This window comes from Acidimicrobiales bacterium (assembly GCA_016794585.1).
Taxonomy (GTDB): Bacteria; Actinomycetota; Acidimicrobiia; order Acidimicrobiales; family DATDAH01; genus JAEUJM01.
The window spans coordinates 1-202,115 of sequence record JAEUJM010000009.1 but is presented as its reverse complement, the minus strand read 5'-3'; the positions used below and the strand labels follow the sequence as shown (position 1 = coordinate 202,115).

The window sequence follows — 202,115 nt, the reverse complement described above, 5'->3', positions numbered from 1 at the left end:
GGATCGAACGCACCTACCACCACCGTCGCCGCCAGGCCCGGCTCGGACGTTTGACCCCCATCGAGTTCGAGATGATCATGACCCCACAGACGGCAACCGCCGCCTGACAACCCGTGTCACCTCAACGCGCGGCAGTCCCCTCGTCATGTTCCATCCGGTCCGTCCACTGCCAGATCGACCACATCCTCGCCTGGATCGACGGCGGCCCCACCGACACCACCAACGCCCAGCCCCTCTGCAAAGGCCACAACCTCTGGAAAGAACACCAGAGAGCCAAGAACAACGACGCCCCCGGCCAACCCCGAAGGCGACGAACCCAGCCCTGACCCGGGCCCCCGCACCACCACCGAGATCCCAACCGCCACCCCCCAGGTGAGGCCGCCCCCACGCGGCCCCACCAGCGCGCCCCGACCTCGGCCTGAGCGGCCGCCGGCGGGTCAGCCGGTGGGGACGGTGCCGCCGGCGACGGCGGCTTGCGCCGCGGGGGCCTCGAGGACATCGAGGGTGGCGATCTTCCAGTCGCCGTCGACCTTGCGCAGGCCGACCTCGAGGCGGACCTGGTCGCTCCGGGGCTGGGGGAACTGGTTGTTGGCGATGGTCTGGTCGACCACGGCGAACACCCGGCCACGGTCGCCGTCGAAGCTCTGCACGAACAGGTCGCGCACCTCCACGCGGCTGGACGCCTGCACCTCCCGGAGCGCCGCCCGGGTGTCGTCGTCGGCGAACTGGGCCTCGGCCTGGTCGGCGAAGTCGCCGGTGGCGTAGCCGAGGATGTTGTCGAAGTCCTCGTCGATGGTGCGCCCGTCGAAGTCGAACAGGGCCACCAGGAAGTCCGACGCGGTGGTCTCCATCGAGGCCTCGGCGTTGTCGGCGGTTCGCTCCTGATTCCACTGGAAGCCGAAGAAGAGGGTCCCGGCCAGCCCGGCGATGGCCAGGACCGCCAGCACCACGGTCCCGGCGCCGAAGGCCGGGGTCGAGGCGCCGACATCGTCGCCGTCACCGCCCCGGGGCCCCGGGTTCCCCACGGCGTCCCGGCGGGACGGGCGTCGCACCCGGCCGTCGGCGGGGTCGTCGTCGGCCACGTCGACGCCGGTCAGGCTGGCGGTCACACCTTCCGGGGCCGTGGCGTCCGGGCCGGCGTCGCCCTCGCGCTCTCGGTCCTCGGTCGGGTCGGTCTCGGGCGGCCGGACGGCCGCAGGGCTCGCGCTGGGGGTCATGGTCTGCTCCTCGGGGTCCACTGCGTTCGGGGTTCGGGGCTCACGGGTCGACGGGGGCATAGGGTCGACATCCCCGCCGGCCGTGGGGCCGACCGGGCCGCCGGGCCGACTGGCACAACTGGGTGCACGGGTCACGGGTCATGGGTCGACGGGTCAACGGGCGTGCGAGCGCCGCAGGGCGCCCACCACCTTGACGATGCCGGCGACCGCCAAGAGGAAGACGACGCCGGCGGCGACCGTGAACCAGTCGATGCCGTCGTCGCCGGTGGGCTGGTCGGAACGGATGGGGGCGGCGGCCTCGCCGGCAGCGGGTTCGGGCTCGGTGGCCCCACCCCGGGACGCCTCGGTGTCGTCGCCTCTCGGGGTGTCACCGGTGCCGCCGGCCGGGGCGTCCTGGTCCGAGGTGGCGCCGGCGCTGGACCCGTCGACGGCGGCGAGATCCACGGGCACCGTGGCCGGCTCGTCGTACGCACCCCGACGGGTCGGCTCGGGCGGGTCGGCCTGCGTCGCCGGCCCGGCACCCCGGCCGAACCCGTTCACGCACGCGCCGCCGGGGGCGATGTCGGGCGTGGCTCGCAGGGGCGAGTACCGGCTGGCCGGCGGCTCGCCCGGCGGGACCATCGTCTGGACCCGCAGCCACCCCTGGTCATTGCGCTCGACACTGCCGTACTCGGGGAACCCGATGGCGTGACCCTTCACGGCCAGCGCGTTCACGGGACCGAAGAAGTTCTGGTTGTTCTCCAGGGAGTAGTCGAGGTCGGCCAGCGGGCCGGGGCTGGCCGCGAAGTCCGACAGGGCGGCGAAGTCGCTGGCCAGGCAGGCCAGGTTGGCCGACTGCGACGTGACCAGGTCGTCGGCGACGTCGCCGAGGTCGGCGCCGTTGCGCATCAGCTCGGTCAGGTCGTCGCGACGGGCGGCGAGCACCCCGGTGAGGTCGGCCGTGTTGGCGACCGCGCTGCGAAGCTCGGGAGCCACCTCGGTGAGGGCGTCGAGCACCGCGGGCGACGACTCGAGCAGCTCGCGGAACTCCGCCTCGTGCTCGACGAACTCCCGGTTCACCACGTCGAGGTTCCGGGTGAGCGCCCGCAGGTCGTCCTCGCGGCCCCGCAGCGCCGTCGCCGACTCGTGCACGACGGTGTTGAGGTCCTCCGGGGGGATGGCCTCGAGCAGGCCGTTGAGGGTGTCGATCACCCGGCTGATCTGCGGCGGGTCGCTGTTCTCGGCCACCGGGACCTCGGCGCCGTCGGGCAACGGGGGCTCGTCGCCTCCTCGCATCGGTGTGAACTCGATGCGCTGCTCGCCGACCGCGCTGGCCCGCACGATGCTGGCCTCGACGTCACCGGGCAGCTCCTGGCCGGGGTCGAGCGAGACCGTCACCCGTGCGGCATCGCCCTCCAGTTCGACGTCGGTCACCTGGCCGATGACCACGCCGTTCATCGAGGCGCTGAAGTCCTCGAGCAGGCCCGAGGCGTCGGGGAACACGGCGGTGGCGGTCCGGCGCTCGGCCAGCGGGTTGCCGAGCAGCGTGATGGCGCCGTAGAGCACCAGGCCGAACGAGATCAGGAAGAACGTCGCCAGGTTGACGAGCACGCGCTTGGAGACCATCGGCCCTCACCTACCTCCCACTGCACGAGTTGACGGGGTCGCCGGGCTGGTCGCCGCCGCCCGGGAGCCCACAGATCACGAAGTCGTTGAGCACTTGGGCGAAGTCGCCGTTGGTCCCGAGCCGCAGGGCCTCGTTGTGGGCGCTGCCGTTCTGGAGCAGGCGGGCCACCGCCTCCTGCTCGCGGGCCACGGCGGTGGTGACCGACCGGAGGCCCTCGAGCTGGCGGCCGATGCGCTCGAAGTGGGTCTGCAGGAGGTCGCTGTTCTCTCGGGACACCCGACTGATGGCGTCGAGCAGGTCGAGCAGCTCGTCGGACTCCTCGTCGAGGATCCGGGTGGTGTCGGCCAGGTGGGCGATGGCCTCGGCGTGGGCCTGCGCCGCGGGGCCGGTGGTCGAGGCCAGCTCCTCGACCGAGACGATCAGCCGGGTGAGTGCGTCCGTCCGGGTGCGGTATCCCTCGGCGATGTCGGCGAAGTCGGTGAGCACCTGGCTGATGCGCGACCCCTGGCCGCCGAAGCCGGCCGCCCCCTCGTTGAGCATGGTGGCGATCTGCGAGGCCCCCAGAGCACCGAAGACGTCCGTGCCGGACGCCACCAGCTGCTCGAAGTCCGGCACCACCTCGGTCTCCGCCACCAGGTCGCCATCCGCGAGCAGGTCCTGCCCGCCGGCGGTGCTGGCCGGCCGCAGCTCGACGAACTTCTCGCCGAGGGGGCTGGTGCGTCGCACCCGGCCCGTCACCTCGGCGGGCACCCCGGCGGACTCGTCGATGGTGAGCTCGAGCGTCGCCCGCGTGGCGCTGCCGTCGAGGTCGATGCCCGTCACGTTGCCGATGCGGACGTCGGCCATCTGCACCGGCGCCCCGGGCGCCATGTCGGCGACGTCGTCGAAGGTGGCCGTGACCGTGATCGAGTCGTCGTCGCCCCCGAGCAGCGAGCAGCCCCCGAGCAACGACGACGCTCCGAGCAGCAGGGCGACCGCCACTCCCGTGACGAGGCGTGCGGGGCTCCGGCCCCCGACGGCGCGTCGGACCATCATCCGCCTCCTCCCACGAGCCCGCCGAGGCCGCCACCCAGCCCGGCACCGGTCCCTCCGCCTCCGCCGCCGCCTCCGCCGCCTCCCGAACCACCGCCGGTGGGCGGCAGGAGGGGCCGGTCGAGCAGGCTGGCGGGGTCGAGCTGGCCGGCGATGATCTGGTCCAGCGTCGGCCCCAGCTGATCCGCGGGCACGTCCCGCAGCGCGGCGATCTGGCCGGGGGTCAGGAACGCGAGCGCCGCCAGCTGCTGGTCGCTGAGGCCGTCGATGGCGGCGATCAGCGCCGGTGTCAGCCCCTGCAATGAGCCGAGCTGATCCGGGTTGATGAGCGTGGCCAGCAGGTCGAGCCCGTCGACGAGGGTGGGCACGTCCGGGAGCGGGAGGTCGGGGACGGGCGGCGGCCCGGTCGGCAGGTCGACCGGCGGCTCGGCGGCCGGCGGCTGGGGTGCCGGCACGTCCGCGAAGAGGGCGTCCCAGAAGGGGCTGGCCGCGTTGGCGCAGTTCGCGGCCACCAGGCCGGCAGCCGCGGCGACGTCCGGCCCCCCGAGGGCGACGATGATCCGCCGGCACAGCCCGGCCAGGCGGTCGCGCAGCCGGGCCTTGTAGAGATCGCTGGCCAGCCCGGGCTCGGCCTGGTTGTTCAGCACGAGGACGTTGCGCTCGGCGTCGTACGCCCGGGCGGCCGCCGCGAACAGGCGTGGCGTCGACTCGAGCATCAGCTCGAGGCGGTCGATGTTGCGCTCCAGGGTGCGGCCGGCGGTGGTCAGCACCCCGATGTCGCGGCGCAACGGGTCGCGGTGGCGCTGGAGCAGCCCGCCCAGCTCGACCGCGGCCCGGTCGAGGTTGGTGATGAAGGCGTTGAGGTCGTCCTGGTTGGTCACCAGGACGCCCGTGACCGTGTCGTAGCTGCGGATCAGCTCCTGGACCGCAGCGGTTCGGCCCCCGAGCGTCGTCGTGAGCTGGGCCAGCGACTCCACGATGGCGCCCAGCTCGTCCCCCTTGTCGGCGAGCAGGTCGACGGTGCCCGACGCGTTGCCGATCAGGTCGTTGAGCTCCTGGCCCTGGCCCTCGAGCAGGTCGGCCAAGTTGGTGATCAGGTCGCCGGCCCGCTCGGGGTCGATCTGTCCGAGGTAGTCGTCGAGGCCACGGAGGAGCTCGTCGATCTCGAAGGGGACCTGCGTCCGTGACTGCGGGATGACGTCACCGTCCTCCAACTTCGGCCCGCCCTCGTAGACCGGCGAGAGCTGCACGTAGCGCTCGCCGAGGACCGTGACGGGGACGACCACGGCGCGGGCGTCGGCCGGCAGCTCGGTCCCGTCGTCGAGCGCCATCGTGACGTGGACCACGCCGTCGCGGTTCTCGACGTCGGTGATGCTGCCCACGTCGATGCCGAGGGCCCGCACCGGTGAGCCGGGATAGAGGTTCACGGCCCGCTCGAAGACCGCACCGACCTCGTAGGTGCTGCCGCGCCCGATCAGGGCGCACGACGATGCGAGGACGGCGAGCAGAACGACCAGCGCCGACGCGGTCGTGACCCGGCGCGTCACGCGTCCGCCCTCGTCGCCAGCAGCGGGGCGAGCAGCTGGCCCACCTGGTCGGACCCACCACCGGCCGGGGTGGGAGCGGGGCCAGGCGCCGGCGCGCCAGGCACGGCCGGGACCGCAGGGGTCGGACCACCGGCCGAAGGCGGCGAGGTGATCGAGCCGGACGAGTTCGGCAGCGGGCCCTCCCGCTGGTCACAGGGCAGTGGGTCCGGGCCGAAGGCCAGGTCGAGGGCCCGGTCGAACGGTCCGCAGGCGCCGAGGAGCCCGTCCGGCGCGACCGGCCCGATGAGCTGCGTGAAGATGTTGCCCCACTCGTTGGGCGAGTTCTCCGGGCCCGAGTAGCCGATCGAGGAGAACCCTTCGATGGCCACACCCAGGTAGCCCACGCCGGCGGCGAGGTCGACCTGGTGACGGCCGATCACCTCGAGGGTGCGGTCCAGGTCGACGAGCACCGCGTCGAGCTCGGGGCGGTTGTCGCCGATCAGGTCGGCGATGCGTCCCGCCGCCTCGGCGGTGTCGGTCAGCAGGATCTGCAGCTCCTCCCGCCGGTCGGCGAGGTCCCCCACCACGACGTTGAGGTCGTCCACGGCCGCCACCAGGTCGTCGTCCCGGTCGGCCAGGGTCCGGGTCAGGGTCTCTGCGGCGTCGAGGAGGCTCCGCGCCTCCTGATCACGCTCGTTCAGCTCGGAGGTGAGTCGGTTGACGCCCCGCACGATGCGCCGCACGTCCGAGCGCTTCCCGTCGGTGATCTGGTTGAGGCTGTCGATCAGTCCGTCGAAGGCCTCGCCGTCGCTCTCGGTGAACAGCTCCGTGCCGATGTTCTGCAGGTCGAGCACCTCGACCGGCGTCTCCGTCTCGGTGATGACGTCGCCGTCGCCCAGCGGGTCGTCCCAGTCGTCGCCCGTGTCCAGGCGGACCGACTTGGTGCCGAGGACGGTCTCGACGATGACGGACGCCGTCGTGTCCCCGGAGAGCTCCACGCCATCGTCGACCTTCAGGGTGACCTCGACGGCGCCGTCCGCCTCGTGGACCGAGGCCACCTCGCCCGCGGGGACGCCCGCCACCCGGACCCGGTCCCCGGGACGCAGGCCGGCGGCGTCGGTGAAGCGGGCGCTGACGCTGTAGCGGCCCTTGAACACGCCGGCGTTCAGCACGAGGGCGCCGGTGACCATCGCGGCGATCAGCACGATCACGACGGCGCCGATGATCACCGGGTTGCGCTCGGTGAAGGACTTCATCGATCCACCCCCGCCACGCCGGCGCTCGGGACCACCGGGGGCAGCGACGCGCCGCCCCCTCCGGTCCCTCCACCCCCTCCGGCCCCGCCCGCACCCGACAGGCCGGCGGTGGGCTGAGAACCGCCGGCGTTGGCGAAGCCCACGATGCTGGCCAGTGAGGGGCCGCCGGCGTCGGTGCCCGCGACGGGGATCGACGTGCCCCCGAACGGGTCCTCCTTGGCGCAGGTGGTCTGGTTGGCCAGGCAGGCGATGGTGGCCCGCACCTGGAACCACTGTCCGTACGCCGAGATCAGGTGGTAGGGCGCCACCCCCTCGGGCAGCGTGGCGAGCGTGTCCTCGAGGCCCGACCGGTTGTCGTCGAGGACGGCGAGGATGGTCTCCAGGTTGTCGATGGTGGCGTCGAGGTCGCCCCGCCGGGTCTCGAGCAGTCGGTTGAGGTCCTGGGAGAGCGCGGCGAAGTCGGTGACGACCGACCGCAGGGACTCGTTGCGGGCGGCGAGGTCGTCGCTCAGCGAGGTGAGGTTCCGCAGCGTGGCGTCGACCGCCTGGTCCCGATCGGCCAGCGCGCCCACCACGGCGTCGAGGTTGGTGATGATGCTGCCCACCTCGGTGTCGAGCCCTCCGAGGGTGTCGGACACCGACGCGGCGTCGCCGAGCAGTCGTCGGACCTGGGCCTCGTTCCCCTGCAACCCCTCGTTGAGCGCCTGGACGAAGGCGTTCGCGTCGGCTGGGTCGATGGCCTGGAGCACCGGGCCCACGGCGTTGAGGAATTCGCCCACGTCGGCGGAGTCGACGGACTGGTCGAGGGGCAGGCGCCCGCCCGACTCGAGGGCCTCGCCTTCCTCGCCCGGGTACAGGTACAGGTACTTCTGGCCGAGCACGTTGCGCCACCGCACCCCGACCTGGGTGGAGTCCCGCAGCACGACGTCGGAGTCGACGCTGAAGGTGACCACGGCACGGCCGCGGTCGATGTCGATGTCGGTGACTTTGCCGACCTCGACGCCGGCGATCTTCACCTCGTCGTTGACGACGAGGCCGGTCACGTCGTCGAGCTCGGCCTGGTACTCCGTGCGGTCGGCGAACCAGTGGACGTTGCCGACCCGACCGATCAGCCACCCGAGCACGAGCAGGCAGGCCAGGGTGTAGACCGCGAGCTTCGCGATCACCCCGCCTTCGGCGCGCAGCGCCCGCTTCAGCCGTCCGAGGAGCCTCACGGCCGCCCGCTCCCCTCGGTGGGAATCCCGGCGGCGGCGAGGACGCGGTCGACCAGGGTGTCGACCGGCACGGGGGCGCTCTGGTCGCGCACGCTGGCCAGGGAGTACAGGTCGTCGGAGAGCTGCTGGGCGGCGGCCGGTCGCTCACCCTCCGGGATGAGCGGTGGCAGCGGGCTGCCGGTCGACGAGAAGTAGCCCGAGCAGTCGATCGGCCCGCCGAGGGCGAGGACGGCGTCGCGGAAGGCGCTGAACTGCGCCGGGGTCTCGGCCAGCGCGGTGCAGAGCACGTCCGAGATGGCGTCGAGGTACACGAAGTTCTTGAAGTAGGCGAAGCCCGACCCGTCCGGCAGGCGCTCGGCGGACAGGCCCCCGCCGAAGGCCATCACGTAGTTGGCCAGGCCCTCGACCACGTCCGAGATGTCGTCCTCGTGGGCGACCAGCACCCGCACGACGTTGTCGCCGGACACCAGGATCCGGTCGATGTCGGGGCGGGTGGCCTGCACCAGATCGGCGAAGTGGTCGCCGAAGTCACGCAGCGACGCCAGTGCCCGCTCGAAGTCGGCTCGGGCGCGGTTGAACGCCGGCAGGGCCAGGTTGTTGTGCGCCGCGATGTCGTTCAGATCGCCGCCGATGGTGCGGATCGACGCCTGGAAGTCGGCGGCGGAGCCCAGGGCCGTCAGCTGCGCATCGAGTGTCTCGTTGAACATCGCCGTCGCCGCCGCCCCGCTCTCCCACCCGGCGGCGATGTCGTCGCCGAGCCCGTCGGCGGTGCGCGACAGCGAGGCGATCAGCTCGGCCAGCTCCTGCTCGTCGAGGGCCTCGAGCAGGGGCTGCGCGGCGGCGAAGAGGTCCTCGACCTCGGTGGCCGCCCCGGTGTTGGTGACCACGTCGCCGTCCTCGAGGAAGGGCCCGTCGGATCCCTCGGGGAAGGTGATGTCGAGGAACTTCTCACCGAAGATCGTCTTCGGGCGCACCACGATCTCAGCGCCCTCGGGCAGCCGGAAGTCGGGGTCGAGGGTGAAGCGGATCTCGGCCTGGCGGTCGACGAGGGTGATCGAGTCCACCTCGCCCACGTTCACGCCGCGGTACTTCACGTCGGAGCCCGGGATCAGCCCCTGGCCGGCGTGCTCGAACGTCCCGACCAGCTGGTAGCCGTCGTCGTAGGCGCCGTAGGCCCACCGGACCGCGGTGGTGACGAGCAGGGCGAACACCGCGGTGACGCCCAGCGCCACGAGCGCCCGCGACCCACGGCTCCGGGGCGCGCCCGTCACCCGACGATCCTCGCGGTGTCCGACCCGCCCCAGAAGATCAGCGACAGGATCAGGTTGAGGACCACCACGGCGATGATCGAGACGCGGATGGCCCGACCCGCGGCCTGCCCCACACCCGCCGGCCCACCGCTCGCGTAGTAGCCGTAGAAGCAGTGGACGAGGGTCACGACGACGGCGAACAACATCGCCTTGGCGAAGGACCCGAGGATGTCGATCGGCGGCAGGAACAGGTTGAAGTAGTGCCGGTACACGCCCGGCGAGAGGGTGAAGAACTGCGTCACCACGAGCTCGGTGGCGAGGAAGCTGGCGAAGAGCGCGGCGAGGTACAGCGGGACCATGGTGATCAGGGCGGCCCACACCCGGGTGCACACGAGGTACACGACGCTGTCCACGCCCATCACCTCGAGGGCGTCCACCTCGTCGGAGATGCGCATCGCACCCAGCTGGGCGGTGAAGCCGGCCCCCACCTGGGCGGCGAGGGCGACACCGGCGATGAGGGGCGTGATCTCGCGGGTGTTGGCCACCGACGACACGACCCCGGTGAAGGCCTCCGCCCCGATCTGCTGGAGGCCCTTGAACCCCTGGAGGCCCACCTCGGTGCCGGTGAAGAACGACATCGAGAAGATCACGAAGAACATCCCGCCGCCGACCACGAGGGCCCCGGCACCGATGGTGATGTCGGAGATCAGGGCGATGATCTCCTTGCGGTACCGCAGCGCCGACGGGAGCCGGCGCAGGATCATCACGTAGAACCGCAGCTGGTCGAAGAGCTGGCTCCAGGGCTCCAGCGCCCGGCCGACGGGACGGCCGAGCCAGTCCACGGTGGCGCTGCTCTTCGCGGTGCTCGGCGGGGTCGCGGACGGGCGGGCCATCAGACCTTCTGCGGGACGAAGTTGAAGTACACGACGGTCAGCACGAAGTTGACGAAGAACAACAGGACGAAGGTGATGACCACCGCCTGGTTCACCGCGTCGCCGACGCCCTTCGGCCCGCCCTTGGCGTACAGGCCCTTGTAGCAAGCGACCGTCCCGGCGATGAAGCCGAAGCAGGCGGCCTTGACGAGGGCCATCCAGAGGTCGGCGAGCTGGCTCAGCTCGTTGAAGGAGGCGAAGAAGCTGCTCGAGCTGACGCCGTTCACCCGCACCCCGAAGAACCAGCCCCCGGCGATCCCTGCCGCGCTGACCACCGCGTCGAGCAGTACGGCGAGCACCGTGGCGGCGAGGATGCGCGGCATCACGAGGCGCTGGATGGGGTTGACGCCCATCACCTCCATGGCTGAGATCTCGTCCCGGATGCGCCTCGCCCCCAGGTCGGCGCACATCGCCGAGCCTCCGGCGCCGGCGATCATCAGCGCGGTGGCGATGGGCGCCTGCTCGCGCACGACGGCGAGGACGAGGGCCGAGCCGAGGTGGGCCTCGGCTCCCAACTGGCGGATGAGGGCGCCGACCTGGAGCGAGATGACCATCCCGAAGGGGATGGAGATGAGGATCACCGGGACCGTGGTGACCTTGGCGAGGAACCAGAGCTGGTCGAGGAACTCGGCCAGCGGCCACGGCCGGCTGAAGACCTTGCGCGTGGCCTCGAGCCCGACGGACGCCATGGTGCCCGTCTCCCGCAGGAGGGAGTGGGCCTTGCCGGCGAGCGGGATCGAGGTGGTGGCCATCAGACCGGCACGTGGTCCTCGCCGGCCGCCGAGCGGGCCTGGGCACGGGCCACCAGCTCCTTCTCGACGTCGGTCTCCTCGGTGGCCAGCTCGTCCATGCCGATCGGGCCGAAGGCCCGGCCGGCGAGGAACTGCTGGATGATCGGGTCGTCACTCGCCAGCATCTCCGCCTTCGGTGCGAAGCGCACGAGCCCCGAGCGGAACAGCACACCGATGTGGTCGGCGGTGCGCATGGCCGACGGGATGTTGTGGGTGATGATGAAGAAGGTGGCCCCGGTCTCCTCCTGGGTCTTCTTCACCAACTCGTCGAGGTAGCTCACGCGGACGGGGTCGAGCCCGGAGTCGGGCTCGTCGAACAGCACGATCTCGGGGTCCATCGACAGGGCCCGGGCCAGGCCGGCCCGCTTCTTCATGCCGCCCGACACCTCGCCGGGGAACTTCTTCATGTGGTCGAGCAGGCCGACGAGGCTGGCCTTGGCCAGGGTGATCTCGCGGATCTCCTTCTCCGTCTTGTGCGTGTGCTCACGCAGCGGGAAGGCGATGTTGTCGAACAGGTCCAGCGACCCGAACAGGGCGCCGTCCTGGAAGAGCACGCCCATCTTGCGGCGGACCCGCATCAGGTCCTTCTCCCGCATGCCCACGATCTGCTCGCCGTCGACGAAGATCTCGCCGCGCTCGGGGCGCAGCAGGCCGATGATGTTCTTGAGCAGCACGGACTTGCCGGTGCCGGACGGGCCCATGATGGCGCTGATCTCGCCGCGCGGGACGTCGAAGCTGATGTCCTCGAGCACGGTGTGTGAGCCGAACGACTTCGTGACCCCGCGCAGCGAGATCACCCCCGACGCCGTCGGTGGCTCGCTGGGCATCGTCGCTGCGGTGCCGTTCCTGGTGAGCAGAGCCATGGTCCCCTTCCCCTCCGGGCGGCTGCCCGGCCTTCACGTGGAGGTCAGCCCCTCGTGACCTCCGTGCGACGTGATCGTTATCTTAACAGGTTTACACATGGTGTAACATCTTTCCAAATGGACGAGACCGGTACGGAGCAGCAGATCGTCGACGCGGCCTACGACGCCGTGGCCGTCTACGGCATCACCCGGCTGTCCCTCGCCGACGTGGCCAAGCGCGCCCACCTCTCCCGCCAGACCCTCTACCGCTACTTCCCGTCCAAGGACGTGCTGCTCGAGGCGGTCGTGGCCCGGGAGGAGCGCCGCTTCCGCGACCAGATCAGCGAGGCCACCCGCGAGGCCGACGACCCGCGGTCGGCGCTCGAAGCCGCGATCACCGCAACGCTGGAGGGCGTGCGGACCCACCCGCTCATCGAGCGCCTCCTCGAGACCGAGCCGGAGACGCTCGTGCCCTATCTGACCGTCGGCTCCCTGCCGGGTCCGGACACCAACCGCCACCTCACCCGTCTGCTCTGCCGACTCGTGCCCGACCTCGACGAGCGCGACGCGCGGCGGGCCGCCGACGTCTTGAGCCGCCTCATCATCAGCTACGTGCTCGATCCCTTCGACGAGCCACCGGAGGAGTTCGCCGCCTGGTTCGTGCACCTGCTCTTCTGCGGCCTGCTCCCCGAGCGAGCGTCTGGGGCGCGCGTTGTGACCCGATGACCACAACGGCCGTGTCGCCCTCCGCTACGTTGCTGGCGATGCCGGCAGCGGACACACGGGGCAAGATCCTCGACGCCGCGTTCGACGCGATCGCCGTGTTCGGCATCGCCCGCCTCTCGCTCGAGGACGTGGCGCGACGTGCCGGGCTCTCGCGCCAGACGCTGTACCGCTACTTCCGCACCAAAGATGACGTGGTCGCTGCGGTCATCCTCCGGGAGGAGGAGGCCCTGCTCGAGTTGGTCACGGCCGCGTCCACCACCCACGACGACCTGCGCGACGCGCTCGAAGCGGCCATCCTCGCCACCCTCGTCGCCGCCCGCGAGCACCCACTGTTGGGGCGCCTGCTCGAGACCGAACCCGAGCGCGTGCTGCCGTTCCTCATGTCCGACCAGGCCCCGGTCCTCTCCGCCGCCACGCCCGCGGTCGCCGATCTGCTCGTCGAGCGACTGCCCACCATCACCAAGGCCCGGGCCCGGCGCACCGCCGACACCATCACCCGGCTGATCGTCAGCTGGGTGGTGAACCCACCGGCCGACAAGGCCGCCGACCTGGCCCACGACCTCGCGGTGTCGGTCACGGCCGGCCTCGGGGCCGAGCCCGGCTGATCGCCCTCCACCGGGTCCGGGCGCCTCTCGGGGAGTGACCCCGAACCGGTCGAAGAATTTTCTCGCGAAGCGGCGTGACGATGCGCGCCTCCGCGGCTCTCTCCCTCCAAGCAACCACCCCTGGAGGAGAGACCCGATGGCCAACGACCCCGGCACCGACCTCGCACCCGCACCCCACCACGCACCTGCTCCCGCGCTCGACCTGCGTGACGTCGAGGACCTCCCTACCCTCGACGAGCTGCACGACCGGTGGGGGTCGGCGAGCAGGTCGTGTCTCGGCCTCAGCCGTCAGCAGTGGCACCACCCCGCGACCAGCCGCCTCGTGGACGCGATCGCCGCCGACCACGACCTCACCGAGCCGCTGCGCGACCTCGGAGCGGCACGTGCCGAGGCCGGGCTGTCGCTCGACGAGCTCCTCGGCGATCTCGACGTCCTCGGACGGCTGCTGCCCCGGCGCGACACGGTGTCGGACATCGGCATCGACCGGGTCGACCACCTGCGCGCTGCTGCGGTCGCGTCGACCGCGTGGGCCGAGACGTTCTACGCGTCCGCGGCGGCGCCCCGCTGCGTCGACGCGCTCACCGGGCTCGCCACCGTCGAGCTCCTCGAGGCCCGACTCGACCAGCTGTCCCGCCAGCGCCGACACGACCCCCGGCGACCCCGACGCGCGCTGGTCGTGCTCGCGCTGCGGTGCGAGCACACGTCACCGTTCGCCACGCTCTCCCGGCGCATCCGCGCGGCCGACCAGATGCGATCGGCCTTTCCCACCAGCGACACCGTCGCCCTCCTCGAGCCCACGCACGCGCTCGTTGCGCTCGTCGAGGAGGGTCCGGGCCTGGACGAAGGGATCGAGGCGCTGACCGCCGGGGCGCCGCACGACCGGGTCTGGGTGGAACCTCTCCCTTCCCGGGCCAGCGACGCCGTCGCCCTGGTGCGCGAGCTCGCGACCATCCCCCGGCTCCCCACCGTTGCGCCGGCGGAGCCCGTCCGTCATCCTTGAGGACGTTGGGCGGACGGCTTCCAGGAGCACTCCCTGCGTGCGCACCGCCCTCATCGACCCCACCCCGAGCGACCGTCGGGCCGATTCGACACTTGCGGACGTCGAGCTGCTCACCCGGACGCGCGACGGCGACGACGACGCGTACGCAGTCCTCTACGCACGTCATCGCGACGCTGCGGAGCGCCTGGCCCGGCAGCTGTGCGGGAGAGGCGCCGCGGCCGACGACCTGGTGGCCGACGCCTTCGCCGCCATCCTCGCCGCCCTGCGCAACGGCGCCGGACCATCCGAGGCCTTCCGTCCGTACCTGCTCACGACGGTCCGTCACCGTGCGTACCGACGGGCCCGATCGACGGAGGACCCCGTCGACCCCGCCGAGGACGGCGCGCTCGACGGGGTCGTGTTCGACGACGACGGAGACGATCAGCGCCTGATGGCCGACGCCTACCGCTCCCTCCCCGAGCGGTGGCAGCTCGTCCTCTGGCACACCGAGGTCGAAGGGCAGCGGCCGGCCGAGGTCGCCCCGCTCGTGGGGTTGAGCCCCCACGCCACGGCCGCCCTCGCCCACCGGGCACGCGAGGGACTCCGTGAGGCCTACCTCCAGGCCCACCTGCACAGCGACACGCCGGCGGGGTGCGCCTCCACGGTCGGCCGGCTCGGCGCCCTGGTGCGCGGCAACCTGGGGACCCGGGACGCGACCAAGGCCGAGGGGCACCTGGCCGGCTGCACCCGGTGCCGCCACCTCCGTGACGAGCTGCTCGGCATCAACAAGGCGTTGCGCACGGTCATCGGCCCGCTCGTGCTGGGTGCGGCGGCCGCCGGCTACCTCGGGCGCCAAGGGAGCTCGGGAAGCGCCGCCGCCGCGGCCACCTGGCGCGCGGGCGGGCTGGCGCGACGGGCGGCCACCCTCGCCGCCGGCGTGGTGCTCCTCGTCGGCCTCCTGGTCCTGCGCGCCGACCGACCGGGCTCGGCCCCCGCCACCGCCGGTGTCGACGCCCCCAGCGACGCCCTGGCCGCGGCCGCAGCGGCTCGGCCACCGAGCGACGACCCGATCGCGAGCGGAGCCGGCCTCGACCTCCCCGGCGGCGTCACCGTGCACCGGGTGGTCACCACCGCCTGCGCCGATCGCTTCGGCGTGGCCCTCACCGCGGCGCCTGGCACGGCTGGGGACACCGACCCGGCCCCCTCGGAGGCCACCGTCCTCACTGCGGTCCTGGTGCGGGACGGCTCGACGCCCCTGCGAGCGCTCGGCCTCGCCGTCGATGACGCCGTCACCCGGGTCACGGGACCAGCGCTCGGCACGCTCCGCACCCTCACCGCCACCGTCGCCGCCACGAGCCTCGATGGCGCGACGGTGCCGGGCCCGACGCCCGCCGGCGCCTGCGTGAGCGCTCCCGCCCACACCCTGCTCGCACCAGCGGGCGCGTGGGGGCTCCTCGTGACCTACCTCCCGTCGGGCGCGACGGGGCTCGACGACCTCCGTGCCGCGCTCCTCGAGCAGCCCTTCGCACTCCTCGGCCCCACGACCCGCGCCGCCGTCCACCAGGCCCGGGCCGCGGCCGCCGACGTGCTGGCCGACCTGCCCGCCCTGGGCCCGTCGGTCCTCGGCGTGCAGGACCAGATCGCCGCCCTGCTCGGCCCCGCCGCCGGCGGAGGACCGACCGGCGTCGACGGCGCCGGCGGCGGCACCGACGACCCGGGGGCGGATCCCGGGCTCGGCGGAGTCATCGGCGGGGCCGGTCCCGCTCCCACGCCGACGCTGACCCCGCCGCTGAGCGTGCCCCCCCTCCCGTCGATCCCCGGCCTGCCCGATCTTCCCGGCATCACCGTTCCCCCGGTCACCCTCCCGCCGCTCGGCCTGCCCTGACCGACCGCGCCCGGCGCCGCGGGCACGGTTCGCGGGGCGATCCGGGGCGGTTCGGGCTCAGGCGCCGCCGCGGTCCAGCGCCCGCACGACCTCGGCGTCCTCGATGGTGGACTCCGGGCCGTAGCCCAAGGTCAGCGACCCGCCGGTCCCGCAGTGCGGGCAGGTGACCCCGACCACGAGGAGCATGTCCGCGGGGTCCGACGCCCCCTCCAGGCGGCGGGAGGCGGAGGCGTCGATCCCCGCCGCGGGGAAGTCCCGACCGCACGTGAAGCAGTGGACGAGGGCGTCTTCCGCGGCGCCGAACTGGCCACCGTCTCGGGTCACGTCGTCCTCGGCCGCGGTCAGGGGCTCGTCGGTCGGCATGGCTGCGTCCGTCGTCACCCCGTGCTCCTTCCCTCGTGGGGCGCAGCACAGAACGCGCCGGGAGGTGGCGGGCGGCACGTCTCGTGGCCTCCGAGGACGGGTAGGGCGACGACATCGGCCAGGACGGCCGACCCCGGCCAGACCGGACACAACCCCGAACCAACACCGAACACAACACCGAACAGCGAGGAGACCTCCCATGGGAGACACCGGACCCGAGTCAGGCATCAAGGGCGTCGTCGAGGACGTGAAGGGCAAGGCCAAGGAGGCCGCCGGCACCGTCATCGGCAACGAGGACCTCGAGCGCGAGGGCGAGGCTCAGCAGTCCAAGGCCGAGGCCCAGCGCGACGTGGCCAAGCACGAGGCGGAGGCGGAGAAGGCCCGCGCCGAGGCCGAGGCCCAGGAGGCCCAGCAGCGCGCCGCCGAGTAGCCCGCCTCGTCTGGAACGCCTGCCGGCTCGGCCCCGCCCCTGCGGCGGGGCCGAGCCGCGCCCGCCCAGGGACGAGGCGACAGGCGTCGGGGTCGCGCTGTTCGACGACACGCGTGCTCGACGATGGACACTGGTGCTCGACGATCGGCGCCCGCAGGCGGCACATGCCCGCCGGTCAGGGGTGTGTGGATCAGGGGTGTGTCGATCCGATCAGGGGTGACGATCAGGGCGTCGAGCGGCTCCGGGACGGCGCACCGCCGGGCGAGGGATCGTCGGCCGGCGCTTCCGGCCACACCACGATCTGCGGCCGGTTGGGCAGGCCGCGCTCGACCGCGGCGATGAACGCGAGCGGGTCGTCGCCGGCGTCGGCCGCCGCAGCCTCGAAGCGCTCGACGAGGCGGGGCGTCCCGCGGAGGGTCCCGTCGGCCCAGATGAGCTCGTAGTTCTCGTCGCCCAGATCGCCCAAGAGGGTGATGCGCATGTTCGACCCCTTACCGGAGGGGTGCCCGGCCAGAACAGGCGGACCGGCGGGTGGCAGGGTCGTCAGGGGACGGGATCGAGCCGGGACACCCAGCCGTCGCCGGCCAGGGTGTAGAGCTCGCCGCCGGCGTCCTCGCCGAACCCGATGAGCCCGGCGGACCCGACCCCCACGCCCAGGCTCCGCTCGTCGAGCACCGCTCCCCCGCGCTGGCGGAGGGCACGGACCTGCCCGCGACACAGGTCGCCGTACACGTAGGCACCGCGGAGCGCAGGCACCGCGGTCCCCCGGTACACGTAGCCGCCGGTCACCGCACAGCCGTTCTCGTTGTTGAGGCCATGGGGGTACGTGAAGAGCGGCCTCGTGTGGCCCGCCGGCTCGCTCGCGCCGCCGAAGGGCTGGTCGCCCTCCATACGGGCCCATCCGAGGTTGGCGCCCCGGCCGGCGTTGCGCCCGGTGCGCCGGGGCAGGCGGTCGACCTCCTCCACGCTGTCCTGGCCCACGTCGGCGACCCACAGTGCGCCGGTCGCCCGGTCGAAGCTGAACCGCCACGGGTTGCGCACGCCGTAGATCCAGATCTCCGGCCGGGAGGAGACGCCGGCCGGACCCCGACCGCCGACGAACGGGTTGGAGCGGGGCACCGTGTACGCGCGGTTGCCGCTGGGGGTCGGGTCGATGCGGAGGATCTTGCCGAGCAGGGTCGAGGTGTCCTGCCCGTTGCCCAGGGGGTCGCCCCCCGATCCCCCGTCGCCCAGGCCGAGGTAGAGACGGCCGTCGGGGCCGAAGGCGAGCTGACCGCCGTTGTGGTTGGGGATGGGCTGGGCGACGCGCAGCAAGGTGCGACGGGAGGCGAGCACGGCCTGCTCCCCCGCCATGGCGTACTCCACCAGTCGGGTGTCGCCTCCGGGATTCGTGAAGTGGACGTAGAGGTGGGCGCCGTCGGGTGAGAACGCCAGACCGAGCAGCCCTCGCTCGTTGTCGGTGGTGGTCCGGCTGCTCAGGTCGAGGACCGGCGTCGGGTCGACGGTGAGGGAGCCGTCGTCGCCGGCGACGAGGTGGACGACCACACCGGCCCGCTCCGCGGCGTAGAGGTCGTCCGTGCCCGCCCGGGTGGCCAGGGCCATGGGGGCGTCGAGTTGGAGCACCGGCGTGAGGGCCACTTGCACCGAGGCGAGGCCCTCCGGACCGCCCGCCGGTCGCGCGGCCCGGACCGGCGCGCCGCCGACGAGGACGAGCGCCGCCGCGACCAGGGCGGCCGTCGCCGCCCGGGCCCCGGCGGCCGGGATCACCGCAGGATGCGGACGGGCAGGGTGCGGGGGCCGCGCACCTGGCCGCCGGACCACGTGACCGCCCCCGGGTCCGCGAGCTCGAAGCCGTCGCCGAAGTGCTCCATCCACACCTCGAGGGCGACCTTGAGCTCCATCCTGGCGAGGTGCGAGCCTGCGCAGCGGTGGATGCCCAGCCCGAAGGCGGCGTGGCGGTTGACCTCTCGGTCGAGCACCACCTCGTCGGCCCGGTCGAAGGCCCGGGGATCGCGGTTCGCCGCCGGGAACGACAGCAGGATCCAGTCGTCGGCCTTCATGGGGCAGCCCTCGTAGTCCATGTCCTCGCGCACGAGGCGGGCCATGGTGACGGGGGCGTAGGCGCGGAGGAATTCCTCCATGGCGACCGGGAGCAGATCGGGCTCGGCGGCCAGGCGGGCACGGTCCTGGGGGTGGCCCGCCAGGTGCCAGATCGACGCCCCGATGGCACTCCAGGTGGTGTCGATGCCGGCGATCAGGATGAGGCCGATCGTGCGCACCACGTGCTCGGCGCTGAGGTGCTCACCGTCCATCTCCGTGCTCAGCAGGAAGGAGGTGAGGTCGTCGCGGGGGTTGGCGATGTGGTCCTTCACCTGGTCCTCGAGGTACCCGAACAGCTTCTGGAAGCCGAGGGCACGCTCCTCCTGGGGGAGATCGACGCCCTCGAGGGTGTGGTGGACGAAGGCCCGGAAGGTGTCGGCGTCCTCCTGGGGGAAGCCCAACATGTTGGCGATCACCCGCACGGGGATGTGCTGTGCGTAGTCCACGGCGCCGTCCACCACCTCGCGGTCACCCATCTCGGCGATGAGCTGCTCGCAGAAGTCACGGGTGGACTGCTCGAGCTTGGCGATGGCCTGGGGGGCGAAGGCGGGCAGGAGCACCCGGCGGGCGCCCTGGTGGAACGGGGGGTCGGACGAGATGGGAGGGGCCACACCGGCCGGCGCCATGTCGAGCGGGGGCCGGTGCTCGGACATCACGATGCTGCGTGAGGTGAAGCGCTCGGTGTCGTGGGCGATGGCGTCGATGTCGTCGTAACGGGTGGGCAGCCACCCGCCGCCGTACCGGTCGGTGTGGGCGATGGGGCAGGCCGACTCGCGCAGGTCGGACCAGATCGGGAAGGGATCCGCCACCCAGGCGTCGTCAGTGTGGTCGAAGTCGGTGGCCCAGTCGGCGACGGGCTCGTGGAGGCCCATCAGGCGTCCTCGACGACGGTGATGGCGAGCTCGGGGCAGTTGGCCGCGGCGAGCCGGGCCTTCTCCTCGTCGGCGGGGGCGACGATGCCGTCACCGATGACCGTGCCCTGCCCCAGGTCGTCCGGGTCGAACACGGTGGGGGCCAGTGCGTAGCAGCGGCCGTGGCCCTGGCACTTCTCGTCGTCGATCACTACCTGCATGGGACTCGCCTCCTGGCCGGCGCGCCGTGAGCGCCTCCCCGAAAGATACGGGATGGGAAGGGGTCACCCCTCACGGGCGACACCGGTTGCGGCGACGCGAGCCGTCCGCGAGGGTGAGCGCCGTGAGCGGACCGTTGTGGGTGCCCGACGACGAGCGGGTGGCGTCCAGCGCGATGACCTCGCTGCGCCTCGCGGTGAACGAGCGCCTCGGGCTCGAGCTGGCCGACAGCCTCGCCCTGCACGCCTGGTCCGTGGCCGACCCGGGCGCCTTCTGGCGGGAGCTCTGGGACTGGGGCGGGGTGCTCGGGGACCGGGGCGACGTCGCCCTCCTCCCGGCCGGCCCGGGTGAGCACCCGGTCACCGGCGTGCGCTGGTTCCCCGAGGCGCGGATCTCGTTCACCGAGAACCTCCTGCACGGCCGGGGCGCGGCGCCCGACGCCGTCGCCGTGGTTTTCGAAGGGGAGGCGATCGAGGGGGTCGAGGGGCTGGGTGACGGTGCCGGCCCGACCCGCACCCTCACCTGGGGCGAGCTACGGGTCGAGGTGGGAGCGGCGGCCGCCGCGCTCCGCGACGCCGGCGTCGGGCCGGGCGACCGGGTGGCGGCGTGGATGCCCAACACCCCGGAGACCCTCGTGCTGATGGCGGCGACGTTGTCGCTCGGCGCGGTGTTCTCGTCCACCTCACCCGACTTCGGGGTCAACGGCGTGCTCGACCGCTTCGCCCAGATCGAGCCGACGGTGCTCGTCGCGGCGGACGGCTACCGCTACGGGGGCCAGTCCTTCGACTGCCTGGGGCGCCTCGCCGAGATCACCGCGGCGCTCCCCACCCTGCGCGCCACCGTCGTGGTGCCCTTCGTGGACGCGGAGCCGGCCGGCGTGCCCCCCGGGGCGCGCCTGTGGGCCGACGTCCTCGCTCCCCACCGCGGCACCCCCGTCCCCACCGAGCGGTTCCCGTTCGACCAGGCCGGGTTCATCCTCTACTCGTCGGGGACGACCGGAAAGCCGAAGTGCATCGTCCACCGCGCCGGCGGCCTGGTCCTGAAGCACCTCACCGAGCACCGCCTGCACGGCGACGTGCGCCCCGGGGACCGCGAGTTCTACTTCACGACCTGCGGCTGGATGATGTGGAACTGGCTCATGTCCGGGCTCGCCGCCGGCGCCACCTTGGTCCTCTACGACGGCAACCCCTTCCACCCCGGGCCCGAGGCGCTCTTCTCGCTCGCCGAGCGCCACCAGGTGAACCTGTTGGGCGTCTCGGCCAAGTTCATCGACTCCTGCCGCAAGGCCGGCATCCGCCCCGGGGAGTCGCACGACCTCAGCGCGGTGCGCACCATCTGTTCGACCGGCTCGCCCCTCGGGGTCGAGGGCTTCGAGTGGGTCTACGACGCCGTGGGCACGGACCTGCACCTCGCCTCCATCTCCGGCGGCACCGACCTCTGCGGCTGCTTCGTGGCCGGCGACCCCACCCGCCCCGTGTGGCCCGGTGAGATCCAGGGACCGGGGCTGGCGATGGACGTCGACGTGTACGACGACCTCGGCGCCCCCGTCGGCCCGGGGGTCAAGGGCGAGCTCGTGTGCCGCACCCCGTTCCCCTCCGTGCCCCTGGGCTTCCTCGGCGACGACGACGGCCGCCGCTTCACCTCCGCCTACTTCTCGCGCTTCCCCGACGTCTGGGCCCAGGGCGACTTCGCCAGCTGGACCGAGCACGGCGGCATGGTCATCCATGGCCGCAGCGACGCCACCCTGAACGCCGGCGGCGTGCGCATCGGCACCGCCGAGCTCTACCGGGTGGTGGAGAACTTCGCCGAGGTCACCGAGGCCATCGCCGTCGGCCAGGAGTGGGACGACGACACCCGCATCGTCCTCTTCGTCCGCCTCGCCGACGGGCACGCGCTCGACGACGACCTCGTGGCCGAGATCCGCCGGCGGGTCCGGACCGACTGCTCGCCCCGCCACGTCCCGGCCAGGATCGTGGCCGTGGAGGACATCCCCCGGACCCGCAGCGGCAAGCTCGTCGAGCTGGCCGTCACCGACGTGGTGAACGGCCGCGAGGTACGCAACCTCGAGGCCATCGCGAACCCCGACGCCCTGTCCTCGTTCGCCGGCCGCCCCGAGCTGGCCTCGTGAGCACCCTCGCCGGCCCCGCCGCCGTCATCCTCCGTGAAGTCGGGGCCCGCGACGGGCTCCAAGGGGAGGACCCGGTCACCGTCGAGCAGCGGGTGGCGCTCATCGACGCCCTGCTGGCAGCCGGCGTCACCCATCTCGAGGTGGGTGCCTTCGTCAGCCCCAAGGCCGTCCCGGCGATGGCGGGGAGCGACGAGGTGATCGCTCGGATCGGGCGGCCCGACGGCGTGACCCGCACGGCCCTCGTCCCCAACGCCCGCGGGGCCGAGATGGCGCTGGCGGCCGGCGTCGACGAGCTGACCGTCACCATCTCCGCGTCCGCCACCTACAACGAGCGCAACGTGCGCATGAGCATCGACGAGTCGGTCGGCGCCATCACCGCGATCGCCGCCTTGGCCGGCGACGCCGGCGTCCCGGTCGATGCGGTGGTGTCCTGCGCCTTCGGCTCTCCTTACGAGGGCGACCTGTCCGCTGCCGAGGTCGACGCCCTCTGCCGACGGGTGCTCGACACGGGGATCAGCGCGCTCACCCTGGCCGATACGACCGGTATGGGCACCCCCCGCCTGATCGAGGCCCTGTTGGCACGGACGGGTCCCGACGTCGGTCTCCACCTGCACGACACCCGCGGCACGGGCCTGCTCAACCTCTACGCCGGCTGGCAGGCCGGCGTCGCCCGCTTCGACTGCTCGGTGGGCGGCCTCGGCGGCTCCCCGTTCGCGGCCGGCGCCGCCGGCAACGTGGCCACCGAGGCGGCGGTGGCCCTCTTCGACGACCTCGGCGTCGCCACCGGCATCGCCCTCGATCCCCTGCTCGAGGCCGCCCACCTCGCGGCGGAGCTCGTGGGCCACGAGCTCCCCAGCCGCCTCGTCTACGCCGGCCCCCGCACCCGCCTCGCCAGCCCCTGAGACCCCTGTCGTCCAGCCCGCTCCGCCCCTGATCCGAGACGTCGTGTGACCGACCGGTCACCAAGATGCGGGGTGTGAGCCGAAGGTCACGGTCTGAAGGCGCCCGAAAACGGGAAATGACACAGTTGTGTCCCTTCTCCCCGAGCCGACGGCTCCCCCCGAGGCCACCGGCAGGGTCGACCGGCCCGACCTCCCGCCCGGTCACACGGCCCACCTCCCGGGCCGAGGCTCGCTGTTCTACCGCGAGGTCGCCGGGCCGCCGGGCGCCCCGGTCGTCTTCTTGTTGCACGGCCTCGGCGCCAACGCCGACCTGAACTGGCACAGCGTCCTGGCCCCCCTCGGGCGACACTTCCGAGTGATCGCACCCGACCACCGTGGGCACGGCCGAGGCATCCGGTCCGCCGAGCCCTTCCGGCTCACCGACTGCGCAGAGGACGTGGTGGCCCTCGCGGACTGCCTGGGCATCGACCAGTTCACCGCGGTCGGGTACTCGATGGGCGGACCCATCGCCCAACTCGTCTGGCATCGGCACCGCGAGCGCGTCGACGGGCTGGTGCTGTGTGCCACCGCACGCGACTTCCGCGGCCACCCCCGGGAGCGCCTGCTCTTCGGCGGGCTCGGCGTGCTCGCCGGCCTGCCTCACCTGACCGCGGTGCGCGCCGGCGCACACGGCGCCGAGTGGGTTGCGTCCCGCCTCTTCTCGAGCCGTCCCCACACCGACTGGGCGGTCGCGGAGCTGCGACGAGGCGAGGTGGGCACCATCCTCGAGGCGGCACGCGAGGTCGGGAGGTTCACCTCTCGGGAATGGACCCACGAGATCGACGTGCCGACGGCGGTGATCATCACGGGCCGCGACCGGTTGGTGCCCGCGCACCGCCAACACAAGCTGGCCGAGACCATCCCCGGCGCCGTGAAGTACGAGATCGACGGCAATCACCACGTGGTGGCCGGCGACGGCGACGACTTCCGGCACGCGCTCGTCGGCGCCTGTCTCGCGGTGTCACCTCGGCCTCCGACCGTCGACGAGGTCGGCACCCGGCGCCGCCGACGCTCCGGCGCGCGGCGTCGCCGCGTCGCCCTCCTCCCCGCCGCCGCGGCGACGCCCGTGGGCACCAGGTAGACCACCAGCGCCCACCCCGTTGGGACCGCGCGGTAGCCGACGGGCGCCAGTACCGGGCGAAGGGTGACTTCGGCGCCACCCCCAGCAGCGGGAGGGCCCGGCTCCGCTCGCGCCTGTTCCCCTTCACGGGTGCTCAGCGGCCGGCGGTCGCTTCGATGCCGGCGATCACGATGTCGAGGCCCTGCTCGAACCAGGCCCGCAGGTCGTCGTGGCGCTCAGGGACCACGCCGCTCAGGGCGGAGCCGTGCACGAAGTCGACAATCAGGAACGCCGCCGGCTCGATCGAGGCCTGGCCGAGGCCGCTCTCGGCGAGCGCGTCGGTCAACGGCTCGATGGCGCGCAATGCGCCATTGGCGATGACCGGGTCGGCGAGCGCCGCACCGATGACCTCCCGGTTTCGCGACGCGATCTCCCAGTAGGCGACCGCCCACGCCCGGACCCTGGCCCCCCACGGCTGCTCCCGGTCCACCGCCGGGATCTCCGCGAGGACCTTCGCCAACACCAGCGCGAGGAGCTGCTGCTTGTCGTCGACGTGGTGGTAGATCGCCATGGGGTCCACCCCGAGGCGGGCACCGAGACGGCGCATCGACAGCTTGGCCAGCCCGTCCTCGTCGATCGCGACCGACGCCGCCTCGACGATCTGCTCCACCGACAAGGTTCCCCGCCGCACCGACATCTCTACAGTGTAGAGTAGTTCACTCCTCTACACCGTAGAACCCGCGCCCCCGAGAAGAGCAAGGAGCCTCCGATGCACGAACGACCGGACGACCTGGTCGCACTCCAGCAGGTGATCGACGACAGCTACGCGAGCGCGGGCGAGCACCTGCGCGAGATCCACGCTCCCGAGCGGCGACTCGACGCCGAAGGGCTCGCCTCGAGCCTCGAGGGCATGTGCCTGCTCACGCTGGCCACCACCACTCGCGACGGCCGCCCGATCACCGGTCCGGTCGACGGCGTGTTCTACCGGGGAGCGTTCCACTTCGGCTCATCGCCGGCATCGGTGCGCTTCCGGCACCTCGACGCCCGGCCGGCGGTCAGCGCGACGCACCTTCCCGGCGAGCACTTCGCCGTCAGCGTCCACGGGGTCGCCCAGAGGATCGACGTCGACGCCGACGAGCACGCCGAGCTCCGCCAGACCCTGCTGGACATCTACCTCCCCCGGTACGGCGACTCCTGGCTGGAGGTCCTCGACGGCGCCGCGTACGCCCGCATCGACCCGCGACGACTCTTCGCCTTCTGGATGCCGGACGACGGCGGCGCCGGCCAGGACTAGGCCCATCGCCCGCACTGTCGCTCACTTCACGGGATCCGTTGGGACCGCTTCCAGGTCGGCGAGGGCCTCTCCATCGCGGAGTCGACCGCCTCGGGCTCACGGACACGATCGTCGTCAACACGACGTTCAACCGCCCCGTCCTCGTTCGCTGATCACCCCTCGTGCGGCGGAGGGGTCGCCACGCCCGCACCTCGGCCCTTTCCTCGTTGCATTCGAACGCACGTTCGTCTAGGGTGACGTCACCAGCTTGCAGCCGCTGGGGCGGGAGACCGTCGAGCAGGGTCGGCTGCCACTTCCCCAAGCCAGTCGAATCGTGGGTTCCGGGCGCCGCCGTCGGCGTGTGCAGGGCAGCCCGGACAGGAAGTGGTGCCGTGTCGGTGATCGAGCTGCAAGCGAACGAGGCAGGAAGCGAACCTCCGCACGATCCGGGCTTCGCGGCGCTCGCTCTACTGCGCGAGGCCGCCACCGACGTGCTCGACCAACCATGGGCCGGCCGCCCCGGGCCAGTGCTGGGCGAGGCGCTCATGGCGATGGTGGCGGCGGAGCGGATGGTGGCGGCGGCCAAGGCTCGGGTGCTCGGCGCGTTCGACGCCAGCGGCCAACACCGCATCGAGGGGCATCCGACGGCGGCGACGTGGCTGGGAGCAAAGGCGAAGGTCAACCCTCGTCAGGTGAAGCACCAGGCCGCGCAGGCGCGCTCCCTCCGAGAGATGCCGCTCACCGAAGCCGCCTTCGCGGCCGGCCGCATCGGCGCCGAGCACGTGGCGGTGCTTGTGCGGGCCCGCACCCGAGACGTGGTCGACGAGTTCGCCGCCGCCGAAGCCGACCTGGTGGAGTCGGCCGAGACCTTGGACTTCGACGAGTTCGACCGCAAGGTCCGCGATTGGCGCTCGTTCGTGCAACCCGACCGGTCCGAGAAGCGGGCCAGGGACGCCGAGCAACGGCGGGAAGGCCATGCATCGCGGACCTTCGACGACCTCGTACGTCTCGACGCGTGGCTCGATCCACTCGGCGGCACCGAGTTCCTCGACGAGTTCCACCGGATCGAACAGGAGATGTTCGAAGCGGACTGGGCCGAAGCCCGCGCCCGGGTCGGCGAGCGGGCCACCCAGCGGGACCTGCGGCGCACCGCCAAGCAGCGCCGCGCCGACGCCTTCGTGGAGATGGCCCGACGCTCGCGGGCGCACGGTGCCCCGGCGGACGGACCCCGGTGGGTCCTCAACGTCATGATGGGTTGGCACACCCTGTGCGCCGAGGCCGCCGCCACCCTCGCCGACCTCGGCGGGTGCACCTGCCAGCTCCCACCGGCGCTCGCTCGCCTACTCGGCCTCGACCCCGACGCCGACCCCGGTGGGCGCTGCCCCACCTGCGACGGCACCGTCGACGCCGGAGACGACGATCTCCCCGAGCCGACAACCGATCCGGGCTCGGCACGGACACCAGAGCCGTACGCCGGGCCGCCCCCGACCCGCCGCCACCGGGTCCTGCCCGACTGGTGGCACGCCCCCGACCCGTTCGCCCCCGGCTTCACCCACCTCCGCCCCGACACCCTGTGCGAGCTCGAGGACTACACCCCCATCGCGCCCTCTCAGGCCCTCGGCCTCGGCATCGCCGGCGGGCTCCGCCGAATCGTGTTCGGCCCCGACGGCGAGGTCCTCGACTTCGGCACCACCCGGCCCTATCCCACCGGTGCCCTCCGCGAGGCCGTCATCATCCGCGACCGCGTGTGCCGTGATCCCGGCTGCGCCGTCCCCGGTCGCCACTGCCAGATCGACCACGTCATCCCCCGCTCCCGCGGCGGCCCCACCGCCATCAGCAACCTCCGTTGCCAGTGCGGCACCGGCAACCGGCTCAAGGGCACCGGTCCCCCGATCGGCGACGACCCACCCACCGGCCGCGGCCCCTGAGCGCCCCCGGCCGACGCCTCCGCCGTACGGCGCAGGGCGCCCCCGTCCGCGCCGCGGCGCAGGGCACGCCGTTGTGCCCTGCGCCGGGTGAAGGGAGTGGTCGGTGGTCAGGCGGTGGCGCCGATGACCTCGAAACCGCTGGTCTGAGGGTCGTCGGCGTCGGGGCCGACGGTGAAGGTGATCGGGCCCTGGTCGGTGTCGAGGACGCAGCCGAACGTGCCGGCGGCGGCGCCGACCGAGCAAGCAGGGTCGCCCTGGGGGACGGCCCGTCCGATGGCGGCGATGGCGGCGTCGAGCTCGCCCCGGCCGCCCTGGCTGCTCACGGCGCGCTCGTCGTCGGTCCCCCGCACGGCGAGGAACGCGGTCACGGCGTCCGCCGCCCGCTCGAGATCGGCGGCGTCGCCCGCAGCCGGCACCTCGTCGGCGGCGTCAGGAGCATCGGGCGCCGCCGGCACGACCGGCACGACCTCGTCGTCGTCGGGCTTGTCGGCCTGGGCACCGGCCGGCGGCAGCGCCACCGTGTCACCGGGTGAGGCGGCCTCGAAGACATCGCCCTCGCCGTCATCGTTGGTGGCGATGGCGAGACCGGCCCCACCGGCGACGAGCCCCGCCGCCAGCACGGCGCCGAGCACCGCCACCACCCGACGACGGCGCCGAGCCGCCCGGGACGACGCGCCCCGGGAGGGGGGCGCCGGCGGGAGCGGCGGGAGCACCACAACGGGCGTCCCCTGCGGCGGGGTGACGGCGAACACCGAGTGCACCGAGGTGGGCGGGTCCACGGCTCTGGCCACGGCAGCGGGGTAGGTGGCGGTGCCACCCTCGGCCGGCACCCACGGGACGGGGACGTCCTCGACCGTGGTGGCGGCGGCCGGCTCGGCGGCGGCCGCAGTGGTGACGACCGGCTCGGCGACGGCGACCGCCGGGGCAGGATCGGCGTCGGTCACCGCCACGTCTTCGGTGGCCGCTTCGGTCACGGTGAGCGCCGGAGCGTCGAGGACCTGATCGCCGCCGTCGGCGGCAGGCATGCCCCAGGGATCGCGCACGAGGGCGACGCCTAAGACGACGTCGGCCGCGAGGTCGCCGGCGCCGCGGTCATGGTCACTCGGCACCACGGGGTCGGGGAACTGGTCGAGGTGGTCGGACAGGTCGAGGTCGAACTGGGTGTCGTCGAAGGCGGTCGGAGAAGACATGCCCCTCAGACGGCGGGTCGCCCGGGCCGGGTTCCGCCCCGCCGCGTGACACCTGACACGTCCTGACGGCCGGCCAGAGCCGTCGTCGCCCGGCCGAGTTGAGCGACCGACGACGCGGGTGGGCTACGGGCGCAGGTTGACCGCGACGCTGCCGGGCACGAAGGCGCCTTCGGCGTAGGTCAGGGGGCCGTCGTCGAGGTGCCAGATGGCCCGCCCGCTGAGGGGCAGGCGGTGGCCGGCGGCCAGCACCCAGCCGTCGAAGGGGGTCGTCCACTCCGCCTGCACCAGCCCTCCCGGCATGGCCGCCCAGCGGTCGCGGCTGGAGAAGTCCCGGATGGCGCCGTTCTCGTCGAGCGAGACCCGCGCGTGCACGGTGTGGCTCCCGTGGGTCAGGGCCACGTCGAAGGTGTCGTCGGCGACCTCGTCCCAGGTCACCTGCTGGGAGAGCAACATCGACGGGGCCAGCACGAGAGCGTCGTTCAACCACGTGGTGAGCTCGCCGACGTCGTACTCGACGCCCGTGCCGTTGGCCACCGGCACCAGCCCGAGGAGCCGGCCGACCATCCGGCCTTCGCCGTCGAGCAGGGTGTCGCGCCCGACCATGGGCACGACGCCGGCCATGTCGAGGCGCATGTGGAAGATGCGGGCGACGGGGTGGGCGCAGTTGTACTGCCAGGCCTCGGCGGGCATCCAGCCCCGCCCCTGGAGGTTGAAGCGACCCCGGAACCGGGCGGCGAGGGACCACGCACGCGGGGCCCCACCACCCGCATGAACCGGAAGTAGCGCTGCACGGGCGCCGGCAGCCCCTCGACCTCGGCGGCCTCGACGACGGAGTCGTCCGGAGCCCCGTGAGGCAGGCCGGCATCAGCGGCCTGGGCCAGCGCCGTGGCGCGCAGGTCGCGCCCCAGCAGCTCGAGCACCGGCCGTACCGCCGGTCGGATCATCGAGAACGTCACGGCAGGATCATCGCGGGCGGGACGCCCGCCCGAAAGGGCCGATCGTCACGCGGTGCCGTTCGTTTCAGGCCACGTCGCGGATGGCGGCTTCCTCGGGGAGCTCCGGCGGGGTGAACAGGCCCGGCTTCATGCCGTGCTTGTCGGCGTAGAACGCCCGGATCTGGTCCATGTCGGCCACGACGTCGTCGGTCATGCGCAGCATCGGGCCGAAGCCGCCGGTGCGCGTGGGCCCGTCGAGGAAGCTGAGCAGCACGGGCACGTCGGCGCCCAGTGCGATACGGCGAAAGCCCGACTTCCAGTGGGTCTTCTTGGCCCGGGTGCCCTCCGGCGGGATGAGGATGGCCACGGGGCTCCCGTCCCCGGCACGTGCCACGAGCGAGTCGACGAGCCCCACCGGGTTCTCGCGATCGACGGCGACGCCACCCATGCGGCGGAACAGCCAGCCCGCGGGCCCGGCGAACATCTCCTTCTTGCCGAGCCACATCGGGCGCACGCCGGTGGCCCACGCCATGGCCATCATCAAGATGAAGTCCCAGTTGGAGGTGTGGGGGGCCGCGACCATGACGCACACCGGCACCCGTGGCGGATCGCCGACGATGCGGTAGCGGAAGAGCCGGACGACGATCTTGCCGAGAGCACGTTTGATCCCCCCACCTTAGGGGCCGCCGACCACCCTCCGTGACCGGGGCTCGCGCAACGTGGCCTCCGCACGCCGGAGTGACCTTCTGCTCTGGCCCCGACCGCCCGGACGACGTTGGCTGGAGCCATGAACGACACCCCGGACCTCCTGGCGGCCATCGGCGGCGAGCGCGCCCTCGAGGAGATCGTCGAGCAGTTCTACACGCGCCTGGTGGCCGATCCCGATCTCGGGCCGGTCTTCGCCGGCGTGGACGTGGCCCGCCTGGTCCACATGCAAGAGGAGTTCCTCGGCGTCGCCTTCGGCAGCACCGACCACGTCGCCGACGCCGACCTGCGCGCCGCCCACGCCCGCCAGGCCATCACCGGCCGCCAGTTCTCCCGCTTCGTGGAGCTGTTCTGCGACACGCTGGCCGAGCGCGACCTGCCCCGCTCGACCGTCGATCGGGTGGCCGACCGCCTCGCCCTCTACGTGGACGACGTCGTGGGCCAGTACGGCGACGCCGGCTGAGGACGGGACGGGCCGTCCCGTCGCCGCTTCGCCAGGGGTCAGCCCGGGTCGAGCCAGTGCCCGTTCGCTGGTGCATCGGCTCGCACCACGCCGGCCGCCGCGAGCGCCCCGACCACCGCGCGTGCGTCCGGGTGCGGGACAGGACGGTTGTGCGTGGCGAGGAACTGGCGGATCACCCCATCGGGGCGCAGCTCGATGCCGTAGACGAGTCGGTCGCACGACTCCACGCCCACCACGATGCTCCGGCCCTCGTTGACCGCGGCGGCGAAGCCCCCGAGGCAGTTGTGGAGCCGCTCGCCCCAGGCGGCCAGCTCGGCACCGGTGCGCGGCACCACGAGCCGCAACGGCTCCCGTCCCGACCCCGCCACCTCCCGACCGCGTAGCGCCAGGACCGCCGCAGGGTGCTCGAGGGGCACGTGCTCGGCCGGCTGCGACCCTCGGGTCCGCGGTGCGTGGAACATGGCGCGACGGCGCTCCTCGGGGGTGGGGGGCGGCGGGGCGGGTGCGACCGCGGTCGGGGCGCGTGGCGGCGCCGGCCGCGGGGCGACCGACAGCGGTCGCCGGGTCGTGGCGGCCCGGGCGCGGGGCCGGCGCCGGGTGGGGGCGACGACCCCGGACGGGTTCGGGTCGGGGGGCAGGAGGCTCCGGCAGTGCTCGCGGAACTCGGCGAGGCGGTTGGGCAGCCGGGCGCCGGCTCGCGGCCGGACCACGCCATACGCCTCCACGGCCTCGGCGAAGAGCGCGGGCCCGTCGTCGAGGCGAGCCGCGTCGAGGAGCAACCGCTCCGTGCGGTGCTCGCCGAGGTGCGGGGTCAGACGAGCCGCCCCATCGACGAGGTCGACCTCGGGCCACTCCCCCGGCGCTCGCCAGGGGTCGGTCGCCCCGAGCACGCGGGTGAGGCGGTCCGGGCCCAGTGCCGGGGCCATGCGGGCCAGGGCCAGCGGGTAGAGGGCGACGGTCGCCGGGCCCCGGGCGGGGTCACCACCATGGGCAGGTGCGGGGACGCCGGACACCAGGGCCTCGGCGAGGGCGGCCACCACGGGGCGGGTGGCCCGTCCGGGGAACACCACCTGGGCCCCCGCTCTGGCCGTGGGCGCCGCCAGCGCGCCGGCCGCCCACCGGGGCACCTCCTCGAGGGGAGCGGCGCCGCCCGCCATGGCCGCGCCCAGGAGCGGGAACGACACCCCGCCCACGACGGCCAGCAGACCGGCGCGGGAGAGATCCTCGGGGCACCGGATGCCGTGGGCGCAGGCGAAGGCCGCGAGCCACCGGCACACCAGGGCGGACGCTTCCGTCGACGGAGCGCCGCCGCCCACCACCCGGGTGACGAGGGCGGGCTGGATCGACACGTCGATCTCCCGCCGGCCGTCGAGCAGCACGAGCCCGATCCGCACCCGGCCGTCCGTGGCGGTGAAGCGCAGCGTGGTCGACGCCTCGGCCAGGTCCCCTCCGTCTCCGAGAGGCACGACCCGCAGGGTGGCCACGGCGCCGCGCTCCTCCCACGCCGCCTGCACGGCGTCGAGGGTTGCGAGGGCCATGCGGCGACGCTACCGAACGGGCGTTCGGAGTCCAGTGGACAACCCTGGGGATCTCGACCCGGGCCCTCACCGGTCGGCCCCGGAACCGGCTCGTCGTCCACCGAACCCGCGGGGAGCGAGGGGTTAGAGTCTCCTCCGCGAGGGCGGCGCAGAGGAGACGCGCGCCGATGTCGGTGCGCCTGGGAGGGCCATGACGCCGCCACCGACCGCAGCGACCCCAGCGACCCCAGCGAGATGACCCCGAGCGAGGGCTGGGAGCCCCCCAGCACCCACGTGGGTCCGCGCAGCCTGCGCGGGCTGCTCGACGCGGTCCTGACCGTCGGCTCGGACCTCGACCTCGCCGCCACCCTGCGCCGCATCACCGAGGCGGCCGTCGCCCTGGTGGACGCCCGCTACGGCGCCCTCGGGGTCCTCGACGATGCCGGCACCCGCCTCGACGAGTTCATCACGGTGGGCGTCGACGACGACACCCACCGGGCCATCGGCGCCCTGCCGAAGGGCCTGGGCCTCCTCGGCGCCATCATCAACGACGCCTCCAGCCGGCGCCTGGCCGACCTCCACGAGGACCCCGAGAGCGCCGGCTTCCCGCCCAACCACCCGCCCATGACCTCGTTCCTCGGCGTGCCCATCCGCACCCGGGACCGCGTCTTCGGCAACCTCTACCTCACCGACAAGACGACGGCCGAGGCGTTCACCGACATCGATCAGGAGCTCGTCCAGGCCCTCGCCGCGGCTGCCGCCGTGGCCATCGACAACGCCCGACTGCACGCCGAGACCGAGCGCCGACAAGCGACTCTCGCCGCCTTCCAGCAGGTCGCCCAGGCCCTCCTCGACGGCGCCGGGCGAGACGACATCCTCGGGGAGATCGCGGCCCGGGCCAAGGCGCTGGCCGGTGCCGACCTCGCGGCCATCGCCCTGCCGGTCCCGGGCAGCGAGCAGCTGCGCATCGACATCGCCGTCGGGGCCGGGGCCGACAGCCTCCACCGGACCGCCTTCGACCGGCACGCCAGCGTCAGTGGCCAGGTGCTGAGCACGGGCGAGACCATCTTGCTCGACGATGTGTCCCACGACCCCCGATCCGGCCCGTTCCAGCGTCAGGGAGATCTCGGGCCGGCGCTCTTCGTCCCGCTCGAGGCGGACGACGGTCCCTTCGGCACCTTGGTCGTGGCCCGTCGGGTCGACACCCGGCCCTTCGCGACCTTCGAGCAGGAGATCGTCAGCTCCTTCGCCGGACAGGCGAGCCTCGTCGTGCACCACGAGCGCCAGCGGGCCCGAATCCAGGACGTCGCCCTGCTCGAGGATCGGGACCGCATCGCCCGCGATCTGCACGACACGGTCATCCAGGGCGTGTTCGCCACGGGACTGACCCTGCAGGGCGCGGCCCGCCTCATCGAGGAGCCCGCCGCCCGCGACCGCGTCGCCACCGCGGTCGACCAGTTGGACGAGATCGCCCGCCACATCCGCACGGTGATCTTCGGCCTGGAGACCCAGCGCTCCGCCACCGAGAACCTGCGCCGCCGAGCGCTGGCGGTCGTCGAGGAGTCGGGGCGGGCCATCGGCCACGAGCCCCGCCTCGGCTTCGACGGGCCCATCGACACGGTCGTCGGCGAGACGCTCGCGGACGAGGTGGTGGCGGTGTTGCGCGAGTCCCTCTCGAACGTAGCGCGCCACGCCCGGGCCACCGCCGTCGAGGTGCACGTCACCGTGACCGACGTCCTCACCGTCACGGTCGCCGACGACGGCGTCGGCGTCGACCCCGCCGCTCGCCGGGGCAACGGCCTGCGCAACCTGCGCGAGCGAGCCGAGGCGCACGGTGGCACCGCCACCCTCGAGCCCGGAGCGGACGGCGGGACCGTGGTGACCTGGGCCGTGCCCCTGACCGACTGAGCGCCTCAGCGAAGGCGCAGGCGGACGCTGCGCAGGCCATGGGGGCCCACGTCCAGATGAAGGCACGAGTGGTCGTCGTCGAGCGTGGCCGCGCCGCCGTCAGAGGTCTCGTCGAGGCGCACGGACTCGGCCGACACCGCGAGCGCGGCCACGGGGGCACCCAGGTCGACGACCGCGGTCACCGCCTCGTCGCCGGGGTTGGCGAGTCGGATCACGAGGCCATCGCCGTCGTCGGCGGGCTTCAGCGCCGACAGCACCACGCCGGACGGCTCGATCGCGACGAGGCTGCAATCGGGCTCGACGAGCCGGTCGTCACCGGCGGGCACCGCCCGCAGACCGAGCTCGTCGGCGACCTGGGCGGCGGCCACGTCGGCCGCTCCGAGGCGTTCACCGGCGACGCGCAGGGTGAGGTGCGCGCGCACGCCGTCCGGGCACTGCGCTTCGGGCGTGGCGAGGCCCGGCCCCGCGGGGATGGGGCGGGTCGTCGGGTCGAGCCGGGCCAACCAGCCCACCGACCGCAGGAGCGTCACCTTGACGACGCCGCCCGCCGTCACCTCGGCCTCGGGGAGCCCCGGTGCGCCGACGATGAGCCCGTGGGCCTCGATCCACCCCTGGTGAGGGAAGGTGGGAGGGGCCGGGTGCTCCCATCCCTCGTCGTCGACGGGGCCGGTGGTGCGCTCGGCGACGTCGAAGGTCGTCGCGGCGCGGAAGGTGTCGACGGGCGACCCGGTCGGGAAGCAGAGCCGGAGTCGATGGTCCTCGGCCGGGTTGGCCACCTCGACCGCGAGGTCGACCCGGTCGATCCCCGGCGCCACCCGGGCCTCCAGCGTCACCGTGACCCGCACGGTGTCGTCGCGCCGGGCGTCGCGCCCGTCCACCAGGCCCGCCGGCACCGCCAGGGTGCGCTCGACCACGAGCCGCTGCAGCCCGGACGGGTGGCGGAGCCGGGTGACGGACACGGCCGCCGGTTCGGCGCCGGCGTCGCGGTCGCCCGAAACGGGGTCGAAGTCGTAGGTGTCGCCCCGGTCGCCGAGGTCCTCGAGCGCGCCCAGCCCAGGGAAGGCCCGCCCGCCGGCGACGAGGGTGAGGGTCCCGTCGTCCGCCGCGGTCACCGTGAGGTCCCCGGACCCGATGGTGCGCCCGTCGTCGATCTCGTCGGGGTGCGGCTCGGCGGGCGCCAGGTGCAGGCGCCGCCAGCCGAAGGCGGGGACGTCGGCGACGACGAGCTCGAGGTCGACACCCGGCATCCCCTCCCACATCCGCATGCGGGCCGGGTCGATCGCCGGCACCACGCGGGCGGGGGCGCCGTCGGCCTCGTAGCCCATGGCGGTGCCGTCGAGGAGGGTGAGGGGATGGATGTCGCCACCCATGTCGGACAGCCGGTAGACGGGGTGGCCGTCGAGGGCCACCCGGACGACGTCGGTGCGGGCCACCGGCGACGGGTTGAACACGGCCAGGTCCAGCTCGGTGGACCAGGGGGTGGCCCGGGTCGGGCCCAGGCCGGCGAGGCGCTCGAGGACACGGGTGGTGGTCTGGTCGGCCAGCTCGGTGGCGGTGGCGTAGCGGCCCTGCATCTGGCGGTGCACCTCGTCCTGCGAGCAGCCGCAGATCGAGTCGTGGGCCTGGTTGGGCAGAAGGGCCCGCCACGCGGCGCGGAGCGACGGCCGCTCGTCGGGCGTCCCCAGCACCGCGCCCAGCGCGGCCCAGGGCTCGGCCCATCCCACGAGTGCCCGCTCGGCGCGGCGATCGGCGAGCTTGAGGCCGAGGCGGGTCGACCAGACGCCCGGCAGGAGGTTGGCCACGCGCGCCCCGACCAGCTCGCCGTGGAAGGTCGGGCGGCCCTCCTCGTCGATGGCCTCCCGCAGGTCGTCGAGCAGACCACGGGTCACCGGGCGATCGAGCCGGGCGGCGAGGGCGTCGGCCACCGCCTCGGTGTGCGCGTCCGGGAGGCAGTGGTCGATGCCGTTCATGAGCACCACCGGTGCCCGCTCGACGGGTGCCAGCCGGTCCAGCACCCCGAGGAGGCCGTCGACGGCCTCCTCCGGGTCCTCGGGCAGGTAGGCGGCCGCGAAGTAACCCCGGCCGAGGTGGTAGGCGGTCACGGCGTCGCCACTGGGGGCCTCCCAGCGGTAGACCGGGCCCAGCCGGTCGATCTCGTTGCCGTTGCCGCGCCAGTACACGAACGGGCCGAGGCCGAAGCCGGCGAAGATCGCCGGCAGCTGCGAGGGGTGGCCGAACGAGTCGGGGGTGTACGCCACCTCCGAGCAGGCGCCCACCGACCGGGCCACCCGGCGGCCCTCGAGCAGGTTGCGCACGTGCGCCTCGCCGCTGGGCAGCAACGAGTCGGGTTGGACGTACCACGGGCCCACGCCGAGCCGGCCCGCGGCGACGGCCGCCTCGAGCTCGGCCCGGCGGCCGGGACGCACGGCGAGGTAGTCCTCGACGACGATGGCCTGGCCGTCGAGCAGGAACTTCCAGCCGGCGTCGACGGCGAGCAGGTCGAGGACCCGGTCCACGGTGTCGACCAGGCGCCCCCGGAAGGCCTCGAAGGTCCGGTACCACTCCCGGTCCCAGTGGGTGTGCGACACCATCAACACGGCGCTCGTCGACGCAGGATCCATGGCCAGAGCTTCGCGTGGGACGACCGGCGAACGGGTCGACGGCCCGTCGCCCTAGTCTCTGGCTCCACGACTCGGGGCGGAGCGGGGAGACGACCTTGGGCAGGCAGCGGTGAGTGCGGTGGCGGTGGTGACGGCGGTCGACGTCACCGATGGCGACTTCCTCGTCCACCTGTTCACGATCCCGCTGTTCACCGGGGTGATCGGCTACATCACGAACTGGTCGGGCGTCGTGATGCTCTTCCAGCCGCTGACCTTCCACGGCGTGCGCCTCCCGGGCCTCCGGTTGACCTACCCGCTGCTCCCCCGCCGGGTGCAGGTCATCCCCGCCATCTCCGACGACGGCCGGTTCGGGTGGCAGGGCATCGTCCCGTCCCGGGTCGACAAGATGGCCAGCATCTCGGTGGACAAGGCGCTGGCCAAGGTGGGCAGCATCTCGGACTTCTACCACCAGCTCGAGCCCGACAAGGTGGCCGACCACCTGGTGGCGACGGCCCAGAGTGAGATCGACGACGTGGTCGACCAGATCATGGAGCGCGAGCACCCCCAGCTCTGGCGGGACCTCCCGCCCGGCGTGAAGGACGCCCTCCACGCGCGGGTCCACAAGGAGCTGCCGGCCATCGTGCGGCGCATCACCGACCAGATCGGCGAGCACATCGATCAGCTCATCGACGCCAAGCTCATGGTGATCCGCTACTTCCAGGCCCACCCCGAGAAGATGAACGACATGCTGCGCGAGGTGGGCCGCCGCGAGCTGCGCTTCATGCAGAACTTCGGCTTCTACCTCGGGGTGCCCCTCGGCATCGTCCTGGTCTTCGTCGTGGAGGCCTTCCCCTACTGGTGGGTCCTGCCCGTCGGCGGCGTGATCATCGGCTACGTCGTCAACTACCTCGGCATCACCATGATCTTCGAGCCGGTCGAGCCCCGCCGCGTCGGCCCGTTCACCTTCCAGGGACTCTTCATGAAGCGCCAGCCCGAGGTGAGCGACGTGTTCGCCCGGATGATCGCCGACGACGTGATCAACCTCGAGAACGTCGGCAACGAGCTGCTCTACGGCCCGCGCTGCGACCGCACCTACCAGATGCTCGAGTCCACCCTGCGGCCGGCGGTCGACAAGGCGCTCGGCCCGGCCCAGGGCGCGGTGCGGGTCGCCATCGGCACCCGACGCTACGACCGCATCCGCGACTCGGTGGCTTCCGAGGCGACCGACTTCGCCGCTGCGTTCTCCGACGAGGCCTTCAACCGCCAGCAGGCCGAGCGGGTCCGGGAGTTCGTGGCCGCCCAGATGCGGCGCCTGCCACCGGCCGAGTTCAGCGAGCTGCTGCGCTCCGCGATCAAACAGGACGAGTGGCTGCTGTTCGTCCACGGCGCCGTGCTGGGCTTCGGCGCGGGCCTCCTCCACCTGGCCATCTTCGGAGTGTGACGTGACCGGATCTTCCCGCGACGAGGGGCACGAGGCCGACACCGAGGCGACCGGCGACGGCCCGCCGGACCCCACCCTCTACGAGGCGCTCCCCGGCCTCGCCCGGATCGGCCTGCGGGCGGGCTTTCGCACCCTCGCCTGGATGGCCAACGAGACCCTCACCACCGGCGAGCAGGTGGTGAACGCCGTGGCCGAAGGGGAGTCCCCCATCCCGGTGGTGCGCGAGTCCAGCCGCGACGCCTGGGCGATGGTCGCTCGCTCGTTCGGGCTCGAAGACGACGACGCCGACCCCACGGCCACGGCGCGGCGCCGCAGCGGCGAGCGGCCGGCCACCAACGAGGAGCTGCGGGCCAAAGGGGCCGATCTGCTCCACCGGTCGGCCGACGTGCGCATCGACGACGACACCCACCCCGCCTTCGCCCACATCCTCGACGAGCTCACCCCCGACGAGGCCCGCATGCTGCGCTTCCTCTGCACGGAGGGACCCCAGCCGTCGGTGGACGTGCGCACCAACCGACCCTTCGGCGTCGGCTCCGAGCTCGTGGCCGGAGGGCTCTCGATGATCGGGCTCCAGGCCGGCGTGCGCCACCAGGACCGCACGCAGTCCTACCTCAACAACCTCGAGCGGCTGGGCCTCATCTGGTTCTCCCGTGAGACCGTCGAGCCCGCCCGTTACCAGGTGGTCGAGGTGCAGCCCGAGGTGGTCGACGCCCTCAAGCGGGCCGGCCGGGCGCCCAAGACCATCCGCCGATCGATCCACCTGACCCCCTTCGGCGACGACTTCTGCGCCACCTGCCTGCCGACCGACCCTGCGCCCTCGGCCGGCGCCCAGCCGTGAGCGACCCGCGGGCGGACCTGCAAACGGCACTCGCCGCGGTCGTGGCGGACGGTCCGGCCCGGCCGGGGGTGGCCGTCCGGCGCTTGTCCGACGGCCTCGAGTGCGGCATCGATGCCCACGCCCGCTTCCCCACCGCCAGCACCTTCAAGGTGTTCGTGCTGCTCGCCCTGTACCGCTGGGCCGCAGCCGAGCGGGTCGACCTCCACCGGGCGCGGGTGACCGTGCGGGCCGCCGACCGCTCCCGGGGCAGCGGGGTCCTCACCTTCCTCGACGAGGGGCTGGCGCCGACGCTTTTCGACCTCGCCATGCTGATGACCGTCGTCTCCGACAACACCGCGACCGACGTACTGATCGAGCAGGTCGGCCTCGACGCCGTGCCGCGCCTCGTCACCGACCTCGGCTTGGCGGACACCCACGTGGGCGCCCGATGTGACGACATGCTGCGCGACCTGCTGGGCGACGCCCCACCGGGACTTCCCGACCACGGGATGTTCCGAGCGGGGGCGGCCGCCTTCGAGGCCGGCACCAACGCCCTGCTCTCGGTGGCCGACCTCGACGACCGCCACAACTGGACGTCCGCCCACGACCTCGTGGAGTGCTTCGCCACCCTCTGGTCGACCGAGGCCACCGCGGCCCTCGGGGTGGGCGACGACGCACGACGCGAGATGATCGCCGTGCTCGAACGCCAACAGCTCAACGCCGGGATTCCCCGCTACCTGCCCGCCGGCACCACGGTGGCCCACAAGACGGGGATGCTGCCCGGCCTCATCCACGTGGCCGGCGACGCCGGCGTGGTGGAGGTCCCGGGCGCAGGGCCAGTCGCCATCGCGGTGCTCACGTCGACCCAGGACCAGGGCGCCTACCCGCCCGGCGGGCCGGACACCTTCACCGACGACGTGCAGCGCCAGATCGGCCGGGTGGCCCGGACCGTCCACGACCACCTCCGCACGACCGACGCCTGACGCGCCCGCCGAGCGGCGCACCCAGCGGACGATCACGGCGATGACCCCGCCGGGCGGGGCCACCCGCGGGGGTGACGGATGACACACCTGCCGGTGTGACCTTGTGCCCTCGTTGCCCACGGGGACCGGCGCGACGGTGCAAGGACAGGACAAGGCAAAGGGCGGTGATCGCCATGACCCGGAATCTGATGCGTTCCGTGTTCGTCGCAGTGCTCCTCGCAACGTTCCTGGTGGTCGCCCCCCTACCGGCCCAGGCCCGCACGCGCCCTGAGGTGGCGCCGGCGAACGACGCGTTCGCCTCGGCACGGGTGATCACCGGCGCCACGGGCACGACCTCGGGCACGAACCTGGGCGCCACCAAGGAGGCGAATGAGCCCGATCACGCCGGCAACATCGGCGGCGCCTCCGTGTGGTTCACCTGGACGGCGCCTGCGAACGGTGCTGTCTCCTTCGACACCTGCACCGACACCGACTTCGACACCCTTCTCGCCGTCTACACCGGCACCACGGTCGGCGGCCTCGCGCTGGTGGCCGCCAGCGACGACAGCTGCACGCTGCAGGGTCGCGTGAGCTTCGCGGCCACGGCCGGTACCACCTACCGCATCGCCATCGACGGTTACGGCGTCGATGGCGGCGCAGCCACCGGCAACTACACGCTCTCCTGGGCGCCGCCACCACCGCCACCGGCGAACGACGCGTTCGCCACGCCAACCACGATCACGGGAGCCAGCGGCTCTACCAGCGGCACGAACGTCTTCGCCACCACGGAACCCGGTGAGCCCGACCACGCCGGCGTCGTCGGCGGTGCGTCGGTCTGGTACCAGTGGGCCGCGCCCACCAGTGGACCCGTCCAGTTCGACACGTGCACCGGCACGGGCGTCGACACGCTCCTCGCGGTCTACACCGGGACCTCCCTGGCCGGCCTCACCCCCATCGCCACCAACGACGACGAGTGCGGCTCCGCGAGTCGCGTCATCTTCCCTGCGAGCGCCGGCACGACCTACCGCGTCGCCGTCGACGGCGCCGATCGGGGCTACGGCACCTCCACGGGCGGATTCACGCTCTCGTGGGAGTCGATCGTCGCACCCGCGAACGACGCGTTCGCGGCCGCCCAGGTCATCTCCGGGGGCCATGGCACCGCGACCGGCACGAACCTGGGCGCCGCCAAGGAGACCGGTGAGCCCGACCATGCCGGCGACGTCGGCGGGGCCTCCGTGTGGTACCGCTGGACGGCCAACACCACTCGCACCATCCGCTTCGACACCTGCACGGGCGCGGACTTCGACACCCTCCTCGCCGTCTACACGGGCACCACGGTCGACGGACTCACGCCGATCGCCGCCAGCGACAACGGCTGCGGCAACTCGAGCGGTGTGGAGTTCACCGTCACCGCGGGCACCACGTACCGGATCGCGGTGGACGGCTTCCACGGTGCGGTCGGTAGCACGCAGCAGGGGAGCTTCACCCTGACCTGGGGGCCGCCGAGGGTCCACCGGCCCGACGTGCTCATCCGGTCCGGCGCAACGGCCTGGATCGGAAACGACGTCTACAACACCACCGGCGCCGGGCAGACCCGCACCGCCTCCGTCGGGGCCAGCGGGACGGCCACCTTCTCGGTCAAGTTCCAGAACGACGCCGACTTCGAGGACTTGTTGACGGCGCGGGGACCGGGGTCGAACAACCAGTTCCGCGTGACGTATCGCGTTCCCAGCGGCGAGGACATCACCGCGGCCATGGTCGAAGGGATCCCCGGGACCTGGCGCTCCGGGGAGTCCTCGGTGCGGGTGACGGTGACGGTCAAGGCCAGGGCCGGCACGCCTCGGGGAGCGTCCATCAGCCTGAAGATCAAGTTCACCGCCGACCAGGGCACCGGAGTCGACGCCGCGATCGCCCGGGTCACCAGGGTCTGACCACCGGCCTCCCGCCAGCGCCAGCCGCCGGCGCCGCCTCGCCGTGCGAGGTCAGGCGCCGGCCTTGGCGCCGCGGAGCTTCTGCCAGAGGGTCATGGGCTGGTGGGTGACGCACTGGCAGCGCTCGGACTGGGGCACGCCGCCGAGCACCTGCTCGACGTGCTGGCCGCAGCCCGCGTAGGTCGCCTTGCCGCACTGGGAACACGTTGCTGGTCTACACATACCCCCCAGGGTATCAGAACCAACCGGACGCGCGACCTCGGTGCCTCAGCCGGTGGGGCGGGGGATCAGCGCCACGGGTTCGGGGTGGCGGGTCTCGAGGTGGTGGGTCTTGGGGCAGCGCACCTTGGCGTGCATGCCGCACTGCGGGCAGGACCAGGCGTCGCCGTCCTGGCGCCACATCGTGCTGCCGCAGTCCGGGCAGCGGTCGTGCCAGAAGGCGCACTCGACGCCGGCCATGCGCTTGGACGTGAGCGGGCACCCCCGGCCCGAGCACACGGGCCACTCGGGGTCGGCCACGATCACCTGCACCGGGCACTTGTCGACGCACTCCTCGCAGTCGTTGCAGAGGAAGGGGTCGATGACGAAGGTGCCCAGGAACGAATCGGTCTTGCTGAGCGCCGACGTCGGGCACGAGAACTCGCAGGCGCCGCAGCCGATGCAGTCGTCGAGGACCTTGAAGCTCATCCGGCCACCGCGTCCTGCGGGTGGAAGGGACGGAGCTCACCCATGCAGTCCCAGTGGACCCAGGGGGCGACGTCGACACGGGTGGAGGCGGTCTTCAGGGCATACCCCTCACCGTCCCACTCCCACCAGCCGTAGGGCAGGTCGAGGGCGCGGGTGACGGGCTTGCCGCAGTGCTCGCACGTGGGGGCGTCCATGGTCACTCCTCTCACCCGCCCGCCCGCAGCGCGGGCGTGGCGGCAGCTCCGTCGAAGAACTCCTGGAGGCTCTGGTTGAAGCGGGAGAACTTGTCGATCCCCATGACGTCGCTTCCGTGGAGCCGGATCGACTCACCCACGAGGGTGAGGCTGTTCAGGGTGTGGCGCCCGGTGGCCCGACCGTGCTCGACGATGTCGTCGACCATGGCCCGCCAGGCATCGAGGGGCCCCTCCAGCCAGCAGTCGGCGAGGGCCTCGTCGCCGGCCTCGGCCTCGCTCACGTCGAGGCAGGCGATGCCCTCGAAGGTGAGGCGCGCCCGGAAGGCGTCCTCGCCGTCGCGCCCCATGACGACGGCGAGGACGAGGTCGCAGTCCCCCAACACCTCGTAGCGCTCGGGATGGGCGTTCATCTCGGCGGCCAGGCCCTCGAAGAAGGCCACGGTGTCCACCGGCGGGAGTGCGCTCACGACCGCCCCCTCAGGCCCCGACACCCACGAGGTCGTCGCTCGTGATGCCGAGGAGGTCGAGGGGCAGGGTCGTGCGCTCCAAGCGATTCAACCCGGCCCGCTCGCAGCGCGAGAGGTAGGAGGTGAACTGCTTGCGCACGAGCTCGCCCTGGAGGGGGAACCCGACCTCGTCGACGTCGTCGGCGCCGCCGGCGAGCAGCAGGGCGAGGGCGGTGCCGAGGTCCGGCGAGGTGCCGAGCTCGACGAGGGCGGCCTCGCCGACGTCGAGGGCCTCGTGGATCTCGTCGGCCACGTCGGGGTCGTGCTCGATGGCGTAGCGGATGTGCATCGTGCCGTAGGCCACATGGCGGGCCTCGTCCTGCATGGCCATGCGGAACATCTTCTTCTCGACCGGGCCCGGGGCCAGCAGCTCGCCCTGGCGGAACAGGTCGAGGATGAAGCCCTCGCCGAGCAGGTGCAACAACGCGGTGGCCTGCGTGTAGGTCTTGGCCTCGATGATCGTGCGCAGCAGGCTCGCCGGGCCGGCACGGGACTTGAGCAGCCCACCGCCGTTGGCCAGGGCCCGCTTGCGGAACACCTCGGCGTGGCGGGCCTCGTCCATGATCTGGGTGCAGAGGAACATCTTCGCTTCGATGAAGTCGTGGTTCATGCGCCACATCCACTTGGCGGGCAGGTCGGCGGCGATCATCTCGACCTCGGTGAGCGAGGTGCAGACCTGGCAGATGGCGTGCTCGAGGTCGCTCGGCAGCTCCTCGAGCTCGTTCCACGGGATGTCGCGCGTGGCCGACCACTGGCGGGCCACCGCCTCCTCGTAGAGCTCACGCACGTTGCCGGCCCAGACGTCGGTCTTGTCGTTGAGGATGTACCCCATGTCCGGGGTGTCCGGGTCGACGTCGGCACCCCGGGGCGCCATCGAGCGGTGGGCGGGATGCTCGGGCACCTCGCCGTAGCTCCCGACGGCGATGTCCATCATGGTCAGGCCCCGCGCACTGGGCTTCGGGTGCACCCCCCACTCGCTTCGGGCCCCGCGCAGCCACGCCCAGTCGAGGGGCTGACCGACCGGCGACGTGTCCGGCAGGTTCGGATAGGAGTCGGGACCACCCATGGCACATACCTCCCGTTGCGTTGCGGCCCATTGCCGCGCACCGCGCCTCCGATCACTAGGGCCGAAGGTCCCATGGGCCGTCTGGGCCATTGGGTGCGGCCGCTCCGCTGCCGATGGGAGGGCATGGCCGTCGATGCCTCGACAGCGGAGAGCAGCGGGTCGTGCACTCGGGAGGCCGCGCTCCTCGCATCGGTGACGCGCGCCCTCGGCCTGTACGTCCGCGACACGCAGCCGACGGCGTTGTTCCGGGACCTGCTCGGGGACCTCCTCCTGTTGACCGACAGCGAGTACGGCTACATCGCAGAGAGCCTCGTCGACGAGCACGGTGCGCCCTACCTCCAGACCTGGGCGATCACCAACATCGCCTGGGACCACCCGACCCGCACGCTGTACGAGGACAACGTCGTCGTCGGAGGAGGCCTCGAATTCCGCAAGCTGGACACGCTGTTCGGCTGGGGACTGCGCCATCGAGAGGTGGTCATCAGCAACGACGCCGCTCGGGACCCGCGGGCCGGAGGTCTCCCTCCCGGGCACGCCGCCCTCCGCAGCTACCTCGCGGTGCCCATCCTCAGGCGGGACGAGATGGTGGGCCAGATCGGCGTGGCCAACCGGCCCGGCGGCTACGACCGCGACCTGGTGGCCTACCTCGACCCCTTCACCACCGCGCTCGGCAATCTGATCGAGGGGTACCGCTCCGAACGCGAGCGCCGGGAGGCCCAAGCCGCTCTGGCCCGGTCCGAGGGGGAGCTCCAAGCGCTGGTCGGGCACCTCTCCGATGTCGTGACCGTCCTCGAGCCGGACGGGTCTTGGCGGTACTCGAGCCTGGCGGGCACCCGCCTGCTCGGGTACCCCAAGGGCTACGACGTGCCCATCTTCGACCTCCTCCACGAGGACGATCGGGCCCCCGCGGCGCAGGCGCTCGAGGAGGTGCTCGCGGGCGAACGTGGCCCCGAGGTCCCGATCGAGCTCCGCGTGCGCGCCGCGGACGGCACCTTCCACCTCCTCGAGATGGTCGGCGAGGACCTCCGCGACGATCCGGCGATCCACGGGGTGCTCATCACCTCCCACGACGTCACCGAGCGTCGAGCGGCCGAGCACCGCCTCGAGGTGGCGCTGGCGCAGCTCGGCGCCCTGGTCACGAGCCTCCGTGACGCCCTCCTCTTCGTCGACGACACGGGCCGGGTGGTCTACGCCAACCAGGCGTTCTGCGACGCCTTCGCGTTCACCGGCGGGCCCGGCGCCGTGGTCGGCCGGCCCGTGGAGGACCTGCGGCCACACGCGGCCGCCGTCGTAGCCGACCCGGCGGCCTTCGCCGCTCGCGTCGAGGCCATCTACACGGCCTGGGCGCCGGTGGGAGACGAGGAGATCTCCCTCGCCGACGGCCGCACCCTCGCACGCGACTACGTGCCCGTGCCGCTCGACCCCGTCCGCCGCGGCCACCTCTGGCTCTACCGGGACATCACCGAGCGCAAGGCCCTCGACGCCCAGCGCGCCCTCGCCCTCGAGCAGCAACGCGCCGCCCGGGCCGCGATCGAGGAGCAGAACCGCTCCCTGCGGGAGCTCACCAGCCTGAAGGACGAGTTCGTGGCCACGGTGTCGCACGAGCTGCGCACCCCGGTGACCGCGGTCGCCAGCTTCGCGGGCCTGCTCCAGGAGGACGCCGCCGACCTTCCCGATGAGCAGCGGGAGTTCGCCGCCATCATCGAGCGCAACGCCACCCGGCTGCTCCACCTCGTGGACGACCTGCTGCTGCTGGGCCGGCTCGAGTCCGGGCAGCTGCCCGTGCGACCGGGGCAGGTCGACCTCGCGGCCCACGTCCAGGCGGCAATCGCCTCGGTCGGCCCACTTGCCGAGGCCGGTGACGTCACCGTCACCGCCGAGGTCGAGGACGGCCCCCCGGTGCGGGCCGACGCCCAGCGCCTCGATCAGGTCCTGGCCAACCTCCTGTCGAACGCAGTGAAGTTCACCCCCTGCGGCGGCCGGGTCGACGTCCAGGGCCATCGGGACGGTCCCGCCTGGGCCATCGAGATCCGCGACACCGGGGTCGGGATCCCCGCCGCCGAGCAGGCCACCATCTTCCGCCGCTTCACCCGGGGCTCGAACGCCGACGACCGGGTCCCGGGCAGCGGCCTCGGGCTCGTGATCACCCGCGCCATCGTCGAGCGCCACGGCGGCGACATCTCGCTCACCAGCGTCGAGGACGAGGGCACCACCGTGGTGGTGCGGCTCCCCGACGACGGCCCACCGGAGGAGGTCGGACCATGACGGTCACCACCCCGTCGTCCCCACCCACCCTCGTCGTCATCGACGACGAGCCGGACCTGCGCCGCGCCCTCGAGGTGCTCTTCGGGCGCGCCGGGTTCACCGTCGTCACGACCGTCGACGGCCGCGCCGGGTTGCGGGCGGTCCACGAGCACCACCCGGACCTGGTGCTCCTCGATCTCGGCCTCCCCCAGATGGACGGCCTCGACGTGCTCGAGCGCATCCGGGACCTGAGCGACGTGCCCGTCATGGTCATCACCGCGCGCGGCCTCGAGTCCGACAAGGTCCGCGGTTTGCAGGGCGGTGCCGACGACTACGTGACGAAGCCCTTCGGCAACCAGGAGCTCGTCGCGCGGGCGCACGCACTGCTGCGCCGTGCCGCGCCCACGACCACCACGCCGACGACCTATGACGACGGGCAGCTCCACGTGGACTTCGCCGCCCACCTCGTCCGGGTCACCGACGGCACGGAGGACCTCGACCTCACACCCACGGAGTTCCGACTGCTCGCCGCGCTCGTGCGCCACCCCGGCCAGGTGCTCTCCCCCGAGCAGCTGCTCGACCAGGCGTGGAACGACCCGACGGGCATCGGCGGCGATCGCGTGAAGTTCGCGGTGCACCGCCTGCGTGGACGCCTCGGATGGACGGGGCCCGGCTCCCCCATCGAAGCGGTGCGCGGTTTCGGCTACCGCTACCGGCGCGCTTGAGCGCCCCGGACCCTTCGCAACCGAACCGCAACCGAGCGCTTCCCGGATCGCTCCCTGCGGTCACCACAGTGCGTGGTGCTCACCCCCGAGCACCACCACACACGGTGAACCCAAGGGAGAAGAACCCATGACCAAGAAGATCGTCGCCCTCGTCGGAGTCCTGCTCGGCGCCGCCATCGTCGGCGCCGTCGCCTTCGCCGCCTGGACCTCCAGTGGCGCCGGCTTCGGCACCGCCCAGTCCACCCAGGACAAGGACTCGGCCATCACCGCCGAGGCCTCCGCCGCCGACCTGTACCCCGGCGCCGAGAAGACGGTGACCGTGCGCATCACCAACCCGAACGACTACCCCGTCATCGTCACCGGCATCTCGGCCGGCTCCTCCGACGCGGTCAAGGACTGCGCGGCCGACTCGGTGCGCAGCGACGCCCGCGACAACGCCCGCGGCATCGACCAGGTCGGCGACGCCGGCGCGGTGATCGAGCCCAACGATTCGGGTGTCTACGAGCTCACCACCCGCATGACCAACGACCCGTCGAACGCCTGCAAGAACCAGTCGTTCAACCTGCCCCTCACGGCGTCCCTCGCGTCCGCCGCCACGGCGCAGGACTTCTGAGCCCCACCGGCACCGCGGTCCCGAACCGGGACCGCGGGCTGGCCCGGCGGGTGCGGCCACACCGACCGCACTCCCCGGGCGAGCCCTGCCGCCACGACCCCGTTCCGACCCTCCGACCCGCTCCGAGGACCCGATGCCCCTCCCGACCCGCCGCCGACGCACCGAGAAGGCCCTCGTGGCGGTGGCCGTCGGCCTGTTGGCGGTGCTGTCGGGCGCCGGCGTGGCGTCGGCGTGGTGGACGTCCGCCGCCGTGGGAGACCTCGACGTATCCACCACCACCGTTCCGGCGCCGGCCGCGCCGGCCGCGTCGGTGTCCAGCCGTTCGATCGTCCTCAGCTGGCCCCCGGTCGCCATCGCCGGCGAGGTCCCCGCGTCGAGCTACTCGGTGAGTCGCACGTCGGCGGAGGGCACCGTGGACGTGGCCGCCTGCACCGGGACCGCCACCACCTGCACCGACACCGGAGCCCCGATCGGCACCAGCCGGTACCGGGTCACTGCCCGGTACCGGACGTGGACGAGCGATCCCGGCCCGGCGACCACGGTCAACGTCGGCGGCCCGGTGCTCACGCTGCCCTCGTCGGTCTCGAGCCTGCCGACCACGCTGACCGGGTCGCTGTCGGGCGCCGTGCCCCGCACCGCGCTCGCGTTCCGCCTGGACGACCCCGTCACCGGCACGGCCCTGTCGGGCACACCGGCCTCGGTCGGCTCCGGGCCCTCGACCGCGGTGTCGGTGGTCCTGCCGGCGGGCACCACGGACGGCACGCACACCGTCTACGCGATCGCCGGCGACGAGGTGACCGGGAGTGCCGTGACCGTCTCGGTCGGCGGCTCCCCCTCCGCCCTGACGTGGGTGAGCAACCGGGACGGTCGGGGCCGGCTCAGTGACGTGGTGCGCGTGACCTACTCGGCCGCGCTCTCCCTCGCGAGCCTCGCCCCCAACGACCCCGACGGGAACGTCGGCGTGCTTGTCACCGTGTCCGACAACCCCGTCGCCAACGGCAACGACCTGCTGCGCGTGACCGGCGCCTCGGGCAACGCCGTGGCCTTCGGCGAGATCGACCTCGGCTCGCGGAGCTTCGTCACCGGCACCACCACCTACGGCACGGCGTCGAAGCCGTCCACCCTCGTGTGGAACAGCACCTCACGCACCCTCACACTGACCCTGGGGACCGAGAGCGGCGCCAGCCCGCGCCGCGTCTCGTCGAGTGTCACCGCCACCTACCGGCCGGGCGCCGGCCTGCGCACCGCCGGCGGCGGGGCCGTGACCGGCGCGGTGACCGTCCGCTCCGTCGCCTTCTGACCGGCCTGCGCCGGGTCGCGGCGGCCCGGTACATTCGCGATGCGGGGGCGAGGGTCCTCCGGGGGAAGGTCGGTCGCAGTGCTGCGCAAGCTGCTGGCGGGGTCCATGGTGGTGTCGCTCGTGGCCGCGCTGGCCCTGGCGCTCGCGCCCCGGGCCGAGGCCTCCGGGGTCACCACCCACTCGTGGATGGCCACCGACGCCATCGCCCTCGTGGACGACCCCCAGTTGCAGGCACTTCTCGAGGCCCACGTCGACCAGGTCGCCGCGGGTGCGCACTTCCCCGACAGCGGGTACGCGAACTCCCAGAAGGGCTACGACCACACCTACGGCGAGGAGGCCCACTGGCCCCGGTTCTCCTACGCCTACCTCGACCAGATCCGTGACGACCCCGACTGCGGCGACCTCACCGACCCGAACGGGCCGTGCGCAGCACGCATCGCCCACGTCCTCGGCTCGATGGCCCACGGGTTGGGTGACGAGGTCTGGGACTGGTTGTTCGAGCCGAACGCCCCCGACCGTGGCGAGAGCTACATCCCCCCGGCGCTCGGCATGCAGGGGTTCGGCACGGGTGGCATCGAGCTCCAGATGGACATGATCGCCATCGAGGATCACGCTCGCCCCACCCAGCCCGCGCTCCCCTCATGGCCGGCCCAGGGTGACCTGCTCTCGGTGTTCCACGGCATCGGCCGCAACGACATCGTCGGCCAGGACCTGCTCAACGGGCAGGACAGCATGGCCTTCGTGCGCGACGGCGAGCGCTTCCTGACCAAGCACTTCCACGACCACATGACCGAGAACATGCCGTGGACGTCGGCCCACATGATCACCGCGCCCGGCGGCATCCGCTTCGCAGCCACCGCCATCGCCGCCGCCTACGAGAGCATGTGGGGCCGGCTGCTCGGCGACCAGCCGCCCACCGAGGTGTCCATCACCTACCCGGCCGACGGTCAGCAGGACGTGCCCCGCACCGGCTGGGACCGGGCATCGTTCCTCCCCGGGTCGTCCGCGGACCGAGGCGGGGCCGAGACCCGCATCGTCGCCGTGCTCAGCGGCAGCCTCCCCTACCGTCCCCTCGTGAGCTCCCCGGGCACCATCCCGTCCGAGCTGCCGCCCGGCGCCATGACCCTGACCGAAGCCGACACGGGGACGCCCGTCCCCCTCCGTGCGGGCTACCCCCGCATCGTGCCGTACAACCCGGAGGCCGGCGAGCACACCATCGCCATCCAGCCCGACGGCAACCTCGCCGCCTGCACCCGCTACCGGGTGTCGGTCACCGAGGACCTCATCGACGGCGCCGGCCAACCGGTCGTGCCCTACTCGTGGACCTTCCGCACCAAGGGGTGCCCCGGTGTGCGGGTGCGGCCCGACGCCCAGGTCCGCGTCGGCGACGACGGGGTGTGGATGGGGTGGGACGTGTACTCGGCGAACGGTGCCGACCAGAACCGGTCCACCACCGCACCCGTGGGCGGCACCGCCGAGTTCACCATGCGCTTCCGCAACGACGGCAACCGCACCGAGCGCTTCACCCTCAAGGGCCAGCAGCCGCTGGCCGGCTTCGGGGTCCGCTACTTCGATGCGGCAGGGACCGACATCACCCGGGGCGTGCGTCTCGGCACCTACCGGACGGCACGAATCGCACCCCGCGGTGAGGCCGTGGTGCGCATGAGGGTCGAGGTGCGGTCCAACGTCGCGCCCGGCGGCTCCATCACGCGACGCATCAAGGCCTTCTCCTCGGTCGATCGCCGGGTGAAGGACGCGGTCACCGCCACCGTCACCGAAGGCGCCGCTCCCGAGCTCGCGCCGGCACCAGGCTTCGAGCTCACCCCCGCCACCTACCAGGCGCTGGCCCCCTCGATCATCTGCGTCCTCGAGTAGCGCCGCCGTCGCCGGACGGCCCGGTGCCGCCGTCGGCCCCGTCGACCTCCTCGGCGGCGGGCGCGACGGCGCGCTCGGAGCGGAACTTCTCGTCGAGGCTCTGGGCGTCGTCGGGGTCGCCGACGCGACGGGTCACCGCCCAGCTGAGCGCGAGCTGCACGTCCTCGACGAACGACGGGGGGACCGCCGACGAGTCGATGGTCAGGTGGAGCAGGAGCCCGTCGCGCAGCGCGTTGAACAGCAGGCCGATGCTCTCGTAGGTGAACGGGGGCCGGGGCTCGATGCCCCATTGGTCGCCGATCGCCTTGTACCCGGCGGCGGTGTTGGCGTCGTTGGTCCGGTACAGGGAACGGAGGCGGTCGGCCACCTTCTCGTCCTGGGCATGGAACGCCCAGAGCACCATGCGCGCCACCTGCACGGGGTCCTCGGCGTGGAGGCGGAACGTCTCCCCGACCCGCTCGCGCACCTCGCTCGCCGGGTCCTCCCGCAGGGGCGGCATCCGCTCCGCCAGGCGGGCGAGGCGTTCGGACGACGAGCTCACCGACGGATCGGTGACGTAGTCGATGAAGTCGTCGAGGTACTCGGACTGCGAGGCCCAGTTGAGGTAGAAGGTCTGGCGGTGCAGCCCGGCCCGCTCGGCGACCGCCCCCGTCGTGAGGACCCGGCTGAGGTCGCCCCGGCTCGACTCCGCCAGCAGGTCGGCACCCGCTTCGAGCAGACGCCGGCGGCTGTCCTTGCCGCGCCCCCCGCTCGCATTGGCGTCGTGATCGATCATCCGGGGTCGATCACCCGTGTGGCCTTCGTGGCATGGGGTACGACATCCAAGCGATCGACCTCGTCGGTGGGGGCATGCCAAGAGATCAGCGCACCGATTCTGACACGGCCGAACAAGCGGCAATGACAATGTCACTTGTTCGCTAGACAGAGGTGTACAGTCACCGCCCATGGCGAGCATCAAAGCAACCAACCGCACCATGTCCGATTCGCACAAGGCCGCTCTCGCCGAGGGGCGTGCGCAGGGACGCGCCGTGCGCCTGTATCTCGAAGCGCTCGAGACCTCGAAGCCCAAGCGAGGCCGCAAGCGCACCCGTGACTCGGTGGCCAAGCGCCTTGCCGTGGTGGAGCAGCAGCTCGAGTCGGCCGACCCGGTGAAGCGCCTCCAGCTGAGCCAGGAGCGTCTCGACCTCCAGGCCGAGCTGGCCACCGAGGAGGAGACCGTGGACCTCGCCGGGATCGAGGCCGAGTTCGTCGCCGCGGCCAAGCCCTACAGCGACCGCAAGGGCATCACCTACGCGGCGTGGCGCGAGATCGGTGTGCCCGCAGCGACCCTCAAGGCCGCCGGCATCACCCGAAGCAGCAAGTAACGCGCCTGGCCGGCGGCGGCGGGGTCGACCGCCGTCGGCCCGCCGCCGGGCGATCCCGCGTCGATCGGTAGGTTGAGCGCCATGGCTCCCGCCGACGCCCCGCGAACGGTCGAGCACGAGCGTCTGGCCGCAGTCGACGCCCCGGAGGGCGACCTCTTCGAGGCCAGCGAGTGGTACGAGTGGGGCCCGTACCTGTCGGAGCGCTCGTGGGGGACGGTGCGCGAGGACTACAGCGCGGACGGCGACGCGTGGGGCTCGTTCCCCCACGACCACGCCCGGTCCCGCGCCTACCGCTGGAACGAGGACGGCCTCGCCGGCCTCTCCGACCTGCGCCAGCGACTCTGCCTCTCGCTCGCCCTGTGGAACGGGGTCGACCCCATCCTCAAAGAGCGCATCTTCGGCCTCACCGGCCCGGAAGGAAACCACGGCGAGGACGCCAAGGAGTACTGGTGGTACCTCGACGCGCTGCCGAGCCACGCCTGGCTGCGCTGGCGGTACCACTATCCCCAACGCCCGTTCCCCTACGGCGACCTCGTCGAGGAGAACGGCCGGCGGGGGTTCCACGATCCCGAGTACGAGTTGCTCGACACCGGCGTGTTCGACGACGACCGCTACTGGTCGGTGGAGGTGACCTACGCCAAGGCCGACGCCACCGACATCGCGATGCGGATCGTGGCCACCAACCACGGGCCCGACCCCGCGGAGCTCCACGTCCTGCCCACGCTGTGGTTCCGCAACACCTGGGCGTGGGGCGACGACGACCCCGTCGCCCCGACGCTCCAGGTCGACGGCTCGGCCATCCGCGCCGACCACCCCACCCTCGGCCCCTACGCCCTGCTCGCCGACGGGGGTCCCGACGGCGAGCCCCCGACGGCGCTTTTCTGCGACAACGAGACCAACACCGCTCGGCTCTTCGCCACGCCGTCCACCTCCGCCTTCCCCAAGGACGCCATCAACGACCACGTGGTCGACGGCGCGGCCACCGTCAACCCCGACCAGGTCGGCACAAAGGCGGCCTGGTGGTACCGGGTGGCGGCCAGGCCCAGAGAGACCGTCGAGCTGCGCCTGCGCCTGCGGGCCCTCGACGGCGACGCCAACGGCCCCGACGCGTCGGCGCCGGACTGGGCGGGCGCCGACTTCGACCGGGTGCTCGCCGACCGCGAGCGCGAGGCCGACGAGTACCACGCCGCACTGCTCCCGGCCGAGGCGTCGCCCGAGGTGGCCGCCATCGCCCGCCAGTTGGCCGCCGGCCTGGTGTGGACCAAGCAGTACTACCCCTACCGGGTGGCCCGCTGGCTCGACGGCGATCCCGGCCAGCCCCCGCCACCTCCCGAACGCGCGGCGGGCCGCAACGCCGCGTGGCGGCACCTCGACGCCGACGACGTGCTGGCCATGCCCGACGCCTGGGAGTACCCGTGGTTCGCGGCCTGGGACCTCGCCTTCCACGCGGTTCCGTGGGCCCATCTCGATCCGGCGTTCGCGAAGTACCAGCTGCTGGTCCTGCTGCGTGAGTGGTTCCTGCACCCCAACGGTGCGCTGCCCGCCTACGAGTGGAGCTTCGACGACGTCAACCCGCCGGTCCACGCCTTCGCCGCGCTCCGGGTGTTCCACATCGACGGCGACCGGGACCTCGACTTCATCGAGCGCGCCTTCCACAAGCTCTCGCTCAACTTCATGTGGTGGCTGAACCGCCAGGACGCCGACGGCAACAACCTCTTCGGTGGGGGGTTCCTCGGCCTCGACAACATCAGCCCGATCGATCGTTCCCACCTCCCCGAGGGGGCCACCCTCGAGCAGGCGGACGGCTCGGCATGGATGGCCTTCAACACCCTCAACCTGCTCGCCATGGCCGTCCACCTCGCTCAGCAGGACCCGGTCTACGACGACCTCGTCATCACGTACTTCGAGCGGTTCGCCGCCATCGCCCGGGCCATCAACCGATCGGGCATCTACGACGCCGACCGGGGCTTCTTCTACGACCGCATGCTCACCCCCGACGGCGACGAGCAGGTGGGGGTCGAGAGCATCGGTGGGGCCGTGCCCCTGTTCTCGTCCGCCGCGGTGCACGGCTCGTTGGCCCGGGGGCGACCCGCGATCGCCCGCCGACTGGCCCGCATCTTCGAGCGCGAGCGGGAGGACCCGTCCGAGCTGGTGGCCCTCGGACGGGTGCGCGGCGAGGGCGACGAGACGAGCGTCCTGATCAGCGTGGTCGACCCCGAGCAGCTGCGCCGCTCGCTGGCCGTCCTGTTCGACGAGGGCACCTTCCTGTCGCCGTACGGCCTGCGCTCGCTGTCCAAGCGCTACGAGGACAACCCGTACGTGGTGCGGGTCGACGGCGCCGAGTACGCCGTCGACTACGAGCCCGCCGAGTCCACCACGCCGATGTACGGCGGCAACTCCAACTGGCGCGGGCCCGTGTGGTTCCCCATGAACTACCTGGTCATCCGCTCGCTCGTGCGCTTCCACGACTTCCTCGGCGAGGAGTTCACCGTCGAGTACCCGACCGGCTCGGGCGTCCAGCGCAGCCTGCGCGACGTGGCCCAGGACCTCACCGACCGGCTGACCGACCTGTTCCGCCGGGGGGCCGACGGGCGGCGCCCCGTCTTCGGCGGCGTCGACCGTCTGCAAGACGACCCGGCGTGGGACCACCTGCTGTTCTTCGAGTACTTCCACGGCGACGACGGCGCCGGACTCGGCGCCTCCCACCAGACCGGTTGGACCGCGCTGCTGCTCGACCTGCTCCTCGACCCGCCGCGGTCGGCCGTGCCGCTCGACCTCCTCGCCTTCGGCCTCGAGGGCTGAGGTGGGACCGCCCGCCGGCGCCCGCCGGCGCTTCCCCGTGCTGTTTCAGCTGAACGCCCGCACCTTCGTCCGCTCGCTGGGCCCCGACGCCACGCTCGACGCGATCGACGACGAGGTCCTCGACCGTGTCCTGCCCCCCCAGGTCGACTGGCTGTACCTCCTCGGGGTCTGGCAGACCGGGGCGGCGAGCGCCGAGGTCTCCCGGTCCGTGCCCGAGGTGCGGGCCGAGTGCGCCGCCACCTTGCCCGACCTCGTCGACGCCGACATCTGCGGGTCCTGCTTCGCGGTCACCGGCTACCGGGTGCACGACCGCCTCGGCGGCGACGCCGCGCTGGCGCGCCTGCGCGCCCGGCTCGCCGCACGTGGCGTCGCCCTCATGCTCGACTTCGTCCCCAACCACACCGCCCTCGACCACCCCTGGGTGGCGCTGCACCCCGAGCGTTTCGTGACGGGGACCGAGGAGGACCTCGCCGCCAACCCCGCCAACTGGACGCGCCTCACCACCGGGGGCACCGAGCGCATCGTCGCCCACGGGCGCGACCCCTACTTCCCGGGATGGACCGACACCCTCCAGCTCGACTACTCGTCGACGGCCCTCCATGCCGCAATGCGCGAGCAGCTCCTCATGGCCGCGTCGCACGGCGACGGCCTGCGCTGCGACATGGCCATGCTGTTGTTGTCCGACGTCTTCGAGCGCACCTGGGGGCGACCCGCCGACCCCTTCTGGCCCGGGGCCATCGACGCGGTGCGCGGCCGCCACCCCGGCTTCACCTTCATGGCGGAGGTCTACTGGGGCCGCGAGCCCGATCTCCGGGCCCAGGGCTTCGACCTCACCTACGACAAGACGCTGTACGACCGGCTGGTCGCCGATCCCCGAGCGGTCGGCGACCACCTCCGCGGCGACGGCGCCGGCCAGGCCGGGGCGGCACGGTTCCTCGAGAACCACGACGAGCCGCGCGCCGCCACCGTGTTCGGCACAGGCGACCGCCACCGAGCAGCGGCCGTCGCCACCCACCTCGTTCCGGGGCTGCGCTTCCTCCAGCACGGCCAGCGCGAGGGCTGGACCGTCCACGTGCCCATGCACCTCTGCCGGGCGCCGGTGGAGCCGGACCAGCCCGAGCTGACCGCCTTCTACGACGCGTTGCTCGCCGTCCTCGGCGACCCCTTGGTGCACGAGGGCGCATGGACGCTCCTCGCCCCCACCGAGGCCTGGGCGGGCAACCCCAGCCACCACGACCTGCTCGCCTTCGGATGGAGCGCGGCGGGCAACGACACCCTCGGCCTGCTCGCCGCCGTGAACCTGTCCGACCACTGGGCGCAGGCGTACGTGCCGCTCCCCCACCCCGAGCTGCGCGGGACGTCCGTCGTGCTCGACGACCGCCTCGGCCCTGCCCGCTACGCGCGCTCGGGCGACGACCTGTGCGATCGGGGCCTGTACCTCGACGTCGGCCCGTGGGCCCACCACGTCTTCGCCGTCACCACTTCCGACTGACCACCCCCCGACGTGCGATCAGTCGACGGCGACGGGCGTGCCGTCGGGCGGCTCGCCCTCGGGCGGGGCGATGGTGACCACCGTCGAGTAGCACATCTCGTCCTCGGTGCCCTCGGCCCAGGTGACGTAGCGCGGCTCGGCGGCCGGGTCGACCAGGTTCCGGTCCCAGCTGCACTCGACCCGGATCACGTCGTCCTCGTCGAGCACGATCCGGTCGGCCGGGTGGTAGTTGAACTGCCAGTCGAAGTCCCACCGGGGGATGTCGAGCAGCACCTGCTCGTCGGCCGCGCCGGGGTTGAGGGTCATCCGGAACGACGCCCCGAGCTCGTGCTCGTGGCCGAGCACCGACAGGATCTCGCCGGTGCGGCGCACGGGGTGGTCGCACGAAGACCGGGCGATGCTGCCGTCGAGCACGGCGAGCTCCTCGACCGTGGTCCCACACTCGAAGTGGAGGCCATCGGCGATGCTCCTCGCCCCGCCGTAGAGCGCGTCGAGCTCGTCCAGCGCCGCGTCCCGGTCGCACAGGGGCCCGGACTCGGTGGGGCCGCAGGGGATCTCGGCGGGGGCGAGGTAGGTGGTGACTTCCGCCGCGGCGTACGCCTCCGGGTCGGTGCGGTCGAGCTGGAGGACGAGGCTCGACCGGTCGGGCGGCGCGGCGTGGCCGAAGTGGTAGTGGATCTGGGTGACGAAGAACTCGCCCGCCTCGAGGGGCATGGCCACGCCTTCGGGCAGCAGGCTGGCGGGCTGGCCGGGCGCCCACCCCATGACGAGGCGGGGACCGCCGCGGGTGGGCGAGGACGCCCCCACACCACCGAAGCACTGGTAGCCCGTGCCCGGGTCGGCCTCGTCGAGCGCCTCGACGTCCGCCCGCGCATCGGGCGCCATCCGGTACACGAGCGCGTGGTGGACGAACTCGGTCTGGTCGGGGACGAACTCGTAGCCCGTGACGGCCACGTCCTCGTCGAGCTGCGGATCCATCACGATGCAGCGGTAGTCGTTGGCCAGCGCGGTCGAGCCCTGGTACGGCTCGTCGGCACGGAGGCGGGCGTCGACACGAGCATGCAGCCGGTCCTCGGCGGGCGCCTCGACCGGGGCCGTCTCCTCGACGTCGAGGGGGGCGCCGGCATCGGCCCACGCCGCGATGGCGTCGATCTGCTCTCGGGTGAGGCGGGCGGAGTGGTCGAACTCGACGCTGCGACGCGACGCGGGCCAGGGCGGCATGTAGCGGGACCGCACCGAGAGGGCGAGGCCGCTGGCCACCTCCTGGGCGTCGGCGGCGGTCTCGAGCTTCCACACCGCCGATCCGGCCTCGCCGGGCTGGTGGCACGACGCACAGGACTGCTCGAGGATGGGCTGCACCACGCCGGCGAACGAGGGTGCGTCGGCGGGGTCGGCCGGCTCGTCGCCCTCCGCGACCGGCGCGGTGGCGACGGCGGCTGGGTCGGGCAGCTCGGTGGCGTCGACCGCGGTGAGGGCGAAGGTCAGCTCCACCTCGTCGCCGCTCTCGACGAAGCCCGCCATGCGGATGGGGCCGATGCCGAAGTCGGACAGGAGCACGGTGGTGGCGGCGTCGATGCGCAGCTCGTCGCCTTCGAGGGTGACCGTGGCCGGGACCGTGACGGGGACGGTCACGTCCTTCACGGTCAGCTCGCCCGACAACTCGACCTCCTCGGCGCGCCCGTCCACGACCTCGTCGGGCAGCCCCTCGACCCCCGTGGTGCGCAGGGTGGCCAAGGGGTATTCGTCGGACTGGAGGTAGTCGTGGCGCAGGCGGCGGTCGCGGAGCTCCTCGTCGGAGGTGAGCTGCTCGACGTTGACCACGAGCTCGCCCACCCGGGTGCGCGACGCGTCCTGGTGGTCGACCCGGATGTCGCCGGCGACACCCTTGGTGGTGCCGGTGGCGTGGTGGGTGACCCCGGCGAGCCGCTCCTCGACGCGGTAGGACACCTCGGAGCGGGTGGCGTCGATGCGGTACACGACCTGGCCCGGCCGGCGCACCTCGAGCCGCGGGGCGTCGGGCACGGCGTAGGAGACCACGGCGGCGTCGACCTGGAAGGTGCTCAGGTAGAGCCAGGTCCCCCCGGCGACCACCGCGACGAGGACGAACGCGCTCACGAGCAGCACCGGGTGCGCCCAGAGCCTCCGCCCCAACCTCGCCATCCGTGCCCCCTCGTGCTGCCCCGTGCCGGTCGGGGACACGGTAGCCGGGTCGCTGCTGGGGCCCGAGGCCCCAGAGCCGCGGTGGCCGACGCAACCACCGCTCTGCCAGCGTGGAGACTGTGACGATGGCGGCCGACGATCCTCGTGGCGCGGTAGCCGCCCCCGAAAGGGAGCGACCACCGGCGGCGACGGCCGTCGGCGCGCCACCGCGGCGCTCGACGCCCTACGTCCCCGCCCTCGACGGCCTCCGTGGCCTCGCGGTGGCCGCCGTGCTCCTCTTCCACGGCGGGTTCGACTGGGCCACGGGCGGGTTCCTCGGCGTCAGCACCTTCTTCACCCTGTCGGGATTCCTCATCACGACCCTGCTACTCGCCGAGCACGACCGGAGTGGGCAGGTGGGCCTCCGCGGGTTCTGGTCCCGTCGCTTCCGCCGCCTGCTGCCCGCGTCGCTGCTCTGCCTGGCCGGGGTCGTGGCCTTCGGCGCCTTCGTGGCCACGAGCGCCCAGCTCGAGACCCTCCGGGTCGAGGTGCTGGCTGCGCTCGCCCAGGTGGCCAACTGGCAGCTGATCGCCTCGGGGACGAGCTACGCCGACATCTTCACCGCCCCGTCCCCCGTCCAGCACTTCTGGTCGCTGGCCATCGAGGAGCAGTTCTACCTCCTCTTCCCCCTCGCGATGGCCGGCCTGTTCGCCCTCGGCCGACGGCTCGGCAACCCTCGGCGGACGGTGACCGTCGGCCTCGGGGTGGCGCTGGCCGGATCGCTGCTCGCCACCCTCCTCCTCCAGGGCGCCGCCATCGACCGGATCTACTACGGCACCGACACCCGGGCCGCGGAGCTCACCGTGGGCGCGCTCTTGGCCGTCGCCCTCCACCGTCGGCGGGTCGACCGGGCCCTCGCCTCCCTGCTCGCCTGGATCGGCCTGGCTGCCCTCGGGGTCACCGTCCTCGCGTGGTCCGTGGTGCGCCTCGACGACGCCTGGCTCTACCAGGGTGGCCTTGCCGCGTTCGCCCTCGTGTCGGCTGCGGTCATCGCGGGCGCCCTCCAGGACCAGGGCCCCCTCCGGGCCGCGCTGGCCTGGGAGCCGCTCCGGCGACTCGGTCTCATCTCCTACGGCGTCTACCTCTTCCACTGGCCGATCTTCCTGTGGCTCACCCCCGAGCGAACGGGTCTCGGGCAGTGGCCGCTGTTCGGCCTGCGGGTGGCAGTGACCCTCGGCGTGGCCATCGGCTCCTACTTCCTGCTCGAGCGCCCGGTACGGGCTCGCAGGGTGCTCACCGGCCACCAGCCGCTCGTGCTGGCGCCGCTGGCGATGGCGGTCATCGTGGTGGGCACGCTGGCGGTGACCGTCCCCGACCCGGACGCCGACCCCACCTTCGCGGAGGCCCAGGCGCTGCTGGAGTCGGGCGACTTCGGCGACGCCCCCGTCGGCGACATCACCGCCACCACCGCGCCGCCCGATCTCGCCGCCGCAGGGCAGCCCGAGATCGCCATCTACGGCGACTCCACCGCGCTGCGCATCGGCCTCGGCTTCGGCGGCTGGGTCCAGGCCACCGGCCTCGCCCGGGGCGAGGGCGGGTACACCGAGCTCGGCTGCGGGCTGATGCCGAGCGACCTGTTCACCCACTTCCGCTACGACGGGGAGGCCGACGCCCCCGACGTGTGCCCGCAGGTCGACGGGGTCTGGACCGACGACATCGCCACCACCGACCCCGACATCGCCGTCGTGATGGTCGGCCCCTGGGAGGTGGCCGACTGGTACGACGACGAGCGGGACGAGTGGCGCCACATCGGACAGCCCGACTTCGACGAGCTGCTGCTCGGGCGCATCAACACGGCAGTCGACGTCCTGTCGGCGGGCGGCGCCGAGGTGTACTGGCTGACGAGCCCACGCATCGTGGTGGGCATGCAGGACGGGGTGGCGCCCACCTACCAGCGTCCGGCGTCGAACCCGCTGCGCATGGCCCGCTTCAACGCCCTCGTCGCCCAAGTGGCCGCCGAGCGGCCCGACGACCTCGAGGTGATCGACCTGGCCGGCTACCTGCGCACCACGCCCGGCGGCGAGCTCGACCCCGCCCTGCGACCGGACGGCATCCACTTCACCTGGGACGCCGCCACCCAGGTGAGCAGCGACTGGCTCGGGCCCGAGATCCTCCGTCGCTACCTCGCCGGCGGAGCACCGGCGGCGGCCACCTCGACCACGACGGCCACCTCGGCCACGACGCCTGTCCCGGGCCCGCCCGAGCCCGGGGCCACGGCGCCCGCATCCGGCTGAGGGGCCCAACCGGTCAACGCCGGGCCCCTCCGGGCCGATGAGGGAAGGATGACCCTGCTCACGGCGACGCTGCTCGTCGCCGCCGTGCTGAGCGTGTTCGTGCTCGCCGGCCACCTGCGCCGCGAGCCGGAGGCGATCCCCCGGAAGCGGCGCCGGTCGACGCCACCTCCCCGCCTCCCCGGGGACGGCGACACCCCCCTGCGGCTGCTCCAGGAGCGACAGGCCCGCGACGAGTACGCGCAGCAGCGGGTCGATCGCTTCCGGGCCGACCGGGACGAGGCCGACCGCCGGGTGCGGGAGTGGGCGGCCCACGTCGCCCGATCGCGCAAGGCCGAGTGGTACGGCTACGAGGCCACCACGGGGCTCATCGAGGTCGAGCTGGGGCGCGAGGCCATGGCCGTCGCCCGCGACCAGCTCCGCCACGGCGCCACCGTCGATCAGGCCGTCCGCCACGCCATCGCCGTGGTGGAGGAGCTGACCGTCGACGTGGTGCAGCGGGTCGGCCTGATCATCGACGAGTGGACGCCGGCGCCCGTCCCCGAGGACGCCCGCCGGGCCGACCGCCGCCGGCGCATCGAGCGCCTGCGGGCGAAGGCCGCGTCGACCACGTTCCCGGAGGAGGCCGCCAGCTTCCGGGCCAAGGCCGACCAGCTCGCCGCCCGCTACGGCATCCCCGCCTGAGGACGGGCCTCGCCGCGTCGCTCCCCGCACTCCGTGACCAGGATGACGTCGCCAGGAGCGTCTCACTGGGACAGAGCGACCGGCGCCACCACCGCTGGCGGCGTCAGCGGATGCGGGCGGTCCAGGTGGTCTGATCGGTGGGCATGCCGGCGCCGAAGTCGAGGCGCAGGCGGAACCGGCAGCCGTCGTCGCTGCGGGTCTCGCAGCGGTAGTCGGCCGGGAGCGGCAGCCGGACGGTCACCGTCCGGCCGTTGTAGGCGGCGTTGGTCAGGCCCGTCAGCGTGCACGTCGCGCTGGTGGTGACCTCCGGCGTCGGGGTGTCGCGGGTGAAGCTGCAGGCCGGGAGCGGCGAACCGGTGCGGTCCGGGGGCGGCACGACGGTGAGAGAGGCGTTGGCCCCGTCGGCCACGTCGAAGAGCTCGACCTCGAGGGTGCGTCCGGCGTGCCTGCTGGGGACGCGGGCCAACGAGAACCCGCTGGTCGTGCCCGCACCGGCCTGGTTCACGTAGATGGGGAAGCGTCCGTCGGCGGCGACCTGGATCCCGGCGGCGAAGTCGTCCGACCCCGGGTCGCCCGCGCCCGCGCGCACGGCGTACTTGTTGTACCCCCCGGTCGCGACCGCGGGGTCGTGGCGGGAGAGGCTCGTCGGCGGGTCCGACTGATCGGCGGTCGTGGTCACCTGGAGGAGGTAGTCACCGGCGACGACTTCGGCCGCCGGCACCTCGCAGACGTCGGTCCAGCGCCGGAAGTGGTCGACGAAGCGGAGGTGCTCGGGGCCGATGGGCCCGTCCTTGTACCCATCGGCCTGATTGAGCAGTGCGTAGACCGACTCGTCGTAGGCCCCGAACGTCACCGCGCAGACCACCGGGTTGTCGAGGGGGATCTCGGGGGTGCCGTCGGGTGCCCGCACGAGGTAGGTGGTCTCGACGTCTGTCCCGCCGTAGTCACCGTCGGCCACGCACCACTGGTTGTTGCCGGCGGCGTACCTCGTGGCCGCGTCCGGCGGGGCGCCCTGGGCCACCAGGGTCGCGGCCCGCGTCGTCCAGGTCGATCCAGGAGTCGGCAGGTTCATCCCGGTCGAGCAGGTGTTGCCCACGTCGAGGAAGGACGGGTCGAACACCTGGACATGGAGGTCGTCGGCGGTGGCGGCTTCGTCGACCGAGATCCGGTACAGGTAGCCCTCCTCGGCGTAGTCGAGGTTCGTCCCGCCGGCGCAGCCGCTGTAGGCGCCGGTGCAGTCGCCCGCGGTGTACCGGTCCCCGTTGACCTTCGTCGAGTCCGGTCCCGCCACGTTGAGCCAGAAGTGCGGGCGCTCGTAGCCAGGGACCGCCCACTGCTCGGGGTCGTTGCCGACGGTGTTGCCCGTGCCGCCCATGGCCAGCGGGACGTCGGGCCTGGTGATGGCGGCGTCGGCGGTCGCGGCCCCGCCGGCGGTGACCTCGATCACGTCGGCGCTGGCGTAGTCCGCCTTGTCGTCGACGTACTCCTGGGCCCTGCCGCCGGACGGATCGACGAGGGTGACGCGGTACGGGCCCGGCACGAGGCCGTCGATCCGGTAGGCGCCGTCGGCGCCCGTGGCGGCGCCGCCGGCCACCCCCGTGGGCCCGATGGCGAAGGCCCAGGCGCCGACCACCGGGGTCCCCGCCGGGTCGTCGGTGACCGCCCCGGCGATCGAGCCGCGGGTGGGAGCCAGCGCGGCGTCGGCGGTCGCCGGCGCCGTGACCGGGTCCGCCTCGTCGAGAGCCGTGTTCGGACGACCGTCGTACCACTCGGCTCCGTGCCCACCCGTCGGGTCGACGAAGACCAGGAAGTGCGCGCCGGCGGGGAGACCCAGCTCGTACCGGCCGGCGTCGTCTGCGGTGGTGGCCCGGGCGAGGCGGAAGTCGGCGGCCCGCAGCGCCAGGACGACCGCGCCGGCCACGGGACGGCCGCCGCCCGCTTCGGTCACCGTGCCGGCGACGGTCCCCGCGGACTCCAGCACGGCCTGGGCCGGGAGGACCCCGTCGACCGACGTGCGCTCACCGGCCGTGACCGCCACCGGCGTGGCGCCTGGCACGGAGGGCGAGCCCGCGTGGAAGCGCACCTCGTGACCGCCCGCCAGGTCCGCGAACCCGACGAGGTGCTCACCCGGCCCGATCCCGGCGACCTCGTAGTGGCCCGCGGCGTCGGCCGCGACCACCCGTTCCACCGTCCCGCCCCGCTCGAGCACCAGGGCCAGCGCCCCGCCGAGGGGCCCGGCGCCGCCGGTCACCGTGCCGCCGACCGTCCCTCGTGACGGCGCCATCACCACGTCGGCGGTGCCCATCGCGTGGGGGACGACCACCCGGAGGGCGGGCGCGGTGGCGACGGCCGCCGCGTGCCCGCCGGCGGGGTCGAGCAGGTAGAGGAAGTACTCCCCGGGCTCGAGCTCGACCCGGTAGCGGCCCTGGTCGTCGGCCACCGTGCCCCCTTCGAGGCGGTAGTCGCTGGAGCGCAGCACCGCGACGAACGCGCCGGGCACCGGATCGCCGGACCGCGAGTCGCGCACCGTCCCCTCGAGGCCGCTCGGCGTGTCCAGCACGCTGACGGTGACGGGGTCCGCTGCAGTCGGGTCCGGGGTCTGGGCGCTCGTGGCCGTCGGCGCGAGCGTGAGGGGCCCGAGGTCGGCCTCGCCCAGCAGGCGGGTGCAGTCGACCGTCACCGCGGCGCGCAGGGCCAGGTCCCCGGCGGGACCGGAGCACCCGGGGGCGGCGGGCAGGTCGATGACGACATCGGTCAGGGCGACACCGCCGGTGTTGCGGACGGTGACGTCGACGGCGACCTCCTCGCCGATGGTCGCCTCGGCGGGGTCGACAGAGACCGCGACGGCGAGCTCGGCGATGGGTTCGGAGCCGAGGTCCACCGGACCCACCGATCCAGGGGTCTCGTCGTCGCCGATGTCCTCCAGGTTCCCGGAGCCGAGGATCCCAGACGCACCCTGACCCCAACAGCGCACCGAACCGTCGTCGAGCACCGCACAGGTGTGCTGTTGGCCCCCGTCGACCGTCACCGCCGTCCGGCCGGTGCCGAGGTCGACCGGCCCCGCCGCCGCCGGGGTCTCGTCGTCGCCGACGGTGGCGGTCGTGCCGTAGCCCAGCTGCCCGCGGTCGCTCAGCCCCCAGCAGCGCATCGAGCCGTCGTCGAGCACTGCGCACGTGTGCCAGCCGCCGGCACCGATCGCGACGGCGGTCCGGCCGGCGCCGAGCTCGACCGGCGGGAAGGACCCCGGCGTCTCGTCGTCGCCGATCACCCCGTCGCCGGCGCCGGCGCCGTCGCCCAACAAGCCGTCCTGCCCCACACCCCAGCAGCGCACCGAGCCGTCGTCGAGGAGGGCGCAGGTGGTGTGGTAACTGGCCGCGAGGGCAACAGCCGTCCGCCCCGGGCCGAGGTCGACCGGAGGAACGGCGGCAGGCGTCTCATCGTCGCCGATGGCGATCCCGGTCCCGAGGCCGTTCTCCCCATGGGCGCCCGCACCCCAGCAACGGACCGAGCCGTCGTCCAGCAGCGCACACGTGTGGGCGAGACCGACGGCGACCGCCGTCGCCGTGCGCCCCGGACCGAGATCGACCGGAGGCACCGACGCCACGGCCTCGTCGTCGCCGATGGTGTCGGTGGTCCCGAGGCCCAGGTCCCCCGAGCGGGACCGTCCCCAGCAGCGGAGGTCACCGTCGACGAGTACGGCGCAGGAGTGGTCGTACCCGGCGTCCACCGACCCGGCAGCCACACCCCCGAGATCGACCGGCGGCGCCGTCGCCGGATCACCCTGCTCGGGAGCGGTGCTGTTGCCGAGCTTGCCGTCCTCGTCCTGACCCCAGCAGCGCACCGACCCGTCGTCGACCACGGCGCAGGTGTGCGACAGACCGGCGCCGAGGGAGACGACCCGCCGGCCCGCGCCCAGGTCGATCGGGCCCACCTCTGCGGGCACCTCGTCGTCGCCGACCGAGCCGTTGTGGCCGGGATACCCGAGCGACAAGAGGTCCGCGCCCCAGCAACGTGTGGAGTCGTCCTCCATCAGCGCGCAGGAGTGGAAGCCACCGGTCACCACCGACTCGGCCCGCAGCGCGGGCACCGTCGCCGCTGCAGGGTGCGGCACGACGACAGCGGCCAACGAGACGACGAGCACCATGGCCAGCGCCGCCCAGCCCCATCGACCCTGCGCGCGATGACCCACGATCCATCCATCGGCCTGGAACCAACGACATTGGAGGAAATACCTCCCCGGATTCGGGGGGCTATTTCCTCCAAAGAAGGGGGGATCGCGGGACGGGGCGGTAGGGCGGCGGCGGCGGGTGCGCTAGGAAGGGGCCATGGTCTCCGAGACGTTCGACGCAGCGGCCTGGCGTGAGGTCGAGGGCTTCGACTTCACCGACATCACCTACCACCGGGCCGTCGACCAGGGCCCGAGCGGCCCCACGGAGCGGGAAGGGGGCCCGAGCGGCCCCACGGAGCGGGAAGAGGGCCCGAGCGGCCCCACGGAGCGGATGGCGGGCACGGTGCGGATCGCCTTCGGCCGACCCGAGGTGCGCAACGCCTTCCGGCCCCACACGGTCGACGAGCTCTACCGCGCCCTCGACCACGCCCGCATGAGCCCCGACGTGGGCTGCGTGCTGCTCACGGGCAACGGGCCCTCGCCCAAGGACGGGGTGTGGGCGTTCTGCTCGGGCGGCGACCAGCGCATCCGCGGGCGGGACGGCTACCGCTACGCCGACGGCGAGACCGCCGACACCATCGACCCGGCCCAGTCGGGGCGCCTCCACATCCTCGAGGTGCAGCGTCTCATCCGCTTCATGCCCAAGGTGGTGATCTGCCTCGTCAACGGGTGGGCTGCGGGCGGAGGCCACAGCCTGCACGTCGTCTGCGACCTCAGCCTGGCCAGCCGCCAGCACGCCCGCTTCAAGCAGACCGACGCCGACGTGGGCAGCTTCGACGGCGGCTTCGGCTCGGCCTACCTGGCCCGCCAGGTGGGCCAGAAGTTCGCCCGCGAGATCTTCTTCCTCGGCCAGGAGTACTCGGCCGAGGACGCCTACCGCATGGGGGCGGTCAACGCCGTCGTCGACCACGACGAGCTCGAGGCCGAGGGCCTTCGCTGGGCGTCGCTGGTCAATGCCAAGAGCCCCACGGCCCAGCGCATGCTCAAGTTCTCGTTCAACCTCATCGACGACGGCCTGGTGGGCCAGCAGGTGTTCGCCGGCGAGGCCACCCGCCTCGCGTACATGACCGACGAGGCCGTCGAGGGCCGTGACGCCTTCCTCGAGCGCCGGCCGCCGGACTGGTCGCCTTTCCCGTACCACTTCTGAGCCACGCCGGCGCCGGGCACCGGTGCCGACCCGCTGCGAGTCGTGCTCAGCCCTGGTCGGAGGTGACCGCCGGCGCCTCGTCGGCGCCCTTCTGGATGGGGTCGGGCCGGAACCGGAACCAGGCCCACAGCACCACCGAGGCCACGAGGAAGACGACGAACAGCGTCATCATCTGGAGGAACGTGGTGGTGGTGAGCCCGCCCCAGCGGCCGGCACTGGGGTGGAGCAGGAACGACACGAGCAGGAACACCGCCACGCCGTAGATCGCGATCCAGGCCGGCCAACTCCACCGTTGGACGATCTTGCCGTAGAGGGCCTCGAGGGGCGCGTACCCGAAGACCACCACCTGCAGGCACGAGATCCACAGGGTGGCGAGGAACGCGTCGCCGAACAGCACCCACAGGCTCGGGGACGCCCCCTGCACCTCGTCCACCAACGGCAGCCACAGCAGCCAGGCGCCGAGGGAGGTGGCGAGGAGCAGCACCGCGGCCATCACGAGGCTGCGGGCGTTGTCCTCCTCCCCCACGTCGTCGGCGAGGAGCAGCCCGCAGGTGATGCCGAAGACGTACCCCGGACGGAACTCCGCCAGCCGGGAGACCACGACGAAGATGGCGCCGAGGATCAACACCAGCGGGAAGAGCCGGAGGTGGTGCTCGCGGCGCCGACCGGCACGGCGGTCGAGGTACGGGATGCGGGCGAGCTCGAGCACGAGGGTGATGGTGACGAAGGCGAGTGCCAGCGCCGAGAAGAGGACCATCGAGGTGGCGTTGAGGCCGAAGCTGGGGTCGAGCTGGCTGGCGATGGCGGCGCCGACGAGGGCGAAGCCCACGAGCAGGACCCCGTTGGGCGCGGTGAGGAGGTGGGCCTCGAGGGCCGCCAACCAGGCCTGGATGCCCCGGAGCGGGCGGTTGACCCGGTGGTAGTGCTCCTTCAGGGTGCTGTTGAAGAGCTCGGCGGGCAGGGCGATGAGCAGGATGAGCAGCAGCGTGAGCACGAGGTTCTGGCGGACGTGCCGGCCACTCCAGTCGACGTCCCGGGGGTCGGGGATCCCGAACACGAGCTCCGAGCGCTCGGCCGGTTGGTCCACCTGGACGTCCACGACGATGCCTGCGGCGCGCTCGCGCCCGATGGCAGGGTCCGACACGGTCTCGGTGGTGGTGGTCGTGGTCGTGGGGCGGCGCGGGGTGCCTCGCTCGGCGAGGGGCTCGATGGCGGCGGGATCGTCGACGGGGTCCGTGGTCAGCGTCCCGACGGTGGTCCCGATGGCGGCGCCGGTGTCCTCGGTGGGCGTGCCGCCCGACGGTGGTGCCGACGTGGGGGGTGCGGTCGCGGGCGGCGCCGTGGTGGGCGTCGGCACGGTCGACGTCGACGTCGTCGACGTGGTGCTCGTCGTCGTGCTCGAGGTGGTCGCCACCGCCTGCACGGTGAACGAAACCACGTTGGAGGCCTCGGAGGGCGACCACCAGCCCGGGTAGCCCTCGTACGCCGCGGTGTACGCGTGGGAACCGGCCCCGGGCACGAGCGTGTAGGACTCCCCGACCGGCGCGGACCCCACGAGCTCACCGTCCTCGAAGTACCCCACGGACCCGGGGAACATCGGGCCGCCCTCCTCGGTCCACGGGGGCAGCACCGAGGACGTGAAGGTGATCGGCGTGCCCTCCTCGATGGTCGAGCCCGACGCCGGATCCGACGTGAGCTGCACGATCGGGGCGGGCGGCTCGTCCACGAAGACCGTGGTCTCGGCCGGGTCGTCGATGCGCCCGAAGGTGCCGTCCTCCTCGTCGTAGCCGTCGTAGTAGACGGCGTAGGTGTGCTCACCGAGACTCGGCTGCGTGACCACGGTCTGCGCCACGCCGTCGCCGTTCAACTGGACGGTGTTCAACTGACGGCCGTCCGCGTAGAAGGTGACGAACCCCTTCGGTGCGGCGGCGCCGACGGGCACGGTCTCGACGAGCGCGGTGAGGGTGAGGTCGTTGCCCTCGTACAGGTAGCCGGTGCTCGAGAACAGCAGCACCCGGGTGGGCACGCCCACGACCTCGACGTCCTGTGCCTCCGACGTCGACGGCAGGTAGCCGGGCGCGTACGGCCCGTCGTCGCCGGTCCACCCGCCCTCCACCCCGAGGTACTCGGCCCAGTAGGTGTAGGTGCCGGGCGTGCTCGCGTCGTCGTCCTGGAGCAGGGTCGCGCCGGCCGAGTCGAGGGTGAGTTGGTCGACCATGACCAGCTCGAAATCGCCGGACCGGAGGCGCCAGAGCTGCACCACGCCCGTGGGCGGGGCGTGCTCGGCGCAGGAGTCCTTGCGGACGTGGACCTCGAACTGCACGACCCGACCGAGCAGGACCCGGTGCTGGCCGTTGAGGTCGGTGGTCGTCGGCAGGTCGCTGAACTCGCCGTCGGTGCAGCCCCCCTCGTCGTGGTCGTCGTGCTCCAGCGGCGTCGCCACGTCGGGGGACGGGGCCGGGAGGGTGGTCGACGTGGTCGGCGCCGGCCGCACCGGCTCGACGGCCCGGGGCGCCACGGTGGTCGTGGTCGACGGCGGGACCGTCGTGGTCGTCGGGGGGAGCGTCGTAGCGGTCGTGGTCGTGGTGGTGCTCGACGGGTCGGGGACGACGGGGTCGGCCGGGTCGGCCGTGGCCACGCCGGCGCCGAAGAGCGCGCCGAGCACCAGCACCAGGGCCCCCACGCCCACGAGGCGACGACCGCGACCCGCGCGCGCTGCTGCTCCCTCCGTGGTTCGACCGCCCATCGGCGCCGAACCTAGGAGTGACCGGCCTGACTCACCAGTCAGGTCAGCACTTGTTCACACGTGGTTCACACGGGGGTTCAGAACCCCGTCAGGCAGCTGTCAGCCAGCGGCAAGACCATCCGGCTGGGGGCGGTGAGCGCGTCGGCCCGCTGGCGTAGCCGGGAGCTCAGCCCCGGTCGACGCGTGCCCGGACGACGTCGATCGCGTGGGCGTCAAGGGCAGAGGAGGCGGTCAGGTCGACCGCCCGGTACGAACCGGCGTCCGCGCCGGCGGTGATCAGGACCTTGACCGTTGCGGCCTCCCCCGGGTCGAGTGGCCCGACCTCGTAGGTTCCCGCACGGACGGCCGACGTGACGTCGCGACCTTCGGCCCGGAACCGCACCGCGTAGCCAATGGCGCCGGACTCCTCGGCCTCGAGGAGGATCGAGTCCGGCCCGAAGCGGTCGTTCTGGAGCCGGAGCACGAAGCGGCGCGTCTGACCGAGGTCCACGGTCTGCAGCAGACGCTGCTCGAAGGGTGGCCGCCGGTCGAACCGGTTGTCGCCGACCAAGGGCCCGGCCGCCGTGCGGGCCAGGGCGAGGTCGGGGCCGACCACCCACCAGTCGTTGTCCATCTCGACCGGGAACACAGGACTGGTGTGGCCGTCGAAGGGTCCACCCACGACGGTGGCCGTGAGCGAGTGGGGACCGTCGGGGAAGTACTGGGAGTAGAAGGTCACGAACCAGGGCGACGCAGGGTCCGTGGCGATCGGCACGCCGTCGACCGCGAACCGGACCCCCGTGACCGCGCCGACCTCGGCGTCGACGAACGCCTGAACCTGCGACAGGGCCTCCATGTCACCACCGAGGGGGGCGTAGGAGCGGACCACGAACCTCGTCGCGGTCTCGTACCGGGAGACGTGCGAGGTGGTCCCGTGGACGGCGTCCACGCTCATCGCTCGCCACCGCACTCGGACATCGAAGGGAAGGCTGGGGGTCACCGACGCCACGGTCTCGGCCGCGACAACCTGGCTCGGGTAAGCCCCCAGGTAGGCGCCGGTGCGGTCGTCGTAGGTGAAGAACACCACCCGACCCTCGTCGCCCTCGGGGTCGCGGTAGCGGGCCGACAGCGTGAACGGACCGCCGACCCCGAAGTCGCTGTCGACCAGGTCGAACGGCATCCACGGGTGGCTGGGACGGCTCGCGTCGGCTGACCACACCTCGAGCACCGGTGGGTGGCCGCCGTCGGCGGAGGAGAACGAGCGGAATCCGTCGATCGCACCTTCGTTGCGAGCCAACAGAGCGAGGCCCTCGTCGGCGATGAGCCCTCGCGACCAGCGCTCCACCAAGCGACTCACGTCCGCCGTGACCCACCCCGGGCCACAGCCACCGGACTCGTCGGCGGTGACGGCCTGGAAGGTCGCCGTCTCCGGACCGGGCCACGTGGTCGTCCCGGTCCCCGCCCATGGGACACGGACGGTGCGGACCTCGAGGGGTGACGCCGGACACGTCGTCGACGACTCCTGCCACACCGACAGCCGTGCCGCGAAGATGTCCTGGCCAGCGAGGGCGTCGACGTCGTCGACGTGGAGGAAGGTCCGATGGGCTCCGGTGCCGTCGAAACCGACCTGGAGGGTCGGCTCGGACGAGCGGTCCGTCGGTGGCCCGGCCTCGGCGACGTAGGTGTCATCGACCCCCACCGCGATGGTGCTCGTCGTCGCCCCGGGCGGCGGCTCGTCCATGGGCAGGGGCGGGGTCGCGGCCGTGCCGCCAGCGGCATGACCGAACCCGGTGCTGGCGCCGGCGCCGACCGGTAAGAGTCCGACGACCACCGACGCGGCGACGAGCACCACCCCGAACCGCCGCACGCTGATCGCCACGGGCACCATCGTGCCATCGCCCGACTCGCCCGGCGCTGGGAATCGTCAGGCGTCGAGGGCCTCGGCCTCCTCGGCGAGGGCGAGCCAGGCCTCCTCGGCGGCCTCGAGCTCGGCGGCGGCCTCGGCCTCCTCGGTGCCGAGGCGGGCCAGCTCCTTGTGGTCGGCGGCGGCCTCGAGGAGCTGCTCGTGGAGGCGGTCGCGGCGCCGGGCCAGCTTCTGGACCTCCTTGTCCGCCTCGCGCATGAGGCGGGTGAGGGTGCTGCGAGACCGAGGCTTGGGGCCCGCCGGCGCGGCGCCCTTCGTCCCACCGCCGGACGAGGCCGGCTTCGAGCCCGCCGCCTGGGTGCCGCCGCCCCGGCCCCGCCGGCGCGCGGCGAGGCGCTCATCGGCCCAGGCCGCGTAGCCTCCGGGGCGACCCTTGGCCGTGCCCGACCCGTCCAGCACCACGACGTCCTCGACCGTGCGCTCGAGGAAGGCCCGGTCGTGGGAGGCGACCACCAGCGTCCCGGGCCAGCTGTCGAGGAAGTCCTCGAGCACCCGCAAGGTGTCGAGGTCGAGGTCGTTGGTGGGCTCGTCGAGCAACAACACGTTGGGGCGGCGCAGGAGCAGCTCCACCAGCTGGAGGCGCCGTCGCTCGCCCCCCGACAGGAGTTCGACCGGGGCCCGCTGGGCGTCGGCGTCGAACCAGAACCGCTCCATCATCTGGACGTCACGCCAGTCGGGCTTCACCCCCACGCCGCACACCACCTCGTGCACGCGACGGCCCGGCGTCAGCTCTCGACTCGTCTGGTCGTACAGGCCGAGCTGGACGGTCGGGCCGAGGCGCACCTCGCCGGCCGTCGGTTCGAGCGTCCCGGCGATCAACCCCAGCAAGGTGCTCTTGCCAGCCCCGTTCGCGCCCACGACACCGAGGCGGTCGCCCGGTCCCAGCAGGAGATCCACGTCGCGCAGCAGCGGCTCCTTGCCGGGGTACGCGAAGGCGACGCCGCTCAGCTCGATGACGTGCTTGCCCAGGCGAGGGGTGCCCTGGTGCAGGTCGAGGTCCTCGCTGCGCACGTCGTCGACGCGCGCCACCTGCTGGAGCTCCTCGGCGCGGGCCACGCGGTACTTCGACTTGCGGGTACGGGCCGGCGCCCCGTGACGCAGCCAGATGAGCTCGCGCTTGGCGAGGTTGGCCCGGACCGCGTCGGCGGCCTTGGCCTGCGCCGCCCGCTCGGCCTTGCCGTCGAGATAGCTGCTGTAGCCGCCCTCGTGGACGTACGAGCCGGACCGGTCGATCTCGAGCACCCGGTTGGTGACCCGGTCGAGCACGTGACGGTCGTGGGTGACGAGCAGCAGCCCGCCCCGGAAGTCCGCCAGCCACTCCTCGAGCCAGGCGATGGCCTCGATGTCGAGGTGGTTGGTGGGCTCGTCGAGCACCAGCAGGTCGCACTCCGTGGACAGGGCACGGGCCAGCGCGGCCCGTTTGCGCTGTCCCCCCGACACGGCCTGGACGTCGCGGTCCAACACCTCCGCGAGCCCCAACCGGTCGAGCACCGCCTCGGCGCGCCAGTCCCCGCCGACCACCTCCCGCACGGTGCCCTGGCCCAGGTCGTCGGCCTGGTCGAGCATGGCCACCCGCACGCCGCTGCCGCGACGCACCACGCCGGCCTCGGGCTCGACCTGGCCCGCCAGCACGCGCAGCAGCGTGGACTTGCCCGACCCGTTGACGCCCACGATCCCGATGCGGTCGCCCGTCGACATCGTCAGCGACAGGTCGCTGAACAGCGACCGTCCCGGCCGGGTCATGGTGACGCCCTGGGCGTCGACGAGGATCACCGGTGCAGTCTGGTGGCTCCGGAGGCGATCCCCGCAGGCCGCCCGGAGGACGGTCAGCCGCCGAGCAGGGCCAGCAGCTCGGACCGCCCGATCTGGCTCACCAGGCTGGCGGCATCGAAGTACACCCGCTCGTTGGTGATCCCCTCCCCCTCGAAGGTGAACACGGCGATCATCGCCACCTCGAAGGCCTTGCCGGTCGGCGGCAACCCGTAGAACTCGCCCAGGTTGGTCCCGAGCAGGGTGAACTCGGCGATGACCGCGTCGTCGGCCACGTGCAGATGGACGTCGCCGTGGCGTTGGTCGGGGAACGCGGTGCGGGTGGCCTCGTAGTAGCCGAGCACCTCGTCGCGCCCGTCGAAGACCTGCCCGGTCGGCACGATCTCGTAGTGGGGGCGGCCGCCGAAGGTGGCGAGCGTGCGCTCCCACTCCTGATCCACCTCCGAGGCGAAGTGCTCCTCGATCACGGCGAGGCGGCGTTGGCGCAGGGCGTCGTCCATCACCCCCAGTGCAGCCGACTGACGCCGCCGGCGCCAGCAGGTCGACCGCCGGGAATTCCCACGGGCGAGGTCGTCTCGGGCGCGAACCCTGGTAGACGAGGCGGATGGCGGTGATCTCGGGCGACAGGCAGGTGGGCACCGCTCCCCCTGGGGGCCCGCCGGCGGGCGCCGCCACAGCACGTCGGCGCCCGGTGAACCAGCTGCTCGTCGTGGCCGGGCTCTCTGGCCTCGCCCTCGTCCAACCCGTGCTCGAACTGCTCGGTGAGAACCCCACCGCGCTCCAGTTCCGCGGCCTCGAGGGCACCCGCATCGCCCTCTTCGCGCTGGCGCTCGTGCTCGTTCCGCCCCTCGTGCTCTGGCTGATCGGCCGGGCGGTCACGGCGGTGCACGCCGCCGCCGGGTGGGCGGTGCACCTCGCCACCGTCGCGGTCCTGGCGGCCGTGGTCGCCGACCTCCTGTCCAAGGCGGTGGCGGACCAGACCCTGTTCAACCTCGTGGCCGCGCTCGGAGGTGGCGCCGCCGTGGCGTGGGCGTACGTGCGCTTCGACGCCGCCTTCCTCTGGCTGCGCCTGCTCGCCGGCGCCAACGTGCTCTTCCTGGCCAACTTCGTCTTCCTGGCCCCGGTCTCGGCCTGGATCACCGACAGCGACCAGGCGGCGGCCGACACGAGCTTCTCCGGGGTCGGCGCCGGCGAGGCCCCGGCATCGGTCGTGATGGTCGTCCTCGACGAGCTGCCCACCCAGTCGATGCTCGACGCCGACGGCACGGGCATCGATCCCGCCCGCTTCCCGAACCTGGCCCGCTTCGCGGACGACGCCACTTGGTACCCGCACTTCACCACCGTCAGCCCGTTCACGCAGAGCGCGGTGCCCACCCTGCTCGACGGCCAGGACCCCCACGGCGCTCCCGTCTGGACCGACCACCCCGACAACCTCTTCAGCCTCCTCGCCGGCTCCCACCACCTGATCGTCTCCGAGTCGCTCACCAAGCTCTGCGGCTTCGAGGTGTGCAGCGGCGACCCCCAGCCCCCCGGTGACACCACCGGGACGGCGGACACGGGCGACGGAGCCGACATCGAGTGGGCGGCGCTCCTGGGAGACGTGCGGGAGTTGTGGGCGGCGCGGGTGACCCCGGGCCCCGCGAGCGCGTCCCATGCGTTCGACGACTTCTCCGAGCAGCTGGCCGAGCCCCTCGCCGCCGCCACCAACGGCGACCAGTTGGACGTCGGCGAGTCCCAGCAACTCGACGGCTACTTCGCGTCGAGCCTCGCCACCCAGCCCACCCGACTGACGGCCTTCCTCGACGCGCTCCAGCCCACCGACGACCCCTACTTCGCCTTCCTGCACCTCGTGCTGCCCCACCAACCCTGGTTCTCACGGGAGGACGGCACCCGCTACCGGACCCCCGGCGAGTACGAGGGGCCCGACCTCTCGACACCGTGGCGGGCCAGGGTCACCCGCCAGCGACACCTCCTCCAGGCCGAGTACGCCGACCGCCTCGTGGGCGTCGTGCTCGACCGGCTGCGGGCGACCGACGAGTACGACGACACCCTCGTCGTCGTCGTCAGCGACCACGGCGCTGCCTTCGTCCCCGGCGAGTCGGTCCGCTCGCTCGAGGACGAGAACCTCGACGAGATCGCGTACGCACCCCTCCTCGTCAAGGCGCCCGGCCAGGACGACGGCCGGGTGGACGACGCCAACGTGGTCTCGGTGGACGTGGCCCCGACCGTCGCCGACCTGCTCGGCACCGAGCCCGGATGGGACGTCGACGGCGTGCCCGTGAGCGACACCGACGCCATCGCCGAGCGGGGCGAGGACAAGTACGTGTACTCCTACACCGACGCCTTCACCTACGAGTTCCTCGGCATCGAGGAGTTCGACGACGCCGCGGCCCACCGGGAGATGGTGGCGGGGCGCTTCCCCACCGTGCGGGCCCGCGAGGAGTCGATCGCCGGGCTCTACGAAGGGCGGGCGGGCGCGCCGCTCATCGGGCGGTCGGCCGACGCGGTCTTCACCGCCGGCGGCGAGGACGCCCTGGCGCGCGAGCTCGACGAGCTGCGGGACCCCACCACCGACGAGTTGCTCGCCGAGGTCATCGGCGTCGTCCCGGCGGCCCCCGTCGGCGCCGAGGTGGTGGTGGCCGTCAACGGCACCGTGGTCGGCGTCTCCCCGGTGTTCGACGACGACCGGGCCGCCCGTCAGTTCGTGGTGCTCCTGCCGGCCGGGGCGCTGCGAGCCGACGCCAACGAGATCCGCATCGGCGTGCTCGCTCCCGGGGCGACCACGGCCGCCGAGCTGGACCTCGCCGGCACCGACTGAGCGGAGACCGAGGCCTCGCGAGCGCCGCTACCAGATGGCGGCGATGCGCTCGGCAGACTGCTGGCCGAGGCGCACCCCGGCAGCGGCAGCGGCACCGACGAGGGAGAACTCCATCAACGCCATGCCCATGCCCGAGAGGGTGAGGAATTCGACATCGGGCTCGATCACCTCGACCGCCGACCCCGTGACGGTCAGGTGGTCGATGGTGGCCTGCTGCCGGCCGAAGAAGTGCTCGAGGCGGGGGTCGGCGATGCCCGGCGGCAGCTTGGTCATCATGACCGACACCACCACGACCGAGTCGTGGCCCTCCGCGAGGTCGGCGTTGTGCATCGTGCGCACACCACCGTCCATGTAGCGCTTCCCGTCGATGGTGATGGGCGGGTACATCCCGGGGACCGCGCAGCTCGACGCCACGGCCCGCTCGAGCGGGGCCCCGGCAGCCGCGTCCCAGAGGCGGAACTCGCCCGTGGCCGTGTCGACCGCCGTACAGGCGTAGCCCTTCGGCCAAGGTCGGCCCGCGAGGGTCGAGGCCACGGTGCCCACGAAGGCCTCCTCGGAGATGGTCTCGGCATCGAGGGCGATCGCTCCCACCTCGGCGAGTCGCTCCTGCTCGGTGGGGATGTCGTCCGCCGTGGCCTCGGCGGCCTCCGGGCCGAGCATGGCCTCCATGAGCCCGGCGAGCCCGGCCATGTCGACCTTGTCGACCCCGCTGGTCCCCACACCGGCCGCGAACAGCGCCTCGACCTCGTCGACCAGGGCGACCGGATCCTCCCCGCTGGTCAGCAGCGCTCCCGCGAGCGAGCCCGCCGACGTCCCGATGACCAGGTCGGCGTCGGCCAGGCGGACACCTTCTTTGGCCAGACCGGCGGCGAGCCCGACCTCCCAGCCGACCCCGACGGGCCCACCTCCACCGAGGACGACGGCGCGGGACGACGGTGCAGACATGGTGGGGTTCCTCTCGACGGTGGCTCGGGCGAGGCTACCGGTGGCGGGAGCAGGGAACGTCAGGGGGTCGCGGGGAAGGGCCCCGACCCCCCATCGAGGGGGTGCCAGAGGTCCCGTCGACGTGGTGCCCTTCGGCACCCTGGTCACCTGACCTTCGCCTCCGGACGCGGGCGCCCGGAACTGCGTTGATGGAGGCACACCTCGAGGCCCTGGCCTCACAACCGGGAGGGAACCCCGTGACACTGACCGAAGAACGAACCACGAGCCAAGTACCCACGTCCCCCGCCGAAGGCGGCGACCACCCCGTGACCATCACCCGCGGGCGCATCGACGCCATCCTGGTGGCCTTCGGCGTCGTCGCCGCCGTCTTCCTCCTGGTGGCCGGCGGGCTGCTCACCTGGGGCAGCACGTTCGCGACCGACTACGTCGAGCGCGAGCTGGCCGCCCAGAACATCTCGTTCCCGCCGGCCGAGGCCCTGGCCGAGGAGGGTCGGGACGACCTGACGCAGTACGGCGGTGAGCAGGTCGACACCGGGGCCGAGGCCGAGGCCTACGCCAGCTACATCGCCGGGCACGTCGAGGAGATCGGCGGCGGCCTCACCTTCTCCGAGCTGCGCGAGCCGCAGGTCGCCGCCCAGGAGGCCCTGGCTGCCGCCGTCGAGTCGGAGGCGCCCGCCGCCGAGGTCGCCGAGCTCCAGGCCGACCTCGACGAGGTCAACGGCCAGCGCGAGACCGTCTTCCAGGGCGAGGTCCTCCGTGGCACGCTGCTCAGCACCTACGCCTGGGCCACCATCGCCCAGATCGCCGGCATCGCCGCCGTCGTGGCCTTCGTCGCCGCCGCCGTGATGCTGGTCCTCGTGGTCCTGGGCGCCGTCCACCTCCGCAAGATGCGCCACCACACCAGCTGACCCGCCACCGGGCCGGAGCACTCCGGATCCGGTGAGACGCTCACCGCTCCCCGGCTCGCTCGAGCCGGGGAGCGGTCGCGTCCGGGGTCCCGGGGGCGCTCGAGGCGCTGCGGGTCAGTCGGCGGTCCCCCGGTACGCCTCGACGATCGGCGCCAGCTCGGCGGGGCTCGCTCCGTGCAGGATCACCGCGTCCGCACCGAGCCCGAACTGACCGCCGATGGCGGCGACGCACTGCTCGGGGGTCCCGGTCGCCGCCGAGGCCAGCCACTCGTCGGGAAGGAGCGTGGCGATGTGCTCGAGCTGGTCGGTGGTGGCCTTCTGGTCGATGGCGCCGGCGAACGAGCCCACGACCGGGTCGGCCCGGAACGCGGCGAGCGGCGCCGGGTCCCATCCGTTGGTCGCGACCAGGAGGTCGCCGTAGCCCTGGAGGTACCCCGCCAGGCGACCGACCGTCTTGCGCAGCCGTACGTCCTCGGGGAGGTGGTCGCCGACGGTGGCGAAGCACGACCAGACCGTGACCGAAGCAGGGTCCCGGCCGGCCTGCTCGGCGGCGTCCTTCACCGTGCGCACCGCCCGCTCGGTGGTCTCGTCGGTGAAGAACGTGTGCAGGACGACGTGGTCGAAGGCCCGGCCGCCGAGCTTCAGTGACTCCGGGCCGAAGGCCACGAGCAGCACGGGGATGTCCTCGTCGAACTCGGACCCGAGGTGCAGCACCGGCCACGAGCCCGCCGGTCCTCGGTGGCCGAGGATCACCTCGCCCTTCCAGAGACGACGCAGCAGACCGACCGCGTCCTCCATCTGGGCGGTGGTGATGCGGGGGATGCCGAAGGCGTCCTGCATCAGGGGGATGCCCCGGCCGAGCCCGAGCACGTAGCGACCGCCGGTCAGCTTGTGCATGGTCATCGCGTGTGATGCCGTGACGAGCGGGTGGCGGGTGTTGTGGTTCGTGGCCGCGGTGGCGATGCGCACCTCCGAGGTCACCGCGCCGGCGGCGCCCGACAGGGTGGCCGCCTCCTTCACGTTGTAGCGCTCCGAGATGAACGCCGTTCCCAGTCCGAGGGCCTCACCCTCCCGCGCCTCGTCGAGCAGCGCCGCCGGCGAGGTGGCGCCGCCGGCCAGGAGGTAGAAGCCCAGGTCGTCGAGACGGTCGGTCATGGCGCTCCCTGATGACGGGACGGAGGTGGGCGGGCGGACCGTACCCGACGCCGCCGAGGCCGGCGGTGACCAGCGGTAGGGTGCCGTCGGTCGCCGCGCCGGTGGCGACGACAGGGGGAGACGACGTGGACGACGTGATCATCCGCAACGGCACGCTGGTCGACGGGACCGGTCGGCCGGCCGAACGGTCGGACGTGGTGGTGCGCGACGGGTGCATCACCGCGGTGGGGCCCGACGTCGATGTCGAGGTCCCCCGCGGCGCCCGCGAGATCGACGCCGACGGCCTGCTCGTCACGCCGGGCTTCGTCGACATCCACACCCACTACGACGGCCAGGTCACCTGGGACGAGGTGCTCGCCCCCACCGCGTGGCACGGCGTCACCACCATCATCACCGGCAACTGCGGGGTGGGGTTCGCCCCCGCCGAGCCCGACAAGCACGACTGGCTCATCGGCCTCATGGAGGGCGTCGAGGACATCCCCGGCACGGCCCTGGCCGAGGGCATCGACTGGACCTGGGAGAGCTTCCCCGAGTACCTCGACACGCTCGAGCGGCGCCAGTGGACCATGGACGTCGGCACCCAGGTGGCGCACGGAGCGGTGCGCGCCTACGTGATGGGCGAGCGCGGCGCCGACAACGAGCCCGCGACACCGGCCGACATCGAGGCCATGGCCGCCATCGTCCGCGACGCCGTGCGCGCCGGCGCCCTCGGCTTCTCGACCTCGCGCACCATCGCCCACCAGGCCATCGACGGGCGCCCCGTCCCCGGCACCTTCGCCGCGGAGGACGAGCTGTTCGGCATCGGCGCGGTGCTCGGCGAGCTCGACACCGGCATCTTCGAGCTGGCCCCGATGGGCTCGGCCGGCGAGGACATCGTCGCCCCCGAGCAGGAGGTCGACTGGATGTGCCGGCTGTCGGGCGCCATCGGCCGGCCGGTCACCTTCGTCATGGTGCAGGTCGACCCGGCCCCCGAGCTCTGGCGAGGTCTGATGGACGCCTCGCTGGCGGCGGCCGAGGCCGGCGCCGACGTCTGGCCGCAGGTCGCGGCCCGCCCCACCGGCCTGCTCTCGGGCCTGCACACCACCTACTCCTTCCTCGACCCGATCCCCGCCTTCGCCGACCTCAAGGCCCGCGGCGTCGCCGGCGCCGACCTCGTGGCCGCCCTGCGCGACCCCGAGGTGCGCCGGGCCATCGTCGAGTGGGAGCCCGACCCCGAGGCCGCGGCCCGCCTCCAGCACGCCGCCGAGCACAGCTTCCTGCTCGGCGACCCACCGGACTACGAGCCGGGCCCCGAGCGCTCGCTCGCGGCCATCGCGGCACAGGCCGGTCGCACGCCGGTCGAGACCGCGCTCGACGCCATGCTCGAGCTCGACGGCGAGGGCCTGCTCTACCTGCCGATGCTCAACTACGCCGACGGCTCGCTCGACCACGTGCGCGAGATGCTGCTGCACCCGCGCTCGGCGTCGGGCCTCGGCGACGGCGGCGCCCACTGCGGCGTCATCTGCGACGCCTCGCTGCCCACCTTCCTGCTCACCCACTGGGGCCGGGACCGCACCCGGGGTGAGCGCCTGCCCCTCGAGCTGCTGGTCAAGAAGCAGACCCAGGACACCGCCCGCCTCTACGGCCTGGGCGACCGCGGCGTCGTCGCACCCGGCATGGTCGGCGACCTCAATGTCATCGACTTCGACCGCCTCCGCCTCGGCACGCCGCGGGTCGTCCATGACCTGCCCGCCGGCGGATCGCGGATCGTCCAGGGCGCCGAGGGCTACGTCGCCACGATCAAGTCCGGCGTGGTGACGTTCGCCGACGGCGTCGAGACCGGCGCCCGACCGGGTCGCCTCGTCCGCGGCGCCCGCTGAGCGCGCCCGGCACCCACCCCTGAACACCCGAACGCCGAGCAGGAGGACAGACCCGTGAGCGGCGCCCTCGACTACGACCCCGCGCGCCGGCCGGCCCAGCCGCCCACCCCGGCCGCCGACGCCTTCACCATCCACCGAGCGGCGCTGCCGACCGGCGCCGAGCTGGCCTACGTCCACGAGGGCGCCGGCGGGACGCCCCTGCTGCTGCTCCACGGCTGCCCCGAGACCAAGCGCATCTGGTGGCGCAACATCGCCGCCCTCGCCGAGGCCGGCTTCGAGGTCATCGCCCCCGACTTCCGGGGCATCGGCGACAGCGGCCCGGCGCCCGACGACGTCCACGACATCGCCACCTACAGCATCGACGTGCACGCGCTGGTCGCCGGGCACCTGGGCCACGACGCCTGCGTCGTGGCGGCCGGCGACCTCGGCGGAGTGGTCGCCACCGACCTCATCCACCGCTACCCCGGCTTCGTCACCGGCAACTGCGCGTTCAACACCGTGCCGCCCATGGGCGCGGACTACACCGCCGCCGGCCTCGATTTCTCGGCCTTCACCGCCCTCCGGGACGGGCCCACGGGCGACTACCGGGAGTGGCAGGGGGCCAAGCCCGACGAGCTCGCCGCCATCCTCACCACGTCAGAGGCCCGCCGCCTGTGGGTGGCATCGGTCTTCCGCTCGCGGCTCTGGGCGTCACCAGGCTCGTTCACCGACGCCGAGGTCGACTTCCAGACCGAGCCCTTCGCCGACGAGGCCTGCTTGCGGGCGTCGTGGGCGCCGTACCAGATCGCCCACGGCCGACCGATGGCCGAGCTCCCCCGCATGGAGGCCGTCGACGTACCGACCCTCGTGCTCTACGGCGCCGACGACCACGTCATCGGACCCGACTTCCTCGTCTACGCCGAGGCGGCGTGGACGAACCGCATCGGCCCTCTCGTCGTCGCCGGCGCCGGTCACTTCCTGCCCTGGGAGCGCGCCGACGTCTTCAACGCCCTGCTGCCGGCGGTCTTCCGCCCCTGACCAACGGGTGAGGACCCGGGTCCCGACGTCGGCCGAACCCTGCTCTATGCTCGCCGCCGCCGGTGCCCGACGGGGCCCGGCCGTGGTCGGGGCGGTCACGTCGTTTCGTCGAACCGGGGGGTTCCCGCGTTGAGCACGGTGGTCGAGAGCACCATCACCTTCCCCTACCAGCGGTCCCTCGGGCCGGTGCTGGGGGCCTTCATGACCGCGCTGACCGAAGAGCGCCTCATCGGGATCCGCAGCGGCGACCGGGTGTTGTGCCCGCCACTCGAGTGGGACCCCGAGACCGGCGCCGAGCTCGCCCACGACTTCGTCGACGTCGGCCCCGCCGGCACCGTCGAGTCGTGGTGCTGGGTGGCCGAGCCCTCCGAGCAGCACCCCCTCGCCCACCCCTTCGCCTTCGCCACCGTGCGCCTCGACGGCGCCGACACCGGCCTGATCCACGTGGTCGACGCCGGCCGCGCCGATGCCATGAGCGTGGGCATGCGGGTGGCGCCGCGGTGGCGGGCCGAGCGGCGTGGCCACCTGACCGACCTCGAGGCCTTCGTCCCCGGCGAGGACCCGGTGTCGGGCGGCGGCGCGGGCGCCGGGGAACCGGTCGAGATGATGGGCTACAACGCGTCGATCGCCTACACGACCCCGGTGCCCGACAACGTGGTCCGCTCCGAGGCCGCCGCCGCCGAGGGCCGCTTCCTCGGGCTGCAGTGCCCGATCTGCGGGCGCACCTACACGGGCGGGCGCGGCTACTGCCCGGTCGACTCCATCGCCCTCACCGCCGAGCACGAGATCGACCTGCCCCAGAAGGGGGTGGCGACCAGCTTCACGATCGTCACCCCGGTGCAGTACCCCGGGCAGACCGAGACCGAGCCCTTCGCCCGGGTCCACGTCCTGCTCGAGGGCACCGACGTGGTGCTCAGCTACCAGGCCCTCGTCGACACGCCCAACGAGGACATCCGCACGGGCATGCGCCTCGCCCCCGTGTGGGCCTCGGCCGCCGAGATGGAGGACGGCGCCGGCGACACCCGGGAGGCGGGCCTCATCGGCTGGATCCCCACCGGCGAGCCCGACGCCACCGATCCCGACCTCGTGAACCGGCTCTGCTAGCGATGGCCCTCGACCACGCACCGGGCAGTCACGTTCCCGGCCAACACCCTGACGACATCGCCATCATCGGGTGGGCGCAGACCCCGATGGTGCGCCACACCGACAAGACCGAGACCCAGCTGTTGCTCGAGGTCGTCACCGACGCCCTCGACGACGCCGGCCTGACCCGCGCCGACGTTGGCTTCACCTGCGCCGGCAGCTGCGACTACGTCGCCGGCCAGGCCTTCTCCTTCGTGCAGAACACCGACGCCATCGGCGCCTGGCCGCCCAAGCGGGACAGCCACGTCGAGATGGACGGCGCCTGGGCGCTGTACGAGGCCTACGTCCGACTCCTGATGGGCGACGAGGTGGACGTGGCCCTGGCCATGGGATCCGGCCGTTCGTCCACCGCGGATCCGGCGCTCATCTACCCGATGGAGATGGACCCCTTCTACCTGGCCCCGCTCGGCGCCGACGCCCTCAGCCTCGCCGCCCTCCAGGCCCAGGCGGTCCTGGCCGCCGGCGCCGTCACCGAGCGCCAGCTGGCCGAGATCGCGGCCCGCTGCCGTCGCGACGCCCAGTCCAACCCGTACGCCCAGGTGAGCGGCGAGTTCGACGTCGACGAGCTGCTCGCCGAGGACGCCGTGCGGGCCCCGCTGCGCCGCCACGACCTGCCCCCCATCACCGACGGTGCCGCCGCGGTGGTGATCGCCCGGGCCGAGAAGGCCAAGGCGGTCTGCGAGAACCCGGTCTGGATCACGGGCATCGCCCACTGCGCCGAGCTGCACTACCCGGGCATGCGCGACCTCACCCGGTCGCTGTCCGCCCGCAAGGCGGCGGAGGCCGCGGGCGTGGCCGACGGCCCGGTCGACGTGGCCGAGCTCCAGGCCGCGTTCACCCACGAGGAGCCTCTCCTCGTCGAGGCCCTCGGACTGGCGCCGACCGTGACGGTCAACCCGTCGGGCGGGCCGCTGGCCGCCAACCCGATCATGGCCACCGGCCTGGTCCGCATCGCCGAGGCCGCGGCCGCCATCCGGGACCGGGGGGCGAGCCGCACCGTCGGCCACTCGACCTCGGGCCCGTGCCTCCAACAGAACCTCGTGTGTGTCCTGGAAGGGGGTCGGGCATGAGCCATGCACCCGCCGCCATCGTCGGCATCGGCCAGACCCACCACAAGAAGAAGCGGTGGGACGTCTCCCTCGGCGGCCTCGTCCGCGAGGCCGCCCGACGCGCCCTCGACGACGCCCAGATGGACTGGGGTGACATCGACGCCGTGGTCATCGGCAAGGCGCCCGACCTCTTCGAGGGGGTGATGAAGCCCGAGCTCTACCTCACGGACGCGCTCGGGGCCCACGGCAAGCCCATGTTCCGGGTCCACACCGCCGGCTCGGTGGGCGGTACCACCGGCATCGTGGCCAGCCACCTCGTCGAGACCGGCCGCCACCGGCGCGTGCTGGCCGTCGGCTACCAGAAGCAGTCGGAGGGCAACGCCCAGTTCGCGCTGGGCTCGGGCAAGGGCGCCTCGCTCGGCGCCGGTGGCGCGTTCGCCCCGTTCATCCGCTCCTACATCCAGCGCTCGGGCGCGCCCCTCGACGTGGGCCCGATGGTGGCGGTGAAGGACCGCCAGAACGCGCTCAAGAACCCGTACGCGCACCTGCGCCTGGAGGACATCTCCATCGAGTCGGTGAAGGCCTCGCCGATGATGTGGGACCCGCTTCGCTTCCTCGAGTCCTGTCCCTCGTCGGACGGCGCCTGCGCCATGGTCTTCACCGACCAGGCCGGCGGTGAGGCGGCGGCGGCCGACGGGCGCCAGCCGGCGTGGGTGCTCGGCTCCGCCATGCGCTCCGAGCCCTTCGGGTTCCCGGGCCGTGACCCCGTCCTCCCCCAAGGCGCGCGTGACTGTGCCGACGACGTGTACGCGCAGGCCGGCATCACCCGGCCCCGCGAGCAGATCGACTGCGCCGAGCTCTACGTGCCGTTCTCGTGGTACGAGCCCATGTGGCTGGAGGCCCACCATCTGGCCGGGCCTGGTGAGGGTTGGCAGCTGGTCGAGTCCGGCGCCACCGCGCTCGACGGCTCGTTCCCGGTGAACATGTCCGGCGGCGTGCTCTCATCCAACCCCATCGGCGCCTCGGGCCTGCTGCGCTTCGCCGAGGCGGCCCTCCAGGTGCGGGGCATGGCCGGCGAGCACCAGGTCGACGGCGCCAAGGTGGCCGTGGCCCAGGCCTACGGGGCGTCGGCGCAGTACTTCAGCATGTGGGTCGTGGGCGCCAGCCTCGACCCCTTCGGCTGACCGGGCCCAGCGCCCGCTGGTCGGGACGGAGGTCCGGGCCGCTCAGGTGATCGTGTGGACGGCTCGTCGCACCGCGGCCATCGTCGCCGCCGGGGCCCGGTCGGTGCGATCGAGCAGCCGGTCGGCGGGCAGGCTGCGCAGCAGGTCGACGGCGAACACCCTGCCGTCCACCTCGACGCGCCAAGGGAACGCGACGTCGTCGGGATCGCCCCGCAACTCGGGCGCCACGAGCACACGATCCGACAACTGGTGGAAGCGGCGGTTCGACACCACGAGGACGTGACGCCGGCGCTCTTCGTTCAGATCGGCGAGGTGGATGTCGCCGGCGTCGGTCATCCGACGCCGTCGAAGGCAGCATCGACCTCCGCCTCGCTGGCGGCACGCGACGCACGCTCGCTTCGGCTCAGCGTGGCCCGATGCGCCGCCGCGGCCTCCGCCTGCGCCCAGAAGCGGTCCGCTTCGAGCGCGTCGAGGGCCTCAACGATGGTCTCCTCGTAGGTGTCGCCACCCAGCGCCCGGATCCGGTCCCGGGTGTCGGTGCTGAGCTTGATCGTGGTCGACCCCATATACCAGCAGTATACCGACCGCAGGAGTAGGCCCGGCCGCGCCGGGTGCTGCGGTCGGCAATGATACGGAAGCGGAGGGCGGCCCACCCGTGGCCGACAGCACCGAGCCGGGGAGACACACCGTGGGACTGATGGACAAGCTCAAGGGCGAATTGGTCGACATCATCGAGTGGGTCGACGATTCGCGCTCGACGCTGGCGTGGCGGTTCCCTCGCTACCAGAACGAGATCAAGAACGGCGCGCAGCTCATCGTCCGCGAGGGCCAGCGGGCGGTCTTCGTCTACCGCGGCAAGCTCGCCGACAGCTTCGAGCCGGGCAACTACGAGCTGAAGACCGAGAACCTCCCCATCCTCGGCACTCTCCAGGGCTGGGAGCACGGCTTCAACAGCCCCTTCCGCAGCGAGGTGTACTTCCTCAACACCCGGCCCGTCACCGACCTGCTCTGGGGCACCCCGCAGCCGGTCACGGTCCGCGACCCCGATTTCAAGATGGTGCAGGTCCGCGCCAACGGGATGTGCGTCGTCAAGATCGCCGACCCCGAGGTGTTCCTCCGCGAGGTCATCGGCACCGACAGTGCCGTCGAGATCGACGAGGTCACCGAGCTGCTCCGTCGGGTGATCGCGCTGGCCTTCGCCGACATGGTGACCGAGTCGGGCCTCGGCGCCATCGACCTCCAGGGCCACCAGATCGAGCTGGCCGAGAAGCTCCGCGAGTTCGTGGCCGAACGGGTCGACGACGAGTACGGCCTCGCCATCGACTCGATCACGATGACCATCTCCCTCCCCGAGGAGATCACCCAGGCCATGACCCGCGGCGTCGCCCGCGGCGTCGAGCAGGCCGGCTACCTGGACAACGTGGGCCCCATGGAGCGCCTCCAGCAGGGCGCCGCCGCCGAGGCCATGGTCGCCGCGGCCAACAACCCCGGTGGCAGCACCATGGGCGACGCGATGCAGATCGGCATGGGGGTGGCCATGGCCGGTCAGATGGCAAACCAGTTGGGCAACGCGATGGCACCGGCGGCCGGCGCCGGTGGAGGGGGCGGCGCGGCTCCCGCCGGCCCGCCCCCGCTGCCTGGCCAGGCGCTCTTCCACGTCGAGATGGGTGGCCAGTCGTCGGGGCCGTTCAGCGTCGACCAGATCCGCGCCGGCGTGGCCAACGGCCAGGTCAACGCGAGCAGCCTGGTGTGGACCGAAGGCATGGCCGCGTGGGCGGCTGCCGGCACCGTGCCCGCGCTCGCTCCGCTGTTCTCCACCCCGCCTCCGATGCCGCCGCCGGCACCACCCGCCGGGGGCACCCCGCCGCCCCCTCCCGCCCCTCCGGAGGGCTGAACCATGGCCGCCGACGCCCCCGCGCCCCCGCCTCTCCCGAACCAGCCCGCCACCCCGCCGCCGGTCCCGGGCCAGGCACCGCCTCCCCCACCCCCGCCGCCGCCTCCGGTCGCGCAGCAGACGCCGCCGTCACCGCCGCCCGCTCCCTCCCCCGCGGCGCCGGATCCGGCGCTTCACCACGTCACCGAGCAGACCCGCACCTACCCGTGCCCGAGCTGCGGCGGTGAGCTGGTGTTCGACATCTCGGCGCAGAGGCTGGGCTGCCCGGCCTGCGGCCACCAGCAGGACGTCGTCGAGACCGCGGGCAAGGCGGTGGTCGAACAAGACCTCCACGCGGCCATGGCGTCGCTGCGCTCGGGCGCCGCGAACCGCCTGAGCCAGCGCATCGAAGGCGAGAAGGAGGTGGTGTGCCAGAACTGCGGCGGCCACACCACCTTCACCGGCAGCCTCACGTCGACCCGGTGCCCGTACTGCGCCACCCCGATCCAGCGCGAGGACGTGCACGAGGCGCCGGATCGGCTGGCCGTCGACGGGGTGCTGCCGTTCCAGGTGGACGCCAAGCAGGCGAAGGCCGCCATCGACGGCTGGATCAAGTCCCGCTGGCTGGCCCCGGGCGAGTTCAAGAAGTACCACGAGAAGGGCTCCTTCGCGAGCGTCTACGCGGCCTACTTCACCTACGACGCCGACGCCCACACCCGTTACACCGGCCAGCGCGGCGAGGACTACACGGTGCAGGTCGGCAGCGGCGACAACCGCCGTACCGAGACGCGCACTCGCTGGCACTCGGTGTCCGGGCACGTCCAGAACGAGTTCGACGATCTCACGGTCCTCGCCAACGACGGGTTCGACCCCGATCACGTCCACGACCTCGAGCCATGGCCGACGGCCTCGGCCCAGCCGTTCTCCCCCGAGTTCCTCGCCGGTCACCTCTGCCGCACCTACGACAACGACGTCGGCGAGTGCTTCGGCGAGGCCCAGAACCGCATGAAGGCGACCATCCAGGAGACCGTCCGCCGCGACATCGGGGGCGACAAGCAGCGGGTCGAGCGGGTCGACACCGACTTCCAGGACCTCAGCTTCAAGCACCTGCTGCTGCCGATCTGGCTCCTGACCATCCGCTACCAGGGCAAGCCCTTCCAGACCTTCATCAACGGAGCCACCGGCGAGGTCCACGGCGACTACCCGTGGAGCAAGGTCAAGATCGCCGCGATGGTCGTCGCCGCGATCGTCGTCATCGGCATCCTCGTCGCGCTGTTCGCGGGGTAGGTCGCGGCGATGAGCCTGGTCGTCCTCGCCGGGATCCTCGTCGTGGCTGCCGGGCTCGCGGGCGCGGCGGCGCTCGCGATCCGAGCGCGGCGGGACTACCGCGCCGGGAACGAGGTCATCCCCGGGCGCCCCACGGCCGCGCCGGCCGAGTGGGCCGGTGCCCACACACCCGAGGCTCGCCTCCACCGTCGACTCGTCGACGTCGTGGCTTCGCTCCGGGCCCATCCTCTCCTCGAGGAGGGCACCGGCAGGCTCGAGGCGCGGGTCGAGCTGGAGGAGCAGGTCGCCGCCGTCGACGAGCGGCTGATCGCCGCCGCGGCGCTGCCCGAGCGGGTACGCGACGAGCCGCTGGCGCTCGTCGAGGAGGAGGTGGCGGCGATGGAGCAGGCTGCTGCGGACCTCGTGGCCGGCACCGGTCCCGCCGCCCTCGAGCCACCGGCGAGCGCGCCCGACCCGGCCCTCGCCCCGACCGAATCCCCCGACCTCGAACCGGCCCCCGACGCCGACGCCGACGCCAGCGTAAGGGGCGTCCCCACCACCGACCCTGGGATCCCGGCCCCCCCGACCCAGTCCTCTCTCCCCGGAGCGGACCTCTGATCATCGGCGACCGATCCCGATCGGGATCGGCCTGATCGATTCGTCGCCCGGTCGTCCTACGCCGGCGACCGCCGGACGGCGATCAGGGCAACACGATGGGGAGGGTCTCCCAGCCGCGGACCGTGGACGTGGGGGCGAGGCGCATGGCGTCGTGGTCCACGTCCCACTCGGGGAAGCGGTTGAGCAGCTCATCGAGCGCCACCCGACCCTCGAGGCGGGCGAGGCTGGCGCCGAGGCAGAAGTGGAGGCCGAACCCGAAGGTGAGGTGGGCGACGTCCTCGCGGTGGATGTCGTACGTGTCGGGGCGGTCCCAGTGCCGGGGGTCCCGGTTGGCGGACGCAGCGATCAGCAGCACCGGGTTGCCGGCCGGGATGGTCACGCCGTGGGCCTCGAAGTCCTGCATGGTGAAGCGGGCGGTGGCGTGGCCGGTGGGCTCGAAGCGCAGGGTCTCGTCGATCACCTTGGGGATGAGGGAGCGGTCCTCGACGATCTCGCGCCGCTGGTCGGGGTGCTCGGCCAGCACCTTCGCCAGCCAGCCGATCAGGCGCCCGGTGGTCTCGTTGCCGGCGCCGGCGAGCACGGCCGTGTACGTCAGCACCTCGTCCCGGGTGAGGGTGCGGGTGGTGCCGTCCTCGTCCTCGAACTCGGCGGTGAGGAGCTGGGTCATGAGGTCGTCGGACGGGTGGGTCATCCGCCAGTCGATGTAGTCGGTGAACATGTCGCCGCTGGCCACGTTCTCCTGGCGGACGTCCATGGGCTCACCCGGGACCGTTCGCAGGTTGGCGTCGGTCTTGTTCCGCACCGCCACCTGGTCCTGCTCGGGGATGCCCAGGAGCATGCCGATCACCCGCATGGGCAGCTCGGACGCCAGCTCGGAGATGATGTCGAACCCATCCGCGCCGACCAGCGGGTCGAGACAGGCGATGCAGTAAGCCCGGACCTGGTCCTCCAGCGCGGCCATGCGCTTCGGGGTGAAGACCCGCGACAGCAGGCTGCGGTGCATCGTGTGCGTCGGCGGGTCCTCGAACATGATCACGCCGCCCGGCAGGTCGACGCCCGCCTTGATGATGTCGAGGATGTCCGAGCGGGTGCTCGAGAACGTGGGCCAGTCGACGAGCGCCTTCTCCACGTCCGCGTGGCGGCTCAAGGCCCAGAAGTCGTAGCGCTCGTTGTAGTAGACGGGCGCCTCCTCGCGGAGTCGCTCGTAGGTGGGATACGGGTCCGCGTTGATCGTGACGTCGTACGGGTCGTAGTAGACGTCGGTCGTCTCGACGGTGGTCATCGGCACTCCCCCTCGGCGTGGCCGACGCCCCGAGGGGCGGCGGCGTCGATCGGTCCTCGTTCTACTGAATTTTAACGTTCGTTACAAGTTCGGTCGCCACTCGGCTGCCGGACTAGCAAGGGGGCATGACCACGACGCGTCGACCCCGGGCGTCGACCGAAGCGAAGCGCCAGCGCATCCTCGATGCCGCCGAGGAGGTCATCCTCGAGCAGGGCTACGCCGCGGTCAGCTCGCGGAGCGTGGCGGGGCGTGTGGGCATCCAGCCGCCGCACCTCCACTACTACTTCGCCACCATCGACGACCTGTTCGTCGGCGTGCTGACCCGACGCTCGGAGCGCACCGTCGAGCGTATGGCCGAGGTGCTCGACTCACCCGAGCCGCTGCGCACCTGGTGGTCGCTCGTGTCGGACCAGCGGGGCACGGCGCTGTTCGTCGAGCTGCTCGCCGCGGCCAACCACCGGCCGGCCCTGCGCGAGGTCGTCGGCGAGATCGCCCACGACGTGCGTGAGATGCAGGTCGCCCGCTTGCAGGACCTGCTGCCCCAGTACGGCATCGACCCCGACGACGTCCCACCCGTGCTCGTCGCCGCCGCCATGCAGGGCCTGGCCTTCGGCGTGGTGACGGACCAGGCTGCCGGCTACGCCACCCGGGCCGACGAGGCCGCGGCGGCGATGGACCGCTTCCTCGCCGGTCTCGAGACCCGCCGCCGCAGCTGATCCATCCACCCCCACCCCCACCCCCACCCAACCAACCGCGGGTTGTCGGGGGCAGTCAGCCGGACGGGCGCATCTCGGGGCCGAGGCGGGCGCCGCCGTCGATGCGCAGGACCTCGGCGTTCAGGTACGGGTTGGTGACGATGGCGAGCACCAGCGCGGCGTACTCCTCGGGGCGGCCCACCCGCTTGGGGAAGGCGACGTCCTGGACGAGCATCGCCTGCACCTGCGGCGACGAGAGACGCGGGGTGGCGAACGCGCCTGGGGCGATGGCGCAGACCCGGACGCCGAGCGGCGCGAGGTCACGGGCCATGGGCAGGACCATCGATGCCACCGCGCCCTTGGCCGCGGCGTACGGGACCATGTTCACCTGGCCGTCGAAGGCACTGATCGACGCCGTCTGGACGATCACGCCGCGCTGGCCGTCGCCGTCGGGCTCGTTGCCGGCGAAGGCGGCCGCCGCCAGCCGAGCGAGGTTGAAGGGCCCGACCACGTGCAGCTCCAGGTTGGCGAGGAGCGCCTCCTTGTCGAGCACCGTGCCCTCGTGGCCCACCAGGCGACGGCTCGGGATGACCACCCCGGTGGCGCTGACCGCGACCGAGAAGGTGCCGAGCGTCCGGGCGGCGTCGACGGCGGCGGTGACCGCATCGTCATCGTTGCTGTCGCCGGCGACCACCGCGCACCGGGAGCCGAGAGCCTCCACCAGCACCGCGGCCCGCTCCTCGTCCGGGTCGAGCACCACGACGCCGGCCCCGGCGCCAACGAGGCGGTGGACCGTGGCGCTGCCGAGTCCGCCGGCGCCACCGGCGACGACCGCCGACCGTCCCTCGAGCTGCACGGCGACCCCCTCGGTCCGCGGACGTTGAACGGCCGTTCTAATCCGCGCCCTCCGCCAGGGTCAATCTTGAACGACCGTTAGAACTCGGGTACAACGTCGCCATGGGGGAACTCGACGGCAAGGTCGCGGTCATCACCGGCGCGGGCTCGGGCATGGCCCGGGCCACGGCGAAGGTCTTCGTGCGCGAGGGGGCGAAGGTCCTCGGCGCCGACATCAGCGGACGGGAGCAGGAGACCGCCGAGGAGCTCGGTGACGCCTTCGTCCCGTTCCACGCCGACGTGTCGAAGGAGGAGGACGTGGAGGCCATGTTCGCCGCCGCGCTCGAGGCCTTCGGCAAGGTCGACGCCGCGCTGAACGTGGCCGGGATCGGCGGGGTCGGGCGAATGGCCGACGTCACCGTCGAGGACTTCCACCGGATCATGGGCGTGAACCTTCTCGGCGTGATGCTGGGCACCAAGCACGCCATCCGCACGATGCTCCCGACCGGCGGTGGCGTGATCCTCAACTGGGCGTCGACCGGCGGCATGAACGGCTCCAAGACACCGGTCGCCATCTACTGCGCCTCCAAGGCAGGGGTCATCCAGTTCACCCGCCAGGCCGCCATCGACTACGGCCGCAAGGGCATTCGGGCCAACGCGATCTGCCCGGGTCTCACCATCACCGAGATGTCGGGCGGACGGGAGGCCATCGAGAAGTTCCCGGCCCTGGTGGAGGGCGCACCGATGGGGCGGGCCGGCGAGCCCGAGGAGGTCGCCGAGCTGGCCTGCTTCCTCGCCTCCGACCGGTCGCCGTTCCTCACCGGTGCCGTGATCCCGATCGACGGTGGACTGACGGCGACCACGCCGTGAACCCCGAGCCCGTCGACGCCGTCCACACCGGCAGTGGCGGTGCGGCCGCCACCGCCGACCCCGTCGTCGTCATCTCCAACGACACCCACATCGGGCCCCGACTCGTCGAGGACCTGCGCGCCTACTGCCCCGCCGCCCACCTCGACGCCTTCGACCGCTTCGCCGCGTCGACCGCCGCCGAGAAGCAGGCCGCCGCCGAGATGCTGGCGGGCAGCGGCTACCTCGACCACCCCAACCTGCGCACCCCGGGTCACCACGACCCCGCGGCCCGGCTGGCCGACTACGACCACGACGGCATCGCCGCCGGCGTGTTGTTCCACGGCTCGATGAACATGGAGCCGATCCCGTTCGTACCCCAAGGCCTCGGCAAGGAGCGGTCGTTCGACGACCGCGAGCTGGCCGCGGTCGGGATGGCGATCTACAACCGCTGGATCGCCGACGTCGTGGCCCAGGCGCCCCACCGCCACGTGGGCCTGGCCTACCTGCCGATGTGGGACGTCGACGCCGCGGTGGCCGAGGTCGAGTGGGCCCACGACGCCGGCCTCCGGGCCGTCAACTTCCCCGCCATGCGCGACGGCGACCTGCCCGAGTACAACCGCTCGCAGTGGGAGCCGCTCTGGGCCACCTGCGAGGAGGGGGGCATGCCGCTCGTCACCCACGTGGGCGCCGGCACCAACGCCCGGTACTCGAAGCTCGAGGGCATCCCGCTCCTGCAGATCGAGTCCGGCGGCTTCACCTCTCGCCGAGCGGTGTGGTGGCTGATCTTCGCCGGCGTGTTCGAGCGCCACCCCGGGCTCAAGCTGGTCATCACCGAAACACCGGGCAACTGGTTCCCGAGCACCGCCGCCGAGCTCGATGCGGTGTGGGGCTTCTACGACACCAAGCGGGACGAGCCCCTCAACCGGGCGCTTCTCGAGCAGGTGCCGCGGCCCCCCAGCGAGTACATGGCCGCCAACGTCTTCTACGGCGCCAGCTTCGCCTCGCCCCACGAGGTGGAGCAGGCGGTGGCCCACGGCCTCGAGGGCCAGTTGCTGTGGGGATCGGACTACCCCCATCTCGAGGGCACCTTCGTGTGGCGGGAGGGCGAGGACCTGCCGTCGGTCTCCAAGCTCTCGCTCCGGAACACCTTCAGCGGCGTGCCGGTCGAGGCGGCGCGGCGCATGGTCGGCCTGAACGCGATCGACCTCTACGGCCTCGACGGCGACGCTCTCGCCGGCATCGCCGCCGACATCGGGGCGCCCACCGCGGCCGAGCTGGCCACCCCCATCGACGCCGTGCCCCCCGAGGGCAGCGTGACCGCCTTCCGGACGGGCGCCGGCGGCTGGGCCTGACGTCCCGGGTACCAGCAGGACGTGGCGCCCCGCGTCACCGGCGTCACCGGCGGCCCGGGCGTCAGGGCAGCGGGCTGCGGTGCCCGCTCCGGCCGGGGCCGACGTCGAGGACGCGGCCATCGGGCAGCGTGATCTCGGCGGACGTACCCGGCGGCACCGTCACGGTGAGCGCGAGCTCGTCGCCCTCGACCCGCCAGGCCACCTCGATGAGGCCGTACGGCGAGTCGTGCGCCGCCTCGGCCCAGGTGATGCCGCCGCCGGGACGGGGCTCGACCCGGAAGCGGCGGTAGGCGACCTCGTCGGGGCCCTCGCCGTCCGAGGGGCGGAGACCCGCCACGTAGCGGTGGAGGAAGTCGATCACCGCGCCCTTGGAGTAGTGGTTGAGCGACTCGTGGGCGACACCCTCGTCGTCGACGCCCTCCCACGACTCCCAGATCGTCGTGGCGCCCCGGTCGACCATCGCCAGCCACGACGGCGGGGTGTCCTGGAACAGCAGCTCGTAGGCCACGTCGAGGTGGCCGGCGTCGGCGAGGACCGGCAGCAGGGAGGGGGTGGCGAGGAAGCCTGTGCCCAGGTGGGTGCCGGCGGCCCGGATCAGCTCGACGAGACGGGTGGCGACCGCGGACCGCGAGGCCTCGGGCACCAGCGAGAAGGCGAGGGCCCGCACGTGCTCGGCCTGGGTCTGGGGGACGAGGGTGCCGTCGTCGGCCAGGTACTCGGCCCGCCAGGCGGCGAGCGCCCCCTCGGCCAGCTCGTCGAACGCCGCGGCCCGGTCGTCGTGGCCCAGCCGGCGCCCGATGCGGGCGGCCAGCGCCGCGGTGTGGTGGAGGTACGCCGTCGCCACCATCCCCTGGTCCGCGACGTAGAAGGGCTCGCCGCCGGTCGCCGGCTCGCACCACTCGCCCCAGTGCCAGCCGCCGTCCCAGAGGAACGCCTCGTGCGGTGCCGGCTCGGGTCGGGCCTCGGCGCGGGCGGGGTGCCGACGGGTGCGAGCGGCGTTCGCGGCGTAGTCGAGCCAGCCGACCATCGCCGGCCAGAGCTCGGCCAGCACCTGCTCGTCGCCGTAGAGCCGGTAGAGGTCCCATGGCACCAGCACGCAGGCGTCCCCCCACCCGGCCGACCCGAGCATCCCGAACCAGGTCAGGTCGCCCGTGGCGACGGCGGCCGAGCGCCGGGGGTCGGGCACGTAGTTGGGCAGCAGGCCGTCGGGCAGCTGTTCGGCGGCGAGGTCCCGCAGCCACTTGGTGGAGAAGCCGGCCACGTCGTAGAGGAAGGCCGCGCTCGGCAGGAACAGCTGCCAGTCGCCGGTCCACCCGGAGCGCTCGCGGTGGGGGCAGTCGGTGGGGATGTCGCACGCGTTGTCGCGGAAGCTCCAGGTCGCGATCTCGTGGAGACGGTTGATGCGGTCGTCGCTGCACCGGAACCAGCCCGTGCGCTCGAGGTCCGTGTGCACCACCACGCCCACGGCGTCGTCGGGCGTGAGCGGGCCGGGGTGGCCCTCGACCCGGACGTACTGGAAGCCGTGGACGGTGTGGCGCGGCTCGAACACGTCGCCGGGCACGCCGGCCGACGCCACCTGGTCGACCTGGTCGAGGACCTCGTCGCTCACGCGCAGGTTCTCGGTGGTCACGTCGCCGGCGGGGTCGAGGGCCTCGCCGTGGACGAGGGTGAGCTCGGTGCCGGCGGGCCCGAGGTCGGCGAGGCGCAGCCAGCCCGTGATGTTCTGGCCCAGGTCCACGACGTGGCGGTCGGGCCCGATCGCGCGGACCGAGACCGGCCGTAGCTCGTCGACCCGGCGCACCGGCGGCGCCGGCGAGGCCCGGAGCGCGCCGAGGTCGTGGTCCGTGACGAGTGCCGGACGCCAACCGGTGGCGGCGACGCGCCGGTCCTCGACCTGGCCGGCCATCAGGTCGGCCGAGCGGATCGGCCCGGTGGTGGTCGCCTGCCACCCGTCTCCCGTCACGACCCGCAGGTCGCCCGCCTCGAGCTGGCCGAGGAAGGCCAGCTGGGTGCCGAAGCCGTCCCGCCGCTGGGCGGTGCCGTGGCGCCCCCGGAACCAGCCGTCGCTGACCACCACCTCCCAGATGTTCTCGCCGGCGACCAGCAGGTCGGCCACGTCGAAGGTCTGCACGTGCAGCGTGGTCGGGTAGTCGGTGAAGCCCGGCGCCAGCTCGTGGTCGCCGACGCGCCGCCCGTTGAGGAACGTCTCGTAGACGCCGTGGGCGGTGGCGTGCAGGCGGGCCGGCTCCCCGACCGAGTCCAGGGTGAACCCGTGGCGAAGGAGGTGCGGGGCGCGGCCACCGTCGGGCTGCTCGGTGTCGACGGGGGCGGCGACCCACCGGGCCGACCAGTCGACCGGCACCAGCAGGCCCACCTCGAACGCGTGCGGCGCCGACCAGCCGGACACGCCCGCGTCGGTCCAGGTCCGCACCCGCCAGGACACCCGAGCGCGCGACGCCAGCGGCTCGAAGGGCCAGGTCGCCAGGACGTGACGGTCGGACTCGACCAGCTGCGCCCGACCGTCGGCGAGCTCGACGTCGTAGGCCCGCTGCGCCCGGGCACCGACGGGCAGCCGCCACGAGAGCCGGGGGGTCGGCGTCCCGACGCCGAGCGCGTCGGCGCCCCGGTGCTCCACTCGCAGGTCATCGGGTCGGGTCATGGGTGGGTTCGGGCCTCACCCGTGCGGGCGCGACCACCGGCTCCACGCTGGCACGTCAGTGGTTGGGTCGCAAACGTTTGCATACTTGGTGTCCCGCCGTTTAACGTCCGTTCAGATTCTGGCGTCCGTCCCATACGGGCCAAGGGGGGAACACCCATGCGAAAGTCCGCCGTCCTGCTCGCCGCCGCCCTCCTGGTGCTGGCCGCCGCCTGCAAGACCACCGACCCCGACGATGGCGACGCCGCGTCGTCCACCACCGCGACGGCCGGCGGCGACACTGGCACCACCGACACCGTCGCGCCCATCGTCGACGACCGGGCTCCCGGCGTCACCGACGACACGCTCAAAGTGGGCGTGACCTACCCGGACTTCGAGGCGCTCGGCGATGCCGTGAACATCAACCACGGCGACTACGAGGGCGCCTACCAGGCCGTGGCCGACGACATCAACGCTCGCGGCGGCATCCACGGCCGCCAGCTGGAGCTGTCGTTCGCGCCGGTCGACCCGTCGAGCCCCACCTCCACCGACGACACCTGCACCCAGCTCACCCAGGACGACCAGGTCTTCGTCGCCATCGGTCTCTTCTACGGCGAAAGCGTCCTGTGCTACGTGAACGTCAACGAGACCGCGGTCATCGGCGGCGAGATGACCGACGAGCGCCTCGCGCAGGCCCGGGCCCCCTGGTTCGCCTACGACGTGAGCTCCGACTCCCAGGTCGACGGCGTGCAGACCCTCATCGACAACGGCGACCTCACCACCGACCAGTCGCTCGCCGTGCTGTACACCGACGTCGACCAGACCCTCTACGAGGACCGGATCCAGCCCGTGCTCGAGGACGCCGGCATCGACGTGGTCGAGACCGCGGCGGCGGACAGCTCGCTCGACCCCGACCAGGTGGCGGCGGAGGCCCAGACGATCTTCCAGCGCTTCGAGGCGTCGGACGCCGACACGGTCCTCGCCCTGGGCTCGGGCACCGCCGCCGTGGTCAGCGAGGGCCTGGAGGGCTCCGACTACTCGCCCCAGGTCGCCTTCAACAGCACCAACGCCGTCAACGCCTACGCCCGCGACACCACCCACGACGCCTCGGTGTTCGAGGGCGCCGTCGGGGTCGGTGTCTACGGCCCGCCCGACGCCTACCTGGAGCTGGGTGGCATCACCGAGACCTGCCTCGACGTGACCCGCGACGCCGGCCTCGAGATCGTGCCGCCGTCGCAGGTCGGCGAGGGCGAGCCCAACCAGATCGTCTCGTCGCTGGCCGCCTGCCAGCAACTCGCCCTGCTGAGCGCCATCCTCGACGGCGCGGGCGAAGACCTGAACTACGGCACCTTCCAGACTGCGGGCTACAACCTGGGCGACATCGAACTGCCCGGTGAGCCCGAGCCGTTCCACTACGGGCCGCCGCCGAGCACCGATGGTGACCGACCGCTGTTCCGGTACGAGTTCGACATCGACACCCGTCAGTTCGAGCCCGCCTCGTAGCCCCGGCCGAGCGAGCCGACTCGACCCAGCCGAACCGTGACGGACGCGCCGCCCGACGAGCCCTCGGGCGCGGCCGCCGCCGACGTGCGCCCCGGGCCTGCCACCACGCCCGGGGACGCCGCCGCGCTCGCCGGCGCCGTCCTCGACCTCGAGGCCGACCGCCGGGCCGAGGTCGACGAGCGGCCGGCGGTCGAGACCGCCGAGCTACCGGGCGTCAGCGAGGACCTGCGGCTCAAGGACGCGCTGCGCGTCGGTGGCACCTTCACCATCGTGGTCCTCACCCTCCTGAACTCGCTCGACGAGCTGGAGTCCGCGGCACTCGGCACCCTCGCGCCCGACATCCGCGACTCCCTCCACGTCAGCAACGGCACCATCGTGTTCATCGTCACGGCGGCGTCGGCGTTCCTCGTGCTCGGCGCCGTCCCCATGGGCTGGCTGGCCGACCGCTTCAACCGCGGCCGCATCATCGGAATCGCCAGCTTCGCGTTCGCCGGGTTCGTCGCCCTGTCGGGCCTGGCGGTCAACGCCTTCATGCTCTTCCTCACCCGGATGGGCGTGGGCATGGCGAAGTCGAACACCCTCGTCGTCCACGGCTCGCTCCTCGCCGACCAGTACCCGATCGCGACTCGCGGCCGCATGAACGCGATCACGCTCACCACGGGCCGGGTGGTGGGCACGATCAGCCCTCTCGCGGTCGGCGCCGTGGCCGCAATCGCCGGTGGACCGGCAGGATGGCGCTGGGCGTTCATCGTCCTCGCCCTGCCCGTGGCCGCCCTCGCCTGGCTGGCCTTCCGCCTCCCCGAACCGCCTCGGGGCCAGTTCGAGAAGCAGGACGTCCTCGGCGAGGTGGTCGAGGAGGAGACGCCCGTCCCGATCTCGATGGAGGCGACCTTCGCCCGGCTCCTCCAGATCGGCACCATCCGCTCGGCGGTGTTCGCCTTCGCCGCCCTCGGCTTCGGTCTGTTCACCGTGCCCGTCGTCGGCAACATCTTCCTGGAGGAGGAGTACGGGCTCGGCTCGTTCGGTCGCGGCGCGGTCGCCTTCGTCAGTGGCGTGGCGGTGCTGATCGCCCTGCCGCTCGTGGGCCGGGCCTACGACGCGTCGTACCACAAGGACCCGGCCCGGGCCCTGCGCCTGCTGGCCTGGCTGATCCTGCCCACGGCCCTCCTCACGCCCATCCAGTTCTTCATGCCGAACCCGGTGACGTTCGCGCTCTGGTCGATCTTTCCGGCCGTGCTGCTGTCGAGTGCCTTCGCGTGCGTGAGCCCGCTGCTCCTCACCGTGGTGCCGTACCAGCTGCGGGCCGTCGGCGCCGCGCTCGGCTCGATCTACCTGTTCTTCATCGGCGCGGTCGGTGGGGCGCTGCTCTCGGCGCTGCTCATCGACGCCTACGGCCCCCGCCTCACCATCACCCTGATCGCCCTGCCGTCGTCGCTCGCCGGTGGCCTCCTGCTGCTCCGGGGCTCGACCTACATCCACGGCGATCTGGCCATGATCGTCGACGAGCTCAAGGAGGAGAAGGCCGAGCTCGAGCGCCTCCGCGCCGACCAGGAGAACGTCCCCGCCGTGCAGGTCAGCCACGTCGACGTGGCCTACGGCACGGTGCAGGTGCTCTTCGACGTCGGCTTCGAAGTCCACAGGGGCGAGACCCTCGCCCTGCTCGGCACGAACGGCGCCGGCAAGTCGACGATCCTGCGGGCCATCGCCGGCCTGGGCACACCGTCGCGGGGCGCCATCCGCCACCACGGCCGGTCGATCACCTTCGTCTCGCCCGAGCAGCGCACCCGGCTGGGCCTGCTCCTGTTGCCAGGCGGCAAGAGCGTGTTCGGCGACATGACGGTTCGCGAGAACCTCGACATGGCCACCTGGAACCACCGCAAGGATCGCGCCGGCGTCGAGCGCCGCATCGCCGCCTCCCTCGAGCTGTTCCCCGAGCTGGCCGAACGCCAGGGCCAGCTCGCGTCGTCGCTCTCGGGAGGCGAGCAGCAGCTCCTCGCCCTCGCCGGCGTGCTCGCCTGCGAGCCCGACGTGCTGATGATCGACGAGCTGTCGCTCGGCCTCGCCCCCGTCGTCGTCGAGCGCCTGGTCGGGGTGATGAACCAGCTACGTGAGCGGGAGATGACGATCATCGTGGTCGAACAGTCGCTCAACGTCGCCGCTGCGGTGGCCGACCGGGCGGTCTTCCTCGAGAAGGGGCACGTTCGCTTCGAGGGTCCCATCGCCGACCTGGTGGCGCGCGACGACCTGGTGCGGGCGGTGTTCCTCGGCGCCGAGGGCGGCTGATGCTCGCCTCGCTCTACACCCCGCAGGTCCTGTTCGACGGGCTGATCCAGGGCCTCGTCTACGGCCTGCTGGCCATGGCCCTCGTGCTCGTGTTCCGCTCCGCCAAGGTCGTGAACTTCGCCGCCGGCAACATCGGCCTCGTCGGCGCCGGCCTGTTCGTGCTGTGCGACGTCCAGTACGGCATCCCGTTCTGGCTCTCGCTCGCCATCGCGCTCGGCGTCGGCACGCTCTACGGCGCGGTCGTCGAGCTCGTCGTGGTCCGCCGGCTCTTCAAGGCGCCGCGGGTCATCCTGCTCGTGGCCACCATCGGCGTGGCCCAGCTGTCCCTGCTCATCCTCAACGCCTACCCCGACGTCGTCGGCGAGCGGCTCCCCTGGCCGCAGGTGAGCTCCTCGACGTGGACCCTGGGTGACATCGAGGTGGCCGGACCTCAGCTCGTCATCCTCGTGGCCGCCCCGGTCATCGCCGTCGCCCTCGGCCTCTTCCTCGGGCGCACCCCGCTGGGTCGCACCGTCCGGGCCGCCGCCGGCGACGCGGACCTCGCCCGCCTGCGCGGCATCAACCCGAAGGTCCTGTCCACCATCGTCTGGGCCCTCGCCGGCGCCCTGTCGACCGCCGCGATCATCATGCGCACCGGTCTGGACGGCACGACCCTCGGCCTCCAGGGCGTGGGCTCGGCGACCCTGCTGCGAGCCTTGATCGCCGCGCTGATCGCCCGCTTCGAGTCGTTCCGGGTCGCCCTGGCCGCCGCCGTGGTGATCGGGGTGGGCGAGTCGCTGGTGCGCTTCAACTCGCTCGACCAGCCCGGCATGACCGAGCTGGCCCTGCTCGTCACCGTGCTCGTCGCCGTCGCGGTCCAGGGCCGGCTCGAGACCGGGTCGATCGACGTTCCCTCGCAGTACACCTACGCCCCTCAGGTGCGCTCGTTGCCCGAGCGCCTGCGCGGGATCTGGTGGGTGCGCCACCTCGACCGGATCGTGCTGCTCGTGCTGCTCGCCGTGGCACTGGCGGTGCCGTTCGTGGTCACCGAACCGTCGCGCCAGCTGCTCTACACGACGATCGCCGCCTTCGCGATCTGCGCGCTGTCGCTGACGGTGCTGACCGGCTGGGCCGGCCAGCTGTCCCTCGGCCAGATGGCCCTCGCAGGGGTGGGGGCATTCACGGGTGCCGCCCTCGCACGGGGCCTCGTCGTGGACTGGGTGGTCGCCGGCCGGCGCCTCGTGTACGTCGAGCTCTACGCCTTGCCCTTCGCCGGCGCGCTCGTGCTCGGTGCGCTGACGGCCGCCCTGTTCGCCGTCGTCATCGGCGCCGGGGCGCTCCGGGTGCGGGGCCTCATGCTGCCAGTCACCACCTTCGCCTTCGCCATCGCCGCGGAGAGTTGGCTGTTCCGCCTCGAGATCTTCAGCGGGGGCAACGCGTCGTCGGTCCCGTTCCTCCGCGGCGACCTCTTCGGCGTCGACCTGCGCGAGCAGCGCAGCTACTACCTGCTGACCCTCGCCGTGCTCGTCGTGATCATCGCCCTGCTCGGCCGCCTGCGCCGCTCGGGGGTCGGTCGGGTCACCCTCGCGGTGCGGGACAACCCCGACAGCGCGGCGGCGTACACCGTGCACCCGGGGTTCGTGAAGCTCCGGGCGTTCGCCCTGTCGGGGATGATCGCCGGTCTCGGCGGCGTGCTGCTCGGCGGCGCCACCCAGCAGATCCCGTACAACGAGTCCTTCTTCACCGTGGAGTTCTCGCTCAGCCTCGTCGCCATGGTCGTGATCGGCGGCATGGGCTCGACCGCCGGCGCCGTCGTCGGCGCGCTGTGGGTGATCGGCCTGCCCGCGCTGTTCCCCGACAACGACCTGTTCCCGCTGCTGGCGTCGAGCATCGGCCTGCTGGTGCTGCTCCTCTACTTCCCGGGCGGGCTCGTGCACCTCGTCCACCGGCTGCGGAGCGGGCTGTACGACTGGCTGGAGCGCCGCCTCCCGCTCGCCGAGAAGGCGACGACCGCGCCACCCGCGGCCGTCGGCCGCACCACCCGTCCCCCGGTGGAGGCTGCCGAGGCGCTGCGGTGCACAGCGGTGGGCGTGCACTTCGGCGGACTGGTCGCCAACGACGCCATCGACCTGGTGGTCCGCCCCGGCGAGATCGTCGGCCTGATCGGCACGAACGGCGCCGGCAAGTCGACGCTCATGAACGCGATCGGCGGCTTCGTGCCGGCCACGGGGACGATCGAGCTGCTCGGCACCCCGGTGCACGGGAAGTCGGCCGCGGCCCGGTCCCGGCTGGGCCTCGGCCGCACCTTCCAGGCGGCGCGGCTCTTCCCCGAGCTGACCGTGCGGGAGGCGGTTCAGGTCGCGCTCGAGGCGCGGGGCCGGACGAGCCTGCTCGAGGTCTCGCTCTTCTCCCCCCGGGCGGCGCGCGCCGAGCGGCGCAAGCGGTCCGACGCCGCCGAGCTCATCGACTTCCTGGGCCTCGGCCGCTACGCCGACCAGCCCGTGGCGTCGCTCTCCACCGGCACCCGCCGCATCGTCGAGCTCGCCGGCCTGCTGGCCCTGGATGCCCGCGTGCTCTGCCTCGACGAGCCCACCGCCGGTGTCGCCCAGCGCGAGGCCGAGGCCATGGGGCCGCTGCTCGTCGAGATCCGCCGCCAGCTCGGCGCCTCGATGCTCGTGATCGAGCACGACATGCCCCTGATCATGGGCATGAGCGACCGGGTGTACTGCCTCGAGCTGGGCAAGGTGATCGCGGAGGGCGACCCGGTCAGCGTGCGCAACGACCCCGTCGTCGTCGCCAGCTACCTGGGCACCGACGAGCGGGCCATCGCCCGCAGCGGGGCGATCGCGGCCGACCCCACGGCAGACCCTGGTCCTGAGCCAGAGCCCTCGGGCGCCTGATGCGGGGGTCCGGCGCCGAGCGCGCGGCTGTGGCGCACCCTTGGCGCTCCGGCGGCGCCACGGGATGCACGTCCGGCCGTGGCTCGCGCCCGGCCGCGGGATCTTCGCCCGGTTGCGTCGTTCGGCCGCCGGAACGGGTGACGCCAGCCGACCGGTAGGGTCGACACGTGGGTAGCGGGGGCCGGGTCACGATCCTGGACGTGGCCACCCGCGCCGGCGTGAACCCCGGCACGGTGTCCCGGGCCCTGAACCGGCCTGAGCTCGTGGCGGCGGCGACTCGTGAGCGCATCGAGGCCGCCGTGGAGGAACTGGGCTTCGTTCCCAACCGCGCCGCGCGTGGCCTCATCACCGGACGCACGGGCAACATCGCCGTGATCGTGCCGGACATCACCAACCCGTTCTTCGCCCGGCTGGTGCGGGCAGTCGAGCGGTCCGCACGGGAGGCCGGGCTCCAAGTGCTGCTCGTCGACACCGGCGAGCAGAGCGACGAGGAGGTACGGGCGGCGAGGGCGCTCAGCCACGAGGTCGACGGCCTCATCGTGGTCTCGCCCCGCAAGCTGCACCGTGCCCTCGACGAGCCGACGCCCTCCACGCCGACGGTGTTCGTGAACCGCCCCGCCGCCGGGAGGGCGTCGGTGGTCATGCGCTCGGCCGACGCCGCCGAGGAGGCCCTGCACCACCTCGCCGGGCTCGGCCACCGGCGCCTCGTCTACGTGGGCGGGCCGCCGGGCTCCTGGGCGGCGACCGAGCGCCGCAATGCGGTCGTGCGCACCGCCGACGCCGCAGGGATCGAGGTCGTCGCCGTGCGGGTCGACGCCCCGACCGTCGAGTCCGCCGCCACCGCGGTCGACGTCGTCGTCGACCGGGAGGCCACCGCAGTGATGGCCTTCAACGACCAGCTGGCCCTCGGCGTGATGTCGGGCCTGGCCCGGCGTGGTGTGTCGGTGCCCGACGCGGTGAGCGTGGTCGGCTGCGACGACGTGCCCATGGCCGAGATGGTGGCGCCGCCGCTCACCACCATCGCCATGCCCACCGACGAGGCCGGCGCCGCCGCGCTCCGCCTCCTCACCGGTGAGCCGGCGACGGTCGAGCTCGCCGGCCGGCTCGTGGTCCGCGCCTCCACCGGCCCCGCCCCCACCCCCTGACTCGGGTCAGCGGCGGCCGCGAACGAAGGCCTCGCCGTCGGCGATCTCTCGTTCTGGGACCACGCTGGCGTCGTGCCCCAACGGTGGTCCCAGAACGCGGTGTCACCGACCAGCGCCGGCGTTCCTCCAGCAGGAACGCGAGGCGGGACCTCGCGTTCATGCTGGAGGTTGGATCAGGGGCGGAGGCGGTAGAGGACCTCGCCGGCGTCGGGGACGACGAGGGCGTCGGGGTCGTCGGCCCAGTCGGCAGGATCGACGGTGGCGGGGTCGAGGTAGCCGAGGTTGGCCCGGCGGGTGACGGCCTCGGGGATGCCGGTGGCGAGCACGACCCGCACCCGCGGGCGCTCCCCCTCGACCGGGTCCCACGTGCCGGCGCCGTAGAGGTGGGTCGAGTGGGCCAGTTCGCCCCGGGGGTGGGCGCGGTACCGGTCCCAGTGGGCAAGGAAGTAGTCCCGGCAGTGGTAGCCGAGCCCGTCGAGGGCGGGGTGCATGGCCGCGATCTGGGTGATGTGCGGGGCGTGGAGGACGACCTCGCCGCCGTCGGCGACCACCGGCTCGACCTTGTAGAAGCCCTTGGCGCCGGTCCAGAGGTCGTCGTAGCGGGGCGCAACCAGCGACAGCACCCGCCGCACGGGCCGGTCGAGGTACACGACGTGGGACTCGGCAGCCACGTCGGCGGCGGCCTTCCACGAGCCGATGGGGTCGCCGAACGCCACCGCTTCCAGCGCGCCCGAGGCGGCGTCGACCACGACCGACAGCGCGTGGCGCTCGCCCTCGACCAGGGCGGCGGCGGCGTGGACGAGGGCCCGCACCGGTGTGATGCCCCGGGCGCCGATGATCTCGGCGCTGGAGATGAGCGCACCGAGCCAGTGGGTCAGGTCGATGAGCTCCTGTCCCGACAGCCCCGGGAAGAGGTACTTCTCGCCACCGGAGAACCCGACCACCTCGTGGGGCAGCACGGGGCCGACGACGAGGGTCACGTCGCTCTCCACCACGAGGCGGTTGACCCGCACCGCCACCGACTCGTCGAGGCGCCCGTCCGACAGGCGGCGGACGGTGGCCGCGTCGAGGACGCCGACCTCGGCGAAGGTGGCGTCGTCCCACCACTCGTGGTTCACGACCTCGAGCCCGTCGACGCCGACGAGCGCCCGCCGGGCGGCCTCGTCCATCGGGGCGTGGGTGCCGAGGGCGACGACGGCGACGCACGACCGCACCCGGCCGGCCACCGCCTCGTGCACGGCGCCGAGCAGCAGCGGCAGCGGGCACGCCCGGGTGGCGTCGGGGATGACGAGGCACAGCGACCGCCCGTCGAGGTCGAGCCCCGCAAGCTGCTCGCGGACGAAGGCCCGCACCGCCTCGTCGCCGACGGCCTCGTGGGGCCCACCGAGGAGCGCGGTCACGGCACCGCCGCCAGCACCCGGGGGCCTTCGGCCACGACCCGGTCGTACGCGGCGGCGACCGCCGGCGCCCAGGAGCGCAGCGTCGGCCCGACCCCCAGCTCGGCGGCGGCCAGCGGGCCGCCCGTGGCGAGGGCCGCCCGCACCTCGTCGGCGGCGGGGTCCTCGACCGACCGGGCGGCCACTGCGGCGAGCCAGGCGGCGACCACCACCGCGAACCGGTCGAGGGACAGCCCCCGGGCCTGGCGGGCCCCGACGACGGGCAGCACTCGCTGGGCCAGCTTCCGGGAGCCGTCGGCGCCCACCTGCGCGCACGTGTGCCCGAGCGCCGGGTTGGCGAACCGTCGCAGCGCGTCGGCGGCGTAGGCGACGGGCTCGGGCCCGCCGTCCGCGGCGTCGACCACGGCGAGCACGTCGTCCACCAGGGCCCGGACGAACCCGGCGACGAGCGGGTCGGCCACCGCCGACGCGATGGTGTCGTGATCGGCCAGCAGACCGCCGTACGCGAGCGCCGAGTGCGGGGCGTTGAGCAGCCAGAGCTTGCGCTGCTGGTGGGCACCGACGTCGGCGACGACCTCCACCCCCGCCTCGGCCAGCGGTGGGAGCCCGTCGACCGCCTCGACCACCCACGAGCGGTGGGCCTCGGCCACGACCGCCGCCTCGTCCACCAACCCGAGGCGCTGCGCCACCTCGGCGCGGTCGGCGTCGGTCGTCGCCGGCACCATGCGGTCGACCACCGAGCACGGGAACGCCACCTCGGCCTCGATCCAGGACACCAGCCCGGGCGGCCCCACCTCCGGGGCGACGCCCAGCACCCTGTCCCGCAGCACGTGCCCGTTGTCGAGCAGGTTGTCGAGCGAGGCGACCACGAGCCCACCCTGACCCTTGCGCCGGCGCCCGTCCAGGCCCGCGACGAGAACGGCCACCGCCGAGCCGGGCCCCACCGAGTCGTAGCCCTTCTCGGTGACCGTCAGGGTGACGAAGGACGTCGCCGGGTCGGCGATGGCGGCCACCGCGACCGGCGCGCCCGTGGCCACGGCCACGAGCGAGCCGATCAGCCGGGTCGCGGCCGGCACCCCCGGCTCCCGGGTCGTCACGGTGTAGAGCCCGTCCTGCGGCGCGAGCTGCTCCTCTGCGGTCGGATGCCGCAACGCCACCGCCCGGATCCGCGCGTCGTGCCCGACCCGGCAGAGGTCGTCGGCGTAGACGCCGAGGTGGGCCCGGGCGAAGGCACCCGGCCCGAGGTGCACGAACGGCGCCGGGCCCGTCCGGTCGTAGGTCGGCGGCGCCACCCCCCGGGCCTCGGCCAGCGTCGCCGCGGACAGCCGCCTCACCGCCACGCCCCCCGGGAGCGACGAACTGACTCCCAGAACCGACCAGCTGCGATCGGCGTCACCCGTCGGCGCGCCACCGGGCCCGTAGGCGGTGGGCGGCGAGCTTGGGGCGACGGTCGCGGGTGAACACGCCCTTCTTGTTGCCCTCGACGCGCATGAACGACGGCATGGTGGCGAAGTCGGCGAAGTTCCAGACGTGCTCGCCGACGACGGCGTCGAGACGGTCGAAGACCCGGTGGTAGGTGTCGAGCAGGTCGGCCTGGTACTCCTCGGTCCACGGCTCGGACGTCGCCGAGCGCAGGCCGGCCACCGCGTCGCCGCCGTACTCGGTGACGAGGATCGGCTTGCCGTGCTTGTCGGCCCACGCCACGAGCTCGGCCTCGAGACCCTGCTCGGCCTCGGCCAGGTCGAAGCCGAGGTACCAGCCGTAGTAGCGGTTGACCATCACCACGTCGGCCAGCTCGGTGACGAGGCAGGCGTCGGGGGGCGACAGGAGCATGTTCACGAAGCCGACGGGGCGGGTCGGGTCGAGCTCGCGCACGAGGTCGAACAGCGGCGCGAAGTAGGCGCGGGACTCGGGGGTGTGGGACTCGGGCTCGTTGGCCACGCTCCACAGGACGACCGAGGGGTGGTTCTTGTCCCGGGCGACGAGCTCCTCGAGGTGGCGGCGGTGCGCCGCCGCGGTGGCGTCGTTCACCGTGTCCTCGCTGAAGGTGACCCGGTCGCCGCCGAGGAACATGCCGCCGCCGACCCCGAGGTTCATGCCCACCGCGGCGGTCTCGTCGATGACCACGAGCCCGAGCCGGTCGGCGTGGTCGAGCACCTCCTCGGCGTACGGGTAGTGCGACGTGCGGAAGGAGTTGGCGCCGAGCCACTCGAGCAGGGCGAAGTCGTGGACCATCGACGCGGCGTCATGGCCCTTGCCCCGGACGACGTGGTCCTCGTGCATGCCGAAGCCCTTGAAGTAGAAGGGCTCGTCGTTGATCAGGAAGCGGGTGCCGTCGACCCGCACGGTGCGGATGCCGACCGGCAGCGAGTAGTGGTCGACCACGGCGTCGCCCTCGACGAGGTCGACCCGCAGGTCGTAGAGGTAGGGCGTGCCGGGGCCCCAGAGGTGGGCGTCGGGCACCCGCAGCTCGGTGTCGGCGCCCGTCGCCCCGGCCACGAGCGCACCGTCGGCGTCACGCAGCTCGACCCGCACCGTCGCCGTCGTCTCCCCCGCCACCGCGGTGGTGCAGCGCACCACGCCGGTCGTGCCGTCGCGGTCGGTGACCACGGTGACGTCGTCGAGGTGGGCCGGCGGCGTCGCGCACAGCCAGACGCTGCGGTGGAGGCCGCCGTAGTTGAAGAAGTCGTAGTAGTAGAGCGCCTGCTTGCGCCCGTCGGGCTTCGTGTTCGTCATCCCCGGCGGGATCGACTGCCACGACAGCTCGTTGTTGACCGCCACCGTGAGCCGGTGCTCCTCGCCGGGGCGCACGTGGGCGGTGAGGTCCGCCTCGAACGGCAGGTAGCCGCCCTCGTGCTCGCCGACCTGCTCGCCGTCGAGCCACACCGTGGCCCGGTGGCAGGCGGCGTCGAAGCGCACCACGACCCGTTGCCCCTCCCACCCCCGGGGGACCAGCACCGTGCGCTGGTACCAGACGTCGCCGACGTGGTCGTGCACGTCCTGGTCCACGAACAGGTCGTTGAAGCTGGAGGGGACGGGGATGGCCCGCGAGCCGGCGAGTGGGGCCTCCCACCAGCGCTCGTCCCGGCCGGCGTGCCGCGTGTCCACGGCGAACTCCCAGAGCCCGTCGAGGGTGCGGGCCTCCCGGGCCACGTTGTCCTGGGGTCGCAGCATGGGTCTCCTGTCGGGGTCCGGTTGTTCGAGGGGGTGAGTCGTTCAGCCCGCGACCCGGAAGGCCGAGCGGGCCAGGCCATACGCGAGGTCGGCGGCGACGGCGTGGGCCTCGTCTTCCTCCAACCGGTGCTCGGCCACGAGCTCGGCGAGGAAACCGGCGTCGAGGCGGCGGGCCACGTCGTGACGGGCGGGGATGGTGAGCAGCGAGCGGGCGTCGTCGTTGAAGCCGACGGTGTTGGCGAAGCCGGCGGTCTCGGTGGTCTGGCGACGGAAGCGCCGGATGCCCTCCGGGCTGTCGTGGAACCACCACGGCGGGCCGAGCCGAAGCGCCGGGTAGTGGCCGGCCATCGGAGCGAGCTCACGGCTGTAGGTGCTCTCGTCGAGGGTGTAGACGACGACGGTGAGGCCCGGCTCGTTGCCGAAGCGGTCGAGCAGCGGCTTGAGCCCGCCGACGAAGTCGATGGTGGTCGGGATGTCGGCGCCGAGGCCGATCCCGTAGCGGGCCCGTTGCGTCGGGTTGTGCTCGCGCCACGAGCCCACGTGGAGCTGCAGCACGAGCCCGTCGTCGAGGCTCATGGCCGCCATCTCGGTGAGCAGCTGGGCCCGGAAGCGCTCGGCGTCGCCGGGCTCGGCCCGACCGCCGACCACACGACCGAAGAGCGCCTCGGCCTCGGCGGGCGACAGGTCCGCGGTGGCCGCCGTCGGGTGGCCGTGGTCCGACGCGGTGGCGCCGGCGGCGCGGAAGACGGCGCGGCGGGCGCGCAAGGCGGCCAGGTAGCCCGACCAGGACGAGGTGTCCTCCCCCGTCAGCTCGCCGAGGCGGGCGACGTTCTCGAGGAAGCGGGGCCCGTCGGGGTCGACGACGTCGTCGGGCCGGAACGTCGGCGCGACCACGCCCGACCAGCCGGATGCCCGGATGGCGGCGTGGGCCTCGAGGGAGGCGAGGGCGCCGTCGGTGGTGGTGAGGAATTCGATCCCGAAGCGCTCGTAGAGGGCCCGGGGGCGGAAGGCGTCCTCGGCGAGGCAGGCGCAGACCTCGTCGTAGACCGCGTCGGCGGTGTCGGGCCCGAGGCGCTCCGCGATGCCGAAGACCTCGCCCAGGGTGTGGTCAAGCCACAGCTTCGACGGCGTGCCGAGGAAGAGCCGGTAGTGCTCCGCGAAGGTGCGCCACACCTGGCGGCCGTCGACCCCGGGGGCGTCGCCGTCGAGGGGGCGGACGCCGAGCGCCTCGAGCGGCACGCCCTGGCTGTGGGCCATGCGCAGGAAGTAGTGGTCCTTGGTGACGAGCTCGGTGGCGGGGTCGCCGATGGGGAGGTCGCCGGCCAGGCCGGACGGGTCGATGTGGCCGTGCGGGCTCACGATCGGCAGGTCGCGGGTGCCCTCGTAGATGGTTCGGGCCACGGCCCGGGTCGCCGGATCCGGCGGGAGGAGGCGGTCGGGGTGGAGCACTCTGCAAAGGTTTGCATAGTGCGGGCTCGAGGCGCAACGATGGCGCATGACCGACGCCGCCGCGACCACGCCCTCGTTCCCCGACGGGTTCCTCTGGGGAGCCGCCACCGCCGGCCACCAGGTCGAGGGTGGCAACGTCAACGCCGACATCTGGCCGCTCGAGTGGGCCCAGCCGTCGCTGTTCGTCGAGCCGTCGGGCGACGCCTGCGACCACTACCACCGCTACCCCGAGGACATCGCCACCATGGCCGAACTCGGGCTGAACGCCTACCGGTTCTCGCTCGAGTGGTCCCGCATCGAGCCCGAGCCCGGGTACTTCTCGCGGGCGGCGCTCGACCACTACCGCCGCATGATGGGCACCTGCCTCGACCACGGCGTCACCCCGGTCGTCACCTACTGCCACTTCACCACCCCGAGGTGGTTCGCCGGGCAGGGCGGCTGGACCAGCGCCGACGCCGTCGACCGCTTCGCCCGCTACGCCGAGCGGGCCACCGCGCACCTCGGCGATCTCCTCGGCTGGGTGGCCACCCTCAACGAGCCCAACGTCGTCACCATGCTCGAGCTCACCGGCGTGATCCCGATGGGGACCAGCAGCGACGAGGCGCCGGTGGGCGACGCGGCGGCCGACGACACGGACGGGGGCGCCGCGGCGACCTTCGGCGTCGGCGGCCACGACCCCGACCGCTACCGCATGGGCCTCGTGGGCACCGACGTCGAGCGCATGAGCGCCATCCACCGCGCCGCCGCCGACGCCATCAAGGCCGGTGCGCCTCAGGCACAGGTGGGCTGGACCCTCGCACTCGTCGACCTCCAGCCCGGCGAGGGCGGCGAGGAGCGCTTCGCCGGTGCCCGCCAGGGTGCCCAGCTCGACTGGCTGGAGGTGTCGAAGGACGACGACTGGGTCGGCGTGCAGACGTACTCCCGCAACGTGCTCGGGCCCGATGGCGTCCTGCCCGTCCCCGAGGGCGTGCCCACCATGCAGACGGGCTGGGAGGTCTACCCCCCGGCGCTCGGCCACACCGTCCGCCTCGCCGCCGAGCACGCCGGCGTGCCGGTGATGGTCACCGAGAACGGCATGGCCACCGACGACGACGCCGCCCGCCTCGCCTACACCCGAGGGGCGCTCGAGGGGCTGGCCGGCGCCATCGCCGACGGCGTGGACGTGCGCGGGTACCTGCACTGGACCCTGCTCGACAACTTCGAGTGGATGGCCGGCTTCGCCAAGACCTTCGGCCTCGTCGCGTTCGACGCCGAGACCTTCGCCCGCACGGTCAAGCCCACCGCCCGCTGGCTCGGCGAGGTCGCCAAGGCCAACGCGCTGGTCTGAGCGGCGCCGCCGCAAAGACGGCCGTGGTCACGGCATGGCCTTGCTGACCCGACCGATTCGCCGCCGGCTCGGCCGGCCGACCGCCGTCCTGGTCCCGCTCGCCCTCGCCATCACCGTCACCATCGCCGCCACGGCCTGCCACAGCGACCGCGGGCCCTCGTCGGGCGCATCCGACACGACGGTCACGGATGCTTCGGATGCGCACCGACCGCTGCGCTCCGAGGCCGCGCCGGGACGCGTGCCCGACCCCTCGGTCGCCCCTCTCAGCGAAGGGCGCGGGCGGGCGGTGGGAGGACTGCGCTTCGACGTCGGAGCGTTCGGTTACGAGGAGGGCGAGTTCTCGTTCGGCGGTCGGGCTCGGGCCATCGCGGCCGCCGGGCTTCCGCCTGCCCCCTATCGCAGCCGCATGATCGTGTGGACGCCCCGTGACCCCCGGGAATTCAACGGCACCACCGTGGTGGAGTGGGCACAGGTGAGCGACGTCGGCGACTTCGAGCTCACGGTCGAGACCAACGACGAGGCGGCGATGCTCATGGAGGACGGCTACGCGTTCGCCGTCGTCAGCGCCGAGCAACGAGGCGTCTGCGCGCCGACCGCCGACGGCTGTCCCGGCACCTCGCTGGTGGGCGCCGACCCGGAGCGCTACGGCGCCCTGCGCCATCCCGGGGACGCCTACGCCTTCGACATCTTCGACCAGGCCATCGAGGCGATCCGGTTCCCGACCGGGGTGGCCCCGCTGGGCGGCCTCGACACCCGATTGGTCATCGCGCAGGGCTTCCAACGATCCGTCGCCAAGTACTTCCCGCACGGCACACCGGACCCTCCGCCGGCGGACGCGCCCCTCGGGGTCCATGGTCCGCTGAACGCCTACCTCGCGAGCGGGTCCGACGACGACGCTCGGCTCGTCGATGCCTTCCTCGTGGACGGTGCCGCCCCTGCGGGCCAGCCCGAGGGGTACCGCGTCCCCACGCTGCATCACCTTGATGAGTCGGCGATCGAGGCGGAGCCGACACCCGACGGCCCGAACCACGTGACCTGGGAGGTCGTGGGCGCCCCCCACGCCGACCGGTGGTCGGTGGACCACGTCGAACTGCCGGGGCCGGGCCCACTCGCCCCCCGACTGTCCCTCCCGGAGGAGCAGGCCCGCCGCGCCCGGTTCGACGACTTCGGCGTCACCGAGGACCCCGCTGGGGCCGTCTGCGCGCCCGGGACGGCCCGGGGCACCCGCTTCCCCCGTCGCTACTCGCTGACGGCCGCGCTGGCCGCACTCCGGACCTGGCTCGAGACCGGCGTCCCGGCACCGGCGGCTCCCCGGGTGGAGCGGGCCGACCCGCTTCCCGACGATGCGGCCCAGACGCTCGCTCGGGACCGTGACGGCACGGCTCGGGGCGGCCTACGGCTGCCGATCGTGACCGTGCCGTCGTCCGCCTACGACGGGGAGGCGTGCATCTCGTCGGGCACGTCGGCCCTGCTCCCGGCATCCCGACTCGCCTCGCTCTACCCGTCGCACCGCGACTACGTGAGGCGACTGGCCACGGCGACCGACCGGGCGGTCGCGGACGGCTTCCTGCGCTGCCCGGACGCCGAGGACATCCTGCAGGTGGCGTCGGCGTCCGACGTCGGTGGCGACGACCGGTTCGAGACGGCTCCCGCCTGCGCCTGAGGCCGCGACGGGCGCGGCGCCCACCTCAGAAGCGGGCGATCCAGCCGCCGTCGACGAGGATCGTCTGGCCGGTGATCCAGTCGCCGGCGCGAGAGCAGAGCAGCAGCAGGGTGCCGACGAGGTCCTCGGGCGGGCCCGAGGGCTTGCCCGGGATGGTGGCGGCGATGGCCTCGCGGAAGGGCGAGTCCTTGGGGAGGGCCACGTAGGCGCTGTCGTTCTCGACCAGGCCGGGGGCGATGGCGTTGACGTTGATGCCCCGCCCGCCGAGCTCCGAGGCCAGGTTCAGGGTGAGGCCGTGGAGGGCGAACTTGGACACGCCGTAGATGCCGCCGGCCATGAAGGCGCCCGCAGACAGGCCGTTGACGACGCGCCCCCCGCCGCGGGCCTCCATGGCGGGGACCACGGCCTGGGTGCACAGCAGCGGCCCACGCAGGTTGACGTCGATGACGCGGTCCCACTCGTCCACGGGGATGTTCCCGAGCCCGTAGGGCGGGAGGTCGACCATGATCGCGGCGTTGTTGACGAGGATGTCGATGCCACCGAAGTGCTCGACCGTGGCGTCGGCCATGGCCTCGGCCGACTCGGCCGAACGGACGTCGACCGCGACGCCGACGGCCTGCTGGCCCTTGGCGGTCAGGTCGTCAGCGACCGCCTGGGCCGCGGCCTCGTCGAGGTCGGCCAGCACCACGGCGGCGCCCGCCTCGGCCAACGCCTCGCCGTAGACCACGCCGATGCCGCCGGCGCCGCCGGTGATCACCGCAACCTTCCCGGTCAGGTCGAACAACTCGTCTGCACGCATGCCCTCGACAGGACCACGAAGATGTGATCAAGTCAAGTAGCTTGTGCCATAAGCTGGATGTCTTAGCAGCCCGACGGGCTGACGGATCGCAGAGGACGAGGGGGACGCGGTGACCGACACCGAGACCGACCGCTCGGTCCCCGAGGTGCACCTGCACATCGGGGACGAGCGGCGCACGACGGGGAGCGGGGGGGTGCACGAGCACGTCTACCCGGCCACCGGGGAGGTCCAGGGGCCCGTGCCGCTCGCCGGCCCCGACGACGTGCACGACGCCGTGCGGGCCGCCGCCGCGGCCTTCGAGGTCTGGCGGACCTGGACGCCGTGGCAGCGCCGGGACGCGCTCGTCCGGCTCGCCGACCTGCTCGAGGCGGCCCGGCCCGAGCTGGCCCGGCTGTCCGTGCTCGACAACGGCATGACCCTGGGCATCGCCCACTTCACCGCCACCTCGGTGGTCGACTACGCCCGCTACTACGCGGGGTGGGCGGACAAGGTGGAGGGGCGGGTGACCTCGACGCCGGTCCACGGACGCGAGCTGGCCTTCACGGTGCCCGAGCCCTACGGGGTGGTCGGGATCATCCTCACCTGGAACGGTCCGTTGGTCTCGGTGGGCATGAAGGTGCTGCCCGCCCTCGCCGCGGGCAACACGGTGGTCATCAAGCCCTCGGAGCTCACGCCGTACGCCACCGAGCACCTGATGACCTGCGTCGCCGAGGCGGGCATCCCGCCCGGCGTGGTCAACCTGCTGCCCGGCACCGCCGAGGCGGGCGAGGCCCTCGTCCGCCACCCGCTCGTCCAGAAGGTGAGCTTCACCGGCGGGCCCGCGACCGCCTCGCGGATCGTGGTCGCCTGTGCCGAGGACCTGACACCGGTCGTGCTCGAGCTCGGCGGCAAGTCGGCCAACGTCGTGTTCGACGACACGCCGGACCTCGACGCCATCGCCTTCCTCGCCACCGCCTCGGTCCACCAGACCCTGGCCGGCCAGGGTTGCGCGCTCGGCACCCGCCTCGTCGTCCAGGACGGTGTCTACGACGCGCTGGCCGAGAAGGTGGTGAGCTTCACCCGTGACATCACGGTGGGCGACCCCTTCGATCTCACGATCGGGATGGGTCCCGTGGTGAGCCAGGCGGCGCAGGAGCGCATCCTGGCCATGGTCGAGCGGGCCGCCGACTCGGGCGCCGGCACCCTGCTCACCGGTGGCGGCGTCCCCGACGGCGCCGACCCGGGGGGCTTCTTCGTCGAGCCCACGGTGTTCGGCGAGGTCGACCCGCAGAGCGAGCTCGGCCAGGTCGAGGTGTTCGGCCCGGTGCTCTCGCTGATGCGCTTCTCCGACGAGGAGGAGGCCATGACCATCGCCAACGCCACCCGGTACGGGCTGGCCTCCTACCTCTGGACCAAGGACGTGGACCGGGTCAACCGCCTCGTCCCGCGTCTCGCCGCCGGCGGTGTGTACGTCAACGGCGCCTCCCCCGTCACCGGCTGCGAGCTGCCGTTCGGCGGCCTCGGCATCTCGGGCTTCGGCCGGGAGGGCGGCGAGGAGGGCCTGCGGGAGTTCGTCCGGACCAAGGCGGTGGCGATCGCATGACCGTCCCCCTCGATCTCGACGGCGCCGCCGCCGCACTCACCGGCGCCGGCAGCGGCATCGGCCGGGCCACCGCCCTGTCCCTCGCCCGCCGCGGCGCACGCGTGGCGGTGAGCGACCTCGATGGCACACGTGCCGAGGAGACCGCCGCCCTCGTCACCGAGGCGGGCGGGGAGGCCGTCGCGCTGGCGGTCGACGTGTCCGAGCAGGGCGACCTCGAAGCGCTCCGCGCCCGCTGCCTCGAGGCGTTCGGGCGCCTCGACCTCGTCATGAACAACGTCGGCGTGCTGGCCATGGGGCCGGCCGAGGCCATACCCATGGAGGCGTGGCAACGGGTCGTCGACCTGAACCTGCTGAGCATCGCCCGGAGCAACCTGGTGTTCCTCCCCCACCTGCTCGAGCAGGGTCACGGCCACGTGGTCAACACCGCGTCGGCGTCGGGGCTGCTCGCCTACGGGTTCGACCGGCTGCCCTACGTCGCCACCAAGCACGCCGTCGTCGGGCTCTCCGAGGCCCTCGCCATCTACCTCGGGCCCCGTGGCGTCGGCGTCACCTGCCTGTGCCCGTCGGGCGTGATCACCAACATCCTCGAGCAGATCAGCTTCTACGGCGAGGCGGCCACGCCCCGGGCGCCCCAGCACGAGCTGGTCGAGCCCGAGGCGGTGGGCGAGCTCGTGGCCGAGGCGGTGGCGGGCGGCACCTTCCTGGTGGTCACCGCCCCCGAGATCCACGACGAGCTGCGCGAGCGCACGGACGACATCGAGGCGTACCTCCAGCGGATGATCGGAGAGCAGGGATGACCCGCGTCGGCTTCATCGGCCTCGGCAGCCAAGGCGGGCCCATGGCCCGGCGCATCGCCGAGGCCGGCTTCGCCACCACGCTCTGGGCCCGCCGGCCCGAGACCCTCGAGCCCTTCGCCGACTCGGACGCCACCGTGGCCGAGAGCCTGAGCGAGCTCGGCGCCGCCGTCGACGTCCTCGGCGTCTGCGTGGTCGACGACGCCGGCGTGGACGACGTGCTGCGCGGCTCCGACGGCGCGCTGGCCGCCATGGCCCCCGGGTCGGTCGTGATCGTGCACAGCACCGTCCACCCCGACACCTGCCTGCGCCTCCAAGCCGACTTCCCGGAGCTCCACGTGCTCGACGCGCCGGTCAGCGGCGGTGGCCACAAGGCCGCCGAGGGCGAGCTGCTGGTCATGGTGGGCGGTCCCGACGAGGTGGTCGAGCGGTGCCGCCCGATCCTGGCCACCTTCGGCGACCCGGTCCTGCACCTGGGCCCCCTCGGCGCGGGCCAGGACGTGAAGGTGCTCAACAACACGCTGTTCGCCGCCCACCTGGCGGTGGCCGCCGACGGATTCGCGCTGGCGCGGGTGAAGGGACTCGACCTCGCCGCGGTGGCGACCGTCCTGTCGAGCGGGAGCGGCCGCAGCTACGCCGCGGAGGTGGTTGCCGGCGGCGGCGCCTACGACCTCGAGCTCATGGCCCAGCTCGCCGGCGCCCTCCTGGCCAAGGACGTCGGGATCCTCGCGGACCGCACTGGCGCGGACCCCGCCGCGTCGACCCTCGTGCGGGCCGCCGACGACGCCCTCCGCGAGATGGGCGTCGACCGCCCGAGCCCCGGCCGAACCGAGACAGAGACCGAGACAGGAGCCGAACGGTGACCGACGTCGACGAGACCTACCGGGCGATCATGGCGGTGGACCCGCCGGACGCCCCGACCCCGCTCGACCGGGCGGACCGTGAACGCCTCTTCGGCGCCATCTGGACCCGGCCGGGGCTGAGCGTCCGCGACCGGCGCATCGTGACCATCGCCTGCCTCAGCGCCGCCGTCGACGTGGCCGAGATGGACGCCCACGTCTACGCGGCCCTGGCCACGGGTGACCTCACCATCGACGAGCTGAACGAGATCACCCTGCACTTCGCCGTCTACTGCGGCTGGCCCCGGGCCTCGCAATTGGAGATGACGGTGCGGGGCCAGTGGCAGCGCCTGCACGAGGAGCGGGGCGAGCCCACCCCGCCGTTCCCCGAGCGCTCGCACGACGAGCTCGGCCCCGAGCGCCACGCCGAGCGGATCGCCGGCGGCATCGAGTCGTTCGTCGAGGTCAACCTCATCGACGCACCCGGCCAGGACTCGCCCTACTTCCACGCCGGGATCCTGAACTTCGTGTTCGGCCACCTCTGGCAGCGGCCCGGCCTGAGCCGCCGCGACCGCCGCCTGGTGACCGTCCCCTGCGTCGGCGTGAGCGACGCCATCGGGCCGATCTGGTCGCACGTGACCTCCGCCCTCGGGTCGGGCGACATCACCTGGGACGAGATGCAGGAGCTGATCTTGCACTTCGACGCCTACGCGAGCCGCGAGCGGGCCACCGTGCTCCGGGACGTCGCGGCGCAGTGGCAGACTGCGCAGGAGTGAGCCCGAGGAACGAGGGCGTGGCCCGAGCGGCCCGGCGAGGTACGAGCCAGGAGCGGGAAACGTGAGCCTGACCAGAATCGGCGTGGGCCCGGCCTCCGTGGCGCGAACGGCGAAGCGAGCGGCCCGGCGAGGTACGAGCCAGGAGCGGGAAGCGTGAGCCTCGCCGCCGATCCCGCCCCGTCGGCCAGCGCGCTGCGCCTCGTGGTGGCGGCCGAGCGGCTGTTCGCCCGCGACGGCGTCGAGGGCGTGTCGCTCCGCCAGATCGCCGCGGCCGCGGGCTCGGCCAACAACTCGGCCGTCCACTACCACTTCGGGTCGAAGGACGGCCTGATCCGGGCCATCTTCCAGCACCGCCTGCCGCAGTTGCTGGCCGATCGCCGCCTCCTCGTGGCCCGGTGCGACCTCGACGACCTCCGCTCCCGACTCGAGGCCCACTTCCTCCCCGTGCTCGCCCTCGCCGAGGACCCGGAGAACCACTACGTCTCGTTCGTCGAGCAGCTGCAGCGCCACGAGCGAGGCTCGGCCCGTGACCACCTCGACCTGCCTCCCGAGGGCCAGCGCTCGAGTGACGAGCTCCGCGCCGACCTCGAGCGCCTGCTCGCCGACCTGCCCGAGCCGCTGCGGTCGTTGCGCATCGAACAGGCCCAGACCATGGCGGTGCACGCCGCCGCCGATCGGGAGCGGGCGGTCGACGCCGGCGTGGTCGAGGTGCCCTTCGACGTGTTCGCCAACGCCCTGCTCGACGGACTCACCGGCTTCCTCCGCGCCGACCCCTCCCCCGCGACGCTCCAGCGCCTCGACGCATCGGCCGGCGCCGGCGAGCCACCCGAGCGCCCCCGCCTCCTCTGACGCGGCTCAGCGGCCGCAGCGGGTGAGGCCGAGGTCGGACAGGTAGTCGGCGCTGGCGACGACGGGCGCCCACGCGTCGCCGTCGAACTGGTCGAGCTCGACGTGGTGCCAGGTCGCCGAGGATGCCGCCTGGAGCGCCGCCGCCAGGGCGAGGGCACCCTCGCCGAGCGCGACCTGCGGAGCGGACGGATCGTCGCCGGGGCCGTCCTTCACGTGCAGCAGGCGCGCCCGGTCGCCCAGCTCGCCCACCAGGGCTGCGGGATCGACACCGGCGACGTGCACCCAGTAGAGGTCGACCTCGGCGACGGCGGCGGGATCGAGCCGTTCGAACAGGTGCAGCAGCGCCGGCCGGCCGTCGTCGAGCGGGGTGAGCTCCCAGTGGTGGTTGTGGTAGCCGAGCACGAGACCGCGTCGGGCCAGCTGGGCCTGGGCGCCGTTCAGCCGCTCTGCGGCGGCAGCCACCGAATCGGCATCGGCGAACTGGTCGACCCAGAGAAGTGGGACCACCACGTGCTCGACGCCGATCGCCTGCAGCCGCTCCAGCTCGTCCTCGTCGAAGCGGCCCGCCGCCGACAGGCCCGCAAGGGCGCTCGGCACGGTGAGGCCGACCTGGTTCAGGACCGTCCGTGCGTCGTCGGGGTCGACGTCAGCCAGTTGCCCGCCGTAGAGCTCGACGCCCCGGTAGCCCAGTGCCGCCACCCTCGGCAGCAGGCGCAGGAGGCCCTCCCCCGACGAGCGCAGCGTGAAGAGCTGCAGCCCGAGCTGCGGGCGATCGTCGACGTCCGACACGGCTCAGTCGAGTTGGAGGATCTCGATCTGGTTGCCCCACGGGTCGAGCAGATCGACCGATCGCGCCTCCTGACCGCCGGGCGAGCCCTCGAACGCCTGCTCGGAGGTGGCGCCGTTCTCCTCGGCCAGCGCGACCGCGGCGGCGAGGTCCGGCACCTGGATCAAGAAGCTCCCGTTCCACTCGTCCGCCTCGCCGGGCGCGTCCTCGATGAGGATGAACCCCGGGCCGTCCGCCATCGTCAGCACCCGGATGCCGTCGCCGAGCTCGTAGGCGGTCGTGGCCCCGAAGACCGTCTCGTAGAAGGTCGTGGCGTCGTCGACGTCGCCCACGTGGAGCTTGAGCATGATCACCGTCCCCGACGCCGCTCCCTCCGCGGCGGGCGAGGCCGACTCGGTCGCGTCGGGGATCGACATCTCGACCACCCCGTCGTCGGTCGTGGTGGTCGACGCCGGCGCTTCGGTGGTGGTCGACGCGGCGTCGTCCGCCCCGCCCCCGCTCGAGCAGCCCGCCAGCACGATCATCACGGCTGCTGCGGCGATCACCACCCGAGTTCGGCGCATCCCGGGGACGTTACTTATATTTTAACGCTCGTTCAATCTTCTCCGTGCCTGACACGATCCTCGGTCATCGGGCGCTAATTGACGCTCGCGTTAGACGGTCGTAGCGTCGGCGGGGATGAGCGAGACCACGGCCCCGGTGGACGACGAGACACCGGAGGAGGACCCGTTCAGCCAGATGGACCCGGCTATGGCCCGGGCGCCGCAGCCGGTCTTCGCCGAGATGCGCGCCGCCATGCGGGTGCTCCCCATGGAGGGCAGCGTGGTGCTGGCCGGTCGGGCCGAGGTGGACGAGGCCCTCCGCCAGGCCGACGTCTTCTCGTCGAACATGTCCGCGGTGGACCTCCAGAACGTCCGCCCCATGATCCCGCTCCAGATCGACCCGCCCGACCACAAGAAGTACCGCAGGATCCTCGACCCGCTCTTCGCTCCCCGCAAGGTGGCGGCCGAGCTCGAGGAGCCGGTCACCGAACTGGTCAACGAGCTCATCGACGAGCTGGACGACCGCACCGAGATCGACTTCGCCGCCGACTTCTCGACGCGGTTCCCGACCCAGGTGTTCCTCACCCTGCTGGGCCTGCCCCTCGAGAACCTGCCGACCTTCCTCGCGATGAAGGACGGCATCATCCGCCCCAACCACGTCGTGGGCACCGCCTTCGGCACCCCAGAGGCGGTGGCCCACCAGAAGGCCACCGCTGACTCGATCTACGCCTACTTCGACGAGGTGCTCGACGAGCGCGAGCGCGAGCCCCGGGACGACCTGCTCAGCGAGTTCCTCGCCACGGAGGTCGACGGCGTCCGCCTCACCCGCCACGAGATCCTCGACATCTGCTTCCTGTTCCTCATCGCCGGGCTCGACACGGTCACCGCCACGCTGGACTGCATGTTCGCCTTCCTGGCCGAGCACCCCGACCACCGTCGCCAGATCGTGGAGGACCCCGAGCTCATCCCTTCCGCGGTCGAGGAGATGCTCCGCTGGGAGACGCCCGTGATGGGCATCGTGCGGGCGGCGGTGGCCGACACCGAGATCGCCGGCTGCCCGGTCAAGAAGGGCGACCACGTCATCGCCCTCATCGGCTCGGCCAACACGGACGAGGAGTTCCTCGAGGACGCCGACGAGGTGCGCTTCGACCGCGAAGTCAACCGCCACATCGCCTTCGGGGGCGGCATCCACCGCTGCCTCGGCTCGCACCTGGCCCGCCTCGAGCTGCGCATCGCCCTGCGTGAGTGGCACCGGCGCATCCCCGACTACTCGGTGCCCGAGGGCCACGAGCTCGTCTACACCGCCGGCATCCGCTCCATCGAGCACTTCCCGATGGTCCTGGCCCGGCCGGCGACGGCGTAGCCGCGGCCCGACACCACATCGAGCACATCGAGCACATCGACCGAAAGAGGTAGGCCATGGCGGGACCACTGGAGGGCATCCGGGTCGTCGAGGTGGCGAGTTGGATGTTCGTCCCCTCCGCGGGGGCGGTCCTGGTCGACCAGGGGGCCGAGGTCCTGAAGATCGAGCACCCCGAGACGGGCGACCCGCAGCGGGGCCTGGTCACGTCGGGGCTGCTCCCGGGCGGCGCCGAGGGCGTCAACTTCATGATGGAGCAGCCCAACCACGGGAAGAAGTCCGTGGCCCTCGACCTCTCCCACCCCGACGGGCGCGAGGCGCTCCTGAAGCTGGTCGAGACCGCCGACGTGTTCCTCACCAACTACCTGCCCCAGGTGCGGCGCAAGCTGAAGATCGACAACGACGACCTGCGCGCACGGAACCCGAACCTCATCATCGCCCGCGGCACCGGCCAGGGCACCAAGGGCCCCGACGCCGAGAAGGCGGGCTACGACGGCACGTCGTACTGGGCCCGCGCCGGCATGGCCGCGGTGATGCCCGACCGCGACGGGTGGCCCATGGGCCAGGCCGCGCCCGCCTTCGGCGACGTGATGGGTGGCCTGGCCGTCGCCGGCGCCATCGCCAGCGCCCTGTTCAAGCGCGAGCGCACCGGCGAGGCGAGCATCGTGGACGTGTCGCTCATGGCCACCTCGATGTGGCAGATCTCGCCGCTCGTGGTGGCGTCGAAGCTGTTCGGCTTCTCCAAGATCCCCACGGGCGGCGATCGACGCCAGAACCCGAACCCGGGCGTCGCCATCTACCGCACCGGCGACGACCGCCACGTCATGCTCGTCCTGTTGCAGAGCGACAAGTTCTGGGCCGACCTGGTCACCCGGCTCGGCAAGCCCGAGATGGCCACCGACGAGCGCTTCGTCGACTCGGCCGCGCGCGCCGCCAACTGCGTCGAGTGCATCACCCTGCTCGACGAGGCCTTCGCGGCTCACCCCCTCGACCACTGGCGCGAGGTGCTCGAGGACTTCGCCGGCGCCTGGGCCCCCTTCCAGACCCTCGACGAGCTCTACGAGGATCCCCAGGTGGTCGCCAACGGTTACCTCCCGACGATGACCGCGGCGAACGGCCAGGACGTGCAGCTGGTGGCCAGCCCGGCCCAGTTCGACGAGACGCCGACCGAGATCACCCGATGCCCCGGCCACGGCGAGCACACCGACGAGGTGCTGCTCGCCCTCGGGATGGACTGGGACCAGCTCATCGCCCTCAAGACCTCGGGCGCCGTCGGATAGCGCCGGTGGCGGACGCGCGGCGACGGTCGTCGAGCCGGTCGACGCGCCCGGCGTGAGCACGCTCGACGACGGGACGGTGCTGCGGCGCCCCCCCTTCGGCGGCCGAGCCGAGGTGGGCGAGCGCGGGGTGACGACGCAGCGGTCGATCCTGACGGGCGCCCTCGCGGTCTTCGCCGAGCACGGGTACCACGACGCCAAGGTCGAGCACATCGCCGACGCTGCCGGGTGCTCACGGCCCGCGTTCTACCAGTACTTCGCCAGCAAGGAGGACGTCTTCTGGCGCCTGGCGGGCCACCTCAGCCGAGCGCTGGCCGATCTGGCCGCGCGCCTCGATCCGGTCACGGCCGATCCTGATGGCGTGGCGGCCCTGGAGGCGTGGCTCGATGCGCTGGTCGAGGTCGAACGCGTCTACCAGCCCGTCCTGTTGTCGTTCCCCGCCGCCTTTCGCGACGCCCGCCCCGCCGAGCCGTTGCCTCGACCGCTGACCGTCGCGGTGCAAGACGTCATCGAGGGCGGCGCCGCGCTGCCGACCGGCGTCGACGCCCGCACCGCAGCAGAGGCCACGGTGGCGATGGTCCTGCGCAGCGCCCACTACTGGCTCCTCGGGCTCTTCTCGCTCCCCCGCCCTCGCTTCACCCGCGGCCTGGCCGAGACCGTGCACCGCGTGGTCCACGGCCCCCTCCCGGGGGTCAACGTCGGGCCGGTCGTCGGGCCGCCTCCGACCGCGGTCCCGTCCTGGCCCGCTGCACCGGTCGGCGACGACAGCGGGCGCCCGCTGCGCCCCCGCGGCGTCGCCACCCGCCAGCGCCTGCTCGACGCCGCCGGCTCCGTGCTCCCCCGCCGGGGCTACCACGCCACCCGGGTCGACGACATCGTCGACGAGGCGGGCTGCTCCCACGGCACCTTCTACCAGTACTTCGAGAGCACCGATCACGTGTTCCGGACCCTCGCGCTGGCCGCCGGGCGACACATGGCCGACCTGGTCGACGTCTTCCCCACCGAGGCCGACGGGCCCCTCGACGAGTGGCTGGGCCGGTGGTTCGAGGCCTACCGGTCCAACGGCGGCGTCATCAGCGCTTGGCAGGAGATCGATCCGGGCGACCCCGAGCTGGCCGCCATGTCCCTCGACCTCATGGTGGTCTTCTTCGACCGTTTGGCGCGGGCCGTCCACGCCCGCGGCTTCGGGGACACCGACGTGGACGCCATCAGCCTCCTTGCCGTCATCGAACGGGTGCCCTACACCGTGGTCGTGCTGCACGACCTCGACGAGGCCCCCGCCGTCGCCGCCGCCCACCACCTGATCGCCCGGGGCATCCTCGGCCGGGAGGCGGCCGGTGACTGACCCCGACGAGACCGGCGAGACCGGCGAGACCGGCGGCGTCCGCGTGCCGCCTCCCCACCCGCGAGCCGCCGGCGCCACGTGGGAGCGCTCGGACGCCCCGACCTGGCCCGAGCACGTCCCCACCGTGGCAGGCCTCCTGCACCACGCCGTCGCCACCCACCCCGACAACCTCGCGGTGGCCGACGTCCACGAGCGCCTCACCTACGCCGAGCTCGACCGTCGCTCCGCCGCCCTCGCCGCCCACCTCGTGGCCCGCGGCGTGGCGAAGGGCACCCACGTCGGGACCCTGCTGCCCAACGGCGTCGGTTGGGTCGTGGCCTGGGCGGCCATCTGTCGCATCGGAGCCGTCTCGACGCCCGTCAACACCTTCTACCAGGTGCCCGAGATGGCGACGATGCTGCGCCACGCCGACGTCGGCGTGCTGCTGGCGTCAACCACCTTCGGCCCCCAGGACCACACCACCCGCCTCCTGGAGGTCGCCCCCGGCCTCGCCGGTTGCACCAACCCGGACCTGCTGCTCCCCGAACTGCCTCAATTGCGCCGGGTGCTGTTCTGGGACGACGCCGACGTGGCGTGGGCCGAGGCCGGCATCGGCGCCACCCTCGACGAGGCCCCCGACCCCGCCCTCGCCGCCGTGGTCCGGGCCATGGAGGACGACGTCACCCCGGCTGACCCGATGCTCATCACGTACACGTCGGGCTCCACGGGGACGCCGAAGGGCGTGGTGCACGGCCACGGGCCGCTGCTGCGCCACGCCCGCAACCTCGCCGCCTTGTCCGGCCTCGGCCCCGAGGACCGCATCTGGACGCCCATGCCCCTGTGCTGGGTGGGCGGCTTCTCGTTCACCCTGCTGCGGGCGCTGGCGGTGGGCGCCGCCTTCGTCACCCAGGAGCGCATGGACGCCGGCACCGCCCTGGCCCTGCTCGAGCGCGAGCGGGTCAGCTGCGTGAGCGCTTGGCCGGGCATCGGCGTCACCCTCACCGCCCATCCCGACTTCGCCGCCACCGACCTCTCGGCCCTGCGCTACGGCACCTTCCTCGAGGGCCGCCCCGCCGAGTTCCGTCCCGCCGACCCGGGCCTCGCGGTCACCTCGCTCGGCATGTCCGAGACCGGCGGCCCCCACACCTTCTGGACCCAGGAGGAGGACTTCGCCGGCACCACCGAGGCCTACCGGGGCACCTTCGGCCACGAGGTCCCCGGGATGTCCCACCGCATCGTGGACGAGGACGGCAACGACGTGGACGAGGGCGTCGAGGGTGAGGTCTGGGTGCGGGGCTACAGCGTCATGCTCGGCCTCCACAAGCAGGAGCGGGCCGACGTCTTCGACGCCGACGGCTGGTACCACACCGGCGATCGCGGCCTGTTCCGCGACGGCTGGTTCTTCTTCAAGGGCCGCCAGACCGACCTCATCAAGGCCCGCGGCTCCAACGTGGCGCCCTCCGAGGTCGAGAAGGCGCTGGTGTCCCTCGACGGCGTCACCGCCGCCTACGTGTTCGGCGTGGAGCACCCCGTCGACGGCCAGGAGGTCGTGGCCCTCGTCGTGGGCGACGCCGACCTCGACGACGTGCAGGCGCAGCTCCGCGACCTGCTCTCGGCATTCAAGCGCCCGCGGCACCTGTTCCGCCTCGCCGCCACCGACGTCCCCTTCCTCACCAGCCAGAAGCCCGACCGCCGGCGCCTCGCGGCGATGGCCACCGACCTCACCGAGGCGGCCCGCGCCGACGAGTGATCGGTGTCGGCGTTCGGCGACAGTCGGCACTTGTCGTCGAACGCAAACAGAGATACTCTGTCTTCGAACGCCGACAGAGGAGCCGGACGTGCGGCGCATCCAGACCTCGCATGCTTTCGGCGCTGCGATCCGAGCCGCTCGCAAGGACCAGGGCCTGTCCCAGACCGAACTCGCGCGCCGGGCCGGCGTCGGGCGGCCCTGGCTCTCCGAGCTGGAGACGGGCAAACGCACCGTGGAGCTGGGACGCGTCCTCTTGGTGCTCGCCGCGCTCGACCTCGCCATCCATCTCGTCCCGGCACCCCGACCCGGGTCATCCGACATCGACCTCGCACAGGTCCTGGCTGCGCACTCCGATGGCGACTGAGGTGCTGACGGTCCTGCTGGAGGGGCAGCCCATCGGCGAGCTCGAGCGACGGTCCAGCGGCGATCTCCGGATCCGCTTCGACCCGGCCTACACCACCGACGCAGGGGCAACACCACTGTCGGTGTCGATGCCGGCGACCGAGGCGCTCCACGGCGACGCACGGGTCACGCCATGGCTCTGGGGGCTCCTCCCCGACAACGCCGATGTCCTCGCCCGGTGGGGTCGCGCTTTCGGTGTGTCCGTGGGCTCGCCGTTCGCGCTCCTCGGGACCCAGGTCGGCCACGACTGCGCCGGCGCCGTGCAGTTCTGCCTCCCCGAAGCGGTCGACGAACTGCGCTCCCGGCCCGGTGAGGTCGACTGGTTGACCGACGAGGAGATCGCGACGCGGCTCCGATCACTGCGAGCCGATTCGGCGACCTGGCTCGGCCCAGGCTTCACAGGGCAATTCAGTCTCGGCGGAGCACAGGCCAAGACCGCGTTGCACCGAGCGGAAGGTCGGTGGGGTGTCTCCCGGGGCTCGATGCCGACCACGCACATCCTCAAGCCGGCGGTCGCCGGGTTCCACGCCCAGGACCTCAACGAGCACATCTGCATGGCGGCGGCTCGACACCTCGGTCTGCAGGTCGCGGCCGCTCGACTTGAACGGTTCGAGGACGAGTCGGCCATCGTCGTCGAACGGTTCGACCGCATCGAGCGCGGTGGCCACCTCCTGCGCATCCACCAGGAGGACCTCTGCCAGGCGCTCTCGGTGCCGCCCACCCGGAAGTACCAGTCGGAGGGTGGTCCCACGCCCCGACGGATCGCCGCACTGCTCCGGTCCACCATCGCGGGGCCCGCTGCCGAGACCGACGTCTGGCGATTCGTCGATGCGCTCGCCTACAACTGGCTGATCGCAGGGACAGACGCCCATGCGAAGAACTACAGCCTGCTGCTCGCCGGGGACCAGATCCGGCTGGCCCCGCTGTACGACCTCGCCTCGTTCCTGCCCTACGACGAGAGCGCGGGGCACCGGGTCAAGCTGGCCATGAAGGTCGGCGACGACTACCGACTCGCCGGAACAGATCGAGCGTCGGCCTGGGAGCGCACCGCCGACGATTTGGCAGTGGATCGAAGCCGCCTGCTGCAGCGCGTCCACGACCTGGCGGCACGAACGCCGGCCGCCTTCGCCACGGTGCTCGGCGACCTCGACGAGCCCGCACTCGACACCGACCTCCCTCGTCGTCTCGTCGACCTGGTCACCGAGCGCTGCCGGCGCTGCGCTGCCCTCCTCGCCTGAGGCCTCCTGCTCGGTCACCAGCGGAGGCCGAAGAGGATACGGGCCGGGAACCTCCTCGAGATCGTGCTCCGCGACCTGGCCGACGACGTCCTGGCCATCCACGCAATGGCGCTTCGAGCCGCCTTCTCCGACCTGCTCCCTTGATCGACGAGACGCGATGACCCCTGACGAGAAGCGCTACCGGACGAAGAGCGGTCGAACCCTGACCGACGCTGACATCGAGGCACTGGCCGATGAGGTCGAGGCCGCCAACTACGACGTCGAACAGGTGAAGCCTCGGCGGGGCCGCCCTCTTCTCGGCAGCGAGCCCGCAGAGGTCGTCCCCGTCCGCCTCGATCCCGAGCTCAGGGATGCGGTGGCCGCTCGCGCCGAGGCCGACGACACCTCGACCAGCGACATCATCAGAAGGGCACTCCGGGCCTTCCTCGACGTGGCCTGACCCCGCCCATCCGCTCAGGTCAACAGCGAAGGCCGTGCACCGCCTTGACGCCAGTCAAGCCGCTGGTCAGGTCCTCGAGACGTCGGAGCGTCGACGCCGACGGCTCGCCATCCCACATGAGGACCACTCCAGGTCGATCCCGCAAGTAGGTCACTTGTCCACCGCTGCCCGACGCAATGGATTGTGCGCTCGTTGCCGCGGCGTCCAACTCGGCACCCGAACCCTCGTCGAACTCGACGACAACCCAAGTATCGAAACCCCTTACCTCTGCGACGGTTGGAAACTGCTCCCGACGGACCTCTGTCAGAGCGCAGTCGCCCGTCGCTTGCTCACTCACTCCACCTTCTGAAGCACAGCTCGTGAGGAGGAGAGTGAACACGAGCATCACACGCGAGCGCCGACTGACCCAGCGGCGTCCAATGGCGGGCGGACCCGTCGGCGTCTGGAATCCCGATCCTGGGTCACCCGGCCAGCGTTTCACAACCGATCAAGGGGGCGGGCCCTTGGCGCCTCAACCGAGTCGACCCGGTCTGACACGAGCGAAGGCTACGAACGCGGTCAGGTGAAGGTGAAGGTGAAGGGGGCCTCGTGGGGGCCGCGGACCAAGCTGCTGGGGAGGTAGGTCGCCTCGCCGGTCTGGGTGAAGGCGGTGCGCCGGCGGGCCATCTCCTCGAAGAGGACGCGGGCCTCCATGCGGGCCAGGGCGGCGCCCAGGCAGAAGTGCTCGCCGAAGCCGAAGGCCAGGTTGGGGATGGCCGTCGCACGGGTGAGGTCGAGCTCGCCGGCGGTGGGGCCGAAGACCGCCTCGTCGCGGTTGCCCGAGGCGTAGAGCATGACCAGGTAGTCCCCCTCGGCCACGGGGATGCCGCCCACCTCGGTGTCGGCGGTGACGGTACGGGCGAACTGCTGGATGGGCGTCACCCAGCGGAGGAGCTCCTCCACCGCCGCGGGGATGGCGTCGGGTTGGTCGTAGAGGCGATCCCGGTCGGCGGGGCGGGCGGCCAGCTCGATGAGCGAGCCGCTCATGAGGTGGCGCGTGGTCTCGTTGCCCGCCACCACGAGGGACATGATGAAGGTGAGCAGCTCGCCGATGGTGGGCTGGCGGTCCTCGATCTCCGCCTGCACGAGCAGCGAGATCAGATCGTCGCCGGGTTCGTCCCGCTTGGCCGTTCCCAGGCGCTCGAGGTACGAGAACATCTCCACCAGCGCGGCGGCGTCGTCCTCACTCAGGGCCGCCCGGCCGTCCGAGGCGACGATGGTGGCGTCGGACCATCGACGGAAGGCCGACCGGTCGGCGTCGGGGATGCCGAGGAGCTCGCAGATCACCAGCACCGGCAGCGGCGCGGTGAGCACCTCGACCGCGTCGACCTCCTCTCCGGCCGGCAGCGCGTCGAGCAGCTCGGCGGTGAGCTCGCGCACACGAGGCTCCATCGAGGCAAGGGCGCGAGTGGTGAACTCCCGGTTCAGCACCTTCCGCCAGTGGCCGTGCGTGGGTGGGTCCATGTGGATGATCGAGCCCTCGACCGCGTGGCCCTCCCGGAGGGGGTCGTTGACGAGCACGCCGCGGCCCGAGCAGAACCGGGCGGGGTCCCGGCTGATCTCCCGGATGTCCTCGTGACGGGCGACGGTCTTGATCCCCGGCGCGTACTCGAAGATCGGCGCCTCGTCCCGCAGGCGGGCCAGCACCTCGTAGTAGTCGGGGCGCAGGAAAAACCCCGGCACGCCGGGATCGATGGCGAGGTCGGCGAGGCTGGTCATCTCAGCGTCCTTGCGTCAGCGCCCGGAGGCGGTCGACGAGCGGGTTGTCGGCGATCGGGAAGAAGTTGGGCTCGCCCCGCCGGTCGTTGAGGTGGGCGATGCGGGTGAGGATGGCGGTCGAGCGCAGGGCGGCGAGGGCCTCGTACCAGGCGAGGTCCCGGACCGGCCGCCCCAGCCGGGCCTCGTACGCGCCCACCACCTCGTCCAGGTCGAGGAAGCCGGGGACCGTCCGCCCCACCAGAGCATCCTGGGTCGCCTGGAGGGTCGTGAGCCAGGCCAGGTCGTGCTCGGCGGCACCGATCGACGCCATCTCCCAGTCGAGGACGGCGACGGGGCGCAGGTCGTCGTCGAGGACCACGTTCTCGAGACGCACGTCACCCCAGCGCAGCGAGGGCTCTGACTCGCTCGCCGGGCGGTGCGCCTCGCACCAGTCGAGCGCGTCCATCAGCGCGGGCACCACGACCTCGCCGTCGGCGTACCAGGCCAGGTAGTCCCGCCAGTAGGCGAGCTCGGCGGCGTTGTCACGGTGTGGGAGCACGTCGGCCAACTCGGCGGCGCGCCAGTCGACCCCGTTGATGTCGGCGACGAGCTCGACGAAGGTGGTGTGCAGAGCCCGGCTGGCCGGCTCGCCGGCGGCGGCCAGGCGGCGATCCAGCGCCGGCACCTCGCCCACGATGTGGCCGGCGACGGCCGGCATCACGAGGAACGGCGCGCCGAGCCAGCGCTCGTCGTGCTCGCTGCGGGCGGGCGTCGCCGCCGGGATGCCGGCGCCGGCCACCGCCTCCTGCACCACGGCCTGGAGGGCGAAGTCGTAGGCCGGGAAGATCGCCGGACCGGGCGGCGGCAGCTTCACCACCAGTCGCTCGACCGCGCCTCCACTCCCCTCGCGGGCGTCGCTCCCCTCGTTCTGGGACCACGCTGGTGGCGCTGGTGACGCCCCGGTGGTCCCAGATTGGGGGTGGTGAGGGGCGAGGTGGCGGCGGACGTCGACGAGGGCGGTCTCGCTCGAATAGCCCGCCGCGGGGCGCTCGACGCCGAGGAGCTCATGGGTGGCGCCGTCGCCGTCCTGCGCGTCCAGCCAGGCGGCCAGGCCGGCCAGCCGGTCGCCCGCGGCGACGCTCACGCGAAGGACGCCTCGGCGGTGAGGCCCATGTCGGGGTGGGCGCCGACGACGTTGGACTGCATGGTGCCGACCCCGGTGGAGCCGTCGGTGAGGTCGGTGACCCGGACGATGCAGTCGCGGTGCTGCTTGAGGTGACGGGCCACCTCGGGCGTGTCACAGCCGGTGACGTGCTCGCCGTCGACGTGGAGGTCCCCCCGCCACTCGCCCTGGTAGTGGCCCTCGAAGCCGCCGTAGAGGCCGGCGCCCAGGTGGAAGCCGGTGTCCGAGACGGGCTCCACCCGGTAGGTGCGCTCGGCGCCGTCGGCGAGGACGACCGTCAGGGTCCCGCCGGTGAGGCGGCGGTTGTCGTCGCGGAACTCGAAGGCGGGCGTCACGTCCTGGAAGGGCTTGACCCGCCCGTCGGGCAGCTCGATCGAGCCCCGGGCGCTGCCCGTGGACCAGCCAGGGCCGTGGTAGCGCTGGTAGTAGACGAAGAGGGTGAAGGGGCGGCCGTCCGGGCGGGCCATGGTCACCGGCATCCACACGAACATGCCGGCGGTGCCCTCGGGCATCGGGGTGGGCTCGAGGTCCTCGGGCGGCACCCCCACGCCGTAGCGCACCCCCCACGACCGGTCTCGGGCGCCCACCCAGGCCTCGTCGTCGATCTCGGTGCGCTCGCCCTCGACCTCGACCCACCCACGGGCCACGCCGCTCTGGTGGAAGCGCACGACGTCGGCGTCGACCCGTAGGCGGCTGCGGCTGAGGTGGACCTCGCGCTCCTCCAGCGCCGGCGGGGCCACGCCCTCGACTTCGACGTCGAAGCGGATCGGCACCACGTCGTTCGCGTCGAGGCGGTAGCGGGTCCGGTTCAGGGCGTCGGTCACCTCGTAGGCGAGCGGGCCGACCTCGGTGCGCTCCAGGTCGGGCGCGAGGCGCCGGCTGGCCCGGACCGCCCACTGCTCGGTGCCGCGGGAGACGCCGGCGAAGCCGTCCATCACGTTGCGGTTCGGGTACTTGCCGAGCCCGAAGGCGAGGCTCACCGACCCGTCCCGAGCGGCGGCCATGGCCCAGATCTTCTCCGTCCACGAGCGGTCGGTGGCACCGACCCGGGCGAAGGTGTCGGCGATCTGGTGGTTGAGTCCCTCGTCGGCGGGGAGCAGCGGGCCGGGCTTGGTCACGGGTGCCTCCGGCGGCGAGCTCGACGCGAGGACGATCGGACTCCGACCGCTCCTGCGTCGCGATCCAGGGGATCGGGGCGAACGGGCACGGCGGCGGGCGTCATCGCTCGAGCCGCTCCAGGCGACCGCTGGCCACGAAGCGCTCTCGCACCTCGGCCCGGTCGGCGACAGTCATGGGGCGCAGCGGATCTCTGCGGTCGGGGCGCCAGTAGACGGCGTCGCCCTCGACCAGCCAGCGGTCGTGGCGCAGCGGCGCCTTGTCCACCTTGTTGGTGGCGGTCACGGGCAGCGACGAGGTCAATCGCAGGTAGCGGGGCGACCACTTGGTGCCGAGGTCGCGCTGCTCGTCGAGGAACGCGTCGAACGCCGCCGGGTCGAAGCCGCCGGCCGCCTCGAGCTCGAGCACCGCCATGACCTGGTCGTCCACGGTGCGGTCGTCGGGCACGCCGAACACGGCCACCCCGGTGACGCCGGGGTACCGCCGCAGGATGCGCTCGACCGGCGCCGCCGCGAAGTTCTCCCCGTCGACCCGCAGCCAGTCGGCGTTGCGTCCGGCGAAGTGGAACACCCCCTCCTCGTCCCGGTAGGCGAGGTCGCCCGACCAATACCAGCCGTTGCGGCTGCGGGCGGCGGCGGCCTCGTCGTTGGCGTAGTACCCCTCGAAGCGAGCGAGGGCGTCGCGGCCGACGATCTCTCCGATGGCCTCGTCGGCGTTGAGGAGCCGTCCGTCCTCGTCGAAGCGCGCCCGGGGGCACTCCTCGCCGGTCTCCGGGTCGACCACCGCCACGTCGGTGCCCGGCGCCGGCGTGCCGAGGGCGTCGGGCGGCTGACCAGGGCTGGTGGACAGCACGATGGCGTTCTCGCTCGACCCGTACCCCCCGAACACCGCCACGCCGAAGCGGCGTTTGAAGGTCTTCATGTCCACCGCCGACGACTCGGGCGCGAGCACGAACTTCAGGCGGTGGTCTTGGTCGTGCTCGGACTCGGGCGTGGCCAGGATGTACGTGAGCACCCGGCCGATGGTGCTGGTGAAGGTGCAGCCATGGTCCCGGATCTCGGGCAGCCAGGCCGAGGCCGAGAAGCGCCGGCGCAGCACGAGGGTGGCGCCCGTCCCGAACGCGGGGAAGACCATCGACGCGAGGGCGTTGCCGTGGAAGAGCGGCATGGCGCAGTACAGGACGTCGTCGGGGCGGAAGCCCATGACCCGCCCGTTGCTGCCAGCGGCGCGGCCCTGGGTCATGCGCACGGCCTTGGGCGCCCCGGTCGAGCCCGACGTGAAGATCAGCAGGTAGAGGTCATCGGCACTCGGCGGGGTCGGGAGTGGTGACGCACCGTCCCGGTGCCCGTCGAGAGCCACCCGGTAGGCGTCGGCGTCGCTGGCCAGCACCCGCTCCCCCACCGCCCCCAGGTCCAGTCCGTCGAGCAGCTCGATGTGCTCGAGGTCGGTGACGATCAGCTGGCAATCCACGTGGCGGATGTCGCGCGCCAGTTCCTCGCCCCGGCGGGTGGGGTTGATCCCCACGAGCACGCACCCCGCCAGGGCGGCGCCACCGAGCAGGAAGACGTACTCGGGCACGTTGTCCAGCAGCACGCCGACGTGCGGGGGCCCGTCCCCCACCGAGGCGGCGAGCCAGCGCGCCCGTACCTCCATCTCGGCGACCACCTCGGACCAGGTCCACTCCCGGCCCTCGAAGCGCAGCCCGACACCGGCGTCGTCGGCCCGCGAGCGCACCAACTCGGCGACCGTGGTCGGCGCGGGGCGGTCAGCGGGCACGGCGCTCTGGCTTCCGCTGCTGTTCGAGGCCCCCGGCACGCACCGCGAACGTTACCGAGTCACGGCGGTGCGCCACGCCGCCGCCGGATCGCGAACCGGCCTCACCGCGTCTCACCGCCGGCCGCCGGCGGCCCCTTGGGCACGTCACGGAAGGGGACGTCCTTGTCGAGGGTGCGCTCGCGTGGCATCCCGAGCACCCGCTCGCTGATGTTGTTCCGGGCCATCTCGAGGGTCCCGCCGGCGATGCTGCCGGACTGGCGCATCAGGAACTCGACACCGAAGAGCGCGGCGGGGTCGTCGTCGGCCCAGGCCACGACCGAGGACCCTGCCAGATCGGCGCCGATGGTGCGGATGCGCTCGTTGACCACGCCGCTCATCAGGCGCCCGATCGCCGCCGCGGTGTCGGGCATGGCCCCCGCGACGATGCCCTCGCCGACGCGGGCGCTGAGCTCGCTCGCGGCACGGCGCAGCGTCCGGGCCTCGCCGACGAGGTCGAGCGCGAGCGGGTCGTCGAGCTGGCCCGTCTCCCTCGCCAGCTCGAGCAGGTGGTCGCGGCCGGTGGCGCCGGCGCCGTGGCTCGGCGGCTTCCCGCTCGTGTAGGGCGACCCCCCACCCATGGCGATGCGCTCGTGGAACATCCACCGCCGGCCCACGGTCCACCCGTCGTCGACGTCGCCGACGCGGTCCCGGTCCGAGATGCGCAGGTCGGTCATGAACTCCTGGCAGAACTCACGCGAGCCGTTGATCATCTCGATGCGCTGGACCTCGATGTCGGGCTGGCGGATCTTGATGATGAACACCGAGAGACCCCGGTGCTTGGGCACCTCCCAGTTGGTGCGCAGGAGGCACAGCCCGTAGTCGGACCACCACGCACCGGTGGTCCAGACCTTGGAGCCGTTCACGACCCACTCGTCGCCGTCGCGGACCGCCGTGGTCATCGCCCCGGCGACGTCGGAGCCGCCGCTCGGCTCGGACAGGAACTGCATCCAGAGCTCCTCGCCCCTGAGCATGGCGGGGATGTGCCGGCGCTTCTGCTCCTCGGTGCCGAACTCGAGCAGCACCGCGCCGCAAGGGACGAAGGTCGGGATGTTGATGAGCGTGGGCATGTCGTACGGGGCGCTCACCTCGTCGAACGCCTTCTGGTGGGCGAGGGTGAGACCGAGGCCCCCGTACTCGGCCGGGAAGCAGATCCCCGCGAACCCGGCGTCGTACAGCGTGCGCTGGGTGGCGCGCATCCTCGCCACGTTGGCCAGCTCCTCCTCGTCCGAGCCGAACCCGTTCTCCATCCGGGTGGTGTCGGCGAGGGGCAGGTGGTCGGGCAGCCACGCCTCGGCCCGGGCGACGAAGGACTCGACCGACTCCATGGCCCCGTCGGCGGCGGGCGACGCCGCGCTCATGCCGCCGCCCCCGCTGCGAGCACGGCCACCCGTCGCCGGTGGTCGGCGGGCGTGCCGAACGAGGAGCGCTCGGTGACCACCCGCCGCAGGTACAGGTGCAGGTCGTGGTCGGTGGTGAGCCCGATGCCGCCGTGCATCTGGATGCAGTCGTGCAGCAGCTCGGTCAGGTGATGGCCGACGTAGGCCTTGGTGACGCTGGCCGTCTCGTGGACGCCCTCGGCGCCGTCCTGGATCTCACGGGCGAGGGCCGAGGTGAGTGCGTGGCTGGCCTCGAGCCACATCTTCATGTCCGCGAAGCGGTGCTTCAGCGCCTGGTAGGACGCCAGCGGTCGCCCGAACGAGTAGCGGTCGAAGGCCCACTCGACGGTGAACTCGAACACCCGCTCGGCGGCGCCCACAAGGGTCGCTGCCTGGATGACCAGAGCGTGCAGCAACTGCTGCTCGACGTCGTCGGCGACCGGCGCGTCGCCGGCCACGACCGCCGACGCAGGGACGCGGACGTCGGCGAACTCGACCCGGGCGAAGCGTCGCACGACGTCGAGGGAGGCCAGCGGTTCGACAGTGACGCCGTCGCTCCCGGCCGGCAAGAGGAACTGCACGAGCGGTCCGAGCCCGCCCTCGGCCGGGTCTTTGTCGTCGAGGCGCGCGGTCACGAGGAACGACTGGGACTGGGCCGCGGCCTCGACCGGCGTCGAGACGCCCGAGAGGCGGTACCCGTCGGCGGTGCGGGTGGCGCGGGTGGCGCCCTCACCCAGTGCGTGCTCGGCGCCGCACCATGTGGCCACCGTGTCCCCCGCCAGCAGACCGGCCAGGACGTCGGCGTGCGCACCGGAGCCATCCCGACCGAGCGTGGCGGCGACGACGTTGGTGGGCAGCAACGGCCCGGGGGCGACGTGTCGGCCGAAGGCATCGGCGACGATGGTCAGGTCGATCACCCCGCTGCCGCTCACACTCCCTCCGCCGGCGGACTCGGGCACCAGCAGCGAGGTCCAGCCCAGCTCGCCCCCCTGGCGCCAGTAGCCGGGCTCGAAGCCGGCGTCGGCCGACGCGAGGGCGCGGACCTGGGCGATCGGGCACTCGGTGGCCAGGAACCGGCGGGTGGTGTCGCAGAAGAACTGCTGGTCGTCGGAGAGGGTCAGCTCCATCGCTCAGCCCGGCCGGACGGAGCGAGGGAGCGCGCGGGAGTCGCCATGCGTCGAATCTAACATCGACGTCATGTCAGGGGACGAGCGTGGCGGCACCACCCTCGAACCGGCTGAACCCCGGGGAGGCAGCTACCGGATGGTGCCGACGCCTGGGATGAGCGGCAGGTCGAGGGCGGTGACCCAACCGGGCGGGAGGTCGTTGACCGCGGGCACCGCGTTGAGGGCCCGCAGGCCGGTGGCCAGGCAGCCGGCGGCGGCGGCGTCGCGCCCGCTGCCGTCGGTGAAGCGGAAGGCCGTCTCTTGGCGGATCGACGGCGTGCCCTCGATCTCCACCCGGTAGACGTCGTCCTCGCCGCCGCGGGGCCAGTCGGGCGCGGCGTCGGCGCCGACGCGGTTGATGTGCTCCAACTGGATGCGGGTCTCGCCGTTCAGGATGCCGTTGATGGTGAAGTTGATGGCCGCCACCTGGCCGGGCTCGATGACGCCCTTGGCCGTGGTGATGGCCTTGTCGGTCACCCACTTGTCCCAGGTGGTGGTGATCTCGTCGAGCTCGATGCCGACCGCGTGCGCCATCATCGGCACGGTCGCCCCCCACGCCATGGTGAGGATCTCGGGGTGCTCCAGCATCGGGCGGAACTCGGGCGGACGACCGATGCCCATCTCGTCCTCGTAGTCGCCCTCGTAGTTGATGTAGTCGAGGATCTCGAGGGCGCGCACGAGGCGCACCTCCGAGCAGAGGCCCATCAGGGTCATCGGGAACAGGTCGTTGGCGAAGCCGGGGTCGATCCCCGTGGTGAAGCAGGACGCCCCGCCCTCCTCACAGGCCTTCGTGATGGGCTCGATCCAGCCCGGCGGGTTGAGGCTCATCGTCGGCCAGACCCACGGCGTCATGGCCGTCGAGCAGACGTCGATGCCCGCCCGCAGGAAAGCGCCCATGCCCTGGATGTTGTCGTCGGCCTTGGCCGCGGTGGGCCCGTAGTGGACCAGCGCGTCGGGCCGCAGGTCGATGAGGGCATCGAGGTCGTCGGTGGCGGCGAGCCCGATGGGGTCGATGCCGCAGAGCTCACCGACGTCCTTGCCCACCTTGTCAGGGTTGCTCACACCCACCCCGACCAGCTCGAACAACGGGTGGCGGACGACCTCGGGGATCACCATCTGGCCGACGAAGCCGGTCCCCCACACCACGACCCGCTTGGGTGCGTTCGTCGACATCAGCGCATCATCTCCCCGGAGTTCACCATCAGGTGCTGGCCGGTCACGGCCTTGGCGTGGTCGGAGGCGAAGAACATGGCCACGTCGGCCACCTCGCCGTCCTCGGTCATCCGCTTCAGGGGGAAGTCGCCGACGATCTCGTGCAGCGCCTCGTCCACCGTGATGCCCTTCTGCTTGGCCGTGCCCTCGACGAACATCTGCACCGGCGGGCCCCACATCCACGAGGGGACGACCATGTTGCAGCGGATGTTGTGCGCCCCGAGCTCGTCGGCCAGGTAGTACATCGTGCTCAACAGAGCACCCTTCGAGGCGGCGTAGCCCGCCTGGGGCAGAGACGGCTTGAACATCGACTGCGACCCCACGAGGACGACCGCGCCGCCGTCGCCGGCTTCCATCGCCTTGGTCACCGGGCGCAGCAGCGTCAGAGCGCCGATCACGTTGGTCTCGAAGGCCTTGCGCCAGTCGTCGTCCTTGGTCTCGTGCAGGCCGCCGAACACGTATTCGAACGCGGCGACGTTCACGAGGGCATCGACCGAGCCGAAGCGCGCGAGCGCCTGGGCCACGAGCGCGTCGCACGCCGCGGGGTCGGTGATGTCGGAGGGCACGGGCAGGACCCGCTCGCCCGTCGGGTCGAGCTCGGCGGCGGTGGCCTCCAGCGTCTCCGCCGTGCGGGCCGCCATGACGACGTTCGCCCCCTCGCGCAGGGCCGCGGCGACGCATTCGCGCCCCAGCCCTGTCCCCACCCCGGTCACCAACACGGTCTTGCCCTCGAGCATCATGCGCTCACCGTAGCGACAAACGAGAACACGTTTCAGTTGTGGCCCTCAGAGGCGGTAGATGCGCTCGGCGTTGCCGGCGAAGAGGGCGTCGCGGGTCGTGGCGTCGAACCCGGCGGTGAGGGCCGCGTAGGACGTCCACAGCTCGTCGAGGGTGCCGTGGAGGCCGTCGACGGGGAAGTTGCTGGCGAAGAAGCAGCGGTCGGCGCCGAACAGGGCGAGCGCCTCCTCGACCCATGGGCGGAGCACGTCGGGCGCCATGGACCCGAGCGGCATGGCCAGCCCCGAGATCTTGCAGGCCACCCGGTCACCGAGGTCGGCCATGGCCCGCATGCCCTCGGCCCAGAGGGCGTGCTCCTCGGCGTCGGCCGAGCGGGGCCAGCCGGCGTGCTCGACGACGACCTCGAGGCCGTCCACCTGGGCCAGACCTTCGGCGGCCTCGGCCAGCTGGTCCGGGTGGGCCATCAGCTCGAAGAGCAGCTCGCGATCGGCCAACGCCCGGAGGACGTCGAGATGCGGGAGCGGGCCCGAGAACCGGCCCATCGGGCGAATCCCCCGGAAGCGCCCGGCCCGCAGCTGGCGGTCGAGCTGCTCGACGGCCTCGGCGACGGTGTCGGTCGGGGTGACGCCCCCGATCAGCGCGTCGGGGTGCCCGTCCACCTGGGCCCGGACGTCCACCTCGAGCGTCTCGTCGATCGAGTGGGTCCCGGTGGCGGCGGCCACGTGGACCCACGCCTCGACGTTCCACCCCGGCGACTCGGACCGGTAGGCGGCGAGGTCGAACCGCCGGGCCATGCCCGTGACGTCACCAAGGCCCACGTCCTGTTGCCCGCCCAGGTAGGGGTACCAGTCGGTGCGGGCCGGGTCCCAGAAGTGCACGTGGGCGTCGACGATGCGGGCGGGACGGTCCGGGTGATCGGTCACGCCGGGGCACCTCCGGGTCGGGAGTCGCCGGCGAGGTCGGCGAGGACGTCGTCGAGCCACGGGGCCACGGTGTGGTCGTGGAAGCTCAGGCTGGCGCCCACCCGAGGGTGGCTGCGCAACCCGAGCCAGCCCGGGCCCACCACGAGCTCTGCCCCCGAGAGCGCCGGCGCCTCCGGGCTGCCCACCAGGTGAGCGGCCAGCTCGCCCACCGCCGGCAGGTCGCCGGGGTCCGCCGTCTCGACCGCCACCGCGAACGCGGCGAGGCGGCCGTCGGTGGCGCCCTTCGCCGACCGGGCGTGCTGGGCGACCGCCTGGGCGCGGCTGCGACCGCCCGCGCCGGCGGCGTCGGTGAGGGTGACCAGGCGCACCGGGCGACCCGAGGCGTTGGCCTGGTCGGCCACGGCGCGGGACCAGGCGGCGTCGGCGTAGATCTGCTCGGCGATGCCGGTGTGCTCGGCCAGGGTGCGCTCCCACCCCGGGCCCAGGTCAGCTGCCACCGCCGTGCCCGCCAGGGCGACGACGACGGCATCGACCGGACCGGCCTCTGATGCCTCGGCCAGGGCGGCGGCAGTCCCGGCGAAGGAGTGGTCGAGGGTGCCGGCGTCGACGCTGCGGGGCGAGAGGCCACGGGCGCCGAGGGCGGCCGTCAACACCGAGGTGACGTCGGGACGGTCCGACACGACGAGGCAGGACCCCCCGACCGGCGCCGGCAGCTCGGCACCGTCCTCGAGCACGCTGCCGAGGGCGGCAGCCAGGCGGGGGTTGCCGCCGCCCGTGCTGGCCTGCCCGGCCTCGGCGGGAGCGAGCGCGGTGGCGGTGATCGACTCCAGTGCGTGGGCCAGCGACGCCACGCCCGTGGTGCCCACGACCTCGAGCAGACGGGGCCGCTCGACGAGCGCCAGCTCGGCGCCGGCCACGAAGATCACCTGGCCTCGGCAGGCCGCGAAGTCGGGCCCCACGAGGTGCGCCCCGACCGGGCCGAGCTGCTCGGGCGTGGGCATGCGGGCGCCGAGGGCGAGGCCGCTGGTCTTGGCCTGGGCCTGTTGGGGCGTGGCCGCCCGCTGGCGCTCCATGGCGGCGAGGACCATCCGGGTCACCGCGATGGGCGAGACCGCGTTGACCACGACGCCCGACGGGACGAGCCCGCCGAGCTGCCACACCAGCGACGCCACCGCGCGCTTCGCGCAGCCGTAGGCACCGGTGTCCGCAGGTCGCCACCCCGAGCCGGAGGTGACCCCGAGGACGTGGCCGTGGCCCTGGGCGGCCATGACCGGCAGCGCCGCCTCCAACACGTTCAGCCAGCCGTCGAGGTGGACCGCGAGCACGCTGCGCCAGTCGTCCTCGGTGCCCTCCGTGTAGCTCATTTGGCGGGTGATGCCGGCCACGTTGACCACCGCGTCGACCCCACCGAGCTCGTCGGCCAGGTCGGCGAACAGGCGCACGACGCCTTCCCGGTCGGTGACCGACAGCGACGACGAACGGGCCGAGCCACCAGCCGCGACGATGCGGCCGGCCGTGGTGTCTCGAGTGCTGGTGTCCTCGGGATCCGGGAGCTGCTCGACCCCGTCGACGGAGACGAGGGGGTCGACGGTGACCACGAACACGCCGGCCCGGCCCAGCTCGGTGGCGATGGCCGCGCCGATGCCGTTCCCCCCGCCGGTCACCACGGCGACGCGCTGACGATCCTCCGACGCTGTGCTCACCACTCCCCCTCCGATGACGGGCGCCACCACGGAACCGGGCGCGCTCGTCCGCGCCCATCCTCGCCGCGCTGGGGCGCCGCCGCCATCAGTGCACCCGCGGCACCCCCCGGCCGGCCGTCCGACACGTCAGCCGGCGTCGTCGCGCCGCTCCAGCTCGAGGCCGGCGCAGTCCCCCGCGTCGAGCCACTCCTCGAGCAGGCGGCGGTAGCCGAAGTAGTCGCCCAGGCCCCGCCCGTAGTTTCCGTTGCGCGGGTTCATGTTCTCGGGGTGCCCCTCCAGGTTGATGCGCGAGGGCGTGCAGGCGGCCATGACGCTGCTCGCGTCGACGAACGAGGCGACGATCTTCTCCGTCCACTCCTCCTCGGCCTCGGTCGAGACGTCGAACACCGTCACGCCCTCGGACTCCAGGTGGCCGATGGTGCGCCCGACGAACTGCGCCCCGAGCACCGCCAGCTGCGTGTAGTTGACGGTGACCACCGCCTGCTGGCCCGGCGCCGGCATTACGAACAGATTCGGGAACCCGTGGCTCATCATCCCGAAGAGGCTGGCGGCCCCGGGCGCCCACTTGTCGGCGAGGCGCACCCCGTGGCGCCCGATGATCTCGTGGCCCGCCCGGCGGTACAGCGGGGTGAGCTCGGCCTCGAAGCCCGTGCTGTAGACGATGCAGTCCACCTCGTACTCGTGCCCGTCGACCACCAGGCCCTTCGCGGTGACGCGCTCGATGCCCCCGGGGCAGTCGACCAGGGTGACGTTTGGCTCGTTGAAGGCGAGCAGGTACTCGTCGTGGAAGCAGGGCCGCTTGCACAGGTAGCGGTACCAGGGCTTGAGCACGTCAGCCGCAGCGGGATCCTCGACCAGCTCCTCGACCCGACTCCGGTGCTCCTCCATGACCGCGAAGTCGATCTCCTCGCCGCCGCGGAGGTACTCCTCGAGGGTCATGTCCTTGCGGCGGGGCGGGTGCTGGACGGCGGCGTAGTGCCGGGTCCAGCCATCGTCGGTGAGGTCCTCGTCGACGGGCTTGCCCAGCATCACCGTCTGGAAGTTGTCCATGCGGTCCTGTTGCCAGCCGGGGGCCAGCCCGTCGGCGAACTCGGCCGGCGTCGGCCGGTTGCCCCGCTCGCCGATGGCCGATGGTGTGCGCTGGAACAGATAGACCTGCTCGGCGGCCGCGGCCAACGGGGGCAGCACCTGGATGCCCGTGGCCCCGGTGCCGATCAGCGCGACGGTCTTGTCGCCCAGCTCGGTGAGGGGCTCGCCCGGCCCGCCGCCGGTGTAGGCGTAGTCCCAGCGGGCGGAGTGGAAGGAGTGGCCGGCGAAGTCCTCCATCCCGGGGATCGCGGGCAGCTTCAGCAGGTTCAAGATGCCGACCGCGAGCACGTAGTACCGCGGACGGAGCTCGTCGCCGCGGTCCGTATGCACCCTCCACCGCCCGGCGGCCTCGTCCCATACCGCGTCGGTGACCCCGGTGTGGAAGAGGGCGTCGGCGCACAGGTCGTAGCGATCGGCGATGGACTGGAGGTGGAGGCGGATCTCCTCGCCCGAGGCGTAGCGGTCCTTCGGGACGTAGCCCATCTCCTCGAGCATGGGCAGGTAGATGTACGACTCGATGTCGCACATCACCCCCGGGTAGCGGTTCCAGTACCAGGTGCCGCCGATGCCGCCGGCCTGGTCGACGATGCGCACGTGCTCGACCCCGACCTTGCGCAGCTCGACCGCGGCGAGGATCCCGGCGATGCCGCCCCCGACGATGACGACATCGAGCTCCTCGGACACGGGATCGCGGTCCGCGTGGGGGGTGAAGGGGTCCTCGCGGTACCGGGCGAAGCGGTCGTCCTGGCGCAGGTCGCGGATGTCGGCCCGGCCCGGGACGAGACGGCGGTCGCGCTCGGCGAGGTACTTCGCCCGCACCGCCTCGGGGTCGTACTCCGTGGTCCCGTCCTCTGGGTGCATCGTGGCCTCGCGCTCGACTCGTCCCACCCCGGCGCGCCCACAGTAGCTAACACACACGTCAGGTTGTGACGCCGCCGGCGGATCAGCGCGCCGCCAGGTCAGCGCCCCCGCCGGGCCCTCGTCGTGGCCTCAGCCGTGGCGGGGTCCGCGGGCCAGTCGTGCTTCGGGTAGGCGCTGATCATGTCCCGGCGCACCGACGCCCACGAGCCCCGCCAGAAGCCGGGGAGGTCGGCGGTCACCTGGATCGGCCGACCGGCCGGCGAGAGCACCTCGATTGTGAGCGGCACGCGCCCTCCGGCCACGCTCGGGTGCACGGTGGTCCCGTAGAGCTCCTGGGCCCGGACCGCGATCGACGGCGGGTCGGTGTCGTAGTCCACGGCGACGGACCGACCGCTGGCCACGGTCACCGTCGGCGGCACCACCTGGTCGAGCTCGTGGAGGCGGTGTCCCAGCCGGCCCCGCAGAACCGAGAGCACGTCGATCTTCCCCAGGTCCTCCGACCCGGTGGCCCGACCCAGCAGGGGCGCCAGCCACTCGTCGAGCGTGTCGAGCAGCGCTTCGTCGTCCACCGCCGGCCAGGACGGGCCGAGGAAGCGGTGGGCGAAGCCGGACCGCGCCCGGAGACGCCGAGCCGCTGGGCTCCAACCCAGCAGGTCGAGGCCCCGCTCGCGGACCCGGGTCACGAGCGCCGCGACGGTCGCGGGGCCCGGGTCTGGCCGTCCGACGCTCGACGCCAGGATCAGCGCGCCCAGGCGCTGCTCGGCCCGCTGCTCGAGGCGGCCGGACCCGGTCCAGGCCAGGAGCACCTCGTCGCTGATGTCCCCGGCGAACATCTCGCGGAGATCGTCCGCGTCGAGCCGCGCCGCCAAGCGGATGCGATCGTCGGGCCCGTCGGGTCCCGGCGGCGAGAGGTCGGCCACCACGAGGTAGGGCTCGTCGGACAGCGGATCATGGGAAGCGACGGCCACCGCCCGGCCGGTGCGCAGCACGAAGCGTCCCGGGCCCCGACGCTGGGCGACCCGATCGGGGAAGGCCAGGGAGAGCGTCGGCCCGATCAGGTCGAGGTCCGCGGCGTCGTCCACGTCGCCGACCCGCCGGGCCAACTCGTCGGCCCGCCGCCGGACCGTTCGACGGGCATCCCCGTCGAGCCGGGGGTGGGTGCGGGCGGCTTCGGTGACCAGGCGCACGCGCTCGTCGATGCCGACCTCGACCTCGCCGGGGCGGCCGCGCAGGACGTCCCGCTCCTCGACGAGGGCGGCCAGCACGCAGGCCAGCCGGGTCCGGTCGGTCACCACGAGGTGGGCGAGACGGGGATGCAGCGGCAGCTCGACCATGCGCCGGCCGGTGGGAGTGGGCCGCCCCGCAAGGTCGAGGGCGTCGAGGCGGGTGAGCAGCGAGCGGGCCTGCGTCAGGCCGGTGGGTGGGGGCGGGTCGAGGAAGGCGAGGTGGGTGCCGGCTCCCCAGATGGCCAGCTCGAGGGCGAGGTCGGTGAGGTCGGCGCCGGCGATCTCGGGCGGGGTGAAAGCCCGGCGCCCGGCGTGCTCGCCTTCCGACCAGACCCGGTAGGCCACCCCGGGCCCGAGCCGGCCCGCCCGCCCGGCGCGCTGGTCGGCCGACGCCCGCGAGGACGCCGCCGTGTGGAGTCGGCTCATCCCGGCGCGCCCGTCGTAACGCGGCCGGCGCACCTGGCCGCCGTCCACCACCACCCGCACCCCGTCGACGGTGAGGCTGGACTCGGCGATATCGGTGGAGAGCACGACGCGGCGCCGCCCCGGCGGCGAGGGCGCCAGGGCCCGGTCCTGCTCGTCGACGGGCAGGCTGCCGTGCAGGGGGCGCACGTCGACCCCGGCGGGCAGATCGCCGAGACGACCGGCCACCTGGCGGATGGCGGCGGCGCCCGGCAGGAACACCAGCACGTCCCCGGTCTCGTCCCGCACCGCCTCCCGGACCACGGCGGCGAGCGCATCGAGAGGACGGTCCCGCGGCCCGGGGGGACGCCACCGCACCTCCACGGGGAAGGTCCGGCCCGCACTGGAGACCACCGGCGCGGGCCCGTCTTCACCACCGAGGAGGCGGGCCAGGCGCCCGGCCTCGAGGGTGGCGGACATGGCCAGGAGGCGCAGGTCGGGACGCAGGCCCGCACGCACGTCGAGGGCGAAGGCGAGCGCGAGGTCGGTCTGGAGGTGGCGCTCGTGGACCTCGTCGAAGACCACCAGGGCGGTGCCGGGAAGAGAGGGGTCGGTCTGGAGGCGGCGGGTGAGGATGCCCTCGGTGACCACCTCGATGCGCGTCGCGGGCCCGATCCGTCGCTCGTCGCGTGTGCGGTACCCGACCGTCTCCCCCACCGGCTCGCGCAGCAGGTCCGCCATCCGCCGGGCGGCCGCCCGCGCCGCCAGCCGGCGAGGCTCCAGCACGACGATGCGCCCGCCGTCGAGCCAGGGCTCGTCGAGCAGGCGCAGGGGGACGACCGTGGTCTTGCCGGCGCCGGGCTCGGCCTGGAGCACGGCCACTCCCGGGCCGGCCAGGGCGTGACGAACCGCATCGACGACCCCCTCGACCGGGAGGCCGGTCGGCGGCACGCGGGTGGTCACCGCGCCAGTCTCCCCCGCCGGGTCGGGAGGGTCGGCGGCAACTCCCGCAACCGAGCGCTCAGCGGCGGGGCGGAGGCTCGGGAGGCGCCTTCCGTGCCCGCCAGCGGCGCTTGAGCCGACGGAACACGTGACGCGCCGTCAGCATCAGGCCCACGGCGCCGAGGACGAGCAGCAGCGTGAGGACGGCGGCGACCTCGGGGTTGGCGATGGCCAGGGCCATCAGCACCGCGACCAGTCCGTCCTCCGCGGTGCTCACCACGACGTTCGAGACCGGCTCGGGCGAGGTGTTGACCAGCGCGCGGGTGGTGGCCTTGGCCCCGTGGCTGGTCAGGGCGAGCCCGGCGCCGATGGCCAGCGCCACCGGGACGGGCAGCGTCTGGTCGGGGGCGATGGCCATGATCGCGGCACCCGCCGCGGGGCGCAGGACCGTGTGCACCGCATCCCACGCCGAGTCGAGGAAGGCGACCTTGTCGACGACCAGTTCGACCACGAAGAGGACGAGCAGCACGGCGATGACCGCAGGACGCTCCAGGACGGCGGGGCCGTCGATCCAGTCGAAGCGGCCGGCGATGCCCAGCAGCGCCAGCACGCCGTACATCGAGATGCCGGCGGAGAACGCGCTGGCGATGGCGGTCCCGACGTCCACGGCTTCGCCTCACCCCCTCTTGCCTCGCGGTCCGGGGAACGAGCCTACGGTCGCACGGCGTCGCCGCCGGCTCAGGTTCCGCAGAAGGTCTGGAAGCCCTCGGTGAACCCGTCGGGGGCGGGCTGGGCGTAGGCCTCGGCGCCCGGGTGCTCGACGAAGGGGTCGGTGACCCGGGCCAGCAGGGCCTCGAAGGGCGCAAGGTCGCCGGCGGTGGCCGCCGCCAGCGCCTGGTCCACGAGGTGGTTGCGGGGGATGTAGCAGGGGTTGACGGCGTCCATGGCGTCGGCCACGGCGTGGAGGTCCCGGCCACCGGTGGCGACCCGGCTCCGCCAGCGGCTCAGCCAGGCGTCGAGGGCAGCGCCGGCGGGAGCCTCGGCGAGGAGTCGGCGCACGGGCGCCTCGTCGCCGCGCCGCTCGTCGGCGAGGGCGCGGAACGCCGAGGTGTGGTCGACGCGGCCCTCGTGGAGGAGGGCGAGGAGGTCGGCGAAGAGCTCCGCATCCGACGGGTCGGGATCGAGACCGGCGAGGCCGAGCTTCGCTGCCATGCCCGCCGCCCAGTGCCGCTCGTACCGATCCGGGAAGGAGATGAGCACCTCCATGGCGAGGTCGGACGCCACCTGGAGGTCCTCGTCGATGAGCGGCAGCAGGGTCTCGGCCAGACGGGCCAGGTTCCACTGCACCACGGGCGGCTGGTTGGCGTAGGCGTAGCGACCGCCGTGATCGATCGAGCTGAACACCGTGGCCGGGTCGAACCGGTCCATGAACGCGCAGGGCCCGTAGTCGATGGTCTCGCCCGAGATGGTGGTGTTGTCCGTGTTCATCACCCCGTGGATGAAGCCCACGAGCATCCATCGCGCCACCAGCGCGGCTTGCGCCTCGAGGACCGCCTCGAAGAACGCCAGGTAGGGCCGCTCGGCGCCCGCGGCCTCGGGGTGGTGGCGGGCGATGGCGTGGTCGGCCAGGCGGCGCACGAGGGAAGAATCGTCGAGGCGGGCCGCGTACTCGAAGGTGCCCACCCGCAGGTGGCTGGACGCCACCCGGGTGAGCACCGCGCCGGGCTCGGCGCCGTCACGGAACACCTGCTCGCCCGTGGTGACCACGGCGAGGGCCCGTGTGGTCGGCACGCCGAGGGCGTGCATGGCCTCGGCGAAGAGGTACTCCCGCAGCATCGGCCCCAGCACGGCCTTGCCGTCGCCGCCCCGGGCGAACGGGGTGCGCCCTGACCCCTTGAGGTGCACGTCGCGCCGCTGGCCGGAGGCGTCGACGACCTCACCCAGCAGGAGCGCCCGACCGTCGCCGAGCCGGGGCGAGTAGCCGCCGAACTGGTGGCCGGCGTACGCCATGGCGATGGGCTCGGACCCCGCCGCTTCGGCGTTGCCGGCCAGCACGGCCACGCCCTCGTCCGACCGCAGGAGGGCCGGGTCGACGCCGAGCTCTACCGCCAGTGCGTCGTTCAGCACCACCAGCCGGGGCTCCGGAGCCGGTGCCGCCTTCCACTCGATGCCCAGCTCGGCCAGGTCTCGCCGATAGCTGTTGTCGAACTCGAACAGCGTCGTCACGGTCACGCGCAACCCTCTCGCCTGGCGCCCCTGGTCGGGTTTCGAGCCTACGGGCGGGCCGGCCCTGTCAGACTCGGCGGATGGACGAACGCTTCGAGGTGCAACGCCTCATCCCCGCCGACCCGTCGACGATCTTCGCGGTGGTGAGCGACCCGAAGGGCCACGTCGCCATCGACGCGTCCGGGATGTTGCAGAGCTTCACGGGCGAGCCCGCGAAGGCGGTGGGCGACACCTTCGTGATCCACATGGACCGCGAGGCCCTCGGCGACTTCCCCATGGGCAAGTACGACGTCACCGTCACCATCACCGGCTACGAGCAGGACGAGTACATCTCGTGGGAGGTGTCCGGTGCCGGGTTCCCGAGCATCGGCCACTACTACGGCTACCGCCTCGAGCCCGCCGACGGCGGCACCCTCGTGACCTCGATCTACGACTGGTCCAACATCGGGGACGACTGGCGGGCCACCGGCGCCTGGCCGATCATCCCCGAGTCCGCCCTCAAGGCCACCCTCGGCATCCTCGAGCGCACGGTCCGCGCCGACGACTGATCGTCAGGGAGTGGGCGGCTCCTCCGCGGGCGGGCGGACTGCCGAGGTCTCGGCACAGGCCTCGAGGTGGAGGTGCTCCCGGCACTCGTGGTCCCGGAGGCCCCGGGTGAGGCCGGCGGCGGCGAGTTCGAGGAGATCGTCGAGGTCGAGCGCCCAGACGCGCAGCAGGCCGGAGTCGTCGACCGAGGCGAGCCGGCGGCCATCGGGGCTGAACGAAGCGGACTCCACGGCCGCGTCGTGGCCGTCGAGCACCACCCCCGGCTCGCCGGTGGCCGCGTCCCAGAGCCGCACCACCCCGTCGGCGCCCGCGGTCGCCAACTGACGGCCGTCAGGGCTGAACGACGCTTCCGTGAACTTGGCCGCGGCGGGAAGCGCGGCCAGCCGCTCACCCGTCTGGGAGTCCCACACCTCGGCGTCGCCCTCGAGCATGCGCAGCGCCACCACCCGGTTGCTGGTGGGGTCGAACCGGGCGACCACCGACGGGGTCCGCACCGTCTGGACCAGCTCGCCCCGCTCCCAGTCCCACACCCTCACTCCCATCACCGTGGCCAGGTCCCGCTCGGCGTAGACGGTCTGGCTCAGCAGACGGTCCTCGGCGCCGAACGACAGGGTGGCGATCCCCTCCACGGCGTCGCCCAGGCCCTCCTGGAGGCGGGCCACCTCGGCCCCGGCCCGGTCGACCACCGAGACCCAGACCTCCTCGTCGTCTCCCCCGGCGACCGCGAGGTGGCGGCCGTCGCTCGTCCAGGCGAGCGCGCCCACGAAGGGACCGACGACTTCGGACGCCACCGTGGTGCGGAGTGTTCCGGTGTCGAGATCCCAGATCTGGACCCGTGACTCGTCCCATGCGATGGCAACGAGCGCACCGTCGCCCGACACCGAGTAGCCGGAGATCTGCGAGCCCGGTGCGGGCGGGCGACCGATCCGTCGTTCGCCGTCGGGATCGTCGACGTCGTGGATCACCACCCCCTGGCGATCGCCGGTGACTGCCGCGAGGCGTCGCCCGTCCGGCAGGAAGATCGGCGGGAGGAAGGGCCACACGTCGCCGTAGTTCGCCCACTCGGCGCCACCGGCGTCGCTGACGTCCCAGACCTTCACCGACTCGAGCCCGCTGTCGCCGGTGAGGACCCGGTCGCCTTCCGGCGAGAACGAGATGCTGTAGAGCCCGTTGCCGGTCGCCTCGCCCGACAACGACAGGTAGGTGTCGACCCCGCTCCCGTCGACCGCCGAGATGGCCGCGGTGCCGTCCTCGCTCACCGTGGCGAGGCGATCACCGGTGGGGCTCCAGGCGAGCGCGTTCACCCAGCTGGTGTGGGCGTTGACGGTGAAGCGGGTCTCGCCCGTCCCCGCCACCGACACGTGCACCGCATCATTGCCGTTCGTGGTCGCGATCCAGCGACCGTCCGGGCTGAAGGCCACGTCTCGCACGTAGCCCGGCTCGCCCACCGCGAAGAGGGTTGCTGCGGAGTCGACGTCGACGACGATGGCCGAGGGAGCGGACCCATCGGCGATGGCGATGCGGCCCCCGTCGCGGTCGAGGCTCTGGTGGAAGCAGGCCCCCGTGGGGAGGTCGGCGACCTCGACGCCGCGGCCGACCTCGAAGACCCGCACCGACCCCTGCCCGAAGCACGCAGCCACGCGTCGGCCGTCCCCGCTGAACGTGGGGCCCCACACCTCGGCGTCGTGCTCCGACCCGAACTCGTGCAGCCGCCGACCGGTGGCCGGGTCCCAGAGGCGCAGGGCCCCGTCGTCTCCGGTCGTGGCCAGCACCGTGCCGTCGGGGTTGAAGGCCACCTCGTTCACGTCGACGTCGTGCCCCGGGAAGGAGCGCACCGGCTCGCCGGTGGCGGCGTCACGCAGGTCGATGAGGCCCGACTCCTCCGGGCCCTCCGTGGCGAAGAGCCGGCCATCGGGACTGAGGTCCGTCGAACCACCGATGCCCTCGACGCTCAGCTCGATCCGAGAGGCCGCCACGCCCCGATGCAGCGCGCTCACGGCTTCGGGCAGGACATCCTCCTCCTCGGGTCCCGTCGCGGCGACGGCCTCCCGCGCGAGCAGGACGGCGCGCTCGGGGTCGTCGACGACGCTGGCCGCCGACGCGGCCGCCAGCTCACGCGCTGTGGCCACCCGTCGTTCGGCGCGAGCCTGCCCCCGCTGGTCGACGGCCACGGCCCCGACCGCCAGGGCGGCGACCAGGGCCACGGCGATGGCTACGACCTGGATGCGCAGCCGCCGGTTGGCCCGGGCCTGACGGGTGGCGGCCGCGGTGGCCTCCGCCTGCTCGTGGACCCGCTGGTCACGGCTGGCGGACAAGAACGCCTGCTCGGTCGCGGGTAGCTCGCGGCCACCGGCTTCCACGAGGTCGAGGGCGAGGTCGAGGCGGGCACCCCGGTAGAGCGCTCCGGGGTCGCGTCCGAGCTGGTCCCACCCGGTCGCCGCGTCACGCAGGTGCCCGAGCACCGCCAGGTCCTCGCGGCTCGCCTCGATCCACCCGTGCAGCCGCGGCCATTCACGCAGCAGCGCCTCGTGGGCGAGCTCGACCGTCGGGACCCGGGACCGGGGGTGGCGGTCGACCGACAGCAGGCGGGCGGCGGTCCAGCGGTCGATCACGTCGTCGAGCGCACGACCGACGTCACCCACGGCGACGAGCTCGCCCCGGGCCGCGGGCCGACGGGTCGGCGGCTCGTCCGGCGTCACCGCGACGAGCTGCTCGAAGAGGCGCTGCACCGCCTGCTGCTGGTCGGGTTCGAGCGAGCGGTACAGCTCCTCGGCGCGCAGTGCGATGGCGCCGTCCAGCTCGCCGAGCTCGCGGTAGGTGGCGAGGGTCAGCACCTCGTCGCAACGCTCGCCGAGCTCGTAGAGGGTGAACTGAAGGGCCGGCAGCGCCCCTGGCTCGTCCGCGACGGCCCGGACCAGCTCGGCGACCAGGGCGGGCTCGACCTGGCGCCCGACGCGCTCGGCAGGCCGGACCACCGCGGCCTCGAGGTCGGCGGCCGCCATGGCGGGCACGGCCACGGTGGCCGCGTGCACGACGGCGCCGAACCCGGGCACGGCGAGCGGCCGGTCGTAGAAGTCCGCTCGCAGCGTGGCCACCACCCGCAGACGGGCGTCGGGCCGCGAGGTGGCATGCAGGAGACCAGCGAGGAAGGCCCGCTGCGACCGCTCGTCGGACGACGTGAACAGCTCCTCCATCTGGTCGACGACGAGGAGCATCTCGGCGCCGGCGGGAACCACCCGGCGGATGGCACGGTCGACCGCCTCGACGTCGCCGGTCAGGTCATCGGCCCACCCGTCGGGCTCGGCGACGGCGACCCGGCGGAGGCACTCGGCAAGGGTTGCGGTGGGATTGCCACCGGGGAGCATCGTCGCGACCAGCCAGGTCGAGGATCCGCGCACGGCACCCTCCCGCAGCGCGGGCAGGACGCCGGCGCGCACCACGCTCGACTTGCCGGTGCCCGAGCCCCCGACGACGAGGACGAGCCGGCCGCTCGGACCCTCGCCACGGAGCCGGTCGAGGATCTCCTCGACCAGGCCGTCCCGCCCGAAGAAGTCCGCGGCGTCGACCTCGTCGAACGGCCGCAGGCCCTTGTACGGGTTCGGGTGGCGCCCCTCCGTCGGCTCGGCCCCGGTCACGATCTGGCGGACCCGGTCGACGAGCAGCACGAGGGGAACGGTCTCCGTGGCCGTCACGAGCGGGGCCAGAGCAGCTGCCGCCGCGCTGGAGGGCGGGACGCACCGCTGCACGAGGGCGGCGAAGTCCCGGCCGTCGGCGCTCGGGTCCGGCGCCGGGCCACCCCCGAGCCAGAAGTCGGTGAGGCACGGCGCCCCGTGCTCGTCGAACAGCACATTGCCGGCACGGACCCGCCCGTGGGCCGACCCCACCGCGGCGGCCGCCACGAGGGCACCGCCGATCCGGTCCGCCAACTCCTGCACCAGGGCGTCGTGCAGCGGGCCCGCCCGGAGGTGGTCCTCGAGCGTGCCGCCGTGGAGCCGGCGCATCACGACGTAGGCGGCACCGGGCTCGCGCCAGTAGTCCTGGAGGGCCACGATCGCGGGATGGTCGACCGCGGCGAGGCGCCGGGCGTTGGCCTCGAAATCACGGACGAACTCGGGGCGGTCCGCGACGTCCGCCTCGACGACACGCACCGCGAGCTCGCGGTCGACCCCCTGGAGTCGCGCCCCGTAGACGGTGCCATCCCGACCCGTTCCCAGGCGGTCGCCGAGCACGTACCCCCGCACCGCTCGGCCCGCGGGCGCCGCCAGCCGGAGGGTGGGGTCGTGGGCGAGGATCCTGGCTTCGAGGTCGACCAGCTCCGGGGTCGGGTCGAGGCCCAGCTCCTCGCGGAGCACGACGCGCAGGTCCTGGTAGGCGGCGAGGGCGTCGGCCTGGCGCCCGGCCCGGTACAAGGCGAGCATCAGCTGCGCGCGCAGGCCCTCACGGGTGGGGTGCGCGTCGATGAGCGCCTCGATCTCGGGGATGAGCTCGGCGGCGCGGCCGCTGGCCAACTCGGCCTCGATCAGTCGCTGATGCGCGACGAGACGACGCTCGCCGAGGCGCTGCGCCTCGGGCCGGGCCCAGTCCTCGTCCGCGAACTCGGCGTAGGCGTCGCCCTGCCACAGTGCCAGCGCCGGCCGCAGCACCACGGCGCCGCCGGCGACATCGCCACGGGCGGCCCGCGCGTCGGCCTCCGCCACCGCCCGCTCGAACCGGGCCGCGTCGAGCGCGTCGTCGGCGAGCGTCATCACATAGCCGGGCGCCCGGGTGACGAAGGTGGGCGCGCCCTCGACGTCGGCGACGACCTTTCGCAACCGGGCCACGTAGCTGCGCAGCGTCGTGGCGGCTCCCGGCGTCGGCTGCCCCTCGAACACGACGTCGAGCAGCCGGTCGACCGACACCACTTCGTTGCGGTGCAGGAGGAACAGGGCCAGCAGCCGGCGCTGACGAGGTCCGCCGAGGGCGAGCTCACGCCCTGCGGCGGTGGCCTTCAGGGGTCCGAGCACCTGGAACTGGATCATCCCGCCCTCCGGCGAGGACGCTACCCGCCGGTGCCACGGTGACGCGGGCGTGTTGCAGTCCTGTGGCAGTGCTCCGTGCGCTCCGCGGGCTGCCACGGAACTGCCACGCCGGCCCCCGAACGTCGTGGCATCCGGCGACACCGCCGGCCGGAGGGCGGCCCCGGTGGGGGCCGGCCGGACCAAGGAGCACCACCATGAGCGCAACGTCTCTCCCTCGACACCGAGGCCACCGTGCGGGCCGCCACCGGGGGCGCCTGGCCATCGCCGGCGCCGCGGTCGGGGCGCTCGTCCTCGGCCTGGCGGCCCCCGCCGGCGCGGCCGGCGAGCCCGACCCCACCTTCAGCGGCGACGGCCGGCTCACCGTGGACCTGACCAGCGACGGCTACGAGGGCGGATACGCCGCCGCGGTCCAACCGGACGGCAAGATCCTGGCGGCCGGCCGCACCGGCGGCTCGGGCGGGCGCATGTACGTGGCGCGCTTCAACGCCGACGGCAGCCCCGACACGACCTTCAGCGGCGACGGCCGAGCCGTCGCCGACTTCGGGCCGGGCGACGACTGGGCCACCGACATCGGACTCGGCGCCGACGGCACGATCGTCGTGGCCGGTGCCGCACGCGACTACACCCGCATGGCCGTCGCGCGGTTCACCCCGACCGGCGCACCCGACGTCACCTTCAGCGGTGACGGGCGCCGGACCTTCAACATGTCGCCGGGCGAAGAGGGGGCCGACGACGTGATCGTCGATGGCGACGGGCGCATCGTGCTGGCCGGCGGGGCCGCGATCGGCGGCGCCAGCCGCTTCGCATTGGTGCGCTTCACCCCCAGCGGCGCGGTGGACCCGACCTTCGGCGGCGGCGACGGTCGCACCGACACCGACTTCGGACCGGGCCCCGACTCGGCGATGGCCCTCGTCCAGCAGCCCGACGGCAAGCTCGTCGTGGGCGGCCGCGCCGGCGGTGGCGGCGGGGAGCGCATGGCCCTCGCCCGCTACACCGAGGACGGCGCCCTCGACCCGACCTTCAGCGGTGACGGCAAGCTCACCCGCAACACGGGACCGGGCTACGAGGACGGTGCCGCCGTGGCGGTCCAGGGCGACGGCTCGATCGTGTTGGCCGGCGAGGCCGCCGGCCAACGCCTGGGCATCTTCCGCTTCACCGCGACGGGCGCACCGGACACCACCTTCGACGGCGACGGGATGCGCATCGACGACCGACCGAACGGGCCCGAGTGGCTCTCGGACATCCGCCTCCAAGAGGACGGCAAGATCGTGTTCAGCGGCACCCAGGGCGGCCAGGGCAACCGGATGCTGCTCGGCCGCTACCTCACCGACGGGACGCCCGACCCCACGTTCTCGGGTGACGGCTTCGCGCCGGTCAACCTCAGCCCGAACTTCGACGTGGCGTGGGACCTCGCCATCCAACCCGACGGCGCCATCGTCGGGGTGGGCGACGCCGACAACGGCGCGAAGCTCGGCCTCATCCGCGTCGCCGGCTGAGACAGGCCCCTGGTGCGTGGCGCCCGCGGGCGCTGCGGGACGGAGCCCCTCCCCGCTCGGGGAGGGGCACCGTCGTTTCAAGACACACCGTGCCCGTTGCCGGACGAGTCCGCGGCGGCGTCGGCGCACCGCGGGTGACAGGATCTTCCGCCGTGGCCCGCATCACCGACCTCATGGTGTCCGACGTGCGCTTTCCCACATCGGAGCTGCTCGACGGGTCGGACGCGATGAACCCCGACCCGGACTACTCCGCCGCCTACGTCGAGCTGCGCACCGACGATCCGGGCCTGCGCGGCTTCGGCATGACCTTCACCATCGGTCGGGGCAACGAGATCTGCTGTGCCGCGATCGAGGCGCTCCGCCCGCACGTCGTCGGCCGCCGTCTCGACGACCTCGAGAGCGACCTCGGTTCGATCGCCACCATGCTCACCGGTGACAGCCACCTGCGCTGGCTCGGGCCCGAGAAGGGGGTCGTGCACCTGGCCACCGCCGCGGTGGTCAACGCGCAGTGGGACCTGCTCGCCCGGCGGGCCGACGTGCCGCTCTGGAAGTACCTCGCCGATCTCGACCCCGAGCAGATCGTCGACGCCGTGGACTTCCGCCACCTCACCGACGCGCTCTCGCCGTCCGAAGCGCTGGCGCTGCTGCGAGCAGCCGCGCCCGGCAAGGCCGAGCGCGAGGCACACCTGCTGACCGAGGGCTACCCGGCGTACATCACCTCCGCGGGCTGGCTCGGCTACGACGACGACCGGATCAGGGCGGGCTGCACGGCGGCGCTGGCCGACGGGTGGACGGCGCTCAAGATGAAGGTCGGCCGGGACCGGGCCGACGACCTGCGCCGCGCCCTGCTCGTGCGCGAGCAGATCGGCCCTGACCGCCTCCTCATGGTCGACGCCAACCAGGTGTGGGACGTCCACGAGGCCATCGAGTGGACCAACTCGCTGGCCGCCGCCGACCTCTACTGGATCGAGGAGCCCACCAGCCCCGACGACGTGCTGGGCCACGCCCGCATCCGCGCCGGCGTCGGCCCCGTCCGAGTGGCCACCGGCGAGCACTGCCACAACCGGGTGATGTTCAAGCAGTTCCTCCAGGCCGAGGCGCTCGACGTCGTGCAGCTCGACGGGTGCCGCCTCGGCGGGGTCAACGAGGTCATCGCCGTGCTCCTCCTCGCCGCCCGGTTCGGCGTCCCCGTCTGCCCCCACGCCGGGGGCATCGGGCTGTGCGAGCACGTGCAGCACTTCTCGATGTTCGACTACCTGTCGGTGAGCGGGTCCCTCGACGGCCGGATGACCGAGTACGCCGATCACCTCCACGAGCACATGGTCCAGCGCCTCGAGGTCCGCGACGGCCGCTACCGGGCGCCCCTCGGTCCCGGCCTGGGCGTCGAACTCGAGCCGGCGTCGATGGCCCGGTACCGGTTCCCCGACGGCGACCACTGGGCGGCGGGATGAGCGGGCTGCGCGTCGCCCTGGTGGGCGGGCCGATGTACGACCGGCTGTACGACCTGCTCCCCGACGACGTCGAGGTCGTGGTGCACGCCGACCACCCCACCCTCAACCGAGAGGCGGCGGCGATGCTCGCCGCCGGCGAGCGCATCGACCTGCTCAGCACCCACGGAAAGTACGCGCCGTCGCAGGCGGGCTGGCTCCTGCCCCTCGACGACCTCGTCGACCCCGGTGCGCTGGCCGGCCTGGCCCCCCGGGCGCTCGACCTCTGCCGATTCGAGGGCGCCTTGCTCTGCGCCCCGCGCTGCATCGACGTACGCGTCCTGTGGTGGCGGACCGACCTGCTCGACGCCCCGCCCACGACGTGGGACGAGGTCGAAGGGGCACCGGACGCCTTCGGGTTCACCGGACGGGAGTCCGGCCTCTTCGGCCTGTTCTTCGAGCTCGTCGCCGGCGCCGGCGGCGCCCTCTTCGACGACTCGCTGCAACCCACCCTCCGGACGCCCGAGTCCGTGGCCGCGGTGGCCCGCCTCCAGCGGCTGGCCGCGAAGGGCCCTGCCGACCTCCCGGACTGGCACTACGACCAGGTCGACGATGCGCTACTCGACGGCCGGGTGGCGATGGCCGCCGCCTGGCCGGGCGGCACCGGCCGCATCAGGCGCAGCGATCTGGCCTCCCGCCTCGCGCCGGCCCGGTACCCCGGCGGGTGGTCCTACGCCGGCTGCCACGGCTGGGCCATCCCCCGGACCTGCGGCGACGTGCCGGCGGCGGTGGCAGTGCTCGAGCGCCTGGCCGACCCCGAGGCCGGTGCGGCCGATGCCGCTTCCGGCACCATCCCCGCCAACACCGCGGCGCTCGCCGAGGTGGCCCCGGCCGACGCCGTCGACGCGGCCCGCCTCGCCATCACCACCGAGACCATCGAGGACGGCATGCTCACCTACCCCCCGCTCGCCCGCTTCCCCGAGGTGGAGGACGCCGGCTGGGCCGCCATCCACGACGCCCTCCGGGGTGCCCGCACCGCCGACGACGCCGTGTCCGCCATGCAGTCCGCGGCCGAGGAGGCGCTGGCGTGAGCGCGTCGGGACCGGGCCGACTCGACGGCAAAGTGGCCATCGTCACCGGCGGCGCGTCCGGCATCGGCGCCGCCGTGGTCGAGCGCTTCCGTCGCGAAGGCGCCGCCGTCGCCGTGCTCGATCTGGCCGATACGGCCGACCACGTCTGCGACGTCACCGACGAGCGCGCCGTGGTGACCGCGTTCGACGCTGTCGTCGACGCCCACGGCCGGCTCGACCTGTTGGTCGCGAGCGCCGGGATCCCCCACGTCGGCACCGTGGCCACCACCACCGGCGACGACCTCGACCGCGTCTACGCCGTGAACGTGAAGGGCACGTTCCACTGCCTCCAGGCCGCGGTCGCCCGGATGCAGCCGGGAAGCGCCATCGTCACCCTGGCCTCCATCGCCTCGGTGGTGGGCATCCCGGACCGCCTCGCCTACAGCATGAGCAAGGGTGCCGTGCTGGCCATGACCTATTCGGTCGCCACCGACTGCCTCGACGCCGGCATCCGGTGCAACGCCATCTCGCCCGCCCGAGTGCACACCCCCTTCGTGGACCGCTTCCTCGCAGAGCACTATCCCGGACGGGAGGACGAGATGCTGGCCACCCTCGCCGCCACCCAGCCCGTCGGCCGCATGGCCCGGCCCGCGGAGATCGCGGCCATGGCCCTCTACCTGTGCAGCGACGAGGCGTCGTTCATCACCGGCAGCAACCAGCTCATCGACGGTGGCTTCACCGGCATCCGACGCTGAACCGACGCCGCCGGACCGAGCCTCGGGAACCTCAGGGGCCCGCAGGAGCGAACAGCGAACCCGGGGCGAAGTCGTCGGTGAGGACCCGGCGACGGGCGAAGCGCCATTCGCCATCGACCACCCGATAGTCGTCCAGGTAGCGCCCCCAGTGGTCGAGGCCGATGCGGGTGAGCACGGTGAAGTAGCAGCGACCCGTCGCGTGGGTGCCGTCGACGAGGTCGATCTGGTGGGTCGTCGTGCCGTGACGGACGTAGGTGGGGCCGCCGACGGCGCCGGCGCTTCGGTCGACCGTCCCGGAGAAGAGGCTGCGGATCGCCTCCCGTCCCTGGTGCACGTCGGCGCCGACCTCGAGCGTGGCGTCCTCGGCGAAGAGCTCGACCATCCGGTCGATCAGGCCACCGTCGCCGTAGGCGTTGTAGCGGGCGACCAGGTCACGGATGGCCTCACGGGCGAGCACGTCGGAGAGCTCCAGCACGGACTGATCCTCCCACGGCGGCCGCGGTCGAGGCCCCGGCCTACCCGAGGCGGGTGAGGACGTTGCGGGTGATCTGCTCGATCTGCGGGTCTCGCTCGGCGAGACCGTGGGCCCAGTCGGTGGAGCCCGACGTGACCACCGTGGCGCCGGCGGCGTTCGTGTAGGCGCCCAGCACGGCGTGGCCGTGGCGGATGCGCTCCATGGCCTCGGGGTCGCGGGTCCCGAACACCCGTGACGCCAGGTACTCGAGCTCGCTCGGCTCGCCGGGCGCCGGCGGGCGGGGGGCGGTCTCCCGGGTGAAGTGCCGGGTCGGGCAGGTCCCCAGGATCTCGAAGGTGGCGGGCGTCCCGTCCTCACCGGTCGGGAACGGCAGTCCGTCCCGGTAGGTGAACGTGCAGCCGTCGCACTCGTAGCCCACGACCGTGGCGCCGGCGCCGAGCACGTCGCCGTAGCCGAGGCCCGTGCCATCGAAGAGCCAGTGGCCGGCCCGGTGCACGGTGTAGCCGCCGAGGCCCGAGGTGACGTTGCGACCGATGCGGTGGTAGCCGCCCCGGGTGAACGACACCCCCGTCATGTGGTTCTCGGGGCGCTCCAGCAACACGTCGGACCAGAGCGTCGTGACCTCGGCCCGACGGTCGGTGTCGTAGAGGGGATCGCGCTTGTAGAAGCCCTTGTAGCCGACCATCACGTCGTGGTCGTCGCCCTCGATGCGCACCTGCCACAGCGAGGTGTTGCCCGAGAAGAACGCCGCGTTGCCCCCTCGGGCGATGAAGTCCTCGACGGTGTCGCGCATGCCCGCCGACCAGTACTCGTCGTGGCCGACCGAGAGGTAGAGCGCAGCGCCGTCGAGCACCTCGGGGTGCTCCTCGAGGTCGGCGTTGGTGCACACCCCGACGGTGAAGCCCTCCCGCTCGGCCCACGCGAGGAAGGGCTGCTCCCAATCGGGCCACCCTGCGGACCCGGCGTAGCCGGAGAGGTGGTTGAGGGTGAGGTAGCCGACGTGGGCGGCGTTCTGCGGGTCGGGCGCACCCGTGCCCGTCACCCGGCGGCCCTTGCCCGGCGGCTTGTGCAGATAACCGCGCGCCATCGGTCGCTGCATGGCCACCTGGGTGCCGCCCGTGTAGAGGTTGGGCCCGCCGAAGTCGTTGTACGCGTGCCAGGTGTTGGTGGCGAGCGCGAGGACGATGCGCTCGCCCGAGGTGGGGCGCACCACGAAGAACGCGTGCTCCCGACGCACCTTCTCGCCGACGTCGATCTCGAGGACCACCTCGTAGTAGCCCGACCGCCACGACGTCCCGGTGTCGAGGGTGCGCGCCACCGGCCAACCGCACCCCTGCGAGGACGCGTCCGCCGGTGTCTCGTGCTCCTCGGCGGCGACGGCGTCGTCGCGGAAGACGACCTCGCGCTCCGCACCGACCCGGGCCACCTCCACCCGCACCGGCCTTCCGCCCGACGACGAGAGGTGCAGCCCCACCGGCTCCCCCGCCGCCACCGACTGCGGCCAGCAGTACCCGGTCACCACCTCGCGCGCCATGTGCGGAACCTTACGTGTGCCGGTTCCGAGGGCCCCGGGTGCGCCCCGTGGGGCCGCGTCAGAGCGCGATGCCGACCAGCTTGGTGTCGAGGTACTCAGCGAGGCCCTGGCGGGCACCCTCGACGCCGATCCCGCTCTCCTTGATGCCGCCGAACGGCGCCGCCGCGGAGGTCGGGTTGATGTCGTTGACGCCGACCATGCCGAAGTCGAGGCGCTCGAACACCCGGAACGCCCGCGACAGGTCGTTCGTGTAGATGTAGCTGGCCAGTCCGTACGCGGTGTCGTTGGCCATCTCGATCACCTCGTCGTCGGTGTCGAACACGATCACCGGGGCGATGGGACCGAACGTCTCCTCGCGGTAGATCGCCATGTCCGGGGTGACGTCGGCCAGCAACGTCGGGGCGAAGAAGCAGCCGCGGTCGAGCCCTCCGTCGACGAGCCGCTCGCCGCCGGTGAGGACGCGGGCTCCTCGCTCGACGGCGTCGGCGACCTGGCGCTCCATCTTGTCGAGGGCGTCGCCGTCGATCAGTGGGCCGACGGTGACGCCGTCGGTCGCGCCGGCGCCGGCCACGAGCGACTCGAAGCGCTGCTGGAGGGTGGCCACGAAGGCATCCGCCAGGCTTCGGTGGACGAAGAGCCGGTTCGGGCAGATGCACGCCTGGCCGGTGTTGAGGAACTTCACCGCCGCCGCGCCCTTGGCGGCGCGGACGGGATCGGCGTCCTCGAGGACGATGAAGGGCGCATGCCCGCCGAGCTCGAGGCTCACCCGCTTGACGGTCTGCGCCGCCTTGGCCGCGATGAGCTTGCCCACCTCGGTCGAGCCTGTGAACGCCACCTTGCGCACCGAGCGGTGCTCGATGAGCTCACCGCCGACGGTCTCAGGGTCCGACGTGGTGACGAGGTTGACCACGCCGGCGGGGAGGTCGACGTCGGCGAAGACCTTGAACGTGTCGACCGCACACAGCGGCGTCTGCTCGGCGGGCTTCAACACCACGGTGCACCCCGCCGCCAGCGCTGGGGCGATCTTCCTGGTCAGCATCGAGATCGGGTAGTTCCACGGGGTGATGGCCCCGACGACGCCGATGGGCTGGTGCAGCACGAGGAAGCGCTGGTCGGCGCGCGCCGACGGAATGGTCTCGCCGTAGTTGCGTTTCGCCTCCTCGGCGAACCAGAGCAGGAAGTCGGCCGCGTAACCCACCTCGTTGCGGGCCATGCGGATGGGCTTGCCCTGCTCGGCGGTCATGAGCTGCGCCAGCGACTCCTTGCGCTCGACCATCAGCTGGTGGGCGGCGGTCAGGAAGGCCGCCCGCTCGTAGGCGGTGCGCCCCGACCAGCCGCTGAAGGCCGCCGCGGCGGCGTCGATGGCGGCGCGCACGTCGTCGATCCCGCCATCGGCCACCCGGTCGAGCATCGCGCCGGTGGCCGGGTCGAACGACTCGAAGGTCCGTCCCGACGCCGCCGGCCGCCATTCCCCATCGATGTAGAGCATGCGCATGCCTTTGGTCTGGCTCCCGGACCGGCCGGAGGCGATGGCGAACGGCCGGGGGCGGGAGGACGTGGTTGACTCACACCGACCGGCACGTCGGTCGGTGTCGGCGACCAGCGTGGCATGCCGGACGCGACCCGGCAGCGACGGGTCTGATCGAATCCCGTGTGACAAGTCCCGAGGAGACGAGGCCGTCCAGGCGCTGCGTCCCCGAGGCGTCCCGCCTCCCCGACGTGCGATCGATTCGCACCAGCGGCGCGAACGCCTAGCGAGCGACGGAGACGGCGAGGACTCCGGGGAGGTAGGTGTCGCCGGCGGAGGCGAGGTCCAGGGTCGCCGTGCGGGCCCCAGGGGTGAGCAGAGATCCGATACCGAAGGCGTCGATGTCGACACCGAACGTGTTCGAGTGGTCTGGCAAGCGGCCGGCGGGCGAGGCCCCCAGGTGCGACAGGGTGCTGTTGAGGAGGTTGTCGTCGGGATTGCGGGAATCGGTCAGTCGCTGGCCATCGACGCTGACGTTGTCCCCTATGAGGGTGGGGTCACCCTCATAGGCGAGAATGCTCAAGGTGGCGTCCGACGGCCCGGCCGTCGGGGCGCGGAAGCCCCCGACCTCGAAACGCGCCGGATGCGCGGGATCGACCACCGCGAGACCGTCGAAGACCACGAGCCGCCGCACGGGGCCGGTGGGGGCGTCGAAGACCACCACCAGGCTCCAACCGGCATAACGGTCTCGACCCGTGCCGGCCTGGATGCCCGCGACCCAGTAGCGCCCGTCACCCGCCGCGGCCACGAGGGCGGTGACGTCGGCCGCGCTCTGGTAGCGGCTGCCCCGGTCCTCGACGTGGTCCGCGGTCACGACGTGGTAGTCGCCACCGGACGGCGTCGCGAAGCGGATCGTGCCCGCGAGGACGGGACGTCGGCGGCGGCACCGCCGACGCCGGCCGCCGTGTCCCCACCCCAGTAGAGCCTGGCCCAGGCCACCTCCGCCCCCGCCGGCCGGGCGAGCGTCGCCGCGCTGGAGGACGAGGTCGTGGTGTCGGCGTCGGCGTCGACGGGAGCCACCGCCCAGTCGTTGTTGTCGAGGTCGGCTCCGACGCGATCACGGGCGCCGAGGCACGCAGCGCCTGCGGCGTCGGGACAACTCGACAGGTTGTTGCCGATCACGGCGATGTCACCGACACGCTCGTCTGCGTACACCGCGGACATCCCGTGCTCGGCGATCGGCACCGGCAACGTGGCGCGTGTCGACCCCTGGGCACGGTGCGGGCCCGCGGAGCTGAGGGTGACGGCCGCGACAATCTCGTCGGTTGCCGGGGATGCCGCGTGGAGTCGCAGGTAGAGGACCTGGTCGGCGCCCGCGACCAGCCGATCGCGCTCGCAGGTCGCCCCCTCTGCGTCCGGGCCGCAGCGCCACGACGCGCCGGACGCGGAGACGAAGGTGAGCTGGGCGGGAAGCTCGACGGCCAGGTGGAGCGAAGCGGCTGCATCCGGTCCGCGGTTGGCGACCGTGACCGCGATCATGCCGTCGCGTCCGGCCACGAGCACGCCCACCGGCTCGGCCTCCACGGCCAGGTCGGCGCGGGCCACGAAGGGCACCGTCGTCGTCGTCGGCAGCGTGGAGGTCGTGGGCACCCCGGGGTCGCCGGGCGTGACCGGCACCGGTACCAGCGCGGGTTCGGCCGGCGATGTCGAACCGGGTGCTCCCGGCGGCAGACGGGTGACCGTGTGCGCAGACACCACCGCTGCTGGGCCGCTGGTGGTGCTCGACGAGTCCCCTGCGGCGCCATGGTCGGATCCACTCGCCCTCGGGTCGACCGGGACCACCGGGGTGGCGGTCGCTCCCGTGGTCGCGGCGCGGGGCTCCTCGCCACGATCGACCACCTGGGCACGGGCGAGCGCGGCGACCACCAAGACGGCGACCGTGGTACCAGCGGCAAGCGCGAGTCGACGCGGTGGGCGCCTCCTCACCTTGCGGGCGGACGGTGTCGTGGCGGGGGAGGTGGCCTCCAGAGCCGGCGCACGGAGGTAGTCGGCCGCAGCGAGGCCGAGCACCGCAGGTCCCACGAACGAGCGCATGCCCGCATTGACGGCGGAGAGCTCGGCGTGGAAGGCACGGCAATCGTCACAGATGCTCAGATGGCGGTCGACGGTCGCGATTCCGGTGGCGGACAGACCGCCACGCACCTTGGCAGGCAACAGCTGGCACACGTGGTGACAGACCTCGTCGTGGGTGCCACGCCCGACGTGCGCCTCGAGATACGCGCGGCGCAGCGCTTCGCGCGCCCGGTAGGCGAGTGCGGCGACCGCGTTGGGGCTGATGCCGAGCAGCGGTGCGACTTCTGCGGGCTCGAGCTGCTCGACCTGGGTGTGCCACAGCACCATGCGCCAGCGTTCGGGCAACCGCTTGAAGGCCTCGACGGCCAGGGTGCCTTCGAGACCGTCGAGCGCAGGATCGATGAAGAGGTCTCCGAGGTGCACGTCCGCCGTCAGATCGGTCGGGCGCTCTCGCTCGGCGACTCTCGTGCGCTCCCAGTGGATCCGCCGCATCGCCGTCAGGAGGTAGGGGCGGAAGGCGACCGCTGGGCCCTTGCCCCGCTCGATGACGCACAACACCCTCGTGAACGACTCGCTCACCAGGTCCTCGGCGTCGCCGGCCCCCCGGGTCAGGCCGCGGGCGACGCTCCTCGCCGCGGCGCGGTGGCGCTCGTACAGGAGCCCGAACGCAGCGTGATCCCCGGCCCGTACGCGGGCCAACAGCTCGGCGTCCCCTGACGCGACCTCGGTCACCTCCGCCCCGACGACGACAGGCGTTCACGTCTCACGGAGTACCAGACAGATCACACGCGGCGTCATGACGACGGGCCCCCGCTGTCTCAGCCCGATGTGAGCCGGATCCGGACGTTGAGCATCGTGGAGGCGTGGTTGGGCGAAGCACGCCGCCGTGTCGGTGTCTCGCGTGACGACTGGCTCCACCCCGCCGTCGAGGCGCTGGCGGAAGCCCTCGACGGCGGGTTCACCGAGCCGGGGCCCGCCCTGGCTCGACTGGGTGCGATCCGAGCCAGCAACGGGTTCACCCTCGACGAGGTGATCGAGGACCTCCACTGCCTCTACGACGTCGTCGATCCGGCCCGACGTGTCCGCCTCGACCGCCTCGACACCCTCGAGGTCGCCCGCGGGTGGGTCCACGGCTTCGCCGAGGCCACTCGGGACATGGGCTGCGTCGAGCCGCTCACCGGGTGCGCCACGGAGGCATTCCTTCGGGCGCGCCTGACCCAGACCTATCAACACTGCGACTCGATCGGTCTCGGTGCCGCTGACGTCCACAGCCTCGTCGTCGTGCGGCTCCCGCTCGAGAGCCTCCGCGAACCCCACCGGTCCCTTCTGGCCGTGCGGGTCGCCGAACGGCTCCGGGTGGTGTTCGACGGGGGCGAGACCATCGCCAGCGTCGGCCCGGGCACCTTCATCGTCCTCGTTGCCGACACCCCCGCCGTCGGGGCGGCGCTCGCCAGTCTCACCGAACGGGTCGAGCCAGACCTCGTATGCGACGAGGCATCTCCTGTGCGCACCCAACTGTGGATCGAAGGCCTCCCGGAGAGTCTCGACCAGGCTCTCTCCCTCATCGACGACCTCACCACCCGCTCGCGGCGGCGGCCCACCCCGCCGACGCCTGATCCGTGATCCGGGTGTGACCGCGGCTCAGCGGCCGTGGAACTCGGGATCGCGCTTCTCGAGGAAGGCCCGCGGGCCCTCGCGGGCGTCCTCGGAGCCCATCACCGTCATGCCGTGGCCCATCTCGATGTCGAACGCCTCCGCCTCGGTCATGGCCTCGGTCTCGCGCAGCGTGGCCAGGATGGCCTTCACCGCGAGGGGCCCGTTGCGGGCGATGCGGGCGGCGATCTCACGGGCCTTGTCGAGAGCGGTGCCGTCGGGGACCACGTGGTTGACGAGGCCGAGCTCGAACGCCCGCTGGGCGGTGATGTCCTCGCCGGTCAGCAGCATCTCGGCCGCCACCGCGTACGAAACCTGACGGCGGAGGCGCACCGCCGAGCCCGCCATCGGGAACAGGCCCCGCTGCACCTCGGTGACCCCGAAGACGGCACTCTCCCCCGCCACCCGGATGTCGGTGCCCTGGAGGATCTCGGTGCCGCCGGCCCGGGCGTAGCCCTCAGCGGCGAGGATCACGGGTTTCGTGGGGCGATAGGTCTTCAGCCAGCCCCCGAGGATCACGTCGGGCTCGTCCTGGAAGCGCTGGAGCCACTCGTTGTCGACCACGCCGGCCTGGAGCCGCCCGATCTCGCCCAGGTCCATGCCGGCGCAGAAGGTGTCGCCCTTGCCGGTCAGGATCGCCACCCGCAGGTCGTCGTCGGTGTCGAGACGCACCCACGCGTCGTACATCCGGCAGAGCACCTCGGCGTTGGCGGCGTTCTTCTTCTCGGGACGGTTGATGGTGACGACCAGCACGGGGCCCTCGGGCTCCACCAACACGAGCGGTTCGGACATGGACCCTCCTGGGACGAAGCGACGGTGATGCGGCAGCAAGCGACGGGGCCGGTAGGGCACCCATCGCGGCGCCCGATCTTCTCGGCTCCGGACCCCCCTTGTCGATCCGGCGCCCACCACCGCGCCGGTGCCGGCGTCGTGGTAGACCGCCGCTATGTCCGACGTCGTGCGCTACGAGGTGGCCGACCGGGTCGCCACCATCACCCTCGACCGGCCCGAGGCGCGCAACGCGCTGTCCCGAGAGGTCATCCGGCTCCTGCCCGAGCTGGTGCTGCGTGCCGACGGTGACCCGGACGTCGACGTCGTGATCCTCACGGGCACCGATCCGGCCTTCTGCGCCGGCGTGGACCTGAAGGAGCTCGGCGCCACCAACGCCATCCCCGGCCTCGGCGCCGACGCGAAGGCGCTGTCCCGTGACGCCGGCACCCTCGACACCCGGCCCGGCCCGTTCCCTGCGATCGCCAAGCCGATGATCGGCGCCGTGAACGGCGTGGCCGTCACCGGCGGCTTCGAGCTGGCCCTCAACTGCGACCTGCTCATCGCCTCGGACCGGGCCCGCTTCGCCGACACCCACTGCCGCATCGGCGTGCAGCCCGGGTGGGGGCTGACCGTCCTGCTGGCCGAGGCCGTCGGCGCGCGCCGGGCCCGTCAGCTGTCGATCACCGGCAACTTCCTCGACGCGTCGACGGCGCTGGCCTGGGGCCTGGTCAACGAGGTGGTGCCCCACGACGAGCTGCTCCCCCGTTGCCGGGCGCTGGCCGCCGACATCGTCTCCAACGACCAAGCCGGCGTGCGCCGCATCCTGCGCACCTACGCCGAGAACGAGCTGCTCGCCGGCGCCGACGCGTGGCGCAACGAGACCGCCGTGTCGGACGCGTGGTTCGCCGAGCTGGCGACGCGACCCGGCGAGGTCGAGGCCCGTCGCCAGGCCGTCGTGGAGCGCGGCCGCCAGCAGGCCGGCGGCCCCGAGGCCACCTCGGAGAGGTGACCTCGGGGCCGGTGCGTACCCGTTCCTTCAGACGCCGCTGCCCGGCGCGCCGCCCGCGGGGGGACCCGCGCCCTGCGCGACCGGCGGGTTGGCCGGGGGGCCACCCTGGGTCTTCTTCTTGCTGTTCGCCCGGGCGACCAGCACGACGATGAGGACGATGAGCACGACGGCGATGGCTGCGATCAGGATCCAGGGGAAGCTCGAGCTGGACTCGTCCGGCACGAGGTCGGGCTCCTCGGTCGCGAAGACCGGCTCGGGCGTCGACTCCGGCAGCTCCTCGACGGCCTCCTGGAGGGTCGCCGAGCTGTCGACGAAGTCCTCGTTGCCGGTGGCGGCCACGTCGTAGACGCAGGTCTCGACGGCCAGCGGGTCGTCGACTCCGGCGTCCTGGCAGGCCTGCGTCGCCTCCTCGACCGCGGCGGGGTCGAGGTCGTCCGGAGTGACGAGGTCCTCGGCGGCGCCGGGTGCCGGTACGGGCGCCTCGCCGACGCTGACCAGCGACTCCGGCTCGGGGACCCGCCAGCTGTCGGCGAACCGACGCACCTTGTTCTCGTTCGCCGGCTGCTCGATGACCGTGCCGTCGCGGAGGGTCATGTCGTTGTCGGGGTCGCCGTCGAGGTTCCCGAGCACGCCCTCGAAGGTCAGATCGCCGCCCAACCGGACGACGCCGATGTCGAGGTGCGAGTCCCGCTTGAACAGGACCCGGGCCGCGGTGTTGCCGTCCGGCCAGTCAATCTGGAAGTCGTTGGGCTCGGTCTCCTCCGGTCCGATCGTGCTCTGGGTGATCGAGCCGGAGACGAGGCCACCCTGCGGCAGGTCGAGGGGACCGTCGGGGAGCGGGGTGTCGACGCCGTTGACGAGCAAGGTGGGTTCCGGGTTCAAGTAGAACTCGAGTGAGTCACCGGCGACGTTCATCACCGTGGCGGTGTTGATCGACACGCCGGGACGGATGTCGAGCGCCTCCTGGCGGGACTGGATGACCACGCTGCCGTCGGTGGACTGCAGGAGGACGAAGTCGCCCACATCCTGGATGTCGAACACCAGGGCGTCCGGCGTCCGGAAGTGCACGTCACCGAAGCTGCCCGGGGGAATCGGCTCCGGCGGCACCTCAGTGGTCGTGGTCGTGTCCTCGACGATCGTCGTGGGAGGGGCGTCTTCCTCGACCGGCACCTCGGTGCCGTCCAACGTGATCGTGGCGCTCTGCAAGGTGTTACCGGGGTTGCAGTTGTCCATCTGGACGATCACGACCCGGTTCTCGCCTTCGACCAACTTGTCGGCGAGGTTGCCGGTCTGGGTGCCGCCGCTGTCGGCCAGCACGGTGGCGTCCGAACCCGGGGTACCGGCCTGGTTGGCGCTGTTGAAGATCGAGATCTGGGCGGCGTCGTCGATGTTGACGAAGTCGACCGTGAACGTGCTCGGCGTCACGCCGGGCGGCACGGTGATGGTGGTCTCGAAGTAGGTGTAATCGACGCCCGTGCCACAGCCCGTGAGCCGCGAGGCCTGGCCGCCACCGAAGTTGGGGTCGGTCTGCCCGTCGAACCCGATCACATCGGGATCGGGGGCCGACTGCCAGCCGGGGTCGGCGGCGTCGGGAATCGAGGCGTCGACGAACCACGGCTCCGCGTCGTTGATGTCGGTCTGCCCGTTCGACGGCGCACCGTTCGGCGTCGGCGGGATGAACATCCGCCACGGCGATCGGTCGATCGTCACGGTCTGCGCCGAGCTCATCGTCGTCGTGACGAGCGAGGCGAGGCCGACGGCCCCCACCAGCATCCCCGCCACGGCAGCCCTGCGCCATCGGTTCCGTTCCATGGTCACCCGCTCTCTCTTGGTACCGCCCGCGATGGCCGCCGGAGAACTCCGACTGCCTTGTCAGTCACAACAGACAGGCGCTCCACCTCTGGAGTTACCTGCGCCCTGTTACAGAGGTGTGACGCTGGCCCGATACGTCCTCGAGTCGGGGTCCCACCGGTGCTTCCGCCACAGTCGACCCCCGCCCGCGGGACGAGGAAGCGCAGACCCTAGCGGGCGGCCCGCCCTCGCGGGCGGCGCGACGTGCCGCCGATGGCCACCGGCGTCACCTCGACTGGCCGACCCCATACCGCCCGCAGAGAGCGGCCCTGGCCGGGGCGGCTCAGATCAGAGATCGCTGATGGGCACCACGGAGCAGGTGATGGGGCTGGGGCGCTCCTCGGCGAGGAAGAACCGCCAGAAGATCGAGCCGCTGGTGTGGCCCTCGGTGTCGAGCCAGTTGGGGACGCCGGGGTCGCGGTTGGCGATGACGATGCGGTAGCTGCCGTCGGGCTCCAGCTCGAGCTGCGTGCGGTTCAGCGAGGTCTGGTGCGAGCGGTACTCGTAGGTCTGCATGTGCTTGTTCCAGAGCATCACGTTCACGAATGCCGCCGGCGGGATTGTCCCCTCGAGCACCAACGCCTCGTCGTCGCCGAGCTCGTAGGGCCCCATCGAGTAGTGGGCGTCGACCGCGCCCAGCACGTCGATGCCGGCGTCGCGGAAGCTGAAGGGCTGCGGCAGCTCGTTGGGCGTCCGGGACACGAAGGGGATGTCCGGCATCTCGGTCGGCGGCGTCATGCCCGAGGTCTTGGAGGCGACGAAGGTGGCCACCCCGGCCAAGCGCTCGGCGATCGCGTCCTGCGTCCACGTGGGTGCCGGTCCCGGGTCCTCGACGGGCTCGATGCGCAAGACGACGTGGACGTCGGGGTCGGACGCCGCCGGGGTGGGCCGCTCGAAGTAGTGGCGGGTGACGACGGAATGGGCGTCGGGCGCCGTCTGCAGCCAATTGCCGGCGAAGCCGTCGGGCCTCGGCTCGGGGCTGACCGTGATCTCGTAGCTCTCGCCGTCCGCCCCGTGGACGAGGGTGGTCTCGTTCACGTCGGCGATCACCCGCTCGGCGTTGGCGTCGTTGGGGTCGCCCCCGTGGACCGTGAAGGAGAGGTAGCCCTCGCCGGTGTTGCGCCCGGTGACCCGGTACTCGCGGTCGCCCCGGATCTTGGTCCAGAAGTAGACGGCGTCGGGGTTGTCGCCCTGCATCTTGCGGAAGGGCGAGACGATGCGGGTGAACAGCGGCCGCTCGGGGTCGCTCTCGAGGTGGTGGTCGAGGCCGACCGCCAGGAGGTGCCCGAGGTGACGGAACCCCTCGGCCCGGTCCTGGTCGTTGAGGTCCTGGGCGTCGAGCCACTCGCCGAGCCCGATCAGCTCGTCGAGCATCGCCCGGTACGCCGCCCCCGCAGTCGATGTCATGGCCCCATCTTGGCCCGGCCGCGGCGAGCGTGGGGCCGGTGGGCGATGATGGTCCTCGCAGCCGCGGCATCGACCGAGCCGCGAACCCGGGGGAGGGCCTGTGTCCGACGCGACCACCATCCACGACGTCGTCATCACGGGCGGCACCGTGCTCGACGGCACCGGCGCCGAGGGCGTGCGGGCCGACGTGGCCATCGACGGCGACCGCATCACCGCGATCGGCGACCTGGCCGGCGCAACCGGGCGGTCGACCATCGACGCCGCCGGCCTCGTCGTCACCCCGGGCTTCGTCGACCTCCACACCCACCTCGACGCCCAGATCGCGTGGGACCCTTGCATGACGTCGTCGTCGTGGCACGGCGTGACCACGGCGCTCATCGGCAACTGCGGCGTGGCCTTCGCTCCGGCCGCTCCCGGCGAACGTCGCTACCTGGCCGAGATGATGGAGAGCGTGGAGGACATCCCCCACGAGGCGATCCTCGACTCGCTGCCGTGGGACTGGACCACGTATCCGGAGTACCTCGACTCGGTGCAGCGGATGCGGCCGGCGCTGAACGTCGTGGGCCTGGTCGGCCACTGCGCGGTCCGCCACCACGTCATGGGCGAGCGCTCGCTCGGCGACGAGCCGCCCACGCCGGCCGAGCTCGACCGGATCGGCGCCATCGTCGAGGAGTCGGTGGCCGGCGGGGCGGCGGGCTTCTCCACCTCCCGCCTGACCGGTCACCGGGTGCCCGACGGCCGCTGCGTCCCGGGGACGTTCGCCCCCGACGAGGAGCTCTTCGCCGTCGCGTCGGCCATGAACCGGGCCGGCGGTGGGATCTTCCAGGCCGTGCTCAACGAGACTCGGACCCGGGAGGAGTTCGACCTGCTCTGGGAGATGGCCGGGCGCGCCGGCGACGTCCTCTTCTCCGGCGCCCTCGGCAACAACCCCGAGCGGGTGCCCCGCATCCTCGAGCGCTACGACGACTTCCTCGGCGGCGTGCGCGCCGACGCCGGCCGCATCACCGCGTTGGGCATGACCCGCCCGAGTGGGCTGCTGCTGGGCCTGCACCAGCTGACCCCGGCGTGGGGGCCGGCGTGGAAGGAGCTGATGGCCCTGCCCACCCTCGCCGACCGGGTGGCGGCCCTCCGCGAGCCCGCCACCCGCCGGGCGCTGGTGGCCGACGGCGAGGCCAACGGCATCAGTTTCGGCGCCGAGCGGGTGCGCCCCCTCGGCACCGCCCCGCAGCCCGACTACGTCGGCCCCACCTTGGCCGAGCTGGCCGAGCGGGCCGGCGTCCACCCCGTCGAGATCGTGCTCGACCAGCTGCTCGAGACCGAGGGCCGGGCGCTTTTCTGCGTGGCCTTCTTCAACGACGCCCACGAGCACCTCGGGGAGTTCCTCGCCCTCGACGGCGTCCTGCCGGGCCTCGGCGACGCCGGTGCCCACGCCGGCCAGATCTGCGACGCCGACGCGCCGACCCACTACCTCACCTACTGGAGCCGCGAGCAGGGCGCCGCTCCCCTCCCGGACGCCGTCCACCGTCTCACCGCCAAGCCGGCGAGGGTGCTCGGCCTCGTCGACCGGGGGACACTCCGCGCCGGCGCCTACGCCGACGTGAACGTCTTCGACCCCGAGCGCCTCTCCTACGGCTACCCGCAGTACTCGAACGACATCCCGGGCGGCTCCGGCCGCTTCAGCGTCGGCTCGTCGGGCTACGCCGCCACCCTCGTCAACGGCGTCGTCGTCACCGAAGAGGGCGCCAACACCGGCGCCCGCCCCGGCACCGTCCTCCGCGAGTTCTCCCGGGATTGAGGCCCGGGGCGGCCCGCGGGCTCGGTCGTCGAGGAGGAGATCCACGCCTCGATGAACGCGCTGCCCGACGGCCGCTCCCATCGGCTACGGGCCGTACGAGGGGTCGGGCTCCGTCAGTGGCCGCGAGCGATCTCGTCTGCGAGCGCCTCGAGGTAGGGCAGGGCGGCCTGGTCCTTCGTCCGTCCCGCCGCACGCTTCGAGGCGATCACGTCGTCGAGCGCCGCGACCCGCACGACGACGCCTCCACCGACATCGATCGCCGACGCCCTCGGGGACAAGTCGTCGAACCCCTCGTCGAATCCTGACGGGCGGATGGTGAGGTCCACATCGCCGGCTTCTGTGGTCAGGTTCAGCATCATCGGCATGGCTGCGAGGAAGGCACCGGTGCAGGGGAAGTCCACGCCGCCCGGTTCGCCCGCCGTACGGATCCGTGCCCCCAACTCGTCGAGCGCTGCGGCCAGGCGGTCGAGGTTGTCCGGCGCCCGCGACGGCGTGATGTCGACGTCTTCGGTGGGCAGCGTCGACCCGTGGGCGACGGCGGCCATGCCGCCGACGAGGACGTAGTCGACGTCGTGATCGGCCAGCGTGCGGACGATGCGATCGAAGTCGAAGTTCATCGGGCGTCGCCACCTCGGGCCCGAAGTCGCCGCTGCTGGTCGGCGACCCCGTTCATGTGGCGGATCCGTGCGTCGGGTGACCGCGCGAGCGCCCGGCGGATCTGGGCGCGGTCCACGCCGTCGTCGGGCGGCGATGACGTCCCGAGTGCCTCGCCGAGCAGCGAGCGGATCACCGAGGCACGGGATCGCCCGAGTACGCGAGCGCGACGGTCCACCTCCGCCAGGAGCTCCGGCGTCAGGCGGACGGCCACGCGATCACCAACGGCGGGACGACCCGGAGGTCGCCGCTCCGTCATTGCGACGGTCGATGATCCCATGGCGCCAAGTTTACGGCGCCGTCAATTCTTCTCCAAGCCGTCCGTGCGAGGAAGCGACGATCGCCATCACCGGGTGGCGCCAGAGCCGGGGCCTCCCCCCGCTGAGCGACGAAGCACCCGATCTCGTCGGCGAGCCTCACCGCGCGCGTCCTACGGGGTGATGACGGTGATCCCGGCGACGGGGGCCTGGTCGAAGCGGGGCAGGAGCGCCGCCGCCTCGACGAGGTCGATGGTGCGCTCGATCAGGCGCTGCGGTTGCAGGACGCCCTCTTCGACCAGCGCCAGCAGCTCGGGGTAGTCGCCCGCCGCCATCCCGTGGCTGCCGAGGAGGTCGAGCTCCCATCCGATCACCCGGGCCATCGGCACCCGGGGATGACGTCCTTCGACCGGCGGGAGCAGGCCGACCTGCACGTGCCGGCCCCGCCGTCGCAGCGAGAGGATCGCGTCGGCGCAGGTCGCCTCGCTGCCGACCGCGTCGACCGCTACGTGGCTGCCGCCGCCGGTCAGGTCGGCGAGGGCGGCGGGGACATCGGCGCCGTCCGCGAGGACCACCTGCTCGGCGCCGAGCTCCTGTGCCAGCGCGAGGGCGGCCGGATTCCGGTCGACGGCGACCACGCGGGCACCGAGCGCATGGCCGATCATGACCGCACTGAGCCCGACCCCGCCGGCGCCCACGACGGTGATCCACTCGCCTTCCCGGACGCGGGCCCGGTGGGCGAGCGCACGGTAGGCAGTGGCGAACCGGCAGCCGAGGCTGGCCGCGGTGGCGAACTCGACGTCGTCGGGGACCCCCACCAGGTTCACGTCGGCGGCGTGGAGGGCCACGTACTCCGCGAACGAGCCCCAATGGGTGAAGCCGGGTTGCGTCTGGTGCGGGCACACCTGGGCGTCGCCGGCTCGGCAGTACTCGCACCGGCCGCACCCGCACACGAACGGGACGGTCACCCGGTCCCCGGCCTTCCAGTTCCGGACCTCGGGGCCGGCGTCCACGACCACGCCGGCCAGCTCGTGGCCCGGAACGTGGGGGAAGGTGACGTCGTCGTCGTGGCCGGCCCAGCCGTGCCAGTCGCTGCGGCACAGCCCGGTCGCCAGGACCTGCACCACCACGCCCTCCTCGGGCGTCGCCGGCTCTGCGACCGTGCGCACCTCTGGGCGGGCCCGGGCCGCGTCGATGACGACGGCGCGCACGTCCTCAGGCTCCGGGTTCCGGTTCCGGCCCCGCCGTGGGCTCACCTGCGGCCTCGTCCCGCTCGGCCCAGTCCAACAGCGGGTCGATCGCGAAGATGGCGTCGTCGATGCCGGCGTGGAGGTCGCCGACCTCGGCGAAGCGGGCCGGCACGGTCGCCACGGTGAAGTCCTCCGCCTCCACGTCGTCGACCTCGTCCCAGGTGATCGGCGTCGACACCGTCGCCGCCGGCAGCCCCCGCACCGAGTACGCCGCCGCCATCGTGTGATCCCGGGCGTTCTGGTTGTAGTCGACGAACAGCGCGGCCGGGTCCCGGTCCTTGCGCCACCACGTGGTGGTGACGTCGTCGGGCGCCCGGCGCTCGACCTCTCGGGCGAAGGCCAGCGCGGCACGCCGGACGTCGGCGAAGCCGTGCTCGGGCGGGATGCGGACGTAAATGTGCAGCCCGTTGCCGCCCGAGGTCTTCGGCCAGCCCACCGCGCCGAGCTCGTCGAGCACCTCGTGGACCACCCCCGCCACCCTGCGGGTGCGGTCGGGCGGGCAGTCGGGCATCGGATCGAGGTCGATGCGCCACTCGTCGGGCTGCTCGACGTCGGCCCGCCGGGAGTTCCAGGGGTGGAACTCGACGGTCGACATCTGCACCGCCCAGATCACGTGCGCCAGCTCGGTCACGCACAGCTCGTCGGCGGTCCGCTTGTAGCGGGGGAAGAACACCTCCACGGTCTCGAGCCACGGCGGGGCGCCGGCGGGCACCCGCTTCTGGTGCACCTTGTCGCCGGCGAGGCCCGAGGGAAAGCGGTGCAGCATGCACGGGCGCTCCCGCAGGGCGTTCACGATGCCCGGCCCGACCGCGAGGTAGTACTCGACAAGATCCAGCTTCGTGGTCCCGGTGTCGGGGAAGTAGATCCGGTCGGGATTCGAGACGCGCACCGTGCGCTCCCCCACCTCGACCTCCACCGCCGGCGCCTTGGCAGCCATGGGGCCACCGTAACGACCACCATGGAGAGGCGAGCGGCCACGCGTGCCGGCGGGAAGGTCAGTCCGGCACCGGCACCGAGAGGAAGCCGGGCCGGTACAGGTACGCGTTTCGCTGCCAGAGGTCGAACCGGCCGCCGTTCGAGAGGGACACGACCATCCTCCCGTTCCCGGCGAGGTACGGAAGCAGGTTCGCGTGGTAGTTGCCGCATTCGCCGGCGCAGCGCCGCAGGCCGAACACGTCGATCGCCTGCACCTCCGTCCAGGGCCCCTGCGGCCGGCTCGCCCGGTCGACGTGGATCGCGAAGCCCCACCAGTCGTCGATCTTCGTGACGTTCACGTACACGTCGCCGAAGCGCTGGACGTCCATCGGGTTGGCGTGGCCGCGGGTCATCACGGGCGCCGCCCCGTGCCGGTTCGTGGTCCACCTGGTGCCGTTCCAGTACGTCGGCGCGACGTCGAAGCGACCCCTCGGCACGCGGCCGAGGTACGACAACGGCATGCAGCCGGCGTCGAACTGACCGGGGCCGTCCACCTGGTTGACGAACTGCCGGTAGCAGTGGCCGTAGAGGTACGAGTAGTTGGCGTCGCTCACCACCGACCAGCCGTACAGCCGGGTGCCCGCGTTCCTGGCCGGCTCGAACGACAGGACCCGCATCGTGGACGGCTGCACCCGCGCCACCCACGTCCCCACCGGTCGGGCGCCCCACGTGGCCCCGGTGCCGTTGGGGTTGCTCATCTCGGCCACGAAGATCCACAGCGCCCCGTCGGCGCCGATCTCGCCGTCCATCGGCCAGAACCAGCGGCGCAGCGGGGTGGTCAGGGACGACCCGATGAAGTTGCGCATCCGCGGCCCACCGACGAGCGACCAGCAGTTGCCGGTCTGCACGAGGCCGGCGTTGTGGGCCGCTTCCTCCAAGCTGTTGCGCAGGTCGTTGTCGTTGCTGAAGAACATGTCCTGGAACAGCCACAGGTTCCGGCCGCCCGGCAACGCATACACCCGCTGGTAGTCGCCCCCGCCGAAGCCGCGTGCCGTCGCGGTGCGACCGACGCCGGGCCGGGTGAAGATCTCGTTCAGCTTCGTCGCCGAGAGGTTCCTCGCCGTGCACGCCGCCTCGGCCGGCGGCGTGCCGCGGCCCTCCAGGGCGACCAGCGAGCCGACGGCGACGAGCACTGCCACGATCGCTCGGGCGCGACGACGAACCATGCTCCGTCTGTCGGCAGGGAACACGCCCTCGTTGACGAGCCACACCGGCGAGAATGGGCCACCCCGGGAACGGATTGCGCCGAGTTCGGAACGTCTCGACGATCGGCGAGCTAGGAGGCCAGTCCGTCCACCATGCGCGCGAGATCGCCATTCGTAGGCGATCGGGATCGTGGTCGAGTCGGGCGGCACGAGCCTGCCCGGCGAGTCCGCCGGCACCCAGTCGGACCAGGTGGTCATGCAGGTCGGCCCGTTCTTCGGAGTTCGCTTCCTCCAGATCGGCGAGGAGCGCGAGCGCACCGAAGGCCTCGATGAGCCGAACGACATCCTCGCCGTCGCTGGCTCTCTTCTCCGGTGTGCGGAAGTCCAGGGCGACGTTCGCCACCTTCCCGGCGAAGAGCGCGCCTGCCGACGGCAGCCGGACCATGCAACCGTCGGCATCCGCCTCCGAGACCAACCGCACCCACTCCGCACTTCGTGCCAGCAGCAGGCCGAACGGTGGGACGAGCAGCACGAGTCCGTCAGGATCTTCGATGCGCTCATCCACTCGGCCGGGTCGGGCGACGTCGACCCCGTCGGGGAGAAGGTCCACGAGCAGTGGGAGCCCCTCGAGGCGACAGGGATGCTCCGGATCCGCCTGGATTGCGTCCACGGCGGCGAGCGCATCCCGAGCGGGCCGAGCATCGCCACGGAGGAGAAGGTCGAGGTCCCCGGTGGGCCGAACCGCCGCTCGGGCCATGCGCAGCCGACACCGGACCGCCCAACCTCCGACGAGCACGACTCCCCCGGGTAAGGCGTCCACGACGATCCGAAGACTTGCCACGACCGCATCAGGCGCAGCGATCGAGATGTGCGTCGCGGGCGTCTGTTCGCTCATTCAGCTTCCCAGCCGCTTGTCAGATCCGTCAGGTGGGGTGCCAGCACCTCACGGCCTCGTGGCGTCGCCGCGAGTTCGAGTGCGCTGACCAGAGCAGGAACGGGACCGGCGGTGAACGGAAAGTCGACCACGGCGATTTCCCAGTCCGACTCACCGCCACTCACCAGGAACCCGCCCGCGTCCGCAAGCAGGCCCGGGGCGTCATCGAGGCGGCGAACATACAGCCGGGGCGGCGCTTCCCACGCCGTGTCGGTCCAGAGCCGAAGGGCCGGGCCCCCGCCCACCGGCAAAGCATCGATCGGCGGCCGTCCCCCGATCACGCTGGCGGCGGGAGCCGGCCAGTGGCGGCCACCTTCGAGCAAGAGATCGAGGGTCGGTCGTAGTCGACCCTCGCGACCCTGACTCACCTCCCCGACGACGAGCCCGAGCTGGCGCAAGCGCCGCACGACCTGACTCGCCAGCGGACGACTCGCCTCCGCCCGCTCCGCCAGGTCGGCTACCGACTGCGGGCGCCCACCGTGCAGGAGCAGCGCCACCGTGACGGCCAGACCCTTGCCGGCGAACGGGTTTCGGCCCTGGGCCGTCGAAAGCCTCGGCACGGCGACTGAATCGGCACCCATGGTCAACTATTTACTCGTCGCATGATCTGTAAATACTATCTGATCCGGCGGGCTCGTTCCAGCAACCGGTTGGTAGGTTGGGGATCGCAGGGCGGTCGGGAATGGATTCGGCGGATTCGGGAACGCGTCGCCCAACGCGCTGGGCCGAGACCGACCGCTGGTCGGTCAGTCGCACCTATAAGTGTTCCTTGGTCTTGGCCGAGAACACTTATAGGCTGGCGACATGGCAGGTGTCGTCACGCCGGGGGCGGCGGCTCGCAAGTGGGGTGGGGGCACGGCCGCCATCGCACGACTGCTGATCGCAGCGGACGTTCCACTCACCGGCGTCTCGATCGCTCGCGCGGTCGGTGTCACCCAGCCTCGTGTCTCTCAAGTTCTCCGGGGGTTCGCCCTGAGCGACGCCGTGGAGGCCGTCGATGGCGGCTACCGGGGGCACCGAGCGAAGCTGTTGGACCTCTACCGCGATCGGTCCCGCCCTTCGCTCGTGGAGCCCGAGTCCTACTGGTACGGCATCCACCCGATCATCGAACAGGCCAACCAGGCGATCGAGCTCGCCGGCGACGGCCACGTGGCGATCGCGTTCTCCGCCGATCTCGCCCCTGACCTCCTCGTCCCATGGCGTCATCCGACGCTCACCGTGGTCTATGCCAGCGAGTCGCTGCCCTTGGACAACGTCGGCCTCGTGCCCGCCGAGGGCCGTGCCGACGCGTCGATGATCGTCCGCTGGACCCACGATGAAACCTTGTTGTCCGGGCCGCCGGGACCGCGCCTCGTCGAGGGCATCCCGATCACCGATCCGGTCCAGCAATGGTGGGACCTCCTCGACCTCGGCGGGGAAGACCGGGCAGAGGCCGCCGATCGCCTACGCCAGGCGATCATCGACCGCACCCTCGGCGCGACCCCGTGACGACCGGGCGGGTCGTGCTGGCCAGCCTGTCCGCGGCGATGGACGGCGGGTTCACCGCCATCGCCGACGTCAGCAGCGCAATGAGGGCCGTTGGTGCCGCACACGAGCACCGCCTGATCGGGGGAACCGCGGTCCTGCTCCACGTGCAGCGGCTCGGTCTCGACCTCCCGTTGCGCGCGACCGGCGACGCCGACTTCGGGATGGCCCCACACGTGCTAGCGCGACCCGAACTGGCCGAAGCGATCGAAGCCCTCGGGTACACCAAGACCTTCGGCAACCGCTGGGAACGGGCCCTCGATGACCGGCGCGTCGCCGCAGTCGACCTCCTCGTGCCGGCCTACACCTCCCACGCCCGCCGAACCGTCAAGGTCGGCGACGTGACCACCACCGAGGTCCCCGGTCTCGCCACCGCCCTTCGCCGTGCTGGTGTGGCCATCACCGCGGAGCTCCGTCTCACCGACGGCCCCGCACTCACCACGACCGTGGTCCTCCCGGACGCTGCGAGCATCCTCGGGTTGAAAGCGCACGCCCGCACCGTTCGGGACGAGAGCCGCGACGCCGACGATCTCTGGCGGTGCCTCGAGATCGCGGCGGCCGATGACGCCACCCCGGACGCCTTCGACACCGACCCGGCACTCAATCGACTCCGGGCGCTCCTGTGGCGACAGCTCGGACCGGGCGGAACCGCGCTCCCCGCGCTGACCCGCGACCTTCAACCAGACGCCGCCGCACGACGACGGACCAGGATCCGAGCGCTCCTCGCCGAAGTCGTCGGCCCACCTGACTGACGAACACCGCTGGACGAACCGGTCGCGGAGACCGATACCGTCGCCGCCGCCATGAACCTCATCCCGTCGATCGCGCGCCTGGTGCTCAACCGCGGCCTCGACGACACCCTCCTTCTACGACGGGCCCACTCCGTCGGCCACCGCCGCCAATGGATCAACCTGCTCGGCTTCGCCCTCATGGTCAACTCCCTCGCGCTGATGGAGCACCGAAAGCCCCAGCTGCTCGCCGCGTAGTATCCCGATCCGAACAACCTTGGATCGGGGCTCGTGCGCGCCCCGAGTCAGGTCGGCGGGGAACAGATCCTCGTTCTCGAGTGACAGCGGCGACAATGGGCCGACTTCCAGTACCGACAAGCCCAGGAATCGCCGCCGCACCACCTTTTCTGCCACCTTTTCGACAACCCCCGCCCGCGTGGGGACGGTAGAAATCGTTTGGGCGTTGGGATCGCAGGCGGGTCGGGAACGGATTCGGCGAATTCGGGAACGTGTCCGCGAGCTCGGCGTGGAGGCATCCGGGTCGCCGGTGAGATGAGCACCTGACCCTCGGGCACGACACGGACCTCGCCCCTACACTGGCGAGCGAGATGTCGACTCCGGACCGCGCACGAGAGCAGGACGAGTGCCTCGAGCTTCCCGTCGAGGAGCTGCTCCGGCGCGCCAAGCCGCATCCGCCGTACGGCACGCAGGTCATCGACGACCTCACCGCCGAGGAGGCCGACGCCTTCCTCGCCGCCGTGTTGAACTGACGGTGGCCACCGAGCATCAACGGGGTCCAGTCGTCGTAGACACGGACGTCTACAGCGCCCGGCTGATCCCTGACTCGGCGCTTGCCCGCCGGTACGAGCCGCTCCTGGTCGGGTGGGTCGAGTTCGTGTGTTTCCAGACCGTGGGCGAAGTCCGCTACGGCGCTCTCCTCCGAGGGTGGGGTTCTGCTCGCCTACGACGGATGGAGGCCGCGCTCAGTCGCATCGAGATCGTGTACGCGGGCCCCGATCTCATCCGAACCTACGCCGAGCTCCGCGTCGCTTGTCAGCGCGCCGGCCACGCGCTCAGCCAGCGTGACCACGACGCCGACCGATGGATCGCCGCCACCGCCATCCGGCTCGGCATCCCACTCGTGTCGAACGACGGTGTCTTCAAGGACACACCGGGACTCGTCTTGGAGACGAAGCCGACCTGACATCGGGGCTCCCGACCAGCGCCCCGACACCGGACTGGCACTGGGGGCCCTACGGGTGGGGCGTGACTACCGTCGCTGCCGCCATGAACCTCGTCCCGTCGATCACCCGTCTGGTGCTGTGCCGCCTCGGTTGGCTGTTCGCCGCCGGCGACGATCGCGACGCCGAGATCCTCGCCCTGCGCCACCAGGTCCTCGTCCTGCAACGCCAAGTCGCCCGACCGGCCTTCACCGAGACCGACCGCACCATCCTCGCCGTGTTGTCCACCGCGTTCGACCGGGCCCGGCTCCGCGAGGTGTTCCTGATCGTGCAACCGGCCACCGTCATCGGCTGGCACCGCCGCCTCGTCACCCGCCGCTGGACCCAACCGCCGAGCCCGAGGAGAGGGCGGCCGCCTGTGCACGCCCAGATCCGCCGCCTCGCCATCCGCCTGGCCGGCGAGAACCCGACCTGGGGCTACCGGCGCATCCACGGCGAACTGACCCGCCTCGGCCACAAGATCGCTCCCTCGAGCGTGTGGAAGGTCCTCCGCGGCGCCGGCCTCAACCCCACCCCGAACCGGACCGGCCCGACGTGGGCGCAGTTCATCCGATCCCAGGCGCGGGCGGTGATCGCCACCGACTTCTGCTGCTGCGTCGACACCGCCACCCTCCGGCGCCTCCACGTCCTGTTCTTCATCGAGATCGGCGCCCGCCGAGTGCACCTCGGAGGGATCACCACCAACCCCACCGGCGCGTGGACCCACCCAAGCCGCCCGGAACTTCCTGATGAGCACCGACCGGCCGTACCGGTTCGTGATCCACGACGGCGCCGGCCAGTACTCCCCCGCCTTCGACGCCGTGTTCAACGCCGCCGGGATCGAACCCATCACCACCCCACCCCGAGCCCCCATGGCCAACGCCTACGCCGAACGCTGGGTCCGCACCCTCCGCCACGAGCTCCTCGACCGCACCATCATCTGGAACGAACGACAACTCCGCCGGCTCCTCACCGACTACCTCGACCACTACAACTGCCACCGCCCCCACCGCGCCCTCGATCAGCGTGCTCCTCACGACGCCGCCGGCGAGGTTGTCACCGCGGCGCCCTTCGGGCGCGACGTCGAGCGGCGCAGCACCTGCGCCGGGCTCATCAACGAGTACCGCGTCGCCGCCTGAACCACGACATCAGCAAGACCCACCCTCGGCGAGGCCAAGGACCAGGTGCAACGCTCGGACCAGCTCGAGCCCCGTGTCGGCGCCGAGCAAGTAGGAATCCTCAGCAGGCCTCCAGAGACGTAGATCCACCCGCGCGCACAGACCCCCGCACTCCGCAGGTCAGCGGGACAGTCGGATACGGCGAGCGCGCTCCCGGGGTCAGGCCGAAAGACCCCACCCGTCACGCCGATGACTTCTCGGCACCTACAGGCCGAGCAGCGCCGGGAGAAGACCACGCTCGTCGAAACCAAGACCGTCGGCGGCCGGACCGTCAACCTGTATGCCCGAGGCGGCACCCTGGGCGTGGGCCAGCTTGACGACCAGGGTGAGCTGCAGTTCACCCCCCTCGCTCGGATCAGGACCCATCGGACTGCCGGCAAGAGCGGCCTGTACCGCTGGTACAACGACTACCGGCTCCCCGATGGCGGCCAGGTCACCGTCCGCCTCCACGGCACCGACGAAGACAAGGCACGGCGGTTGAACCGGGCCGAGAACGTCCGGCCCATCCCACCCACCGACCCCGACTTCGAGACGCTGTTCCATCAGCGCAACGACGCCGAGTCCATTAACCGGGCCCTCGACGACACGTTGCACCTCCGTCGAGCCCACTCGGTCGGCCACCGCCGCCAATGACTCAACCTCCTCGGGTTCGCCCTCATGACGAACTCACTGACCCTCGCCGAACACCGACGAGCCGGTCCCCCACTCGAACACGCCGCCTAGGCCCACCAACCCCGGACACAGGTCCAGGGCTCGAGCGCGCCCCGAACCCGGCGAACGGACCGCGAGACGCCTCCTAGGCTGGCCAACAGCCCGGATCCACGTCCTCCGGGCCCCCGCCGGCGCCCGAGGTCGCCGCCGCACCACCTTTTCTGCCACCTTTTCCACAACCCCCGCCCGCGCCCGCGTGGGGCCGGTAGAAATCCCACGGGGCAAGGGACCGCAGGTGGGGTGGGAACGGATTCGGCGTAATCGGGAACGGGGCGATTCGGGTGACTGCCCTGCTCGGTCGGTTGCGCCACACGGGTAGCCTGTGGGCGATGGCGAACCGTCTCACGATCAGCGCAGAGCTGGCGGCAGTGGTCGCGCGCGCCAGGCGGGCCGCTGGGGACGCCGGCGAGTTGCGGTCGAGTCCCGCCGCCCCTCCGAGCTCGCCGCTTTCACCTGAAGCCCGCGCGGCGCTCGCGGAGTGGCGCACGAGCGGTGACTACGACCGGGCCGTCGCCGAGATCGTCGCGCACGACCCCGATCTCGCTACCCAGTAGCGCCTGCCCATGGCGCTCGTCATCGACGACCGTCTCCTCATCGACGTCCTGGCCGACAACCACGACGACTGGCTCCGACGTGAGATGCAGCACTCCGCCGTGTACACGACCGGCGCCTGGTACTACCGGGTCGCCAGCGCTGCGCATCATGGATCGGGCACCGGTTCGCTCTCCGGACGTCTCGGTCGACTCGATCCCGAACAAGAGCAGGCCACGTTGGCCCGCATCGATCAGCTCCCAGACTGGATCGGCCTCATCGGGCCTCGACTACTGATCCCGGTGATGGCCGCCCTCGACACCCGCCGACGACCAAACGTGCTCACCGCCGAGGCGCTCGCCCTCGCCGTGGTCACCGACAGCTCGATCGTCGTGACCGTCGATGCGCCCCTGCTTCGGCAATGCTCCCAAGATCTCGGGATCACCTTCCGCGTGGCCACCTGAGAGCGAGAACAGCCCGTCGAGGAGGCCCCTCCCACGACGACAACTCAGAGGTACCGTCGCCGGCCATGTGCCTCGTGCCTGCGCTGACCAGGCTGGTCGTGTCCCGCCTTGGTTGGCTGTTCGCTACCGGCGATGAGCGTGACGCCGAGATCCTCGCCCTGCGCCACCAGGTCCTCGTGCTGCAACGCCAGGTCGACCGACCGAGGTTCACCGAGACCGACCGCACCATCCTCGCCGTGTTGTCCACCGCCATCGACCGGACGCGCCTGCAGGAGGTCTTGTTGATCGTGCAACCGGCCACCGTGATCGGGTGGCACCGCCGCCTCGTCGCCCGCCGCTGGACCCAGCCCCCCACCCCGACACGTGGGCGGCCGCCCGTGCACGCCGAGATCCGGCGGCTCGCCATCCGAATGGCCGGTGAGAACCCGACCTGGGGCTACCGGCGCATCCACGGCGAACTCCACCGTCTCGGCCACAAGGTGGCCGCCTCGAGCGTGTGGAAGATCCTCCGCGACGCCGGCATCGACCCCACCCCCAACCGGACCGGGCCCAGCTGGGCGCAGTTCATCCGCACCCATGCCCGAGCGGTGATCGCCACCCACTTCTGCTGCGTCGACACCGCCACCCTCCAACGGCTCCACGTCCTGTTCTTCATCGAGATCGGCACCCGCCGGGTGCACCTGGCCGGGATCACCACCAACCCCACCGGGGCCTAAACCACCCAAGCCGCCCGCAACCTCCTCTACGAGCTCCCCGACGGGTTCCGGTTCGTAATCCACGACGGCGCCGGCCAGTACTCCCCCGCCTTCGACGCCGTGTTCGAGGCCGCGAGGGTCGAACCGATCACCACCCCACCCCGCGCCCCCATGGCCAACGCCTACGCCGAACGCTGGGTCCGCACGCTCCGCCACGAGCTCCTCGACCGCACGATCATCTGGAACGAACGCCAACTCCGCCGGCTCCTCACCGACTACATCGACCACTACAACGGTCACCGCCCTCACGGATCCCTCGCCCAACACGCCCCAGACGACGCTGTCGACGCCGTCATCGAGCCGCCCTTCGGGCGCAACGTCGAGCGGCGCACCACCTGCGCCGGGCTCATAAACGAGTACCGCACCGCCGCCTGAACCACGCCAGCGGGCGGACGCCTTCGCGGTGCTGCCTGAGGCTGAACGAAGCGCCCCGAGACCCGCTCGACCCCGAGCCGGCAGCCAAGCAGTGGTCTGCTCGGCGCGCCTGCGGACGACGGAACTGTGACACGCCGAGACGAGTGCTACCCGGCGGGCCAGCCGCCATCCGCGCCAGCGAGCGGCACTGTCAAGCAGCAGGGCGAACCGCCCACAGCAGCGCCGATGACTTCTCGGCACCTACAGGGCGCCGACCACCGTTGATCGAGCCTCGTCCGTCAACGCTTCGAGCATGAACACCTCACCTTCTCCTTGTCACTGCCCCGCAGCCTCGACCGTATCGAAGCGATCATGGGTAGCTTCCCTACAGGCGAGTGACGTGCAGACGAGATCGCTGACGACCCTCTGAGCGACCGCCCAAGCCAGGCGGATCATGTTGAGCACGGGGCGCTCGACTGACGCGAAGGCCGGCGCCCTCGCATGGGCGCTTGCCTCGTGGTCGGCGGAGTCGATCTATGTCACCGTAGAAGACACGCACTGCTGCCTGGACAGGTCCTCACGGCAAGACACCGAGTGTTGAACTAGTACAGTGCACGATGTACTATCTGTCGCTGTGCCTGCGGTCTCTGTCGACCTGGATGCTCTGGCGAGAGTTGGGCGTGCCCTGGCTGACGACACCCGTCGGCGACTGCTCGTCGCCATCCTGGATGGGCACCATTACCCGGCAGAGATGGTGGCCGAGCTCGGCCTCACCAAGGCCAACGTCTCAAATCACCTGAGCTGCCTGCGGGGTTGCGGGCTCGTCGTGGGGACGCAGGAGGGTCGTCGTGTCCGGTACGAGCTCGCCGATCCCCGGCTGGCCCACGCCCTCGCCGACTTGGCCGGGCTCGTGTTGCTCGTGGACGACCCCGATTGCCAACAGGACGTCGCTCGATGAGGGCCACGATGCCGACGGCAGCTCGTGCGGCCTTCGATTCCGAGATCGCAGCAGCGGGAGCCGCCTGGGACAACGACGCCGCGTGGGCCGCGCTCGAACGGGCCCACATCTTGTCGCAGCCGTGGGCTGGGCCCCACGTGCGGTGCCATGTGGCCATGCTCGTGCTGGCGTGTCGCACCCGGGACCTTCGAGAGGTCGCGGGCCAGCTCTACCGCACCGTTCTCGCAGGTCCGGGCTCACTGGCGGGGCGCATCCCGGTCGGCAACACGGGCCGGGCCCGTGTCTCGGCCTTCCGGGCCATGCCCGTCCCGTCAGATCTCGCCGCCCTGCTCGACGCTGATGACGCTGACCGGCGTGGGTGAGCAAAGCGAGTTCTGCGCATGACAGCGACCGAACCCCACGCCGACAGTGAGGCAGCGCTTCGTCGACGAGGGCTTCGGTTGGCCTACGCCACCATCGGGTGGAACGTGGTCGAGTGCGTGATCGCTGTCGGTGCGGGTGCTGCGGCCGGTTCGATCGCCCTGGTGGGCTTTGGTCTCGACTCTGCGGTGGAGGTCGGCAGCGCGTCGGTGATCGTCTGGCAGTTCCGGGCAGAGCAGCGCCACGGTGTCGATGAGCGGAGAGAGAGGTCGGCGCTAAGGCTCATCGCGGTCAGCTTCTTCCTGCTCGCGGCCTACGTCGGCGTGCAGTCCGTGTTGGACCTGCTCGGTGCCGGTGAAGCCGCCACCTCGACGGTAGGGATCGCTCTGGCCGCGGTGTCATTGGTGGTCATGCCCGCGCTGGCCGTGATGAAGCGCCGCACAGGCACGGCGCTGGGGTCGCGCACACTGGTTGCCGACGCCGCCGAGACCTTCTTGTGCACGTACCTGTCGGCTGTCCTGTTGATCGGACTTCTGCTCAACGCCACGGTGGGGTGGTGGTGGGCTGATCCTGTCGCCGCGCTCGTCATCGCGGGCCTAGCGGTGAAGGAGGGGCGCGAGGCCTGGAAGGGGGAGGACTGCTGCTGAGCGAGCTTGGGCGCTCCCGCCACTGGTCGGCGGGGGCGATGCTGGTAATCAGCGTTGGCGGCATGTCGCTGGTGGGTGTCCTGGCACCGATGCGAGCCGGCGCCCATGGCGCTCTGGCGCCATTCAGCTGGTGGATTCGAGCACGCCCGGTGAGCTGCAACTCTTCGTACAGGTGTGCGTGGCGCATCGGACGAGCACGATGCTGGCTCAGCTCCCGTAACTGCGCAGGCCTCGGAGCTGATGGAAGTGCGGTGCAGCCCATGGAGGTCGACTCGGATGAAGGTCTGCGCTCGGCGACCATCGACCTCCCCGAACCAGGCTCGTGGACGGCTGTCGCGGAAGCCGCCGACCCGCCGCGTCCTTAGTGGTGCCGGTGACGATCGGTGCTGCCGAGGCGATCTCGTCGGCGCAACCGCTCGCCCTCGGGACGTCCTCAGCGTTCTCGTGCCGCGCACAGGAACGAAACCTCCCGACATGGGTGACCGTCGTCGGCGCCACTCTGCTGGCTGCGGTCGTGTTTGGGCGTTGCACGTCCTCCTCAAGCGCAGTGCATCGACCGCCGACGGCGCGGCCTGAGGTGCTAGTAGGTTGAGGTCGATGCGCCTGCCTCGCGTGTGGACGTTGCTGCTCATCCCGGGAGGGATGGCGGCAGGTCACGTGCTGGGGTACGCGTTGGCTGGCGCGTTGGGTGCGTCGCCAGCCACTTCCTCACATCATGGCTACGTCGGAGATCTGCTCTTCGTGGCCGTCCCGCTCACCGCGGCGGTGCTCGTACGAGGCTTTCTCAGTGGGTTGCGGGACGAGCTGCCACCGGTGCGCTTCAGCCTTCTCGCGCTCGCCCAGATCACGCTGTTCCTCTCGGTTGAGCTGATCGAGCACTCGTCGGCGGGGATCGGGGCTTGGGCCACTCTCGCCGAACCCGCCGTGCTCTGTGGGCTCGCGGGGCAGCTCGTCGTGGCCTGGCTGATCGTCCTCATCGTGCGGGCTTCACACCGGGTAGGTTTGATCGTTCGTGCACCGCGGCCAGCGCTGCCGCGCGGTCACGCACGTCGGCGGTGGGGCCGCTCCATCGTTCCCCGCGGTTCTTTCGAGGTGTCCGTCTGGTCCCTGTCGAGACGAGGCCCACCGCTGGCGGCCTAAACCGCCGCTTTCGCCGCTTCGGCGGCCTCGTTCGACAGGAGCACCTGTGTCCAAACTCGGCGCGCCCGCCTTCGCGCGGGTTGTCTGCCTCGCGTTGTCCGTCTGCGCTTCCGCGCTGGTCGCCTTGCTCGGCCCGATGGCCGCCCCGGTGTCTGCGCACGCGACGCTCGTCGCCACCAATCCCTCGGCTGACGAGTTGCTCGACCGCGTCCCGGTGGAGGTCCGACTCGAGTTCGACGAGGGCGTGGAGGTGGTCGACGGCGGGGTCCGCGTGTTCGGTCCGTCGGGTGACCGGGTGGACCGTGGCCTGGCCGAGACGCGTGACGGCGGCCGCGTCGTCCTGGCGACGATCGACGATCCTGGGACGCAGGGGACCTACACGGTGTCGTGGCGTGTCCTGAGTGAGGACAGCCACAACCTCTCGGGATCCTTCGTGTTCCACGTCGGCACCGAGACCGGCGGGGCCGACATCAGCGACGATGCGAACACGGTCACCGATGTTGTCGGCGGGTTCGCCCGATGGGCTGCGTACGCCGGTGCGCTGGTGGCGTTGGGCGCGGCGGTGCTCGCGTCCGCCAATCCCGGTGAGACCGCTGTCCGTCGCCGTCTACGGCTGATCGTGATGGCCGGGGCAGGTACCGCGGCCGTTGCTACGGCGGTGGTGCTCGTCGCCCAGACCGCTGACGTGGCAGGCCGGTCCCTGCTCGACTCGATCGCCATCATCCGCGACATCGCCAGCGAGACGCGGTCCGGTCGTCTGACCATGGCGCGGGTTGTGCTGCTGGCGGCCGCGGGAGGCGCAGCGGCGATCGGTGCCCTGTGGGCGAAGCGGCCCTGGGTCGCCGGGGGCCTCGTCGTGTGTGCCATGGTCACGTGGCCGTTGTCAGGACACGCCTGGACGACCTCTCCGCGGTGGGTCGCCGTCGGTTCCGACTTGATCCACTTGGTCGCGGTCGGTGTGTGGGTCGGGGGCCTGTTCGCCCTCGGCTGCTCGCTGAGAGCGGCGGACGACGAGGCCGCCGTGGCGCGGCGCTTCTCGAAGACGGCGGTCTTGACGGTGGCCGTGGTGGCCGTCAGCGGTTCGATATCTGCGTTCTGGCAGCTGCGGTCGTTCGACGCACTGATCAACACGGGATACGGGCAACTGCTGATCGTCAAGCTCGTTGGCTTCGCGGCGCTCGTCATCATCGGGTCGCTCAACCGCGCCCTGTTGTCCTCGTGGACCGAGCGGTCATCCCAGATCCTGATTCGCTTCGTCAAGGCCGAGGTCGTCCTCGCCGTCATCGTGCTGGCGTTCACCGCTGCGCTGGTGAACCAACCCCCCGGCCGCGATTCGGTGAGTCGTCCCTTCGCGGCCTCCGCACAAGCCGACGGCGGCGCCACACGCCTGGACATCACCGTGACACCCGCGCGTGTGGGCCAGAACGACATCCACCTGTACTTCTTCGACGAAGCGGGACAGAGCCTCGTGCCCGTTGACGCGGTCGAGATGAAAGCGGGCACCGATCAGATCAATCCGAGACGCCTCGACATCGAGGCCATCACCCCAAGTCACTTCTCGAGCTACGGCGCATCACTGACCACGCCGGGAACCTGGACCCTGACGGTCACCGCGGTCCAGGAAGGTCAGACGTCCACCTACACGGTCGAGGTACCAATTCGATGATCAATCGCCGGCGTTCCACCCTCGTGGTCCTCGCAATCGGGTTTGTGCTGTTGGCGCCCGTCTCGTCCGTCGCCGCGCACGAAGGGGGCGGCACGATTTCCGTCGAGTCCGCCGACCCAGCCTCCGATGCTTCCGTCCGGTACGTGGTCCGGCTGATCTGGGACAACGACGGCCACCCCGCTGCTGCTGCGGACACGACGATGACGGCGGTTGCGGTGGGCGACGACGGATCCACGCAGACACCGGTGGCCCTCGAACCGGTCGATGACGACGGCCGCTTCGCAGCAACCGTCGAGTTCCCGGACCCCGGCAGGTGGACTGTCCGATTCACCGCCGTCAGCCCGGAAGCCACCCTCGAGGTCCCCCAGCAGATGGATCCACCCCCCACCACGTCGACCGCGGCTCCGTCGACCACCTCCGAGGTGACGCCGGCTGCGACGATCGCACCGGCAGCCGACAGCGGCGATGGCACGAAGGCCGGGACCATCATCTTCGTGACCGTCCTCCTTGTGCTCGCCAGCGCAGCGTTCCTGGTTGCTCGACGCGTGCGCGGGTTGCGCGACGCCGACGCACAGCGGCAGGGACCAGCGAAGGAGCAACACGAGTGAGACGCCTCACCGTCGGCGTCGCAGCGGTCTTGGCGGCCCTTCTCGGGCTTGCCTCGCCGGCCGCCGCCCACGGCGGCCCGGGAGGCGACGATCCAGGGGGCACGAACTACCGCACGCGCATCCTCGAGGTGAGCCCTGAGGTCGCCGGGCTCGAGATCCGCGTGATCGAAGCCGGGGCCCGCCTCGAGCTCGCCAATCACACCGGCGAAGAGGTCATTGTCCGGGGCTACGAGGACGAACCGTTCCTTCGCATCAACGACGACGGTGTCTTCGAGAACCTCCGCTCGCCCGCCACCTACCTCAACCGTTCCCGACAGGCATCCACCGCCATCCCCCCGGAAGCCGATGCCGACGCTCCGCCCGACTGGCAGCGCATCGACACCGGACAAGTGGCGCGTTGGCACGATCACCGGGCGCATTGGATGGGCGGCGATCCCCCTGCTGTGGTGAACGATCCGGGGTCGCAGCACGTCGTCATCCCGACCTGGGTCGTCCCCATCGACGTCGGCGACGAGACCGTCGAGGTGTCGGGTGACCTCCTCTGGGTGCCCGGACCGTCGCCTTGGCCCCACTACCTCCTGGGGGTGGCCCTCGCCGCAGGGTTCACCCTCGCCGGGCTGAGCCAGCGTTGGCGATGGGCGGTAGCCGCGGGGATGGTCGTGTTGCTCATCGGCGCGGGCCTGGATGCGATCGGTGTCTGGGCGGAGACAGCAGAGCCAACGTTGGCCAAGCTCGGCGGACTCGGCGCACCCTTGACGACGGCGGCCATCGCCATCGTGTCCGTCACGCAACTGCGGCGGGCGCCACGCGAGGCGCTGATCTTCTCAGCGGCAAGTGCCACCAGCTTCGGGCTGCTCTTCGGTGTTGCCAACCTGGACTGGCTGAGCCGCTCGCAGCTGCCGACGGCACTGTCCCCGGCGGTGGCCCGACTGACCGTCAGCGCCTCACTCGGCGTCGCGGTCGGGATCCTCGGCTTGACAGCCATCCGCTTCCCGAAGCTGCGACGCGCACCGGGACCATCCCGACCCCCGGTTCGCCGAGCCCCGGCCCTCACCGGGGCCCTCACCGGCGATGTGAAGCGACACCGCAGGATCTTCCTCCTGCTGGTTTGCTGGGTCGCGGCCGCCGCGTTCGGGCTTGCAGTCCTCACCTTCGACCAGGGTGATGACAACGGCACAGAATCAACAACCGCGGCCCATGGCGCGGTGTGCGACGCGCTGCGTGAGGCACGAGGGGGCAACGCTGATGCCGCACGCCGGATCTTCACCGACGAAGCGCACGACGCGCTCCACCAGCTGGCCGCAGACGCAGCCGAGCAGGACCGCGCGGCGGCAGCTGAACTGCTCGAAGCCAAACAGAAGGTCGAGTCATCGCTCAGCGGTCGATCACCACAACTCGCGACCGATCTCGCACAACTCGCGCCGACCATGCGACGAGCGTTGGACGTCACCGACGAGAACCCACCATCGGCGTGCGCCGAGGAAGCAGACCAACCATGACCATCCACACCCGCGCCCGACTGGGCACCCTGCTGTGTGCGGCCATCATCGCGGCCGGTTGTTCGAGCGGTTCGGGGAATGACGAGTCCGTCGAGGAAGCCGAGGCCGCTGACGTCGGAACCTCCTCGCTCGTCGCCCAGGTCGCCAGCTACGACCTCACGACCGAACGGCCGCAGCGGATCATCGTCGGCTTGCTCGACAACGACAACAACCTGGTCTCCTTCGGCGACGTCGAGTTCGCCTTCTCCTACCTCGGAACGTCCGACGAGCCCCTCGACACCCCGGAGCAAGGCCCGGCCCTCACGGCCGACTTCCGCCCGATCCCCGGTCAGGCCATCGATCTCCAGACGCCGGGGCCGCGCCTCGGCGAGCCATCCGACGGCGCTGGGGTCTACGGGGCCGACGGTGTCGAGTTCGCCGACGCCGGCATCTGGGAAGTCGAGGTCACCGCGGACCTCCCCGGCGGCGACGCCACAGCGACGGCGAACTTCGAAGTCGCCGCCGAGAGCGACATCCCCAACGTCGGCGATCCCGCGCCCCGAACCGAGAACCTCTTGCCCGGTGACCCCGACGCGCCCGTGAAGGCGATCGATTCGCGCGCTGAACCCGACGGGACCGTGCCCGACCCCGAGCTGCACAGCGAGACCGTGGCTCAGGCGATTGCTTCGGGCCGCCCGGCGCTCGTGGTGGTGTCGACGCCGGTGTTCTGTGTGAGTCGTTTCTGCGGCCCCATCACCGACAGCGTCGATACGCTCGCCGCCGAGACGGGCGACGACGTGGCGTTCATCCACATCGAGGTGTGGCGCGACTACGAGCGCAACGTGCTCAACCGCGGTGCCGCAGAGTGGATCTACCCGAACCAGGAAGGCAACGACATCCACGAGCCGTGGGTGTTCCTCATCGGGCCCGATGGCACCGTTATCGAGCGCTGGGACAACGTCGCCACCGACGCCGACCTGCAGGCCGCGGTTGACGAGGTCACGGCGTGATCAGTGCTCGCCTGGCTCGCCGCCCTCTTCCGCACGACGGGCCTCGAGGGACGCGGCGCGACGGTTCGCGACCATCAGCCGCGCCCCGAAGGCCAGGACCGGGACACCGACCACGATCAGCTCATCCCAACCACCCTGGTGGGCCATCAGGAATCCACTCACTCGCCCGTCCTATGGAAGCAGTCGGGGTGAGCGTCTCGGGCTGGTCATCGGCAGCGGCGAACTCATCCGAACGGACAGGAGACCAACGATGAGCGAGAAGGCGATGCTGGACCTGCCGGTGCTGCTGCCAGATGCCCTCGACGGGCGGGACCGGTGCGTCGACCGGCTGACGAGTACCCTCACCGGCGCATCAGGTCTGGACCAGGTGCACGTCATCGAGGCGGCCGACGGGGCACCCGCCCGGCTGTGTCTGCACTACGACCCCGCGGTCACGAGCATGGCTCGGATCCGCTCGTTGGCCACGGGCGCCGGTGCATCGATCACCGACCAGTTCGGGCACGTGTTGTGGCCCGTCACCGGCATCGGCCACGTCCGCAAGGCCCGCTCGGTGAGGGAGGCGCTCGGCCGCATCGAGGGCGTGATCGAGGCTGACGTCGCCCCAGGGCTCGTGATGGTCGAGTTCGACCGCACGCGGCTCGACGACGGGGCGCTACGCGAGGCGTTGCAGAGGCGCGGCGTCAAGGTCCAGGCTCCCGGCGAAGACCCCGAAGCCCACGACCATCCAAAGGGCCAGCACGACCACGGCGGACCGTTCGGGGAGCGCAGCGAACTGGTCTTCGCCATCACCTCGGCCGCACTGTGGACGGTGGGCTTCGTGCTCGAGCTGGCCACCGACCTGAGCGAAACGGCCCTGACCCTGTTGTTCATCGCCGCCGGTGTATTCGGTGGCTACTTCACGGCCCGTGAGGCCCTCGAGAGCGTCCGCAACCGCCGGTTCGAGATCGACTTTCTGATGCTGGTCGCCGCCGCAGGCGCCGCTGCGCTCGGCAAGTGGGAAGAGGGTGCGCTCCTGCTGGCGCTGTTCAGCCTCGGCCACGCCCTAGAGGGCTACGCCATGGGCCGGGCGCGTCGCGCCATCGAAGCGCTCGGCGAATTGGCCCCGAAGACCGCCACCGTGCGGGCCGGGACCGACGAACGCGAGATCCCCGTCGAGCAACTGAGCCTGGGCGATGTCGTGATCGTCAAGCCCAACGAACGCATACCCGCCGATGGGTTCGTCGTCGCCGGCACCAGCAGCGTCAACCAGGCACCGCTCACCGGCGAGAGCATCCCCGTCGACAAGGTGCCCGTCCGCGATCCGGCCACGGCTGCGGCGTCACCCGAGGCCGTTCCGGCGTCGTCACGGCTGTTCGCGGGCACCATCAACGGCGCCGGGCAACTCGATGCCCAGGTGACGCGCCTCACCAAGGACTCGACGCTCTCGAAGCTGGCCACCATGGTTCGGGAGGCCGAGACCCAGGCGTCGCCGACACAGCAGTTCACCGATCGGTTCGAGCGCATCTTCGTACCCGCCGTGCTCGTCCTCGTGGTCGGGGTGCTGATCATCGGCGCCGCGCTCGGATCGCCGCTCGCCGAGTCGTTCTACCGTGCGATGGCCGTGCTCGTCGCGGCCAGCCCCTGCGCGCTGGCCATCGCAACCCCCAGCGCCGTGCTGGCGGCGGTCGGCCGCGCCGGCCAGCTCGGGGTGCTGGTGAAAGGTGGTGGCCCGCTCGAGCACCTGGGCACGCTCCGCGCCATCGCCTTCGACAAGACCGGCACCCTCACCGAAGGACGCCCGAAGCTGACCGATGTGGCGCCCGCCGAAGGCGTCGACCATGCCGAGCTGCTGGCGGTGGCCGTGGCCGTCGAGGAGCGCAGCGACCATCCACTGGCGGCGGCCATCGTCCGCGATGGTGGCGCCGAACTCGAAGGAGAGTCGTCCTTGACGGCGAGTCAGGTCACGGCCATCACCGGCCGGGGGGTGCGGGCGACGGTCGGCGCCACATCGGTCCTCATCGGCAACGTCGCGCTGTTCGAGGAGAACGGCGGGCTCCCGCAAGCGGTGGCAGACGAGGTGCGCTGGCTCAACGCCAACGGCCGCACGATCATGATCGTCAAGCAGGACGACCGATTCCTCGGGGTCCTCGGCGTCCGCGACACCCCGCGCCCCGGGGCCCGCCAGGCGGTGCTCGCCCTGCAGTCAGTCGGCATCCGGCGAGCCATCATGCTGTCGGGTGACAGCCAGCAGGTCGCCGATGCCATCGCTGGGGACGTCGGCCTGACCGATGCCTGGGGCGACCTCATGCCCGAGGACAAGGTCACCGCCATCGAACGGCTGCGCGACGAAGAGGGCAAGGTCGCGATGATCGGCGACGGGGTCAACGACGCGCCCGCGCTCGCCCACGCCACCGTCGGCATCGCCATGGGGGCCGCCGGGTCAGACGTCGCTCTCGAGACCGCCGACATCGCCCTGATGGGCGATGACCTCTCGAAGCTCCCGGTCGTGATCGGACTCAGCCGCAAGGCGAGCGGCGTCATCCGCCAGAACCTCTTCCTCAGCCTCGGCATGGTGACGTTCCTCATCCCCGCCACGCTCATCGGCTTTGTCGGCATCGGCCCGGCCGTGGTGTTCCACGAGGGCTCCACCCTCGTGGTGGTCGCCAACGCGCTCCGCCTGCTCGCCTACCGACCTGCAGTGCCGTCCGTTCCATCCCCCGACAAGGAGCCTGACACATGACGCGGAACGTCAAGATCCCGCTGGGGCTCGTCCTCGCCGCCGGACTGGTGCTCGTGTTCGTGGCCAACACGAGCGGCGACCGCACCCCAGCGCCAGCGAGCGGCTCGGGTGAACCGGCGGCGCAGGTCGTACGAGAGGACAGCCAGAGGTTGTCGGTCGCCGAGGACGGCGAGGTCACCTTCGTCGAGTTCCTCGACTACGAGTGCGAGGCGTGCGGCGCGGCCTACCCGGCCATCGAAGCGCTCCGCGAGACGTACGACGGACGGGTCACCTTCGTCGTGCGCAATTTTCCGTTGCACAACAACTCCGAAGCCGCAGCCCGCGCCGCCGAGGCCGCCGCCGAACAGGGCAAGTTCGACGAGATGTACTCCATGCTCTTCGAGACCCAGGCGGACTGGGGCGAACAATCCGAATCCAAGCAGGAGCTCTTCTTCCAGTACGCCGAGGATCTCGGGCTGGACATGGACCAGTTCGCTGCGGACTACGACGACCCCGCCATCCTCGAGAGGATCGAGCAGGACCAGGCGGACGGGCAGGCGCTCGGGGTCGAGGGAACGCCGTCGTTCTTCCTGAACGGGGAGAAGATGGAGATCTCCAGTTTCGAGGATCTCACCGCTCAGATCGACGAAGCGTTGGCCCAGTGACTCTGCGTGACCGTGACGTCTGCTGAACTCGAGGACGCCGATCGGCGCCTGACGTGGCTGTACATGATCGGCGGCGCCATCGGTCTGATCGCTGCGGTGGTGCTGCTGATCGAGAAGGTCGCGCTGCTGGAAGACCCGACCTACGTGCCGAGCTGCAGCATCAACCCGATCCTCAGCTGCGGCTCGATCATGCGTACCAGCCAGGCCGAGGCGTTCGGGTTCCCCAACCCGCTCATCGGCGTAGCGGCCTTCCCGGTCGTCGTCACGACCGGTGTCGCGATGGTGGCCGGTGCGGCGTTCCGGCGCTGGTACTGGCGAGGCCTTCTCACCGGCACCGTCGCAGGCCTGGTGTTCGTGCACTGGCTGATCTTCCAGAGCCTCTACCGCATCGGCGCACTCTGCCCCTACTGCATGGTCGTGTGGGTCGTGACCATTCCCCTGTTCTTGTACACGGCGCTGCACCTCGCCCAGAGCTCACCCGCGCTCGAGCGCAGTCGCTTCACCCCGATCGTCCGACTCGCGACCACCTACCACGGCGTCATCCTCACCATCTGGTACCTGGCGATCGCGGGACTCATCGCCCGCCGGTTCTGGAACTACTGGTCGACTCTGCTGTGATCGCCGCCCCACCGCACGTCCCAATCCTCCGGGAGCGCAGCCGCTGATGCCGCCTTCAACGCCAAGTGAAGCCCGTGCCCCTCGTTGGGGGTTGGGCGATGCGGCCGCCGGACTGTTGCTCGCCAATGTGTGCGCGGTCGTCGGCGGAGGACTCATCCTCGCTGCGACGGGCTATGACGCGACCGACACCGACGACCTGCCCCTCACCATCGTTGCAGCCCTCCAGGTACCCCTGTGGCTGGGGTACCTCGGCGCGCCACTGTGGGCGGCGCGCACGAAAGGCAACGGTGTGATGGCCGACTTCGGCTTCCGCATGCGGTGGACCGACGTGCCGATCGGGCTGGTCATCGGCGTCGCAACACAGGTCGCGCTCATCCCGCTCCTCTACGTCCCGATCTTCTGGCTCACGGGCAAACAGGACCTCTCCGCTCCCGCTCGAGAGCTGACCGATCGAGCGACGGACCCCGCCGGCACCGTGCTCCTCATTGCGATCGTCGTCATCGGAGCGCCGATCGTCGAGGAGCTGTTCTTCCGCGGCCTGCTGCTTCGAAGCGTTGAGAAGCGGTTTGGGACTGCCTGGGCCGTCGCCACCACCTCCATGCTCTTCGGAGCCATCCACCTCCAATTCGCGCAGTTCCCCGCCCTCGCAACCGCCGGCCTCGTGTTCGCGACCCTGACCGTGCGGACGGGCCGACTGGGTCCTGCGATCTGGGCCCACATCGGGTTCAACGGCGTCGCCGTGGCGTCCCTCCTCGCGACGGCGGCGCTCGTCCGATGACCACTCCCCCGTCACAGCATCGGACGTTCGCGTTCGTCGACCTCGCCGGCTTCACCCTCGCGACCGAGGTGCACGGCGATTTCGCGGCAGTGGAGCTCGCACATCGCCTGGTGGAAGTCACCCAGGCAGCGTTGGGTTCGACGGATCAGCTGGTGAAGTCCATCGGTGATGCGGTGATGCTCGTCTCGACAGATCCAGTCGACGCGGTCAGAGCCGTCGGCGCCATCTGTTCCGCATTGGACCAGGAGCCGGCCTTCCCGGTCTTGCGCGCCGGACTCCACACCGGCCCCGCGCTCGAACGAGACGGCGACTGGTTCGGCGGCGCGGTGAACCTCGCCGCGAGGGTGGCGGCACGCGCCGCTGGTGACCAGGTGTTGGCGACCGAAGGAGTCGCCGCAGTTGCATCGACTGCCGGGTTCGAGACCCGACCGCTCGGGATCGAACGGCTCCGCAACGTCCGAGAACCGGTGGCGCTCTACGAGGTCATGGCGTGCCCCACGGTGCCGGACCGGGTCATCGATCCGGTCTGCCACATGGCCGTCGACCGCCGATCGGCGCCGGGCCGCCTTCGCCACGACGATCACGAGCACATGTTCTGCTCACTCGAGTGCGCAGGAGCATTCGCGTCCGACCCCGGCCGCTACACAGCATGACCAGTACCGGGAGATCGACGCCTGCGGAGATGGGTGTCGCAGGGCGACCACCGTCGCAGGGTCAGAGCGCGCCGGCGCGTGCTGCCGCACGGCGGCCTGCTGTGAGCCTGCTTCGATTCTCGATGAGAACGTCCCGCCTCAGCTCACCGTGAGCGTCCCGGTCATCCCTGCCTCGGCATGACCGGGGACATCACACTTCATGGCGTAGGTCCCGGGAGCGAGTGATCCCAGATCGAGCTCGGTCGTTGCCCCACCGTCCACCATCTCCGATGCGATCCCATCGACACTGAGGTTGTGGACCACCGTGCCTTCGTTGCTGATGTTCAGCACGGCCCCTGCCGGCACATCGACCTCGCCGGGTGTGATGGCGAACTCCTCCAGCGACACGGGCACGGCCTCGGCACCGGTAGCCGGCGCCGCCCCACCGTTGCCGCCGGCGTGATCGACCTCCTCGACCGCTCGCGCCGCCAGGCCGACGGCGAAGATCGCGGCCAGGAAGGCGAAGGCGGCGATGAACACCCCCGCCAACGCGAGCGTTTCGGTGTTGAGCCCGGGTCGGCCACGAGTGACCGCCGCCTGCTCCGGTCGGTCCGGGGGGATCGCTGTCATCGGTGCTCCTACTCGACGATGAGGGCGGTGACCATGCCGAACATGCCGTCTGGTCGCTCCGCGTGGCTGAGGATGTGGCAGTGGAAGGCCCAGACACCAGGACTGTCAGCAACGACGATCGCGTCCCAGCGCTCACCGGGGGCCACGGTGATCGTGTCGCAACGGAACGGCTGCGGCAGCAGATAGCCATCTCGGGCGAACACCTCGAGTGTGAGGCCGTGGAGGTGGATGGGGTGCACCATCTGGCCCTCGTTCATGAAGCGGAACCGGATCCGGTCGCCAAGCCCGGCCGTGTAGGGGGCCGTCGCCGGGAACCCCTTGCCGTTGATCGTGAAGCCACCCAGTGAGTCGTTGAGGATGTAGAGCTCGTCCTTGTCATACGCGGGCTCGGAGCCGCGCTCGGCTGGCTCGACGAGCAGAGCGCCCAACAAACCCTTGCCCACCTGCTCGGTGGCGTTGTGGTGGGAGTGGTACATGTGGCTGCCGAACGGTCCCGGCGTGAACTCGTAGGTGTATGACTCGCCGGGGAGGATCGGTGGCTGGGTCACGTACGGAACCCCGTCCTGGTCGTTGGGCACTCGCTGCCCGTGCCAATGCACCGACGTGCTCTGGGTCAGCTCGTTGCGGACCACGACCCGCACGGGCTCACCTTCGACGACCCGCAGGGTCGGACCCGGGACGATGCCGTTGTACCCCATGGCCGCTATACGTTCACCGGGAGTGACCTCCCATTCGATCTCCTCGCAGGTGAGCTCGAACACGCGGACGCCGTTCACGGTCCGCCATTCGAGGTCGGTCGCCCCCTGCCCCGCGGTGATGGGCGACGCGGCGTTGTCGAGGAACTGGCCGACCTTGGCTTCAGACGATGCGTTCATGTCGGCGTCGGACATGCCGGACCCCGCCATGCCCGTCGTCCCCGAACTGTCCATCACCATCGTGGTCGACGTCGCCGCCGTCCTGGCCGACGATGGCTCCTCTGGCGCTCTCGTGGGCCACGCCGCAGCGGCGGTCGCACCCACCAGCGCGGCACCACCGGCGCCGGCGGCGACCATGCCGATGAACACCCGTCGATCGACTCCGGGCCGGTCCCTGGGGTCGTCGGCGTCCGCGTTCGTTGCTCTATCGATGTCAGCCACGAGCAGCAGCTTCCCGGACCATTGGCCGCGGTACTAGGGCCGAAAGTCCGGATTACCGGCTCTTTGAGTCGCAGCCCTCGACCAGGCGCACGAGGTCGCGGATGTCCGAGCCGACCTTCTGCGGGTGGTTGCTGGCCGAGCGCCGCGGGATGGCGACGGCCTTGAGGGCGATGAGCGCCCGATTCGTTCCACCGAGTCACTCGCTTGCAGCAAGTCCGCTGTGCTCCACGGATCCGCGCTGCCTCAGACGCTGCCATCGTGCGTCAACGCGGCGTTCTACCGATTGTTCCTCCGGGTCCCGACCACCGGGATCCACGTCTTGAAGGAGGAACATCATGAACGGATACGTGGCACAGCGGCGTGGCCGCTTCTACGCGGTGATCTACGAGGGCCGCGACCCCATCACCGGCAAGGAGCGCCGCCGGTGGCACCCGGCCGGCACCGATCGGGCCGAAGCCGAACGTCTCGCCGCCAAGCTGGCGGCCGAGGAGAACAAGCGCACCGACGCGGTGCGATCGCTGAGCTTCGGCGCCTACCTCACCAGCCAGTGGCTGCCCGCCAAGAGGCTCCACCTCGCCACCAGCACCTACCGGGGCTACGAACGCAACGTCCAGCTGCACATCCTTCCGGTCCTGGGCCGGATCAGCATCCGCAGGCTGCGCTACCAGCAGATCGAATCGCTCTACGACGCGCTCCTCCACCCGAAGGCGGGCCGGGGGCTCGCGCCGAAGACCGTGTACGAGATCCACCTGATCATCCGCGGCGCCCTCACCGACGCCTGCCGTCGGGGGCTGGTCTCCCGCAACGTCGCGCTCGTCGCGCGGGCCCCCAAGCAGCGGTCCCTGCAGAGGATCGAGGGCAAGTCGTTGACCGAAGAGCAGCTGCGTCAGCTCATGCGAGCAGCGGCGGGACACCGGTTCTTCCCCATCTACTGGCTCACCGCGATGACCGGGATGCGCCGCAACGAAGTGCTCGGCCTCAAGTGGCCCGACATCGACTTCAAGAAGAAGCGCATCGCGCTGAACCGCGGACTGATCGCCGTCGGCTACGAACTCCACCAGACCCGAGGCAAGACCAAGACCGCCCGCCGCAGCATCGACCTCGACGCCACGACGCTGGCCGTCCTCGCCGGTTGGCGCGCGTTCCAGGCGGCCGAGTTCGCGGCGATCGGCATCGAGCCGGAGGAACCGTGGGTGTTCGCCGACGGCGATGGCGAGCCGGTCCATCCCCACGCCGTGTACCAGGCGTTCGGGCGGATCGTCCGCAACGCCGGTCTTCCCCACATGCGATTTCACGATCTGCGCCACACCCACGGGAGCCTGCTGCTCAAGGAAGGGGTACCGGTGAAGGTCGTGTCCGAGCGGCTCGGCCACGCCCACTGAAGCGCCCCGGGTTCAGTGGAGGGCGGGTTCTCCCAACAGCGGGTGCTGCTGGGTGTTGATCTGACGGTAGTAGTCGTTCTCGAACTCGACCGGTGGGACGTAGCCGAGGCTGCCGTGGAGGCGGACGTTGTTAAACCACCACACCCAGTTCAAGGTGGCGAGCTCAAGGTCATCCGCGCCTTGCCAGGGGCCTTCGTGGCGGACGCACTCGGTCTTGTAGAGGCCGATGGTGGTCTCGGCGAGCGCGTTGTCGTAGCTGTCGCCGACGGTGCCGATCGACGCGACCGCGCCGGCGTCAGCCAAGCGGTCGCTGTAGCGGATCGAGGTGTATTGGCTGCCGGCGTCGGAGTGGTGAACGAGCCCGTCGACGAGCTGGTCGGCCTGGGCTCGGGTCCACAGGGCCATCTCGAGCGCGTCGAGCGGTAACTGGGACTGCCGCGCGGCGGGGTGACATCTGATCTGTGGTGCTGAGTGGTGCCACGGGAGAGGATGTGCACCATGCCCAAGCCGTATCCGAAGGAGTTCCGCGAGGAGGTCGTCCGGGTCGCCCAGAACCGCGAGGACGGC

At 72.3% G+C, this 202,115-nt stretch carries 171 protein-coding genes and 2 pseudogenes; 93 read left to right on the top strand and 80 right to left on the bottom strand.

What is annotated here, in order from left to right; translation table 11 throughout:
• The first annotated feature begins 113 nt into the window (after window positions 1-113).
• Entirely contained in the window at window positions 114-326 is a 213-nt protein-coding gene (locus JNK12_04080; GenBank protein ID MBL8775081.1) for an HNH endonuclease, read from the top strand.
• A 111-nt stretch (window positions 327-437) separates the two neighbouring features.
• Here JNK12_04080 and JNK12_04075 read toward each other — a convergent pair whose 3' ends face one another.
• The 10 genes from JNK12_04075 to JNK12_04030 form a co-directional block, all read right to left on the bottom strand.
• A complete protein-coding gene (locus tag JNK12_04075; protein MBL8775080.1) occupies window positions 438-1,217 on the bottom strand; it encodes a hypothetical protein in 780 nt (259 codons plus the stop codon).
• 153 nt (window positions 1,218-1,370) lie between these two features.
• Entirely contained in the window at window positions 1,371-2,822 is a 1,452-nt protein-coding gene (locus JNK12_04070; protein MBL8775079.1) for an MCE family protein, read from the bottom strand.
• A gap of 10 nt (window positions 2,823-2,832) precedes the next feature.
• Entirely contained in the window at window positions 2,833-3,855 is a 1,023-nt protein-coding gene (locus tag JNK12_04065; GenBank protein MBL8775078.1) for an MCE family protein, read from the bottom strand.
• Window positions 3,855-5,402 carry an MCE family protein gene (locus JNK12_04060; protein MBL8775077.1) on the bottom strand — a complete coding sequence of 516 codons (1,548 nt, stop codon included), beginning with the start codon at window positions 5,400-5,402 and terminating at the stop codon, window positions 3,855-3,857. The genes JNK12_04065 and JNK12_04060 overlap by 1 nt, the downstream gene beginning before the upstream one ends.
• The gene (locus tag JNK12_04055; protein ID MBL8775076.1) at window positions 5,399-6,637 is read right to left on the bottom strand and encodes an MCE family protein; all 1,239 of its coding nucleotides are present in this window, start codon (window positions 6,635-6,637) and stop codon (window positions 5,399-5,401) included. Before JNK12_04055 ends, JNK12_04060 begins: the two co-directional genes overlap by 4 nt.
• Window positions 6,634-7,851 (bottom strand): MCE family protein, encoded by a 1,218-nt coding sequence (locus JNK12_04050; GenBank protein MBL8775075.1) that lies wholly within the window; start codon window positions 7,849-7,851, stop codon window positions 6,634-6,636. The genes JNK12_04055 and JNK12_04050 overlap by 4 nt, the downstream gene beginning before the upstream one ends.
• The gene (locus JNK12_04045) at window positions 7,848-9,122 is read right to left on the bottom strand and encodes an MCE family protein (protein MBL8775074.1); all 1,275 of its coding nucleotides are present in this window, start codon (window positions 9,120-9,122) and stop codon (window positions 7,848-7,850) included. Before JNK12_04045 ends, JNK12_04050 begins: the two co-directional genes overlap by 4 nt.
• Window positions 9,119-9,994 carry an ABC transporter permease gene (locus JNK12_04040; protein ID MBL8775073.1) on the bottom strand — a complete coding sequence of 292 codons (876 nt, stop codon included), beginning with the start codon at window positions 9,992-9,994 and terminating at the stop codon, window positions 9,119-9,121. The genes JNK12_04045 and JNK12_04040 overlap by 4 nt, the downstream gene beginning before the upstream one ends.
• Window positions 9,994-10,785 carry an ABC transporter permease gene (locus JNK12_04035; protein MBL8775072.1) on the bottom strand — a complete coding sequence of 264 codons (792 nt, stop codon included), beginning with the start codon at window positions 10,783-10,785 and terminating at the stop codon, window positions 9,994-9,996. The genes JNK12_04040 and JNK12_04035 overlap by 1 nt, the downstream gene beginning before the upstream one ends.
• Window positions 10,785-11,687, bottom strand: a complete 903-nt coding sequence (locus JNK12_04030) for an ABC transporter ATP-binding protein (GenBank protein MBL8775071.1) — start codon at window positions 11,685-11,687, stop codon at window positions 10,785-10,787. The genes JNK12_04035 and JNK12_04030 overlap by 1 nt, the downstream gene beginning before the upstream one ends.
• 117 nt (window positions 11,688-11,804) lie before the next feature.
• On the opposite strand from JNK12_04030, the gene JNK12_04025 reads away from it, so the two are divergent.
• The 4 genes from JNK12_04025 to JNK12_04010 all read left to right on the top strand — a co-directional run bounded on the left by JNK12_04025 (window position 11,805) and on the right by JNK12_04010 (window position 15,861).
• Window positions 11,805-12,392: a TetR family transcriptional regulator gene (locus JNK12_04025; GenBank protein ID MBL8775070.1), complete on the top strand. Its 588-nt coding sequence runs from the start codon at window positions 11,805-11,807 to the stop codon at window positions 12,390-12,392.
• 38 nt (window positions 12,393-12,430) lie between these two features.
• Window positions 12,431-12,997: a TetR family transcriptional regulator gene (locus tag JNK12_04020; protein MBL8775069.1), complete on the top strand. Its 567-nt coding sequence runs from the start codon at window positions 12,431-12,433 to the stop codon at window positions 12,995-12,997.
• Window positions 12,998-13,133: 136 nt separating this feature from the next.
• Window positions 13,134-13,997, top strand: a complete 864-nt coding sequence (locus tag JNK12_04015) for a hypothetical protein (protein MBL8775068.1) — start codon at window positions 13,134-13,136, stop codon at window positions 13,995-13,997.
• A 37-nt stretch (window positions 13,998-14,034) separates the two neighbouring features.
• Window positions 14,035-15,861 carry a sigma-70 family RNA polymerase sigma factor gene (locus JNK12_04010; protein MBL8775067.1) on the top strand — a complete coding sequence of 609 codons (1,827 nt, stop codon included), beginning with the start codon at window positions 14,035-14,037 and terminating at the stop codon, window positions 15,859-15,861.
• 57 nt (window positions 15,862-15,918) lie between these two features.
• Here the strand turns inward: JNK12_04010 and JNK12_04005 are convergent, their stop codons facing one another.
• Window positions 15,919-16,242 (bottom strand): hypothetical protein, encoded by a 324-nt coding sequence (locus JNK12_04005; protein ID MBL8775066.1) that lies wholly within the window; start codon window positions 16,240-16,242, stop codon window positions 15,919-15,921.
• 181 nt (window positions 16,243-16,423) lie between these two features.
• Between JNK12_04005 and JNK12_04000 the strand changes: the two genes are divergently transcribed.
• Complete coding sequence (locus tag JNK12_04000) at window positions 16,424-16,654, top strand: CsbD family protein (GenBank protein ID MBL8775065.1); 231 nt, start codon at window positions 16,424-16,426, stop codon at window positions 16,652-16,654.
• Between the two features lie 223 nt (window positions 16,655-16,877).
• Here JNK12_04000 and JNK12_03995 read toward each other — a convergent pair whose 3' ends face one another.
• From JNK12_03995 to JNK12_03980, 4 genes are all read right to left on the bottom strand, one after another.
• Window positions 16,878-17,135, bottom strand: a complete 258-nt coding sequence (locus JNK12_03995) for a hypothetical protein (GenBank protein ID MBL8775064.1) — start codon at window positions 17,133-17,135, stop codon at window positions 16,878-16,880.
• 62 nt (window positions 17,136-17,197) lie between these two features.
• Window positions 17,198-18,421, bottom strand: coding sequence for a PQQ-dependent sugar dehydrogenase (locus JNK12_03990; GenBank protein ID MBL8775063.1), 1,224 nt, complete (start codon window positions 18,419-18,421; stop codon window positions 17,198-17,200).
• A complete protein-coding gene (locus JNK12_03985) occupies window positions 18,418-19,626 on the bottom strand; it encodes a cytochrome P450 (protein MBL8775062.1) in 1,209 nt (402 codons plus the stop codon). Before JNK12_03985 ends, JNK12_03990 begins: the two co-directional genes overlap by 4 nt.
• Entirely contained in the window at window positions 19,626-19,826 is a 201-nt protein-coding gene (locus JNK12_03980) for a ferredoxin (protein ID MBL8775061.1), read from the bottom strand. Before JNK12_03980 ends, JNK12_03985 begins: the two co-directional genes overlap by 1 nt.
• Window positions 19,827-19,948: 122 nt before the next feature.
• Between JNK12_03980 and JNK12_03975 the strand changes: the two genes are divergently transcribed.
• From JNK12_03975 to JNK12_03965, 3 genes are all read left to right on the top strand, one after another.
• Complete coding sequence (locus tag JNK12_03975) at window positions 19,949-21,952, top strand: acetoacetate--CoA ligase (GenBank protein MBL8775060.1); 2,004 nt, start codon at window positions 19,949-19,951, stop codon at window positions 21,950-21,952.
• Window positions 21,949-22,854 carry a hydroxymethylglutaryl-CoA lyase gene (locus JNK12_03970; GenBank protein ID MBL8775059.1) on the top strand — a complete coding sequence of 302 codons (906 nt, stop codon included), beginning with the start codon at window positions 21,949-21,951 and terminating at the stop codon, window positions 22,852-22,854. The genes JNK12_03975 and JNK12_03970 overlap by 4 nt, the downstream gene beginning before the upstream one ends.
• A 127-nt stretch (window positions 22,855-22,981) precedes the next feature.
• Window positions 22,982-23,974, top strand: coding sequence for an alpha/beta hydrolase (locus JNK12_03965; protein ID MBL8775058.1), 993 nt, complete (start codon window positions 22,982-22,984; stop codon window positions 23,972-23,974).
• Between the two features lie 133 nt (window positions 23,975-24,107).
• Here the strand turns inward: JNK12_03965 and JNK12_03960 are convergent, their stop codons facing one another.
• Entirely contained in the window at window positions 24,108-24,650 is a 543-nt protein-coding gene (locus JNK12_03960) for a TetR family transcriptional regulator (protein MBL8775057.1), read from the bottom strand.
• Between the two features lie 72 nt (window positions 24,651-24,722).
• On the opposite strand from JNK12_03960, the gene JNK12_03955 reads away from it, so the two are divergent.
• Together JNK12_03955 and JNK12_03950 are read left to right on the top strand one after the other, a co-directional pair.
• Window positions 24,723-25,247 carry a pyridoxamine 5'-phosphate oxidase family protein gene (locus tag JNK12_03955; protein MBL8775056.1) on the top strand — a complete coding sequence of 175 codons (525 nt, stop codon included), beginning with the start codon at window positions 24,723-24,725 and terminating at the stop codon, window positions 25,245-25,247.
• Between the two features lie 371 nt (window positions 25,248-25,618).
• Window positions 25,619-27,154 carry a DUF222 domain-containing protein gene (locus JNK12_03950; protein MBL8775055.1) on the top strand — a complete coding sequence of 512 codons (1,536 nt, stop codon included), beginning with the start codon at window positions 25,619-25,621 and terminating at the stop codon, window positions 27,152-27,154.
• A gap of 107 nt (window positions 27,155-27,261) precedes the next feature.
• Here JNK12_03950 and JNK12_03945 read toward each other — a convergent pair whose 3' ends face one another.
• The 3 genes from JNK12_03945 to JNK12_03935 all read right to left on the bottom strand — a co-directional run bounded on the left by JNK12_03945 (window position 27,262) and on the right by JNK12_03935 (window position 29,946).
• Window positions 27,262-28,344 (bottom strand): hypothetical protein, encoded by a 1,083-nt coding sequence (locus JNK12_03945; GenBank protein ID MBL8775054.1) that lies wholly within the window; start codon window positions 28,342-28,344, stop codon window positions 27,262-27,264.
• Window positions 28,345-28,467: 123 nt separating this feature from the next.
• Window positions 28,468-29,034 carry a hypothetical protein gene (locus tag JNK12_03940; GenBank protein MBL8775053.1) on the bottom strand — a complete coding sequence of 189 codons (567 nt, stop codon included), beginning with the start codon at window positions 29,032-29,034 and terminating at the stop codon, window positions 28,468-28,470.
• A 330-nt stretch (window positions 29,035-29,364) separates the two neighbouring features.
• Window positions 29,365-29,946 (bottom strand): 1-acyl-sn-glycerol-3-phosphate acyltransferase, encoded by a 582-nt coding sequence (locus JNK12_03935; protein MBL8775052.1) that lies wholly within the window; start codon window positions 29,944-29,946, stop codon window positions 29,365-29,367.
• 120 nt (window positions 29,947-30,066) lie between these two features.
• On the opposite strand from JNK12_03935, the gene JNK12_03930 reads away from it, so the two are divergent.
• Window positions 30,067-30,447, top strand: a complete 381-nt coding sequence (locus tag JNK12_03930) for a group 1 truncated hemoglobin (GenBank protein MBL8775051.1) — start codon at window positions 30,067-30,069, stop codon at window positions 30,445-30,447.
• Between the two features lie 38 nt (window positions 30,448-30,485).
• On the opposite strand, the gene JNK12_03925 is transcribed toward JNK12_03930, so the two are convergent.
• Entirely contained in the window at window positions 30,486-31,985 is a 1,500-nt protein-coding gene (locus tag JNK12_03925; GenBank protein ID MBL8775050.1) for a PcfJ domain-containing protein, read from the bottom strand.
• A gap of 234 nt (window positions 31,986-32,219) precedes the next feature.
• Here JNK12_03925 and JNK12_03920 point away from each other — a divergent pair, with 234 nt between their 5' ends.
• On the top strand, window positions 32,220-33,872 hold the full coding sequence (locus tag JNK12_03920; protein ID MBL8775049.1) for a GAF domain-containing protein: 1,653 nt from the start codon (window positions 32,220-32,222) through the stop codon (window positions 33,870-33,872).
• 5 nt (window positions 33,873-33,877) lie between these two features.
• Here JNK12_03920 and JNK12_03915 read toward each other — a convergent pair whose 3' ends face one another.
• Window positions 33,878-36,493, bottom strand: coding sequence for a hypothetical protein (locus tag JNK12_03915; protein ID MBL8775048.1), 2,616 nt, complete (start codon window positions 36,491-36,493; stop codon window positions 33,878-33,880).
• A gap of 109 nt (window positions 36,494-36,602) precedes the next feature.
• Here JNK12_03915 and JNK12_03910 point away from each other — a divergent pair, with 109 nt between their 5' ends.
• From JNK12_03910 to JNK12_03895, 4 genes are all read left to right on the top strand, one after another.
• Window positions 36,603-37,913 (top strand): hypothetical protein, encoded by a 1,311-nt coding sequence (locus JNK12_03910; protein MBL8775047.1) that lies wholly within the window; start codon window positions 36,603-36,605, stop codon window positions 37,911-37,913.
• 1 nt (window position 37,914) lies between these two features.
• The gene (locus tag JNK12_03905; protein ID MBL8775046.1) at window positions 37,915-38,751 is read left to right on the top strand and encodes a DUF4393 domain-containing protein; all 837 of its coding nucleotides are present in this window, start codon (window positions 37,915-37,917) and stop codon (window positions 38,749-38,751) included.
• Window positions 38,748-39,713 carry a serine hydrolase gene (locus tag JNK12_03900; GenBank protein MBL8775045.1) on the top strand — a complete coding sequence of 322 codons (966 nt, stop codon included), beginning with the start codon at window positions 38,748-38,750 and terminating at the stop codon, window positions 39,711-39,713. Before JNK12_03905 ends, JNK12_03900 begins: the two co-directional genes overlap by 4 nt.
• Before the next feature lie 197 nt (window positions 39,714-39,910).
• Window positions 39,911-41,623 (top strand): hypothetical protein, encoded by a 1,713-nt coding sequence (locus JNK12_03895; protein MBL8775044.1) that lies wholly within the window; start codon window positions 39,911-39,913, stop codon window positions 41,621-41,623.
• Window positions 41,624-41,674: 51 nt separating this feature from the next.
• On the opposite strand, the gene JNK12_03890 is transcribed toward JNK12_03895, so the two are convergent.
• Genes JNK12_03890 through JNK12_03870 form a run of 5 tightly spaced genes read right to left on the bottom strand, consistent with a single transcriptional unit; the run spans window position 41,675 to window position 44,076 of the window.
• On the bottom strand, window positions 41,675-41,845 hold the full coding sequence (locus JNK12_03890; protein MBL8775043.1) for a hypothetical protein: 171 nt from the start codon (window positions 41,843-41,845) through the stop codon (window positions 41,675-41,677).
• Between the two features lie 45 nt (window positions 41,846-41,890).
• Window positions 41,891-42,310, bottom strand: a complete 420-nt coding sequence (locus JNK12_03885; GenBank protein MBL8775042.1) for a 4Fe-4S binding protein — start codon at window positions 42,308-42,310, stop codon at window positions 41,891-41,893.
• A complete protein-coding gene (locus JNK12_03880; protein ID MBL8775041.1) occupies window positions 42,307-42,504 on the bottom strand; it encodes a hypothetical protein in 198 nt (65 codons plus the stop codon). Before JNK12_03880 ends, JNK12_03885 begins: the two co-directional genes overlap by 4 nt.
• Before the next feature lie 11 nt (window positions 42,505-42,515).
• Window positions 42,516-42,971: a hypothetical protein gene (locus JNK12_03875; GenBank protein MBL8775040.1), complete on the bottom strand. Its 456-nt coding sequence runs from the start codon at window positions 42,969-42,971 to the stop codon at window positions 42,516-42,518.
• 10 nt (window positions 42,972-42,981) lie between these two features.
• Window positions 42,982-44,076: a hypothetical protein gene (locus tag JNK12_03870; protein MBL8775039.1), complete on the bottom strand. Its 1,095-nt coding sequence runs from the start codon at window positions 44,074-44,076 to the stop codon at window positions 42,982-42,984.
• 192 nt (window positions 44,077-44,268) lie between these two features.
• Between JNK12_03870 and JNK12_03865 the strand changes: the two genes are divergently transcribed.
• From JNK12_03865 to JNK12_03845, 5 genes are all read left to right on the top strand, one after another.
• Complete coding sequence (locus JNK12_03865; protein MBL8775038.1) at window positions 44,269-46,341, top strand: PAS domain-containing protein; 2,073 nt, start codon at window positions 44,269-44,271, stop codon at window positions 46,339-46,341.
• Window positions 46,338-47,045 carry a response regulator transcription factor gene (locus tag JNK12_03860; protein MBL8775037.1) on the top strand — a complete coding sequence of 236 codons (708 nt, stop codon included), beginning with the start codon at window positions 46,338-46,340 and terminating at the stop codon, window positions 47,043-47,045. The genes JNK12_03865 and JNK12_03860 overlap by 4 nt, the downstream gene beginning before the upstream one ends.
• A 127-nt stretch (window positions 47,046-47,172) precedes the next feature.
• Window positions 47,173-47,658 (top strand): hypothetical protein, encoded by a 486-nt coding sequence (locus JNK12_03855; protein MBL8775036.1) that lies wholly within the window; start codon window positions 47,173-47,175, stop codon window positions 47,656-47,658.
• 133 nt (window positions 47,659-47,791) lie between these two features.
• A complete protein-coding gene (locus JNK12_03850) occupies window positions 47,792-48,958 on the top strand; it encodes a hypothetical protein (GenBank protein MBL8775035.1) in 1,167 nt (388 codons plus the stop codon).
• 78 nt (window positions 48,959-49,036) lie between these two features.
• Window positions 49,037-50,833, top strand: coding sequence for an Ig-like domain-containing protein (locus JNK12_03845; protein MBL8775034.1), 1,797 nt, complete (start codon window positions 49,037-49,039; stop codon window positions 50,831-50,833).
• Here JNK12_03845 and JNK12_03840 read toward each other — a convergent pair.
• Window positions 50,814-51,608, bottom strand: a complete 795-nt coding sequence (locus JNK12_03840) for a TetR/AcrR family transcriptional regulator (protein ID MBL8775033.1) — start codon at window positions 51,606-51,608, stop codon at window positions 50,814-50,816. The genes JNK12_03845 and JNK12_03840 overlap by 20 nt on opposite strands.
• A 169-nt stretch (window positions 51,609-51,777) precedes the next feature.
• Here JNK12_03840 and JNK12_03835 point away from each other — a divergent pair, with 169 nt between their 5' ends.
• From JNK12_03835 to JNK12_03825, 3 genes are all read left to right on the top strand, one after another.
• Complete coding sequence (locus JNK12_03835; GenBank protein ID MBL8775032.1) at window positions 51,778-52,197, top strand: hypothetical protein; 420 nt, start codon at window positions 51,778-51,780, stop codon at window positions 52,195-52,197.
• 81 nt (window positions 52,198-52,278) lie between these two features.
• Window positions 52,279-54,999, top strand: a complete 2,721-nt coding sequence (locus JNK12_03830; protein MBL8775031.1) for a hypothetical protein — start codon at window positions 52,279-52,281, stop codon at window positions 54,997-54,999.
• Between the two features lies 1 nt (window position 55,000).
• A complete protein-coding gene (locus tag JNK12_03825; GenBank protein ID MBL8775030.1) occupies window positions 55,001-56,491 on the top strand; it encodes a hypothetical protein in 1,491 nt (496 codons plus the stop codon).
• Window positions 56,492-56,509: 18 nt separating this feature from the next.
• Here the strand turns inward: JNK12_03825 and JNK12_03820 are convergent, their stop codons facing one another.
• Window positions 56,510-58,651: a YceI family protein gene (locus JNK12_03820; protein MBL8775029.1), complete on the bottom strand. Its 2,142-nt coding sequence runs from the start codon at window positions 58,649-58,651 to the stop codon at window positions 56,510-56,512.
• Between the two features lie 125 nt (window positions 58,652-58,776).
• On the opposite strand from JNK12_03820, the gene JNK12_03815 reads away from it, so the two are divergent.
• Both JNK12_03815 and JNK12_03810 read left to right on the top strand, forming a co-directional pair.
• The gene (locus tag JNK12_03815) at window positions 58,777-60,924 is read left to right on the top strand and encodes an acyltransferase (GenBank protein ID MBL8775028.1); all 2,148 of its coding nucleotides are present in this window, start codon (window positions 58,777-58,779) and stop codon (window positions 60,922-60,924) included.
• 48 nt (window positions 60,925-60,972) lie between these two features.
• A complete protein-coding gene (locus tag JNK12_03810; GenBank protein MBL8775027.1) occupies window positions 60,973-61,605 on the top strand; it encodes a DUF2786 domain-containing protein in 633 nt (210 codons plus the stop codon).
• A gap of 103 nt (window positions 61,606-61,708) precedes the next feature.
• Here JNK12_03810 and JNK12_03805 read toward each other — a convergent pair whose 3' ends face one another.
• Window positions 61,709-65,794 (bottom strand): carboxypeptidase regulatory-like domain-containing protein, encoded by a 4,086-nt coding sequence (locus JNK12_03805; GenBank protein ID MBL8775026.1) that lies wholly within the window; start codon window positions 65,792-65,794, stop codon window positions 61,709-61,711.
• Between the two features lie 136 nt (window positions 65,795-65,930).
• Between JNK12_03805 and JNK12_03800 the strand changes: the two genes are divergently transcribed.
• Complete coding sequence (locus JNK12_03800; GenBank protein MBL8775025.1) at window positions 65,931-66,920, top strand: 1,4-dihydroxy-2-naphthoyl-CoA synthase; 990 nt, start codon at window positions 65,931-65,933, stop codon at window positions 66,918-66,920.
• Between the two features lie 46 nt (window positions 66,921-66,966).
• Here the strand turns inward: JNK12_03800 and JNK12_03795 are convergent, their stop codons facing one another.
• From JNK12_03795 to JNK12_03780, 4 genes are all read right to left on the bottom strand, one after another.
• Window positions 66,967-69,603: an Ig-like domain repeat protein gene (locus JNK12_03795; protein MBL8775024.1), complete on the bottom strand. Its 2,637-nt coding sequence runs from the start codon at window positions 69,601-69,603 to the stop codon at window positions 66,967-66,969.
• A gap of 229 nt (window positions 69,604-69,832) precedes the next feature.
• The gene (locus tag JNK12_03790; protein MBL8775023.1) at window positions 69,833-71,524 is read right to left on the bottom strand and encodes a DNRLRE domain-containing protein; all 1,692 of its coding nucleotides are present in this window, start codon (window positions 71,522-71,524) and stop codon (window positions 69,833-69,835) included.
• Between the two features lie 45 nt (window positions 71,525-71,569).
• Complete coding sequence (locus tag JNK12_03785; GenBank protein MBL8775022.1) at window positions 71,570-73,342, bottom strand: ABC-F family ATP-binding cassette domain-containing protein; 1,773 nt, start codon at window positions 73,340-73,342, stop codon at window positions 71,570-71,572.
• 53 nt (window positions 73,343-73,395) lie between these two features.
• Window positions 73,396-73,839 (bottom strand): ester cyclase, encoded by a 444-nt coding sequence (locus JNK12_03780; GenBank protein MBL8775021.1) that lies wholly within the window; start codon window positions 73,837-73,839, stop codon window positions 73,396-73,398.
• A gap of 104 nt (window positions 73,840-73,943) precedes the next feature.
• Between JNK12_03780 and JNK12_03775 the strand changes: the two genes are divergently transcribed.
• A complete protein-coding gene (locus JNK12_03775) occupies window positions 73,944-76,157 on the top strand; it encodes a sulfatase-like hydrolase/transferase (GenBank protein ID MBL8775020.1) in 2,214 nt (737 codons plus the stop codon).
• Between the two features lie 27 nt (window positions 76,158-76,184).
• Here JNK12_03775 and JNK12_03770 read toward each other — a convergent pair whose 3' ends face one another.
• Window positions 76,185-77,102, bottom strand: a complete 918-nt coding sequence (locus JNK12_03770) for a patatin-like phospholipase family protein (GenBank protein MBL8775019.1) — start codon at window positions 77,100-77,102, stop codon at window positions 76,185-76,187.
• Between the two features lie 305 nt (window positions 77,103-77,407).
• On the opposite strand from JNK12_03770, the gene JNK12_03765 reads away from it, so the two are divergent.
• Complete coding sequence (locus tag JNK12_03765) at window positions 77,408-78,010, top strand: hypothetical protein (GenBank protein ID MBL8775018.1); 603 nt, start codon at window positions 77,408-77,410, stop codon at window positions 78,008-78,010.
• Window positions 78,011-78,124: 114 nt separating this feature from the next.
• On the opposite strand, the gene JNK12_03760 is transcribed toward JNK12_03765, so the two are convergent.
• On the bottom strand, window positions 78,125-79,165 hold the full coding sequence (locus tag JNK12_03760; GenBank protein MBL8775017.1) for a TIGR03857 family LLM class F420-dependent oxidoreductase: 1,041 nt from the start codon (window positions 79,163-79,165) through the stop codon (window positions 78,125-78,127).
• A gap of 125 nt (window positions 79,166-79,290) precedes the next feature.
• Between JNK12_03760 and JNK12_03755 the strand changes: the two genes are divergently transcribed.
• From JNK12_03755 to JNK12_03735, 5 genes are all read left to right on the top strand, one after another.
• Window positions 79,291-81,024, top strand: a complete 1,734-nt coding sequence (locus tag JNK12_03755) for an amidohydrolase family protein (GenBank protein MBL8775016.1) — start codon at window positions 79,291-79,293, stop codon at window positions 81,022-81,024.
• A gap of 54 nt (window positions 81,025-81,078) precedes the next feature.
• Entirely contained in the window at window positions 81,079-82,041 is a 963-nt protein-coding gene (locus JNK12_03750) for an alpha/beta hydrolase (GenBank protein ID MBL8775015.1), read from the top strand.
• 201 nt (window positions 82,042-82,242) lie between these two features.
• Window positions 82,243-83,145, top strand: coding sequence for an OB-fold domain-containing protein (locus JNK12_03745; GenBank protein MBL8775014.1), 903 nt, complete (start codon window positions 82,243-82,245; stop codon window positions 83,143-83,145).
• A 2-nt stretch (window positions 83,146-83,147) separates the two neighbouring features.
• A complete protein-coding gene (locus JNK12_03740; protein MBL8775013.1) occupies window positions 83,148-84,254 on the top strand; it encodes a lipid-transfer protein in 1,107 nt (368 codons plus the stop codon).
• Window positions 84,251-85,417, top strand: a complete 1,167-nt coding sequence (locus JNK12_03735; GenBank protein ID MBL8775012.1) for a thiolase domain-containing protein — start codon at window positions 84,251-84,253, stop codon at window positions 85,415-85,417. Before JNK12_03740 ends, JNK12_03735 begins: the two co-directional genes overlap by 4 nt.
• Before the next feature lie 42 nt (window positions 85,418-85,459).
• Here JNK12_03735 and JNK12_03730 read toward each other — a convergent pair whose 3' ends face one another.
• Window positions 85,460-85,753: a type II toxin-antitoxin system PemK/MazF family toxin gene (locus JNK12_03730; protein ID MBL8775011.1), complete on the bottom strand. Its 294-nt coding sequence runs from the start codon at window positions 85,751-85,753 to the stop codon at window positions 85,460-85,462.
• Window positions 85,750-85,983, bottom strand: coding sequence for a hypothetical protein (locus JNK12_03725; protein ID MBL8775010.1), 234 nt, complete (start codon window positions 85,981-85,983; stop codon window positions 85,750-85,752). Before JNK12_03725 ends, JNK12_03730 begins: the two co-directional genes overlap by 4 nt.
• Window positions 85,984-86,105: 122 nt before the next feature.
• On the opposite strand from JNK12_03725, the gene JNK12_03720 reads away from it, so the two are divergent.
• Genes JNK12_03720 through JNK12_03710 form a run of 3 tightly spaced genes read left to right on the top strand, consistent with a single transcriptional unit; the run spans window position 86,106 to window position 89,174 of the window.
• Window positions 86,106-87,311, top strand: coding sequence for an SPFH domain-containing protein (locus tag JNK12_03720; protein ID MBL8775009.1), 1,206 nt, complete (start codon window positions 86,106-86,108; stop codon window positions 87,309-87,311).
• Window positions 87,312-87,314: 3 nt separating this feature from the next.
• Window positions 87,315-88,577 (top strand): hypothetical protein, encoded by a 1,263-nt coding sequence (locus JNK12_03715; protein ID MBL8775008.1) that lies wholly within the window; start codon window positions 87,315-87,317, stop codon window positions 88,575-88,577.
• 9 nt (window positions 88,578-88,586) lie between these two features.
• Entirely contained in the window at window positions 88,587-89,174 is a 588-nt protein-coding gene (locus tag JNK12_03710) for a hypothetical protein (protein MBL8775007.1), read from the top strand.
• A gap of 82 nt (window positions 89,175-89,256) precedes the next feature.
• Here JNK12_03710 and JNK12_03705 read toward each other — a convergent pair whose 3' ends face one another.
• Complete coding sequence (locus JNK12_03705) at window positions 89,257-90,456, bottom strand: cytochrome P450 (GenBank protein MBL8775006.1); 1,200 nt, start codon at window positions 90,454-90,456, stop codon at window positions 89,257-89,259.
• A 125-nt stretch (window positions 90,457-90,581) separates the two neighbouring features.
• Between JNK12_03705 and JNK12_03700 the strand changes: the two genes are divergently transcribed.
• Window positions 90,582-91,172 (top strand): TetR family transcriptional regulator, encoded by a 591-nt coding sequence (locus JNK12_03700; GenBank protein ID MBL8775005.1) that lies wholly within the window; start codon window positions 90,582-90,584, stop codon window positions 91,170-91,172.
• Between the two features lie 55 nt (window positions 91,173-91,227).
• Here JNK12_03700 and JNK12_03695 read toward each other — a convergent pair whose 3' ends face one another.
• Window positions 91,228-92,007, bottom strand: coding sequence for an SDR family NAD(P)-dependent oxidoreductase (locus JNK12_03695; protein MBL8775004.1), 780 nt, complete (start codon window positions 92,005-92,007; stop codon window positions 91,228-91,230).
• A gap of 101 nt (window positions 92,008-92,108) precedes the next feature.
• On the opposite strand from JNK12_03695, the gene JNK12_03690 reads away from it, so the two are divergent.
• Both JNK12_03690 and JNK12_03685 read left to right on the top strand, forming a co-directional pair.
• Complete coding sequence (locus tag JNK12_03690; GenBank protein ID MBL8775003.1) at window positions 92,109-92,855, top strand: SDR family oxidoreductase; 747 nt, start codon at window positions 92,109-92,111, stop codon at window positions 92,853-92,855.
• Entirely contained in the window at window positions 92,852-94,186 is a 1,335-nt protein-coding gene (locus tag JNK12_03685; protein MBL8775002.1) for an amidohydrolase, read from the top strand. Before JNK12_03690 ends, JNK12_03685 begins: the two co-directional genes overlap by 4 nt.
• 61 nt (window positions 94,187-94,247) lie before the next feature.
• Here the strand turns inward: JNK12_03685 and JNK12_03680 are convergent, their stop codons facing one another.
• Complete coding sequence (locus JNK12_03680; GenBank protein ID MBL8775001.1) at window positions 94,248-96,845, bottom strand: family 78 glycoside hydrolase catalytic domain; 2,598 nt, start codon at window positions 96,843-96,845, stop codon at window positions 94,248-94,250.
• 156 nt (window positions 96,846-97,001) lie between these two features.
• Here JNK12_03680 and JNK12_03675 point away from each other — a divergent pair, with 156 nt between their 5' ends.
• From JNK12_03675 to JNK12_03660, 4 genes are all read left to right on the top strand, one after another.
• Window positions 97,002-98,324, top strand: coding sequence for an ABC transporter substrate-binding protein (locus JNK12_03675; GenBank protein ID MBL8775000.1), 1,323 nt, complete (start codon window positions 97,002-97,004; stop codon window positions 98,322-98,324).
• A 36-nt stretch (window positions 98,325-98,360) separates the two neighbouring features.
• Window positions 98,361-100,607, top strand: a complete 2,247-nt coding sequence (locus JNK12_03670; GenBank protein MBL8774999.1) for an MFS transporter — start codon at window positions 98,361-98,363, stop codon at window positions 100,605-100,607.
• Entirely contained in the window at window positions 100,607-103,486 is a 2,880-nt protein-coding gene (locus JNK12_03665) for an ATP-binding cassette domain-containing protein (protein MBL8774998.1), read from the top strand. The genes JNK12_03670 and JNK12_03665 overlap by 1 nt, the downstream gene beginning before the upstream one ends.
• 167 nt (window positions 103,487-103,653) lie before the next feature.
• Window positions 103,654-104,631, top strand: coding sequence for a LacI family DNA-binding transcriptional regulator (locus JNK12_03660; protein MBL8774997.1), 978 nt, complete (start codon window positions 103,654-103,656; stop codon window positions 104,629-104,631).
• A 173-nt stretch (window positions 104,632-104,804) separates the two neighbouring features.
• On the opposite strand, the gene JNK12_03655 is transcribed toward JNK12_03660, so the two are convergent.
• Genes JNK12_03655 through uxaC form a run of 4 tightly spaced genes read right to left on the bottom strand, consistent with a single transcriptional unit; the run spans window position 104,805 to window position 110,651 of the window.
• Window positions 104,805-106,031 (bottom strand): DUF2088 domain-containing protein, encoded by a 1,227-nt coding sequence (locus tag JNK12_03655; protein ID MBL8774996.1) that lies wholly within the window; start codon window positions 106,029-106,031, stop codon window positions 104,805-104,807.
• Window positions 106,028-107,362, bottom strand: a complete 1,335-nt coding sequence (locus JNK12_03650) for a mannitol dehydrogenase family protein (GenBank protein MBL8774995.1) — start codon at window positions 107,360-107,362, stop codon at window positions 106,028-106,030. Before JNK12_03650 ends, JNK12_03655 begins: the two co-directional genes overlap by 4 nt.
• A 58-nt stretch (window positions 107,363-107,420) precedes the next feature.
• Window positions 107,421-109,202 carry a beta-glucuronidase gene (gene uidA, locus JNK12_03645; GenBank protein ID MBL8774994.1) on the bottom strand — a complete coding sequence of 594 codons (1,782 nt, stop codon included), beginning with the start codon at window positions 109,200-109,202 and terminating at the stop codon, window positions 107,421-107,423.
• Window positions 109,203-109,244: 42 nt separating this feature from the next.
• Window positions 109,245-110,651, bottom strand: a complete 1,407-nt coding sequence (gene uxaC / locus JNK12_03640; protein ID MBL8774993.1) for a glucuronate isomerase — start codon at window positions 110,649-110,651, stop codon at window positions 109,245-109,247.
• A 46-nt stretch (window positions 110,652-110,697) separates the two neighbouring features.
• Between uxaC and JNK12_03635 the strand changes: the two genes are divergently transcribed.
• Complete coding sequence (locus tag JNK12_03635) at window positions 110,698-111,978, top strand: family 1 glycosylhydrolase (GenBank protein ID MBL8774992.1); 1,281 nt, start codon at window positions 110,698-110,700, stop codon at window positions 111,976-111,978.
• A gap of 34 nt (window positions 111,979-112,012) precedes the next feature.
• Window positions 112,013-113,641 (top strand): hypothetical protein, encoded by a 1,629-nt coding sequence (locus JNK12_03630; GenBank protein MBL8774991.1) that lies wholly within the window; start codon window positions 112,013-112,015, stop codon window positions 113,639-113,641.
• A 25-nt stretch (window positions 113,642-113,666) separates the two neighbouring features.
• On the opposite strand, the gene JNK12_03625 is transcribed toward JNK12_03630, so the two are convergent.
• On the bottom strand, window positions 113,667-114,440 hold the full coding sequence (locus tag JNK12_03625; protein MBL8774990.1) for an SDR family oxidoreductase: 774 nt from the start codon (window positions 114,438-114,440) through the stop codon (window positions 113,667-113,669).
• Between the two features lie 109 nt (window positions 114,441-114,549).
• Between JNK12_03625 and JNK12_03620 the strand changes: the two genes are divergently transcribed.
• From JNK12_03620 to JNK12_03600, 5 genes are all read left to right on the top strand, one after another.
• Window positions 114,550-116,022 carry an aldehyde dehydrogenase gene (locus tag JNK12_03620; GenBank protein MBL8774989.1) on the top strand — a complete coding sequence of 491 codons (1,473 nt, stop codon included), beginning with the start codon at window positions 114,550-114,552 and terminating at the stop codon, window positions 116,020-116,022.
• Window positions 116,019-116,819, top strand: a complete 801-nt coding sequence (locus JNK12_03615; protein ID MBL8774988.1) for an SDR family oxidoreductase — start codon at window positions 116,019-116,021, stop codon at window positions 116,817-116,819. The genes JNK12_03620 and JNK12_03615 overlap by 4 nt, the downstream gene beginning before the upstream one ends.
• Window positions 116,816-117,679, top strand: coding sequence for an NAD(P)-dependent oxidoreductase (locus JNK12_03610; protein MBL8774987.1), 864 nt, complete (start codon window positions 116,816-116,818; stop codon window positions 117,677-117,679). Before JNK12_03615 ends, JNK12_03610 begins: the two co-directional genes overlap by 4 nt.
• Window positions 117,676-118,431, top strand: a complete 756-nt coding sequence (locus JNK12_03605) for a carboxymuconolactone decarboxylase family protein (protein ID MBL8774986.1) — start codon at window positions 117,676-117,678, stop codon at window positions 118,429-118,431. Before JNK12_03610 ends, JNK12_03605 begins: the two co-directional genes overlap by 4 nt.
• Window positions 118,432-118,584: 153 nt before the next feature.
• Window positions 118,585-119,280, top strand: coding sequence for a TetR family transcriptional regulator (locus JNK12_03600; protein MBL8774985.1), 696 nt, complete (start codon window positions 118,585-118,587; stop codon window positions 119,278-119,280).
• A 6-nt stretch (window positions 119,281-119,286) separates the two neighbouring features.
• On the opposite strand, the gene JNK12_03595 is transcribed toward JNK12_03600, so the two are convergent.
• Both JNK12_03595 and JNK12_03590 read right to left on the bottom strand, forming a co-directional pair.
• Window positions 119,287-120,069 (bottom strand): sugar phosphate isomerase/epimerase, encoded by a 783-nt coding sequence (locus JNK12_03595; protein MBL8774984.1) that lies wholly within the window; start codon window positions 120,067-120,069, stop codon window positions 119,287-119,289.
• A gap of 3 nt (window positions 120,070-120,072) precedes the next feature.
• Window positions 120,073-120,630 carry a VOC family protein gene (locus JNK12_03590; protein MBL8774983.1) on the bottom strand — a complete coding sequence of 186 codons (558 nt, stop codon included), beginning with the start codon at window positions 120,628-120,630 and terminating at the stop codon, window positions 120,073-120,075.
• 115 nt (window positions 120,631-120,745) lie between these two features.
• Here JNK12_03590 and JNK12_03585 point away from each other — a divergent pair, with 115 nt between their 5' ends.
• From JNK12_03585 to JNK12_03555, 7 genes are all read left to right on the top strand, one after another.
• Window positions 120,746-121,972 carry a cytochrome P450 gene (locus JNK12_03585; GenBank protein ID MBL8774982.1) on the top strand — a complete coding sequence of 409 codons (1,227 nt, stop codon included), beginning with the start codon at window positions 120,746-120,748 and terminating at the stop codon, window positions 121,970-121,972.
• A 56-nt stretch (window positions 121,973-122,028) separates the two neighbouring features.
• Window positions 122,029-123,249, top strand: coding sequence for a CoA transferase (locus JNK12_03580; protein MBL8774981.1), 1,221 nt, complete (start codon window positions 122,029-122,031; stop codon window positions 123,247-123,249).
• Window positions 123,250-123,301: 52 nt separating this feature from the next.
• Entirely contained in the window at window positions 123,302-124,591 is a 1,290-nt protein-coding gene (locus JNK12_03575) for a TetR/AcrR family transcriptional regulator (protein ID MBL8774980.1), read from the top strand.
• Window positions 124,584-126,320, top strand: a complete 1,737-nt coding sequence (locus tag JNK12_03570) for an acyl--CoA ligase (GenBank protein ID MBL8774979.1) — start codon at window positions 124,584-124,586, stop codon at window positions 126,318-126,320. The genes JNK12_03575 and JNK12_03570 overlap by 8 nt, the downstream gene beginning before the upstream one ends.
• Window positions 126,321-126,408: 88 nt before the next feature.
• Complete coding sequence (locus tag JNK12_03565; GenBank protein MBL8774978.1) at window positions 126,409-126,684, top strand: helix-turn-helix transcriptional regulator; 276 nt, start codon at window positions 126,409-126,411, stop codon at window positions 126,682-126,684.
• Window positions 126,674-127,960, top strand: coding sequence for a type II toxin-antitoxin system HipA family toxin (locus JNK12_03560; protein ID MBL8774977.1), 1,287 nt, complete (start codon window positions 126,674-126,676; stop codon window positions 127,958-127,960). The genes JNK12_03565 and JNK12_03560 overlap by 11 nt, the downstream gene beginning before the upstream one ends.
• Window positions 127,961-128,117: 157 nt before the next feature.
• Window positions 128,118-128,399, top strand: coding sequence for a ribbon-helix-helix protein, CopG family (locus JNK12_03555; protein ID MBL8774976.1), 282 nt, complete (start codon window positions 128,118-128,120; stop codon window positions 128,397-128,399).
• A 558-nt stretch (window positions 128,400-128,957) separates the two neighbouring features.
• Here the strand turns inward: JNK12_03555 and JNK12_03550 are convergent.
• The 14 genes from JNK12_03550 to JNK12_03485 all read right to left on the bottom strand — a co-directional run bounded on the left by JNK12_03550 (window position 128,958) and on the right by JNK12_03485 (window position 148,105).
• Window positions 128,958-130,157 (bottom strand): cytochrome P450, encoded by a 1,200-nt coding sequence (locus JNK12_03550; protein ID MBL8774975.1) that lies wholly within the window; start codon window positions 130,155-130,157, stop codon window positions 128,958-128,960.
• A 1-nt stretch (window position 130,158) separates the two neighbouring features.
• Window positions 130,159-131,280 (bottom strand): phosphotransferase family protein, encoded by a 1,122-nt coding sequence (locus tag JNK12_03545; GenBank protein ID MBL8774974.1) that lies wholly within the window; start codon window positions 131,278-131,280, stop codon window positions 130,159-130,161.
• Window positions 131,277-132,437 carry a hypothetical protein gene (locus JNK12_03540; protein ID MBL8774973.1) on the bottom strand — a complete coding sequence of 387 codons (1,161 nt, stop codon included), beginning with the start codon at window positions 132,435-132,437 and terminating at the stop codon, window positions 131,277-131,279. Before JNK12_03540 ends, JNK12_03545 begins: the two co-directional genes overlap by 4 nt.
• A 100-nt stretch (window positions 132,438-132,537) precedes the next feature.
• The gene (locus JNK12_03535; protein ID MBL8774972.1) at window positions 132,538-134,250 is read right to left on the bottom strand and encodes an AMP-binding protein; all 1,713 of its coding nucleotides are present in this window, start codon (window positions 134,248-134,250) and stop codon (window positions 132,538-132,540) included.
• A gap of 62 nt (window positions 134,251-134,312) precedes the next feature.
• Window positions 134,313-135,608: an acyl-CoA dehydrogenase family protein gene (locus tag JNK12_03530; GenBank protein MBL8774971.1), complete on the bottom strand. Its 1,296-nt coding sequence runs from the start codon at window positions 135,606-135,608 to the stop codon at window positions 134,313-134,315.
• Entirely contained in the window at window positions 135,605-136,753 is a 1,149-nt protein-coding gene (locus JNK12_03525; GenBank protein MBL8774970.1) for an acyl-CoA dehydrogenase family protein, read from the bottom strand. The genes JNK12_03530 and JNK12_03525 overlap by 4 nt, the downstream gene beginning before the upstream one ends.
• A gap of 129 nt (window positions 136,754-136,882) precedes the next feature.
• On the bottom strand, window positions 136,883-137,965 hold the full coding sequence (locus JNK12_03520; protein ID MBL8774969.1) for a hypothetical protein: 1,083 nt from the start codon (window positions 137,963-137,965) through the stop codon (window positions 136,883-136,885).
• Entirely contained in the window at window positions 137,965-138,744 is a 780-nt protein-coding gene (locus JNK12_03515; protein MBL8774968.1) for an SDR family oxidoreductase, read from the bottom strand. The genes JNK12_03520 and JNK12_03515 overlap by 1 nt, the downstream gene beginning before the upstream one ends.
• Before the next feature lie 45 nt (window positions 138,745-138,789).
• The gene (locus JNK12_03510) at window positions 138,790-139,665 is read right to left on the bottom strand and encodes an amidohydrolase family protein (GenBank protein ID MBL8774967.1); all 876 of its coding nucleotides are present in this window, start codon (window positions 139,663-139,665) and stop codon (window positions 138,790-138,792) included.
• Entirely contained in the window at window positions 139,662-141,368 is a 1,707-nt protein-coding gene (locus JNK12_03505) for an SDR family oxidoreductase (protein ID MBL8774966.1), read from the bottom strand. Before JNK12_03505 ends, JNK12_03510 begins: the two co-directional genes overlap by 4 nt.
• A 126-nt stretch (window positions 141,369-141,494) precedes the next feature.
• Window positions 141,495-143,345: an NAD(P)/FAD-dependent oxidoreductase gene (locus JNK12_03500; GenBank protein MBL8774965.1), complete on the bottom strand. Its 1,851-nt coding sequence runs from the start codon at window positions 143,343-143,345 to the stop codon at window positions 141,495-141,497.
• Window positions 143,346-143,416: 71 nt separating this feature from the next.
• Window positions 143,417-145,909 carry an ATP-dependent helicase HrpB gene (gene hrpB / locus JNK12_03495; protein ID MBL8774964.1) on the bottom strand — a complete coding sequence of 831 codons (2,493 nt, stop codon included), beginning with the start codon at window positions 145,907-145,909 and terminating at the stop codon, window positions 143,417-143,419.
• Between the two features lie 58 nt (window positions 145,910-145,967).
• Window positions 145,968-146,555 carry a DUF4126 domain-containing protein gene (locus JNK12_03490; GenBank protein ID MBL8774963.1) on the bottom strand — a complete coding sequence of 196 codons (588 nt, stop codon included), beginning with the start codon at window positions 146,553-146,555 and terminating at the stop codon, window positions 145,968-145,970.
• A gap of 71 nt (window positions 146,556-146,626) precedes the next feature.
• On the bottom strand, window positions 146,627-148,105 hold the full coding sequence (locus tag JNK12_03485) for a YdiU family protein (GenBank protein MBL8774962.1): 1,479 nt from the start codon (window positions 148,103-148,105) through the stop codon (window positions 146,627-146,629).
• Window positions 148,106-148,194: 89 nt separating this feature from the next.
• On the opposite strand from JNK12_03485, the gene JNK12_03480 reads away from it, so the two are divergent.
• Entirely contained in the window at window positions 148,195-148,662 is a 468-nt protein-coding gene (locus JNK12_03480; protein MBL8774961.1) for an SRPBCC family protein, read from the top strand.
• A gap of 3 nt (window positions 148,663-148,665) precedes the next feature.
• On the opposite strand, the gene JNK12_03475 is transcribed toward JNK12_03480, so the two are convergent.
• Entirely contained in the window at window positions 148,666-153,678 is a 5,013-nt protein-coding gene (locus tag JNK12_03475) for a winged helix-turn-helix domain-containing protein (protein MBL8774960.1), read from the bottom strand.
• A 194-nt stretch (window positions 153,679-153,872) separates the two neighbouring features.
• On the opposite strand from JNK12_03475, the gene JNK12_03470 reads away from it, so the two are divergent.
• The 4 genes from JNK12_03470 to JNK12_03455 all read left to right on the top strand — a co-directional run bounded on the left by JNK12_03470 (window position 153,873) and on the right by JNK12_03455 (window position 158,426).
• On the top strand, window positions 153,873-155,174 hold the full coding sequence (locus JNK12_03470) for a hypothetical protein (GenBank protein ID MBL8774959.1): 1,302 nt from the start codon (window positions 153,873-153,875) through the stop codon (window positions 155,172-155,174).
• A 152-nt stretch (window positions 155,175-155,326) separates the two neighbouring features.
• Complete coding sequence (locus JNK12_03465) at window positions 155,327-156,625, top strand: hypothetical protein (protein MBL8774958.1); 1,299 nt, start codon at window positions 155,327-155,329, stop codon at window positions 156,623-156,625.
• Complete coding sequence (locus tag JNK12_03460; GenBank protein ID MBL8774957.1) at window positions 156,622-157,692, top strand: extracellular solute-binding protein; 1,071 nt, start codon at window positions 156,622-156,624, stop codon at window positions 157,690-157,692. The genes JNK12_03465 and JNK12_03460 overlap by 4 nt, the downstream gene beginning before the upstream one ends.
• Window positions 157,689-158,426 carry an SDR family oxidoreductase gene (locus JNK12_03455; GenBank protein ID MBL8774956.1) on the top strand — a complete coding sequence of 246 codons (738 nt, stop codon included), beginning with the start codon at window positions 157,689-157,691 and terminating at the stop codon, window positions 158,424-158,426. The genes JNK12_03460 and JNK12_03455 overlap by 4 nt, the downstream gene beginning before the upstream one ends.
• A 31-nt stretch (window positions 158,427-158,457) precedes the next feature.
• Here the strand turns inward: JNK12_03455 and JNK12_03450 are convergent, their stop codons facing one another.
• The 5 genes from JNK12_03450 to JNK12_03430 form a co-directional block, all read right to left on the bottom strand.
• Window positions 158,458-158,901 carry a nuclear transport factor 2 family protein gene (locus JNK12_03450; GenBank protein ID MBL8774955.1) on the bottom strand — a complete coding sequence of 148 codons (444 nt, stop codon included), beginning with the start codon at window positions 158,899-158,901 and terminating at the stop codon, window positions 158,458-158,460.
• A 40-nt stretch (window positions 158,902-158,941) separates the two neighbouring features.
• The gene (locus JNK12_03445; GenBank protein ID MBL8774954.1) at window positions 158,942-160,435 is read right to left on the bottom strand and encodes a hypothetical protein; all 1,494 of its coding nucleotides are present in this window, start codon (window positions 160,433-160,435) and stop codon (window positions 158,942-158,944) included.
• A gap of 58 nt (window positions 160,436-160,493) precedes the next feature.
• Window positions 160,494-161,924 (bottom strand): NAD-dependent succinate-semialdehyde dehydrogenase, encoded by a 1,431-nt coding sequence (locus tag JNK12_03440; GenBank protein ID MBL8774953.1) that lies wholly within the window; start codon window positions 161,922-161,924, stop codon window positions 160,494-160,496.
• 262 nt (window positions 161,925-162,186) lie between these two features.
• Complete coding sequence (locus tag JNK12_03435; protein MBL8774952.1) at window positions 162,187-162,777, bottom strand: hypothetical protein; 591 nt, start codon at window positions 162,775-162,777, stop codon at window positions 162,187-162,189.
• Window positions 162,774-164,708: a sigma-70 family RNA polymerase sigma factor gene (locus tag JNK12_03430; protein MBL8774951.1), complete on the bottom strand. Its 1,935-nt coding sequence runs from the start codon at window positions 164,706-164,708 to the stop codon at window positions 162,774-162,776. The genes JNK12_03435 and JNK12_03430 overlap by 4 nt, the downstream gene beginning before the upstream one ends.
• A gap of 114 nt (window positions 164,709-164,822) precedes the next feature.
• Here JNK12_03430 and JNK12_03425 point away from each other — a divergent pair, with 114 nt between their 5' ends.
• The gene (locus JNK12_03425) at window positions 164,823-165,599 is read left to right on the top strand and encodes a hypothetical protein (protein MBL8774950.1); all 777 of its coding nucleotides are present in this window, start codon (window positions 164,823-164,825) and stop codon (window positions 165,597-165,599) included.
• A gap of 18 nt (window positions 165,600-165,617) precedes the next feature.
• Here JNK12_03425 and JNK12_03420 read toward each other — a convergent pair whose 3' ends face one another.
• On the bottom strand, window positions 165,618-166,421 hold the full coding sequence (locus JNK12_03420) for a crotonase/enoyl-CoA hydratase family protein (protein ID MBL8774949.1): 804 nt from the start codon (window positions 166,419-166,421) through the stop codon (window positions 165,618-165,620).
• A 154-nt stretch (window positions 166,422-166,575) separates the two neighbouring features.
• On the opposite strand from JNK12_03420, the gene JNK12_03415 reads away from it, so the two are divergent.
• Complete coding sequence (locus tag JNK12_03415; protein ID MBL8774948.1) at window positions 166,576-167,409, top strand: enoyl-CoA hydratase; 834 nt, start codon at window positions 166,576-166,578, stop codon at window positions 167,407-167,409.
• 27 nt (window positions 167,410-167,436) lie between these two features.
• On the opposite strand, the gene JNK12_03410 is transcribed toward JNK12_03415, so the two are convergent.
• Complete coding sequence (locus JNK12_03410; GenBank protein ID MBL8774947.1) at window positions 167,437-169,221, bottom strand: hypothetical protein; 1,785 nt, start codon at window positions 169,219-169,221, stop codon at window positions 167,437-167,439.
• Window positions 169,222-169,548: 327 nt separating this feature from the next.
• A complete protein-coding gene (locus JNK12_03405) occupies window positions 169,549-170,667 on the bottom strand; it encodes a DUF1214 domain-containing protein (GenBank protein ID MBL8774946.1) in 1,119 nt (372 codons plus the stop codon).
• Window positions 170,668-170,767: 100 nt separating this feature from the next.
• Between JNK12_03405 and JNK12_03400 the strand changes: the two genes are divergently transcribed.
• Window positions 170,768-172,462: an amidohydrolase family protein gene (locus JNK12_03400; GenBank protein MBL8774945.1), complete on the top strand. Its 1,695-nt coding sequence runs from the start codon at window positions 170,768-170,770 to the stop codon at window positions 172,460-172,462.
• Between the two features lie 113 nt (window positions 172,463-172,575).
• Here the strand turns inward: JNK12_03400 and JNK12_03395 are convergent, their stop codons facing one another.
• From JNK12_03395 to JNK12_03375, 5 genes are all read right to left on the bottom strand, one after another.
• Complete coding sequence (locus tag JNK12_03395) at window positions 172,576-173,079, bottom strand: hypothetical protein (protein ID MBL8774944.1); 504 nt, start codon at window positions 173,077-173,079, stop codon at window positions 172,576-172,578.
• A complete protein-coding gene (locus JNK12_03390) occupies window positions 173,076-173,330 on the bottom strand; it encodes a ribbon-helix-helix protein, CopG family (protein MBL8774943.1) in 255 nt (84 codons plus the stop codon). Before JNK12_03390 ends, JNK12_03395 begins: the two co-directional genes overlap by 4 nt.
• A gap of 216 nt (window positions 173,331-173,546) precedes the next feature.
• Window positions 173,547-174,584: a zinc-dependent alcohol dehydrogenase family protein gene (locus JNK12_03385; protein MBL8774942.1), complete on the bottom strand. Its 1,038-nt coding sequence runs from the start codon at window positions 174,582-174,584 to the stop codon at window positions 173,547-173,549.
• Between the two features lie 4 nt (window positions 174,585-174,588).
• Window positions 174,589-175,560, bottom strand: coding sequence for a non-homologous end-joining DNA ligase (ligD, locus tag JNK12_03380; protein ID MBL8774941.1), 972 nt, complete (start codon window positions 175,558-175,560; stop codon window positions 174,589-174,591).
• A 58-nt stretch (window positions 175,561-175,618) separates the two neighbouring features.
• A complete protein-coding gene (locus tag JNK12_03375; protein ID MBL8774940.1) occupies window positions 175,619-176,764 on the bottom strand; it encodes a hypothetical protein in 1,146 nt (381 codons plus the stop codon).
• Window positions 176,765-176,933: 169 nt separating this feature from the next.
• Here JNK12_03375 and JNK12_03370 point away from each other — a divergent pair, with 169 nt between their 5' ends.
• Window positions 176,934-177,554, top strand: coding sequence for a hypothetical protein (locus JNK12_03370; protein MBL8774939.1), 621 nt, complete (start codon window positions 176,934-176,936; stop codon window positions 177,552-177,554).
• 80 nt (window positions 177,555-177,634) lie between these two features.
• On the opposite strand, the gene JNK12_03365 is transcribed toward JNK12_03370, so the two are convergent.
• The gene (locus JNK12_03365) at window positions 177,635-178,264 is read right to left on the bottom strand and encodes a winged helix-turn-helix transcriptional regulator (protein MBL8774938.1); all 630 of its coding nucleotides are present in this window, start codon (window positions 178,262-178,264) and stop codon (window positions 177,635-177,637) included.
• A gap of 217 nt (window positions 178,265-178,481) precedes the next feature.
• On the opposite strand from JNK12_03365, the gene JNK12_03360 reads away from it, so the two are divergent.
• The 18 genes and pseudogenes from JNK12_03360 to JNK12_03275 all read left to right on the top strand — a co-directional run bounded on the left by JNK12_03360 (window position 178,482) and on the right by JNK12_03275 (window position 193,009).
• Window positions 178,482-179,165, top strand: coding sequence for a hypothetical protein (locus JNK12_03360; GenBank protein MBL8774937.1), 684 nt, complete (start codon window positions 178,482-178,484; stop codon window positions 179,163-179,165).
• Entirely contained in the window at window positions 179,162-179,953 is a 792-nt protein-coding gene (locus tag JNK12_03355) for a hypothetical protein (GenBank protein MBL8774936.1), read from the top strand. The genes JNK12_03360 and JNK12_03355 overlap by 4 nt, the downstream gene beginning before the upstream one ends.
• Window positions 179,954-180,004: 51 nt before the next feature.
• The gene (locus JNK12_03350) at window positions 180,005-180,187 is read left to right on the top strand and encodes a hypothetical protein (protein ID MBL8774935.1); all 183 of its coding nucleotides are present in this window, start codon (window positions 180,005-180,007) and stop codon (window positions 180,185-180,187) included.
• 350 nt (window positions 180,188-180,537) lie between these two features.
• A complete protein-coding gene (locus JNK12_03345) occupies window positions 180,538-180,699 on the top strand; it encodes a hypothetical protein (protein ID MBL8774934.1) in 162 nt (53 codons plus the stop codon).
• Between the two features lie 2 nt (window positions 180,700-180,701).
• Window positions 180,702-181,133 carry a PIN domain-containing protein gene (locus JNK12_03340; protein ID MBL8774933.1) on the top strand — a complete coding sequence of 144 codons (432 nt, stop codon included), beginning with the start codon at window positions 180,702-180,704 and terminating at the stop codon, window positions 181,131-181,133.
• 83 nt (window positions 181,134-181,216) lie between these two features.
• Window positions 181,217-182,288, top strand: a pseudogene (locus JNK12_03335) (transposase).
• Window positions 182,289-182,516: 228 nt separating this feature from the next.
• Window positions 182,517-182,960: a hypothetical protein gene (locus JNK12_03330; GenBank protein MBL8774932.1), complete on the top strand. Its 444-nt coding sequence runs from the start codon at window positions 182,517-182,519 to the stop codon at window positions 182,958-182,960.
• 407 nt (window positions 182,961-183,367) lie between these two features.
• Window positions 183,368-183,592 (top strand): hypothetical protein, encoded by a 225-nt coding sequence (locus JNK12_03325; protein ID MBL8774931.1) that lies wholly within the window; start codon window positions 183,368-183,370, stop codon window positions 183,590-183,592.
• 9 nt (window positions 183,593-183,601) lie between these two features.
• On the top strand, window positions 183,602-184,033 hold the full coding sequence (locus tag JNK12_03320) for a hypothetical protein (protein ID MBL8774930.1): 432 nt from the start codon (window positions 183,602-183,604) through the stop codon (window positions 184,031-184,033).
• Window positions 184,034-184,098: 65 nt separating this feature from the next.
• Window positions 184,099-185,163, top strand: a pseudogene (locus JNK12_03315) (transposase).
• Between the two features lie 613 nt (window positions 185,164-185,776).
• Window positions 185,777-186,100, top strand: a complete 324-nt coding sequence (locus JNK12_03310) for a winged helix-turn-helix transcriptional regulator (GenBank protein MBL8774929.1) — start codon at window positions 185,777-185,779, stop codon at window positions 186,098-186,100.
• Window positions 186,097-186,462: a DUF3703 domain-containing protein gene (locus JNK12_03305; protein ID MBL8774928.1), complete on the top strand. Its 366-nt coding sequence runs from the start codon at window positions 186,097-186,099 to the stop codon at window positions 186,460-186,462. Before JNK12_03310 ends, JNK12_03305 begins: the two co-directional genes overlap by 4 nt.
• 78 nt (window positions 186,463-186,540) lie before the next feature.
• Window positions 186,541-187,107, top strand: coding sequence for a cation transporter (locus JNK12_03300; protein ID MBL8774927.1), 567 nt, complete (start codon window positions 186,541-186,543; stop codon window positions 187,105-187,107).
• A gap of 597 nt (window positions 187,108-187,704) precedes the next feature.
• Entirely contained in the window at window positions 187,705-188,247 is a 543-nt protein-coding gene (locus JNK12_03295) for a hypothetical protein (protein MBL8774926.1), read from the top strand.
• 46 nt (window positions 188,248-188,293) lie between these two features.
• Complete coding sequence (locus tag JNK12_03290) at window positions 188,294-189,913, top strand: copper resistance protein CopC/CopD (GenBank protein MBL8774925.1); 1,620 nt, start codon at window positions 188,294-188,296, stop codon at window positions 189,911-189,913.
• Window positions 189,910-190,521 (top strand): hypothetical protein, encoded by a 612-nt coding sequence (locus JNK12_03285; GenBank protein MBL8774924.1) that lies wholly within the window; start codon window positions 189,910-189,912, stop codon window positions 190,519-190,521. The genes JNK12_03290 and JNK12_03285 overlap by 4 nt, the downstream gene beginning before the upstream one ends.
• Complete coding sequence (locus JNK12_03280; protein MBL8774923.1) at window positions 190,518-192,020, top strand: hypothetical protein; 1,503 nt, start codon at window positions 190,518-190,520, stop codon at window positions 192,018-192,020. The genes JNK12_03285 and JNK12_03280 overlap by 4 nt, the downstream gene beginning before the upstream one ends.
• Complete coding sequence (locus JNK12_03275) at window positions 192,017-193,009, top strand: hypothetical protein (GenBank protein MBL8774922.1); 993 nt, start codon at window positions 192,017-192,019, stop codon at window positions 193,007-193,009. Before JNK12_03280 ends, JNK12_03275 begins: the two co-directional genes overlap by 4 nt.
• Here JNK12_03275 and JNK12_03270 read toward each other — a convergent pair whose 3' ends face one another.
• A complete protein-coding gene (locus tag JNK12_03270; GenBank protein MBL8774921.1) occupies window positions 193,010-193,171 on the bottom strand; it encodes a hypothetical protein in 162 nt (53 codons plus the stop codon).
• Between the two features lie 88 nt (window positions 193,172-193,259).
• Between JNK12_03270 and JNK12_03265 the strand changes: the two genes are divergently transcribed.
• The 5 genes from JNK12_03265 (at window position 193,260) to JNK12_03245 (ending at window position 198,421) form a co-directional block, all read left to right on the top strand.
• Entirely contained in the window at window positions 193,260-195,728 is a 2,469-nt protein-coding gene (locus JNK12_03265) for a heavy metal translocating P-type ATPase (GenBank protein ID MBL8774920.1), read from the top strand.
• A complete protein-coding gene (locus JNK12_03260; GenBank protein MBL8774919.1) occupies window positions 195,725-196,372 on the top strand; it encodes a thioredoxin domain-containing protein in 648 nt (215 codons plus the stop codon). The genes JNK12_03265 and JNK12_03260 overlap by 4 nt, the downstream gene beginning before the upstream one ends.
• Window positions 196,373-196,384: 12 nt before the next feature.
• Window positions 196,385-196,990, top strand: a complete 606-nt coding sequence (locus tag JNK12_03255; GenBank protein ID MBL8774918.1) for a vitamin K epoxide reductase family protein — start codon at window positions 196,385-196,387, stop codon at window positions 196,988-196,990.
• A 91-nt stretch (window positions 196,991-197,081) separates the two neighbouring features.
• Entirely contained in the window at window positions 197,082-197,768 is a 687-nt protein-coding gene (locus JNK12_03250; GenBank protein MBL8774917.1) for a CPBP family intramembrane metalloprotease, read from the top strand.
• Window positions 197,765-198,421, top strand: a complete 657-nt coding sequence (locus JNK12_03245; GenBank protein MBL8774916.1) for a YHS domain-containing protein — start codon at window positions 197,765-197,767, stop codon at window positions 198,419-198,421. Before JNK12_03250 ends, JNK12_03245 begins: the two co-directional genes overlap by 4 nt.
• Before the next feature lie 138 nt (window positions 198,422-198,559).
• Here JNK12_03245 and JNK12_03240 read toward each other — a convergent pair whose 3' ends face one another.
• Both JNK12_03240 and JNK12_03235 read right to left on the bottom strand, forming a co-directional pair.
• The gene (locus JNK12_03240; GenBank protein ID MBL8774915.1) at window positions 198,560-199,030 is read right to left on the bottom strand and encodes a cupredoxin domain-containing protein; all 471 of its coding nucleotides are present in this window, start codon (window positions 199,028-199,030) and stop codon (window positions 198,560-198,562) included.
• A gap of 8 nt (window positions 199,031-199,038) precedes the next feature.
• Complete coding sequence (locus JNK12_03235; GenBank protein MBL8774914.1) at window positions 199,039-199,920, bottom strand: multicopper oxidase domain-containing protein; 882 nt, start codon at window positions 199,918-199,920, stop codon at window positions 199,039-199,041.
• Between JNK12_03235 and JNK12_03230 the strand changes: the two genes are divergently transcribed.
• Window positions 199,904-200,203: a hypothetical protein gene (locus tag JNK12_03230; GenBank protein MBL8774913.1), complete on the top strand. Its 300-nt coding sequence runs from the start codon at window positions 199,904-199,906 to the stop codon at window positions 200,201-200,203. The genes JNK12_03235 and JNK12_03230 overlap by 17 nt on opposite strands.
• Window positions 200,204-200,501: 298 nt before the next feature.
• A complete protein-coding gene (locus JNK12_03225) occupies window positions 200,502-201,548 on the top strand; it encodes a site-specific integrase (GenBank protein ID MBL8774912.1) in 1,047 nt (348 codons plus the stop codon).
• Between the two features lie 12 nt (window positions 201,549-201,560).
• On the opposite strand, the gene JNK12_03220 is transcribed toward JNK12_03225, so the two are convergent.
• The gene (locus JNK12_03220) at window positions 201,561-201,953 is read right to left on the bottom strand and encodes a transposase (protein MBL8774911.1); all 393 of its coding nucleotides are present in this window, start codon (window positions 201,951-201,953) and stop codon (window positions 201,561-201,563) included.
• Window positions 201,954-202,115: the final 162 nt, after the last annotated feature.

Coding starts and splice junctions, on each gene's coding strand:
- JNK12_04025 (MBL8775070.1), top strand. CDS start 11,805: ATGGACGAGACCGGTACGGAGCAGCAGATCGTCGACGCGGCCTACGAC.
- JNK12_03945 (MBL8775054.1), bottom strand. CDS start 28,344: ATGTCTTCTCCGACCGCCTTCGACGACACCCAGTTCGACCTCGACCTG.
- JNK12_03285 (MBL8774924.1), top strand. CDS start 189,910: ATGATCAATCGCCGGCGTTCCACCCTCGTGGTCCTCGCAATCGGGTTT.
- JNK12_03635 (MBL8774992.1), top strand. CDS start 110,698: ATGACCGACGCCGCCGCGACCACGCCCTCGTTCCCCGACGGGTTCCTC.
- JNK12_04075 (MBL8775080.1), bottom strand. CDS start 1,217: ATGACCCCCAGCGCGAGCCCTGCGGCCGTCCGGCCGCCCGAGACCGAC.
- JNK12_04040 (MBL8775073.1), bottom strand. CDS start 9,994: ATGGCCCGCCCGTCCGCGACCCCGCCGAGCACCGCGAAGAGCAGCGCC.
- JNK12_03920 (MBL8775049.1), top strand. CDS start 32,220: ATGACCCCGAGCGAGGGCTGGGAGCCCCCCAGCACCCACGTGGGTCCG.
- JNK12_03775 (MBL8775020.1), top strand. CDS start 73,944: ATGGCGGTGATCTCGGGCGACAGGCAGGTGGGCACCGCTCCCCCTGGG.
- JNK12_03915 (MBL8775048.1), bottom strand. CDS start 36,493: ATGGATCCTGCGTCGACGAGCGCCGTGTTGATGGTGTCGCACACCCAC.
- JNK12_03870 (MBL8775039.1), bottom strand. CDS start 44,076: ATGGGTGGTCCCGACTCCTATCCGAACCTGCCGGACACGTCGCCGGTC.
- JNK12_03960 (MBL8775057.1), bottom strand. CDS start 24,650: ATGTCGGTGCGGCGGGGAACCTTGTCGGTGGAGCAGATCGTCGAGGCG.
- JNK12_03930 (MBL8775051.1), top strand. CDS start 30,067: ATGAACGACACCCCGGACCTCCTGGCGGCCATCGGCGGCGAGCGCGCC.
- JNK12_03840 (MBL8775033.1), bottom strand. CDS start 51,608: ATGATCGATCACGACGCCAATGCGAGCGGGGGGCGCGGCAAGGACAGC.
- JNK12_03235 (MBL8774914.1), bottom strand. CDS start 199,920: ATGTCCGACGCCGACATGAACGCATCGTCTGAAGCCAAGGTCGGCCAG.
- JNK12_03610 (MBL8774987.1), top strand. CDS start 116,816: ATGACCCGCGTCGGCTTCATCGGCCTCGGCAGCCAAGGCGGGCCCATG.
- JNK12_03275 (MBL8774922.1), top strand. CDS start 192,017: ATGACCATCCACACCCGCGCCCGACTGGGCACCCTGCTGTGTGCGGCC.
- JNK12_03585 (MBL8774982.1), top strand. CDS start 120,746: ATGAGCGAGACCACGGCCCCGGTGGACGACGAGACACCGGAGGAGGAC.
- JNK12_04020 (MBL8775069.1), top strand. CDS start 12,431: ATGCCGGCAGCGGACACACGGGGCAAGATCCTCGACGCCGCGTTCGAC.
- JNK12_03860 (MBL8775037.1), top strand. CDS start 46,338: ATGACGGTCACCACCCCGTCGTCCCCACCCACCCTCGTCGTCATCGAC.
- JNK12_03350 (MBL8774935.1), top strand. CDS start 180,005: ATGAACCTCATCCCGTCGATCGCGCGCCTGGTGCTCAACCGCGGCCTC.
- JNK12_03760 (MBL8775017.1), bottom strand. CDS start 79,165: ATGACCGACCGTCTCGACGACCTGGGCTTCTACCTCCTGGCCGGCGGC.
- JNK12_03820 (MBL8775029.1), bottom strand. CDS start 58,651: ATGGCGAGGTTGGGGCGGAGGCTCTGGGCGCACCCGGTGCTGCTCGTG.
- JNK12_03955 (MBL8775056.1), top strand. CDS start 24,723: ATGCACGAACGACCGGACGACCTGGTCGCACTCCAGCAGGTGATCGAC.
- JNK12_03725 (MBL8775010.1), bottom strand. CDS start 85,983: ATGGGGTCGACCACGATCAAGCTCAGCACCGACACCCGGGACCGGATC.
- JNK12_03395 (MBL8774944.1), bottom strand. CDS start 173,079: ATGAACTTCGACTTCGATCGCATCGTCCGCACGCTGGCCGATCACGAC.
- JNK12_03625 (MBL8774990.1), bottom strand. CDS start 114,440: ATGCGTGCAGACGAGTTGTTCGACCTGACCGGGAAGGTTGCGGTGATC.
- JNK12_03665 (MBL8774998.1), top strand. CDS start 100,607: ATGCTCGCCTCGCTCTACACCCCGCAGGTCCTGTTCGACGGGCTGATC.
- JNK12_03225 (MBL8774912.1), top strand. CDS start 200,502: ATGAACGGATACGTGGCACAGCGGCGTGGCCGCTTCTACGCGGTGATC.
- JNK12_03330 (MBL8774932.1), top strand. CDS start 182,517: ATGACTTCTCGGCACCTACAGGCCGAGCAGCGCCGGGAGAAGACCACG.
- JNK12_03800 (MBL8775025.1), top strand. CDS start 65,931: ATGGTCTCCGAGACGTTCGACGCAGCGGCCTGGCGTGAGGTCGAGGGC.
- JNK12_03745 (MBL8775014.1), top strand. CDS start 82,243: ATGACCGCGCTGACCGAAGAGCGCCTCATCGGGATCCGCAGCGGCGAC.
- JNK12_03850 (MBL8775035.1), top strand. CDS start 47,792: ATGCCCCTCCCGACCCGCCGCCGACGCACCGAGAAGGCCCTCGTGGCG.
- JNK12_03835 (MBL8775032.1), top strand. CDS start 51,778: ATGGCGAGCATCAAAGCAACCAACCGCACCATGTCCGATTCGCACAAG.
- JNK12_03515 (MBL8774968.1), bottom strand. CDS start 138,744: ATGATGCTCGAGGGCAAGACCGTGTTGGTGACCGGGGTGGGGACAGGG.
- JNK12_04070 (MBL8775079.1), bottom strand. CDS start 2,822: ATGGTCTCCAAGCGCGTGCTCGTCAACCTGGCGACGTTCTTCCTGATC.
- JNK12_03740 (MBL8775013.1), top strand. CDS start 83,148: ATGGCCCTCGACCACGCACCGGGCAGTCACGTTCCCGGCCAACACCCT.
- JNK12_03985 (MBL8775062.1), bottom strand. CDS start 19,626: ATGGGCCTCCACGAGCCCGTCGCCGACTGGGCCACCGACTTCGACCAC.
- JNK12_03265 (MBL8774920.1), top strand. CDS start 193,260: ATGAGCGAGAAGGCGATGCTGGACCTGCCGGTGCTGCTGCCAGATGCC.
- JNK12_03630 (MBL8774991.1), top strand. CDS start 112,013: ATGGCCTTGCTGACCCGACCGATTCGCCGCCGGCTCGGCCGGCCGACC.
- JNK12_03415 (MBL8774948.1), top strand. CDS start 166,576: ATGTCCGACGTCGTGCGCTACGAGGTGGCCGACCGGGTCGCCACCATC.
- JNK12_03700 (MBL8775005.1), top strand. CDS start 90,582: ATGACCACGACGCGTCGACCCCGGGCGTCGACCGAAGCGAAGCGCCAG.
- JNK12_03460 (MBL8774957.1), top strand. CDS start 156,622: ATGAGCGGGCTGCGCGTCGCCCTGGTGGGCGGGCCGATGTACGACCGG.
- JNK12_03580 (MBL8774981.1), top strand. CDS start 122,029: ATGGCGGGACCACTGGAGGGCATCCGGGTCGTCGAGGTGGCGAGTTGG.
- JNK12_03445 (MBL8774954.1), bottom strand. CDS start 160,435: ATGGCGCGCGAGGTGGTGACCGGGTACTGCTGGCCGCAGTCGGTGGCG.
- JNK12_04000 (MBL8775065.1), top strand. CDS start 16,424: ATGGGAGACACCGGACCCGAGTCAGGCATCAAGGGCGTCGTCGAGGAC.
- JNK12_03305 (MBL8774928.1), top strand. CDS start 186,097: ATGAGGGCCACGATGCCGACGGCAGCTCGTGCGGCCTTCGATTCCGAG.
- JNK12_03705 (MBL8775006.1), bottom strand. CDS start 90,456: ATGACCACCGTCGAGACGACCGACGTCTACTACGACCCGTACGACGTC.
- JNK12_04030 (MBL8775071.1), bottom strand. CDS start 11,687: ATGGCTCTGCTCACCAGGAACGGCACCGCAGCGACGATGCCCAGCGAG.
- JNK12_03220 (MBL8774911.1), bottom strand. CDS start 201,953: ATGGCCCTGTGGACCCGAGCCCAGGCCGACCAGCTCGTCGACGGGCTC.
- JNK12_03715 (MBL8775008.1), top strand. CDS start 87,315: ATGGCCGCCGACGCCCCCGCGCCCCCGCCTCTCCCGAACCAGCCCGCC.
- JNK12_03615 (MBL8774988.1), top strand. CDS start 116,019: ATGACCGTCCCCCTCGATCTCGACGGCGCCGCCGCCGCACTCACCGGC.
- JNK12_03690 (MBL8775003.1), top strand. CDS start 92,109: ATGGGGGAACTCGACGGCAAGGTCGCGGTCATCACCGGCGCGGGCTCG.
- JNK12_03295 (MBL8774926.1), top strand. CDS start 187,705: ATGCGCCTGCCTCGCGTGTGGACGTTGCTGCTCATCCCGGGAGGGATG.
- JNK12_03240 (MBL8774915.1), bottom strand. CDS start 199,030: ATGACAGCGATCCCCCCGGACCGACCGGAGCAGGCGGCGGTCACTCGT.
- JNK12_03810 (MBL8775027.1), top strand. CDS start 60,973: ATGACCCTGCTCACGGCGACGCTGCTCGTCGCCGCCGTGCTGAGCGTG.
- JNK12_03375 (MBL8774940.1), bottom strand. CDS start 176,764: ATGGTTCGTCGTCGCGCCCGAGCGATCGTGGCAGTGCTCGTCGCCGTC.
- JNK12_03890 (MBL8775043.1), bottom strand. CDS start 41,845: ATGTGTAGACCAGCAACGTGTTCCCAGTGCGGCAAGGCGACCTACGCG.
- JNK12_03405 (MBL8774946.1), bottom strand. CDS start 170,667: ATGACATCGACTGCGGGGGCGGCGTACCGGGCGATGCTCGACGAGCTG.
- JNK12_03320 (MBL8774930.1), top strand. CDS start 183,602: ATGGCGCTCGTCATCGACGACCGTCTCCTCATCGACGTCCTGGCCGAC.
- JNK12_03260 (MBL8774919.1), top strand. CDS start 195,725: ATGACGCGGAACGTCAAGATCCCGCTGGGGCTCGTCCTCGCCGCCGGA.
- JNK12_03940 (MBL8775053.1), bottom strand. CDS start 29,034: ATGCCCGCCGAGGCCTGGCAGTACAACTGCGCCCACCCCGTCGCCCGC.
- uidA (MBL8774994.1), bottom strand. CDS start 109,202: ATGCTGCGACCCCAGGACAACGTGGCCCGGGAGGCCCGCACCCTCGAC.
- JNK12_04055 (MBL8775076.1), bottom strand. CDS start 6,637: ATGAAGTCCTTCACCGAGCGCAACCCGGTGATCATCGGCGCCGTCGTG.
- JNK12_04015 (MBL8775068.1), top strand. CDS start 13,134: ATGGCCAACGACCCCGGCACCGACCTCGCACCCGCACCCCACCACGCA.
- JNK12_03420 (MBL8774949.1), bottom strand. CDS start 166,421: ATGTCCGAACCGCTCGTGTTGGTGGAGCCCGAGGGCCCCGTGCTGGTC.
- JNK12_03770 (MBL8775019.1), bottom strand. CDS start 77,102: ATGTCTGCACCGTCGTCCCGCGCCGTCGTCCTCGGTGGAGGTGGGCCC.
- JNK12_03475 (MBL8774960.1), bottom strand. CDS start 153,678: ATGATCCAGTTCCAGGTGCTCGGACCCCTGAAGGCCACCGCCGCAGGG.
- JNK12_03245 (MBL8774916.1), top strand. CDS start 197,765: ATGACCACTCCCCCGTCACAGCATCGGACGTTCGCGTTCGTCGACCTC.
- JNK12_03780 (MBL8775021.1), bottom strand. CDS start 73,839: ATGGACGACGCCCTGCGCCAACGCCGCCTCGCCGTGATCGAGGAGCAC.
- JNK12_03550 (MBL8774975.1), bottom strand. CDS start 130,157: ATGACCAGCCTCGCCGACCTCGCCATCGATCCCGGCGTGCCGGGGTTT.
- JNK12_03480 (MBL8774961.1), top strand. CDS start 148,195: ATGGACGAACGCTTCGAGGTGCAACGCCTCATCCCCGCCGACCCGTCG.
- JNK12_03730 (MBL8775011.1), bottom strand. CDS start 85,753: ATGACCGACGCCGGCGACATCCACCTCGCCGATCTGAACGAAGAGCGC.
- JNK12_03830 (MBL8775031.1), top strand. CDS start 52,279: ATGGCTCCCGCCGACGCCCCGCGAACGGTCGAGCACGAGCGTCTGGCC.
- JNK12_03675 (MBL8775000.1), top strand. CDS start 97,002: ATGCGAAAGTCCGCCGTCCTGCTCGCCGCCGCCCTCCTGGTGCTGGCC.
- JNK12_03995 (MBL8775064.1), bottom strand. CDS start 17,135: ATGCGCATCACCCTCTTGGGCGATCTGGGCGACGAGAACTACGAGCTC.
- JNK12_03470 (MBL8774959.1), top strand. CDS start 153,873: ATGAGCGCAACGTCTCTCCCTCGACACCGAGGCCACCGTGCGGGCCGC.
- JNK12_04035 (MBL8775072.1), bottom strand. CDS start 10,785: ATGGCCACCACCTCGATCCCGCTCGCCGGCAAGGCCCACTCCCTCCTG.
- JNK12_03560 (MBL8774977.1), top strand. CDS start 126,674: ATGGCGACTGAGGTGCTGACGGTCCTGCTGGAGGGGCAGCCCATCGGC.
- JNK12_04065 (MBL8775078.1), bottom strand. CDS start 3,855: ATGGTCCGACGCGCCGTCGGGGGCCGGAGCCCCGCACGCCTCGTCACG.
- JNK12_03735 (MBL8775012.1), top strand. CDS start 84,251: ATGAGCCATGCACCCGCCGCCATCGTCGGCATCGGCCAGACCCACCAC.
- JNK12_03345 (MBL8774934.1), top strand. CDS start 180,538: ATGTCGACTCCGGACCGCGCACGAGAGCAGGACGAGTGCCTCGAGCTT.
- JNK12_03880 (MBL8775041.1), bottom strand. CDS start 42,504: ATGGACGCCCCCACGTGCGAGCACTGCGGCAAGCCCGTCACCCGCGCC.
- JNK12_03925 (MBL8775050.1), bottom strand. CDS start 31,985: ATGGCCCTCGCAACCCTCGACGCCGTGCAGGCGGCGTGGGAGGAGCGC.
- JNK12_03525 (MBL8774970.1), bottom strand. CDS start 136,753: ATGGAGCTGACCCTCTCCGACGACCAGCAGTTCTTCTGCGACACCACC.
- JNK12_03885 (MBL8775042.1), bottom strand. CDS start 42,310: ATGAGCTTCAAGGTCCTCGACGACTGCATCGGCTGCGGCGCCTGCGAG.
- JNK12_03855 (MBL8775036.1), top strand. CDS start 47,173: ATGACCAAGAAGATCGTCGCCCTCGTCGGAGTCCTGCTCGGCGCCGCC.
- JNK12_03530 (MBL8774971.1), bottom strand. CDS start 135,608: ATGAGCGCGGCGTCGCCCGCCGCCGACGGGGCCATGGAGTCGGTCGAG.
- JNK12_03325 (MBL8774931.1), top strand. CDS start 183,368: ATGGCGAACCGTCTCACGATCAGCGCAGAGCTGGCGGCAGTGGTCGCG.
- JNK12_03555 (MBL8774976.1), top strand. CDS start 128,118: ATGACCCCTGACGAGAAGCGCTACCGGACGAAGAGCGGTCGAACCCTG.
- JNK12_03360 (MBL8774937.1), top strand. CDS start 178,482: ATGGCAGGTGTCGTCACGCCGGGGGCGGCGGCTCGCAAGTGGGGTGGG.
- JNK12_03710 (MBL8775007.1), top strand. CDS start 88,587: ATGAGCCTGGTCGTCCTCGCCGGGATCCTCGTCGTGGCTGCCGGGCTC.
- ligD (MBL8774941.1), bottom strand. CDS start 175,560: ATGGCTGCCAAGGCGCCGGCGGTGGAGGTCGAGGTGGGGGAGCGCACG.
- JNK12_03590 (MBL8774983.1), bottom strand. CDS start 120,630: ATGCGCCGAACTCGGGTGGTGATCGCCGCAGCAGCCGTGATGATCGTG.
- JNK12_03680 (MBL8775001.1), bottom strand. CDS start 96,845: ATGACCCGACCCGATGACCTGCGAGTGGAGCACCGGGGCGCCGACGCG.
- JNK12_03230 (MBL8774913.1), top strand. CDS start 199,904: ATGTCGGCGTCGGACATGCCGGACCCCGCCATGCCCGTCGTCCCCGAA.
- JNK12_03410 (MBL8774947.1), bottom strand. CDS start 169,221: ATGGAACGGAACCGATGGCGCAGGGCTGCCGTGGCGGGGATGCTGGTG.
- JNK12_03980 (MBL8775061.1), bottom strand. CDS start 19,826: ATGCAGGTAGTGATCGACGACGAGAAGTGCCAGGGCCACGGCCGCTGC.
- JNK12_03440 (MBL8774953.1), bottom strand. CDS start 161,924: ATGCTCTACATCGATGGGGAATGGCGGCCGGCGGCGTCGGGACGGACC.
- JNK12_03815 (MBL8775028.1), top strand. CDS start 58,777: ATGGCGGCCGACGATCCTCGTGGCGCGGTAGCCGCCCCCGAAAGGGAG.
- JNK12_03520 (MBL8774969.1), bottom strand. CDS start 137,965: ATGTCGACGAACGCACCCAAGCGGGTCGTGGTGTGGGGGACCGGCTTC.